Origin of the sequence: Microbacterium sp. CFBP9034 (genome assembly GCF_034045255.1) — a bacterium.
Taxonomy (GTDB): Bacteria; Actinomycetota; Actinomycetes; order Actinomycetales; family Microbacteriaceae; genus Microbacterium.
In genome coordinates this window covers 1-230,686 of record NZ_JAXCWC010000001.1, presented here as the reverse complement: position 1 = coordinate 230,686, position 230,686 = coordinate 1, and the positions used below count along the sequence as shown (strand labels likewise).

Annotated in this window: 191 protein-coding genes, 4 tRNA genes and 1 pseudogene (1 of these 196 cut by a window edge); 111 read left to right on the top strand and 85 right to left on the bottom strand. The window is 70.6% G+C overall.

What is annotated here, in order from left to right; translation table 11 throughout:
- The 8 genes from SOM19_RS00975 to SOM19_RS00940 all read right to left on the bottom strand — a co-directional run.
- Positions 1-794, bottom strand: the 5' portion of a protein-coding gene (locus SOM19_RS00975) for a hypothetical protein (RefSeq protein WP_320484685.1). It extends 160 nt beyond the left edge of the window; the window shows 794 of its 954 coding nt (coding positions 1-794); its start codon is at positions 792-794; its stop codon lies beyond the left edge, outside the window.
- Between the two features lie 90 nt (positions 795-884).
- On the bottom strand, positions 885-1,682 hold the full coding sequence (locus tag SOM19_RS00970) for a hypothetical protein (protein ID WP_320484684.1): 798 nt from the start codon (positions 1,680-1,682) through the stop codon (positions 885-887).
- Between the two features lie 57 nt (positions 1,683-1,739).
- Entirely contained in the window at positions 1,740-1,877 is a 138-nt protein-coding gene (locus SOM19_RS00965) for a hypothetical protein (protein ID WP_320484683.1), read from the bottom strand.
- Positions 1,878-1,902: 25 nt separating this feature from the next.
- Positions 1,903-4,251, bottom strand: coding sequence for a phosphoribosylformylglycinamidine synthase subunit PurL (gene purL / locus SOM19_RS00960; RefSeq protein WP_320484682.1), 2,349 nt, complete (start codon positions 4,249-4,251; stop codon positions 1,903-1,905).
- Between the two features lie 43 nt (positions 4,252-4,294).
- Positions 4,295-4,963, bottom strand: coding sequence for a response regulator transcription factor (locus SOM19_RS00955; RefSeq protein ID WP_320484681.1), 669 nt, complete (start codon positions 4,961-4,963; stop codon positions 4,295-4,297).
- Positions 4,960-6,090: a sensor histidine kinase gene (locus SOM19_RS00950; protein ID WP_320484680.1), complete on the bottom strand. Its 1,131-nt coding sequence runs from the start codon at positions 6,088-6,090 to the stop codon at positions 4,960-4,962. The genes SOM19_RS00955 and SOM19_RS00950 overlap by 4 nt, the downstream gene beginning before the upstream one ends.
- 4 nt (positions 6,091-6,094) lie before the next feature.
- Positions 6,095-6,796: a DUF2306 domain-containing protein gene (locus tag SOM19_RS00945; RefSeq protein WP_320484679.1), complete on the bottom strand. Its 702-nt coding sequence runs from the start codon at positions 6,794-6,796 to the stop codon at positions 6,095-6,097.
- A 114-nt stretch (positions 6,797-6,910) separates the two neighbouring features.
- Positions 6,911-7,633, bottom strand: coding sequence for an alpha/beta fold hydrolase (locus SOM19_RS00940; RefSeq protein ID WP_320484678.1), 723 nt, complete (start codon positions 7,631-7,633; stop codon positions 6,911-6,913).
- A 153-nt stretch (positions 7,634-7,786) separates the two neighbouring features.
- On the opposite strand from SOM19_RS00940, the gene SOM19_RS00935 reads away from it, so the two are divergent.
- The 3 genes from SOM19_RS00935 to SOM19_RS00925 all read left to right on the top strand — a co-directional run bounded on the left by SOM19_RS00935 (position 7,787) and on the right by SOM19_RS00925 (position 9,989).
- On the top strand, positions 7,787-8,452 hold the full coding sequence (locus tag SOM19_RS00935; protein ID WP_320484677.1) for a GntR family transcriptional regulator: 666 nt from the start codon (positions 7,787-7,789) through the stop codon (positions 8,450-8,452).
- Positions 8,453-8,584: 132 nt separating this feature from the next.
- Positions 8,585-9,007: an ArsR/SmtB family transcription factor gene (locus SOM19_RS00930; RefSeq protein ID WP_320484676.1), complete on the top strand. Its 423-nt coding sequence runs from the start codon at positions 8,585-8,587 to the stop codon at positions 9,005-9,007.
- A gap of 1 nt (position 9,008) precedes the next feature.
- A complete protein-coding gene (locus tag SOM19_RS00925; RefSeq protein WP_320484675.1) occupies positions 9,009-9,989 on the top strand; it encodes an SRPBCC family protein in 981 nt (326 codons plus the stop codon).
- Between the two features lie 69 nt (positions 9,990-10,058).
- Here the strand turns inward: SOM19_RS00925 and SOM19_RS00920 are convergent, their stop codons facing one another.
- Positions 10,059-11,165, bottom strand: a complete 1,107-nt coding sequence (locus SOM19_RS00920; protein WP_320486637.1) for a fatty acid desaturase family protein — start codon at positions 11,163-11,165, stop codon at positions 10,059-10,061.
- A 196-nt stretch (positions 11,166-11,361) separates the two neighbouring features.
- Between SOM19_RS00920 and SOM19_RS00915 the strand changes: the two genes are divergently transcribed.
- Together SOM19_RS00915 and SOM19_RS00910 are read left to right on the top strand one after the other, a co-directional pair.
- A complete protein-coding gene (locus tag SOM19_RS00915) occupies positions 11,362-12,264 on the top strand; it encodes a TerC family protein (protein WP_320484674.1) in 903 nt (300 codons plus the stop codon).
- A 158-nt stretch (positions 12,265-12,422) separates the two neighbouring features.
- A complete protein-coding gene (locus tag SOM19_RS00910; protein WP_320484673.1) occupies positions 12,423-14,678 on the top strand; it encodes an esterase-like activity of phytase family protein in 2,256 nt (751 codons plus the stop codon).
- Between the two features lie 45 nt (positions 14,679-14,723).
- On the opposite strand, the gene SOM19_RS00905 is transcribed toward SOM19_RS00910, so the two are convergent.
- The 5 genes from SOM19_RS00905 to SOM19_RS00885 form a co-directional block, all read right to left on the bottom strand.
- The gene (locus SOM19_RS00905; RefSeq protein WP_320484672.1) at positions 14,724-15,434 is read right to left on the bottom strand and encodes a response regulator; all 711 of its coding nucleotides are present in this window, start codon (positions 15,432-15,434) and stop codon (positions 14,724-14,726) included.
- Positions 15,431-17,305 (bottom strand): ATP-binding protein, encoded by a 1,875-nt coding sequence (locus SOM19_RS00900; protein WP_320484671.1) that lies wholly within the window; start codon positions 17,303-17,305, stop codon positions 15,431-15,433. Before SOM19_RS00900 ends, SOM19_RS00905 begins: the two co-directional genes overlap by 4 nt.
- Before the next feature lie 589 nt (positions 17,306-17,894).
- Positions 17,895-18,338: a Fe-S cluster assembly sulfur transfer protein SufU gene (gene sufU, locus SOM19_RS00895; protein WP_320484670.1), complete on the bottom strand. Its 444-nt coding sequence runs from the start codon at positions 18,336-18,338 to the stop codon at positions 17,895-17,897.
- A complete protein-coding gene (locus SOM19_RS00890) occupies positions 18,335-19,618 on the bottom strand; it encodes a SufS family cysteine desulfurase (protein ID WP_320484669.1) in 1,284 nt (427 codons plus the stop codon). Before SOM19_RS00890 ends, sufU begins: the two co-directional genes overlap by 4 nt.
- A 105-nt stretch (positions 19,619-19,723) precedes the next feature.
- Positions 19,724-21,925: an APC family permease gene (locus SOM19_RS00885; protein WP_320484668.1), complete on the bottom strand. Its 2,202-nt coding sequence runs from the start codon at positions 21,923-21,925 to the stop codon at positions 19,724-19,726.
- Between the two features lie 96 nt (positions 21,926-22,021).
- Between SOM19_RS00885 and SOM19_RS00880 the strand changes: the two genes are divergently transcribed.
- Entirely contained in the window at positions 22,022-23,116 is a 1,095-nt protein-coding gene (locus tag SOM19_RS00880; protein WP_320484667.1) for a VanZ family protein, read from the top strand.
- 7 nt (positions 23,117-23,123) lie between these two features.
- On the opposite strand, the gene SOM19_RS00875 is transcribed toward SOM19_RS00880, so the two are convergent.
- The 3 genes from SOM19_RS00875 to SOM19_RS00865 are packed head-to-tail and all read right to left on the bottom strand — an operon-like array spanning position 23,124 to position 27,131.
- Positions 23,124-24,344, bottom strand: coding sequence for an amidohydrolase (locus tag SOM19_RS00875; RefSeq protein WP_320484666.1), 1,221 nt, complete (start codon positions 24,342-24,344; stop codon positions 23,124-23,126).
- A 42-nt stretch (positions 24,345-24,386) separates the two neighbouring features.
- On the bottom strand, positions 24,387-25,406 hold the full coding sequence (locus SOM19_RS00870; protein ID WP_320484665.1) for a LacI family DNA-binding transcriptional regulator: 1,020 nt from the start codon (positions 25,404-25,406) through the stop codon (positions 24,387-24,389).
- 42 nt (positions 25,407-25,448) lie between these two features.
- Complete coding sequence (locus SOM19_RS00865) at positions 25,449-27,131, bottom strand: glycoside hydrolase family 13 protein (RefSeq protein WP_320484664.1); 1,683 nt, start codon at positions 27,129-27,131, stop codon at positions 25,449-25,451.
- Positions 27,132-27,229: 98 nt separating this feature from the next.
- Here SOM19_RS00865 and SOM19_RS00860 point away from each other — a divergent pair, with 98 nt between their 5' ends.
- Positions 27,230-27,745 carry an adenine phosphoribosyltransferase gene (locus SOM19_RS00860; protein ID WP_320484663.1) on the top strand — a complete coding sequence of 172 codons (516 nt, stop codon included), beginning with the start codon at positions 27,230-27,232 and terminating at the stop codon, positions 27,743-27,745.
- A gap of 80 nt (positions 27,746-27,825) precedes the next feature.
- On the opposite strand, the gene SOM19_RS00855 is transcribed toward SOM19_RS00860, so the two are convergent.
- Both SOM19_RS00855 and SOM19_RS00850 read right to left on the bottom strand, forming a co-directional pair.
- Entirely contained in the window at positions 27,826-29,007 is a 1,182-nt protein-coding gene (locus tag SOM19_RS00855; protein WP_320484662.1) for a sugar phosphate isomerase/epimerase family protein, read from the bottom strand.
- A 288-nt stretch (positions 29,008-29,295) separates the two neighbouring features.
- On the bottom strand, positions 29,296-30,228 hold the full coding sequence (locus tag SOM19_RS00850; protein WP_320484661.1) for a 2-hydroxyacid dehydrogenase: 933 nt from the start codon (positions 30,226-30,228) through the stop codon (positions 29,296-29,298).
- Positions 30,229-30,332: 104 nt separating this feature from the next.
- On the opposite strand from SOM19_RS00850, the gene SOM19_RS00845 reads away from it, so the two are divergent.
- Complete coding sequence (locus tag SOM19_RS00845; RefSeq protein WP_320484660.1) at positions 30,333-30,764, top strand: DUF1761 domain-containing protein; 432 nt, start codon at positions 30,333-30,335, stop codon at positions 30,762-30,764.
- 91 nt (positions 30,765-30,855) lie between these two features.
- On the opposite strand, the gene purQ is transcribed toward SOM19_RS00845, so the two are convergent.
- Both purQ and purS read right to left on the bottom strand, forming a co-directional pair.
- Complete coding sequence (gene purQ / locus SOM19_RS00840; protein WP_320484659.1) at positions 30,856-31,563, bottom strand: phosphoribosylformylglycinamidine synthase subunit PurQ; 708 nt, start codon at positions 31,561-31,563, stop codon at positions 30,856-30,858.
- A complete protein-coding gene (gene purS / locus SOM19_RS00835; RefSeq protein WP_320484658.1) occupies positions 31,560-31,808 on the bottom strand; it encodes a phosphoribosylformylglycinamidine synthase subunit PurS in 249 nt (82 codons plus the stop codon). The genes purQ and purS overlap by 4 nt, the downstream gene beginning before the upstream one ends.
- 259 nt (positions 31,809-32,067) lie before the next feature.
- On the opposite strand from purS, the gene SOM19_RS00830 reads away from it, so the two are divergent.
- From SOM19_RS00830 to SOM19_RS00810, 5 genes are all read left to right on the top strand, one after another.
- Positions 32,068-33,342, top strand: a complete 1,275-nt coding sequence (locus SOM19_RS00830) for an ABC transporter substrate-binding protein (RefSeq protein WP_414683614.1) — start codon at positions 32,068-32,070, stop codon at positions 33,340-33,342.
- Positions 33,343-33,434: 92 nt separating this feature from the next.
- Positions 33,435-34,460, top strand: a complete 1,026-nt coding sequence (locus SOM19_RS00825; protein WP_414683643.1) for a carbohydrate ABC transporter permease — start codon at positions 33,435-33,437, stop codon at positions 34,458-34,460.
- Positions 34,457-35,374 carry a carbohydrate ABC transporter permease gene (locus tag SOM19_RS00820; protein ID WP_320484656.1) on the top strand — a complete coding sequence of 306 codons (918 nt, stop codon included), beginning with the start codon at positions 34,457-34,459 and terminating at the stop codon, positions 35,372-35,374. Before SOM19_RS00825 ends, SOM19_RS00820 begins: the two co-directional genes overlap by 4 nt.
- 79 nt (positions 35,375-35,453) lie before the next feature.
- Positions 35,454-36,923, top strand: coding sequence for a glycoside hydrolase family 1 protein (locus tag SOM19_RS00815; RefSeq protein ID WP_320484655.1), 1,470 nt, complete (start codon positions 35,454-35,456; stop codon positions 36,921-36,923).
- A 24-nt stretch (positions 36,924-36,947) separates the two neighbouring features.
- A complete protein-coding gene (locus tag SOM19_RS00810) occupies positions 36,948-37,961 on the top strand; it encodes a LacI family DNA-binding transcriptional regulator (RefSeq protein WP_320484654.1) in 1,014 nt (337 codons plus the stop codon).
- Positions 37,962-38,073: 112 nt separating this feature from the next.
- Here SOM19_RS00810 and SOM19_RS00805 read toward each other — a convergent pair whose 3' ends face one another.
- From SOM19_RS00805 to SOM19_RS00795, 3 genes are all read right to left on the bottom strand, one after another.
- The gene (locus SOM19_RS00805; RefSeq protein ID WP_320486635.1) at positions 38,074-38,913 is read right to left on the bottom strand and encodes a VOC family protein; all 840 of its coding nucleotides are present in this window, start codon (positions 38,911-38,913) and stop codon (positions 38,074-38,076) included.
- A 112-nt stretch (positions 38,914-39,025) separates the two neighbouring features.
- Positions 39,026-39,988: a phosphoribosylaminoimidazolesuccinocarboxamide synthase gene (locus SOM19_RS00800; protein WP_320484653.1), complete on the bottom strand. Its 963-nt coding sequence runs from the start codon at positions 39,986-39,988 to the stop codon at positions 39,026-39,028.
- Positions 39,989-40,012: 24 nt separating this feature from the next.
- Positions 40,013-40,351 carry a hypothetical protein gene (locus SOM19_RS00795; RefSeq protein ID WP_320484652.1) on the bottom strand — a complete coding sequence of 113 codons (339 nt, stop codon included), beginning with the start codon at positions 40,349-40,351 and terminating at the stop codon, positions 40,013-40,015.
- Between the two features lie 101 nt (positions 40,352-40,452).
- Here SOM19_RS00795 and SOM19_RS00790 point away from each other — a divergent pair, with 101 nt between their 5' ends.
- Both SOM19_RS00790 and SOM19_RS00785 read left to right on the top strand, forming a co-directional pair.
- Positions 40,453-41,073: a PadR family transcriptional regulator gene (locus SOM19_RS00790; RefSeq protein WP_320484651.1), complete on the top strand. Its 621-nt coding sequence runs from the start codon at positions 40,453-40,455 to the stop codon at positions 41,071-41,073.
- Positions 41,070-42,620, top strand: a complete 1,551-nt coding sequence (locus tag SOM19_RS00785; RefSeq protein ID WP_320484650.1) for a DHA2 family efflux MFS transporter permease subunit — start codon at positions 41,070-41,072, stop codon at positions 42,618-42,620. The genes SOM19_RS00790 and SOM19_RS00785 overlap by 4 nt, the downstream gene beginning before the upstream one ends.
- Before the next feature lie 184 nt (positions 42,621-42,804).
- Here SOM19_RS00785 and SOM19_RS00780 read toward each other — a convergent pair whose 3' ends face one another.
- The gene (locus SOM19_RS00780; RefSeq protein WP_320484649.1) at positions 42,805-46,239 is read right to left on the bottom strand and encodes a bifunctional proline dehydrogenase/L-glutamate gamma-semialdehyde dehydrogenase; all 3,435 of its coding nucleotides are present in this window, start codon (positions 46,237-46,239) and stop codon (positions 42,805-42,807) included.
- Between the two features lie 120 nt (positions 46,240-46,359).
- Here SOM19_RS00780 and SOM19_RS00775 point away from each other — a divergent pair, with 120 nt between their 5' ends.
- The gene (locus SOM19_RS00775) at positions 46,360-47,262 is read left to right on the top strand and encodes a LysR family transcriptional regulator (protein WP_320484648.1); all 903 of its coding nucleotides are present in this window, start codon (positions 46,360-46,362) and stop codon (positions 47,260-47,262) included.
- 15 nt (positions 47,263-47,277) lie between these two features.
- Here SOM19_RS00775 and purD read toward each other — a convergent pair whose 3' ends face one another.
- Entirely contained in the window at positions 47,278-48,549 is a 1,272-nt protein-coding gene (gene purD, locus SOM19_RS00770; RefSeq protein ID WP_320484647.1) for a phosphoribosylamine--glycine ligase, read from the bottom strand.
- Between the two features lie 210 nt (positions 48,550-48,759).
- Between purD and SOM19_RS00765 the strand changes: the two genes are divergently transcribed.
- On the top strand, positions 48,760-49,125 hold the full coding sequence (locus SOM19_RS00765; RefSeq protein WP_320484646.1) for a sterol carrier family protein: 366 nt from the start codon (positions 48,760-48,762) through the stop codon (positions 49,123-49,125).
- Positions 49,126-49,177: 52 nt separating this feature from the next.
- Positions 49,178-49,531 carry a potassium transporter Trk gene (locus SOM19_RS00760; RefSeq protein WP_320484645.1) on the top strand — a complete coding sequence of 118 codons (354 nt, stop codon included), beginning with the start codon at positions 49,178-49,180 and terminating at the stop codon, positions 49,529-49,531.
- Here the strand turns inward: SOM19_RS00760 and SOM19_RS00755 are convergent.
- The gene (locus SOM19_RS00755; protein ID WP_320484644.1) at positions 49,528-50,139 is read right to left on the bottom strand and encodes a zinc-binding alcohol dehydrogenase; all 612 of its coding nucleotides are present in this window, start codon (positions 50,137-50,139) and stop codon (positions 49,528-49,530) included. The two genes, SOM19_RS00760 and SOM19_RS00755, sit on opposite strands and share 4 nt — an antisense overlap.
- Positions 50,140-50,231: 92 nt before the next feature.
- Between SOM19_RS00755 and purM the strand changes: the two genes are divergently transcribed.
- The 4 genes from purM (at position 50,232) to SOM19_RS00735 (ending at position 54,575) form a co-directional block, all read left to right on the top strand.
- Positions 50,232-51,392: a phosphoribosylformylglycinamidine cyclo-ligase gene (purM, locus tag SOM19_RS00750; protein ID WP_320484643.1), complete on the top strand. Its 1,161-nt coding sequence runs from the start codon at positions 50,232-50,234 to the stop codon at positions 51,390-51,392.
- Between the two features lie 5 nt (positions 51,393-51,397).
- Positions 51,398-52,858 carry an amidophosphoribosyltransferase gene (gene purF / locus SOM19_RS00745; RefSeq protein ID WP_320484642.1) on the top strand — a complete coding sequence of 487 codons (1,461 nt, stop codon included), beginning with the start codon at positions 51,398-51,400 and terminating at the stop codon, positions 52,856-52,858.
- Positions 52,859-52,900: 42 nt separating this feature from the next.
- Positions 52,901-54,133, top strand: a complete 1,233-nt coding sequence (locus SOM19_RS00740) for an MFS transporter (RefSeq protein WP_320484641.1) — start codon at positions 52,901-52,903, stop codon at positions 54,131-54,133.
- Positions 54,134-54,206: 73 nt separating this feature from the next.
- The gene (locus SOM19_RS00735) at positions 54,207-54,575 is read left to right on the top strand and encodes a TIGR02611 family protein (protein WP_320484640.1); all 369 of its coding nucleotides are present in this window, start codon (positions 54,207-54,209) and stop codon (positions 54,573-54,575) included.
- A gap of 3 nt (positions 54,576-54,578) precedes the next feature.
- Here SOM19_RS00735 and SOM19_RS00730 read toward each other — a convergent pair whose 3' ends face one another.
- On the bottom strand, positions 54,579-54,776 hold the full coding sequence (locus tag SOM19_RS00730; RefSeq protein WP_320484639.1) for a DUF3073 family protein: 198 nt from the start codon (positions 54,774-54,776) through the stop codon (positions 54,579-54,581).
- A gap of 157 nt (positions 54,777-54,933) precedes the next feature.
- On the opposite strand from SOM19_RS00730, the gene SOM19_RS00725 reads away from it, so the two are divergent.
- Positions 54,934-55,473 (top strand): universal stress protein, encoded by a 540-nt coding sequence (locus SOM19_RS00725; RefSeq protein WP_320484638.1) that lies wholly within the window; start codon positions 54,934-54,936, stop codon positions 55,471-55,473.
- A gap of 86 nt (positions 55,474-55,559) precedes the next feature.
- Here SOM19_RS00725 and SOM19_RS00720 read toward each other — a convergent pair whose 3' ends face one another.
- Positions 55,560-56,168, bottom strand: coding sequence for a PadR family transcriptional regulator (locus SOM19_RS00720; RefSeq protein WP_320484637.1), 609 nt, complete (start codon positions 56,166-56,168; stop codon positions 55,560-55,562).
- Positions 56,165-57,046 (bottom strand): DUF4097 family beta strand repeat-containing protein, encoded by an 882-nt coding sequence (locus SOM19_RS00715; RefSeq protein ID WP_320484636.1) that lies wholly within the window; start codon positions 57,044-57,046, stop codon positions 56,165-56,167. Before SOM19_RS00715 ends, SOM19_RS00720 begins: the two co-directional genes overlap by 4 nt.
- A gap of 160 nt (positions 57,047-57,206) precedes the next feature.
- On the opposite strand from SOM19_RS00715, the gene SOM19_RS00710 reads away from it, so the two are divergent.
- Complete coding sequence (locus SOM19_RS00710) at positions 57,207-57,992, top strand: MerR family transcriptional regulator (RefSeq protein WP_320484635.1); 786 nt, start codon at positions 57,207-57,209, stop codon at positions 57,990-57,992.
- Positions 57,993-58,069: 77 nt separating this feature from the next.
- Here the strand turns inward: SOM19_RS00710 and SOM19_RS00705 are convergent, their stop codons facing one another.
- Positions 58,070-58,234 carry a hypothetical protein gene (locus SOM19_RS00705; protein ID WP_320484634.1) on the bottom strand — a complete coding sequence of 55 codons (165 nt, stop codon included), beginning with the start codon at positions 58,232-58,234 and terminating at the stop codon, positions 58,070-58,072.
- Between the two features lie 243 nt (positions 58,235-58,477).
- Between SOM19_RS00705 and SOM19_RS00700 the strand changes: the two genes are divergently transcribed.
- The 5 genes from SOM19_RS00700 (at position 58,478) to SOM19_RS00680 (ending at position 64,570) form a co-directional block, all read left to right on the top strand.
- On the top strand, positions 58,478-58,747 hold the full coding sequence (locus tag SOM19_RS00700; RefSeq protein WP_320484633.1) for a DUF7218 family protein: 270 nt from the start codon (positions 58,478-58,480) through the stop codon (positions 58,745-58,747).
- Between the two features lie 48 nt (positions 58,748-58,795).
- Complete coding sequence (locus SOM19_RS00695) at positions 58,796-59,764, top strand: DNA topoisomerase IB (RefSeq protein ID WP_320484632.1); 969 nt, start codon at positions 58,796-58,798, stop codon at positions 59,762-59,764.
- A 23-nt stretch (positions 59,765-59,787) separates the two neighbouring features.
- Positions 59,788-60,201 (top strand): fluoride efflux transporter FluC, encoded by a 414-nt coding sequence (locus SOM19_RS00690; protein ID WP_320484631.1) that lies wholly within the window; start codon positions 59,788-59,790, stop codon positions 60,199-60,201.
- Entirely contained in the window at positions 60,198-60,590 is a 393-nt protein-coding gene (locus SOM19_RS00685) for a CrcB family protein (RefSeq protein WP_320484630.1), read from the top strand. Before SOM19_RS00690 ends, SOM19_RS00685 begins: the two co-directional genes overlap by 4 nt.
- Positions 60,591-60,706: 116 nt before the next feature.
- Positions 60,707-64,570 (top strand): efflux RND transporter permease subunit, encoded by a 3,864-nt coding sequence (locus SOM19_RS00680; protein ID WP_320484629.1) that lies wholly within the window; start codon positions 60,707-60,709, stop codon positions 64,568-64,570.
- Between the two features lie 24 nt (positions 64,571-64,594).
- On the opposite strand, the gene SOM19_RS00675 is transcribed toward SOM19_RS00680, so the two are convergent.
- The 3 genes and pseudogenes from SOM19_RS00675 to SOM19_RS17040 form a co-directional block, all read right to left on the bottom strand.
- Complete coding sequence (locus tag SOM19_RS00675) at positions 64,595-65,674, bottom strand: DUF998 domain-containing protein (RefSeq protein ID WP_320484628.1); 1,080 nt, start codon at positions 65,672-65,674, stop codon at positions 64,595-64,597.
- 53 nt (positions 65,675-65,727) lie between these two features.
- Complete coding sequence (locus tag SOM19_RS00670) at positions 65,728-66,363, bottom strand: antibiotic biosynthesis monooxygenase (protein ID WP_414683612.1); 636 nt, start codon at positions 66,361-66,363, stop codon at positions 65,728-65,730.
- A 134-nt stretch (positions 66,364-66,497) separates the two neighbouring features.
- Positions 66,498-66,926: pseudogene (locus SOM19_RS17040) on the bottom strand (DUF998 domain-containing protein); the annotation flags it as partial.
- 537 nt (positions 66,927-67,463) lie between these two features.
- On the opposite strand from SOM19_RS17040, the gene SOM19_RS00665 reads away from it, so the two are divergent.
- Both SOM19_RS00665 and SOM19_RS00660 read left to right on the top strand, forming a co-directional pair.
- Entirely contained in the window at positions 67,464-69,635 is a 2,172-nt protein-coding gene (locus SOM19_RS00665; protein ID WP_320484626.1) for a DEAD/DEAH box helicase, read from the top strand.
- A gap of 212 nt (positions 69,636-69,847) precedes the next feature.
- Positions 69,848-71,617: a glycosyl hydrolase family 18 protein gene (locus SOM19_RS00660; protein ID WP_320484625.1), complete on the top strand. Its 1,770-nt coding sequence runs from the start codon at positions 69,848-69,850 to the stop codon at positions 71,615-71,617.
- A gap of 52 nt (positions 71,618-71,669) precedes the next feature.
- On the opposite strand, the gene SOM19_RS00655 is transcribed toward SOM19_RS00660, so the two are convergent.
- The gene (locus tag SOM19_RS00655) at positions 71,670-72,332 is read right to left on the bottom strand and encodes a TetR/AcrR family transcriptional regulator (protein WP_320486634.1); all 663 of its coding nucleotides are present in this window, start codon (positions 72,330-72,332) and stop codon (positions 71,670-71,672) included.
- A gap of 80 nt (positions 72,333-72,412) precedes the next feature.
- On the opposite strand from SOM19_RS00655, the gene SOM19_RS00650 reads away from it, so the two are divergent.
- Positions 72,413-73,324: an alpha/beta fold hydrolase gene (locus SOM19_RS00650; protein ID WP_320484624.1), complete on the top strand. Its 912-nt coding sequence runs from the start codon at positions 72,413-72,415 to the stop codon at positions 73,322-73,324.
- A gap of 11 nt (positions 73,325-73,335) precedes the next feature.
- On the opposite strand, the gene SOM19_RS00645 is transcribed toward SOM19_RS00650, so the two are convergent.
- Entirely contained in the window at positions 73,336-74,424 is a 1,089-nt protein-coding gene (locus tag SOM19_RS00645) for an Rv2578c family radical SAM protein (RefSeq protein ID WP_320484623.1), read from the bottom strand.
- Positions 74,425-74,542: 118 nt separating this feature from the next.
- On the opposite strand from SOM19_RS00645, the gene SOM19_RS00640 reads away from it, so the two are divergent.
- Together SOM19_RS00640 and SOM19_RS00635 are read left to right on the top strand one after the other, a co-directional pair.
- On the top strand, positions 74,543-75,853 hold the full coding sequence (locus SOM19_RS00640) for a M15 family metallopeptidase (RefSeq protein WP_320484622.1): 1,311 nt from the start codon (positions 74,543-74,545) through the stop codon (positions 75,851-75,853).
- A 211-nt stretch (positions 75,854-76,064) separates the two neighbouring features.
- Positions 76,065-77,228, top strand: coding sequence for an acyl-CoA dehydrogenase family protein (locus SOM19_RS00635; RefSeq protein WP_320484621.1), 1,164 nt, complete (start codon positions 76,065-76,067; stop codon positions 77,226-77,228).
- An 88-nt stretch (positions 77,229-77,316) separates the two neighbouring features.
- Here the strand turns inward: SOM19_RS00635 and SOM19_RS00630 are convergent, their stop codons facing one another.
- From SOM19_RS00630 to SOM19_RS00590, 9 genes are all read right to left on the bottom strand, one after another.
- Complete coding sequence (locus SOM19_RS00630; RefSeq protein WP_320484620.1) at positions 77,317-78,189, bottom strand: DUF6999 family protein; 873 nt, start codon at positions 78,187-78,189, stop codon at positions 77,317-77,319.
- Position 78,190: 1 nt separating this feature from the next.
- Positions 78,191-78,892, bottom strand: a complete 702-nt coding sequence (locus tag SOM19_RS00625; protein WP_320484619.1) for an iron-containing redox enzyme family protein — start codon at positions 78,890-78,892, stop codon at positions 78,191-78,193.
- Positions 78,889-80,031 (bottom strand): 3-oxoacyl-[acyl-carrier-protein] synthase III C-terminal domain-containing protein, encoded by a 1,143-nt coding sequence (locus SOM19_RS00620; RefSeq protein WP_320484618.1) that lies wholly within the window; start codon positions 80,029-80,031, stop codon positions 78,889-78,891. Before SOM19_RS00620 ends, SOM19_RS00625 begins: the two co-directional genes overlap by 4 nt.
- A gap of 448 nt (positions 80,032-80,479) precedes the next feature.
- Positions 80,480-80,965 carry a GNAT family N-acetyltransferase gene (locus tag SOM19_RS00615; protein ID WP_320484617.1) on the bottom strand — a complete coding sequence of 162 codons (486 nt, stop codon included), beginning with the start codon at positions 80,963-80,965 and terminating at the stop codon, positions 80,480-80,482.
- Between the two features lie 634 nt (positions 80,966-81,599).
- A complete protein-coding gene (locus SOM19_RS00610; protein WP_320484616.1) occupies positions 81,600-82,172 on the bottom strand; it encodes an ECF transporter S component in 573 nt (190 codons plus the stop codon).
- Positions 82,169-83,044 carry a siderophore-interacting protein gene (locus SOM19_RS00605; protein WP_320484615.1) on the bottom strand — a complete coding sequence of 292 codons (876 nt, stop codon included), beginning with the start codon at positions 83,042-83,044 and terminating at the stop codon, positions 82,169-82,171. Before SOM19_RS00605 ends, SOM19_RS00610 begins: the two co-directional genes overlap by 4 nt.
- A gap of 37 nt (positions 83,045-83,081) precedes the next feature.
- Positions 83,082-83,933, bottom strand: coding sequence for an energy-coupling factor transporter transmembrane component T (locus tag SOM19_RS00600; RefSeq protein ID WP_320484614.1), 852 nt, complete (start codon positions 83,931-83,933; stop codon positions 83,082-83,084).
- The gene (locus SOM19_RS00595) at positions 83,930-85,807 is read right to left on the bottom strand and encodes an ABC transporter ATP-binding protein (RefSeq protein WP_320486633.1); all 1,878 of its coding nucleotides are present in this window, start codon (positions 85,805-85,807) and stop codon (positions 83,930-83,932) included. The genes SOM19_RS00600 and SOM19_RS00595 overlap by 4 nt, the downstream gene beginning before the upstream one ends.
- 107 nt (positions 85,808-85,914) lie before the next feature.
- A complete protein-coding gene (locus SOM19_RS00590; RefSeq protein ID WP_320484613.1) occupies positions 85,915-86,466 on the bottom strand; it encodes an ECF transporter S component in 552 nt (183 codons plus the stop codon).
- Positions 86,467-86,709: 243 nt separating this feature from the next.
- Here SOM19_RS00590 and SOM19_RS00585 point away from each other — a divergent pair, with 243 nt between their 5' ends.
- Positions 86,710-89,619 (top strand): S8 family serine peptidase, encoded by a 2,910-nt coding sequence (locus tag SOM19_RS00585; protein WP_320484612.1) that lies wholly within the window; start codon positions 86,710-86,712, stop codon positions 89,617-89,619.
- Positions 89,620-89,716: 97 nt separating this feature from the next.
- Here the strand turns inward: SOM19_RS00585 and SOM19_RS00580 are convergent, their stop codons facing one another.
- Positions 89,717-90,709 carry a pirin family protein gene (locus SOM19_RS00580; RefSeq protein WP_320484611.1) on the bottom strand — a complete coding sequence of 331 codons (993 nt, stop codon included), beginning with the start codon at positions 90,707-90,709 and terminating at the stop codon, positions 89,717-89,719.
- A 13-nt stretch (positions 90,710-90,722) separates the two neighbouring features.
- A complete protein-coding gene (locus tag SOM19_RS00575) occupies positions 90,723-91,043 on the bottom strand; it encodes a GNAT family N-acetyltransferase (RefSeq protein ID WP_320484610.1) in 321 nt (106 codons plus the stop codon).
- 204 nt (positions 91,044-91,247) lie between these two features.
- Between SOM19_RS00575 and SOM19_RS00570 the strand changes: the two genes are divergently transcribed.
- Both SOM19_RS00570 and SOM19_RS00565 read left to right on the top strand, forming a co-directional pair.
- Positions 91,248-92,096 carry an SGNH/GDSL hydrolase family protein gene (locus SOM19_RS00570; protein WP_320484609.1) on the top strand — a complete coding sequence of 283 codons (849 nt, stop codon included), beginning with the start codon at positions 91,248-91,250 and terminating at the stop codon, positions 92,094-92,096.
- Between the two features lie 72 nt (positions 92,097-92,168).
- Positions 92,169-94,691, top strand: a complete 2,523-nt coding sequence (locus tag SOM19_RS00565; protein ID WP_320484608.1) for a DEAD/DEAH box helicase — start codon at positions 92,169-92,171, stop codon at positions 94,689-94,691.
- Between the two features lie 46 nt (positions 94,692-94,737).
- Here the strand turns inward: SOM19_RS00565 and SOM19_RS00560 are convergent, their stop codons facing one another.
- Positions 94,738-95,610 (bottom strand): SDR family oxidoreductase, encoded by an 873-nt coding sequence (locus tag SOM19_RS00560; protein ID WP_320484607.1) that lies wholly within the window; start codon positions 95,608-95,610, stop codon positions 94,738-94,740.
- 203 nt (positions 95,611-95,813) lie between these two features.
- Between SOM19_RS00560 and recQ the strand changes: the two genes are divergently transcribed.
- Positions 95,814-97,826: a DNA helicase RecQ gene (gene recQ / locus SOM19_RS00555; protein WP_320484606.1), complete on the top strand. Its 2,013-nt coding sequence runs from the start codon at positions 95,814-95,816 to the stop codon at positions 97,824-97,826.
- A gap of 54 nt (positions 97,827-97,880) precedes the next feature.
- Here recQ and SOM19_RS00550 read toward each other — a convergent pair whose 3' ends face one another.
- Positions 97,881-99,152, bottom strand: coding sequence for a GNAT family N-acetyltransferase (locus SOM19_RS00550; protein ID WP_320484605.1), 1,272 nt, complete (start codon positions 99,150-99,152; stop codon positions 97,881-97,883).
- A gap of 72 nt (positions 99,153-99,224) precedes the next feature.
- Positions 99,225-99,722, bottom strand: coding sequence for a GNAT family N-acetyltransferase (locus SOM19_RS00545; protein ID WP_320484604.1), 498 nt, complete (start codon positions 99,720-99,722; stop codon positions 99,225-99,227).
- 236 nt (positions 99,723-99,958) lie between these two features.
- Here SOM19_RS00545 and SOM19_RS00540 point away from each other — a divergent pair, with 236 nt between their 5' ends.
- The 18 genes from SOM19_RS00540 to SOM19_RS00455 all read left to right on the top strand — a co-directional run bounded on the left by SOM19_RS00540 (position 99,959) and on the right by SOM19_RS00455 (position 128,366).
- On the top strand, positions 99,959-102,064 hold the full coding sequence (locus SOM19_RS00540; protein ID WP_320484603.1) for an acyl-CoA dehydrogenase family protein: 2,106 nt from the start codon (positions 99,959-99,961) through the stop codon (positions 102,062-102,064).
- A 107-nt stretch (positions 102,065-102,171) separates the two neighbouring features.
- A complete protein-coding gene (locus SOM19_RS00535) occupies positions 102,172-103,137 on the top strand; it encodes an NAD(P)-dependent alcohol dehydrogenase (RefSeq protein WP_320484602.1) in 966 nt (321 codons plus the stop codon).
- Positions 103,138-103,165: 28 nt separating this feature from the next.
- Complete coding sequence (locus SOM19_RS00530; protein ID WP_320484601.1) at positions 103,166-103,738, top strand: DNA-3-methyladenine glycosylase I; 573 nt, start codon at positions 103,166-103,168, stop codon at positions 103,736-103,738.
- Positions 103,739-103,825: 87 nt separating this feature from the next.
- Positions 103,826-104,122, top strand: coding sequence for a hypothetical protein (locus SOM19_RS00525; RefSeq protein WP_320484600.1), 297 nt, complete (start codon positions 103,826-103,828; stop codon positions 104,120-104,122).
- Positions 104,119-105,738 (top strand): DNA repair protein RecN, encoded by a 1,620-nt coding sequence (locus SOM19_RS00520; RefSeq protein ID WP_320484599.1) that lies wholly within the window; start codon positions 104,119-104,121, stop codon positions 105,736-105,738. The genes SOM19_RS00525 and SOM19_RS00520 overlap by 4 nt, the downstream gene beginning before the upstream one ends.
- The gene (locus tag SOM19_RS00515) at positions 105,728-106,198 is read left to right on the top strand and encodes a hypothetical protein (protein ID WP_320484598.1); all 471 of its coding nucleotides are present in this window, start codon (positions 105,728-105,730) and stop codon (positions 106,196-106,198) included. The genes SOM19_RS00520 and SOM19_RS00515 overlap by 11 nt, the downstream gene beginning before the upstream one ends.
- On the top strand, positions 106,195-106,863 hold the full coding sequence (locus tag SOM19_RS00510; RefSeq protein ID WP_320484597.1) for a hypothetical protein: 669 nt from the start codon (positions 106,195-106,197) through the stop codon (positions 106,861-106,863). Before SOM19_RS00515 ends, SOM19_RS00510 begins: the two co-directional genes overlap by 4 nt.
- 39 nt (positions 106,864-106,902) lie before the next feature.
- Positions 106,903-109,143 carry an LLM class flavin-dependent oxidoreductase gene (locus SOM19_RS00505; RefSeq protein ID WP_320484596.1) on the top strand — a complete coding sequence of 747 codons (2,241 nt, stop codon included), beginning with the start codon at positions 106,903-106,905 and terminating at the stop codon, positions 109,141-109,143.
- Between the two features lie 182 nt (positions 109,144-109,325).
- A complete protein-coding gene (locus tag SOM19_RS00500) occupies positions 109,326-111,680 on the top strand; it encodes an excinuclease ABC subunit UvrA (RefSeq protein ID WP_320484595.1) in 2,355 nt (784 codons plus the stop codon).
- A gap of 174 nt (positions 111,681-111,854) precedes the next feature.
- On the top strand, positions 111,855-117,920 hold the full coding sequence (locus SOM19_RS00495; protein ID WP_320484594.1) for an Ig-like domain-containing protein: 6,066 nt from the start codon (positions 111,855-111,857) through the stop codon (positions 117,918-117,920).
- 43 nt (positions 117,921-117,963) lie between these two features.
- Positions 117,964-118,935, top strand: a complete 972-nt coding sequence (locus tag SOM19_RS00490) for an AAA family ATPase (protein ID WP_320484593.1) — start codon at positions 117,964-117,966, stop codon at positions 118,933-118,935.
- Complete coding sequence (locus tag SOM19_RS00485; RefSeq protein ID WP_320484592.1) at positions 118,935-120,182, top strand: DUF58 domain-containing protein; 1,248 nt, start codon at positions 118,935-118,937, stop codon at positions 120,180-120,182. The genes SOM19_RS00490 and SOM19_RS00485 overlap by 1 nt, the downstream gene beginning before the upstream one ends.
- A complete protein-coding gene (locus SOM19_RS00480; protein ID WP_320484591.1) occupies positions 120,179-122,560 on the top strand; it encodes a transglutaminase-like domain-containing protein in 2,382 nt (793 codons plus the stop codon). The genes SOM19_RS00485 and SOM19_RS00480 overlap by 4 nt, the downstream gene beginning before the upstream one ends.
- Entirely contained in the window at positions 122,557-123,720 is a 1,164-nt protein-coding gene (locus tag SOM19_RS00475; RefSeq protein ID WP_320484590.1) for an RDD family protein, read from the top strand. Before SOM19_RS00480 ends, SOM19_RS00475 begins: the two co-directional genes overlap by 4 nt.
- Entirely contained in the window at positions 123,717-124,550 is an 834-nt protein-coding gene (locus SOM19_RS00470; RefSeq protein ID WP_320484589.1) for a PP2C family protein-serine/threonine phosphatase, read from the top strand. The genes SOM19_RS00475 and SOM19_RS00470 overlap by 4 nt, the downstream gene beginning before the upstream one ends.
- Positions 124,550-125,995 carry an FHA domain-containing protein gene (locus tag SOM19_RS00465; protein ID WP_320484588.1) on the top strand — a complete coding sequence of 482 codons (1,446 nt, stop codon included), beginning with the start codon at positions 124,550-124,552 and terminating at the stop codon, positions 125,993-125,995. The genes SOM19_RS00470 and SOM19_RS00465 overlap by 1 nt, the downstream gene beginning before the upstream one ends.
- Positions 125,992-127,641 carry a serine/threonine-protein kinase gene (locus tag SOM19_RS00460; RefSeq protein ID WP_320484587.1) on the top strand — a complete coding sequence of 550 codons (1,650 nt, stop codon included), beginning with the start codon at positions 125,992-125,994 and terminating at the stop codon, positions 127,639-127,641. The genes SOM19_RS00465 and SOM19_RS00460 overlap by 4 nt, the downstream gene beginning before the upstream one ends.
- On the top strand, positions 127,629-128,366 hold the full coding sequence (locus SOM19_RS00455) for a hypothetical protein (protein WP_320484586.1): 738 nt from the start codon (positions 127,629-127,631) through the stop codon (positions 128,364-128,366). Before SOM19_RS00460 ends, SOM19_RS00455 begins: the two co-directional genes overlap by 13 nt.
- 16 nt (positions 128,367-128,382) lie before the next feature.
- On the opposite strand, the gene SOM19_RS00450 is transcribed toward SOM19_RS00455, so the two are convergent.
- From SOM19_RS00450 to SOM19_RS00440, 3 genes are read right to left on the bottom strand one after another with little or no spacing between them, the layout of a single operon-like run.
- Positions 128,383-128,889: a recombinase family protein gene (locus SOM19_RS00450; protein WP_320484585.1), complete on the bottom strand. Its 507-nt coding sequence runs from the start codon at positions 128,887-128,889 to the stop codon at positions 128,383-128,385.
- Positions 128,890-128,940: 51 nt separating this feature from the next.
- Complete coding sequence (locus tag SOM19_RS00445) at positions 128,941-130,728, bottom strand: cation:proton antiporter (protein ID WP_320484584.1); 1,788 nt, start codon at positions 130,726-130,728, stop codon at positions 128,941-128,943.
- Positions 130,729-130,733: 5 nt separating this feature from the next.
- Positions 130,734-131,744, bottom strand: a complete 1,011-nt coding sequence (locus SOM19_RS00440; RefSeq protein ID WP_320484583.1) for a malate dehydrogenase — start codon at positions 131,742-131,744, stop codon at positions 130,734-130,736.
- Positions 131,745-131,809: 65 nt separating this feature from the next.
- Between SOM19_RS00440 and ypfJ the strand changes: the two genes are divergently transcribed.
- The 3 genes from ypfJ to SOM19_RS00425 all read left to right on the top strand — a co-directional run bounded on the left by ypfJ (position 131,810) and on the right by SOM19_RS00425 (position 135,506).
- Positions 131,810-132,682, top strand: a complete 873-nt coding sequence (gene ypfJ / locus SOM19_RS00435) for a KPN_02809 family neutral zinc metallopeptidase (protein ID WP_320484582.1) — start codon at positions 131,810-131,812, stop codon at positions 132,680-132,682.
- Complete coding sequence (gene pip, locus SOM19_RS00430; RefSeq protein ID WP_320484581.1) at positions 132,679-133,785, top strand: prolyl aminopeptidase; 1,107 nt, start codon at positions 132,679-132,681, stop codon at positions 133,783-133,785. Before ypfJ ends, pip begins: the two co-directional genes overlap by 4 nt.
- Positions 133,786-133,967: 182 nt before the next feature.
- Positions 133,968-135,506 (top strand): DEAD/DEAH box helicase, encoded by a 1,539-nt coding sequence (locus tag SOM19_RS00425; RefSeq protein WP_320484580.1) that lies wholly within the window; start codon positions 133,968-133,970, stop codon positions 135,504-135,506.
- A gap of 173 nt (positions 135,507-135,679) precedes the next feature.
- Here SOM19_RS00425 and SOM19_RS00420 read toward each other — a convergent pair whose 3' ends face one another.
- From SOM19_RS00420 to SOM19_RS00385, 8 genes are all read right to left on the bottom strand, one after another.
- Positions 135,680-137,317, bottom strand: coding sequence for a GMC family oxidoreductase (locus tag SOM19_RS00420; RefSeq protein ID WP_320484579.1), 1,638 nt, complete (start codon positions 137,315-137,317; stop codon positions 135,680-135,682).
- Positions 137,314-139,110 carry an aldehyde dehydrogenase family protein gene (locus SOM19_RS00415; RefSeq protein WP_320484578.1) on the bottom strand — a complete coding sequence of 599 codons (1,797 nt, stop codon included), beginning with the start codon at positions 139,108-139,110 and terminating at the stop codon, positions 137,314-137,316. Before SOM19_RS00415 ends, SOM19_RS00420 begins: the two co-directional genes overlap by 4 nt.
- A 59-nt stretch (positions 139,111-139,169) precedes the next feature.
- Positions 139,170-140,588 carry an MFS transporter gene (locus SOM19_RS00410; protein WP_320484577.1) on the bottom strand — a complete coding sequence of 473 codons (1,419 nt, stop codon included), beginning with the start codon at positions 140,586-140,588 and terminating at the stop codon, positions 139,170-139,172.
- A 146-nt stretch (positions 140,589-140,734) separates the two neighbouring features.
- The gene (locus SOM19_RS00405; protein WP_320484576.1) at positions 140,735-142,000 is read right to left on the bottom strand and encodes a kynureninase; all 1,266 of its coding nucleotides are present in this window, start codon (positions 141,998-142,000) and stop codon (positions 140,735-140,737) included.
- On the bottom strand, positions 141,987-142,964 hold the full coding sequence (locus SOM19_RS00400) for an amidohydrolase family protein (RefSeq protein WP_320484575.1): 978 nt from the start codon (positions 142,962-142,964) through the stop codon (positions 141,987-141,989). The genes SOM19_RS00405 and SOM19_RS00400 overlap by 14 nt, the downstream gene beginning before the upstream one ends.
- 2 nt (positions 142,965-142,966) lie before the next feature.
- Positions 142,967-143,827, bottom strand: a complete 861-nt coding sequence (gene kynA / locus SOM19_RS00395; RefSeq protein ID WP_320484574.1) for a tryptophan 2,3-dioxygenase — start codon at positions 143,825-143,827, stop codon at positions 142,967-142,969.
- Between the two features lie 32 nt (positions 143,828-143,859).
- Positions 143,860-144,117, bottom strand: coding sequence for a glutaredoxin family protein (locus tag SOM19_RS00390; RefSeq protein ID WP_320484573.1), 258 nt, complete (start codon positions 144,115-144,117; stop codon positions 143,860-143,862).
- Positions 144,118-144,171: 54 nt separating this feature from the next.
- A complete protein-coding gene (locus tag SOM19_RS00385) occupies positions 144,172-145,608 on the bottom strand; it encodes a M1 family metallopeptidase (protein ID WP_320484572.1) in 1,437 nt (478 codons plus the stop codon).
- Between the two features lie 125 nt (positions 145,609-145,733).
- Here SOM19_RS00385 and SOM19_RS00380 point away from each other — a divergent pair, with 125 nt between their 5' ends.
- From SOM19_RS00380 to SOM19_RS00350, 7 genes are all read left to right on the top strand, one after another.
- Complete coding sequence (locus SOM19_RS00380) at positions 145,734-146,879, top strand: glycosyltransferase family 2 protein (protein ID WP_320486632.1); 1,146 nt, start codon at positions 145,734-145,736, stop codon at positions 146,877-146,879.
- 22 nt (positions 146,880-146,901) lie between these two features.
- Positions 146,902-147,282 carry a hypothetical protein gene (locus SOM19_RS00375; RefSeq protein WP_414683609.1) on the top strand — a complete coding sequence of 127 codons (381 nt, stop codon included), beginning with the start codon at positions 146,902-146,904 and terminating at the stop codon, positions 147,280-147,282.
- A 261-nt stretch (positions 147,283-147,543) separates the two neighbouring features.
- Positions 147,544-148,224 (top strand): hypothetical protein, encoded by a 681-nt coding sequence (locus tag SOM19_RS00370; protein ID WP_320484571.1) that lies wholly within the window; start codon positions 147,544-147,546, stop codon positions 148,222-148,224.
- A complete protein-coding gene (locus SOM19_RS00365) occupies positions 148,221-151,931 on the top strand; it encodes a fibrinogen-like YCDxxxxGGGW domain-containing protein (protein ID WP_320484570.1) in 3,711 nt (1,236 codons plus the stop codon). The genes SOM19_RS00370 and SOM19_RS00365 overlap by 4 nt, the downstream gene beginning before the upstream one ends.
- Complete coding sequence (locus tag SOM19_RS00360) at positions 151,931-152,632, top strand: CDP-alcohol phosphatidyltransferase family protein (RefSeq protein WP_320486630.1); 702 nt, start codon at positions 151,931-151,933, stop codon at positions 152,630-152,632. The genes SOM19_RS00365 and SOM19_RS00360 overlap by 1 nt, the downstream gene beginning before the upstream one ends.
- Positions 152,629-153,972 (top strand): O-antigen ligase domain-containing protein, encoded by a 1,344-nt coding sequence (locus SOM19_RS00355; RefSeq protein ID WP_320484569.1) that lies wholly within the window; start codon positions 152,629-152,631, stop codon positions 153,970-153,972. The genes SOM19_RS00360 and SOM19_RS00355 overlap by 4 nt, the downstream gene beginning before the upstream one ends.
- Positions 153,962-155,470 (top strand): lipopolysaccharide biosynthesis protein, encoded by a 1,509-nt coding sequence (locus SOM19_RS00350; RefSeq protein WP_320484568.1) that lies wholly within the window; start codon positions 153,962-153,964, stop codon positions 155,468-155,470. The genes SOM19_RS00355 and SOM19_RS00350 overlap by 11 nt, the downstream gene beginning before the upstream one ends.
- Here SOM19_RS00350 and SOM19_RS00345 read toward each other — a convergent pair.
- From SOM19_RS00345 to SOM19_RS00330, 4 genes are read right to left on the bottom strand one after another with little or no spacing between them, the layout of a single operon-like run.
- Entirely contained in the window at positions 155,451-156,056 is a 606-nt protein-coding gene (locus tag SOM19_RS00345) for a hypothetical protein (protein ID WP_320484567.1), read from the bottom strand. The genes SOM19_RS00350 and SOM19_RS00345 overlap by 20 nt on opposite strands.
- Complete coding sequence (locus tag SOM19_RS00340) at positions 156,053-156,502, bottom strand: UDP-N-acetylglucosamine--LPS N-acetylglucosamine transferase (RefSeq protein WP_320484566.1); 450 nt, start codon at positions 156,500-156,502, stop codon at positions 156,053-156,055. The genes SOM19_RS00345 and SOM19_RS00340 overlap by 4 nt, the downstream gene beginning before the upstream one ends.
- A gap of 1 nt (position 156,503) precedes the next feature.
- The gene (locus SOM19_RS00335) at positions 156,504-157,436 is read right to left on the bottom strand and encodes a glycosyltransferase family 2 protein (protein WP_320484565.1); all 933 of its coding nucleotides are present in this window, start codon (positions 157,434-157,436) and stop codon (positions 156,504-156,506) included.
- Between the two features lie 21 nt (positions 157,437-157,457).
- The gene (locus tag SOM19_RS00330) at positions 157,458-157,895 is read right to left on the bottom strand and encodes an FAD synthase family protein (protein ID WP_320484564.1); all 438 of its coding nucleotides are present in this window, start codon (positions 157,893-157,895) and stop codon (positions 157,458-157,460) included.
- 61 nt (positions 157,896-157,956) lie between these two features.
- On the opposite strand from SOM19_RS00330, the gene SOM19_RS00325 reads away from it, so the two are divergent.
- Together SOM19_RS00325 and SOM19_RS00320 are read left to right on the top strand one after the other, a co-directional pair.
- A complete protein-coding gene (locus tag SOM19_RS00325) occupies positions 157,957-159,318 on the top strand; it encodes a phenylacetate--CoA ligase family protein (protein WP_320484563.1) in 1,362 nt (453 codons plus the stop codon).
- 95 nt (positions 159,319-159,413) lie between these two features.
- A complete protein-coding gene (locus SOM19_RS00320; RefSeq protein WP_320484562.1) occupies positions 159,414-160,352 on the top strand; it encodes a YveK family protein in 939 nt (312 codons plus the stop codon).
- On the opposite strand, the gene SOM19_RS00315 is transcribed toward SOM19_RS00320, so the two are convergent.
- From SOM19_RS00315 to SOM19_RS00295, 5 genes are all read right to left on the bottom strand, one after another.
- The gene (locus tag SOM19_RS00315) at positions 160,340-161,794 is read right to left on the bottom strand and encodes a glycoside hydrolase family 16 protein (protein ID WP_320484561.1); all 1,455 of its coding nucleotides are present in this window, start codon (positions 161,792-161,794) and stop codon (positions 160,340-160,342) included. The genes SOM19_RS00320 and SOM19_RS00315 overlap by 13 nt on opposite strands.
- Positions 161,795-162,044: 250 nt before the next feature.
- Positions 162,045-162,959 carry a hypothetical protein gene (locus SOM19_RS00310; protein WP_320484560.1) on the bottom strand — a complete coding sequence of 305 codons (915 nt, stop codon included), beginning with the start codon at positions 162,957-162,959 and terminating at the stop codon, positions 162,045-162,047.
- Positions 162,956-164,140, bottom strand: a complete 1,185-nt coding sequence (locus SOM19_RS00305; RefSeq protein ID WP_320484559.1) for a Gfo/Idh/MocA family protein — start codon at positions 164,138-164,140, stop codon at positions 162,956-162,958. Before SOM19_RS00305 ends, SOM19_RS00310 begins: the two co-directional genes overlap by 4 nt.
- Positions 164,140-165,492 (bottom strand): sugar transferase, encoded by a 1,353-nt coding sequence (locus tag SOM19_RS00300; protein ID WP_320484558.1) that lies wholly within the window; start codon positions 165,490-165,492, stop codon positions 164,140-164,142. The genes SOM19_RS00305 and SOM19_RS00300 overlap by 1 nt, the downstream gene beginning before the upstream one ends.
- Before the next feature lie 542 nt (positions 165,493-166,034).
- Positions 166,035-167,819 (bottom strand): LVIVD repeat-containing protein, encoded by a 1,785-nt coding sequence (locus tag SOM19_RS00295; RefSeq protein WP_320484557.1) that lies wholly within the window; start codon positions 167,817-167,819, stop codon positions 166,035-166,037.
- A 246-nt stretch (positions 167,820-168,065) separates the two neighbouring features.
- Here SOM19_RS00295 and SOM19_RS00290 point away from each other — a divergent pair, with 246 nt between their 5' ends.
- The 3 genes from SOM19_RS00290 (at position 168,066) to SOM19_RS00280 (ending at position 170,940) form a co-directional block, all read left to right on the top strand.
- Complete coding sequence (locus SOM19_RS00290) at positions 168,066-168,722, top strand: DUF305 domain-containing protein (RefSeq protein ID WP_320484556.1); 657 nt, start codon at positions 168,066-168,068, stop codon at positions 168,720-168,722.
- A gap of 42 nt (positions 168,723-168,764) precedes the next feature.
- Complete coding sequence (locus SOM19_RS00285; protein ID WP_320484555.1) at positions 168,765-169,280, top strand: glycine cleavage system transcriptional repressor; 516 nt, start codon at positions 168,765-168,767, stop codon at positions 169,278-169,280.
- A 394-nt stretch (positions 169,281-169,674) separates the two neighbouring features.
- On the top strand, positions 169,675-170,940 hold the full coding sequence (locus SOM19_RS00280; RefSeq protein ID WP_320484554.1) for an FAD-dependent oxidoreductase: 1,266 nt from the start codon (positions 169,675-169,677) through the stop codon (positions 170,938-170,940).
- 38 nt (positions 170,941-170,978) lie between these two features.
- Here the strand turns inward: SOM19_RS00280 and SOM19_RS00275 are convergent.
- The 3 genes from SOM19_RS00275 to SOM19_RS00265 all read right to left on the bottom strand — a co-directional run bounded on the left by SOM19_RS00275 (position 170,979) and on the right by SOM19_RS00265 (position 171,309).
- Positions 170,979-171,051 (bottom strand) — tRNA-Phe (locus tag SOM19_RS00275).
- 84 nt (positions 171,052-171,135) lie between these two features.
- Positions 171,136-171,209 (bottom strand) — tRNA-Asp (locus tag SOM19_RS00270).
- Positions 171,210-171,236: 27 nt separating this feature from the next.
- Positions 171,237-171,309: transfer RNA gene (locus SOM19_RS00265), tRNA-Glu, on the bottom strand.
- 282 nt (positions 171,310-171,591) lie between these two features.
- Here SOM19_RS00265 and SOM19_RS00260 point away from each other — a divergent pair.
- The gene (locus SOM19_RS00260) at positions 171,592-172,926 is read left to right on the top strand and encodes a M23 family metallopeptidase (RefSeq protein ID WP_320486629.1); all 1,335 of its coding nucleotides are present in this window, start codon (positions 171,592-171,594) and stop codon (positions 172,924-172,926) included.
- 113 nt (positions 172,927-173,039) lie between these two features.
- On the opposite strand, the gene SOM19_RS00255 is transcribed toward SOM19_RS00260, so the two are convergent.
- Positions 173,040-173,573, bottom strand: coding sequence for an inorganic diphosphatase (locus SOM19_RS00255; RefSeq protein ID WP_320484553.1), 534 nt, complete (start codon positions 173,571-173,573; stop codon positions 173,040-173,042).
- Positions 173,574-173,890: 317 nt separating this feature from the next.
- On the opposite strand from SOM19_RS00255, the gene tilS reads away from it, so the two are divergent.
- From tilS to lysS, 14 genes are all read left to right on the top strand, one after another.
- The gene (gene tilS / locus SOM19_RS00250) at positions 173,891-174,964 is read left to right on the top strand and encodes a tRNA lysidine(34) synthetase TilS (RefSeq protein WP_320484552.1); all 1,074 of its coding nucleotides are present in this window, start codon (positions 173,891-173,893) and stop codon (positions 174,962-174,964) included.
- Between the two features lie 9 nt (positions 174,965-174,973).
- Positions 174,974-175,525 (top strand): hypoxanthine phosphoribosyltransferase, encoded by a 552-nt coding sequence (hpt, locus tag SOM19_RS00245; protein ID WP_320484551.1) that lies wholly within the window; start codon positions 174,974-174,976, stop codon positions 175,523-175,525.
- A 146-nt stretch (positions 175,526-175,671) separates the two neighbouring features.
- Positions 175,672-177,678: an ATP-dependent zinc metalloprotease FtsH gene (ftsH, locus tag SOM19_RS00240; protein ID WP_320484550.1), complete on the top strand. Its 2,007-nt coding sequence runs from the start codon at positions 175,672-175,674 to the stop codon at positions 177,676-177,678.
- Between the two features lie 9 nt (positions 177,679-177,687).
- The gene (gene folE / locus SOM19_RS00235) at positions 177,688-178,275 is read left to right on the top strand and encodes a GTP cyclohydrolase I (RefSeq protein ID WP_320484549.1); all 588 of its coding nucleotides are present in this window, start codon (positions 177,688-177,690) and stop codon (positions 178,273-178,275) included.
- Positions 178,272-179,114: a dihydropteroate synthase gene (gene folP, locus SOM19_RS00230; RefSeq protein WP_320484548.1), complete on the top strand. Its 843-nt coding sequence runs from the start codon at positions 178,272-178,274 to the stop codon at positions 179,112-179,114. Before folE ends, folP begins: the two co-directional genes overlap by 4 nt.
- A complete protein-coding gene (gene folB / locus SOM19_RS00225; protein ID WP_320484547.1) occupies positions 179,087-179,461 on the top strand; it encodes a dihydroneopterin aldolase in 375 nt (124 codons plus the stop codon). The genes folP and folB overlap by 28 nt, the downstream gene beginning before the upstream one ends.
- Positions 179,458-179,991 (top strand): 2-amino-4-hydroxy-6-hydroxymethyldihydropteridine diphosphokinase, encoded by a 534-nt coding sequence (gene folK, locus SOM19_RS00220; RefSeq protein ID WP_320484546.1) that lies wholly within the window; start codon positions 179,458-179,460, stop codon positions 179,989-179,991. The genes folB and folK overlap by 4 nt, the downstream gene beginning before the upstream one ends.
- Positions 179,988-180,485 carry a DUF3180 domain-containing protein gene (locus SOM19_RS00215; protein WP_320484545.1) on the top strand — a complete coding sequence of 166 codons (498 nt, stop codon included), beginning with the start codon at positions 179,988-179,990 and terminating at the stop codon, positions 180,483-180,485. Before folK ends, SOM19_RS00215 begins: the two co-directional genes overlap by 4 nt.
- Positions 180,427-181,011, top strand: a complete 585-nt coding sequence (locus SOM19_RS00210; RefSeq protein ID WP_320484544.1) for a PH domain-containing protein — start codon at positions 180,427-180,429, stop codon at positions 181,009-181,011. Before SOM19_RS00215 ends, SOM19_RS00210 begins: the two co-directional genes overlap by 59 nt.
- A complete protein-coding gene (locus tag SOM19_RS00205; protein ID WP_320484543.1) occupies positions 181,008-182,831 on the top strand; it encodes a PH domain-containing protein in 1,824 nt (607 codons plus the stop codon). The genes SOM19_RS00210 and SOM19_RS00205 overlap by 4 nt, the downstream gene beginning before the upstream one ends.
- Positions 182,828-183,541, top strand: coding sequence for a Rossmann-like and DUF2520 domain-containing protein (locus SOM19_RS00200; RefSeq protein ID WP_320484542.1), 714 nt, complete (start codon positions 182,828-182,830; stop codon positions 183,539-183,541). The genes SOM19_RS00205 and SOM19_RS00200 overlap by 4 nt, the downstream gene beginning before the upstream one ends.
- On the top strand, positions 183,538-184,386 hold the full coding sequence (gene panC, locus SOM19_RS00195) for a pantoate--beta-alanine ligase (protein WP_320484541.1): 849 nt from the start codon (positions 183,538-183,540) through the stop codon (positions 184,384-184,386). Before SOM19_RS00200 ends, panC begins: the two co-directional genes overlap by 4 nt.
- Positions 184,387-184,400: 14 nt before the next feature.
- The gene (locus tag SOM19_RS00190) at positions 184,401-185,183 is read left to right on the top strand and encodes an MBL fold metallo-hydrolase (RefSeq protein ID WP_320484540.1); all 783 of its coding nucleotides are present in this window, start codon (positions 184,401-184,403) and stop codon (positions 185,181-185,183) included.
- A gap of 73 nt (positions 185,184-185,256) precedes the next feature.
- The gene (gene lysS / locus SOM19_RS00185; protein WP_320484539.1) at positions 185,257-186,786 is read left to right on the top strand and encodes a lysine--tRNA ligase; all 1,530 of its coding nucleotides are present in this window, start codon (positions 185,257-185,259) and stop codon (positions 186,784-186,786) included.
- Here the strand turns inward: lysS and SOM19_RS00180 are convergent.
- On the bottom strand, positions 186,779-188,008 hold the full coding sequence (locus SOM19_RS00180; protein WP_320484538.1) for a DUF4192 family protein: 1,230 nt from the start codon (positions 188,006-188,008) through the stop codon (positions 186,779-186,781). The two genes, lysS and SOM19_RS00180, sit on opposite strands and share 8 nt — an antisense overlap.
- Before the next feature lie 115 nt (positions 188,009-188,123).
- Here SOM19_RS00180 and SOM19_RS00175 point away from each other — a divergent pair, with 115 nt between their 5' ends.
- The 3 genes from SOM19_RS00175 (at position 188,124) to SOM19_RS00165 (ending at position 190,762) form a co-directional block, all read left to right on the top strand.
- Positions 188,124-188,330 (top strand): hypothetical protein, encoded by a 207-nt coding sequence (locus SOM19_RS00175; protein ID WP_320484537.1) that lies wholly within the window; start codon positions 188,124-188,126, stop codon positions 188,328-188,330.
- A 55-nt stretch (positions 188,331-188,385) separates the two neighbouring features.
- Complete coding sequence (gene cls, locus SOM19_RS00170) at positions 188,386-189,852, top strand: cardiolipin synthase (protein ID WP_320484536.1); 1,467 nt, start codon at positions 188,386-188,388, stop codon at positions 189,850-189,852.
- Between the two features lie 187 nt (positions 189,853-190,039).
- Positions 190,040-190,762 (top strand): hypothetical protein, encoded by a 723-nt coding sequence (locus tag SOM19_RS00165; protein ID WP_320484535.1) that lies wholly within the window; start codon positions 190,040-190,042, stop codon positions 190,760-190,762.
- 168 nt (positions 190,763-190,930) lie between these two features.
- On the opposite strand, the gene SOM19_RS00160 is transcribed toward SOM19_RS00165, so the two are convergent.
- The 3 genes from SOM19_RS00160 to SOM19_RS00150 are packed head-to-tail and all read right to left on the bottom strand — an operon-like array spanning position 190,931 to position 192,566.
- A complete protein-coding gene (locus SOM19_RS00160; RefSeq protein WP_320484534.1) occupies positions 190,931-191,161 on the bottom strand; it encodes a helix-turn-helix domain-containing protein in 231 nt (76 codons plus the stop codon).
- Complete coding sequence (locus SOM19_RS00155) at positions 191,158-191,781, bottom strand: hypothetical protein (RefSeq protein ID WP_320484533.1); 624 nt, start codon at positions 191,779-191,781, stop codon at positions 191,158-191,160. The genes SOM19_RS00160 and SOM19_RS00155 overlap by 4 nt, the downstream gene beginning before the upstream one ends.
- A 44-nt stretch (positions 191,782-191,825) precedes the next feature.
- The gene (locus tag SOM19_RS00150) at positions 191,826-192,566 is read right to left on the bottom strand and encodes a hypothetical protein (RefSeq protein WP_320484532.1); all 741 of its coding nucleotides are present in this window, start codon (positions 192,564-192,566) and stop codon (positions 191,826-191,828) included.
- A 185-nt stretch (positions 192,567-192,751) separates the two neighbouring features.
- On the opposite strand from SOM19_RS00150, the gene SOM19_RS00145 reads away from it, so the two are divergent.
- From SOM19_RS00145 to SOM19_RS00135, 3 genes are all read left to right on the top strand, one after another.
- A complete protein-coding gene (locus SOM19_RS00145; RefSeq protein ID WP_320484531.1) occupies positions 192,752-195,277 on the top strand; it encodes an ATP-dependent Clp protease ATP-binding subunit in 2,526 nt (841 codons plus the stop codon).
- A gap of 265 nt (positions 195,278-195,542) precedes the next feature.
- Positions 195,543-196,046, top strand: coding sequence for an amino-acid N-acetyltransferase (locus SOM19_RS00140; protein WP_320484530.1), 504 nt, complete (start codon positions 195,543-195,545; stop codon positions 196,044-196,046).
- A gap of 85 nt (positions 196,047-196,131) precedes the next feature.
- Complete coding sequence (locus SOM19_RS00135) at positions 196,132-196,842, top strand: hypothetical protein (protein WP_320484529.1); 711 nt, start codon at positions 196,132-196,134, stop codon at positions 196,840-196,842.
- Between the two features lie 710 nt (positions 196,843-197,552).
- Here SOM19_RS00135 and SOM19_RS00130 read toward each other — a convergent pair.
- Positions 197,553-199,103 carry an amino acid permease gene (locus tag SOM19_RS00130; protein WP_320484528.1) on the bottom strand — a complete coding sequence of 517 codons (1,551 nt, stop codon included), beginning with the start codon at positions 199,101-199,103 and terminating at the stop codon, positions 197,553-197,555.
- Positions 199,104-199,264: 161 nt separating this feature from the next.
- Between SOM19_RS00130 and SOM19_RS00125 the strand changes: the two genes are divergently transcribed.
- From SOM19_RS00125 to SOM19_RS00100, 6 genes are all read left to right on the top strand, one after another.
- Positions 199,265-200,620 carry a glutamine synthetase family protein gene (locus SOM19_RS00125; RefSeq protein ID WP_320484527.1) on the top strand — a complete coding sequence of 452 codons (1,356 nt, stop codon included), beginning with the start codon at positions 199,265-199,267 and terminating at the stop codon, positions 200,618-200,620.
- Entirely contained in the window at positions 200,607-201,386 is a 780-nt protein-coding gene (locus SOM19_RS00120) for a gamma-glutamyl-gamma-aminobutyrate hydrolase family protein (RefSeq protein WP_320484526.1), read from the top strand. The genes SOM19_RS00125 and SOM19_RS00120 overlap by 14 nt, the downstream gene beginning before the upstream one ends.
- Positions 201,383-202,747: an aldehyde dehydrogenase family protein gene (locus SOM19_RS00115; RefSeq protein ID WP_320484525.1), complete on the top strand. Its 1,365-nt coding sequence runs from the start codon at positions 201,383-201,385 to the stop codon at positions 202,745-202,747. Before SOM19_RS00120 ends, SOM19_RS00115 begins: the two co-directional genes overlap by 4 nt.
- A 34-nt stretch (positions 202,748-202,781) precedes the next feature.
- Positions 202,782-203,561, top strand: a complete 780-nt coding sequence (locus tag SOM19_RS00110; protein WP_320484524.1) for a 3-oxoacyl-ACP reductase — start codon at positions 202,782-202,784, stop codon at positions 203,559-203,561.
- A 127-nt stretch (positions 203,562-203,688) separates the two neighbouring features.
- Positions 203,689-204,405 carry a FadR/GntR family transcriptional regulator gene (locus SOM19_RS00105; RefSeq protein WP_320484523.1) on the top strand — a complete coding sequence of 239 codons (717 nt, stop codon included), beginning with the start codon at positions 203,689-203,691 and terminating at the stop codon, positions 204,403-204,405.
- A 35-nt stretch (positions 204,406-204,440) separates the two neighbouring features.
- Positions 204,441-204,848, top strand: a complete 408-nt coding sequence (locus SOM19_RS00100; RefSeq protein ID WP_320484522.1) for a dehydrogenase — start codon at positions 204,441-204,443, stop codon at positions 204,846-204,848.
- A gap of 6 nt (positions 204,849-204,854) precedes the next feature.
- On the opposite strand, the gene radA is transcribed toward SOM19_RS00100, so the two are convergent.
- The gene (gene radA / locus SOM19_RS00095; protein WP_320484521.1) at positions 204,855-206,225 is read right to left on the bottom strand and encodes a DNA repair protein RadA; all 1,371 of its coding nucleotides are present in this window, start codon (positions 206,223-206,225) and stop codon (positions 204,855-204,857) included.
- Positions 206,226-206,283: 58 nt separating this feature from the next.
- On the opposite strand from radA, the gene SOM19_RS00090 reads away from it, so the two are divergent.
- Complete coding sequence (locus SOM19_RS00090; RefSeq protein ID WP_320484520.1) at positions 206,284-206,733, top strand: SRPBCC domain-containing protein; 450 nt, start codon at positions 206,284-206,286, stop codon at positions 206,731-206,733.
- Between the two features lie 18 nt (positions 206,734-206,751).
- On the opposite strand, the gene SOM19_RS00085 is transcribed toward SOM19_RS00090, so the two are convergent.
- The gene (locus tag SOM19_RS00085; protein ID WP_320484519.1) at positions 206,752-207,705 is read right to left on the bottom strand and encodes an L-lactate dehydrogenase; all 954 of its coding nucleotides are present in this window, start codon (positions 207,703-207,705) and stop codon (positions 206,752-206,754) included.
- 111 nt (positions 207,706-207,816) lie between these two features.
- On the opposite strand from SOM19_RS00085, the gene SOM19_RS00080 reads away from it, so the two are divergent.
- The 4 genes from SOM19_RS00080 (at position 207,817) to SOM19_RS00065 (ending at position 219,560) form a co-directional block, all read left to right on the top strand.
- Positions 207,817-208,653, top strand: coding sequence for a class II glutamine amidotransferase (locus SOM19_RS00080; RefSeq protein WP_320484518.1), 837 nt, complete (start codon positions 207,817-207,819; stop codon positions 208,651-208,653).
- Between the two features lie 221 nt (positions 208,654-208,874).
- Entirely contained in the window at positions 208,875-215,723 is a 6,849-nt protein-coding gene (locus tag SOM19_RS00075) for a DUF6603 domain-containing protein (RefSeq protein WP_320484517.1), read from the top strand.
- Entirely contained in the window at positions 215,723-219,415 is a 3,693-nt protein-coding gene (locus SOM19_RS00070) for a hypothetical protein (protein WP_320484516.1), read from the top strand. The genes SOM19_RS00075 and SOM19_RS00070 overlap by 1 nt, the downstream gene beginning before the upstream one ends.
- Positions 219,416-219,469: 54 nt before the next feature.
- Positions 219,470-219,560 (top strand) — tRNA-Ser (locus SOM19_RS00065).
- Positions 219,561-220,143: 583 nt separating this feature from the next.
- On the opposite strand, the gene SOM19_RS00060 is transcribed toward SOM19_RS00065, so the two are convergent.
- Together SOM19_RS00060 and SOM19_RS00055 are read right to left on the bottom strand one after the other, a co-directional pair.
- A complete protein-coding gene (locus SOM19_RS00060) occupies positions 220,144-221,274 on the bottom strand; it encodes a site-specific integrase (RefSeq protein ID WP_320484515.1) in 1,131 nt (376 codons plus the stop codon).
- Positions 221,267-221,857, bottom strand: coding sequence for a hypothetical protein (locus tag SOM19_RS00055; RefSeq protein WP_320484514.1), 591 nt, complete (start codon positions 221,855-221,857; stop codon positions 221,267-221,269). The genes SOM19_RS00060 and SOM19_RS00055 overlap by 8 nt, the downstream gene beginning before the upstream one ends.
- Before the next feature lie 125 nt (positions 221,858-221,982).
- Here SOM19_RS00055 and SOM19_RS00050 point away from each other — a divergent pair, with 125 nt between their 5' ends.
- The 5 genes from SOM19_RS00050 (at position 221,983) to SOM19_RS00030 (ending at position 224,274) form a co-directional block, all read left to right on the top strand.
- Positions 221,983-222,231 (top strand): helix-turn-helix transcriptional regulator, encoded by a 249-nt coding sequence (locus tag SOM19_RS00050; protein ID WP_320484513.1) that lies wholly within the window; start codon positions 221,983-221,985, stop codon positions 222,229-222,231.
- On the top strand, positions 222,228-222,482 hold the full coding sequence (locus SOM19_RS00045) for a glutaredoxin family protein (RefSeq protein ID WP_320484512.1): 255 nt from the start codon (positions 222,228-222,230) through the stop codon (positions 222,480-222,482). Before SOM19_RS00050 ends, SOM19_RS00045 begins: the two co-directional genes overlap by 4 nt.
- On the top strand, positions 222,479-223,384 hold the full coding sequence (locus tag SOM19_RS00040) for a hypothetical protein (RefSeq protein ID WP_320484511.1): 906 nt from the start codon (positions 222,479-222,481) through the stop codon (positions 223,382-223,384). Before SOM19_RS00045 ends, SOM19_RS00040 begins: the two co-directional genes overlap by 4 nt.
- Positions 223,381-223,659, top strand: a complete 279-nt coding sequence (locus SOM19_RS00035; protein WP_320484510.1) for a hypothetical protein — start codon at positions 223,381-223,383, stop codon at positions 223,657-223,659. Before SOM19_RS00040 ends, SOM19_RS00035 begins: the two co-directional genes overlap by 4 nt.
- 396 nt (positions 223,660-224,055) lie before the next feature.
- Entirely contained in the window at positions 224,056-224,274 is a 219-nt protein-coding gene (locus SOM19_RS00030) for a hypothetical protein (RefSeq protein ID WP_320484509.1), read from the top strand.
- A gap of 60 nt (positions 224,275-224,334) precedes the next feature.
- Here the strand turns inward: SOM19_RS00030 and SOM19_RS00025 are convergent, their stop codons facing one another.
- Positions 224,335-225,336 (bottom strand): zeta toxin family protein, encoded by a 1,002-nt coding sequence (locus SOM19_RS00025; RefSeq protein ID WP_320486628.1) that lies wholly within the window; start codon positions 225,334-225,336, stop codon positions 224,335-224,337.
- The gene (locus SOM19_RS00020; protein WP_320484508.1) at positions 225,336-225,596 is read right to left on the bottom strand and encodes a hypothetical protein; all 261 of its coding nucleotides are present in this window, start codon (positions 225,594-225,596) and stop codon (positions 225,336-225,338) included. The genes SOM19_RS00025 and SOM19_RS00020 overlap by 1 nt, the downstream gene beginning before the upstream one ends.
- 235 nt (positions 225,597-225,831) lie before the next feature.
- On the opposite strand from SOM19_RS00020, the gene SOM19_RS00015 reads away from it, so the two are divergent.
- The 3 genes from SOM19_RS00015 to brxC are packed head-to-tail and all read left to right on the top strand — an operon-like array spanning position 225,832 to position 230,605.
- Positions 225,832-226,443 carry a DUF1819 family protein gene (locus SOM19_RS00015; RefSeq protein WP_320484507.1) on the top strand — a complete coding sequence of 204 codons (612 nt, stop codon included), beginning with the start codon at positions 225,832-225,834 and terminating at the stop codon, positions 226,441-226,443.
- Complete coding sequence (locus SOM19_RS00010; RefSeq protein WP_320484506.1) at positions 226,440-227,042, top strand: DUF1788 domain-containing protein; 603 nt, start codon at positions 226,440-226,442, stop codon at positions 227,040-227,042. The genes SOM19_RS00015 and SOM19_RS00010 overlap by 4 nt, the downstream gene beginning before the upstream one ends.
- A 2-nt stretch (positions 227,043-227,044) precedes the next feature.
- Positions 227,045-230,605, top strand: coding sequence for a BREX system P-loop protein BrxC (brxC, locus tag SOM19_RS00005; RefSeq protein WP_320484505.1), 3,561 nt, complete (start codon positions 227,045-227,047; stop codon positions 230,603-230,605).
- Positions 230,606-230,686: the final 81 nt, after the last annotated feature.

Below are 230,686 nucleotides of genomic sequence, written 5' to 3'. Positions count from 1 at the left end.
GGGGCCGGGGCATCCGTCGCCTTCGGAGCGTCCGCTGGCTGCGCGGCCTGGGCTCCCGGGGCGAGCTCGAGCGACACCTTCGACTCGAGCACCTCGATCGCCTCGTCCGACAGCGAGATGAGCCCGTCGAGCTCCTGGCGCACGCGGCGGTAGGCGAGCTGACGCTCGGCCGGTGTCGCGGCCTGGTCGATCGCGACGCTCAACAGCTGCTTCGCGGTATCGAGGCGCTTGCGCTCGACCTCGCTGAAGCTGGAGTCCTTGAGCCGGCGGGCGTCGCGCTCGGCGATGTCGAAGGCGACCTCGAAGTCTGCGACGGCGTTGCGGTACTCGGCGAGCTGCTCCTTCGTGAGCCGGGCCTTGGTCGATGCCGGACGCAGACCGTCGGCGATGCGCTTGGCCCGCAGGAAGGCGGCGGTGAGGGGCTGGCGCCCGTCGCTCATGGCGGGGAAGGCGATGATCTTCGCGACATCGAGCTCGTAGTCGAGCCACCGCGACGTCACGCCGTCGTGGGTGGCGAACAGCCGCTCGAGCTGGGTCCCCTGCGTCTCGCGCGAGGAGCCGGGTGCGCCGACGGTCGTGGCGGTCGCCCCTGTGACGGGAGGGAGGGATGCCGCGGGCACCGCCTGCCCCCGGGCGGCGGCCTTCAGCTCGGCCTTCGCGTGCAGCACTTCGAGACGGCGCTTGTGGCGACGACGGGCCCCGCGCTCCCAGGCGCCGCCGAACGCGCCTACGACGCCCATGAGCGGGAAGGCGAGCCACCAGTAACTGCCGATGAAGTCGAAGATCGGCTGCATGGTGTCATCGTATCGGCCGATGCGAACGCCGCGACCGGTCCGACAGCAATCGCACAGCGTCCGCGGAGAGCGGCATCGCGCCGCGAGCGGTCAGGGTGCGCTCTTGGTCGGCGGCGCTGCGTCTCGTGCCGGGTACGCGCGCGAGATCAGTGACGGGAGCCGGCCGGCGAGATCGGCGAGGGCGACTGCCGCCGCCGACACCGATGCGGCCGTCGCCGCGGTGGCCGACGCCGTTGTTCCGTGCACCCCTGCCTGACGCTCCGCATCGATCAGCGCGACTTCGAGCGCGCGGACCGCCACCCGGTACTCGGCGTACTGCCGGGGTGTCGCGCGCTCTCGCAGCATCGGACGCTTGGCCAGTGCCTCGCGCTGGGCGCGGAGGAACACGAGCGTCGCCGGATTCCGCGCATCGGTGAGCTGAGGGAAGGCGAGCGCCAGATCGACATCGGTCTCGTATGTGAGCCACCGGGCGTTCACAGCGTCGTGCACGGCGGCCAGCCGGTCGATCGGGAGAGGTTCGCCGGCCGAGGCCGTGCGGTACTGCGTATAGCCGGCCTTCACCCGGGAGCGACTGGCGCGCAGCGCGAGCGATGCCGTGCGCTCCCGCTGCTTCGCCGACTGGAGATCGCGCTTCGCCTCGAGGGCGTCGGGCGAGAAGGCGCCCCGCGACTTCGCGGTGAGCAGATCGGCTTGAGCGACGCGCAGGACCGCCCTGGCCTCGACGAGGCTCCGGTAGGCCTGCTTCTCCTCGTGGCGAGCGGCGTCGAGCTCGAGCCTGCGGGCCCGTCGCGGGCGCGTCGTCATGCCGGCGTAGGTCGCCGCACCGGCGCCTGCGGCTGCCGGGGCGATCCACCACCAGCTCGACACGAACAGGAGGATGGTCTCCACACTGTCATGGTAGCCGCGTCGCCCCGGCGGCGGGCAGGGAGTCTGCTGAGCGCCTGCTCAGCCGAAGAGGAGTGCGAAGACGGTCGCGCCGCCGCCGACGAGGATCAGCGCCACGATCGTCACCCACGCGACGATCTTGATGCGCTTCTGCCGCCCATCGTCGAAACCGCTGTACTCGTCCTCGTCCGCCGCCATGGGATCCAGCCTAGTTGGATGCCGGTCAGGCGACGGGCTCGGCGACCGTCGCTCCGAAGGCGGCGGGCAGCGTCGAGGTGGACAGGTCGCGCAGCTCGGCGAGGGGCACCGTGAACAGGCCCTGCACCTCGAGCGCGGGGGCGTCGCCGTCCGCGGCCGCGTCGGTCACTCCGATGCGCAGCACCGGGTAGCCGCGACCCTCGCACAGCCCGCGGAATTTCACGTCGTCCTCGCGGGGCACGCTCACGATGACCCGACCCGTGGACTCCGAGAAGAGGGCGGTGGCGGCATCCACTCCATCGCGCTCGATGATCTCGTTGAGCCACACCCGCGCGCCGACGCCGAAGCGCATGACGGACTCGGCGAGGGACTGGGCGAGGCCGCCCGACGACAGGTCGTGCGCCGAGGACACGAGCGACTGCTGGCCCGCGGCGTGCAGCAGCTCGGCGAGCTTCTTCTCCTGGCCGAGATCGACGGCCGGCGGGCGACCGCCGAGGTGACCGTGGATGGTGCCCGCCCACTGCGAGCCCGAGAGCTCGGTGGCGGTGACGCCGAGGAGGTAGATGTTCTCGCCGGCGTCCTGCCAGCCCGACGGGATGCGGCGGGCGACGTCGTCGATGATCCCGAGCACGCCGACCACCGGGGTCGGGAAGATGGGCTGGTCGCCCGTCTGGTTGTAGAACGAGACGTTGCCGCCGGTGACCGGGACGCCGAGTTCGAGGCATCCGTCCGACAGACCGTCGACGGCCTGCGAGAACTGCCACATGACCTCGGGGTTCTCGGGCGAGCCGAAGTTGAGGCAGTCGGTGACGGCTGTTGGGACGGCGCCCGTGACGGCGACGTTGCGGTACGCCTCGGCGAGGGCGAGCTTCGCGCCCTCGTAGGGGTCGAGCTGGCAGAAGCGGCTGTTGCAGTCGGTGGCGATGGCGAAGCCGAGGCCGGAGTGCTCGTCGACGCGGATCATGCCGGCGTCGTCGGGGAACGACAGCGCCGTGTTGCCCATGACGTAGTAGTCGTACTGGTTGGTGACCCACGACGTGTCGGCGAGGTTGGGGCTGGCGACGAGCTGCGTGAACTGGCTCCGCAGCGTGTCGGCGTCGACGTCGCGCGTGAGGGCCGAGGCCGAGTCGTCGCGGAGGGCGTCGATCCAGGTGGGGTACGCGACCGGACGTTCGTAGACCGGGCCGTCGACCGCCACCGTGGAGGGATCGACGTTCACGATCTCCTCGCCGTGCCAGAAGATCTGCAGGCGGCCGTCACCGGTGACCTCGCCCAGCACGCTGGTCTCGACATCCCACTTCTCCACGACCGCGAGGAAGGCCTCGAGCTTCTCGGGAGCGACGATCGCCATCATGCGCTCCTGGCTCTCGCTCATGAGGATCTCCTCGGGCGTGAGCGTGGGGTCGCGCAGCAGGACGTTCTCGAGGTCGACGCGCATGCCCGAACCGCCGTTGGCGGCCAGCTCGCTGGTGGCGCACGAGATGCCGGCCGCGCCGAGATCCTGGATGGCCTCGACGAGCTCGCCCTTGTACAGCTCGAGGCAGCACTCGATGAGCACCTTCTCGGCGAACGGGTCGCCCACCTGCACCGCGGGGCGCTTGGTCGGGCCGCCGTCGGCGAAGGTGTCGGAGGCGAGGATGGATGCCCCGCCGATGCCGTCGCCGCCGGTCCGGGCGCCGAACAGCACGACCTTGTTGCCGGTGCCCGTGGCATTCGCGAGCTTCAGGTCTTCGTGGCGGAGCACGCCGACCGCGAGCGCGTTGACGAGCGGGTTGCCCTGGTACACCGCGTCGAAGACGGTCTCGCCGCCGATGTTCGGCAGGCCGAGGCAGTTGCCGTAGAACGAGATGCCACTCGTCACGCCGTGCACGACGCGCGCCGTGTCGGGGTGGTCGATGGCGCCGAAGCGCAGCTGGTCCATGATGGCGACCGGGCGCGCGCCCATCGAGATGATGTCGCGGACGATGCCGCCCACGCCCGTCGCCGCGCCCTGGAACGGCTCGATGTAGCTCGGGTGGTTGTGCGACTCGACCTTGAAGGTGACCGCCCAGCCCTCGCCGATGTCGACGACGCCGGCGTTCTGCCCCATGCCCACCATGAGGCGGGTCTTCATCTCGTCCGAGACCTTCTCGCCGAACTTGCGGAGGTAGATCTTGCTGGACTTGTACGAGCAGTGCTCGCTCCACATGACGGAGTACATCGCCAGCTCGCCCGAGGTGGGGCGGCGGCCGAGGATTTCGCGGATCTTCGCGTACTCGTCGGCCTTGAGTCCGAGCGCCGCGTACGGCTGCTCCTTCTCCGGCGTGATGGCGGCGTTTTCGACGGTATCGGCCGCCGGGCGGGCGGCAGCGGTCGTCTGAGAGGGGGTGGTCACGCGGCTCAACTCCAGGAATCGGGGGATGCCGGACGCCTCAAGTCTAGTTGCGGGCCGCGCCGTCGCTCGCGCGTCGCGCTTCGGCCGCCCACATCGCGAGCTCGACCCGGTTGCGCGCCCCGATCTTGGCCATGACGCTGGCGATGTGCGTCTTCACGGTGCTGAGGGAGATGTGCAGCTCGCGGCCGATCTCGGCGTTGCCGAGGCCGCGCGCGACGCCGGCCAGCACCTGCTCCTCGCGGTCGGTGAGGGGTGCGGACGGGGCGGTGCGCGGCGCGGGGGCGGCCCCTGCGAAGGCCTCGATCAGGCGCACCGTCACGGTGGGGTCGATGAGCGCGTCGCCCCTCGCGGCCGCGTGGACCGCCTCCCGCAGCAGAGTGGGGCCGGCGTTCTTGAGCAGGAACCCGCGCGCGCCGGCCCGCAGCGCCCGGTACACGTATTCGTCGAGGTCGAACGTCGTGATCACGACGACCGGGATCGGGTCGGCCACACCGGGCCCCGCAAGGGCCTCGGTCGCCTCGAGGCCGTCGGTCACCGGCATCCGGATGTCGAAGAGGCACACGTCGGGCCGCAGGCTGCGCGCGAGGGCCACCGCCTCGCGGCCGTCGGCGGCCTGGCCGATCACCTCGATGTCGGGCTGCGCGTCGAGGATCATGCGCAGGCCGGTGCGCACCAGCTCCTGGTCGTCGGCGATCAGCACGCGCACGCTCACAGGGTCCATCCCGTCCGGGGCAGCACGGCCGTGACCGTCCACCCGCCGTCGGGGTCGGGTCCGGCGGCGCACGTGCCGCCGAGGAGGGTCGCGCGCTCCACCATGCCCGTGATGCCGTAGCCGGGGGGAGCGGATGCCGCGGCCTCCCCGTCGTCGTGCACCTCGAGTCTCACACCGTCGGCGTCGTGGGTCGCCGCCACGTCGATGCGGGCGGCGTGCCGGGCGTGCCGGCGCGCGTTGGTCACGGCCTCCTGCGCGATCCGGAAGGTCGCCGCCGCCACGGCGGGCGGCAGCGCCTCGTCACCGCCGGTCACCGCCACGCGCACCTGCGGGCGTCCGGGGACCGACTCGGCCAGGCGCGAGAGCTCTCCGATGCCCGGGAGCGGAGAGAGGTCGGCGGCATCCTCGCGTCGCAGCACCCGCACCATCGCGCGCATCTCGTCGAGGGTGCGGGATGCCTCGCCCTCGATGACCCGCAGGACGCGGGCCGCGGCATCCGGGTCCGTCTCCGCCACCGCTGTTCCCGCCTGCGCCTGGATCGCGATCGCCGAGACGTGGTGGGCGACGGTGTCGTGCAGGTCGCGCGCGAGCTGCTCGCGCTCGAGAAGACGCATTCGATCGAGCTCGCGCGCCCGTGCGCGGGAGCGCCACCGGAATGCGACGCCCAGCGTGCAGACCGCGACGACCACCGCGATGCCGCCGATCGCGTCGGCGGCCGTGGGTGTGCGGGAGAGGAACGAGGTGAGCCATCCCACGAGGACGAGCAGGCCGCCCAGGAGCATGGCGCGGCCGGATCCCCAGCGCATCACGGCATACAGCAGGATCAGGAAGTACGCCGTCGTGAACAGCTCCGGTTCGCCGCCGCCCTGGAGGCTGATGATCGAGCCGGCGGCGAATGCGACCGTCAGGGTGGTGAGGGGATGCGTGCGCCGCCAGAGCAGCAGGGGCACGAGCGCGAGCAGAACGCCCGCCCAGAGCCACCGGAACGGCACCTCCGGCCGCAGCGCCGCCTCGACGAAGGTGAGCGGCGCGAGCACACCCACCAGCACCCAGTCGCGCCACACCCGTCGGGGCGGGGGCGGGATCGCGGCCGGGGCGTCCCACCAGGCCCGCACGGGGCTCGTCATGCCCTCATGATAGGCGGGCGGCCGCGGCGCCCGCCGACCCGTTCGCGACGCGGACCGGTCCCGTCGAGCTACGCGCGCGCCGCCGGATCACGATCTCGGCCACCACCAGGTTGATCGCCCACCCGGCCGCCATGAGCATCGTGTACGCGGCCTGGCCGGGCTCGCCGACGAGGAAGACCCACGGCAGGATCGTCAGCACCTGCGTGCCGGCGCCGAGACCGATGGCATAGGCACGGGTCATCCAGGCGCTGTGGGTGCGCACATCTCCACGCCGGATGCAGGCGACCGCGTACGCGATCCCTCCCGCCATCACAGAGGCCAGTACGACGCGGATCGCCAGGAGGCCCGGCCCGCTGTTCGCCGGCAGGTCGTACGCGACGGCCATCCACAGACCGGATGCCGCCGACACGAGTCCCGCCGGGGCGATGACGCGACCGGAGTACCGGTGCCAGCGCCGGCGACGCAGCGAGGGGGCGAACTGCAGGGCGCCGAGCAGGAGGAACACCGTCGACCCGACGATGTGGGCGATCACGGGGACCGGCGAGTCGAAGAAGCGGGCGTTCTCGGCGGTCACCGTCCCGCCGGTGCTCAGCTGCGTGAGTCGGGAAGCGCCCGCCGCCATGGGCACGAGGCTGAGCGCGATGAGCCCCGCCGGTGCGAGCCATTCGGGGCGGCAGGCGCGGCGTGCGCGCGAGGGATCGGTCATGCTCCGATGCTCGCGCGCTCGCCGCCGTGCGGCATCGGCCGCCCGGTCGGACCGCATCGGCCGATCGGCCGAATCGTGTTCGTCTCGGCGCCCGCGTGAATGACGCGGGCTCGTTCAGCGAGCGCCGGCTGCGGCCGCCATCTTGGCCGCAGAGTTCGCGGCCGTGGCGATGACGTCGGCGACAGTCTCGGCCTGCGTGATGAACAGGGCGTGGCTGCCCGGGACGTTCGTGATGTCGGCGCCGATGCGGCTGGCCATGTGCTGCAGCATCGCCTGGTCGAACGCCTTGTCCTCGGTGGCGATGACCGCCCAGCTCGGCTTGTCGCGCCATGCGGCCACCGTGACCGCTTCGGCGAAGACGGCCATGTTGACCGGCACCTGACTGTCGGCCATGAACGCTGCGTCGGTCTCGCTCACGTCGGCGGCGAATCCTGAATGGAAGGCGTCGCGGTTGAGGTAGCCGAAGCCGTCGCCGGTCACGTCGATGACGAACTCGGGCGTGGCGGCGAAGCCTTCGTACTGCTGCCCGCTGGTCTCGCCGACATCCGGAATGAGGGCGGACACATAGATCAGCCCGGCGACCTTCGGGTGCACACCCGCCTGCGTGATGACAGTGCCGCCCCACGAGTGGCCGACGAGGATGGCCGGGCCGTCCTGGGCGTCCAGGACACGGTTGGTCGAGGCGACGTCGTCGGCGAACGAGGTGAGCGGGTTCTGCACGATCGACACGCGGTAGCCGCGCGCGGTGAGGAGGTCGTAGACGCGGCGCCAGCCCGACCCGTCCGCGAACGCCCCGTGCACGAGGACGACGTTCTTGATCTCTTCGGTGGTTGTCATGAGTCTTCCTTCCAGATTCGGCTCCGCAGAGCCGGGGTGGGTTGTTGTGACGGTGTAACACCAGCGATACGCAATATATTGCACATCGGCGCCGAGAAGCAATGCCGCCTGGTCGACTTGCATTCCGGACCGAAAGCGTGCGCAATATATTGCATGCCGATTCCTCAGCAAGCCGCCGGCGTCGACCGCATGCTCCTGCGTGACGACGTCTTCCGCCGGTTGCGCGATGCGATCGTCGATTGCACGTTCCTGCCCGGCGAGCAGTTGAAGGACACGGATCTCGCCGAATGGCTCGGCGTCAGCCGGACGCCCGTGCGTGAAGCGCTGCTGCGGCTGGCGGCGAGCGGGCTCGTGGTCACCAAACCGGGCCGGTCCACCACGGTGAGCGCCATCGATCCCAAGGCCGTCCGCGACGCCCGAGACGTCGTCGCTGCGATGCACGTGCTGGCCGTCCGTGAAATGGCAGGGAACGCCACCGAGGCGGAACTCGACCCTATGAGGGAGGCGAACCGTCGCTTCGCGGAGGCGTTGAGCGCGGGCGATATCGCCGCGGCGATGGACGCCGACGAGGATTTCCATCGGGTGCCGGTGACGGCACTCGGCAACGATGCGATCGTGTCGGTGCTGGACCAGTTCGGGCCTGTCGTACGCCGTGCGGAGCGCGTGCGCTTCGCCGCGGACGGCCAGTCATCCCTCGAACGTCACGAGCAGCTCATCGCGCTGCTGGCCGGTGGGGACGTCGAAGGGGCATCGGATCTCACCTTCACGACCTGGCACACCCTGTCCGTCGACGACGACCCGTCGCCCGAACACAGCTGAGCCGAACAGGCGCGGAGAGGATCCGCGCACGCACGCGGTCGCACTCGGCTGCGCCCGCATTCGTCCCACCTGACCGCCGTCGTCCGACGCGGGGGTTGACGAACGGACCGCAGAGTCGTAACGTACAACCAAATGGTTGTACGAATTGAGTTGAGCGATGATCACATCGACCGCGTGTTCCACGCCCTGTCCACCGCGACCCGGCGCGACATCCTGCGCCGCACGATCGAGAACGAGTACTCCGTCTCGGCACTCGCGAGTGCCTACGACATGTCGTTCGCCGCGGTGCAGAAGCACGTCGCCGTCCTCGAGGCGGCCGGGCTCATCATCAAGCGCGCCGAGGGCCGCGAGCGCCTCGTCCGTGCGGATCCGGCCATGATCGCCCGCGCCCGGGCCCTGCTCGCCCGGTACGAGGAGCTCTGGCGCTCCCGCATCGACCGTCTCGACACGATCCTCGCTGAACCCCCCGCGGGAGCGGCGCCACCTGCCGCACCGCACGCCACACCCACCACCGGAACCGACACCGACACCGACACCGACACAGAAGGAAGATGACATGCCCGTCACCGAGGTCACCACCGATCCCGAAGCCCTCACCATGACGCTCAGGGCGGAGTTCGACGCTCCGCGGGAGCGGGTGTGGGAGGCGTTCACCGACCCGCGCCAGCTCGAGCGCTTCTGGGGCCCGCCCGGATACCCCGCCACCTTCACGGCGTTCGACCCGGTCGTGGGCGGCCACGCTCGGTACCACATGACCAGCCCGCGGGGCGAGAAGTTCCACGCGACGTGGGAGTTCCTCGAGCTCGACGGCCCACGTTCACTGTCGGTGCTCGACTCGTTCGCCGACGAGAACGGCGCCGTGCGCGAAGACATGCCGACCTCGCGCATGACCCTCACGTTCGAGCCCACCGAGACCGGGTCGCGGCTGGAGAGCGTCACGCGCTTCACCTCCGCCGAGGCGCTCGAGCAGGTCGTCGCGATGGGCATGGTCGAGGGCTCGAAGATGGCGCTCGACCAGCTCGATCGCGTGCTCCTGAGCCTGCGCGACTACGCCGCCGGCAAGGGCACGCAGACCGAGCTCCTGGACGACACGCACGTGCGCATCACGCGTCTCATCGATGGGCCGATCGACCTCGTCTGGCGCGCTCACCAGGAGCCCGAGCTTCTCACCCAGTGGATGCTCGGACCCGACGGCTGGCGCCTCGAGGTGTGCGAGGTCGACCCCTCCGTCGGCGGCCGCTACCGCTACGAGTGGGCGCCGGTCGACGGTGCCGAGGGAGAGCGCTTCGGCTTCGACGGCGAGACGCTGCTGTCCGAGGCCCCGCGGCGCGCGGTCACGACCGAGCACATGACGGGCACCGACTTCCCGTCCACGCTCAACGACCTCAACCTCGAGGAGGAGGACGGCGCGACGCTGATCACCCTCCTCATCGAGTACCCCGACAAGGAGACGCGCGACATGGTGCTCGCCACGGGGATGACCGACGGCATGGAGGCCAGCTACGCGCGTCTCGAGCGGACGCTCGTCGCGGCCTGAGCTGCTCCACGAAAGAGAGAAGGCGAGCGGATGCCTCGGCATCCGCTCGCCTTCTCTGTGAGTCTGATGTCAGACGGCGCGGTACTGACTGATCATGTGGCAGTCGAACGGGTCGCGGGCAGCGAGTCCGACGCGATTGAGGTACGCGATGACGATGGCGTACGACTCGATGAGGCTGGTCTCGGTGTAGGGCACGCCCAGGGCCTTGCAGTGATCGCGGACGATCTCGCGCGCCTTCGACAGGTACGGCCGCGCCATGCTCGGGAACAGGTGGTGCTCGACCTGGTAGTTCAGGCCGCCCATGAGGGCGGTCGCCCACCATCCGCCGCGGATGTTGCGCGACGTGCGGACCTGCTTCGAGAAGAAGTCCAGCCGAGCGCCCGGAGCGATGATCGGCATCCCCTTGTGGTTCGGCGCGAAGGAGGCGCCCATGTAGACGCCGAAGACGGCGAGCTGCACGCCGAGGAAGGCGAACGCCATTCCCACGGGCAGGAACAGGAAGAGGGGGGTCAGGTACAGCGCGAAGCGGATGAACACGAGGGTGATCTCGGTCCAGCGGCCCTTGACCTCGCCGCGCGAGAACAGGTGCTTGAGCCCCAGCGCGTGAAGGTTCAGGCCCTCGAGCGTGAGGAGCGGGAAGAACAGCCACCCCTGCTTGCGGGTGATGAGCCGGCGGAGCCCGCGGGCGGATGCCGCATCCTCCTCGGTGAACGAGATCGTGTCGATCTCGATGTCGGGGTCGCGACCGACCTGGTTGGGGCTGCCGTGGTGCCGATTGTGCTTGGTGGTCCACCAGGAGAGGCTGATCCCGACGATGCCGGCGGCCAGGATGCGGCCGAGCCGGTCGTTGGCCGGGCCGGAGCTCAGGATCTGGCGGTGCGCGGCCTCATGGGCGAGGAACGCCACCTGGGTGAGCAGGATGCCGAGCGCCGCGGCCATGAAGAGCTGGTACCAGGTGTCGCCCAGCAGGATGAACCCGGTGACGATCCCGCCGAACGCGAGGAGCAGGGCCGCCCCGACGCCGGCATAGAAGAGCGGAGCCCGGCGCAGGAGGCCGGTCTCCTTCACGACGTTCGAGACCTCGGTGTACGCCTTGGCGATGGGAGGGAACGTCTTCGCGTCGGCATAGGTCTGCCGAACCGGGCCGAGTGTTGCCTGGATGGCGGTGGTGGCGATGGTCGCACCTACTTCTGGGTCGAGTGCCGACCTGGTGGTCGACGCGAAGCCACGGCGAATGCCGCTCGTTGTGGCCCACACTACGCAGGTGCATATGGCTGCACCGGTATAGGCGGCGATTGCCAGTCTGTTCGTAGACAGTCCCCAGGAGAAGCCCCTTGACATGGCTCGCCGGCCCGCCGCCTACGATTGCCCCGTGGACTTCTCCTTCGCTTTCACGCCGGATCTCATCGCGGTGTTCGTCACACTCTTCGTCCTCGAGATCGTTCTCGGCGTCGACAACGTCATCTTCATCTCGATCCTCGCCTCGAAGCTCCCCAAGGAGCAGCAGGCCAGGGCCCGCAATCTCGGGCTCACCCTGGCCATGCTGATCCGCGTGGTGCTGGTCTTCTTCGCGGGCTGGATCATCACGCTGAAGGAGGACGTCTTCTTCATCGGCGAACTCGGCTTCTCGTGGAAGGACGTCATCCTCATCGCGGGTGGTCTGTTCCTCGTCTACAAGGCCGTGAGCGAGATCCATCACAAACTCGAAGGTGCCGAAGAGGAGCACGGCTCGGGCAAGAAGGTCGCGCAGGTCACGTTCGCGTCAGTGATCGCGCAGATCCTCCTGCTCGACATCGTCTTCTCGCTCGACTCGGTCATCACCGCCGTCGGCATGACCGAGAACATGATCGTGATCATCACGGTCGTCGTGCTCTCGTTCGGCATCATGCTCTTCGCGTCGCGCTTCATCTTCACGTTCGTCAACAAGCACCCCACCGTGAAGATGCTGGCGCTGTCGTTCCTGCTCCTCATCGGCGTGTTCCTCATCGCCGAGGGCTTCGGCGTCCACGTCGACAAGGCGCTCATCTACATGCCGATGGCATTCGCGATCCTCGTCGAGGGTCTCAACCTGTGGTCGGCGGCGCGCAAGGCGAAGCGCGAGCACACGCGCCAGCACGCCGTCCAGCTCCGCCCGACGTACCCCGACATCGACGAGTCGGTGGCCGTCGCCGCGGCGCTGAGCGGTGGCGCGAGCGGTGGCTCGGTCGGTCTGTCGAACAAGCCCGTGGCGGGGGATGCCGCTCCCGGCGAGGACGAGCGCGCCGGTCTCGGCTGAGGCGGACACGCCGAACCGCATCCGGCGCCCGCGGGCGCCGGATGTGCTCGCCCCGCAGCGGTCGGAACATGCCCGGATGGGCATCCGTTCACCGTTCCGACCCCGAGGCTTCGCGCGGGTGACACGGCAGGGCTGACCGCAGTCGCTTGGCTCGCCGTATGAGCCGATTCCCCACGCCACGCGCGCTGCCGCGCGTCCTCGCCCTCACGATCGCGGCCGTCACGGCCGCCGCCGTCCTCATCCCCACCCCGGCGATCGCCGCCGCCGACGACGAACGAGGCGCAGCCGGCACGGTGAAGACCGTGGCCCCGACGCTCGTCGCCCGCGCGACCCTCTCGGCCGACCACCTCGAGAGCGGGCCGGACTCCGGTGCGCTGGCCACTCCCGGGAACGGCCGCACCGGGCCGTGGGACGGGCAGGTGATCCCCGGCTTCTCGGCCGCGATCGACAACGGAGACGGGACGTTCTGGGCACAGCCCGACAACGGGTTCGGCACGAAGGCCAACTCGGCCGACTTCCTGCTGCGCAACTACCTCGTCCGTCCCGCCTGGCAGACCGCCGAGGGCGGCGAGGGCTCGATCGGGATCGAGCGGTTCATCTCGTACAACGACCGCAACCGTGTGCTCGACTTCCCCATCGTCGGCGACGGCACGCGTGAGCGACTGCTCACGGGAGCGGACTTCGACATCGAGTCGGTCGTGCGGGCGAAGGACGGCACCTTCTGGGTCGGCGAGGAGTTCGGGCCGTTCCTGCTCCACTTCGACGCGAAGGGCACGCTGCTCGAGAAGCCGTTCTCGCTCACCGGTGCGAAGTCGCCGCAGAACCCCTACCTGCAGCCGGGTGAGACGCCGAGGGTGCGTGCGAGCCGCGGCTTCGAGGCACTCGCCGGATCCGCGAACGGCCGGTACCTCTACCCGATCGTCGAGGGCGCCTACGTCGACGATCCGGACCTGCGCCGACGCGAGGTCCTCGAGTTCGACACGAAGCGCGGCGCGTACACCGGGCGCACCTGGAGCTACCAGACCGACCAGGAGGCGAACGTGATCGGCGACGCCTTCCTGACCAAGAACGACCGCCTCCTCATCGTGGAGCGCGACGACTTCGAGGGCGACCAGGCCGTCACCAAGCGCATCTACGAGGTCGACCTGAAGCGCACCGACGCCCAGGGCTACCTCGAGAAGACGCTCGTCCTCGATGCGCTGCGCATCCAGAACCCCGGTGGCATCGGCGCCGGTGACGGCTACGGCACCGGCGAGGTGTTCTCCCTTCCGGTGCAGTCGTTCGAGACCGTGGTGCAGCTGAAGGACGGTCGCCTCCTGATCGGCAACGACAACAACTACCCCGGCAACGACGCGCGCGTCCCGGGCTCGCCCGACGACACCGAGTTCGACATCATCGACCTGCAGCGCGCCCGCATCACGCCGTCGGCGATCACCGTCGTCGGTCACCGCGGCGCGAGCGGGTTCCGCCCCGAGCACACCCTCGCCGCGTACGAGACCGCGATCGTGCAGTGCGCCGACTACATCGAGCCTGACGTCGTCTCGACGAAGGACGGCGTGCTCGTCGCACGGCACGAGAACGAGATCGGCGGAACCACGGATGTCTCGGCCCGCCCCGAGTTCGCCGACCGGCGCACCACGAAGACCATCGACGGGGCGCGCATCACCGGCTGGTTCACGGAGGACTTCACGCTCGCCGAACTCCGCATCCTCCGCGCCAAGGAGCGGCTCCCGCAGACCCGCCCGGCCAACACGGCGTTCGACGGCCTCTACCTCGTGCCGACACTGGACGAGGTCATCGACCTCGCCCGCCACTCCGTCAGCTGCGACGGCCGCCCGGTGGGTGTCTACCCCGAGACGAAGCATCCGACGTACTTCGACTCGATCGGCCTGTCGCTCGAAGAGCCGCTCGTCGCCGCGCTGCAGGCGAACGGCGTCGATCGCGCGGACGCGCCGGTGATCCTCCAGAGCTTCGAGGTCGCGAACCTCAAGGAGCTGAACACGATGACGAACGTCACCATCGCCCAGCTGGTGAGCGGAGCCGGCCGGCCGTTCGACTTCACCGCGGCGGGCGACCCGCGCACCTATGCCCACCTGGTGACTCCCGCGGGTCTTGCCGAAGTGGCGACGTACGCGGACGGCGTCGGTCTTGAGAAGTCGGTGATGATCCCGCGCACCGCCGCCGGAAACCTCGGCACCCCGACCGCGGTGATCGCCGACGCGCACGCGGCGGGGCTCACGGTCCACGGCTGGACCTTCCGGCTCGAGAACCAGTTCCTGCCGGCCGAGTTCCGATCGAGCACCGACCCGAACGCCCCGGGCGACCTGCCGGGAGAGATCCGCGTGTTCCTGAACGCCGGCATGGACGGCCTGTTCAGCGACCAGCCGGGTGTGGCGGTCGCGACCGTCGGCTGATCCACGGGTGGACGGGCGGGCGGATGCTGCGGCATCCGCCCGCCTTCATCGGTTCGTGTCGATCGGCTCCGAGCGGGGAGCGCCGTCGAGCACGAGCCGGTAGCCCATGCCCGACTCCGTGAGCAGGTGCACAGGACGCGCCGGGTCGGCCTCCAGCTTCTTGCGCAGCTGCGACAGGTACAGCCGCAGGTAGCCGGTGTCGGTCACCTGGTCGGTGCCCCAGATCTCATTCAGCAGGGATTGCCGGGTGACGAGCGCACCCGGATTGCGCGCCAGGTACTCGAGGATCCGCCACTCGGTGGGCGTGAGGTGGACGAGTGCGCCGGCGCGGGTGACCGCCTTCGCGGCGAGGTCGACGCGGACCTCGCCGAACGACACGACCGGTTCGCCGGAGGATGCCGTGACCCGGCGCGACAGCGCGCGCAGGCGCGCGAGCAGCTCGTCGATCTGGAACGGCTTGGTGACGTAGTCGTCGGCTCCGGCGTCGAGGGCCTCGACCTTGTCCGCCGATCCGGTCCGGCCCGACACCACGATGATCGGCGCGGTGGTCCATCCGCGCAGCGCCTCGATGACCTGCATGCCGCCGAGGCGCGGCATCCCGAGATCCACCATCACGACGTCGGGATGCTCCTTCGCCGCGAGGGCGATGGCCGCAGCTCCGTCGGGCGCGGCGACGACCTCGTAGCCGTGCGCCGCGAGGGTGATCCGAAGGGCCCGGACCAGCTGCGGATCGTCGTCGGCGACCAGGATCTTCACGGCGCCTCCGCAGTCACGGGCAGGGAGATCACCATCGTGAGCCCTCCGCCCGGGGTGTCCTCGGGCGTGAGCGTGCCGCCCATTCCCTCGGTGAAGCCCTTCGAGAGCGCGAGGCCCAGTCCGAGCCCCGTCGCGTTGTCGGTGTCGCCGAGCCGTTGGAAGGGGGCGAACATCTCGTCGCGCCGCTCGGGCGCGATGCCGGGGCCGTGGTCGATGACGCGCACCTGGGCGAGCGGCCCGCGCGCGGTCGAGGTGACACGCACCCGGCGTCCTTCGGGGGAATGGCGAACGGCGTTGGCGAGGACGTTGACGAGCACCCGCTGCAGCAGCACGGGGTCGGCCCGCAACGGCGGGAGCTCCTCGTCGAGGGAGAGCTCGATCTCGTCCGGCCCGGCGCCGAGCTCGTCGAGCGCGGCCAGCACGACGTCGGCCGCGTCGACGGGCGCGAGCGATACGGCCAGCACTCCCGCCTGCACCCGGCTCACGTCGAGGAGGTCGGTCACGAGCGCCGACAGCGTCGAGAGCGACTCGTCGGCGGTGGCGACCAGCTCCGCGCGGTCCTCGGATGACAGGTGGGATCCGGGGGCGCGCAGACCGCCGACGGCCGCGACGGCGGCGGCGAGAGGGCGGCGAAGGTCATGGCTCACCGCCGACAATAGCGCTGTGCGCACCCGGTCGGTCTCGGCCAGAACGGCGGCCTCCCGGGCGGTCTCCTCCAGCTCGGCTCGCTCGAGCGCGGCGCCGAGCTGCGCGACGACGGCGTCGAGCAGGCGCCGCTCCGAGTCGTCCAGCTCGCCGCCGTGCAGCTCCAGGGTGCCGCGGTCGCCCGGCGGGATCGGCACGCGCACGACGCGGCCGTCCGGCACCGGCTCGCCGTCCGTCGCGACGACCGTTCCGTCGGGAGAGACCACCCGCACCCCGGTCATTCCGAACGCCTCACGAGCGCGCGTGACCAGAGCCGGCACGGCGCTCTCGCCGCGCAGGACGTTGCCGGCGACCGCCGCCAACAGGCCGGCCTCGGCCGTCGCCCGCCGGGCGGTGCGCGCTCGCCGGGCGGCCTGATCCACGATGTAGCTCACGAGCACCGCGATGACGACGTAGAGGAACAGCGCCCACAGGTGCAGCGGGTCGGCGACCGTGACGGCGAACTGCGGCGCCACGAACAGGTAGTCCAGAGTGAGGCCGGACAGCACCGCCGCGAACAGCGCCGGCCAGATGCCGCCCACGAGGGCGACGATGACCACGAGCAGCTGGAAGGCCAGCACCTCCGAGGTGATCGACTCGGGGGTGCGCGTGGAGTAGAGCAGCCAGGTGAGGAGGGGCCCGCCGACGAGCGCGACGACGAAGCCGAGGACGACGCGTTCTCGGCTGAGCGCGCCGCCGCGCACACGGGGGAGTCCGGTGCCACCGGCGGCGGCATGGTCGACGATGTGCACGTCGACGTCGGGCGAGCTGTGGATCACGGTCCGGCCGATGCCGCGGCCCGTCAGTGCGGCGGCGACCCGGCCGCGCCGGCTCACCCCCATGACGATGTCGGTCGCGTCGACGGAGCGGACGAACTCGAGCAGCGCACGGGGAATGTCGTCGCCGACGATCTGGTGGAAGCTGCCGCCGAGCTCCTCGACGAGGGCGCGCTGCGCCGCGAGGGCGCCGGGCGCGGCCGTGCCGGGATCCTCTCCACTGGACACGTGGACGGCGAGCAGTTCGCCGCGGGCCGCGGTGCCGGGGTTCGAAGAGCTGGGGTTCGATGTGCCGGGGTTCGATGTGCCGGGGTTTGAAGCGCCGGCGATCCGCCCGGCCCGACGCAGGAGTGTCTCGCCCTCCGGTCCGCCGGTCAGGGCGACGACGACGCGTGGCGTGCCGGTGTCCATCGCGCCTCCTGTTGTCGTGCTGGTTCCTGGGCGGAGCATGCGCCGCCCGGGCGGTCCGGAGCCCGTCGCTCCGGCAGGACTGAGCCTGTCGCTCCGGCGAGACTGAGCCCGTGCCCGATCCTAGGCTTCGCCCGTCCGGACGGGCCGCGTGGGGGGAGCGTCCTCACGGTTTCCATACGGTCCTGGTGGCCGCCCCGGTCTGCGGTGCCCGGCGTCGCGCGTCGATGCCGAGAGCACATGGTTTGCACGAACGCACACTCTTTGCCCGGGCAAACCATGTGCTCTCGTGCAAACTATGCGCTCTCGAGGTAGGGCCGGGCCAAGGGGGGCGGACCAGGGCTGTGTGGTTCCCGGCGAGGGGCCGGGCCTGGGCTTGAGCAAATCCGGGCAAGGTGCCGGCAGCGTCGAGCGGCCGGTGCCCGGCGCCGGGGCGCCGATCGCACACTCTTCGCACGAGCGCACACTGTTTGCACGGGGAAACCATGCGCGTTCGTGCAAACTATGCGCGCTCGGCGGAGGAACGGCCGAGCCGCGGCAACACGAGCCGAGCCAGAAGGCCGGCCGCCCGGACCGAGCCCCGAGCCCCGGCTCAGGCCCGGGCGAGGTCGTCTTCGAGCGCGACCCAGGCGAGCATCGCGCACTTGACCCGTGCGACGTACTTGGAGACGCCCGACAGGGCCGCGGCATCCAGGTAGACGTCCTCATCGAGCGCGATGGTGCCGCGGGAGCGCAGCGCCTCTCGGAAGCCGTCGATGAGAGCGGATGCCTCGGCCGGCGCCAGACCGTCCACGAGCTCCGCGAGCATCGACGCCGAGGCCTGCGAGATCGAGCAGCCGTTGCCCTCCCACGTCACGTCGCGGATCACATCGCCGTCCTCGGCGAGCCGCATCCGCACGGTGATCTCGTCGCCGCACAGGGGGTTGTGCTGGTGCGAGGTGGCCGAGCGTCCCTCCTCGTCGGCGAGACCGAAGCCCACTCGGCGCTTCGAGTGGTCGAGGATGAGCTCCTGGTACAGGGATTCGAGCCCGCTCATGCGCCCGCTCCGAAGAACGTCCGCACGCCGGCGACGGCGTCGAGGAAGGCGTCGACCTCGTCCTCGGTGTTGTAGAGCGCGGCCGACGCCCGCACGGATGCGGTCAGGCCGAACCGACGGTGCAGGGGCTGGGCGCAGTGGTGGCCGACGCGCACGGCGATCCCGCGGGCGTCGAGGAACTGTCCCACATCGTGCGCGTGCACCCCGTCGACGTCGAAGGCCCACAGGCCCACGCGCTCGACCCCAGCGGCGTCGCCGAGGAGACGGATGCCGGGGATCGTCCTCAGCCCTTCCCCCATGCGGGCCTCGAGCGCCCGCTCGTGTGCGTGGATCGCGTCCATGCCGACGCCGTCGAGGTAGCGCACGGCGGCGGCGAGGCCGATGGCCTGCGACACCGGCTGGGTGCCGGCTTCGAACCGCTGCGGCGGCGGGAGGTACTTCGCCTCGTCGAGCGTGACGGTGGTGATCATCGAGCCGCCGGTCAGGAAGGGCGGGAGCGCCGCGAGCACCTCCGACCGGCCGTACAGCCCGCCGACCGCGTAGGGCCCGAGCATCTTGTGACCGGAGAAGACGGCCAGGTCGACCTCCAGCGCCGGAAGGTCGAGCGGCAGGTGCGGCGCGGACTGGCAGGCGTCCAGCACGGTGAGGGCGCCGACCGCGCGCGCGAGGGCGACGAGCTCGGCGACCGGGTTGACGATGCCCAGCACGTTCGAGACGTGAGGGAAGGCGACGACCCTGGTGCGGTCGGTGATGACGGATGCCGCGGCATCCGTGTCGATCGTGCCGTCTTCACGGACGGGGATGTGCCGCAGCACGGCGCCGGTGCGGGCGGCCAGCTCCTGCCAGGGGATGAGGTTCGCGTGGTGCTCCGTCTCGGTCACCACGAGCTCGTCGCCGGGGCTCAGGGCGAACCGCGTGCTCTCGGGGGCGCCGCGTCCGAGAGAGGCGTTGCCGATCGCGTAGGCGATGAGGTTCAGGCCGGCCGTGGCGCCGCTGGTCCAGACGAGCTGCTCCGGGCGAGCGCCGACGAACGACGCGACCGTGGCACGAGCGTCTTCGAACAGCTCGGTCGCCTCTGCGGCGAGGGTGTGCGCACCGCGGTGCACCGCGGCGTTCGACCGCGTGAGGAATGCCACCTCGGCGTCGATGACGGCCTGGGGCTTCTGGCTCGTCGCGGCGGAGTCGAGATAGATGAGGGGGGCGTCGCCGATGCGCTCGCCGAGGAGCGGGAAGTCGGCGCGGATGGCCGCGAGGTCGAGCACGGGCGCGGAAGATGTCACCCTTCCAGGCTACGCGGGTTGACCCGCTCCGGCTCGGTGCCGGTGCACGGCGGGTGGACGCACAGGCACGGCAGCCGGTGCGGTGGCTTCCCGACGCGCCCCCCGTCAGCGCCCCGACGTCGTCGGCACCCTCTCGACGCCGGCCGAACCACCCGCCGAACCACCCGCCGAACCACCCGCCGAGCCGCCGGCCGAACCACCTGCCGAGCCCGCGGCGGAAACCTCCGGCGGACCGCCCGCGCGCGACGCCCGACGCGCGTTCGTGTGCACCTCGGGCTGCACCGGGCGGCCCGCTCGATCGTCGCCGGGCAGCGTCCGCGAGCGTCGGCCGTAGATGACCTCCGACGAGTCGAGCAGCCAGGGCACGAGGGTGATGCTCACGCCGTGCACGAGCATGAGCTGCTGTGCGATGCGACGCGAACGCCGGTTGTGCAGCAGCGACTCCCACCAGTGGCCGACGATGTACTGCGGCAGATATGCCGTGACGACCGACGAGCCGAACTTCTCGCGGTACTGCTTGATGAACCGGGCCACGGGGGCTGCATACGACCGGTAGGGCGAGTCGATGATCACGAGCTTGACGGGGATGCGATGCTCCTCCCACTGGCGCTGCAGCGCGCTCGACTCCTCTTCGCTGACCGCCACGTGCAGCGCGATCGTCTTGTCGTGCTTGGCGGCCAGTGCGTAGTGGATGGCCTTGATGACCGGCTTCTGGAGGCGGTTCACGAGAATGATCGCGAGGTCGCCCTCCGCCCCGAAGTGCGTGACGTCGTCGACGCGGATCTCGTGCTCGACGTCGCGGTAGTACCGGCTCACGCCCACCATGAGCAGCGCGAGGATCGGGATCGCGATGAACACCAGCCACGCGCCGTGCGTGAACTTGGTGACCGTGACGATCAGGAGCACGGACATCGTCATGGCCGCACCGACGGCGTTGATCGCGAGGCCGATGCGGGCAGAGCGGCGCTCGGACGCGGCGGACTGCTGGGCTGCGGCATCCGGAGCAGGAGACGTGAGGTTGCGCAGCGCCCGGCGCCAATGTCGCACCATGCCGATCTGGCCGATCGAGAATGACACGAACACGCCGATGATGTACAGCTGGATGAGCGTCGTCAGGTTCGCCCGGTAGACGATCAGCACGAGGATCGCAGCGACGCCGAGCATGATCATGCCGTTCGAGTACACCAGCCGATCACCACGGGTGTTCAGCGCCTTGGGGGCGAACCCGTCACGGGCGAGCACGGCGCCCAGCAGCGGGAAGCCGTTGAAGGCCGTGTTGGCGGCGAGCAGCAGCACGCAGGCGGTCGCGGCCTGGATGACGTAGAAGGGGATCGACCCGGCCCCGAACGTGGCGGCGGCGACCTGGGCCATGAGACTCGGCTGGGGTCCGGCGGCGCAGTCGAAGCCGATCAGGTGGCAGGGGTTCTCGGCGTAGTGCACGCCGGAGACGAGAGCGAGCGCGGTGAGGCCCGTGAACAGGAGGATCGCGATGCCGCCCATGAGCGTCAAGGTCGCCTGGGCGTTGCGCACCTTGGGCTTGCGGAACGCCGGCACGCCGTTGGACACCGCCTCGACTCCGGTCAGCGCCGAGCAGCCGCTCGAGAAGGCCCGCAGCACGAGGAGGATGACCGCGGCCTGAGCGAGCGACTCGGCCTGCACGCCGTACTCCGCGCTGGAGGCCACGGGCGGGTCACCCATCAACGTGCGGGTGAGCCCGACGACGACCATCACCCCCACCGAGCCGATGAACACGTAGGTCGGGATCGCGAAGGCGAACGACGCCTCGCGAACGCCGCGGAGGTTCACGATGATGATGAGGACCACGAACCCGACCGCGAGCTCGATGCGCCCGGGGTCGAGCTCGGGGATCGCCGAGATGATGTTGTCGACCCCGGAGGCGACCGACACGGCGACGGTCAGCACGTAGTCGACGAGGAGAGCGGATGCCACGACCACCCCGGGCACTTCGCCCAGGTTGGTTCGCGCCACCTCGTAGTCGCCGCCGCCCGACGGGTAGGCCTTGATGAGCTGACGGTAGCTGGCCACGACGACGATGAGCAGCACCACGACGCCGGCAGCGACCCAGGGGGCGAACGCGAGGAACGCGGTGCCGCCGATCAGCAGGATCATGAGCAGCTCCTGCGGCGCATAGGCCACGGAGCTCAGCGCATCGGAGGCGAAGATCGGCAGAGCGCGCTTCTTCGGGAGGAGCTGGTCGTCGAGCTTCTCGGAGGTCAGCGGGTCGCCGAGGATGAGGCGCTTGGCGCGCGGCGTCTCGTCGCCGGGCTCGCGGCTTTCAGTGGTCACGGCGGGCGATGTTACGCCGATGCCGGCGGCGCACCGGGGCCAGGACGGGCATCCTCACGAAATCCATGCGAGGGCCCGTTCTGCGAAGATCGGACGGTGGACGAAGGGGTGCTGCGCGGACTGTCGGCCGTGGCGCTGGGCCTGCTGGCCGGCTTCGTCCTGTTCGTGCCGCTGGTCGCGATCAGCTACCGCCGACGTGGCGGGCTGACCTTCGGCCGCTTCCTGCTGTGGACCGCGCTGCTCGTCTACTTCATGGCGCTGTGGACGTATACGCTGCTGCCCCTGCCCGACCCGGCGTCCCTGGTGTGCGCGGCAACCAACACCGACCTCCTCGCGTTCGCGGACGAGGTCGGTGTGGCACTCGACAGGTCGGGCGGCGATCTCCGGGATCCTGCGATCCGGCAGCTGCTGCTCAACGTGCTGCTGTTCGTGCCTCTCGGCGTCTTCGTGCGGGTGCTCGGCGGCCGAGGGGTCGTCGTCGCGCTGTTCGTGGGGTTCGGCGTCTCGGGTCTGATCGAGCTGACGCAGCTCACCGGCGTGTGGGGGCTCTACCCGTGCGCCTACCGCGTGTTCGACGTCGACGACCTGATGACGAACACCCTCGGGGCGGTGCTGGGATCGCTCCTGTCGCTGCTCGTTCCGCGGCGGCATCGGGGGATGGCGCGGAGAGCGGATGCCGACCTCCCGCGTCCCGTCACCCGCGCTCGCCGCCTGCTGGCCATGCTGTGCGACGTCGTCGGCGCCGCGCTGGTCTCCCTCTTCGCCGGCGTGCTCTTCCAGTCGGCGCTCCTGATGCTCGGTGCCGTCGCCGAGATGCGCGACGGCGGCGCGGCGGGCGTCGTCGCGGGCGTCACGCCCATCGCGGTGTGGCTGATCGTGGTGCTCGTCACCGGGCGGACCGTCGGCGACCTCGCCGTGCAGCTGCGCTTCGAGGGCGGGGAGCTTCCGGTCGCGCTGGCCCGGTTCCTCCGCTTCGCCGGCGGCATCGGCGCGTACCTGGTGCTCTTCGCCCTGCCGGGGGCATGGGACTTCGTCGGATGGCTGTTCGCGCTCGTGTCGGTGATCTTCGTGTTCGTCACGCCCGACGGCCGCGGTCTTCCGGGCCTGCTGTCCCAGCAGCGGCTCGTCGACGCACGGGAGCCGCTCGATCCCGACGATCCACCGCCGCACGTCGAGGTGCGGTGGCGCTAGCTCGCGCCTACCGCCGCGCCAGGAACTCGCGCGCCGCCACGACGAGGTTCGCCACGCCGTTGTCGAGCGTCGGCTGCAGCACGGGGGCGAAGAACGGCGAGTGGTTGGTCGGGATGTCGCGCTCGACCGTCCCCGCGGCGGTGGCCGCGGCGAACGTCGCCGGGTCGACCCCGCCCCAGAACCAGAACACCAGCGGCACTCCGGCGTCGCGGGCGAACCACGACACGTCCTCGCTGCCCGTGAACATGCCGGGGTCGATGACGGTGCCCTCGCCGAATGCGGTGTCGAAGGCAAGGCGCAGTCGTGCGGTGGCGTCGACGTCGTTGATCGTCGGCGGGAGCGAATGGTCGATCTCGATGACCGGCTGCTCCTCGGCGCCCGAGGCCTGCGCCTCAGCGCGGACCACCCGCTCGACCTTCTCCAGCACGCGGGCCCGCGCCTCGTCGTCGGGATAGCGCAGGCTCAGCTCGAGCTTCGCCTCGGCGGGGATGATGTTGTTCTTGAGCCCCGCGTGGATCGAGCCGACCGTGACGACGGCGACGTCGCGAGGATCGACCTCCCGCGACACGATCGTCTGCAGGCGCATGACGGTGGCGGCGGCCATGACGACCGGATCGATGGTGGAGTGCGGGCGCGAGCCGTGTCCGCCGCGGCCCAGCAGCGTGACGGTGAGTCCGTCGGATGCGGCCATCTGAGTGCCGCTGCGAACGCCGATGGTGCCCGCGGGCAGGGGGGTCACGTGCTGCCCCAGCACGATGTCGGGCTTCGGGAAGCGGTCGAGAACGCCGTCGGCGATCATGGCCTGCGAGCCCGCACCGTACTCCTCGGCCGGCTGGAAGACGGCGACGATGGTGCCGCTCCACTCGTCCTGCGTGGCGAGCAGGCGCTCCAGGGCCCCCAGCAGCGCCGAGACGTGCATGTCGTGTCCGCAGGCGTGCATCACCGGCACGTCGAGCCCGGACGGATCGGTGCCGCGGGCGGTGCTCGCGTACGCGAGGCCGGTCTGCTCGGGGACGGGGAGCGCGTCCATGTCGGCCCGCAGCCACACGACCGGGCCTTCGCCGTTGCGGATCACGCCGGCCACGCCCGTCTTGCCGATGCCCTCCTCGAACTCGATGCCGAGCTCGGCGAGTTGCGTGGTGACGACCCCTGCGGTCCTCGTCTCCTGGAACGACAGTTCGGGATGCCGGTGCAGGTCGATGTAGAGCGCTTCGAGGTCGATCGTCATGCGCCGAGCCTATCCGCGGGTGCGACGCGAGACGGAACGCCGTCAGGACGGGAGGCGTGCCGTCGAGCCGCGCACGATGAGCTCGTACGGCAGCTCGCCCGGCTGATGCTGCGGGGGCGCGGCATCCTTCGCCTCGAGGGCGGCGAGGATGGCGTCGGCGGCCCGCTCGCCCTGCCCGAGCGGGAACTGGTCGACGGTCGTCAGGCGGAAGAACTCGCCGAGCTCGTGGCCGTCGATGCCGACGACCGAGAGGTCCTCGGGCACGCGGTAGCCGAGCTCGCGGGCGGCCAGCAGCGCGCCGATCGCCATCTCGTCCGAGGCGGCGAAGATCGCGGTCGGGCGGCCGCCGGGCTTGCCCAGCAGCTGCTTGGCGGCGCGGAAGCCGCCCTCGATCGTGAAGTCGGCGGGTTCGTAGAGGGACGGCTTGACGTCGATGCCGGCATCCGCCAGCGCCTGCTCGAATCCCTGCCGACGATGCGTGGGGATGTGGAAGTCGATGTCGAACTCGGGGCTCGCGCCGATGTGGGCGATCGCGCGGTGGCCGAGGGCCAGCAGGTGCTCGGTCGCCAGGCGTGCGACGGCGACGTCGTCGACGGTGAGGGTGGTGAGCCTCGGATTGGGCCCGCCGATGGCGATGACGGGCAGGTCGAGCTCGCGCAGTCGCTCGGTCTCCTCCGGCCCGAGCTCGAGCGAGATCGCGATGACGCCGTCCACTCGCTGGCGCCGGAGGAACGTCTCGAACATCGCGAGCCGCTCGTCCCGGTTGGCGGTGAGGCTGTACAGCGTGATGTCGTAGCCGCGCCGCATGAGCGCCGACGCGATGCCGCTCAGCACCGTCGAGAAGAACCAGCGGTCGAGGAAGGGCACCAGCACGCCGATGTTGCGCGTGCGCCCGGAGGCCAGGCTCGACGCCGACGCCGAGACGACGTACCCGAGGGTCTTCGCCGCGGCCTCGACGCGGGCCTTCGTGGAGTCCGAGACGTGTCCGCGGCCGCTCAAGGCACGGGAGACGGTCGCCGTGGAGACGCCGGCGTGGCGTGCCACCTCGTCGATGCTGACCACGTCGTCCCCACTTCCCGTTCCGGCGTCACGGCCGGAAGGACCTCAGTCGTTCGCGAGCCAGACCGTGGTGTCGGCCGGCAGCTCGTCGCCCGGGATCGGACCGCTCGACGCGATCACGATACCGTCCGGCAGCGCGATCGGAGTGTCGCCGGTGTTCCCCACGACAGTGACATTCCCGTTGCGGAATGCCACGACGTCCGTCCCGAACCCCTCGAGCCACTGCAGCGAGCCGGCGCCGAGGTCGCGTGCGCGCCGGGCCGCGATCAGCGAGCGGTACAGCGAGAGCGTCGAGTCGGGGTCCGCGGACTGTGCGTCACGTGCGAGGGGCGCGAACTCGGCGGGCTGGGGCAGCCAGGCCGCTCCGTTCGGGCTGAAGCCGTAGGCCGGGGCATCCGCGGTCCACGGGATCGGCACGCGACACCCGTCGCGCCCGTACCGCTCGCCGTTCGTGCGGAACCAGGTCGGGTCCTGGCGGGCGTCGCCGGGGATGTCGATGACCTCCGGCAGGCCGAGCTCCTCGCCCTGGTAGAGGTACGACGAGCCGGGCAGCGCCAGCATCAGCGTGGTCGCGGCGCGGGCGCGGCGGAGGCCCACCTCGGCGATGGGCTTGCCGGGGGAGTCCGGGCCGATGCCGTGACCCTGGGGGTTCTCCGCGGTCAGGGCCAGGCGCGAGGCGTGGCGCACCACGTCGTGGTTCGAGAGCACCCACGTGCTGGGAGCGCCGACGGCGGCATAGGCGGCAATGGACTCCGCGATCACCGAGCGGAGGGCAGGGGCCTGCCAGGGAGTCTCGAGGTAGGCGAAGTTGAAGGCCTGGTGCATCTCGTCGGGGCGGACCCACAGCGCGGTCTTCTCGGGGGTGGGCAGCCACGCCTCGGCGCACAGCGCCCGGTCGCCGCCGTACTCGGCGAGCAGCGTGTGCCAGTCGCGGTACACCTCGTGCACGCCGTCCTGACCCCAGTAGGGGACGTTCGCCTCTTCGCCGCCCATCGAGCCGGCCTCGGGGTCCGGCGTGTAGTCGGGAAGGCCGTCGGCCTTGACCAGCCCGTGCGCCACATCGACGCGGAAGCCGTCGACTCCTCGGTCGAGCCAGAAGCGGAGGATGCGGCGGAACTCCTCGCGCACCGCCTCGTTCGACCAGTCGAAGTCGGGCTGCGACGAGTCGAACAGGTGCAGGTACCACTGGCCCGGGGTGCCGTCGGCCTCGACGATGCGCGTCCACGCGGGACCACCGAAGACGGACTCCCAGTTGTTCGGGGGCAGCTCGCCCTCGACGCCCTTGCCGTCGCGGAACATGTAGCGCGCGCGCTCGGCGCTGCCGGGAGCGGCCGCGAGGGCCTCCTGGAACCAGACGTGCTGGTCGGAGGAGTGGTTCGGGACCAGGTCGACGATCACCCGGATGTCGCGGTCGTGCGCCGCCTCGAGCATCGTGTCGAAGTCGCCCAGCGTTCCGAACAGCGGGTCGACGTCGCAGTAGTCGGCGACGTCGTAGCCGGCGTCCTTCTGCGGCGACCGCTGGAACGGGCTGAGCCAGATGGCGTCGATGCCGAGGTCGCGGAGGTCGTCGAGCCGCGACGTGATGCCGGGGAGGTCTCCGATGCCGTCGCCCGAGCTGTCGGAGAACGAGCGCGGGTAGATCTGGTAGATGACGGCGGTGCGCCACCACTCCGCTCCTGCGCGGGAGACGGGCGCGTCGGTGCGTTCTGCGGTCTGGGACGAGGTCATCGGACCAGGATAGTGCAAGCGCTTACATTTCTTATCCGAGAGTGCCCAATGAGTCCTGGGCAGCCGGTGCGCATCACCCCGGGAGGTATCGTGAGGCGGTGACCGAAGCCCTCCTCCGTGCCGAGTCGCTCATCCGCACGATCCCGGACTACCCCGAGCCGGGTGTGCTGTTCCGCGACATCACGCCGCTGCTGGCGGATGCCTCGGCCCTCCGTGCCGTGATCGACGCCATGATCGCCCCCTTCGAGGGGGAGTTCGACGTCGTCGCCGGTGTGGAGGCGCGCGGGTTCCTGCTCGCCGGCGCCGCGGCCATGGAGGCCGGCGCCGGGCTCGTGCCGATCCGCAAGGCGGGCAAGCTGCCTCGGCCCGCGGCATCCGTCTCCTACGCACTGGAGTACGGCTCCGCCACGATCGAGGCGCACGACGACATCCGCCAGGACATGCGCGTGCTCCTGGTCGACGACGTGCTCGCGACCGGCGGAACACTCGTGGCGGCGCACGAGCTGGTGGCCTCGCTCGGTGGGACGGTCGTCGGCACGGCCGTGCTGATGGAGCTCGAGGCCCTCGGCGGTCGCGCCCTGGTCGGCGACGTGCACGCGGTCTTCACGGCCTGACGGCATCACACCCAGACGCACGTGGTGTCGGAGGGGGGCGTGTGGACCCGATTGTTCGGCGCCCCCCTCCGGGTCGTTCGCTAGCCGCGCAGGGCGGCCAGGGCCTGGTAGGACGAGGCTGCGTTCTGCAGTGACTGCGCGGGTACGGCGCCACTGGGCGCGTTGTCCTGCTCCCACATCGGGTTGCGGTAGCCCTTGTTGCCGATGCGCTGGAAGAACGTCGTGAAGTCGATGTCTCCCTGACCGAACGGCACGATGTCGTACCCGAGCGGGTTGGCGGCGTTGAGGCGTCCGTCCTTCGCGTGGAACAGCGGGAAGCGCTTGGAGTTCGCGGCGACGAGGCCGGCCGGATCGAACACGCTCGAGACCGACGAGCCGTCGGGCGCCGTGTACGTGTCGAACATGTGCTGCGCGACGTGCGCCCAGTAGATGTCGAGCTCGAAGTACACACCCGACGGATCCGTGTTCTCGAGGAAGTACTCGAGGCGACGGATGCCACTGGACCGCGTGGGCCGGCCCGCGTCGTCGAGGGGGCCGCTGTCGATGAGGAAGTCGTACCCGTGCTGGTGGTTGTGCGTGTAGAGCTTGAGGCCGTGACTGCGTGCGCGCGCGCCCCAGAAGTTCCACGCGTCGAGGGTGGCGTCCCACTCCGACTTGTAGACGCCCACTCCGGGCACCCAGCCCGGTGCGACGGGGTCCATGCCGGTCCCGATGTGGTCGAACCCCAGGATGTTCGCGATCTGGCACTGCGCGTCGAAGTCGGCGATCGTCGTCGCGTTCACCGTCGCCGGGATGCTGCCGTGGTTGCCCTCGGCCTCGAGCCCGTTGCCGTCCAGCCAGGCGCGCAGCTGCTGCGCCCCGGCCACCGTGCCCATGTTCGCCCCGCCGGCCGAGTTCGCGTTCTGGGTGTACCCCGCGAACTCGATCTGCTTGTAGCCGATGCGCGACAGCTCGGCCAGGACCTCCTTGAAGCCGGAGGGCAGATCGCTCGTCAGCGGGTTGCGGCCGACGGCATCGCGGACGGTGTAGAGGATGATGCCTCGCTTGGCCGGCGGGAAGAGCACGCCGTTGCTTCCGCCCTTCGCCGCCGCGAGACCTGCTGCCGCTCCGCCGGAGTGGGCGTGGGCGTGTCCGGTGCCGAGGCCGAACATCGCGGCGGCCGCCATCCCGGTGGTGGCGGCGAGCAGCTGCCGCCGGCTGAGGCCGAGCTTGCGCCCGAGGACGCGAGCGTCCTCTTCGTCCTGGTGAGTGAGGTCGTCCATGATGCTCCCTTGCACGGATCGTTCCAGTGGGCGTCGGCGACATCGCCCATGCACGGAGAGCACCCGTCGCTCCCCCGATTCGAGCGTTCCGCGGAGTCCACGACACGTCGATGTGCACTTCTGATCATCACTGACTTTCTCGGACACTAGAGCAGTTCTTAACGCGCCGTCAAGCAAAAGCGAATCGCTTCTCACGCAACTTTCATCAACTGTCGACAAAAGCCCCCTTGAGCGTGTCCGTGCGCTGCGCGTCGAACACCGGCCCAAAGGGGCCCTGGCACACGCGCCTCAGCCGCCGATCACGACGTTGAGCGGCTCGTCGCCCGCCGACATCCGTTCGATCTGCGCGCGCACGAGGCGCGCGATCCGCGGGGCCATGGCGCTGGAGTCGCCGCCGACGTGCGGGGTGATCAGCACGCCGGGCAGCGACCACAGTGGGTGCCCCTCGGGCAGCGGCTCGGGGTCGGTCACATCGAGGGCCGCGCGCACGCGCCCGCGCCGCACGTGGTCCACGAGGGCGTCGGTGTCGACGAGCGTTCCGCGGCCGACATTGACCACGAGCGCACCGTCGGGAAGCGCCGCGAGGAAGGCATCGTCGACCATCCGCCGGGTGCTCTCGCCCCCGGGCAGGGTGAGGATGACGATCTCGGCGTCGGGAAGGAGCTCCGGCAGCTCGTCGACGCCGTGGACCGGCATCCCGTCCTCCATTCGCGCCCGGCTGGCCACCGCCGTGAGCCGCACCTCGAACGGGACCAGCCGAGCGGCCACCGCCTTGCCCACTCCGCCATAGCCGAGGAGCAGCACGCGTCGGTCGGCCAGGCTCTCGCTGTAGGCGGGCGCCCACCGCCCCGCCCCCGTGTCGAGCGCGAACGCGTCGATGCGCCGCTGCGCCGCGATGGCGAGGCCGACGGCGAGCTCGGCGGTCGACGTCTCGTGCACGCTCGACGCGTTCGCGAACGCGAGCCCGTCGGGCAGCAGCTCCTCGACGCCCTCGTAGCCGATCGACTGGCTCTGCACGAGCCGGGTCGGCACGCCCTCGAGTCGCGCGAGCACGCGTGCCATCTTCATGTACGGCGGCACGACGATGTCGAACCTGTCTCGCGGAGCGGGCCCGTCCATGGACCACACCACCAGCTCGACGCCCTCCGGCAGCGGGCCGAGATCGGCCGCCAGCCTCTCGGTGGGAACGCTCACGATCAGATTCCGGATGCCGCGACTCACCCTTCTACGCTATCGGCGCGGTGGCAGGTCGGCGTCGGCGGGCAGCGCTACGCTCGCGACGAGCGACGGCTCGGCATCCGGGCCGCCCCGATGAGGAGGCGACGATGGTCCCCGAGATCAACTACTGGGCAGTGCTGCTCGCGACGGCCTCGAGCATGGCCGTCGGGGCGATCTGGTACGCACGGAACGTCTTCGGCGCGCGCTGGGCGCGACTCGCCAAGGTCGACATGGACCGGCCGGGCGGGAGCGCCGTGCTGCCCCTCGTGACGACCCTCATCGTGAGCTTCATCACCGCGTGGGTGCTCGCCGGAGCCTCCAACATCGCCTGGCACTTCTACGGGGGCGGCTATCTGCTGGCGGCGCTCGGCACCGCCGTGATCCTCTGGGCCGGATTCACCGCCGCCAGGTTCATCACCCATGACGCCTTCGAGGGCCGCCCGACCTCGCTCACGGTCATGAACATCGCCCATGAACTCGTGACCATCCTGATCATGGCCGTGATCATCGGGGTGTGGCCGCCCGCGGGAACCGTCTGATCAGAGCGGAATTCCCGAGCGGTCCCCACACCCCCTCCACACATCGCTGACGCGCTGCGCGGAGACTCGGGCGCGTGGGCCCAGCCGCGCCTCAGGCCGCTGAGGCGACCACCGCGGCGATCGCCGAGGTGAAGAACGGCAGCCCGTCGATGCCGGAGCGCATCGCGTCGGGGGTGTCGGGTCCGAACCCGGCCTCGACCGCGTGCTCGGGGTGCGGCATGAGCCCCACGACGTTGCCGCGCTCATTGGCGATGCCGGCGATGTCGCGGAGCGACCCGTTCGGGTTCACGCCGAGGTAGCGGAAGGCCACCAGGCCCTCGCCCTCCAGGCGGTCGAGCTCGGTCTCGGAGGCGATGTAGCCGCCGTCCGCGTTCTTCAGCGGGATGACGATCTCCTGGCCGTCGGCGAAGCCCGAGGTCCACGCCGTGTCGGCGTTCTCGACGCGCAGCCGCTGGTCGCGCCGGATGAACTGCTGGTGGGCGTTGCGGATCAGGCCGCCGGGAAGCAGGTGCGCCTCGACGAGCATCTGGAAGCCGTTGCAGATGCCGAGGATGGGCATGCCCTGGGCCGCGGCATCCTTCACCTCCGCCATGATCGGCGCGAGGGCGGCGATGGCGCCCGCACGCAGGTAGTCGCCGTAGCTGAAGCCGCCGGGAAGCACCAGGGCGTCGACGCCCTCGAGGTCGTGCGAGCCGTGCCACAGGGCGACGGGCTCGCCGCCGGCGACGGAGATGGCGCGCTGCGCGTCGCGATCGTCGAGCGACCCGGGGAAGGTGATGACCCCGACGCGGGCGGTCACTCGACCACCTCGACGCCGACCACATCCTCGATCACGGAGTTCGACAGGATCTCGTCGGCCACCTTGCGGGCGGTCGCGAGGAGCTCCTCGTCGACCTCTCCCTCCACGGTGAGCTCGAAGCGCTTCCCGATGCGGACGGACGTGAACGCGTCCTGTCCCAGACGCGCGAGGGCGCCGGACACGGCCTTCCCCTGCGGGTCGAGCAGCTCGGCCTTGGGCATGACGTCGACGACGATGGTGGGCATTCGAGAGCTCCGGATGTCGCGGGAAGGGGTTCACCCCAGTCTACGGGCCGGGGCATCCGCTCGCGTTCGGGGCGGCGAGATGTGTCGTGACACAACCGTGACCACATCATGGGAGCGCTCCCTTGACATCCGTGGGAGCGATCCCATAGCGTGACTCATCGTCCGGTGGGAACGCTCCCACGGCAACGCAGCCAGGCACCCGTCCACGGCCGCACCCTTGCAACACACCAACCCATCCTGAAAACACAAAGGAGTGACAGTGAACACACGCACCTTCCGTAGGGGCGCCGTGGCAGTCGCCGCCTTCTCGGCTTCCGCAATCGTCCTCGCCGGCTGCGCCGGCGGTGCTGGCGAGACCCCGACCACCGATTCCGACGAGCCCGTCACGCTCACGGTCGCCACGTTCAACGACTTCGGCTACACCGATGAACTCCTTCAGGAGTACATGGACGAGCACCCGAACGTCACGGTCGAGCACACGCGTGCCGCAGAGTCGGGCGACGCCCGCGCGAACTACTTCGCCAAGCTCGGCAAGGGCGGCCTCGCCGACATCGAGGGTGTCGAGATCGACTGGTTCGCCGAGGCGATGCAGTACTCCGACCTGCTCGCCGAGGCGCCCGACAGCGTCAAGGGCCGTTGGCTCGACTGGAAGGAAGCCGCTGCCACCGACGCCGACGGTCGTCTCGTGGGCTTCGGCACCGACATCGGACCGCAGGGCATCTGCTACCGCGCCGACCTGTTCGAGGCCGCTGGGCTCGCCTCCGACCCTGAGGGTGTCGCAGAGCTGTTCAACGGCGACTGGGAGCACTTCCTCGACGTCGCCGACGAGTACAAGGCCGCGAGCGGCAAGCCGATGATCGACTCGGCCAACTCGGTGCTCCAGGGCATCGTGAACCAGATCGAGTTCACGTACACCGAGCCCGACGGCGCGGTCATCGCGACCGAGAACCCCGAGATCTCGGACGCCTACAACCTCGTCGCCGAGCGCGCCGTTCCCAACTCGGCCTACGCCGGCCAGTGGTCCGACGACTGGTTCGCGTCGATGGCCAACGGCGAGTTCGCCGCGATGCTGTGCCCGGGCTGGATGCTGGGCATCATCGAGGGCAACGCGCCCGACACCACCGACTGGAACATCGCCGATGTCTTCCCCAACGGCGGCGGCAACTGGGGCGGGTCGTACCTGACCGTCCCCGCAGACGGTGAGAACGTCGAGGCGGCGCTGCAGCTGGCCGATTGGCTGACCGCTCCCGAGCAGCAGATGAAGGCCTTCGCGAACGCGGGCACCTTCCCGAGCCAGGTCGACGCGCTTGAGAGCCAGGAGCTCGCCGACGCCACGAACGAGTACTTCCAGGACGCACCGGTGGGTCAGATCCTGACCACACGCGCCGAGGCCGTCACGGTCGCGCCGTACAAGGACGCGAACTACTTCAAGTACCACGACGCCCTCCAGAACGCCGTCACCCGCGTCTTCGACGGAGTCGAGGACCAGGAGACCTCGTGGAACACGTGGGTCGCCGAGGTCGAGGCCTTCTAGGCCGACCGCCTCTCCGCTAGAACGAGAGCGTGCGGGCTGCGCCCGCAGCCCGCACGCTCTCGTCCACCTACCTGATCGACCAGGAGCAGCTCGTGACCGCGACAGACACGCGCCCTGAGGCGCCCTCGGCGATGCCGCCGAATCCCCAGAAGGAGAAGCGCGTCCGCGTGCTGTCCTTCAGCCAGAAGGTGAACCGCTGGGACGTCAAGTTCTCGCCGTTCCTCTACATCTCGCCGTTCTTCATCCTGTTCGCGATCGTGGGTCTCTTCCCCATCGCCTACACGGCCGTGATCTCGTTCATGGAGTGGGATCTCGTCCGCAACACCGGCGAGTTCATCGGCTGGGGCCAGTACGTCTGGATCCTGCAAAACCCCCAGTTCTGGACGGCTCTGCGCAACACCTTCAGCATCTTCCTGCTCTCCGCTGTCCCGCAGATCATCCTCGCCATCTTCATCGCCGCGATGCTCGACCGGAACATCCGCGCCAAGACGTTCTGGCGGACGAGCGTCCTGCTGCCCTATGTGATGGCACCCGTCGCCGTCGCGCTGATCTTCAGCAACATGTTCGGCGACAACTACGGCCTGGTCAACAGCATCCTCACCGACATCGGCCTGCCGGCGGTCCAGTGGCACAAGGACCCCTTCGCCAGCCACGTCGCGATCGCCACCATGGTCAATTTCCGGTGGACGGGCTACAACGCCCTGATCCTCCTCGCCGCGATGCAGGCGGTGCCCCGTGACTACTACGAGGCGGCGACGGTGGACGGCGCCGGAGCATTCCGGCAGTTCTGGAGCATCACGCTCCCCTCACTGCGCCCGACCCTGATCTTCGTCATCATCACCTCGACCATCGGTGGCCTGCAGATCTTCGACGAGCCCAGCCAGTACGACAACACCGGGCAGGGCGGTGCCGCGCAGCAGTGGCTGACGATCACCCTGTTCCTCTACAACATCGGCTGGCGGGAATGGAACTTCGGACGGGCGGCCGCGCTCGCCTGGATCCTGTTCCTCATCATCATCGTCATAGGCCTCATCAATCTGATGATCACGCGTCGCCTCGTCCGTGACGAGGGTGGCCGCGGCGTCACCGTACCGCGCAGGAAGGGCTTCCGCCGATGAGCACCACGCCTCCCATCGCCATGGTCGAGCAGACCATCGCGACCGCCGGCGTCGCCGGCGACCGCGGCAGTCGCAAGACCACCCGCATCAAGGGCTACCGGGCAGGGTTCTGGGTCTACGCGGGCCTCGCCGTCGTCGTCCTCTCCGCCGTCTTCCCCTATTACTGGTCGTTCCTCATCGGCTCCGGCGACGCGTCGACCATCAGCGACCCGAACATGTCGTGGATCCCGGGCGGCAACTTCATCGCCAACGCCATCTCCGTCGTGAACGACCCGGCCGTCGGCTTCTGGCCGGCGCTGTGGAACTCGATCTTCAGCTCGACGGTGATCGCCGCATCCGTCGTCGTCACGTCCACCCTCGCCGGCTGGGCGTTCGCCAAGCTCCGCTTCCGCGGCAGCAAGGCTCTGCTGATCTTCGTCGTCGCGACGATGGCCGTCCCGATGCAGCTCGGCGTGGTGCCGCTGTACATCCTGTTCTCCGACCTGGGGTGGACGGGCTCGATCGGCGCGGTCATCATCCCGGCGCTCACCAGCGCCTTCGGCGTCTTCTGGATGACGCAGTACCTCCAGCAGACGGTGCCCGACGAGCTCATCGAAGCCGCCCGCGTGGACGGCGCCTCGATGATCCGCACCTTCTGGGTGATCGGCGTGACCGCCGCCCGCCCGGCGGCGGCGATGCTGTTCCTCTTCACCTTCGTGGGTGCGTGGAACAACTTCTTCTGGCCGTTCATCGTGCTCGACCGCCGTGACCCGACACTGCCGGTGGCGCTGTCGCTCCTTCAGTCCAACTACTTCGTCGACTACTCGATCGTGCTCGCCGGCGTGCTGCTGTCGACCATCCCGCTCCTGATCCTGTTCGCGTTCGCCGGCAAGCAGCTCGTGAGCGGCATCATGGCCGGCGCTGTCAAGGGCTGACGCCCGCGCAGCCGCTGACACCATCGACGCGCCATCCGACACTCCCACCTCCATTGACTTCAGAGAGGACTCTGTCCGCATGACTGCTGCCACAGCGCGAGACTTCCCGTCCAACTTCCTCTTCGGCGCTGCCACCGCGGCCTATCAGATCGAGGGGGCCGCCCACGAGGACGGCCGCCGCGACTCGATCTGGGACGCCTTCTCGCGCGTTCCGGGCGCCGTCATCAACGCCGACAACGGAGACGTCGCCTGCGACCACTACCACCGGTACGCCGATGACGTGGCTCTCATGAAGTCGATGGGACTCCAGACCTACCGCTTCTCGACCTCCTGGTCGCGGGTGCGGCCCGACGGCGGCGCGCTCAACGCGAAGGGCGTGGACTTCTACAAGCGGCTGGCCGACGAGCTGCTGGATGCCGGCATCCTGCCCTGGCTCACGCTGTACCACTGGGATCTGCCGCAGGCGCTGCAGGACAAGGGCGGCTGGACCAACCGCGACACCGCCGACCTCTTCACCGAGTACGCGCTCGACATGCACGACGCGCTCGGCGACCGGGTGAACGTCTGGACGACCCTCAATGAGCCGTGGTGCTCATCGTTCCTCAGCTACACCGCGGGCATGCACGCCCCCGGCCACTACAGCGTCACGGAGGGGGTGCTGGCCGCGCACCACCTGCTGCTCGGCCACGGCCAGGCGGTGCGCGAACTGCGCGCCCGCGACGAGTCGCTGACGCTCGGCATCACGCTGAACCTCACCGTCGCCGACCCGGTCGACGAGAACGACCCGGCCGACCTCGACGCCGCCCGGCGCATCGACGGGCAGTTCAACCGCTGGTTCCTCGACCCGATCTTCCGTGGCGAGTACCCCGCCGACGTCATCGAGGACATCCGCGCCGTCGAGCCGGGCGCCATCGACGCGCTGGAGGCGGCGACGCAGCCCGGCGATCTCGACGCGATCTCGGTCCACCTCGACAGCCTCGGGGTGAACTACTACCACGGCGACTACGTCGGGGGTCGCGCGCCGGCCGTTCCGCCGATCGGCGGCGACGCTCCGACCGACCGTCCGGGCAACTCTCCCTTCCCCTCGCACGAGGGCATCCACTGGCACGAGCGGGGGCTGCCGCGCACGCCGATGCAGTGGGAGGTGCAGCCCGAAGGCCTCACGCGTCTGCTCGAGCACGTGTGGGAGGAGTTCGCCCAGCCCGCCGGCACCGTGCTCTACGTCACGGAGAACGGTGCGGCGTACGACGACGAGCGGGTCGAGGAGGACGGCGAGGTGCGCGTCCACGACGTCGATCGCGTCGAATTCGTCCGTTCGCACCTGGGCGCGATCCTCGATGCGGTGGAGTCCGGGGTGGATGTGCGGGGATACTTCTACTGGTCCCTGCTCGACAACTTCGAATGGGCGTGGGGCTACGAGAAGAGGTTCGGCATCGTGCGGGTGGACTACGACACGCAGCTTCGCACCGTCAAGGACAGCGGTCGCGAGTACGCCCGGATCATCGCCGCGCGGGCACTCGACCGCGACACGGCGACCGTCGCGTCGTAACGTCTCAGTGAGAGGGTGAGGGAGATGACGACGGACGCGATGCGCGGATCGGTCACGATCGAGGAGGTCGCCGCTGCGGCGGGCGTCTCCCGATCCACGGTCTCGCGCGTCGTCAACGGCTCGACCGCCGTCAGCCCGGAGGCGCTCGAGGCGGTCACGCGTGCGATCGCCGACCTCAGTTACGTGCCCAATCGCGCCGCCCGCTCCCTCGCCAGCCGACAGACGCATGCGATCGCCTTGATCGTGCCGGAAGACACCACACGGTTCTTCGGCGACCCGTTCTTCGCGGCGATCGTGTCGGGGATCAATGCGCGCCTGTCGCGGTCGGACTACGTGCTCAACCTCTTCATCGCCAACGACGACCCGGGCGACAAGACGACGAGCTACGTGCGCAGCGGGGCCGTGGACGGCGCGATCATCGTCTCGCACCACACCAGCGACCTCTTCATCGACCGCATCGCCAACGCCGTGCCCGTCGTCTACGGCGGCCGCCCGGTGCGCGAGCGCGAGCGCGATTACTACGTCGACGTCGACAACGTGCGCGGTGGGCACGACGCGACGACCTACTTGATCGAGCGCGGCCACCGCCGGATCGGCTCGATCACCGGTCCGCTCACCATGCCCGCGGGCGTCGACCGGCTCCAGGGGTACCGCGATGCCCTGCGGGCGTGGGACCTCCCCGAGGGGCCCATCGTCGACGGCAACTTCACGGCCGACGGCGGCGCCGACGCCGTGCGCCGCATCCTCGAGTCCGGCGAGCGGCCCGACGCCCTCTTCATCGCGAGCGACCTGATGGCACGGGGCGCGCTGGCCGCGCTCGCCGGCGCAGGACTCCGCGTGCCCGACGACATCGCGATCATCGGCTTCGACGACTCCCCGGTCGCGACATCCGTCACGCCGCAGCTCACGACGATGCGCCAGCCGTCGTTCGCACAGGGGGAGCGGATGGCCTCTGTGCTGATCGACCTGCTTGCCGGGCGGCATCCGCGTCACGTCACGATCCTCGAGACGGAGCTCGTGGTCCGCGAATCGGTCTAGCGCCTCGCGGCCGTCGCGAGCGCACGTGCTTTGCGCGAGCGCACAGGGTTTGGCCGTACCCATCATGTGCGTTCGCGCACATGGTGTGCGTTCGCAAAGGGAGGCGCGGCGCCTAGCCCCGACCGGGCGCCGTGGCCTCGAGCAGGTTCGACCAGGGGTCGTCGAACCGCAGTGTCCGGCCGTCGTCGCGCACCTCGAAGCCGTGGTGCCGCAGGCGCTCCGACAGCGCGCCGAGCGCGTCGTCGTCGGGCAGGGCGAGGTCGACGCGGCCGAGGCCGAGCGCCGGCATCCGCGGTCCTGCGCCGCGCGAGTTCCACACGTTCATCGCCATGTGGTGGTGATAGCCGCCGGCGCTGACGAACACGGCCTGGTCACCGAGCCGGGCCGTCTCGTCGAAGCCCAGGGCGTCGACGTAGAAGGCGCGGGCGGTCGCGACGTCTCCGACCGACAGATGCACGTGACCGACGGATGCGGCCTCCTGGCGTGTGCCGCCGAGCGCGGCCTCCTCGGTCAGGTGCTCGCCGAGGAAGGCGTTCGGGTCGAGCGCGAGCGTGGCCATCTCGATCTGTCCGTGCACCCAGGACCAGTCGGTGCGTGCTCGGTCCCAGTAGAGCTCGATGCCGTTGCCCTCGGGGTCGGTGAAGTAGAAGGCCTGACTGACCAGGTGGTCGGCCGAGCCCGTGAAGGTGCCCGGGGCGCTGCGCGCGACGGAGTAGAGCGCCGCGGCCAGCGCCGTCTGCGTCTCGAAGAGGATCGCGGTATGGAACAGGCCCGCCGAGCCGCGCGTCGCGTGGCGCAGCGCGGGCTCGTGGCGCAGCACCACGATCGGGCGTCCGACCCGGCCGAGCGTCACCGCGCCGCCGTCGGCGGCGAGCACTTCGAGCGTTACGACGTCGCGGTAGTACGCGGTCATCGCGTCCAGGTCTCCGACGAGCAGCGTCACGGCGCCCATCGCCGTGTCAGGGGCGAGGCGGTCCGTGGCCGCGAGCTCTGCTGTATTCACACGAATAGGAACGGGAAGGCGGTGCGGGGCATTCCCGCGCGAACCCGCTCGACCGACCGGGTCAGGCCGAGGTGAGGCGCCCGAGCAGCTCCCGGTAGCGGTCGGCGGTGCGCTCGACGACGTCGGCCGGCAGCTCCGGCGGCGTGCCCTGCTTGTCCCAGTTCGCGGCCAGCCAGTCGCGCACGATCTGCTTGTCGAAGCTCGCCATGCGCTCCTCGGGGGTGGTGCCAGAGGCCCAGGCCGCGGCATCCCAGTATCGCGATGAGTCGCTCGTGAGCACCTCGTCGGCGAGGGTCAGCACGCCGTCACCGTCGATGCCGAACTCGAACTTCGTGTCGGCGAGGATGAGCCCGTGCTCCTCGGCCGTGCGTGCCGCCCGCGCGTAGATCTCGAGCGACAGGTCGCGCAGCTCGGCGGCGCGCTCCGCCCCGACCAGCTCGACGCTGCGCTCGTACGTGATGTTCTCGTCGTGTGCGCCCATCGGCGCCTTGAACGCCGGGGTGTAGATCGGCTCGGGCAGCCGGTCGCCGTTGTGCAGGCCGGGTGCGAGGGCGATCCCGCACACCGTGCCGCTCTCCCGGTACTCCGCCCACCCCGAACCGGTGAGATACCCGCGCACGACGCACTCGATCGGCTGCATGTCGAGGCTCTTGACCACCATCGAACGCCCGGTGACAGCATCCGGAATCAACGACAGCACGTCGTCGGCGGTGTTCGCCTCGCCGTCGGCGCCCAGGGTCAGCACGTGCGAGGCGACGAGATGATTCGGGATGCCGCGCCCGCCGTCACCGCCCGCGAGCCGGTCGAACCACCACAGGCTCAGCGTCGTGAGCAGCACGCCCTTGTCGGGGATGCCCGGCGAGAGCACATGGTCGAAGGCGCTGACCCGGTCGCTCGCCACCACGAGCATGCGCTCGGGCCCGCCGCCCATCGCCGTGCTCGTCGGGGCGTCGGGGGCGTACAGGTCGCGCACCTTGCCGGAGTAGACATGGCGCCAGCCGGAAAGTTCGAGGGGGGTCGTCACCAGCCCATTATCCCGGCCCCGCGCTCACGGCGTGATCTCGTCGAGGTACGCGAACGCCTCGGCCACGAGCGGCGGCCAGAGATCGGCGCGGTCGGGCCCGACGATCAGCCACTCCCGCATCGGCCGGTCGCGCATCACCATGCGCTCCGCCATCCTCGTCTCGATCACCTCGTTCGCGCGCGCCTCCGGCACCTTGACCACGAGCCCGCCGCGGAAGCCGACGAATGCGAACACCTTCCCGCGCACCCGCAGGCCTTCGCTGCCGAACATCGGGCCGATGTCCACATCGGGACGCCGGAGGTAGTCGGCTGCGATCGGATCGAAGATCGCGTGCGCCCTTTCCTGAGCTGCGGGATCGACCATGACCGACACGGTAGCCCCGGTCTCCGACGCCGGGCGCCCGACGCCCCCAGCAGCCGAGCGCAGGTGTATAGTCCATGTGGACTAATCGACTCGGAGCAATCATGAAGGACGCGGTCGACCGCCTCACGCCCCTCGGGCTGATGGTGCTGGCGCTGCTGGCCGAGGGCGACATGCACCCGTACGAGATGATCCGCCTGCTGCGCCTCCGACGAGACGACCGGATCGTGCCGGTCACCAACGGCACGATGTACCACACCGTCGCCCGGCTCGAGAGGGCCGGCCTGGTCGCCGAGGTCGGCGTCGATCGCGACGGCAACCGGCCCGAGCGCACGACCTATTCGGTGACGGATGCCGGAACCGCCGCCGTCGGGGAATGGGTCAGGCGGGAGCTGGCCCGCGTCGACCGGCCGACCGAGTTCCGCGTCGCACTGGCCGAGGCGCACAATCTCGAGCGCGGCGAGGCGATCGACCTGCTGCGCATCCGCCGGGGCGCACTGGCCGACGCGCACCGCGCTCTGGCCGACGGACACCGCCTGGCGCAGCACAAGGGCGTTCCTGCGCAGTACCTGCTGGAAGTCGATCGCGACGAGGCGATGCTCGGCGCCGAGCTCGCCTGGCTCGACGACCTCCTCGCCCGCATCGCCCACCCCGACTTTCTCTGGGGGCCCGACCACGAGCCCACGGAACGCTATCTCGCCCAACGAAAGGCCGCACGGCAATGACCAACCCCTCCACCGGCTCCGAGACGATCGGCGCCGCGGCCGCGGCATCCGCTCGTCCGGGCACCACACCGCGCAGCCCATGGCCCGCCCTCTGGGCCCTCGTCATCGGGTTCTTCATGATCCTGGTCGACACAACGATCGTCTCGGTGGCGAACCCGGCGATCAAGGCGGCGCTCGATCCCGACACCAACAACCTCGACAACGTCGTGTGGGTCACCTCGGCCTACCTGCTCGCCTACGCCGTGCCGCTGCTGATCACCGGGCGCCTCGGCGATCGCTTCGGGCCGAAGAACATCTACCTCATCGGCCTCGCGGTGTTCACGCTCGCCTCGCTGGCCTGCGGGCTCTCGCCCACGCTCGGAGCGCTCATCGCCTTCCGCGCGGTGCAGGGCTTCGGCGCCGCGCTCATGACCCCGCAGACGATGGCGGTCATCACTCGCACCTTCCCGCCGAACAAGCGCGGTGCCGCGATGGGGCTGTGGGGCGCGACCTCCGGTGTCGCGATGCTCGTCGGCCCGCTGCTGGGCGGACTGCTCGTCGACGGGTTCGGGTGGGAGTGGATCTTCTTCATCAACCTGCCGGTGGGAGTGGTCGGCTTCGTGCTCGCGTGGATCCTCGTGCCCAAGCTCGAGACGCACCCGCACCGGTTCGATGTGGTCGGCATGCTTCTGAGCGCGGTCGCGCTGTTCCTCATCGTCTTCGGGCTGCAGGAGGGCGAGACCTACGACTGGGGCGTGATCTGGGGACCGATCACCGTCTGGGGCGTCATCATCGCGGGCGTGATCGTGCTCGGAGTGTTCATCTGGCAGCAGTTCACGACCAAGAGCGAGGCACTCGTGCCGATGGAGCTGTTCCGCGACCGCAACTTCTCGGTGGCCAACATCGGCATCGCGACGGTTGGATTCACGGTCACGAGCATGTCGCTGCCGCTGATGTTCTTCATCCAGCTCGGGCGCGGGCTCAGCCCCACCGAGGCGGCGCTGCTGCTGGTGCCGATGGCGGTTGCCGCGGGAGTGCTCTCACCCCTCGCCGGCCGCTGGCTCGACCACACCGATCCGCGCTTCCTGCTCGTGCCCGGTCTGCTGCTGGTCGCGGGCTCACTCGTGCTCTATTCGGTGCTGATGAACCTGGACACGCCGATCTGGATGTTCCTGATCCCGTCCTTCATCATGGGTGTCGGCAACGCGGGAATGTGGGGGCCGCTGGCCACCACGGCCACCCGCAACCTGTCGCCGCGACAGGCCGGTGCCGGCGCCGGCATCTACAACACCACCCGCACGATCGGCTCGGTGCTGGGCTCGGCCGCGATCGCGGTGTTCATGCAGTCCCGCCTCGAGGCGAACATCCCCGGGGCGTCCGACGCCGCAGGCAGCTTCAGCAGCGGAGCGCTCCCCCCGGCGATCGCCGAGCCGTTCTCGACCGCGATGTCGCAGGCGATCCTGCTGCCGGCGGCGGTCATGCTCGTGGGCGTCGTCGCCGTGCTCTTCCTGCGTCGCCCCGTGACGACCTCGACCGAGGAGTGGCGCGCCGCCGAGCTCGCCGACTGAGCCCGTCCCCTCGCCGAGGGGGCCTCGTCTCGTCGCCGAGGGCGCATACCTGCCACGAAGGCGCACCGTTTCCCCGGGGAAACGGTGCGCCTTCGTGCGAACGGCGCGCTTTCGGCAAACAGTGCGCACAGCGCGCATAGCGCGCACCGTGCGAACGATGCGCCTTCGGCGGCGTGGGCAGAGGTCAGAGCACGGCGGCTGCGAGAGTGTGCGGGTTGCCGAAACGGTGCGCCGTGATGCTCACGGCCTGCTCGTGCAAGAACGGCAGCAGCTCGATGCGCCCGGCGCGGGTGACCTCGCCGTCGAACACCGTGAGGTCGGGCCGGCCGCCGGCGGCGCGGATGAGGGCCGCGGCATCCGTCCCGATCAGCCGCACACGCGGACGCGCCTGCCCGGCCAGACGGGCGTACGCGCGCTCGGCGTCCTCGACCGTGACGTCGATACCGTGGTCACCGAGCGCCGCGACCACCGGCGCCGGAAGCGGGTCGGCCGTCGAGAGGTGGACGGGGGCGCCGGCACGGAGGGCGGCGGCCGCGACGCGCACGACCTCGACCAGCCGGGCTCCGTGCTCGGCGCGGATGTCGGTCGGCGTCGGCAGGTACCGGAAGACGTTGCGCTCGCACTCGAGGCCGGACCGGTCGGTGAGGCGCCCGAACTCGTCCGCCCACGCGGCGCCGTCGCCGGAGACCGCCTGACGCAGCCACGCCTGCTCGTCGGACGTGAGCACGACAGCGGATGCCGAGACCAGCGCCGCGACGGACGCCGGGCGCGGCACGCCCGAGGTGGCCGGTGCGCCCTCGGCGTCGGACCAGCGACCCAGTCCGGCGAGGTAGTTCGGTCCGCCGGCCTTGAAGCCCGCTCCGACGACGGACTTCTTCCATCCGCCGAACGGCTGGCGCTGCACGATGGCCCCGGTGATCCCGCGGTTGACGTACAGGTTGCCCGCCTGCACGCCGGCGAGCCACGTGCGGATCTCGGCCTCGTCGAGCGAGTGGAGGCCGGCCGTCAGGCCGTAATCGATCTGGTTCTGGAGCGCCAGCGCCTCGTCGAGGCTCGCAGCCGTCATGATCCCGAGGATCGGGCCGAAGTACTCGATGAGGTGGTACTCCGAGCCGGGCCGCACGCCGTCGCGCACCCCCGGCGTCCACAGCCGCGGGTCCTCGGCGAGCGGCTGGGGCTGGACGAGCCACGACTCGCCCGCGCCGAGCGACGTGAGAGCCTCGCGCAGCTTGCCGCTCGGCGTCGCGATCACGGGGCCGACCTGCGCGGTCGGATCGGTGGGCAGCGCGACATGGAGGGACCGGACCGCGTCGACGAGCTGCATCCGGAAGCGCCGTGAGCGGGCGACCGATCCGACCAGGATCACGAGCGACGCAGCGGAGCACTTCTGCCCGGCGTGGCCGAACGCGCTCGAGACGACGTCCTTGACGGCGAGGTCGAGGTCGGCGCTCGGGGTGACGATGATCGCGTTCTTGCCGCTGGTCTCGCCGAGCAGCCGCAGGTCGTCGCGGAAGCCGCGGAACAGCTGCGCCGTCTCGTACCCGCCGGTGAGGATGACCTGGTCGACGTCGGGCGACGCGACGAGCCCCTCGCCGAGGGCCGGGTCGGACAGCTGCACCAGCTGCAGGACCTCGCGCGGCACGCCGGCCTCCCAGAGCGCCTCCACCATCACGGCGCCGCAGCGGCGGGCCTGGCGCGCCGGCTTGATGACGACCGCCGACCCCGAGGCGAGTGCGGCGAGAGTCGAGCCGGCCGGGATCGCGACCGGGAAGTTCCACGGCGGCGTCACGAGCGTGAGGTCGGCCGGGGTGAACCAGGCGCCCTCGACGTGGTCGAGATCGAGCGCGCGCTCGGCGTAGTAGTGCGCGAAGTCGATCGCCTCCGACACCTCGGGGTCGCCCTGATCGAGCATCTTGCCGGCCTCGGCGGCCATGACCTCGAGCAGCTCGCCGCGGCGGCGCTCGAGCACGTCGCCGGCGCGGTGGAGGATCGCGGCCCGGCCCTCGGCACCCAGCTGCTGCCATCCGGCGGCGGCGGAGCGACCTCGCTGCAGCATCCCGGCGACGGCCGCGGCATCCGTCAGCACTGCGGCGTCGGCCGTGGCGACCCCGAGCACGGAATCGGGAACGCGATCCAGGATGCCGAGACCCCACGCGCGATTGACGGCGATGGCCGGGTCGGTGTCGGCGGTGTTGGCGAATCCGCGACCGGACTGCGCGGCGACGGGCGCAGTGCGGTCCTGCACCCGACGCGGTGCCGGCACCACGTCGTCGATGCCCTCGAGCGACGCCAGGAATCGGTCGGTCTCGCGGCGCAGCATCGCCGGGTTCGAGTCGAGCTCGAACAGCGCCGACATGAAGTTGTCGCTCGAGGCCCCTTCCTCGAGGCGGCGGATCAGGTACGCGATCGCGACGTCGAACTCGCTCGGGTGCACGACCGGCGTGTAGAGCAGCAGCCCGCCGACCTCGCGGCGGACGACCTCGGCCAGGCTCTCGGCCATGCCCAGGAGCATCTCGTACTCGACGCCCGCGGTGACTCCGCGGCGCTGGGCGAGCAGCCAGGAGTGGGCGATGTCGAACAGGTTGTGCCCGGCGATGCCGAGCCGCACGTTCTGGATGCGCTCCGGGTCGAGGGCGTAGTCGAGGATGCGCTTGTAGTGGGTGTCGCTGTCCTGCTTGGTCGACCACGTGGCGAGCGGCCAGCCGTGGATCTCGGCATCCACCCGCTCCATCGAGAGGTTCGCGCCCTTCACGAGGCGCACCTTGATCCCCGCACCCCCGCGGGCACGACGGGCAGCGGACCACTCCTGCAGACGGATCATGGCCGCGAACGCGTCGGGCAGGTAGGCCTGCAGCACGATGCCGGCCTCGAGCTGCTCGAACGCGGGCTGGTCGAGCAGCCGCATGAAGACGGCCATCGTGAGGTCGAGGTCGCGGTACTCCTCCATGTCGAGGTTGATGAACTTCGGAGTGGGCGCGGCGGCGGCGAGGCGGAACAGCGGCTGCAGGCGCTCGACGATCGTCTCGACCGCCTCGTCGAAGCCCCAGGCCGAGTGCGGTCCGACCATGGCCGAGACCTTGACCGACACGTAGTCGACGTCGTCGCGGGCGAGCAGGCGCATCGTGCCGTCGAGGCGGCGCTGCGCCTCGGCGACGCCGAGCACGGCCTCGCCGAGGAGGTTGATGTTGAGCCGCACGCCGTCGCGCTTGAGGGAGCGGATGGCGGTGCCGAGCTTCTCGTCGCGCGCGTCGGCGATGAGGTGCCCCACCATGCGCCGCAGCACGGTGCGGGCGATCGGCACGACCACGCCCGGAGCGATCGGGGCGACCAGACCTCCCAGGCGCACGGTGCCGCGCAGCGGCGCCGGCAGGAACCGAGGCACGAGCGGGGCGACGCGGGCGAGCTCGCGGGCCGCGACGCGGGTGTCCTCCGGCCGCACGACGCCGTCGACGAAGCCGGTGGTGAAGGCGAGGCCCTTCGGATCGCTGAGCACGCCGGCGAGGCGGCGGGCGGCGACGCTGGCGGGGATGCCGGAGGCCTCGGCGAGCCACCGGCGCACGAGGGCGATGGTCTCGTCGGCGAGATCCGGGGCGGGCACGGTGTGGGGAAGAACGGGCATGGTCACGGAGGCTCCAGGGGAAGATGCTGTTCCGACCAGTGTGCGCGCGGCATCCGTGAAAGAAAAGCAACGCTTTCTTCCGTATTCTGTTCAGTATCACTTCATGATGGGATGCCGCGGATGCTCGATCTGAAGAAGCTCCGGCTGCTGCGCGAACTTCATCTGCGCGGCACGATCGCGGCGGTGGCCGAGGCGGCGGCGTACAGCCCGTCCGCGGTCTCGCAGCACCTCGCGCAGCTCGAGCGGGAAGCGGGGGTCGAGCTGCTGCGCAAGTCGGGCCGGGGACTGCGTCTGACGCCGGCGGCGGAGCGACTCGTGGCCCGGACGGCCGACCTGCTCGATGTGATGGAGCTCGCGGAGGCCGAGCTGCGCACGTCGGGGGAGGATGCCGTCGGCACCGTGCGGGCCGCGGTGTTCCAGTCCGCGATGCTCGCCCTCATGCCGGCCGCGCTCGAGGCCATGCGTGCGATCGCTCCCGAGGTGCGCGTCGAGCTCGTTCAGCGCGAGCCCGAGACGGCGCTGCACGAGACGTGGATGCGCGACTTCGACCTCGTCGTGGCCGAGCACTATCCCTCACACGCCGCGCCCCACCATCCCGGCCTCGACCGGCAGCCGCTGACGACCGACAGCATCCGCCTGGCCGTCTCCGCCCGCGAGCACTCCGGCATCGCGTCGGTGGCCGGGGCGCGCGACGTGCCGTGGGTGATGGAGCCGCGCGGCGCCGCGTCGCGCCACTACGCGGAGCAGCAATGCCGCACCGCCGGGTTCGAGCCCGATATCCGCTACGAGACCGCCGATCTGCAGGCGCACGTGCGGCTCGTCGAGACCGGCAACGCCGTGGCTCTGCTCCCCGACCTCATCTGGTCGGGTGCCCCCTCGCAGGGATGCCGGCTGCTCGAGCTCTCCGGCAACCCGCGCCGCACCGTGTTCACGTCGGCCCGCCGGTCGGGCAGCGAGTTCCCGGCGGTCGCGGTGTTCCGCCGCGTGCTCGCGCAGGTCGCCGCCGAGCTCAGCGTCGACTGAGCCGGATCAGCTCGGTCAGTGCTCGACGACGCGCGCGGCGATGTCGGTGCGGTGCTGTCCGCCCTGGAGGCCGATCGCGGCGACGGCGCGGGAGACGCGGTCCCGCGCCTCGGTGAACGTCGTGCCGAGCGCGACGACGCTGAGCACGCGACCGCCCGTGGCGACGAGGCCGGCGTCGGACTGCGCCGTGGCGGCGTGGGCGAGATGCACGCCCTCGACCGAGGCGGCGGCATCCACTCCCGTCAGCGGGCGCCCGGTGAGCGGCGCCTGCGGGTAGCCCTCGCTCGCGAGCACCACGGTGACCGCGACGGCGTCGGCGAACTGCGGGCGCGGGCGGTCCTCGAGATTGCCGGAGGCCGCGGCCAGCAGCAGCTCCGACAGCGGATCGACGAGCCGGGGGAGCACGACCTGCGTTTCGGGATCGCCGAACCGCGCATTGAACTCGATCACCTTGACGCCCGCGTCGGTGAGGATGAGACCGGCGTACAGGAGGCCGATGAACGGCGTGCCCTCGGCGTCGAGCTCCCGGATGACGGGCTCCGCCACCTCGCGCGTCACGAGGTCGACGAACTCGTCCTCGCCGCCGAAGCGCTCGCTCAGCCACGGGAGCGGCGAGTAGGCGCCCATGCCGCCCGTGTTGGGGCCGGCGTCGCCGTCGAGCAGGCGCTTGTAGTCCTGCGCCGGGCTGAGGGGCAGCACGTGGTCGCCGTCGCTGAGGAAGAAGAGCGACACCTCGGGCCCGGCGAGGAACTCCTCGACGAGCACGGGGCCGGAGGGGAGGTAGGCGTCGGCGTGGGCGAGGGCTTCGCCGCGGTCCTCGGTGACGATGACGCCCTTGCCGGCCGCGAGGCCGTCGGCCTTCACGACGTAGGGCGCTCCGAGCTCGTCGAGCGCCGCCTCGACCTCGGCGCGGGTGGCGGCTCGGTGCGCGCGTCCGGTCGGCACGCCCGCGGCATCCATGATGCGCTTGGCGAACGCCTTGGAGCCCTCGAGCTGGGCGGCGGCCCGGCCGGGGCCGAACACCGGGATGCCGCGCTCGCGCAGGCTGTCGGCGACGCCGGCGACGAGCGGAGCCTCGGGTCCGATCACGACGAGGTCGATCGCGTTCTGGTTCGCGAACACGGTGACCGCAGCGGGGTCGTTCGGGTCGAGGTCGACGAGCGTCGCGTCCTGGCCGATCCCGGCGTTGCCCGGGGCCGCGAGGACCTCGTGCCCGGCGGCCTCAGAGCGCAGCGCGAGGATGATGGCGTGCTCGCGCGCGCCCGAGCCGAGGACCAGGATCTTCACGGTTCCAGCCTACCGAGGGCTTGGGGTCGGGTTTCGGTGGACGGAATTCAGGAGACACGCCGTTCCGAGGAGCGTGCTGGCGGCCGTGGCGCGGCGTGTCTCCTGAATCCGGTACGGCCGACCCAGGCTCCGGCCCTGCCCGACGAAGCCCCTGCCGCCACGCAGCCCGTGTTCCGGCCCCGTGCCCGGATCCCGGCGTAGCGTTGACACATGCCCCGCAGGATCACGACCGACGAAGGGCGCTCTGCCCTCGACGGCGTGCGCGCGGCGGGCGAGGCATCCCTCCCCTCCCGCACCGATCTCGCCACGGCCGTGCGCTATCTGCTGCAGCTGCTGGCCGAGAAGGCCCCGGGCAACTCCGTCGAGGTGCGGGTGCCGCCGTTCGGCGCCGTGCAGGTGATCGAGGGACCGCGGCACACCCGCGGAACCCCGCCGAACGTGGTCGAGACCGACGCCGCGACCTGGATCGCGCTCGCGACCGGGGCCGAGCAGTGGACGGATGCCGCGGCCCAGGGCCGCATCGTCGCCTCCGGCACGCGCGCCGACATCTCCGACCTGCTGCCCCTGCGCCCCTGACGCGACAGACCTCCCCACCCCGCAGCCGGCCCGGGAGTGGGACAATGGAGGCATGCCGGAGCATGTGAGCGACCACCTCGAGACCGTGCGCGTCCGCCGTGCACCGAAGATGTCCGTCTTCCTGCTGCTCGGCGCCGCCCTCGGGGTGCTCGCCGCGATGATCCTCACGTTCGCGTTCGACGGCTCGTCGGACGTCAGCCCCAACACCGGCCTGGTCTACTCGCAGGGTCAGGTCTTCGGCTTCCTCACCCTGGTCTGCGTCCCGGTCGGGCTGGCGCTCGCCGCCGTCGTGGCGCTCCTGCTCGACCGTCGCTCTCGCAGCCACACGCGCGAGATCATCGTCGACCACGAGTCGGTGCAGGTCGAGCAGTTCGAGGACCCCGACGACGAGCCGAGCCGCGGCTAGGCCAGTTCGGCGATGATCGGATGGATCGCGGCGTCGAAGGCCGCGACATCCCCCCGCAGTCCGTCGGTGACGGCGATCGTGAGGGATCCGATCCACCAGACGCCCCGCTGATTCAGCGGCAGCACCTGCACGTTGAGCTCGAACGAGTGTGCCCGCCGCCCGACGTGCCGCTCGTGCTCGGCGATCGCGCTGGCATAGGCGCGATAGGCCGTGCCGGTGCCGGGATTGGCGTCGCGACGGTACCTCGCGTGCGCCGACTGCGTGAAGGCGAGCGCCTCCGCGGCGTGCGGAACGATGGCGGCCCGCAGTTCGGCGGCGCCCTCGGACGGCAGGGCCAGCAGCGTCTCGAAGCCGTCCACGAGATCGAGCGGCACGGGGGACGGATGCGCCTGCGGCTCCACGGTCATCGCCCAGAACTCGCGCCACTGCCGTTCGAGCAGCGCCTGCGCGTCGGTGGCACGGTCGTTGGCGCGGGGGGCGATGCCGCGCAGGTGCGGAAGCTCATCGGGAGAGCGGATGCCGAGCACCTGCCGCAGATAGAGGGCGAGAAGAACCGGCTGACCGGCGTCTTCGCGGATCAGCCACTCCGGAGCTCCGGTGCCGCCCATGCCTCCATTCTAGAGCGGGCGGCACGGCCGGTACCCGACTGCGCCATCCTCGCGCGGCATCCGGTTCGCCCTGCCGCCGGTAGGCTGGAAGCGTGGCCTCATCCTCACCCGACGCCCCTTCCGCCGGCGACACGCCGGTGAACCCCTACACCGCTGCCGGAGTCGATACCGCGGCCGGTGACCTCGCCGTGGAACTGATGAAGTCGGCCGTCCGGCGCACGCACGGCCCAGAGGTGCTCGGCGGCGTCGGCGGCTTCGCCGGACTGTTCGACGCCAGCGCGCTGCGCGCCTACTCCCGGCCGCTGCTGGCCACCAGCACGGACGGCGTCGGCACGAAGGTCGCGATCGCGCAGGCCATCGACAAGCACGACACCATCGGCCTCGACCTCGTCGGCATGGTCGTGGACGACATCGTGGTGGTGGGTGCGAAGCCGCTGTTCATGACCGACTACATCGCGTGCGGCAAGGTCTTCCCCGAGCGCATCGCCGACATCGTGCGCGGCATCGCGGCCGGCTGCCACGAGACCGGCACGGCGCTGGTCGGCGGCGAGACCGCCGAGCACCCCGGCCTGCTCGGGATCAACGACTACGACGTGGCGGGCGCCGCGACCGGCGTGGTCGAGGCCGACCGGCTGCTCGGCGCCGACCGCGTGCGAGACGGCGACGTCGTGCTGGCCCTCGCGTCGAGCGGCCTGCACTCCAACGGCTACTCGCTCGTGCGGCACATCGTCACCAACGCCGGCATCCTGTACGGCGACCGAGCCCCCGATCTGGGCTCCCACGGCACCACGTGGGGCGAGGCGCTCCTCGAGCCCACGCGCCTGTACACACAGCCCCTGCTGCGTCTCATCGCCGAGACGAACGGCGCCGTCCACGCGCTCAGCCATGTGACCGGCGGCGGCATCGCCGCCAACCTCGCACGTGTGCTTCCCCAGGACTCGTGGGTCGAGGTCGACCGGTCGACCTGGTCGCCGCCGCCGGTGTTCCGCGTCCTCGCGGACCTCGGCCGGCTCGACCTGCAGGCCACCGAAGGCACCTGGAATCTCGGAGTGGGGTTCCTGGCCGTCGTCTCGGCCGAGAAGGCGGAGGCCGCGGCATCCGCTCTCTCGCACGAGGGGATCGCCGCATGGCAGGTCGGCGTCGTGCAGGGCGGCCCCCGCCCCGCGGCGGACTTCGAGCAAGGCGCGAAGGGTGTCGACGGTGGCGCGGTGCGTCTCGTCGGTGCCTTCGCAGATGACAACGGAGCGAACTGACCCCCATGTGCGGAATCGTCGGGATGGTCGGACGCGGCAACGTCAACCAGGAGATCTACGACTCGCTGCTCCTCCTGCAGCATCGCGGCCAGGACTCGACGGGCATCGCGACCGCCGAGCGGAGCGGCGTGTTCCACGTGCACAAGGAGCGCGGTCAGGTGCGCGAGGCGTTCCGCACGCGCGACATGCGCGCCCTCCTCGGCAACCTGGGCCTCGGCCACGTGCGCTACGCCACGAAGGGCACCGCGTCGAGCGAGGAGGAGGCTCAGCCGTTCTACGTGAACGCGCCCTACGGCATCGTCCTCGTGCACAACGGCAACCTCACCAATACGCGGGAGCTCACCGATGAGCTGTTCCACAAGGACCGCCGCCATCTGAACACCTCGTCCGACACCGAGCTGCTCGTCAACGTGCTGGCCAACGAGCTGCAGGCGTCGATCTCCGGTGTCGAGCTGGCGCCCGAGCAGGTGTTCCAGGCCGTCAGCCGAGTGCACGAGCGCGCCGAGGGCTCGTACGCGGCCATCGCCCTGATCGCGGGCTACGGGCTGCTCGCCTTCCGCGATCCCTACGGCATCCGTCCCCTCATCCTGGGCACGCGCAAGAACGAGGACGGCAGCTACGAGTGGGTCGTCACGAGCGAGTCGCTCGTGCTCGAGAACGGCGAGTTCGAAGTCGTGCGCGACGTCGACCCCGGCGAGGCGGTGTTCATCGACCTGGAGGGCCACCTGCACACTCAGCAGTGCGCGGTGGATCCGAAGCTCGTGCCGTGCTCGTTCGAGTACGTGTACCTCGCGCGGCCCGACTCGATCATGAACGGCATCTCGGTGTACGAGGCGCGGCTCCGTCTGGGCGAGCGCCTGGCCGACACGATCGCCAAGTACACCCCCACCGGCACGATCGACGTGGTGATGCCGATCCCCGACTCGTCGCGGCCCGCGGCCATGCAGGTCGCGCGCAAGCTCGGCATCGAGTACCGCGAGGGCTTCTACAAGAACCGCTACGTCGGCCGGACGTTCATCATGCCCGGCCACGCCATCCGCAAGAAGAGCGTGCGTCAGAAGCTCAATGCGATGTCGAGCGAGTTCAAGGGCAAGAACGTGCTCCTCATCGACGACTCCATCGTGCGCGGCACGACGTCGAAGGAGATCATCCAGATGGCTCGGGATGCCGGGGCCAAGTCGGTCACGTTCGCCTCGGCCGCGCCGCCCGTGCGCTACCCGCACGTGTACGGCATCAACATGCCGTCGCGTCACGAGCTCGTCGCCCACGGGCGCACGATCCCCGAGATCGCGAAGGAGCTCGGCGCCGACTACATGGTGTACCAGGAGGTCGAGGACCTGAAGGCCGCGATCCTCGAGGGCTCCGACGTCGACGACCTCGACATGAGCTGCTTCGACGGCCGCTACGTCACCGGGACCGTGACGGACGAGTACCTCGCCTGGGTCGAGGGCTCGCAGGAGTCCTGACCTGCGCGGGTCGCGGCATCCGCACCCGCCTAGGCTTGGGGAGTGAACACCGCACCTGCCCGACCGCTCTGGCAGGGGAGGGCCCTCGCCCTCGTCGGCATCGTCTTCTTCGCGTTCTCGCTGCGGACGGCGGTCGCCTCGCTGTCTCCCGTCCTCGGGTTCATCCGGGACGACTTCGCCGTCACGCCGGCGATCGTGGGGCTCATCGGCACGGCGCCGCCCGTCTGCTACGCGGTGTTCGGCATCCTGACCCCGCAGCTGGAGCGCCGATTCGGGCTCGAGCGCCTCGTCGTCGCGGCGATGGTGGTCGCCGTCGTCGGCATGACGTGGCGCGGGCTGGCGGTCGACGCGAGCACGCTCCTGATGTCGACCGCCGTCATCTTCGCCGCGGTCGGAGTCGGCAACGTCCTCCTGCCCCCGCTCGTGAAGAAGTACTTCCCCGACCGCATCGGGCTCGTCACGACGATCTACTCGACGACCATGGCGATCGCGACGCTGACGCCGCCCCTCATCGCCGTGCCGGTGGCGGATGCCTCGAGCTGGCGGCTCTCGCTTGGACTCTGGGCCGTCTTCGCAGTCGTCGCCACGATCCCCTGGATCGCCCTGCTCGTCAGGCAGCGCCGCTCCGACGTGCCCGACGAGGACATCGAGACGGCGAGTCCGGGAGTCTTCCGGCGCATGTGGCGCGTGCCACTCGCCTGGGCGATGGTCGTCGGCTTCACGGTCTCGGGCGTGCTCGCGTACACGTCCTTCGCGTGGCTTCCCACCCTGCTCGTGGACGAGGCGGGGGTGACACCGGCGGCGGCGGGCGCCCTGCTGTCGCTGTTCGCCGCGATGGGGCTGCCGTGCTCGCTGCTGGTGCCGGTGCTGGTCGTGCGCTACAACGCGACGCGCGTGCTCTTCGGCGTGGCGGTGGTGACCGGCCTCGCCGGGATCGCCGGGCTGCTCTTCGCCCCGCAGGCGGCCCCGTGGCTGTGGGTGGTGCTGCTCGGCACGGCGCCGCTGCTGTTTCCGCTCACGCTGGTGCTCCTCGGCCTGCGGACACGGACGCACGAGGGAGCCGTCGCCCTCAGTGGCTTCGTCCAGAGCATCGGCTACGCGATCGTCGCGCTGTTCCCCTTCGGCATCGGCCTCATCCACGGCTGGACGGACTCGTGGACCTGGCCGCTCATCATCCTGGCGCTCGTGGTCGCGGCGGGCATTCCCGCGGGAGTCGTGGCGGCGCGGCCGCAGACGGTGGAAGACGCGTGGGAACGGCGGCACGGGGCCTGGTGAGGCATCCGCTCGCCTGCGGGTCGATCCGCCGACTCTCAGGAAATTCGCGATATATCGTGTTAGCGTCGCCGGCATGACGACCGAGTCCGGCCCTCTTGAGAACAGTGTCCGCGCCGACATCGCGGCGGCGGAGCAGCCGGATCGGCCGATCCGCCGGCTGATGCGACGTGCCCGCGCCTGGCTCGCGACGCATCCGCGGCTGGAGTCCGCCTATCGCGTGAGCGTGGGAATCGTCGGCGGTCTGCTCGCATTCCTCGGCCTGCTGCTGGTGCCGCTGCCCGGACCGGGATGGCTCGTCGTCTTCCTCGGCCTGGCCGTGCTCGGAACCGAGTTCCACTGGGCGCGGCGCATCGCCGACGCCCTCAAGCGCCTTCTGGACCGCTTCTGGTCCTGGTGGCGCGCGCGCCGTGCCCGCAAGGCGGCGGAGAAGGCAGCGGCGTAGGGACTACGCCTTCTCGTAGGAATACGAGGGCGACTCGTCCTCGTCTTCGTCTTCCACCTGATCGGCCCACTTGTCGACGTACGCGTCGTCTGACGGGTGTCCGAGCTCGCGCTCGAGCGATCCGAAGTTGACGCTGTGAACGTCGTACTTCAGTTCGCGGGCGATCTTGGTGTGTTTCGCCTTCTGACGGCCACGCCCCATGCGAGACCCCCTCATATGTGAGTCGCGGGCCGATGGATGCCCGCCGCAACGACGCCGGCTCGAGGCCGGTAAGAGTAGCATTCAGGATAACACGGAGCCTCCGTACCTCGGCGGCTCCTCCCTGCCTGTGGCCTCGGGCCGATTGGAGCGAAGACGCATGACGGACGAGGCATCCGAGGCGCTGGCGGCCGCTGCGGCCGATAAGAGCATCCGTGGAGCGGTGATCGCCGGCGTGGTGCCCGACCTGCCGCCCCGTGTGCTCAGCGAGGCCGCGCGCTACGCCAAGCTGCTCGGTGCGCCGCTCGTGGTGGTGCACGTGGACGTCACGCGGTTCGTCACCTATGAAGACCCCGACGGCTACGTGCACTCGGCGCCGATCGATGTGAACATCGCCGCCGGCGAGGGCGACCTCGCGAAAGTGCAGGCCGCCGCCGAGGCGCTCCTCCGCGGGCAGGACCTCACGTGGAGCGTGCGGCAGCTCGTGGGCGATCCCGCCATGGCGATCAAGCACCTCGCCGAGCAGATCGACGCCCGCCTCATCGTCGTCGGCACACGCAAGCGCGGCATCGGCGAATCGATCCGCGAGTTCTTCACCGGCTCGGTGGCGGCGCGCCTCGCGCACCGGCAGCACCGGTCGATCCTGGTCGTGCCGCTCGGCGAGCCCGTGCCCGACGACGAAGAGATCTGGCCGGCCTGAGGCCGCCGGGCGCGCTGGCGCCGAAGGCATGCGAAAGGGGCAGGTCCGGGATCCGGAACCTGCCCCTTCGCGATCAAGCCGGCGCGTCAGCCGCGCAGGTGGCGGGTGACCTCGCGCGCGATGCGGTCGAGATCGTCGGCAAGCTCGTCGACGAACGACGCCGCGAGCTCACCGCCGCGCGCCACGTGGGAGCGCAGGTCGGTACGGAGGCGCGCGCGGAACTCGCTGATCGCGGCATCCGCGCGATGCAGCTGCTCACGGCTCAGCACGCGGGGGTCATCGTCGGCGGGCCGCTGCGCGGTCGCCGTGCGCTCATCGTCCTTCGCCGCGGCGAGGTCGGCGCGGAGGCTCCGCATCGCCTCGCGCACGCTGCCGCGCACCTCGTCGGCGATGAGCCGCACCGAGTCGGCCAGACCGGCCTCGATGCCCTCGAGGTCGCCCGTCCGAGCGGCGACCTCGGCGTGTCCCGCCTCGGTGATCGCATAGACGGTCTTCCGGCCGTCGACGGACTTGCTGACCAAGCCCTCTTCCTCGAGCTTGGCGAGGCGGGGGTAGATGGTGCCGGCGCTTGGCGTGTATGTGCCGCCGGTGCGGTCGGACAGAGCCTGCATGATGTCGTAGCCGTGCCGCGGACCCTCATCGAGGAGGTTGAGCAGGTACAGGCGCAGGTCGCCGTAGGAGAACACGGGGCTCATGACCACTCCTCGTCGGCGACGTTCGCGGACTCGGGCGCGGACGTGGTCGGATCCGGTGCCGTGGCGGCACGCCGCAGGACGGTGATCTCACCCGAGACCGAGTTGGCGCGCACGTCGGCGAAGCTGCCGCTGAGCTCGCCGACGGATCCGGTGAAGTTGGTCGTCGGCCCGGTGCCCTTGCCGGAGCGGACTGCCCCGTCGACCTGCACCCGGCCGCTGACGCTGCGGATGACGTAGTTGGCGGGGTAGCCCTCGTCGAGGCGGATCGTGGACGAACCGCTCACCGTGTTGAGGCTGACGGCGTGGAGGTCGCCGACGGAGTCGATGAGCACCGAGCCGGAGACGGTGTCGACCGTGGCCTTGCGCAGCGCTCCGGTGGCGGCGACGTCTCCCGAGACGCTGTTGGCGCTCAGCGCGCCGACGAGTTCGCGCACCTGCACGTCGCCCGACACCGCGTTGACCGTCAGGTCGCCCTGGAGTCCGTCCACCAGGATGTCGCCGGACACGGTGTTGAGGCGCGCGTCGTCCTGGAGACCGGCGACGAGGGCGCTTGCGCTGACGACGCCGAGGTTGAGGGCGACCGAGCGGGGGACGGCCACGCTGATCTCGGCCTTGGGTCCGCTGGCGCCGAAGTTGCGGAACACTTCGAGGAAGTTGTCCCATCGCAGCTGCGGGTGGTCGATCTCGACCGCGTCTCCGCTGACGGAGATGCGGAGGTCCTTGATGGTGACGCCGTGCACCTCGATGCGGACGCCGGGCTCGTCGTGGGCGATGACGTCGATCTGGCCGCCGACGAGGCCGACCTTGAGTGAGCGCACGGTCTCGATGTCGATGACGCGCGTCTCGCCCGGGTGGATGATCCACTTCTCCAGGGTCATGATGTGCTCCAGGGTTGGGGGTAATCGCGATATATCGCGTATAGACACGATAACACGATATATCGCGAGTGCATCGGATTCCCGGGAAGATCGCGCTTGACCTTGACGCAACGTCAACCTCTACCGTGGGTTCAACGGCAGAGACACGAAAGGAGTCGTCATGGAGACGGGACAGACGGAGTGGTCCATCCAGCAGATCGCCAAGATCGCCGGCACCACGAGCCGCACCCTTCGCCACTACGGCGACATCGGGCTGCTGCCCGCGTCGAGCACCGGCCGCAACGGCTATCGGTACTACGACCAGGCGGCGCTCGTGCGGCTGCAGCGCATCCTGCTGCTGCGCGACCTCGGTCTCGGCCTGCCGCAGATCGCCGAAGTGCTCGGGCGCGAGGCGTCCGAGGCGCACGCGCTCGAGAGCCACCTCGCGTGGCTCCGGCAGGAGCAGGAACGGCTGGCGCGTCAGGTCGCGTCGGTCGAGAGCACCATCACCGCACTGAAAGGAGGTGAACGACTGATGGCAGAGAACATGTTCGACGGATTCGACCACACGCAGTACCAGGACGAGGTCGAAGAGCGATGGGGCAAGAAGGCCTACGCCGACAGCGACCGCTGGTGGCGTGGCATGAGCGCCGACGACAAGGCCGCCTGGCAGCAGCGGGTCTCGGACCTCGGTCGCGACTGGATCGCGGCCGCCGAGAGCGGCCTCGCACCCGACAGCGCCGAGGCGCAGGCGATCGCGAAGCGCCACGTGGACTGGCTGACCGGCATCCCGGGCACCCCGGCGGCAGCGCCGGGAGGAGATGTGAAGCGCTACGTCATCGGCCTCGGCGAGATGTACGTGGCCGATCCGCGCTTCGGCGTCAACTACGCCACGAGCGAGGGTGGAACGGCGGGAGCCGAGTTCGTCCGCGACGCGCTCCGCGTGTACGCCGAGGGGAACCTCTAGGCCGTACACAGAGCGGATGCCGCGACCCGTGAGGGTCGCGGCATCCGTGTCTCCGGGGGAATGCCCGGAAATCCCAGCTAGACGCGCTTGCTGCCGCTGATGAGGCGGAACAGGAATGCGATCAGCGCGATGACGCCGACGATGAGCGCCACCCACAGCAGCCAGCTCAGGGCGCTGTTGAGGCCGCCGACGATCGCAAGCACGACAGCGACGACGATGATGATGATGAGGGCGAGGTTCATGGAGTTTCTCCTTCTCCTTCGTCGATGCGCGGGGTGACGCACCGGGTGCCTCAGGGGCACCGCACAAGATTGGCAGTGAGCAGTGTGCGCAGGGAGGGGCTTGACGACCTGTCAATAGCGGTGCTAACCGCGCACGCTGGTACCACTTCACGCCTCCGGGGCGAGACCCAGGGCCTTGTCAAGCCCCCCGATCCTCACCGGCGCCTCGCTTAGCGTGGCGGGACGACGACTCGAGGAGGAACGATGCCCGCCGGACGTGGTTCGAACAGCCTCAAGGACCCGAAGCTCTACGAAGAGCTGCGGGACGACGGGGCCTCGAAGGAGAAGGCAGCGCGCATCTCGAACGCCGCCGCACGAGACGGCCGCAAGAAGGTCGGCCAGCGCGGAGGCGAGTCGGGGTCGTACGACGACTGGACCGTCGACGAGCTTCGCAAGCGCGCGAAGGAGATCGGCATCACCGGGTACTCGGGCAAGAAGAAGTCCGAGCTCATCGGGATGCTGCGCAACCACTGACCCGCAAGGGCCGAAAGGCGGCGTTCACGCCGCGGGGGAAGGGATCGGATGCCGAAGCTCTCGCGCGTGCGCCCGCACGACGATCCCGGCTTCCGGCGCGTCCGCGCCGGCTCCGGATTCCGGTTCCTCGACGCCAAGGGTGCACCGGTGCCCGAGCGCCATGCCGACCGGATCCGAGCCCTCGTCATCCCCCCGGCCTGGCAGGACGTCTGGATCAGTGCGCGCCCGGACGGGCACATCCAAGCCGTCGGCACCGATGACGCCGGGCGTCGGCAGTACATCTATCACCGGGAGTGGAGCACGGGTCGCGACCGGGGCAAGTACGCCCGCGCGCTGCAGCTCGCCGAATCGCTCCCGCGCGCCCGGGCCCGGGTCACGACCTCGCTGCGCCGCAGCGCCCTCGACCGTGAGCGGGTGCTGGCGGTGGCGTTCCGGCTCCTCGACCAGGCCGCACCGCGCGTCGGCTCGGAGCGCTACCTCGCGGCCCACGGCAGCCGCGGCCTCACGACCTTGCAGCGCCGGGACGCGTCGGTCGAGGCATCCGTCGTGACCCTCTCCTTTCCCGGCAAGAGCGGGAAGCGACAGCAGCTCGAGGTCGACGACCACGACCTCGCCGCCGCGATCGAGCTGCTCGCCGCCGGCCGGCCGAGGTCTCCCCTCCTCGCGTGGGAGCGGGGGCGTCGCCGCGTGCCGCTGACGCCGGCCGACGTGAACGCCTACGTGCGCGCCCTCACGGGAGGACGGTTCACCGCGAAGGACTTCCGGACCCTGCGCGGCACCATCCTGGCCGCCGAAGCGCTGGCCCGGATCGGCAAGGTCGACACGGCTGCGCAGCGCAAGCGCGCCGAGCAGCTCGCGGTGCGCGCGACATCGGAGGCGCTGGGCAACACCCCCGCCGTCGCGCGCGGGTCGTACATCGACCCCCGCGTGTTCGCGCGCTACCGAGACGGGCATCTGCTCGACCTCTCGAAATCGCCGGAGTCGGCGATCCTGGCGCTCCTCCGCCCGGGACGCTGAGCCGCCCCCGGTAGCGTGAGGGGATGCCGCGCCCCGTCGACCAGCGCACCCTGGGGTACGTCGTTGTGGGCGGCGCGCTCGGGGTGCTCGCCCGGGCGCTGATCCACTTTCCGGTCGACGACTCCGCGCTGATCCCGTGGCTGACCCTCGGCATCAACGTGGTGGGGGCGTTCCTCCTCGGGATCGTCGTGGGCGCTGTCGGCGATCGGCGCCCGCACGTGCGGGCCTTCCTCGGCACCGGCGTGCTCGGCGGCTTCACGACCTACAGCGCCTTCGCGGTCGAGACGGTGCTGTGGCTCGCGACCCCGTGGCTCGCGGCGGGGCTGGCCGCGGCATCCGTCATCGCCGGTGTGGTGGGTGCGCTCGCCGGGCTTCTCGTCGGGCGTGTGCTGGGCGGTCGCACCTCCGGACGGCTTCCCTTGGCGGAGGCCGAATGAGCCGGCCGCTCCTGCTCCTCGTCGTCGCTCTGGCAGGCGGCGCCGGCGCCGGGCTGCGCCACACCCTCGACCGCGTGATCGGCACGCGCGGACCCGGACGGTTCCCGCTCGGCGTGCTGGTGGTGAACGTCACCGGGTCCACCGCCCTCGGACTGCTGACCGGCCTCGGCACGCTCGTCGCCCCCGAGCTCGCTCTCGTGCTCGGCACCGGGCTGCTCGGCGGGTACACGACCTTCAGCGCGGTCGCCGTCGACACCGTTCTGCTCGCCGAGCGTCGTCGGTGGGCGGATGCCGCGGCCGATCTGCTGGGCACGCTCGTGCTCGCGCTGGCCGGCGCGGGTGCGGGGATCTGGGTGGGTCTCCAGGTCGCCGGAGCGGTCGCCGGCTGACGGGAGCCCTCGCAGGCGGCGGTCAGGCATCCGGATGAGATACTTAGGCCGATACATTCCCGTATCCGTGCCGCTTCGGCGTGCATCCCCGCGCTCCCATTCCTGCGAAGGCATCCGTGTCGAACCTCGCCGTCCTGAGTCTCAAGAACCGTGCGCTCATCGCCCTGATCACGATCGTGGCCGCCATCTTCGGCAGCCTCGCGCTCGTGAATCTCAAGCAGGAGCTGATCCCCTCGATCGAGTTCCCCGCGCTGATCGTCGTCTCCACCTACCCGGGTGCTTCGCCCGAGGTCGTGAACAACGACGTCTCGACACCCATCGAGAACGCGATCCAGGGGGTGCCCGGGCTCGAGTCGAGCACCGCCACCAGCACCACCAACGCGTCCATCGTGCAGGCCTCCTTCACCTACGGCACCGACCTCGCCACCGCGGAGCAGAAGCTCACCCAGGCGATCAACCGCATCAGCTCGCAGCTTCCCGAGGGGGTCGAGCCCAACGTCATCTCGGCGAGCATCGACGACTTCCCGGTCATCCAGCTCGCGGTGACGGGGTACGACGACGAGGCGACCATCCAGGCGCAGCTCGAGGCATCCGTCATCCCCGACCTCGAGGATGTCGAGGGCGTCAACGCCGCGCAGATCGTCGGCGGTGTGGGCCAGCGCATCACGATCACTCCCGACCAGTCCGATCTGGCTGCCGCGGGGTATACGCAGCAGGCGATCCGCGACGCGCTCGACCAGAACGGCGTGCTGTTCCCGGGTGGTGAAATCACCGAGGACGGCGAGACCCTCACGGTTCAGACCGGCACCAAGATCGAGTCCGTCGACGAGATCGCGGCTCTCCCGCTCGTGCCGTCCGACGCGGAGCAGTTCGAGGAGGGCACCGTCACGATCGGCGACGTCTCCACGGTCGCCGAGGAGCAGGACCCGGTCACCACCGTCTCGCGCGTGAACGGTGAGCCCGCACTCACCATCGCCGTGACCAAGCTGCCGGCCGCGAACACCGTCGACGTGTCGCGCGGCGTGCTCGCGATCCTGCCGCAGCTGGAGGACTCCCTCGACGGGGCCGAGTTCACGGTGGTCTTCGACCAGGCGCCCTACATCCAGGAGTCGATCGACACGCTCGCGAAGGAGGGCCTGCTCGGCCTGTTCTTCGCGGTCCTCGTGATCCTGATCTTCCTCATGTCGGTGCGGGCCACCCTCGTCACGGCGATCTCGATCCCGACGAGCGTGCTGATCACCTTCATCGGCATCCAGGCCTTCGGGTACTCGCTCAATATCCTGACCCTCGGCGCCCTCACGATCGCCATCGGGCGCGTGGTCGACGACTCGATCGTCGTGATCGAGAACATCAAGCGCCACTACGTGGGCGACGCGAGCAAGCTGTCGTCGATCCTGCTCGGCGTGCGCGAGGTCGCCGCCGCCATCACGGCGTCGACCATCACCACCGTCGCCGTGTTCCTGCCGATCGCCTTCGTCGGCGATGTGACCGGGGAGCTGTTCCGGCCGTTCGCGATGACCGTGACGATCGCGATGACCGCGTCGCTCTTCGTCGCCCTCACCATCGTGCCCGTGCTCGCGTACTGGTTCCTGCGCCCGGGCAAGCCGCTCCTCGATGCGAACGGCGACGCCATCGACCCGGAGCACCCCGACGCTCCGCCCAGCCGACTGCAGAAGAGCTACCTGCCGATCCTGCGCTGGACGCTCAAGCACTCGTGGATCACGCTCTCGCTCGCCGCGCTCGTGCTCGTCGGCACGATCGCCCTCGCACCGCTGATGAAGACGAACTTCCTCGGCGACTCCGGGCAGAACACGTTCACGATGACGCAGTCGATCGGCGCCGCTCCGAGCCTGGAGGCCGAGAGCGCCGCGGCCGAGCAGGTGGAGGAAGCCCTCGTCGGCATCGACGGCATCGTGACCGTGCAGGTGTCGATCGGCTCGAGCGGCTCCGCTCTCCGCGACGCCTTCTCGGGTGGCGGCAGCGGCATCACGTACTCGATCACGACCGACCCGAACGTCGACCAGGTCGCGTTGCGGGAAGAGGTGCAGGAAGCGGTCGCCGGGCTCGAGGATGCCGGCACGATCACGGTCGCCTCGTCCGGAGGCGGATTCGGCTCGAGCGACATCGCGATCGACGTCACCGCTCCCGACTCGGCCACGCTGCAGGAGGCGACCGACGAGGTCGTCGGCGCCGTCGAGGGTGCAGACGGTGTCGGCCAGGTCTCCAGCAACCTGTCGGCGTCGCTGCCGTACATCGCCGTGATCGTCGATCGCGACAAGGCCGCCGCCCTCGGCCTGTCCGAGGTCGCCGTGGGTGCGCTCGTCTCGAACACGATGCAGCCGCAGTCGATCGGGTCGGTCGAGATCGACGACACGTCGCTCACGGTCTACCTCGCCGCCGCGGAGACTCCGGCCTCCCTCGACGACCTGCGTGAGCTGCCCGTGCCGACGGTGACGGGTCCGGTTCCGCTGGAAGATGTCGCGACCGTCGAGCAGAGCGAAGGCCCGACGTCGATCACGACCGAGGGCGGTCAGCGGACCGCCACCGTGACGGTGACCCCGTCGACCGACGACCTGGCCACCGCGACCGCCTCGGTGACGACCGCGCTCGAGGACGCCGACCTCCCGCCCTCGGCGGACGCCACGCTCGGCGGCGTCGTGACGCAGCAGCAGGACGCGTTCTCGCAGCTCGGCCTGGCGCTTCTCGCCGCCATCCTGATCGTCTACATCGTCATGGTCGCGACGTTCAAGTCGCTCCGCCAGCCGCTGCTGCTGCTCGTCTCGGTGCCGTTCGCGGCGACCGGAGCGATCCTGCTGCAGATCATCACGGGCGTCCCGCTCGGCGTCGCGTCGCTGATCGGCGTGCTGATGCTCATCGGCATCGTGGTCACCAACGCGATCGTGCTCGTCGACCTCGTCAACCAGTACCGGGTGAAGGGGCTGACCGCGCATGACGCGACCGTCGCCGGCGGATCGCGCCGTCTGCGCCCCATCCTCATGACCGCGCTCGCCACGATCTTCGCGCTCACGCCGATGGCTCTCGGCATCACCGGTCAGGGCGGCTTCATCTCGCAGCCTCTCGCGATCGTCGTGATCGGTGGACTCGTGTCGTCGACCGTGCTGACGCTGCTCGTGCTCCCCACGCTCTACAACCTCGTCGAGGGGGCCAAGGAGCGCCGGGCCGCCCGCCGCCAGGGCGACGGCGGCGGCGACGGCGGGTCCCCGCAGCCCGGTGACCCGCTCACGCCGGGAGGAGCGGATGCCGAGTCCGAGCTCGTCGGCGCCGCCGTGGGTGGCGCTGCACTCGAGACCCGTCGCGCGCGCCGTGCCCGTGAGGCGGGGGAGGCGACGCCGGCAGCGCTCGCCGGAGTCGCGGTTCCCGTGATCGACGAGGGTCCCGACATCGAGATGCCCGAGGCGGGTGCGGATGCCGCTCCCGACGGTGTCGCCGCGGCCGACGGCGATGTCCTGGTCGAGGAGCCCGAAGCTGCCGACGCCGTGGCCGAGGTTCCCGTGATCGACGAGGGTCCCGACATCGAGGTGCCTGAAATCGCTCAGGATGCCGATGCCGAAGGTGAGGCCGAGGCCGAGGTAGAGGTCGGCCCCGTGGCTGACGCCGACGCCGACGCCGTCGCTGACGCCGACGCCGACGCCGACGCCGACGTCTCGCCCCCGGCCGACGCCGAGGCCGAGGTCGAGCCCGTCGAGGTCCAGGCGGAGTGGGCTGAACCCCAGGAGCCCACGGACGAGCCGGCGCGGGACGCGACCCCTGAGGACGCGACTCCTGAGGAGCCCGCGGAGGACGAGTCGGCGCCCGAGGAGCCGGCCCAGGATCTGCCGACCCCCGAGGAGCCGGCCCCCGAGGAGTCCAATCCCGAGGAGCCGGCCGCGAGCGCCTCCCCCCTCGCGAACTCTGAGGACGCGGCCCCCGAGGACGCGAACCCGGAAGGCTCCGCGCCCGAGGACGACCGCCGCGAGTGATGGCCGCCGACCCGCCGCGACGTGTCAGTCGCGGCGGCCGGCGACCCCGAGGAACCGGATGAACACCGCGATCCAGCCGAAGATCAGCGCGAAGACGATGATCTCGAACGCGGTGAGCGAGAAGTAGCCGACGACGGGGATGAACAGCACCACCGAGGTGAGCGTCGCGGCGAGGAACGCCCACGACGCCACGAAGTAGGTGCGCGGCATCCCCCGCAGCAGTGCCGGACCGCTGATGAGCAGCACCAGGAACATCGCCGCCATGCCGGAGGCCGAGATGTTGTGGAGGGCGAGGTTCACGTTGACCGGGAAGATGCCCACGCACGCCAGCATGATGCCCATCACCACGAACAGCGCCGGGACGATGCGCGGCCCCTTCGGATTGGTGAGCACGCCCGCCGCAGCCAGCGACTCCATGTCGTTGGCGATGTAGACGGCGAACGTCGTCACCAGCAGACCCCCCGCGATGAGGGTGCCGTTGAAGACCCAGCTCGACAGTTCGTCGAACGATCCGAGGTGGCTGAAGTGGATCGTCCACCACTCCGGATCGGGCGTCGTCACCATGGCGGTGAGCGTCCCGATCACGACGAACGCCATGAGGAGCGAGGACATCCGCTGAGTGGTCATGCTCGAAGTGGACAGATACACGATGTAGGTGGTCATGCCGAGCGTCACGGCCATGAGCACGACCGCCCAGAACGTGATGACGGGCAGGCCGATGAACCCGAGCGCCAGCACCCGGTACAGGGCATACGTCGCGAGGAACGCGAGGGCGGTGTGCACGATCACGACCGAGATCGTGTTGACGGTGAACTTCCAGGACGGGAGGGAGCGCCGCCACTCCTGGCCGGGGCGACCGCGCGCCTGCCAGTAGCCCACGGTTGCCGCGGCGAGTGCCACGACCGCCGAGCCCGCAGCCGCCCAGACGGCGAAAGGGTCCTCGTCGGCGATCATGAGCGCCGACGACACGAGGGAGACGATCAGGCCGTATACCGCCCCGATGGCGCCGGCGCCGAGCGCGAGGTAGACCGCGAGTGACTCGGTGTGGCGGGTGGCAGTGGGTGCGGCTCCGTCGGGGAGGGACGCAGCGAGGGGGGCGCTCATGGCGTCAGTGTAGGACCGGCGGGTGACGGCCCGTCGCGGCGCGCCCGACGGCGTCAGCGCATGCGGGTGAGCCAGGGGCGCAGCATCCGCGTCACCCACGGCAGCACCAGGTAGGTCATGATCGGCGTCAGCAGGATGGTCGCCATCAGCACGCGGAGGACGAGCGGCCACTCCGTGAAGCCGGGGACGAACCCCAGCAGCCAGGACGCGAGGAGATTCGTCGGGAAGAACCCGAGCCAGATCGCGACGGCTTGCTTCCACCGGGGCGGTGCTGCGGGGATCGGCTGCTGGATCGGACCGGTCGGGGCAGCGGCATCCGATCGTCCTGCCGGGTCGCGGGACTCGACATGCGTGGCGAACGGGGCGTCGAACCAGCCTTCGATGCCGGTACGGCGCTCGACACGGACCTCACTGGCGAACGCCCGCCCGGAGTCGAGCCACCAGGACCGCTGCGGCGACTGCTCCCACGACTCGAGCGTCGGGATGTCGCTGAACCGGTAGAGCATGTACCAGAGGTCGCTGCCTTCGCCGGCGCGCACCCAGCCCGAGCCGAGGAAGCCCGGGAAGCCGGTCGCGAGGTCGGTGCCCGCCTGCATCCAGCTCGTGGCCTCGAGGGTGCGACCGGGGTCGATGCGCCGCTCGATCGCGACGGTGACGGGGTGCGCTTCGGGTTCGGCCATGCGTCCCATTCCACACGATCCTGCGGCTCGGCAGGTTCGCGGCCGTCCGATGCTGCCGCCGAGCCGACCGCCAGCTCTCGCGGAAGGGCGATCAGCCAGGCGCCGACCGAGCTGAATCCGACGAACTCGAAGAACGCGAGCGTGATGAAACCGGCGACGAGCGCCGCCATCCCGATGGTCAGGACCACCACGAGAAGGACCGACACCCGGCGGAAGCGCCGCCCCAGCCCCGGGATGCCGAGGCTCGTCGCGACGAGCATGATCAGCGACAGCCCGAGGCCGGCGGCGATGAGGTCGTGCAGCTCGGGGCTCACCGGAATCGGGACGAGGCCCACGGCGGAGAGATGGAGCCCGGCCGACACGAGCGCACCACGGAAGGCACGCGATCGGCTGCGCCGGACGCCGGCAGGGAGCACCGCAGCCACCAGCACGCCGTAGGTGGCGAGCAGGAAACCCGACACGATCGCGGTCGAGTTGAACACATGGCTCGAGACGTCGTCGAACGTTCCGAGGCGGGAGAAGTGCAGGTGCCACCACAGCGGGTCGCGCGTGCTGAGAACGGCGACCGCCACGCCGATCGCGAGCGTGAGGAGCGCAGTTCTGCTGAAGTGATGCGCGGTGTGGCCCGCGATCGGAGGCACGGCCGGCCGGTCTCTCGGACCGACGGTGTGTCGTTCGGGGGTGGCGAGGAGCAGGCTCACGGACTCACGATCTGTGGGTGCGACGATCCATCCACAGTGCCATGCCCCCAGGCGGGCGCCGTGGTGGTCGTCGCTCGACGCGGACAGGAATCCCCAGGTCAGCGGCGTACCGCTGCGACCATGGTAATGGGCCGATGCCTGAGAACACACCGCGTGTGCAGAATCCGGCCCGGCTTCCTCCCAGGCGACTCCGCTACCCTGGACCAGTCGGCTCTGGACACCGCGCTGTGCGCGGATGGGTTTGTGAGTCCAAGGGGCCGATGGTGGAGACGACTTCCGTCTCGACGACCATCATCTGAATGGCCCCCGGCCGACGACAGTCCGGGTTGCTCCACGCCGCCATAGCGGCCTCGCACGCGTGCGATCTGAGAGCGCTGTTCTCGCAGAACAACCCAGAAGGACACCCCCATGCCCAAGAACAAGAAGGCAGCAGGCGGTCGACCCGCCAAGAACTTCGAGCCCCGCTACGCCGCGAAGACGAGCTTCCAGGACCGCAAGCGCCGCCCGGGCGAGGCCTCCGCCGGCAAGCCCGGCAGCAAGAGCGCCGGCCACCGCGGCTACCGTGCGGAAGAGACGACGGATGCCGCGCCCAAGCGCCGCTGGACCGCGCAGGAGCGCGCCGGTCGCGACGAGTCGCGCGGGATCCGCACGCACTCGCAGGGCGCGCGCAACGACCGCCCGGCTCGGTCGTTCGATGACCGTCCCGCGCGTTCCTACGACGACCGCCCGGCGCGCTCGAACAGCGACCGCCCGGCTCGTTCCACCGGCGACCGTCCCGGCCGCTCGTACGGCGATCGCCCGGCCCGCTCCTATGACGACCGTCCGGCTCGTTCGAACAGCGACCGTCCGGCTCGTCCGGCGCATCTCGATCGCGTCGACCGCGACGACCGCCGGTCCTTCGGCGACGCGCGTCCGTCGTACCGCCGCGACGAGCGGCCCGCTCGCTCGAACTCGGACCGCCCGGCGCGTTCGTACGATGACCGTCCGGCGCGTTCGAACTCGGACCGTCCGGCTCGTTCGTACGATGACCGTCCGGCTCGTTCGAACTCGGACCGCCCCGCTCGTTCGTACGATGACCGCCCGGCGCGTTCGTACGATGACCGCCCGGCGCGTTCGTACGATGACCGTCCGGCGCGTTCCAACTCGGACCGCCCGGCGCGTTCTCACTCGGACCGCCCGGCGCGTTCGTACGATGACCGCCCGGCCCGCTCGTACTCCGACCGCCCGGCGCGTTCCTCCGACGACCGTCCTCGTCGCGACGACCGCCCCCGCGGCACCAGCGCATCGGGTCGTGCGGACTGGAATGCCCCTGCTCGCACCGCGGCGCACGAGGCCCATGTCGATGTCGTGCACGAGCGCCTGCAGGCCGAGGCCGTCCAGGCCGGCGAGGTCGCGGACGTGAAGTTCGGCGACCTGGGGCTGGGCGAGCGGATCGTCCGCACGCTCGCGGAGCTCGGCGCCCCCACGCCGTTCCCCATCCAGGCCGCCACGATCCCCGCGATCCGCGCCGGCAAGGACGTGCTGGCACGCGGCCGCACCGGCTCGGGGAAGACGATCGCCTTCGGCGCTCCGCTCGTCGAGAATGTGCTGCGCGCCCAGTCGGGCAAGCGCCGCGAGTTCGCGCGTGCACCCCAGGCGCTGATCCTGGCCCCGACCCGCGAGCTCGCGCTGCAGATCGATCGCACCATCCAGCCGATCGCCCGCAGCGTGGGCCTGTTCACCACCCAGATCTACGGCGGCGTCCCCCAGGGCCGCCAGGTGGGCGCTCTCCGGAAGGGCGTCGACATCATCATCGGCACCCCTGGCCGCATCGAGGACCTGGTGAAGCAGGGCAAGCTCGACCTGTCGGACGTGCGGGTCGCCGTCCTCGACGAGGCCGACCACATGTGCGAGCTCGGATTCCTCGAGCCGGTGCAGCGAATCCTCCGTCTCACCGCGGATAACAGCCAGAAGCTGCTCTTCTCGGCGACGCTCGACCGCGAGGTCGCCGCTCTCGTCGATGAGTTCCTCGTCGAGCCGGCCGTCTACGAGGTCGCCGGCGAAGATCAGGACTCGGGCACGATCGACCACCGCATCCTGGTGATCGAGCACCGCGACAAGGCAGAGATCCTCGACTCGCTCGTGAGCCGCGAGGGCAAGACGCTCGTCTTCGCCCGCACCCGCGCGTACGCCGAGATGCTCGCAGAGCAGTTCGACGATGCGGGCATCAGCGCGCTCGCCCTCCACGGCGACCTCAACCAGGCCAAGCGCACGCGCAACCTCGAGAAGCTGACGTCGGGCCGGGTGCAGGTGCTCGTGGCGACGGATGTCGCGGCACGGGGCATCCATGTCGACGACATCGATCTGGTCGTGCAGGCCGACGCGCCCGACGAGTACAAGACGTACCTTCACCGGTCCGGCCGCACGGGCCGTGCCGGTCGCTCGGGCACCGTCGTCACGCTGATCACTCGTCAGCGCCGCCGCCGCATGACCGAGATGCTGGAGCGCGCCGAGATCGACGCTCCGTTCGACGAGGTGCGCCCCGGCGACGACCTGATCGAGGAGCTCACCGGGCGTCAGCTCGCGAACGTCGACGCCTGACCTGTCTCCGCGTAGGCCGCCTGGATCACATCGATTCCGGCGGCCTTCGTCGATGCCGCGGGCTTTCTTCGTCAATCGACCCTTCCGTTCGACGGCGACCGCGTGCCAGACTTGGCGATGAGCCTATTTGTTAGGACGGTTACCTAATCCGCCTGGCGCGTCGGCTCGGTCCGGATTCCCCCGCCGGACCCCGCGCAATCGAAGGAGCTCGTGTGACCCCCCGCATTCCCGCTCTCGCCGTCGCCGGTGCGCTGCTCATCGGCCTGGTCGGTGCGTCTCCCGCCGTAGCGGCCGACGATGAGCCCACCCCGACGACCACGGTGAACGGCTACCGCAATGTCGGCTACTACGGCCAGTGGCGCGCGACCGGAGAGGCTCAGGCGACGCTCGAGCGCCTGTTCGTCGATACCGCCGCCGCTGAGAACCTCACCCACCTGAACTACTCGTTCGGCAATATCGCCGGCGACCAGGCCGCTCTCGACGCGGGCCGCTCCGCCGGCGTGAAGGGACTCGACGGCGTCGCTCCCCACACGTGCTTCATCTCCGACACCCCCGCGCCCGGACCCGGCCAGACCGACACTGCCGGAGACGCCGACAGCGACTTCGTGCACGCGTTCACCGCGGCGGACTCGGTGCTGGGCATCGGCGACACCAAGAAGCAGAAGCTCGCCGGCAACTTCAACCAGCTGCGCCAGCTGAAGCGGCTCTACCCCGACCTGAAGGTCAATGTGTCGCTCGGCGGCTGGTCGTGGTCGAAGTCGTTCTCCAAAGCCGTCGCGACGCCCGAGCTGCGCTCGACGCTCGTGGAGTCGTGCATCGACCTGTACATCCGCGGCGACCTCCCCGTCATCGGAGGACGGGGCGGCCCCGGCGCGGCCGCGGGCATCTTCGACGGCTTCGACCTCGACTGGGAGTGGCCCGGCGCGCCGGACTGGGCCCAGGAGATCGGCAACAGCGTCGACCCCGTGAACGACAAGGCGAACTTCCTCGCATTCGTCAAGGAGTTCCGGGCGCAGCTCGACGCCGTCGAGGCCGAGACCGGCGACGACTACGAGCTCTCGGCCTTCCTGCCGGCAGGTCCGACCCAGATCGCGGCAGGGGGATGGAACTCGCCCGAGCTCTTCGAATACCTCGACTACGCGAACCTGCAGGGTTACGACCTCTGGGGATCGTGGACCGCCGAGACCGGCCACCAAGGCAACGTCTACGGCGATCCCGCACACAACTGGGGGCTGGGCCTCGACACGGTCGTGAACTCCTACGTCTCGGCGGGCGTCGACCCGGCGCAGCTCAACCTGGGGCTCGCCGCGTACGGGCAGGGCTGGCGCGATGCCGAGCCGCAGCCGTGGACTCTCTCGGGCGGTGGACTCACCCAGATCACGTGGGATCAGCTCAAGGAGCGCGACCTCGAGATCCACCACGAGTACACCGCGGACGGCGACTTCAATGCGACCTGGGGCTACGACCCGGCGACGCGCGAGTTCTGGTCGTTCGACGACGAGCTGGCGGTCGCCGAGAAGACCGCGTGGGCGATCGGCAAGGGCCTCGGCGGCGTCGACTTCTGGGAGGTCGGCAACGACGTCGCGGGCGACCTGTCGACGGCATCCGCCGAGGTGCTCCGCGCCGCCGCGCCGGGCCCGGTGGCCGGTGCACCCGCCCTGCTGTGCGCGCAGACTCCGGATGCCGCCGCCACCCCGTGGAACGCGCAGACGACGTACCGCGGCGGCGAGCTGGTCTTCCTCGACGGACGCGTGTTCGAGGCCCAGTGGTACGCGAAGGGCGACGTGCCCGGCGCCTCGACCCGCGGACCGTGGAGCACGCTCACGGCGTGCGGCCTCGATCCGGACACCGTCCAGGCCTGGTTCGCCGACCGGATCTATCTCAAGGGCGACCAGGTGGTGCACGAGGGCGTGACCTACACCGCCCAGTGGTGGACTCGCGACCAGCAGCCCGGCGCCAAGAACGGTCCCTGGACGCGCTGACCAGCGGCCGACACGACGAGCGCGTCCCCACCCGGGGGCGCGCTCGTCCGCGTCAGGAGGCCGTGGGCACGCGGCCGATCTCCGCGACGCGCGCCGGATCGGCGCCGAGGCCCGACAGGCGCGAGCGCAGCGCCGTGGCGGCGCGGTCGTACGGCGCGGCGCTCCCGTACATCAGGGAGCGGGTGTTGGCGGCTTCGAGGAACGACACGATCTCGAACGTGAGCTGGCGCGCGTCGTCGAGGCCCGGCAGCTCACCGGCGGTCATGGCGTGCTCGATCGACAGCGACAGGTAGTCCTCCCAGTCCGACGACGCGCTGATGACCGCGTCACGGACCGGACCCGGCTTCGCGTCGTACTCGACCGAGGCGGCGGCGAAGAAGCACCCCCCGCGGAAGACCCGCTCATCGGAGTACTCGAGCCACGATGAGATGAGGGCGCTGACGCGGGACAGCCCCCGCTCGGAGCGAACCCGCGCGGGGGCGATGACGCGCTCGACGAACACCTCGCGCGCGGCCGTGACGGTGGCGAGCTGCAGCTGCTCCTTCGAACCGAAGAGAGTTGCGACCCCGCTCTTGCTGTGGCCCGCGGCATCCGCCAATCGACCGATCGTGAGGCCGTCCAAGCCATCGACCGACGCGATGTCGATCGCGTGGGCGAGGATCGCGCGCCGGGACTCATCGCCCCGCGCGCGCCGTCCGTCCAGCTGCTCTTGCATCACCGGATAAGGTTACCGTACGATCGTTCGTATTCATACGCACGATCGTACGTATTTCTCGCCGGAAGTCAGGAGCCGCCATGGATCTCGCACTCTCGACCGCAGGAGTCGCGGTGCGCGCCGCGGGCGCCGTCTCGCCGCGCTGGGGTGCCGCCGTGGCTCTGCCGCTCTTCGGCCATGTCTCCCGGCCGCGGCCCGTCGGCGCGGGCGAGCAGGCCACGATGTGGCAGGCGCGTCGCTCCACGCTCCGCATCCCCGGAATCCAGCGCAGCGGCCCGGGCGTGGTCGCCTACGAGTGGGGTCACGGCACCGACGTCGTCGTGCTCGCCCACGGGTGGACCGGCCGAGCGAGCCAGTTCGCTGCGCTCGTGCGCGAGCTGACCGCCGAGGGCCTCCGAGTCGTCGCGTTCGACGCGCCGGCGCACGGTGACTCCTCGGGCCGCCGCACGTATCTCGTCGACTGGATCGATGCGCTCACCGAGCTGCAGCAGCGGCACGGGCGGTTCCACGCGGTCGTCGGCCACTCCTTCGGCGGGCTGGCGGCGCTGGTCGCGGGCGCCGATGGCGTCCAGGCGGACCACGTGATCACGGTGGCGGCTCCCGCCGATGCCGACCTCCTCCTGTCGCAGTTCCAGGGCATGCTCGGCTACGGCGACCCCACGTCCGCGGCGCTGCGAGAGCGGTTCGCGCGGCGCTACTTCCCCGGCGAGGCCGATCCGTTCGGCCGGCTGTCGCCGGTGAGGCGTCCGCTGCCCGCCGGCGTCGCCCTGCTCGCTGTGCATGACGAGGCCGATCGGATGGTTCCCTACGGCGAGCTATCCCGCATCCGGGCTGCCAATGGCGGGGCACGCGCCGTGACGACCCGCGGCTTCGGTCACAACCGCATCCTCGAGTCCGATCCCTTCCTCGACGCGGTCCTGGAGTTCATCGCGCCGCCGGCCATCCGTGAGGTGCCGCGCGTGGCCACCGCCGAGGCCGCGGACGCCGCCTGATCGCGTGCGCGTCAGAACAGCGACGGCTGGGCGGCCGATGCCGCTGCGGCCCGACCTCGCGACGTCGTGACCACGCCGGCGGCGCGCGCTTCGGCGCGGGCGGCCAGGCCCGACACCGGCGTGCCGCGGGGGTGGTCGTCTTCGGCTCGCCCGTCCAACCCGTGTACGCGAAGGAGCGGACGAACGCGCTTCGCGAGCCACGCCCGGTAGGCCTTCGGTGCGTTGGTGGAGGCCCCCGGGTACAGGCCGAGATAGGACGAGACCAGCTCGGGATGCTCTTGCTCGAGCCATTGCATGAACCACTGCTTCGCGCCGGGGCGCAGATGCAGCGCGCCGTAGACCACGCGCGTCGCGCCGGCCGCCTTGATGCGCACCAGCGCGTCGTCGATCGCGGCGATCGAGTCTGTGAGGTGGGGGAGGATCGGCATCAGGAACACGGTGACAGGGAAGCCGGCATCGGTCGCGGCGCGGACCGTGTCGAGTCGGGCCGTCGTGGTGGGCGTGCCGGGCTCGATGAGATGCTGCAGGGCGTCGTCGAAGACCGCGATCGACATGGCGATCGATACGCGCACCGATCTCGCGGCATCGGTCAGCAGCGGGAGGTCCCGTCGTAGGAGCGTGCCCTTGGTGAGGATCGAGAACGGCGTGCCCGACTCGGTCAGCGCACCGACGACGCCGGGCATGAGCTTGTACCGGCCCTCTGCGCGCTGATAGGGATCGGTGTTCGTGCCGAGCATGACCGGCTGGTGCGACCACGTGCCGCGGCGCAGCTCCTTCTCGAGCACCTCGGCGACGTTGATCTTGACGATGACCTGGGTGTCGAAGTCGCGGCCGGCATCGAGTTCGAGATACTCGTGCGTGCCACGGGCGAAGCAGTACACGCACGCATGGCTGCAGCCGCGGTAGGGGTTCACCGTCCAGTCGAACGGCATGGCGGATGCCCCGGGCACATGGTTGAGGGCGGTCCTGCAGAGCACCTCGTGAAAGGTGACCCCCGCGAAGTCGGGGGTCGTCACGGATCGCACGAGGCCGTTGAGGTGCTCGAGGCCCGGCAGGGCCGCGGCATCCGCCACTCCCAGTTCCTGACCCTGCCAACGCATAGGACTATGGGAACAGATGTTCGATAACCTGTCAAGCGGACGCTCGAGAGCATCGAACACGGACGTGATCCGCGTCCCGTCATTTCCGCACGCCCGGCGCACGGGCGACAATGGGGGTGTGACGGCGCCCGATTCGCCTGAAACCCCGACGACTCGTCGCGCCGCCAGAGCGATGCGCGAGGGGGCCGACGGTCGCGCGCCGGAGGTGCAGCCGGGTGCGACGGCTCCGGCCGAGCCTCCGTTTCTCCTTCCCGAGGACGTCCCCGCGCTCGCGCTCCCCCCCGAGGTCCACGTCGCCCGGCCGGCGTCGCTCCCGAGCGGGTTCGCCGCCACTCCTGCCGCCCCTCCGGCCCGGCCGTCGACGGCGCCGCAGCAGCGGGTGCGAGGCAGTCGCCGCGCTCGCCGGCCCGACCGTCGGCACAGCGCCCGCCGGGCGGCGCGCGCGCAGGCGATCGAGGCCGGCGGGAACGAGGGCCCTCCCGCCCGCCACGTGCGGCCACGGCGTCTGACCCGGGTCGGCGTCGCCGTGGTGCTCGCGCTCGGCGGTGCGCTTCTGCTCGGCTCGACGGCCGCGGTGACCGCACTCGTCACCGGCGCCACGGGCGTCGAGGACCCGAGCGCGGATGCGGTGGCGCGCATGGCGGTCGCACCCCCGACGGCGACCGCGCTGCCGGTGCCGAAGGTGGCGCAGACGCCGGTGTCGGCCGACATCTGCGCCGACCCGGAGTTCATGACCGCCGTCGAGAAGCATCAGGACGAGAGCGCCGTCGTCGCCGCGGGGGGCGGTGAGGCGTTCCGCGCCGCCGTGGTCGGCGGTGATGCGCCGTGCGTCGACCTCGACGACCCGACGAGGATCTGGGCCGTCATCAACAAGGCGCGACCCTACGACCCGATCGACTACCGGCCGTCGGGCCTGATGATGCCCGACGGGGTGCGCAGTCTCGAAGGCGGCTCGCTGCGCGCGGATGCGGCATCCGCTCTCACGTCGCTCGTCACCGCGGCGCGCGAAGCCGGTGTCGGCGAGCTCGCGCTCGAGAGCGGCTTCCGCTCGTATGAGACCCAGCAGGGCTCGTACGGCAGGCAGGTCGACTCGAAGGGCGCTCAGCAGGCCGACCTGGTGAGCGCGCGGCCCGGTTTCAGCGAGCATCAGTCGGGACTGACCGGCGACGTCGTGGCGTGCTCCGGCGGCTGCAGCACGCTCGACGACCTCGCGGCGACGAGCCAGGGGGCGTGGGTCGCGGAGCACGCGTGGGAGCACGGCTGGATCGTCCGGTACGTCGAGGGCGCCACCGGCGTGACCGGATATCTCCCCGAGCCGTGGCATCTGCGCTTCATCGGTCCGGAGCTCGCCCGCGCGTATCACGACGGCGGCTGGCGCACCCTCGAGGAGTTCTTCGGGCTCGCCCCGGCTCCCGCGTACCTCGGCTGACGCCTCGCGCGGGGTCGCCGGCGGCCCCGCGCAGGCAGATTGAGGCATCCCACAAAGCACGGGACCCGGTTCCAGGTTCCTTAGGACCGGATCTCACATACCGCCCGGTATGGAAGTGTTGCACCCGCTATGATCGACAGGGGCCGCCCGGCGGGGTCGACAGCGACCGGCCGCCTGGCGAGACGCTCGAAGACGAGAGGAAGGCGCACACATGGAGCGCGACATCTACGACGAGGACCACGAGGCGTTCCGCGACGTCGTCAAGGAGTTCATCAAGCGCTACGCGACGATCGAGAAGATCGCGCAGTGGGATGCCGACGGAGAGATCGACCGGGCGACCATGCTCGCCGCCGGCGAGTCGGGGCTCATCGGCCTGTCGGTCCCCGAGGAGTTCGGCGGCGCCGGGATGCTCCAGGACTTCCGCTTCCGCACGATCGTCAACGAAGAGGTCATCGCCGCGGGCGCGGGCTCCCTCGCCGGTGCCTTCGGCATCCAGGACGACCTCGCCGTGCCCTACATCGTGCACATGGGCACGCAGGAGCAGAAGGAGAAGTGGCTCCCACGCATGGCGACCGGTGAGATCCTCGGCGCTCTCGCGATGACCGAGCCCGGTGCCGGCAGCGACCTGCGAGGCATCAAGACGACGGCCAAGAAGGTCGACGGCGGCTACCTGGTCAACGGCGCGAAGACCTTCATCTCGAGCGGCAAGACCGCCGACATCGTCGTGACGTTCGTCAAGACCGGCGAGGGCAACCGCCCGGACGCCTTCAGCCTCGTCATCGTCGAGAACGGCATGGAGGGCTTCGACCACGGCAAGAAGCTGCACAAGATGGGCTCGCACGGCCACGACACCGCCGAGCTGTCGTTCAGCGACGTGTTCGTGCCCGAGGAGAACCTCATCAGCGGCAAGGAGGGCCAGGGCTTCATCCAGCTCATGATGAACCTCCCGCTGGAGCGCCTGTCGATCGGCATCGCCGCCGGAGCCGCCGCGCAGGCCGGACTCGCGTGGACGCTGGAGTACACCAAGAGCCGCGAGGCCTTCGGCGAGCGGATCATCGACTTCCAGAACACCCGCTTCAAGCTGGCGGATGTCGCCACCACGGTCGACGTCATGTGGGCGTACCTCGACCGCGCGCTGCTGGCCTACAAGGACGGCAAGCTGTCGGCCGAGGAGGCCGCCAAGGTGAAGCTGTGGACCACCGAGCGCGAGTGGGAGATCCTCGACACGTGCGTGCAGCTGCACGGCGGCTACGGGTACATCACCGAGTACCCCATCGCGAAGGCGCTCCTCGACGCCCGGGTGCACCGCATCTACGGCGGCACGAACGAGATCATGCGCGAGATCGTCGGCCGTCAGATCGCCGGCAAGCGCTAGGACGACCTGTGACGGATGCCGCGTCCCAGACCCCTCGCGGGGCTCGGGGCGCGGCATCCGTCGTCTCCTCCGGCGGCAGCCGGCACCGTCAGTCGAAGGCGGCGGGGGTCTGGCGCGGATAGGCGCCGCCGGCGAGCTTCACCAGGCGGGCATGCGCGTACTCGCACACCAGCGCGTGACGGTAGACCATCCGCGGCACGTCCACGTTCGAGTCCATCCAGAGGCTCACGCCGCCGAGCTTCCAGTGGCGGAAGGTCTCGTCGTCGCAGACCAGCGCGAGGATCTCGAGGAACGAGTCGTCGAAGCGGATCGAGTGCACGGCGCGGCGATACTCCTCGACCGTGAGCGCCATCGAGAACGGGATGTTCATGAAGCACAGCGCGGTCTGGATGTCGAGGCGGATGAACCGCCGCCGGCCGCGCTCCGCGTCGAGGCGCGGGATGTCGAGCTGGGCGAAGTCGAGGGTCTCGGGCCGGGTCAGCGGCACCTTGTCGAGCGCGATGAGCACGTCGTACACGTTGACGTCGTGCTCGACGACGGCGGAGTCCCCGAGTCCCGCCAGCGTCTCGGGCCGCAGGGTCACCGGGGCCATGTCCACGGGAGTGTTGCGGATGATGAAGTTGACGAGATTCGTCTCGACGACGAAGTGCCGGATGAGCAGCTCGACGGCGTCAGGTGAGACGAACCGCCGGAGGAACCACACGCACAGGAAGTCCATCGTGGCCAGTGGCATCCATCGGAACGGCAGGACCCGCTTGACGATCGAGATCAGCGCGACGAGCACGCGCGAGAAGACCCGCGCGATCGGGTAGAGCCAGCGCCGCGACAGGCGTCGCTGGTCGTCGATGATCTGTCGCACCAGCGCGCGATCGAGCGGGACGGACGGGTCGGCGTAGACCGCCTCCCACATGCTCGGGTCGGAGCGGACGAACTCCGGCAGCGAGGGCCGTGGCGCCGCCATGTCAGCGGTCCAGTTCCTCGAGCTGAAGGGCGTACAGCCGGGCGACGACCTGGGCGCAGCGGACGATGTCGTCGGCGGCTGCGTCGTCGATCATCCCCGAGGTGAGGATCGCGTCGAGGTCGCCCGTGTGCGCACTGTCGGCCTGCTGGTGGTACTGCATGAAGTGCACCTGATTGTCGGCGAGCCCGAGCACCTCCTGGAAGCGGGCGGCCCAGCCGGCGGCGCGCCTGGCGCCCAGACCTTCGATGATGAACATGGCGCCGAGCAGCCCCACCGGATTCGGCTGCCCGGCGTAGTGGAACATGTAGCCGGACAAGGCCTCGGAGCCGACGTTCTTCCGGCCGCTGCGCAGCTCGGCGAGCGAGCCGCCGATCGCCACATAGTCGCGCTCGATCATGAGGTAGTCGCGATGCTCCTCCTCGGCGTGGCGGATCGCCGCCGCGCGCAGCTCGAAGTGCTCGATGTCGAAGCTGGATGCGGCCCGCGAGATCCACGGGGAGCCGTCGACGACCTGCTGGCGGAGGTTGAACAGCAGGCGCTTGTAGTCCTCCAGGGTCACCGTGCCGTCGGCCAGCCGGTTCAGGAGGGGCACACGCGACAGGTGCTCTTCGAGCTCGGTCCAGACTTCGGCCAGGCGGTCGGAGACGGTGGCCGCTGCTGCGGGCACGGCATCGGCGGGAACGGTCGTCGAGGTTGTCGTCATGTCACTGCTCCTGAGAAATCGGATGGGGCGACCACGGTGAGGTGGGCGAAGGCGAACGAGAATCGTCCGGACTCGGGCACGGCGAGCAGCACGGTCTCGCCCGGGGCGAAGCGGCCGGCGCTCCACGCCTCTTCGAGGGCGATGAAGATGCTCGCCGACCCGGTGTTGCCGCGCGTCTCGAGATTGGAGAACCAGCGGTCGGTGTCGAGCGTCGGGATGCGGCGTCGCAGTGCGTCGAACGCGACGTCGCGGAACATGTTGGTGCTGTAGTGGCAGACCACGTGGTCGAGGTGATGGACGTCGACCAGGCCGATGTCGACGAGCTCCTCGAACTGGCGGATGCCGGCGTCGGCGAGGTCGTCGAGCATGCTCACGTCCTGCCGCAGCACGAACATCCCGCGGCGTTCGGCCTCGTCGATTCCCACGTCCTGCCACGTGCTGCCGAGCGACGGCTCGGCACCGGCCATGCCGGCGCGCATGCACACGTCGTGCTCGTGGGCGAGGGAGACCTGGCGCACCCAGTCCACGCGCAGCGAGGGCTTCGTCGGATGCGGCTGGAACTCCACGACGACGGCGCCCGCGCCATCGGACAGCATCCAGCGGAGGAAGTGCGAGTCCATGCCGGCCCGGATGCCGTCGAAGCGACGCTGGCGCAGGCTCCGGCTCGGCAGCTCCGACCCGACGACCGCCGCCACCGGATGGTCGCCGAGGCGGATCTTGCTGACCGCGGCATCGAGCGCGGCCAGGCTCGACGCGCAGACGCCCGACGCGGACAGCAGCTGCATCGGGCCGCCGCCCAGACGGCCGTGCACCATCGACGCGAAGCCCGGCACGAGCACATCGCCCATGGTCGTCGCGCAGGCCAGCATGCGCAGATCGTCGGCGGGTATCCCTCGGTCGTCGAGGGCGGCCTGGAGCGCCTTGACGGCGAGCTCCTCGTTGAGCTCGGTCGGCTCGCCGTGCTCGTCGAGCGCGTGGTGGCGGCGGCGGATGCCGTTGGACTCGAGGATGCGGCGCCGGATGCGTTCCGTGACCGGGTCGTCGCCGCCGAGTCGGGCCGCGATCCCGTCGTTGTCGACCGGATCGCCCGGGAGGTAGCGGCCGAACCCCGTGAGATACGCCGTCGCCGTCGTGGCCATGGTGATGACACTAGGCCACGGGCAGGACGGTCGCCCGGGGTGCTGTGGACGGGTCGCCGGGTGGCGCGTGCCGGGCGCCGGGTGCCGGGTGCCGTGCGCCGGGTGGGCTGACAGTGCGCGGGCCGGGCTCGGGTGCGTCGGCCGGGCTCGGGTGCGTCGGCCGGGCTCGGGTGCGTCGGCCGGGCTCAGGGGATCTGCCGTGCTCAGGATGGATTCGGCCGATTCGGTCCTGATGCGGGCGGAATTCCTGACTTCGGTCGATCGCCGCGGCGGCCGATCTTCGGACCACGCCGGATCGCCGACGGTTCTCCGCTTCCTCGCTTCGGTTGCCACCGCCCCGGCTCAGGGGATCTGCCGTGCTCAGGATCGAATCCACCCATCCGGGCCTGATGCGGGCGGATCTCCTGACCCGGGAAGCCCGGCCGGTGCAGGTGATCGCTCGGACTCTCTAGCCGCCTTCGACGGCGACATCCGCCCAGAGAAGTCGACCGCTGGTCCGGAAGCCGTTGCGTTCGTACAGGCGCGCGGAGGCCGGCGAGGCATGCACGGTGACGTGCTCGGCGCCGCGGTCGCGGGCCGTCGCGAGCACCGCGCGAACCAGCCGGCCGCCGATCCCGGCGCCTCGCAGCTCGGGAAGCACGTAACAGGACTGCAGGTCGCCCGACCACCGATCGAGGCTGCGCGTCGTCGCAACGCGCGGGGTCAGCGCCAGCCACGCCATTCCGACGATGGTGCCGTCGGCGTCGAGGGCGATGTGCGGCAGATGGGTGGCGGCATGGGCGCGCGCCCACTCCGCGGCCGCCTTCACGTACGCCGCCTCATCGACCGGGGGATCGTCGCCGGTCTCCCGGGTCCAGAGCCATCGCAGCTGGACGGTGTGCTCCAGCTCCGCGTCGCGAGCCAACCGGACCTCGACGACGGGGGATGACGACACGGCCCAACGATTCCAGAAGGAGCCGGGAGTTGCGAGGGTCGCGTGCCACTGGTGAAAGAACCTTTGGTTGGTATCCCGACCGGAGCCGACACGTCTGCACGCGAGAACCGGCGCGCGGTCGGGTCGCCGAGCTCAGGGGATCTGCCCTGTTCAGGACGGATTGAGCCGTTTCGGTCCTGACTGGGGCAGATCTCCTGACCCGGGCAGGAGCCGCGCCGGGACCCCGGGCAGAACCGGCGCACGGTCGGGTCGCCGAGCTCAGGGGATCTGCCCTGTTCAGGACGGATTGAGCCGTTTCGGTCCTGACTGCGGCAGATCTCCTGACCCGGGCAGGAGCCGCGCCGGGACCCTGGGCCGAAACGGCGCCCTGACCCGGGCAGGAGCCGCGCCGGGACCCTGGGCCGAGACGGCGCCCTGACCCGGGCAGGAGCCGCGCCGGGACCCCGGGCCGAACGGCGCCCTGACCCCGGCAGAAACCGCGCCGGGGACCCGGGCAGGAGCCGCGCCGGGACGCCGGGCAGAACCGGCGGCCTGACCCCGGCGGAAGCCGTGCCGCGACCCCGGGCCGAAACGGCGCCCTCACCCCGGCAGGAGCCGCGCCGGAACGCGCGGACACCAACCCCCCAGCCCGGGCTCAGTGCTGGCCGGCGGGCCCGTCGCCGCGGCCGAGGCCACGAGTCGCCAGACCACGACGCCGCGCGAGCTTGGCGACGCCTGCGCGCTTCAGCCGGTCGGCGATCAGGATGCCGAGGCCCACGCCCGCGACGCAGCTCGCGATCGTGAGCGCGAAGAACGCCACGACGGCCCAGAGCGGCATGGTGGCGAGGTCGAACGACGCCGCGGCGGCGAACGGATACACGATGCCGACGAACAGGGCGCCGGCGTAGAACTGCCAGGTCTTCCAGTACCGGTACAGGCCGAGCATGAACGGGATCTCGGCGAACACCGCCCACCAGATCGCGGCGCCGAGCCACGGGAACACCACGAGGCCCGACAGCACTCCGACGAGGATGCCGGCCAGCGGTCGCTCGAGCAGTCGCAGTGCGACCGTGGCCGGCAGCAGCCACAGCCCGGCCACCGCGACCGAGGCGAACGGCACCGTCACGAAGAGCACGGACGACACCCAGCCCGCGGCCCAGAGCAGGATCCCGCCGGCGACGCCGATCGCGGCGCACGTCAGCAGGAACGAGGTGGTGACGCGGCTCACGCGTGGGCCTCTGCGTTCGCGGCCTGCGCCTTGGGCGTCGGGGACGCCGCGCCGACCCGCCAGTACCCGCAGAAGCTCACAAGATCCTTCGGCACTCCGCGGTCGGTCACCAGGTGCCGGCGCGCCTCGGTGGGCAGCGCCTGCTCGCCGACGATGTAGGCGTGGAACGGGGCATCCGGAAGCGAAGCCTCGCGCAGTGCCTGCAGGGCGGGCGTTCCGGGCTTGACGTCGTGGTCGCGCACGATCCACCGAACCGTCACGCCCGCGGGGTGCTCGAACTCGAGGGCGTCCTCGGCGGACGGGACCTCGACGATCGCGAGTCCCGACGCGTGGGAGGGGAGCGACGCGCACACCCTGGCGATCGCGGGCAGACCGGTCTCGTCGGCCACGAGCACGACGCGGTCGGTGCCGCGCTCGGGGTTGAAGGCGAGACCCTCGTCGATGAGCACGACGCTCTCGCCGGGCTCGCACGTCTGCGCCCAGCGCGACGCCGGACCGGCCGTGCCGTCTTCCGGCGAGCCGTGGAGGACGAAGTCGACGTCGAGCTCGGCATCCGCTTCGTCCGTCGCGGGGCGGAAGGCGCGCACCGTGTAGTTGCGCATGACGGGCCGGACGCCGTCGGGGATGCGCAGGTACCGGAGGTAGCCGAACAGCTTGTTGGCCTTGGCGGGGAGGCGCTCGAGCCCCTCGTCGCCGCCGAGCGGAAGGAAGAGCCGGAACCACTGGTCGTAGCCGAGGGGACGGAAGGCGTCGATCTCGGCGCCGCCGAGGGTGACGCGCATCCAATGCGGCGAGAGCCGTTCGCTTCGAAGCACGGTCAGGTGCACCAGGCCCTGGGTCTCGGGCTTCACGAGTCTGCTGGCGAGCGCCATGGGTCCTCCGGGGGTCGAGGGGTGAAGGGGACGCGGCTCATGCGATGCCCCAGGGGAAGAAGATCCAGAACAACGCGGCGGACGCGACCCAGAAGAGCGCGATGAACACCACGTCGCGGGCACGGAACGGCACGAGGTGACGCTCGGTGCGGTCGGGGTGGGCGCCGAATGCCCGCGCGTCCATCGCCAGGGCGACGCGCTCGGCATGGCGGATGGCGCCGGCCATGAGGGGGACGACGTAGCCGAACCACCGCGCGATCGCGGCGAACGGTCCGCGACCGCCGTGCGCGCCGCGCACCCGATGCGCCTGCCGGATCACCTCGAGCTCGTGCCCGAACCTCGGCACGAACCGGAAGGCCGCCAGCGCGGTGTAGCCGATGCGGTACGGCACGCGCAGCTGCTGCACGGTGGCCCGGACCAGGTCGGGGCCCGTCGTCGAGAGCCCGGCGATCAGGGTCAGGGCGACGATCGCCGCGATGCGCAGGCCGGTCGCCAGTCCGATTGCGAGCGCGCCGCCGTAGAGCGTCCACGAGCCCAGCTGCAGCACGACGACCGACTGGTCGACGCGCGACGCCTCGGTCCACAGCGAGAAGCCGAGACCGATGAGGAGGGCGCCCGCGGGCAGCGCGAGCAGCAGCAGTCCGGCCAGGCGCCGGGTGAAGCTCACCCCCACCAGGAGGATCGCGTAGCTCAGCACCAGGAACGCGACCGGGGTCGCGGCATCCCGCACGAAGACCAGCAGCACCATCGCGGGCAGCGGTGCAGCGAGCTTCGCCAGCGGATTGAGCGCGTACAGGAACCGCACCGGCGACGCGTGGACGCGCTGCGCGTACGGGTCGAGCGTCGTGTGAACGGCCTGCGCGGCAGTCAGGGGCCCGGTCGCGGTCATGCGCCACCCCCGGCCGGGTCGCACGATGCGTCGATGGGGGCGGGAAGGTCGGCGAGGCGCACCGTGGTGGCGAGCTGCGGATGCCGCGCCAGGCCGTGCAGCGCTCGCCGGAGCGGCGGCAGCCGCAGGCCGGCGCGCTCGATCAGGGCGGTGTCGCCGAAGACGTCGGGCGTGGGCGCGGCCGCGAGCACCCGGCCGTCCGCCAGCACCACGGTGCGGTGGGCGTACTCGGTCACCAGCTGCATGTCGTGCGTCACGACGATGATCGTGGTGCCCTCGTCATTGAGCTCGCGCAGCAGGCGCAGCAGCTCGTCGGCCCGGGCGCGGTCCTGCCCGAACGTGGGCTCGTCGAGCACGAGCACCGGGGCGCCGGCCACGAGTGCGGTGCCCACCGACAGCCGGCGCTTCTGTCCGCCCGACAAGAGGAAGGGGTGGGTACGGGCTTTGGCCTCGAGTCCGAAGCGCTCGAGCAGGGCCATCGTGCGGTCGTGCACCTCGTCGTCGGGCAGCTGCCGCAGGCGCAGACCGTGTGCGACCTCGTCGAACACGGTGTGCGCGATGAACTGGTGCTCGGGGTTCTGGAACACGAACCCGATGCGCGCCGACAGGGTGCGGGCATCCGAGCGGCCGACGTCCAGCCCGTCGACGTGCACGGTTCCGCGCGGGGGCGGCACGACCCCGGCGAGCGCCTGGATGAGGCTCGTCTTGCCGGCGCCGTTGGCTCCGACGACTGCGACGAACTCGCCGGCGCCGATGTCGAGTCGCACGTCGAGCAGCACCTCGGTGCGGCCGCGACGCAGGGTGAGGCCCCGGACGGTGATGAGCGGCGCGGACGCCTCGGCCGTTCGTGGCGCCGGAGCGGCGGACCCTTCCGGCGCCGGAATCGGATTCTGGGGATGGATTCGGATGCCGGGGGCCGGGGCATCCGATTCGGGGGTGTCGTTCCGAGTCTGCGAGCCGGAACCGTCCGCGGGGGCCGGGGCGACCGGGACTGAGGAGCCCGGCGCGTCGGCCCCCTCGAGCGCGGCGTGAAGCTCGGCGGGAGTGAGGGGGAGCGGGTCGAGCGCATACCCGGCGCGACGAAGCCGCAGCGCCGCGATCGTGGAGACCGGGAGCCACACCCCCATGTCGTGCAGTTCGTCGGCGCGGCCGCGCAGCACGTCGTCCACGGTGCCGTCGGCGGTGAGCCCGCCGTCCTGGTCGAGCACGATCACGCGGTCGACGAACCCGACGGCGGCGTCGAGGTTGTGCTCGACCAGCAGGATGGCCCGGTCCCCCGACGCGACGAGCTCGGCGAGGGCGGCGTAGACCTCCTCGATCCCCCGCGGGTCGAGGTTCGCGGTGGGCTCGTCCAGCACGAGCAGCGGCGATCCCATGGCGAGGGCGCAGGCGATCGCGAGCCGCTGCCGCCCGCCGCCCGAGAGCCGGTCGGGGTTCTCGGAACGCCGCTCCCACAGGCCGACGCGTCGCAGCGCGGTCTCGGCGCGTTCGAGCACCTGGGCCACCGGCATCCGCAGGTTCTCGGGGCCGAAGGCGACCTCGTCGAGCAGGGTGCCGGTGACGAGCTGCGCATCGGGGTCCTGGAACACCATCGCGACGCGCGTGCTGAGCTCGGCGACGGTCGTCGCGAGCGTGTCGATCCCGGCCACCTCGACCGAGCCGGTCACGTCGGCAGGGACGGCGTGGGGGATCAGGCCGTTCAGCGCGAGCGTGAGCGTCGACTTGCCCGACCCGCTCGGTCCGAGCAGAAGCACGACCTCGCCCGCGGCGATGTCGAACGACACCGAGGCGGGAGCCGGCGAGGTCTCACCGTCGTGGGTGATCCCGAGATCCCGCACCCTCACCAGGGGAACGGGAGGAACCGCCGCCAGCATGGCGGAGGGGTCGCGCTCGGGTGAGGTCACGGAGATTCCTGGTCGAAGGGAACTAAGTCTCTCCTAACTTAGCCGACCCTTACCCGTGGACGGAGCCGTCGATCCTGTCAGCCGGCGCGGTGGCGCGGCACGCCCGCGCGACGCAGGGCGTGACCGATCGCGAGGCCGACCGCCGTCCATAGCACGGGCCCGAGGAGGAACAGCGCGACGTAGACCACCTGTCCCCACAGGGGGAAGCGGGAGATGTCGGCCGCGAACCAGATCGCCGCGGCGATCACCGCGCCGATGATCACCGCGGAGAGGTAGAAGCGCCAGGGCTCCCAGCGCCGGTAGCGCGAGACCGCGGCGATGAGTTCCTGCAGGCCGCCGATGAGGAGTGCCGTGCCGATGTAGCGGCCGATCCAGACCGGGACGACCGCGCTCGCCACGAGCGCCGCGACAAGGTGGGTGATGAGCGCGACCCAGGGTGCGCGGAGCAGCTCCTGGGCGACGACACCGGGCAGCACGTGCACACCGAGCACGAGCCCGTAGAGGATCGGCACGGCCGCCGAAACGGGGGCGCTGATCGCTCCGGCGCCCGCCTGAAGCACACCGGCCGCCACGCCGATCGCGGCGCAGGTGAGCAGAACGCTCGTCGACAGTCGCGATGTGTGGGCCACCTGCCCACAGTACTTGCCCTCGACTCCGCGTTTCTCACCAAGTCCTCATGTGAGCCGTCCCGGCCCGAGGTTACGTTTGAGCCTGTTGCGCTCCGACGATGTTGCGCGGCTTTTCAGTCCTGCACCACCTTCGTTGGAGGCCACACGATGGGTCGAACCTCCGTGCGAGCAGCAGCGGTCGTCACACTCGCCGCCCTGTTCACCGGTTCAGCTACCGCCAGTTTCGCTGCAGCGCCGGAGGAGGTGAGAACCCCCATCCCGATCGACGCTCCCGCCGGTCGCTACATCGTCCTGCTCAAGGACGCCCCGCTGGCGACCTACGAGGGCGGAGAGAGCGGCCTCGCGCGCACCAAGCCCGACAAGGGCAAGCAGCTCGACGCGAACTCGGCGTCGTCGCAGAAGTACGTCGCGCACCTCAAGAAGCAGCAGAAGGACATCGCCGCCGACGCGGGCGTCGAGCCCGCTGCGACCTACCAGGTGACCCTCAACGGCTTCGCGGCCGACCTCACCGGGGAGAGCGTCGCAAAGCTCCGCGGGAGCAAGGACGTCCTCGCGGTCTACGCCGACGAGGTGCGCCACCCCACCGCGGTGCCCTCGACCGAGTTCCTCGGTCTCGGCACAGGTGCCAAGGGCACCGGCGGCGTCTGGGATGCCGTCGGAGGGGTGAAGGAGGCCGGCAAGGGCGTCGTCGTCGGCGTCGTCGACACCGGCATCGCGGCCACCAACCCGTCCTTCGCGGGCACGGCGCTCAAGAAGAGGGCCGGAGCCGAGCCGTACACCGTCAACGGCGACACCGTCGTCTTCGACAAGGTCGACGGCGGCCAGTTCCGCGGCACCATCGTCACCGGCGAGGGGTGGAACAAGCACGACTACTCCACGAAGCTCATCGGCGCCCGCTACTTCAGCGAGGGCGCGGCTGCGGCCGGGTTCGACTTCAGCTACGACTACCTGTCCCCGCTCGACGGCGACGGTCACGGCTCGCACACTGCCAGCACGGCCGCCGGCAACTTCGGCGTCCAGGCGTCGGTCGAGGGCGTCGACTTCGGCAAGGTCTCGGGCGTCGCGCCCGCGGCCAAGGTCGCCTCGTACAAGGCGTGCTACGTCGGTCCGGACGACCTGGTCACCACCGACGACATCTGCGCGCTGAGCGACCTGCTGTCGGCGATCGACCAGTCCGTGGCCGACGGCGTCGACGTCATCAACTACTCGATCGGCGGAGGGTCGGCGACGACCGTCCTGCAGGCCGACGACATCGCGTTCTTCAACGCGGCCGCGGCGGGCGTCTACGTCGCCGTCAGTGCCGGCAACGACGGGCCCGGGGCTTCCACCGCAGACCACGCGGCGCCCTGGTACACGACGGTCGCGGCATCCACCATCCCGACGTACGAGGGCACCGTCCAGCTGCCCAACGGCTTCGAGGAGGCGGGAGCCTCGGTGAGCGTTCCGTTCGGCGAGACGGTCACCGGTCCGGTGGTCTACGCCGGCGATGTCGCCGCGAGCGGCGCGCCCACGACGGAGGCGGCCCTGTGCTTCCTCGGCAAGCTCGACCCGGCGAAGGTCGCCGGCAAGATCGTGGTGTGCGACCGCGGCACGAACGCCCGCGTCGAGAAGTCGCAGGCCGTGGCCGAGGCCGGCGGCACGGGGATGATCCTCGTGAACGTCAACCCGGGCTCGCTCGACAACGACTTCCACTCCGTCCCGACGGTGCACCTCAACGCCCAGCACCGCGCCGCGCTGCTCGACTACGTGCGCAACACGGCGGGCGCGACGGCCACCCTGGTCGGCGCGAACGTGACGGGCGTCGAGACCCCGACGCCGGTCGTCGCGGGCTTCTCGAGCCGCGGCCCGATGCTCGCGGACGGCAGCGACGTCATCAAGCCCGACGTCTCGGCGCCCGGCGTCGCGATCCTCGCGGCGACCCACAACGGACCGCAGGAGGCTCCCACCTTCGGCTTCAAGTCCGGCACCTCGATGTCGTCCCCGCATGTGGCCGGCCTCGGCGCGCTCTACCTCGGTGAGCGGCCGCTCGCCTCTCCCTCCGAGGTCAAGTCCGCGCTGATGACCACCGCGTACGACACGGTCAACGACGACGGCTCGACCAGCACGGATCCGTTCGCCCAGGGCGCCGGTCACGTGGACCCGACGAAGTTCTTCGACGCGGGCCTGCTGTACCTCAACGGTCCGGCCGAGTGGGCGGGCTACCTGCAGGGTCTCAAGCTGGCCGACTTCGGCGTGGAGCCGACCGACGCGAGCGACCTCAACCTCGCCTCGATCGGCATCGGCTCGCTCGCGGGTCCGCAGACGGTCACGCGGTCGGTCACCTCGACGAAGGCGGGCACGTTCACCGCGTCCGCACAGGTCGAGGGCGTCGATGTGGTCGTCGAGCCCCGCACGCTGACCTTCGACAAGGCGGGTCAGACGAAGACCTTCTCCGTCACGTTCACCAAGGCCGCAGCCGCCGTCGAGACGTGGGCGACCGGCTCGCTCACCTGGACGAGCGGTGCCACGGCGGTGCGCTCGCCGATCGCGGTCTTCCCCGTGACGGCGGATGCCCCGGCCTCGGTCGACGGCAGCGGCGCCGACGGCAGCGTCGACGTCGAGATCACGCCCGGCCTCACCGGCACGCTCCCGCTGAACCTGGCAGGACTGGCGCGTGAGAACGTGCTCGTGGACGGCGACGAGACCACCGGTGCGGCGGACGACGGCTACAGCTACTACGTCGTCGAGGTGGAGGAGGGTGCCGAACTGGCCCGCTTCGCCCTCGACTCGGCGGACGACGCCGGATCCGACCTGGATCTCTCCGTCTACCGCGTTGTCGACGCCGAGAACTGGAGCTACTACGAGACGTGGTCGTCGGCATCCGGATCCGCCGATGAGGCGGTCCAGCTGACGGCCCCGACGGCGGGCACCTACCTGGTGGAGGCGCACGTGTACTCGCACACCGCGCCGTTCACGTGGCAGGCGACGAACACGGTCGTCATGCCGGAGGGCGAGGGCTCGCTCACCGCGACGCCCAACCCGCTCCCGGTGACGGAGAGCGTGCCGACGCAGTTCTCCGTGTCGTGGTCGGGACTCGAGGCCGGAAGCTACCTGGGCGTCGTCCGCTATGGCGACTCGCAGGTGCGCACCGTGCTCACGGTCGATGTCCCGTAGGGATTGAGGCAAGGGAGGGCGCTCGGGCTTCGGCCCGGGCGCCCTTCGTGCATCCGGCGGCAGGGCCGGCGCCTCAGCCGGTCAGAGACCGCGCCCGTCAGACCCGGCGCCGCCGCTGCGTGAGGCGCACGGCGGGAAGCGGCGGGGCCGGGATCCGCTCGTCGCCGTGGTCGACCACCCGGCCGAAGCGCTCGCCGCCGGCCTCCCAGGCTTCGCGGGCATCGACGATCTCCTCGTGCGTGCGGCCGACGAAGTTCCACCACATCACGATGTCGTCCTCGAACGGCTCCCCGCCGAGGAGGAACAGCGTCGCGCCCGCGGTGCTCGAGACCTCGATCGCTTCGCGGTGGATGCCCAGGTAGAGCAGGTGGCGGCCGTCGACACCGACGCCGGAGTCCGGGTCGGGACCGGCGTGTACGGCGACATCGCCTTCGACCCCGATCAGCGCGTGCTCCCAGGCCGGATCGAGCGGCAGGCGCACACGCGACCCGGCGGGAACGCGGATCTCCGCGCCGACGATCGGGGTGTAGGTCGTGGCGGGCGAGGCGGTGCCGGCGAATTCGCCGAGCACGACGGTCGCCGACCCGGGCGAGCCCTCGACGGCCGTGAGCTCGATCTCGGGCAGGACCGCGTGCTGCTCGAACGCCGGAGGGCCGTGCCGCCGCCCCTCGGGAAGGGCGACCCACAGCTGCAGCGCGTCGAGGGGTGCGGCATCCTCCCCGATCGAGTACTCGGAGTGGGCGATGCCCGCACCGCTCGTCATGAGGTTGAGCGCACCCCGCCGGACGGTCACGTCGCTGCCGACGGAGTCGCGGTGGCGGACGTCTCCCACGAACGGCCACGTGACCGTCTGGAGCCCGATGTGGGGATGGGGCTCGACCCGCATGCGCGTCACCTGCGGACCGAAGCGGTCGAGGAAGCACCAGGCCCCGACGAGGGGCAGGTCGCGCTGCGGCAGCGCGCGTCGCACCTCCATCGCCCGCACGCCGCCGAGCGGCACGTCGCGCGCCTCGAGCAGCAGCGAGCGCGGTCCGTCGCACGAGGCGGATGCCTCGGTCGCGACGGCGGCGTCGGTGTCGAGCCTGGTCATCTGCGCGGTGTCGTCACTCGGGGTGGACGTGCGAGGGCCACTCGATGGAGAGTCCGGGCACGTCGTGGTCTTGGAGGTACTTCACGACCACCGGGCAGTGCGGCACGACCGTCTCGCCGCGGCGCGCGGAGTCCGCCATCGCCTCGGCCACGACCTGCTGTGCGAGTCCGCGGCCACGGAAGGCCGGGTCCACCTCGGTGTGCGGGTAGAGGTAGCGTCCCTGGCGGTCCACGCGGAACGTGGTGAACCCCGCGAGGACGTCGCCCACGTGCACTTCGTAGCGGGTGTCCTCGTCGTTTCGCACGACGGTGATCTCATCGGTGGTGTCGGTCATCGGCATCCTTTCGTCGACGTCTTCAACGTAGGCGCCCGCGCGGGTGTTCCGCCATGAGCATGCGAGTCGGGCTGCCGTGTCGCCCACCCCCTGGCGGCGGCGCGCCCGCAGGTCTATCGTCGGCCACATCCCGCTCCGCCCTGCGCGCCCGGGACGGTTCTGGGGGGAATCGATCGACCCGATCACTCGATTCAAGGGGGAATCATGAAACGTCGTGCCATCGCGCTGGCCGCCATCCTGGCGCTGGGGCTGTCCGTCCTCAGCGCCGCACCCGCTGCCACTGCCGCCGAGCCGGGCGCCGTATACGTCGCGCTCGGCGACTCGGAGGCCGCCGGGACCGGCAACCTCCCCTACGTGGACCAGAGCTGTCTGCGCTCGAAGAAGGCGTATCCGGTCCTGCTGAGCGCGATGCTCGGCACCGGCGGAGTCGCGTCGAGCGCGTGCGCGGGCGCGACGACGCAGGACGTCTCGGGCCAGCTCGGCGATCTCGGATCGGCGACGCAGCTCGTCACGATCACCGCCGGGGTGAACGACCTCGCGTGGCAGCAGGCGCTCCAGGACTGCAGCAGTGCCGGCACCGCAGCGGATTGCGCGGAGGCCCTGCAGGCGGCCGCGCTGGCGCTGGGGCAGCTTCCGACGCGCATCGGGACGATGATCGGCACCGTGCGCACGCTCGCGCCGAACGCGATGATCATCGTCACCGGCTACCCGATGCTGTTCGGCGAGGTCACCTCGCGCTGCAGCGTCGGCGCCTACCAGGGCACGCCGGTCAAGTTCACCGCGCAGCAGGCGGCGGCCGTCAACTTCGCGCTCACCCAGGTCAACGCGGCCATCATGGCCGGTGTCGAGGGCTACAAGGCGCTCACGGGCGACCCGGCCGTGGAGTACGTCGACGTCACCGCCGGATTCGAGGGGCACGCGCTGTGCGACACCGGCGCCCGCTGGGTCAGCGGACTCGTGTCGGGAAAGGCGACGAGCGATCGCGGCTTCCACGCCAACGTGGCCGGGCAGCAGGCGTACGCGGCGATCATCGCGGCGGCGCTCGCGAGCTGAGCCGAGGCATCCGACCGCTTCCTCGATCTCTGCCGGGCCGGCAGTCGCCTTCCGGCCTGGCAGACTCGGGGCATGCCCGTCTCCCTGCTCGACGCCGTCCCGCGCGGCGCCGACGACGACACCGCCTACCTGGGTTTCGTCGAGTGGGCCTCGGACCGTGGCCTGACCCTCTATCCGGCGCAGGACGAGGCGGTCATCGAGATCGTCTCGGGCTCGAACGTCATCCTGTCCACGCCGACCGGCACCGGCAAGTCGCTGGTCGCCGTCGCCGCGCACGCGGCCGCCCTCGCCCGGGGCGGACGCACCTACTACACGGCGCCGATCAAGGCGCTCGTGAGCGAGAAGTTCTTCGCCCTCGTCGAGATCTTCGGCGCCGCCAACGTCGGCATGGTCACCGGCGACTCGTCGGTCAACCCCGATGCGCCGATCATCTGCTGCACCGCCGAGATCCTGGCGAACCTCGCACTGCGGCGAGGAGCGGATGCCGAGGCCGACCAGGTGGTGATGGACGAGTTCCACTACTACGGAGACACTGACCGCGGGTGGGCCTGGCAGGTCCCGCTCCTCTTGCTTCCCCGCGCCCAGTTCGTGCTGATGTCGGCGACGCTGGGCGACGTCACCGCGATCGCCGACGACCTCTCGCGCCGCACCGGCCGGCCGACGGCGCGCATCACCGGAGTGGAGCGACCGGTACCGCTGCACTTCTCCTATGCGCGCACGCCGATCCACGAGACGGTCGAGGACCTGCTGCAGACCGGGCAGTCGCCCGTGTACGTCGTGCACTTCTCGCAGGCCGCGGCCATGGAGCGGGCGCAGGCGCTCTCGAGCATCCGGGTCGTCAGCCGCGAGCAGCGTGACGCGATCGCCGAGGCCATCGGGGGCTTCCGTTTCAACACCGCGTTCGGCCGCACGCTGTCGCGGTACGTGCGGGCGGGCATCGGCGTGCACCACGCCGGGATGCTGCCCCGCTACCGGCGGCTGGTCGAGACGCTGGCGCAGCGCGGGCTGCTGCGGGTCATCTGCGGCACCGACACCCTGGGCGTCGGCATCAACGTGCCCATCCGGACGGTGCTGATCACCGCCCTCACCAAATACGACGGACAGCGGATGCGGCAGCTCAGCGCCCGCGAGTTCCACCAGATCGCCGGCCGCGCCGGCCGCGCGGGCTACGACACCGCGGGCACGGTCGTCGTGATGGCGCCCGAGCACGACATCGAGAACGCGGCCGCGCTCGCGAAGGCCGGCGACGATCCGAAGAAGCTCAAGAAGGTGGTGCGCAAGAAGGCGCCGCAGGGATTCGTGAACTGGGGCGAGGCGTCGTTCGAGCGCCTCGTCGACGCCGAGCCCGAGCCGCTCGTGCCGCACCTGCAGCTCACCGCCGCGATGCTCATCAACGTCATCGCGCGCGGCGGGGACGTGTTCGCCAACGTGCGCTCGCTCGTGCGCGACAACCACGAGCCCCGCGCTCGGCAGTACGAGCTCGCCCGCCGGGCGCTCGCGATCTTCCGCACGCTGCTGGCCGCCGATGTCGTCGAGGTCGGCCCGGACGGTTCGATCCGGCTCACGGTCGACCTGCAGCCGAACTTCGCGCTCAATCAGCCGCTGTCGCCGTTCGCGCTCGCCGCGATCGGCCTGCTCGACCCCGATGACGCCCCGGGCGCCGCCGGCACCGGCCACTACGCGCTCGACGTCGTCAGCGTGATCGAGTCGACGCTCGACGACCCGCGGCCGGTGCTCTCCCAGCAGCAGTTCCTGGCCCGGGGCGAGGCGGTGGCGGCGATGAAGCGCGACGGCATCGAGTACGACCAGCGCATGGAGCTCCTCGAAGAGGTCGGCTACCCGAAGCCGCTGGAGGAGCTGCTCCTCCAGTCGTACGAGGTCTTCGCCACGAGCCAGCCGTGGGTGCGGGACTTCGAGCTTTCGCCCAAGTCGGTCGTGCGCGACATGTTCGAGCGGGCGCTGTCGTTCGCCGAGCTCATCAACCACTACCAGCTCGCCCGCAGCGAAGGCCTGGTGCTGCGGTACCTGAGCGACGCCTATCGTGCGATCCGCCAGACCGTGCCGTCCGAGGCGCAGACCTCCGACCTCCTCGATCTCATCGCGTGGCTCGGCGAGCTGGTGCGACAGGTGGACTCGAGCCTCGTCGACGAGTGGGAGGCGCTGATCAACCCGGTCGACGCGCTGGGTCAGGGCCCGGCCGCCGACATCGTGCCGCCCGCACCTCCCTCGGTGCTGACCAATCGCCGCGCGTTCCTCGTGCTCGTGCGCAACGAGCTCTTCCGCCGGGTGCAGCTCGCCGCGCGGCAGAGAGACGACGAGCTGCTCCTCCTCGACCCCGACGTGGACTGGCCCGCCGCGCTCGACGCCTACTTCGATGAGCACGACGAGGTGCTGACGGGCGGACCGGCGAGGTCGCCGCGTCTGGTGGAGATCGATGAGACGGAGGCCGCGGCATCCGGTCTCTGGCGTGTCGAGCAGACGATCGACGACCCCGAGAGCCACCACGACTGGCGGATCCGCGCGGTCGTCGACCTCGCCGAATCGGAGGAGGCCGGGTCGGCCGTGGTGCGAGTCACCGAGGTCGTGCGGCTCTAGCCGGGACCACGGTTCGAGCGGTTTCGAGCGCGAAGCCAGCGTCCGCTCAGCCCAGCCCGAGGCCCCCGTCGCTCGAGAGCACCTGTCCGACGACCCATGCGCCGTCCGGCGTCGCGAGCCAGGCGATCAGCCGCGCGGGATCGGCCGGCTCGCCGAAGCGCCCGAACGGCGTGCTGCGCATGTACTCGGTGATCTCCTCGAGCGGCCGGTCGGTCGTCTCGGGGTCGAGATAGCCGGTGTTCACGGGGCCCGGGTCGATCGTGTTCAGGATGATGCCGAGATCGAGCAGCTCGGCGGCGACGGTCTTGGTGATCCCGGCCAGCGCCGCCTTGCTCGTCGCGTAGGCGACCTCACCGCGCATCGGACCGTGGATCTGGCCCGAGGTCATCCAGAACACGCGGCCCACGGGCTCGGTGAAGGGCTCGGTGCGCGCCGCGCGCTCACCGGGTCGGGCATCCGGTGCTGCCGTGCGGTGGAGTGCGGCGAATGCCTGGGTGAGCAGCAGGGTCGAGCGCGTGTTGGCCGTCCAGAATGCGTCGAGCCGCTCGGCCGTCATGTCGAGGATGGAACCGTCGCCGCCGCTCTGCGCGTGGTTGCACACCAGGATGTCGAGCCGCCCGGTGAGGGCGCGGGCGCTCTGGATGAGGCCGGGGATCGCCTGCGCGTCGCGCAGGTCGGCGCTCAGGTCGCCGAACGCCGCACCCGGCAGGAGCGCTTCCCGCAGCTCGGCGCGGACGGCCTCGAGGTCGTCGCCGCCCCACGGCAGGTCGACGTCGTGCGGGCGGTAGTGGTGGATGAAGACGCTCGCGCCCAGCGCGGCGAGCCGCGAGGCGACGGCGAACCCGATGCCCCGGCGGCGTGAGACGCCGGTGACGAGCGCCGTCCTGCCGTGCAGGGGGAGGGTGGTCGAGGGGAACATGAGAATGCCTTTCGTGCCCGCGCCGAGCGGGCGGGTGGAGGGTGACGGAGGCGCGGTCACAGGCATTGCATGGAGCCGAGGGTACGCGGGGTCCCCGGGACGGTGCAAACCCCCGCTCCTCCCCGGCGCCGTCGTCGGCCGCAGCTGTCCACCGGGCTCGCGCGCGGGGATCGGCGTCAGGGCCCCGGGCTACCCTGGAGGCGATGACCATTCCGCAGGGTGACCCGTACGCCGACCTCGTGTGGGACCCCGACGAGCTCGCACCGCCGCCCGAGTTCGACGAGCCGCCCTACATCGAACCCTCCCGGGGCTCCTCGTCGGCTGCGCGGCCCTTCGCTCCCGGCACCGGCACAGGCGGCGTCGCAGCCGCCCCGCTCGCATTCGCGTCCGCGCCCCGCCGCGACTTCGCCGGTGCAGACGCCCGCGCGGTGCTGCACGAGGTCTACGGCTACGACGCCTTCCGCGGCGAGCAGGCCGCGATCGTCGACCACGTGATCGCCGGCGGAGACGCCGTCGTGCTCATGCCCACCGGAGCCGGCAAGAGCGTCTGCTACCAGGTGCCCGCCCTCGTCCGTCCGGGGACGGGGCTGGTGGTGAGCCCTCTCATCGCGCTCATGCACGACCAGGTCGACGCGCTCGTGGCCAACGGCGTGCGGGCCGCGTACCTCAACTCGACGCAGTCGCCGCCCGAGCGCGCCGCGGTCGAGCAGGCCTACCTGGCCGGCGACCTCGATCTGCTCTACGTGGCGCCCGAGCGGCTCAACACCGAGACGACGCTGCGGTTCCTCAGCCGCGGCCGGCTCAGCATCATCGCGATCGACGAGGCGCACTGCGTGTCGCAGTGGGGCCACGACTTCCGGCCCGACTACCTGGCGCTGGGCGATCTCGCCGAGCGTTTCCCCGGCGTACCCCGGCTGGCGCTCACGGCCACGGCGACACCGGCGACGCATCGGGAGCTCAGCGAGCGGCTGCGGCTGCCCGACGCGCGTCATTTCGTGTCGAGCTTCGACCGGCCGAACATCCAGTACCGCATCGACGCCAAGACCGATCCCCGACGACAGCTCGCGGCGTTCATCCGCTCCATGCCCGAGGGCGCGGCCGGCATCGTGTACGCGCTCAGCCGCAAGTCCGTCGAGCAGACTGCGGAGTTCCTGCGCACCCAGGGCTTCGACGCCCTGCCGTACCACGCGGGGCTCGACTCCTCGGTCCGTGCGGCGAACCAGTCGCGGTTCCTGCGAGACGACGGCGTCGTGATGGTGGCGACCATCGCGTTCGGCATGGGCATCGACAAGCCCGACGTGCGCTTCGTCGCCCACATCGACCTGCCCAAGTCCGTCGAGGGCTACTACCAGGAGACGGGCCGTGCCGGGCGTGACGGCGACCCCTCGGTGGTGTGGATGGCGTACGGCCTCGGCGACGTGGTGCAGCAGCGCCGCATGATCGACCAGAGCCCGGGCGACCGCGCGTTCAAGACCCGTCTGGGGCAGCACCTCGACGCGATGCTGGCCCTGTGCGAGACGATCGGATGCCGCCGCCAGAACCTCCTCGCGTACTTCGGCGAGGCCTCGACCCCGTGCGGCAACTGCGACACGTGCATCGAGTCCCCCGAGACCTGGGACGGACTCGTCCCCGCGCAGAAGCTGCTGTCGACGATCGTCCGACTTCAGCGCGAGCGCGGCCAGGCGTTCGGCGCCGGGCACCTCATCGACATCCTGCGCGGTGCCTCGACCGAGCGGGTGCGTCAGCAGGGCCACGACAAGCTGTCGACCTACGGCCTCGGCGCCGACCTCAGCGAGCAGGACTGGCGCAGTGTCATCCGCCAGCTGCTGGCGCGCGGCATCCTCATCGCTCAGGGCGACTACGGCACGCTCGCGCTCGGCGAACCCGCTGCCGCGGTGCTGCGCGGCGAGGCACCGGTGCCGCTGCGCCGCGATGCGCTCGGCCGCACCACGACGACCCGGGTGCGCAAGACCTCGGCCTCCGACACCCTCGCCGACCGCGATCGCGGTCTCTTCGAGGCCCTGCGCGATTGGCGGGCCGGCGTCGCCAAGGAACTCGGCGTGCCGGCGTACATCGTGTTCGGAGACGCGACGCTGCGAGCCCTCGCCGAGATCCGGCCCGGCAGCCTGGCCGACCTCGATGGCGTCACCGGCATCGGCGCGAAGAAGCGCGAGGCCTACGGTGAGGCCGTGCTCGGAGTCGTCGCCGCGGCCTGAAGAAGGCGCGTTGTCCACAGGCCCGTCGCGCGGCGGGCCGATAGCTGCTGCCGCCTACGTCGCGACGGGCGGGAACGACCGTACGCGTTCGACGCGCAGCACGTGCGGCAGGGCCGACAGGTCTCGGGTGCCGTCGGGGCGAGGGAACTCGTAGACGTCGACCATGAGCTGCACCGGGTAGTCGATCGACTGCACGACGGTCTTCACCCAGCGCCCGTCGATGAAGAAGCGCATGCGGTCCCGCGTCCACTCGACGGCGTAGTCGTGCATCTCGGTGAGGTCGCCGTCGACGCGGACCTTCTCGAAGTCCTCGCGGAGCCGAGGGTCGTTCTGCGGCTTCACGCCGACGCCCACCCAGCCGCCGCCATCGTCGAGGTCGCTCCCGAAGATCTCCGCGATGCACAGCTCGCCGCAATCGGCGGGTTCGTCCTCGAACCCGATCGGCCAGACGGCGACCATGACGTCGGGATGGCGGATCGCGGCCATCCGCACCTCTATCACTCCGTGATGCACCAGCCATCCGCGGTGCTCGGGCTGCTCCTCTGTCACCACGAGGCCGCTGCGGAACCGGTGCTGGCCGACGCTGCTGCCCACCGGTCGGGAGTGCTGACCGGTCTGGAGGTGCGACACCCGGAGGTCGCCGTCGAGGTCGGGGGCCCAAGGGGCGGTGCCCTCGTCGATGCGCAGTTCCAGCCCGCGCGGGCCGACGCTCCAGCGCGCCGCCGACGCCTCTCTCGACGCCCAGTGCGGGGTGTAGAAGGGCCACCACCTCGCCTCGTCGAGCGTCGGGCCGACGAAGCGCTCGTCGACATCGGGCGTGCGCGCAGCGAGATCGAGGGGCGACACGTCGAGCACCCAGGTGTTGAAGGTGAGCTCGCCGCCGCGCCACGGCATGGTCGCCGACCCGCGGTGCTCGAACCCGGCGGAGCGGCACAGGGCGTTCGACGCCGGGTTGTCGACCCCGGGATACGCGACGAGCAGCTCGCGGCGACCGTCGGCCGCGACCAGCCGGACGAGCTGTCGCAGCGCCTCCTTGGCGACTCCGTGCCCCTGCCACCTCGGTTCGACGCTCCATCCGGTCTCGAACGCCGGCGTGCCGTCGTGCTCGGTCTGCCAGTAGCCGATGCCGCCGGCCGGCTCGCCGTCGACATCGATGCGCATCATGCACGCTTCGCCGCTGTCGTTAAGCCGCAGGTACCGTGCGTGCCGCTCGAGCACCTGCTCGGGAGTCTCGGGGCCGCCGAGGTGGGCGGTCATCTCGGGGGTGTTCGCGCGTTCGAGCACCGGAAGGTCGCCCTGTCCCCATCGCGTGAGCGTGATCGCCATCGCACCGCCGTTTCGTCGCTCTCATTGTGCCGGTGGCTCCGGACGTTCGGGCGGTCGCGGCATCCGTCCCGTTCAGACCATCGGTCCGGCGGACGTGTGGATCAGCCAGACGTTCACCGGCACCGGGTCGCCGCCGTCCTCCGCCGGGAACGCCGCTGTTCCGGCGAGCGAGAACCCGACCCGCCGGCACAGGGCGCTGGAGGCCGCGTTGGCGGGGTTCGAGTAGCCGACGATGAGGCGCCGGTCGCCGGTCGCCGCGGCCAGGCGCACGACCTCGCCCAGCGCCGCGGACGCGACGCCGCGTCCCTGCCACCCGGGCTCGACGACGCAGCCGATCTCGTAGGCCGGTTCGCCGGCGTGCTCCTCGTCCCACCATCCGGCGTAGCCGGCAGCGGCGCCGTCCACCTCGACGCGGAACATGCGCGCGCCGCCGCCGAGGTATTCCGCGTGGCGTTCGGCGAGGGCGTCCTCGGCCTCCGGACCGCCGAGATAGCGGGTGAGCTCCGGGGTGTTCGCGCGGCGCAGCATCTCGATGTCGTCCACACCCCACGGCACCAGCGTCACGTGCATCGCGGCATCCGCCCCTCTCGGTCCCTGGCCCCTCATCCTCGCGCCCCGGCTTTCACCGACACAACCGCAGCGGGTGGAAGGGGCGTGAAAGCAGCGCAGTGTGGGGTGCGCACAACGAGACGGGGACCGAGCGTGCGCGAGTGTTGTGGAACAGCTCCAAGTGCTTTGGTCGGCCGTTGTGGGAGTCCTACCGTCGACAGTGACTTTCCTGTCTCCGACGCCGAAAGGTGACGCACATGGCCGACGCCGCCGTCCGCTCCTACAAGCCCGCCACGAGCAAGCGCACGCCTGCCGGCGGAGCACCCACCGCCCCGCACACCGCGGCCGAGGCATCCGATCCCCGCATCGATGTCGCCGCCGTCACCGACCTGCTCCTCGGCACGTGGGGCGACACCCGCCGCGAGGCGCGAGAGATGATCAAGGATCCGGCGTTCTGGCGCGTCGAGGGCATGCCCATGGCCGAGCACCGCGAGCGCGCGCTCAGCCAGATGCACCTGCTCGCCGATGCCGGCGGCTCGCGCCGGAACCTGCCGGAGGAGTACGGCGGCCTCAACGACAACGGCGCGAACCTCGCGGGCTTCATGGAGCTCGTGCTGGCCGACCCCAGCCTGCAGATCAAGAGCGGCGTGCAGTGGGGCCTGTTCGGCTCGGCCGTGTTCCAGCTCGGCACGAAGAAGCACCACGACCGGTGGCTGCAGAGCATCGCCGATCTGACCCTTCTCGGCGCCTTCGCGATGACCGAGACGGGGCACGGCTCGGACGTCGCGGCCATAGGCACGACCGCCACGTACGATCCCGAGACGGAGGAGTTCGTCATCCACACGCCCTTCCGCGGTGCGTGGAAGGACTATCTCGGCAACGCCGCGCTGCACGGCACGGCGGCGACGGTGTTCGCCCAGCTCATCACCGGCGGCGTGAACTACGGCGTGCACTGCTTCTTCGTGCCGCTGCGCGACGAAGACGGCGCGTTCCTCCCCGGCATCGGCGGCGAGGACGACGGCGTCAAGGGCGGGCTCAACGGCATCGACAACGGCCGCCTGCATTTCGATCACGTTCGCGTCCCGCGGGAGAACCTCCTCAACCGCTACGGCGACGTCGCGGCCGACGGAACGTACTCGAGCGAGATCCCCACACCCGGTCGCCGGTTCTTCACGATGCTCGGAGCGCTCGTCCAGGGCCGCGTCTCGCTCGACGGCGCTGCCACCACCGGCACCGCGCTCGCGCTGCACATCGCGCTCACGTACGCGAACCAGCGTCGCCAGTTCGACTCCGGAGCGGGCAGCGACGAGGTCGTGCTGCTCGACTACGGAAAGCACCAGCGACGCCTGCTGCCGCTCCTCGCCCAGAACTACGCCCAGTTCTTCGCCAACGACGAGCTGCTGCGCAAGTTCGACGGTGTGTTCTCGGGCCGGAGCGACACTCCGGAGGAGCGCGAGGACCTCGAGACCCTCGCTGCGGCGCTCAAGCCCCTCTCGACCTGGAACGCGCTCGACACGATCCAGGAGGCGCGCGAGGCGTGCGGCGGGTCGGGCTTCCTCGCCGAGAACCGCCTCGTCGGCCTGCACCAGGACCTCGACGTGTACGTCACCTTCGAGGGCGACAACAACGTGCTCCTGCAGCTGGTGGGCAAGCGGCTCCTGTCCGACTACGCCACGCAGTTCCGGGGGAAGGATGCCGCAACCCTCGCGCGCTACGCGGCCCGGCAGACGGCCGGCAAGCTCTTCCACGGCGCCGGCCTGCGCCAGCTCGGCCAGACCGTGGCCGACTTCGGCTCCACCGCGCGCTCGGTCGAGCTCGGCCTGCGGGAGGACCAGCAGCACGAGCTCCTCGCCGGCCGCGTGCAGCAGATGGTCGCCGACCTCGCCGCACGGCTGCGCCCGGCATCGAAGCTCTCCCCCGCGGAGGCCGCGGCGCTCTTCAACCAGAACCAGAGCGAGCTCATCGAAGCCGCGCGGGCCCACGCCGAGCTGCTGCAGTGGGAGGCGTTCACCGACGGCGTCAACAAGGTCGAGGACGCCGGCACCCGGCACGTCCTCACCTGGCTGCGCGACCTGTTCGGGCTCTCGCTGATCGAGAAGCACCTCGCCTGGTATCTCATCAACGGACGCCTGTCGGCGCAGCGCGGCGGCGCGGTGTCGCGGTACATCGACCGCCTCTCGGCGCGGCTCCGCCCCCACGCCCAGGACCTCGTCGACGCGTACGGGTTCGCGCCCGAGCACGTGCGCGCGCCCATCGCGTCGGGCGCCGAGCAGGCGCGGCAGGACGAAGCCCGCGAGTACTACCGCGCGCTCGCCGCGTCGGGCACGGCACCGGTGTCGGAGAAGTCGCTCAAGAAGAAGTAACCGCCGCCCGGGGTTTCGCATCCCGCGCCTGCTGTGTAAAGGATTCTTGACATCGCGTGAGAATGCGAGCTAACCTCGTGTAAACAATTCTTTACACGGGAGCAATCATGCGCGCAGTCGTCTACCGGGCCTACGGCGGACCCGAGGTCGTGGAGGTCGTCGATCGGCCGAAGCCGGTCGCGGAGCCGGGCACCGTCGTGGTGCGGGTCGAGGCGTCATCGGTCGGGGCATCCGATGCGGCGTTCCGTTCGGGCGAGCCGTTCGCCGCGCGACTCTTCTCGGGCCTTCGGCGTCCGCGCCAGAACGTGCAGGGCTCCGACTTCGCGGGTGTGGTCGACTCCGTCGGTTCCGACGTGACGACGTTCGCACCGGGCGACGCCGTGTGGGGCGCGACCGGTATCGAGATGGGCTCGCAGGCGGACTACGTGCGTGTGAAGGCGGCCGGCGTTGTGGGGCCGCGTCCGGATGGCCTGTCGGCAACGGATGCCGCGGCCCTGGTCGATGCGACGGCGATGGCGTTCCTCCGCGACACGGCGCAGCTGCGCGCAGGCGAGCGCGTGCTCGTGAACGGCGCGTCCGGCGCCGTCGGGACGATGGCGGTTCAGCTCGTTCAGGCATGGGGCGCCGAGGTGACGGCGGTGTGCAGTGCAGAGCGTGCCCAGGCCGTCCGCGACCTCGGTGTCCAACGCGTGGTCGACTACCGGGCCGTGGATGTCCTCCGCCTGGACGAGCGGTTCGACATCGTGTTCGACGTTCACGGAAGTCTCGGATATCGCCGGGCGCGCCGCATCCTCGCCCCCACCGGGCGCTACCTGATCACGGTGCCGACGTTGGGCGCGTTCGCCTGGCATCTGCTCACCCTCGGCGCGCGCGGACGTCGCTCGCGGATCGCGCTCACCGGTCTGCGGAGGGATGCCGCGAAGCGAGCCGATCTCGCCGCGACCGCCGACCTCGTCGCGGCGGGAGCACTTCGCGCCGTGGTCGAGGCGGTCTACCCGCTCGACGAGGCGAGCGCGGCGCACGCGCACCTCGATCGCGGGAGGGTCGGCCAGCTCGTCCTCGCGATGGAGTGACGTCGGGAGTGCGCCGTAGGGTTGCGACGTGACTTCGGATGTGACCACCGGACCCGACGGCATCGCCCGTTGCGCGTGGGTCGGCGACGACCCCGAGTACCGCCGGTACCACGATGAGGAGTGGGGCCACCCGCTCCACGGCGACCGTCCGCTGTTCGAGAAGGTCAGCCTCGAGGGGTTCCAGGCGGGGCTGTCGTGGATCACGATCCTGCGCAAGCGGCCGCGGTTCCGCGAGGTGTTCGCGGGGTTCGATCCCGCTGTCGTCGCCGAGTTCGCAGAGCCCGACGTGGAACGGCTGATGGCGGACGCCGGCATCATCCGCAACCGCGCGAAGATCCTCGCCACGATCTCGAACGCCCGGCTCGTCCTCGAGATGGCGGAGGGGGAGTTCGACTCCTTCCTGTGGTCGTTCGCCCCCGAACCCCGACCGAGGCCGGAGTCTCTGGCGGAGGTGCCCGCGACGACGCCGGCGTCCGACGCCCTGAGCAGGGCCCTGCGCAAGAGCGGCTTCCGCTTCGTCGGCTCCACCACGATGTACGCGCTCATGCAGTCGACCGGCATGGTCGACGACCACGTGACCGGCTGCTGGCGAGCGGCTTGAGCCCGATGGGTCATTGGCCCCATCGGCGCGCGGCGACCGGGGTCCTAGGCTCACGGTCAGGGGAAGACCCCTGCTGACGGAGGTTCGATGAGCGACATCCAGCTCGACCTGGCCGGTCTGCGCACGGCGCGCGGACGGGTCGCCGGTGCACTCACGACCTTCCAGAGCGCCGACCGCGTCGGCGACGACCTGGCCGATCTCACCGGCGAGCACCGGCTCGCCGGCAAGGTCCGCGACTTCGCGGGGAACTGGGACCACAACCGGGGCAAGCTCGAGGAGCAGCTCGTCGCGGTGCGCGACTGGCTGGACGCCATCGTGGAGACCATGACCGACCTCGACCGCGCGCTGGGTGAATCGGTCTCCGCCGAGGAGGGCACGCCGTGACGTCGGGACTGGCGTCGGAGTTCGAGGACGTCTTCGCCGGACGCCCCGACCAGCTCGAGTCGCGCGCGCGACGGCTGCAGACCACCGCGGATGCGATCACCCGGGCCGCCGACGCACTGCGCGACCTCGTGGACGATCAGCGCAGCGCGGCGACCGATGCGCTCGAGGACTCGGCGGCCGAAGCGGCGTCCGGACTGCGTCGCGCGCACAAGCGGTACGGCGGCACGGCGACCGCCCTCACCACCTACGCGGTGGAGCTCGGGTCCATCCAGAGCACCGCGCGAGCGGCGGTGCAGGATGCCGATTTCCACCAGGCCCGCGCGTACCGCCTCGAGAGCGCCCTCGACGACCTGCGCAACGACATCACGCGTGCCGAGGCCGAGGGGTCATCGACCGATGCGCTGTACGAGCAGCTCCGGTCGACCAGCGACGGCGCGGCGTACTCGTCGGGCGAGGTTGCGGACGCGCGCCGCGCGCTCCACGACGCCCGGCAGCAGATCTACGACGCGGCCGACCGGGCGATCGACGCCATCGAGACGGCCATCGAGCACGGCGCCGACTCGTTCGGCGACGACTGGGATCAGTTCTGGGGCGGCGTGGGCGACGTCCTCTCGGCGGTGGGCGAGTGGGCCTCCCAGGTGCTGTCGGCGGTCGTCGACGCGCTGAAGGAGCTGCTCAGCACGCTCGTCTCGGCGCTCGTCGTGGCCCTCCTCCTGCTCGTGGCCGCGCTCGTGCTGGGGATCGTGTTCATGGTGTTCGGCATCGTCGGGCTGCTCGTGCTGGGGGCGCTGCTCGCGGCTGCTCTGCTGGCGCTCGCGATCTCGGAGACCCTCGGCCGCCCGCAGCAGACCCGCGGCGAGACCGAGAGCACGCGGCCGACCGGCGATGCCGAGGCCGACGCGAACAGCGAAGCCCGCGAGGCCCGCGACTACCAGGATCTGATGGACCAGCTCGCCCGCCAGGACGCAATGGGCGGCGGGGAGAAGACGCAGATCCGCGTGGTGGCGATCCGCGACGACGCCGGCAACGTGCTGGGGTGGCGCGTCCAGCTGCCGAGCACGCAGGAGTGGAGCATCACCAACACCGACGGGGCGCTCAACGACGCGCGCACCGACGCCATGCTCTCGATGTTCCCCGGAGTGCCCACGCAGTACGAGCAGGCGGTCTGGGACGCGATGACGGAGGCCGGGGTCTTCGAGAGTGAGGCGCCCATCATGTTCACCGGCTGGTCGCTCGGTGGCATGATGGCGGGCGAATTGGCGACCGACCCCCGGGTGGCGGATCGGGTCGAGTCCGTGTTCACCGCGGGGTCGGCGATCGACAAGCACTACAGCGACATGCCCCCCGACGTGCGGGTCACTCAGATCAACAACGGCATCGACCCGGTGCACACGCTCGAGCTCCTTGGACTTGAGCCGGTCGACTACGTGCGACTCGACAACGACTGGCAGACCTACCGGCCGCTGACATGGCCCATGCACGACGCGGGAATGTATGGTGCTGAGGCGGAGCGCTATCTGCCCGAGCCGCGACCCGGCGACGAGGTCTTCTTCGCCGAAGAGGGCGACGGCAGCTACGAGGAGGTCTACATTGCCGAATACACGCGTGGGTCGTAGCCGGACCGCGAAGCGCGGCGTCGTGGTGGCCGTGCTGGCCCTGGGTGCCCTCGCGCTCGCCGGCTGCGCCTCGAACCCCGACCTCACCGGCCTCGAGTCCGACCTCGGTCAGGTCGACGGGGTGAACGGCGCCTTCGTGTGGCCGACCCACTCGGGCGCTCCGTGGAACACGCAGGTGCAGGTGATGCTGTTCCTCGACGACTCCTCCGACGACGCCGTCGTCGAGGCCGTGCGGGGGAGCGCCGCGGTGATCGCGGCGGATGCCGAGGCATCCCGCCACGACGTCACGATCAGCTTCGTCGACGGCGACCGTGCCGACTACGCCGACAGGTCGGACGCGTCGGCCGCCGAGATCAGCGTGATGCCGCCCGTGTACGAAGCGCTCGGCCTGCCCGAGGGAAGCGTGTATGCGATCACGCTCCGCCCGGAGGACGTGCGCGCGATCGCGGGCGGGGAGTGACGGCCGAAGCCGCCGGCACGCTGCCGAGCCGCGCGAGCGGCGCGCCGTCGCCCACCCCACCCCGGCTGACCTTCCAGCTCCCCGGTCGCTGGCTCGCGGTGGATCCCCGCGACCAGGACGCGGCCTACGCCCGGGTCGATGCCGTCGTCCGCGAGATCGTCGGACCGGGCGACGACGCCGCCATCGCACGGCGTCGACTGCGCGACCAGCTGCGTCGAGCCGTCGATGCCGCTCGGGATGCCGCGGCCCACGCGATGTTCCTGTGCCTCGAGATCGTGCCCGAGCTGGCGACGCCGATGTCGCTCACCGTCCATGCCCCGTCCGCGATGCGCATGAGTCCGGCGGTCGGCACGTCGGCGGATGCCGTGCTCGGGGTGCTGCGCGAGAGCTTCGGCGTGCTCGCGGTGGCGGGCATCGAGACCGCTCGCCGGCTCGACGGCCCGCGTACGAGCATGCTGCGGATCGATCGGGTGCACGAGGAGATCGTCGAGGAGGACGGCGTCCAGGCCGTCGCCACCCGTCTCGAGGCGGAGTACTGGTACGCGGTTCCCGGATCGAAGCAGGTGGTGCTCGCGAGCTTCGCGACACCTCTCGGCGAGCTGCGCCACGCGATGCTCAACCTCTTCGACTCGATCGCGCTCGCGGCCTTCTTCGGCGAGGAATGATCGCCTCCTCCGTGGCGTTCCACGACTCGGAGGATTCACATGGACTACGGCCACGCGCTCGAATTCGGTGCGTTCATCACCCCGAGTGCGGCGAACCCCGACGCTCCCGTGCTGCTGTCGCAGGCCGCCGAGGCCGCAGGCCTCGATCTGGTCACGTTCCAGGACCACCCGTACCAGCCGGCGTTCCTCGACACCTGGACGCTGATGTCGTTCGTCGCGGCTCGGACCGACCGCATCCGCATCGCACCGAACGTGCTGAACGTGCCGCTGCGGCCGCCCGCGGTCGTCGCCCGGTCCGCTGCCAGCCTCGACCTGCTCTCGGGCGGCCGATTCGACCTCGCGCTCGGCGCGGGCGGGTTCTGGGACGCGATCGAGGCCATGGGCGGCGGCAGGCTCACGCCGGGGCAGGCGGTGACCGCGCTCGAGGAGGCGATCGAGGTGATCCGCGAGCTGTGGGACACGAGCGAGCGTCGCGGCGCCTTCACCGACGGGACCTTCCACCGCGTGCACGGCGCGAAGCGCGGACCCCGGCCGGCCCACCGCATCCCGATCTGGATCGGTGCGTACAAGCCCCGCATGCTCGCGCTCACCGGACGAAAGGGCGACGGCTGGCTCCCCTCGCTCGGCTATATGAAGCCCGGCGACCTCGGTCGTGGCAACGCCGCGATCGACGAGGCCGCCGAGGGGGCGGGACGCGACCCGCGCGAGGTCCGGCGCCTGCTCAACGTCGGGCAGCTCGCGGCCGATCCGCACGAGTTCGCCGAGCGGCTCGCGCAGCTCGCGCTCGAGGACGGCATCGGCACCTTCATCCTCGCGGGCGACGACCCGCGCCTGCTGCAGGGGTTCGGAGAGGATGTCGCCCCGGCGGTGCGCGAGCTCGTCGCACGCGAGCGCGCCCAGCGCGGGACGGCGGCGGCATCCGCTCGCTCCTCCGCGGCCATCGCCGCTCGCCGCGCCGGCATCGCCTACGACGACGTGCCGGACGGCCTTCTCGCCGTCGAGCCCGGCGACTTCGGCTACGGCGACGTCCGCCATACCTACATGCGCGGCGGAGCGCCCGGCATCGTGCTGCAGCCCGAGTCGGCCGCTCAGGTCGCCGACGCCATCGGCTTCGCGCGGCGGCACCCCGAGCTGCCCCTCGCGGTGCGGTCCGGTGGTCACGGCATCAGCGGCCGCAGCACGAACGACGGCGGCATCGTCATCGACCTGCGGCGCCTCAACTCGATCGAGGTGATCGACGAGGCCCGGCGGCTCGTGCGCATCGGGCCGGGTGCGCGATGGATGGAGGTCGCGGCGGCGCTCGTGGAGCACGGCTGGGCGCTCTCGTCGGGTGACTACGGCGGTGTCGGCGTCGGCGGCCTCGCGACGGCGGGAGGCATCGGCTTCCTCGCCCGCGAGCACGGGCTGACCATCGACCACCTGCGCGCGGCCGAGGTCGTGCTGGCCGACGGCTCCGTCGTGCGCGCCGACGCCGACACGAACGCCGACCTGTTCTGGGCGATCCGCGGCGCCGGGGGCAACGTCGGCATCGTCACGTCGTTCGAGTTCGAGGTGGACGAGGTGGGCGACGTCGGCTGGGCGCAGCTGGCGTTCCAGGTCGACGACCTCGCGGGGTTCCTCGAGGGGTACGGGCGCATCGTCGAGTCCGCGCCGCGCGATCTCACGGTGTTCCTCCTCACCGGCGGCCCGCGCCCCGGCCAGCCGCAGGTCGTGCAGCTGTACGGAGTGGTCGACTCCGACGACCCCGACACGATCATCGCGCGCCTGCAGCCCTTCGCCGAGCTCGCCCCCCTCGTGCAGCAGTCCGTGCAGCTCGCGCCCTACGCGCAGGTGATGGCGAACGCCGACCTCGGCCCGCAGCGCGGCGCCGGCGAGCCGCACTCGCGATCGGCCCTGATCGAGCACGTGACCCCCGCCTTCGCCGAGGCGGTCGAGCGGATGCTGTCATCCGGCGCCGTCCCGTTCTTCCAGCTCCGCGCGGTCGGAGGCGCGGTCGCCGACGTCGCCGAGGACGCGACGGCCTACGCCCACCGCTCGGCGAACTTCTCGGTCGTGGGGCTGGGCTCGAGCGCCGGCGACCTCGACGCGCAGTGGCGGACGCTCGCCGCCCACACTGCGGGCATGTACCTGAGCTTCGACTCGTCCGACCGCCCGGAGCGCATCGCCGAGGCGTTCCCTCCGGCGACCCTGGCCCGGCTGCGTGCGATCAAGCGCCGGTTCGACCCTGACCGGGTCTTCCGCGACAACTTCGCGGTCGAGCCCGCCGCCGACGCGGCCTGAGACCCCTGGGGTTCGGGGCGCGCTCCGCCGGTCGGGGCGGGTTCTACGGCGCCCCGATCGGCGTGAGGCGCCCCGAAGCAGGAGCCTGAGCCAGAGACGACGGGGACCTGAGCAGGATCGAGGAAGCGCGGTGTCCGCAAAGGACGTCACAATGTAGGGTCGCAACCGATCGAGAGGACCCCATGGCCGAGGCATCCGTTCCCCACATCGCCGACTCCCACGAGATGATCCGCGTCGTCGGCGCCCGGGAGAACAACCTCAAGAACATCGACGTCGAGATCCCCAAGCGCCGGCTGAGCGTGTTCACCGGCGTCAGCGGCTCGGGCAAGTCGTCGCTCGTCTTCGGCACGATCGCGAACGAGTCGCAGCGGCTCATCAATGAGACGTACCCGACCTTCGTCCAGCAGTTCATGGGTCAGCTCAACCGCCCCGACGTGGACGCGCTCGAGAACGTCAGCCCGGCGATCATCGTCGATCAGGAGCGCATGGGCGCGAACTCGCGCTCCACCGTCGGCACGGCGACCGACGCCCACGCGATGCTCCGGATCCTCTTCAGCCGCATCGGGCAGCCGCACGTCGGATCACCGCAGGCCTTCTCGTTCAACATCCCCTCGGTGTCGGGCGCCGGCGCGGTCACGTTCGAGAAGGGCGGCAAGACGGTCAAGGAGCGCCGGTCGTTCGAGATCACCGGCGGCATGTGCCCGCGCTGCGAAGGACTCGGCGAGGCGAGCGACATCGACCTCGACGAACTCTTCGATCGCACCAAGTCGCTCGCCGACGGCGCGCTGACGATCCCCGGCTACAACGTGGACGGCTGGATGGTGAAGGGGTTCACCGAGTCGGGCTTCCTCGATCCGAACAAGCCGATCCAGGACTACTCCGAGCAGGAGATGCAGGACTTCCTCTACAAGGAGCCCACCAAGGTCAAGATCCAGGCGATCAACATGACCTACGAAGGGCTCATCCCGAAGCTCACGAAGTCGATGATGCAGAAGGACCGCGACGCCCTGCAGCCGCACATCCGCGCGTTCGTCGACCGCGCGGTCAAGTTCACCGCCTGCCCCGACTGCGGCGGCTCGCGGCTCAACGAGGGTGCGCGCTCGTCGAAGATCCGGGGGATCAGCATCGCGGATGCCGCGGCCATGCAGATCTCCGACCTCGCCGACTGGCTCCGCACGATCGACGACCCCGAGGTCGCGCCCCTGATGGCGAGTCTGCGCGGGGCGATCGACTCGTTCGTCGACATCGGACTCGGCTACCTGTCGCTCGACCGCTCCTCGGGCACGCTCTCGGGCGGCGAGGCGCAGCGCACCAAGATGATCCGCCACCTCGGCTCTGCCCTCACCGACATCACCTATGTCTTCGACGAGCCGACGGCGGGGCTCCACCCGCACGACATCGAGCGCATGAATGCGCTGCTCCGGCTGCTGCGCGACAAGGGCAACACCGTGCTCGTGGTGGAGCACAAGCCCGAGGTGATCGAGATCGCCGACCACATCGTCGACCTCGGACCGGGCGCCGGGCGCCACGGCGGCGAGATCCAGTACACCGGCGATGTCGCGGGCCTGCGCACCTCCGGCACCATCACCGGTCGCCACCTCGACGATCGCGCGCGGCTGAAGCCCGAGACCCGGGCGGCGAAGGGGGCCCTCGAGATCCGCGGCGCCACCCAGCACAACCTGAAGGACGTCGACGTCGACATCCCCCTCGGCATCCTCACCGTGGTGACCGGCGTCGCGGGATCGGGCAAGTCGTCGCTGATCCACGGGAACGTCCCCGCCTTCGACGACGTCGTGGTGGTCGACCAGGCGCCCATCAAGGGATCCCGGCGCAGCAGCCCCGCGACCTACACCGGCCTGCTCGACGTCGTGCGGGCTTCGTTCGCGAAGGCGAACGGCGTCAAGCCCGGTCTCTTCAGCGCGAACTCCGAGGGCGCCTGCATCGCGTGCAAGGGCCTCGGGGTCATCATCACGAGCCTCGGCTTCACGCAGACGGTCGAGACGCTGTGCGAGACCTGCGACGGCACCGGCTTCAGCGACGAAGTGCTCGAGTACACCCTTGACGGCAAGAACATCGCGGAGGTGCTGGCGATGTCGGCGGTCGAGGCGGCCGACTTCTTCACGAAGGGGCCGGCCCACACCACGCTGTCGCGCATGATCGACGTCGGCATCGGCTACATCACGCTCGGCCAGGCGCTCAATACGCTCTCGGGCGGCGAGCGGCAGCGGCTCAAGCTCGCCATCTCGATGGCCAAGAAGGGGGCGATCTACGTGCTCGACGAGCCGACCACCGGACTCCACCTCGCCGACGTCGACAACATGCTCGGGATGCTGGACCGACTGGTTGCGGCGGGCAACAGCGTCATCGTGATCGAGCACCATCAGGCCGTCATGGCGCACGCCGACTGGATCATCGACCTCGGCCCCGGGGCGGGGCACGACGGCGGCATGATCGTCTTCGAGGGGACGCCGGCCGACCTGGTCGCGAACGGCACGTCTCTGACGGCGCACCACCTGCGGGAGTACGTCGCCGGGTGACGCGGGATGCGGCATGGGGGAATGTCCCCATACCGTCTTCTCAGGTGTTCGGAATACGATCTCCAAGGCGGCCAGCCGACTCTGCACGATGACGTCATCCGGTGCGGGCTAGGCTGAACCTTTCTGTCCCTGCGTTCGCCACGCCGCATCGACCCCCCTGGAAGAGGCCGAGGTATGAAGTCATTCGCGTGGCTGCGCTCTCGTCCCCGCGCTGTGGCCTCGACCGGGATCGTCACCGCGGTCGCCGTCGCGATCACGACGATGGCCTTCGTCTACGAGGGCAATCCGACGACGGAGGTGGATCTCCACGACGGCGGCGTCTGGGTGACCAAGCAGTCGGCCCTGCTCGTCGGCCACTTCAACCACGAGTCGAAGGTGCTCGACGGCGGACTGCGCACGACCAGCGGCGAGTACGACATCCTCCAGTCGGGTGAGACGGTGCTCGTCGTCGACGAGGCCGACTCCAGCCTCACGACGATCGATCCGGCGATGGTCCTCCTGACAGAGTCCTCCAACATCCCCGGCGACGCGAAGGTCGTGCTGGGCGGATCCACCGTGGCGATCCTCGACCGCCAGTCGGGCGACCTCTGGGTCGTGCCGTCGGCCGCCGTGGGCTCATTCGAGGTCGAGGGCACCGACCCCATCGACACCCTCGGTGAGGGGGCGGATGTCACTGTCGGCGTCGACGGCATCGTCCACGCGGTCTCGGCCGAGACCGCGGAGCTCGTCACGGTTCCGACCGATGCCGAGGGCGCACCGCTGGAGCCCGCCCGCTCCTCGGTCGAGGGGCTGAAGAAGAAGGCGGCGCTCGCCGTCACGGCCATCGGCGCCCGTGCCGCGGTCCTCGACACCGACAGCGGCACGCTCTTCGCCGACGGCCGCCGCACGGAGGTCGCGGGAGGACAGACCGGCGTGCTGCAGCAGCCGTCCGCCGACAGCGACGCGGTGGCCCTCGCCACCGCCTCGACATTCGTGCGCGTGCCCTTCGACGGATCCGAGCCCGTTGTGCAGGAGGCCGGGGCTCAGGGCACTCCGGCGGCGCCGGTGTTCCTCGAGGGATGCTCCTACTCGGCGTGGACCGGTTCGGCGAAGTTCATCCGCGACTGCGCCGGCGACGGTGACGACCTCACGGCCGATGTCGACGGCGCCGACGCCGACTCCGTCCTGCGCTTCCGCGTGAACCGCGACGTGGTCGTGCTCAACGACGTCATCGGCGGCGCCGCCTGGATGGCCAGTGAGAGCATGCAGCGCGTCGACAACTGGAACGACATCACCCCGCCGGAGGGCGAGGCCGAAGAGGACGAGCAGACCACCGAGGAGACCGTCGAGACGACGCTGCCCGAGCGCTCCGACAAGAACACCGTGCCGATCGCCACCGACGACAGCCTCGGCGTGCGGCCCGGCCGGACCACCGTGCTTCCGGTGCTCGACAACGACAGCGACCCCGACGGCGACGTGCTCACGGCGGCCGTCGCCGACGAAGGTCCCGCCTTCGGCAAGGTCAGCCCGATCAACGACGGCGCCGCGCTCCAGGTCGCTGTGCCGGAGAACGCCACCGGCAGCTCTTCGTTCCTGTACGAGATCGACGACGGTCGCGGCGGGACCGACACCGCGACGACGTCGCTCAGCGTCCACGGCTGGGACGTCAACGCCCCGCCGACCCAGAAGCGGATCACGACCGTCACCGTCGAGGCCGGGGGCGTCGTCTCGTACAACGTGCTTCCCGACTGGATCGACCCCGACGGCGACGACGTGTTCCTGCGCGCGGTCACACCGGCAGCGGGCGACGAAGCCGACTTCACGGCGGACGGGCGCATCACCTATCGCGCCGTCGGCGGCACCCAGGGCCGCCAGGACGTCGAGATCGTGGTGTCCGACGGCAACGAGTCGGCTGCGGGCATCCTCCGCTTCGACGTGCGTCCCGTGGGCTCCACCAACCCGGTCACCAACGCCGATCGCGTCGTCGTGCGCGCCGGCCAGGTCGCGACCGTCGCCCCGCTCGCGAACGACACGAGCTCGAGCCGCGAGCCGCTGCGGCTCGTGCGGGTCGACGAGGTCCCCGGCGCCACCATCGTCCCCGACTTCGCCGCCAAGACCTTCACCTTCAAGTCCGACACGCCCGCGGTCTACTACGTGCAGTACCTCGTGGCAGCCGGTTCGAAGAATGCCGAAGGGCTCGTGCGCGTCGACGTGCTGCCCTCGTCCGACACGGCGTCCGAGCCGATCGCCGTGCGCGACGTGGCCCTGCTGCCCAGCGGCGGCGAGGTGCTCGTGAACGTCCTGACCAACGACTCCGATCCGGCGGGCGGCATCCTCGTCGTGCAGTCGGTGACGGTCGAGCCGAACTCCGGCATCGCGGTCGCCGTGCTCAACCACGAGACGCTGCGCATCAGCGATCAGGCCGCCCTCGGCGAGCAGGTGCGCATCGCGTACCGCATCTCCAACGGCGCCAAGTCGGCCGAGGGCGAGGTGATCGTCATCCCGATCCCCGCCCCCGAGAAGCTGCGGCCCCCCGTCGCGAACGACGACCAGGTGATCGTCCGCGCGGGCGACGTCGTCAACATCCCGGTGCTCGACAACGACTACCACCCGAACGGCGACACGCTCCACGTCGCGCCCGACCTCGTCGCCCCGCTCGTCGAGCCCGAGGACGGCGAGATCTTCGTCTCGCAGGACATGCTGCGCTTCCGCGCGTCCGACGAGCCCGGCACCGTGTACGCGACCTACGAGGTGGTCGACAGCACGGGCCAGAAGGATGCCGGCTACGTCACGATCCAGGTGCTCCCCGTCAACGAGGAGACCAACGCCGCGCCGCGCCCGCACGACATCGTCGCCCGCGTGCTCAACGGCAGCCAGGTGCGCATCGCCGTGCCGCTGGACGGCATCGACGCCGACGGCGACTCGGTGCAGCTCGAGGGCCTCGCCTCGCCGCCCAGCAAGGGCCGAGTGGTCGAGGTCGGATCCAACTACGTCGTCTACGAGGCCTTCAAGGATGTCGCGGGTGTCGACGCCTTCACGTACCGCGTGCGCGACCGTCTCGGCGCCGAGGCCGTCGGATCGATCCGCGTGGGCATCGCGCCCGCGGAGAGCTCGAACCAGTCGCCGTACGCCGCGAAGGACGCCGTCGTGATGCGCCCGGGGCGCATCGTCGCCGTGCCCGTGCTCGCGAACGACTCCGATCCCGACGGCGACAGCTTCTCCCTCCTCCGCGATGGGCTGATCATTCCCGACGTCGACGGCCTGAAGGCAACCGTCGTCGGCGATCGCGTCGTCATCACCGCGCCGGACGAGCCGACCGAGACGTCGCTGCAGTACACGATCCGCGACGAGCGGGGCGCGCGAGCGACCGCCGTGGTGCAGATCACCGTCGCCGACGACGTGCCGCTGCTTCGTCCGGTCGCCCGTGACGACTTCGTGCAGGCCGCCGACGTCGAGGGGGGCAGCGTCGACGTCGAGGTGCTCGCCAACGACGAGGACCCCGACGGCACGGTCGACGAACTCGCCGTGACGGTGCGCGACAGCACCGCGAGCGTGCTCGGGGACGGCACCGTCCGCCTCGAGCTCGACGACACCGACCGGCTGGTGACCTACACGATCACCGACCGCGACGGATTCGAGGCATCCGCCTTCATCCACGTGCCCTCCCTCTCCTCGCTGCCCCCGACCCTCATCTCCACCGAACCGGTCGAGGTCAAGAGCGGCGAGACGATCGAGCTGCCGCTGAGCGAGTACGTGCGCTCCGCCGACGGCGACCGCGTCGTGATCACCGAAGCGGCCAAGGTGAGCGCGGTCAACTCCGACGGCTCCAACCTCGTGAAGGATCAGACGACCCTCGTCTACACCTCCAAGAAGGGGTACTTCGGCCAGGACGCCCTGACCTTCGAGGTCACCGACGGCACCGGACCCGACGACCCCGAGGGGCGCAAGGCCACCCTGACGATTCCGATCACGGTGCTGCCGCCCGACAACCAGCAGCCCGAGTTCACCGACGGGCAGGTCGACGTGGCGCCCGGCGAGGAGCCGGTGTCGCTCGAGCTGCGGGCTCTCACGACCGACCCCGACCCGGAGGATCTCGACGGCATGAGCTACGAGATCGTCGGCGGCGTCCCCTCCGGGCTCAGCGCCTCGGTCGAGGGCCAGGACCTGCGCGTCTCCGCGGGATCGAACACGCCCAAGGGCACGGTCGAGCGCCTCACGATCCGCATCTCGGACGGGCAGACCGACCCGGTCGAGGGCTCGGTCACCGTGCGCGTCACGGCATCCACCCGCGAGCTGGCGACGGCCAACGATGACATCGTCGAAGAGGCGCATCAGGGTCAGACGGTGTCCGTGCCGGTCCTCAGCAACGACGTCAACCCCTTCAGCGAGACGCCGCTGGAGCTGGTCACGGTGCTTCCCGAGACCGGTCGAGGCACGGCCGAGATCTCGGGCGACCAAGTGCTGGTCACGCCCGACGAGACCTTCTTCGGCACCATGGTCGTCCGCTACCGCGTCCAGGACGCCACCGACGATCCGGATCGCGCTGTCGAGGGCCGGATCCGGCTCACCGTGCAGGGCCGGCCGGACGCGCCGGGCACGCCCGTCGTGTCCAGCGTGCAGGACCGCACGGTCGTGCTGTCGTGGACTCCTCCCGCCAACAACGGCGCGGAGATCACGAGCTACGAGGTCTCCGCCACGGAAGGCGGCTACAGCAAGACCTGTGCCGCGACGACCTGCACCCTCGACAACCTGACCAACAACGTCGTCTACCACTTCACCGTCGTGGCGATCAACCGCGTCGGCGAGTCCGACCCGTCGGCGCCGTCCGGCGAGGCGCGCCCGGACGCCCGTCCCGACACCCCGCAGCCGCCGACGCTGGTCTTCGGTGATCAGAGCCTCGCCGTGTCGTGGGTGACGCCGACGACCCCGGGCTCGCCCGTCGAGAAGTTCACCCTCGAGATCTCTCCCGCGCCGCCATCGGGTGTCGTGCAGAAGAGCGAGCTCACCGGCAACGCGGTCGTCTGGGAAGGCCTTGAGAACGGGGTCGCCTACCAGGTGCGCGTCCAGGCCCACAACCGCGCGCCCGATCCGTCGAGCTGGAGCGGGTGGTCCGCGACGGAGATCCCCGCTCGTGCCCCGGACGGCGCCGCCGCGCCGGCGACGGAGCGCCTCGACCCGGTCGGTGCGCAGGCTCAGATGCGCGTGACGTGGGCTGCGCCCGCGAGCAACGGCGACGCGATCGCCGAGTACCGCCTGAACGTCATCCGCGGCGGTGCGCTCGTCAACACGATCACCGGCATCCCGGGCGGTCAGACGTCGCAGGCGCTCGCCATCGACCCCTCGACCGCCGACTACACGTTCACGGTCGCCGCCCGCAACAAGGCCGGCTGGGGCGCGGACAGTGCGCCGTCGGCGCCGCGACGCGCCTTCACACCCCCGGGAGCGCCCACGAACGTGCAGGCGTCGACCCCGAGCGGCAACAGTGCGATCGTCGTGACCTACAACGCAGCGCCCGGCAACGGCGCGAACGCCAACGAGATGGGCTACGAGTACTCGCTCAACGGCGGCGGCTGGCAGGCGAACTGGGACGGCCGCACCATCGGCGGACTCGCGAACGGCGCGACCTACACGGTGCGCGTCCGCGCCTACGCCGCCCTCGACGGCGTGCGCTATGACGGCGCCGAGTCGGCTGCCTCCAACGGCGTGATCCCGTACGGACCCGTGCTCGATCCCGGTGTCAGCGCGCAGCGCAACGGCACCTCGGTCACGGTGGCGTGGAGTGCGCCGGCCAACAACGGGCGCCAGATCACCGACGTGCAGATCAAGATCGACGGCGGCGCGTGGGAGTCCGTGGGCAACAGCGGCAACCGCAACGTCGGCAACGGCTACGACCAGCAGCACACCATCGCCGTCCGCGCCTACGACGCGGCGGGCCAGGTGTCGAACACGGTGTCGGCGTCGGCGACGACGGCCCCGAGGCCGATACCGACCGCTCGCACGGTGAAGGGCAGCTCCGCAGTGGGGCAGCCGAACTGCAGCCACTCCTCGTGCGCGTTCATCGCCGTCACCGTCGACAACTTCACGCCGGGCAACTACCGGCTCCGCTGCAACGACACCATCGACGGTCCGAACAGCTGGCGCACGGTGTGGCTCCCGGATCGCGGCACCGTGCAGCTGACCTGCTACTTCGGACACCCCGACGAGTGGGCGTGGATCGACATCGAGGGCTTCGGCGAAGCCACGAGGCTCGACTGGTACTAGGTCGACGCCGAGACGACATCCCAACGAGAGAACGAGAACGACAATGACCATGACCCCCGAGCAGGCCGCCTGGTTCCACGGAACCTTCACGCGGCTCGTCGACAACGTCGACCGCGCCCTCCTGGGCAAGCGGGAGGTCGTCGGCCTGGTGCTCAGCGCGATGCTCGCCGAAGGGCACGTGCTGCTCGAGGATGCCCCGGGCACCGGCAAGACGAGCCTCGCGAAGGCCCTCGCGGCCACGGTGCAGGGCACGAGCAGCCGCATCCAGTTCACGCCGGACCTGCTGCCCTCCGACGTCACCGGTGTCACGATCTACGACCAGACCTCGCACAAGTTCGAGTTCCACAAGGGGCCCGTCTTCGCCTCGATCGTGCTGGCGGACGAGATCAACCGCGCCTCGCCCAAGACGCAGTCCGCGCTCCTCGAGGTTATGGAGGAGTCCCGGGTCACCGTCGACGGCGTCACGCATGAGGCCGGCCGCCCGTTCCTCGTCATCGCGACCCAGAACCCGATCGAGCAGGCCGGAACGTACAAGCTGCCCGAGGCGCAGCTGGACCGCTTCCTCATCCGCACGTCGATCGGCTACCCCGACCTCGCGGCGGCCGAGCGCATCCTCGCCGGTGCCGCCGACCGCAACCCGTCGGCGCACTTGCCCGCCATCATCACGACCGGCGCTGTCGCCGACATGGCCGACCTCGCCGCGACCGTGCACGTCGAGGCGGCGGTGCTGCGGTACACCGCGCAGCTCGCCGAGGCGACGCGAACCCACGCGTCCGCCCGCGTCGGCGTCTCGGTGCGCGGCTCGCTCTCGATGATCCGCATGGCCAAGGTGTGGGCCGCGTCGCAGGGCCGTCACTTCGTGACCCCCGACGACATCAAGCTGCTCGCCGGCCCGGTCTGGACGCACCGTCTCGTGCTCGACCCCGAGGCCGAGTTCGCCGGCACGACGCCGGAGACGGTCATCGCCCGCGTGCTCGAGGACGTCGCGGCTCCGCAGGCGAGGTCCGCCGCCTGATGACGACGGAGGCACTCGGCACGGCGATCCCTTCGCAGGATCGTCGCGAACGGCTCGAGGCGACGACCGCCCACGCCGCGCACTGGCTGCGCGGCGTGCTCCGCGTCGTGCGCCCGGCCGCCTGGGTGCTCATCGCCGGAGCCGTCGTGCTCTGGATCGCGGGCGGCGCGCTCGGCTGGTGGGAGCTCACCGTGGCCGCGGTCGTGATCACGACGCTGCTGGCGCTGTGCGCGCTGTTCCTGATCGGCCGCACCGCCTATGACGTCGAGCTCGACCTGACCCGCACGCGCGTGGTCGTCGGGGAGCGCGCGGTCGGCGCCCTGACCCTCTCGAACACCGGCACGCGCGCCATCCTGCCGTCACGCGTCGTGCTGCCCGTCGGGGCCGGCCGAGGCGAGTTCGAGGTCAACCGCCTGGCCCCCGGGTCGTCCGCCGAGGAGCTCTTCGCCATCCCCACCACCCGCCGCGCGGTCGTCGCCGTCGGACCGGTGAGCGTCGTGCGCGGCGATCCGCTCGGCCTGTTCGAGCGCGTGCACCGCAAGGACGAGCCGGTCGACCTCTACGTCCACCCCCGCACCGTGCTGTTCGACGGTCAGTCGCTGGGCTTCCTGCGGGACCTCGAGGGGCTGCCGGCCACGGACCTCTCGCGCGACGACGTCTCGTTCCACGCCCTGCGCGAGTATCAGCCGGGCGACGATCTGCGGCACGTGCACTGGAAGTCGACCGCCCGGACCGGCACCGTCATGGTCCGCCAGTACGAGGAGACCCGCCGCTCGCACTTCGTCATCGGGCTCTCGACGAACCCCGGCGACTATCGCGACGACGAGGAGTTCGAGCTCGCCATCTCGGCCGCGGGCTCCCTCGGACTCCGCGCGCTGCGCGACTCCCAGCGCGTCGAGGTCCGCGTGCAGGAGCGCGCCCTGCCCTCGGGCACGGGCAAGCAGTTCCTCGACTCGCTCTCCGGGGTCGTGCACTCGCGTCCGCGCGCCGGCGGCATCGTCGAGCTCGGCGCGCTCATCGCGGCGACGCTTCCCCTCGCCAGCGTCGTCGTGCTCGTGTGCGGCAGCACGGTCGACGCCAACCAGCTCCGTCAGGCGTGCGCCCGGCTGCCGTTCGGGGCTCGCACGCTCGCGGTCGTGGCCCAGACCGGGGCCGCGCCCCACCTGCGACGCATCGGCGATGCCGACGTCGTGACGGTCGGGGCCCTCGATCAGCTCGCCGGCGCCCTGCGCAAGGTGCTCTCATGACCGCGGCCGTCCAGACCCTCCCGGTCCGACGCTGGGTGCTCGATCTCAGCGCCGTGGCGGCGCTCCTCGCGGTGCCGATCGTCGGCTTCTGGCCGACGTTCGGCGGTCCCGCCTACCTGCCCGCCGCCGTTGGCGGCGCACTGCTCGGCATGGGACTCGCCGCGCTGTGCACGTGGCTGCGCTGGGGCGTGCTGCCCCTCGCCGGCCTGACCGCGCTCACCTACTTCCTCTTCGGAGGAGCACTCGCCCTGCCGCACACCACGGTGGCCGGGGTCATCCCCACCCTCGAGACGCTGCGCCAGCTCGGCCTGGGCGTCGTGACGTCGTGGAAGCAGCTGCTGACCACCGTCGCGCCGGTCGCGGCATCCGATGGTCATCTCCTGGTCCCGTTCCTCCTCTCGCTGCTCGCCGGAGTGCTCACCACGACCTTCGCCCTGCGGCTGCGCGCACCCGCGTGGGCCCTCGTGCCGGCAGCCGCGTTCCTCGGCGCGCAGATCGCGCTGGGCACCTCCCAGCCCGCGGTGCCGGTCGTGCAGGGAATCGTGTTCGCGCTGGTGTCGGCGGTATGGCTGGCCGTGCGACAGAGCTGGCAGCACGGCACGGGCGCGGTGCGCCTGGGCGACGACACGACGCCCGTCCGCGGCGTGGTCGGCCGCCGGCTCCTCCTCGGCGGGGCGGTGATCGCGGTCGCGACGCTGGTCGGCGTGGCGACGAGCGCCTTCGCGGCGCCCGAATCGCCTCGGTACGTCCTGCGCGACGTCGTCATCCCCCCGTTCGACGTGCGCGAGTACCCCAGCCCGCTGCAGTCCTTCCGCGCACTCGTGCGGGACTTCCCCGATGAGCCGCTCTTCTCCGCGGCCGGCCTTCCCGAGGGCGCCCGCGTGCGCATCGCGGCGATGGACGCGTACGACGGCACGGTCTACAACGTGTCCGACCAGGGCGCCGGCACATCGAGCGCGTTCGGTCCGGTTCGGGGCAACATGTCCGCCGACGCCGAGGGCACGCCTGCCACCGTTCACGTCGAGATCGCGGCACTGGACGGGGTGTGGATGCCGGAGGTCGGCGCCGTGCGCAGCATCGCTTTCGACGGCGACCGCGCCGACGACCTCCGCCGCGCCGCGTACTACAACGAGGTCACCGGGACCGCGGTGGTGACGCAGCCGCTCGGCGCGGGGGACTCCTACACGCTCGAGAGCGTGATCCCGGCCTCGCCGAGCGACGACGCCCTCGCCGACCAGGACTTCGCCGCGGTGTCGCTTCCCGATCAGGAGGGCGTGCCGCAGGAGTTCGCCGAGGTCGCATCCGAGGCCGTCGCCGAAGCCACGACACCGGTCGAGAAGGTGCGGGCGCTGCAGACGATGCTCGCCGAGGGCGGGTTCTTCAGCCACGGGCTGGAGGGCGAGGTGCTCTCCCGGGCCGGGCACGGCGCCGAGCGCATCTCCACGCTGCTCGGCTCCGACCAGATGGTCGGCGACGACGAGCAGTACGCCACCGCCATGGCGCTGCTCGCGCGCGAGATCGGCATCCCGGCGCGCGTCGTGATGGGCTTCTACCCCGAGGAGGACCAGGCCTCCCAGGCGGTGTTCACCGCGACCGGCGACAGCCTGCATGCCTGGGTCGAGGTCGCGTTCGAGGACGCGGGCTGGGTGACCTTCGACCCCACCCCGCCCGACGACCAGGTTCCCAACGACCAGACGACCAAGCCGCGGGCCGACCCCAAGCCCCAGGTGCTGCAGCCGCCCCCGCCGCCGCAGCAGCCGGTCGATCTGCCCCCGACCGTGCCCGACGACCGCGAGTCCGAGGACGAGAGCGGCCTCGACCTGGCGCTCCTCGCGACGATCGTCGCGATCGCGCTCGGCGTGCTCGCCCTTCTCGCGCTGCTGGCGGCCCCGTTCATCGTGATCGGCGCCCTCAAGGCGGCCCGGCGGCGACGCCGGCGCGATGCCGAGCGCGCGGCCGACCGCATCAGCGGCGGCTGGGACGAGCTCGTCGACCGAGCGTCCGACTACGGCACCACCGTGCGTCCCGGTGGCACGCGTGCCGAGGAGGCCGGTGTGGTGGCGACCGCCTTCGCCGAGCCCCGCGTCGGGACACTCGCCGAGCGAGCCGACCTGGAAGTGTTCGGCCCGAGAGACCCCACGCCGGAGGACGTCACAGAGTTCTGGCGCCAGGTGGACGAGATCGTCGGCGGCATGGGACAGACCCGTTCGGTGTGGGGCCGGCTCGCCGCACGGCTGAGCGTCCGCTCGCTCCTCGCCGGCACGCGCTTCGCCCTTCCCGCGCGCGCACCGCGCCCTCCACGCGCGGCCCGTTCACGCGCCGCCGAGAGCATCCGGCGGGAGCCCGATCCCGCCGACGAGATCCAGGAGACCTCATGACCGCCCGCCCACCTCTCGCCGTGGTGCCGGCCACCATCGGCCGACGCGTCGGCGCGTACACGATCGACCTCGCCATCGCCGCCGGGATCGGGATCGCGTTCGCCGGGGTCGCCGTCGGCATCGTGCTCGGCACCGGTTCGCCGGCGGACCCCCGCACGCTCGCCCTCGCCTTCGTGCTGGCCGGCGTCGCGTTCTGGGCCGGGTCGGCCGCGTGGGCGATCGTCTGCACCGCGATGCAGGGCGGCCGGGGATCGGTCGGTCAGCGGGCCGTCGACATCCGCCTGGTGCGGGCCGACGGCTCCGGGCCGATCGGGTTCTGGCGGGCGCTCGGCCGCAACGTCGTGTGGGCGCTGTCGTGCATGATCTTCGTCGGCTGGTTCACCCCGCTGTTCGACGCGAGCCCGCTCCGCCAGGGCTGGCACGATCGGGCCTCCGGTGCGATCGTGATCGACGGACGGTGGACGGATGCCGCGGCCCCCGCCGCCCCACACCCCCGTGCCGTCGCCCACCGGCTTCCCCAGGCTGCGCCGACCGAGGTCGAGTTCTCCCCGTGGTTCCTCGACGCGCCCTCCGTCGTTCCGCCGCGGCCGGCGCCGCCCGTCCTGCCGAACGCCGCCGTGCCTCCCACCGCGATCATCCCGGTGGTCCATCCCGTGCCCGCGCCCGCACCGCCGCTGCAGCCCGCGGCAGCCGCGACCTTCGCGCCGTCGGCACCGCCCGCCCCGGCCCCCGTCCTCGTCCCGCAGCTCGTGCCGGCCGCCTCGGACCTCGATGCGACCCGCACCGCGATCACCGTGCCGCCGCCCGCGCAGCGGGCCGCCCTGTTCGCCGATCCGCCCGTGCTCGCGGTGCTGACGTGGGACGACGGCTCGGCGATGGCCGTGTACGGCCGCACCCTGTACGGTCGCAACCCGGCCGTCGAGCCGGGCACCGTGAGCGTCCCGGTGCGCGACGAGACGCTCTCGCTCTCTAAGACGCACTTCGAGATCGGCGGGGACGCCTCGGCGTCCTGGGTTCTCGACCGCCACTCCACCAACGGCACGGTGCTGGTCCGCGACGGCGGCCGCCATCGGCTCATCCCGGGGATCCCCACGTCGCTCCGCTCCGGGGACCGTCTGGAGCTCGGCGACCGCAGCGTCTTCGTGGGCAGCACGTCATGACGGCTCCGGTGACGGTGGCGTTCGGATCGGCAACCGATCCGGGACTGCGTCGCCGCATCAACGAGGATTCCTTCATCGCCGCGACGCCGCTGTTCCTGGTGGCCGACGGGATGGGCGGCCACCACGCCGGCGAGGTCGCCAGCGCGACGGTGATCGACGAGTTCGAGCGGTTCGCGGGCCGGCCGAGCCTCGGCATCGACGAGGTGCGCGCCGCCCTCGCGCGCGCCCGGCACCGCGTCGAGGCGCTGCCGCGGGGCGAAGGCGCCGGCGCCGGGACGACCCTCACGGGCGTCGTGATCGCCGATGTGGACGGCGAGGGCTACTGGCTCACCATCAACCTCGGCGACTCGCGCACGTATCGCCTGAGCGAGGGCGACTTCGAGCAGATCAGCGTCGACCACTCGGTCGTGCAGGAGCTCATCGACGCCGGACAGCTCGACCCCGCCGCCGCCTTCCAGGACACGCGCCGCAACGTCATCACGCGGGCGATCGGGGCGGGCAGCGACGCCGACGCCGACTACTGGCTGATCCCCGCCGAGGCCGGCGATCGCATCCTCGTGTGCTCGGACGGCCTGTCGAGCGAGCTCGACGCCCCGGCCATCCACGCGATCCTCCTCGCCGAGACGCACCCGCAGGCGGCGGCCACCCGTCTGGTGCACGAAGCCGTCCTGCGCGGCGGACGCGATAACATCACGGCGCTGGTGGTGGATGCCACGGCAGTCCGTTCGCGTGCGAACCGCTCCAGCGATCACACCGCTCCGTCGGCGACCGCCGCGGACGAGATCGACGGCGACACGCTCCCGCGTGTGGTCGCCGCAGGGGGTTTTTGATGCCGGTCCACTACTCGCCGGGGGTCCACCCGGTCGCCGTCACGCCGCAGGGATTCGTGGCGCTGGCGGACGACACGAGCCCCGCGCTGAGCGCGCGCATCCACGCGCTGGTGGCCGACGGACGGGGGCTCGGGGGCGTGCTCGAGGCGCTGACCGGCGCCTACGGAACCTCGCTCGCCGCCGTCCCGCCGTTCGCGGTGGCCCTCGCCGAGAGCGGCGCGGTGCGCCTGGCGGCCCGCGGCGGTTTCGCCCTCGAGGTCGAGTCCGACACCGCAGAGCGCATCTCCGGCGAAGGCGTGACCACCTGGACCGAGCGCGTGATCCCCGGGGTGTCACGGGTGACGCTGGTGAGCGGGACGGATGCCGCGCCCCCGGAGTTCCCGGTCGCCGACGGCGTCGTGCTGGCGTCCGGCCTCGTCTGGACGCCCGCGGACGCTCCGCGCGCGGCCACGGCGGCGAACCGCAGGCCCGCGCGAAAGGCTGCGCCGTCGGCGCCGATCGAGCCCCACCTCGGATCCGAGCCCGCCCGGGAGGACGCCGGCACCGCGCGTCCCACCCCGCCCGATCCCATCGCCGAGGTCGACCCGCCGGCACCGTCCGCGTCGAATGCCGCATCCGAGCCCGCGGGGGAGCCCGAGCCGGCAGCGGAGCCTGAGCCCGACGTCGCGCCCCCGCCGATCGCGGAGCCGGAGCCCGCAAAGGCCGAGCCCGCGAAGGCGGAGCCCGCGAAGACAGGACGGGCCGCCAAGGCCGGGGCCGCGGCATCCGCCCCCTTCGTCTCCCCCGTCGTCTCGCCGGTCGATACGACCGTCACCTCGTCGACGACCTCTCCGGGCCTGATCGACTCGGCCGCGGTGCTGTCGCTCGCCGACACGCTGCTTCCCGCGGACTCCACGCTCGGCTCGCCGGCCGAGAGCGCCCCGGACGAGACTCCGGCGGAGCCGGCCTGGGAGGCGACGGTCGTGCGTCCCCTTCCCGAGCCGTCCGGCGCGGCGCCGGTCGTCCAGGGCGATCACGACGGCGCGACCATCTCGCTCGCCGAGGCGCGTGCCCTCCGCACCGGCGACTCGGTGCCGCCTCCTCTGGCGCCGCCGCGCCCGCCGGCGCCCGGCCGCATCCGCGTGTCCACCGGCCAGATCATGACGCTCGACCGCACCGTGGTCATCGGCCGCCGACCGCGCTCCACACGCGTCTCGGGCACCGACCTGCCGCACCTGGTCGCCGTCGACAGCCCGCAGCAGGACATCTCACGCAGCCACGTCGAACTGCGGGTCGAGGGCGATAGCATCCTGGCCACCGACCTGCACACGACGAACGGCACCACCCTGCTGCGGCCGGGCGTCGATCCGGTGCGGCTGCACCCCGGCGAGGGCACCGTGGTCGTGCCGGGTGATGTGATCGATCTGGGCGACGGCATCACCGTCGCGATCGAGGATCTGTCGTGAGCGCCAAGCGCGCGCCCATGGCGCCGCCCGACCTCCCCGGATTCACTTACGTCGACGTCCTGGGGTCGGGCGGCTTCGCTGACGTCTTCCTGTACGAGCAGGCGCTGCCGAAGCGTCGCGTCGCCGTGAAGGTGCTGCTCACGGAGCGGATGTCGAGCGGTTCGGTGGCGGAGTTCACCGCCGAGGCGAACGTCATGGCGATGCTCTCGACGCACCCCGCCATCGTGACGATCTACCAGGCCGGAGTGGCGCGCGACGGCCGGCCCTACCTGGTGATGGAGTACTGCCCGAAGCCGAACCTCCAGGTGCGCTACCGCCGGGAGCCGTTCTCCATCGCCGAGTCGCTGCGCGTCGGCGTGCAGGTCGCCGCCGCCGTCGAGACCGCGCACCGCGCAGGGGTGCTCCACCGTGACATCAAGCCGGCCAACATCCTCGTCACGGAGTACAACCGGCCCGCCCTGACAGACTTCGGCATCGCGTCGACCACGAGCGCGGCCGCCGAGTCGGCGGGGCTCTCCATCCCGTGGTCACCGCCCGAGTCGTTCGCCGACGTGCCTCGCAGCGACCCCCGGTCCGACGTCTACGCACTCGGGGCGACGGTGTACACGCTCCTCGCCGGCCGCTCGCCGTTCGAGCTGCCCGGTCAGCGCAACACCGCGGCCGAGCTGATCCAGCGCATCGAGACATCGCCGCTGTCGCCCCTCGGCCGCGCGGACGTGCCCGCCTCACTGGAGGGCGCGCTCCAGCGGGCGATGTCGAAGTCGCCGCCCGACCGGTACGAGAGCGCGATCGCGTTCGCCCGCGCACTGCAGAAGGTGCAGATCGAGCTCTCGCACTCGGTCACCGCGATCGACATCCTGGACGACGGGATCGCCGACGACGCCGTCGAGGACGAGGACGAGGGCCTCACCCGCGTCCGCGGCGTCGTGAGCATCGACCCGCAGACCACGCCCGCCGCCGGTCCGACCCGGCCGTCCGCGACGACCGCGCCGACCCCACCGCCCCCGCTCGTCTCGCCGGTCTATGAGCCCGCCGACGCCCAGACCATGATCCGCCCCTCGGCGGCGCCGGCGGGAGGCGGCGACACGCGCCGTCGTGCCCCGGTCGAGGTCGAGCCCGCCCTCGATCACACGATGCTGCGCGCCCCGGCATCCGTCTTCACCGAACCGGCCCCCGCACCGGCCGCAGCGCCCGCCCCCACAGCTCCGACGGATGCGCCGACCGCGCCGCGGACACGCTCCCGTGTCGGGCTGTGGGTCGGACTGGGAGTCGCGGCGCTCGTGGTGGTCGCCGTCATCGTCGGGGTCTCCCTGCCCGGCATGCTCGCCGGGGAGAACGAGCCCACGCCGGTGTCGTCGTCCGTCCCGCAGGATCCGGTGTCCTCGGTCGTGCCCGAGCCCGAGGACGTCACCGGCAGCGCCGACGGCGGAGACGTGACCTTCACCTGGACCAACCCCGATCCGCGGGACGGCGACCGCTACGCCGCGGGCGTGGTCGGCGCACCGGACGAGGAGGTCGTGCTCGAGGCGATCGACGTCGCGGAGATCACGGTACCCGCCGATCCCTCGGGCAAGACATGTGTGCAGGTGCTGCTCGTGCGTGAGAACGGCCAGTCCTCCGAACCGGTGACGGGGTGCACGCCGTGACCGCCCGCGCGACCGAGGAGCTCGTCGTCGATTTCGCGGGCGAAGCCTTCACCGTGGAGCCCGGCGAGGTGTTCACGGTCGGCCGCGAGGGTGACCTCGCCATCGACGACAATCTCTTCCTGCACCGCCACTTCCTCACCATCGAGAACATCGACGGCCTCTGGCTGCTCTCCAACGTCGGCAGCCGGCTCTCGGCCACGGTGACCGACACCGGCGGGCGAGTGCAGGCCTGGCTCGCGCCGGGCGCCCGCCTGCCGCTCGTGTTCGCGGCGACGGCGGTGATCTTCAGCGCCGGTCCGACGACCTACGAGCTGACCATCCACGTGGCGGAGCCGGCCTTCCGCGAGACGCAGACCTTCGGCGACGACGACGGTCTCAGCACCATCGGCGACGTGCCGCTGACCCAGAGCCAGCGCGTGATGATCCTCGCCCTCGCCGAGCCGATCCTCCGCCGCGAGGGCACCGGGATGAGCGATCTGCCCACGTCGGCTCAGGCCGCCGAGCGCCTCGGGTGGACCCTGACCCGCTTCAACCGCAAGCTCGACAACGTGTGCGACAAGCTGGACCGCATCGGCGTGCCCGGGATGCGCGGCGGCGTGCGCTCCTATGCGACCAACCGCCGGGTGCGACTTGTGGAGCACGCCATCGCGGCGCGCCTCGTGACCCGCGACGACCTTCCGCTGCTCGACCTCGAGCACGACGCGGCCGCGGACGACGGCGTCTGATCCACCGCCGGCGGCGTCAGCGCCCCGCGTCGTAGAGGTGGCGCCCGCCGTAGCTGATCACCTTGACGACGACCCCGCGGCGGTGCAGGGCAGCGACCGTGCGCGTCTCCTCGTCGATGTCGCGACCCAGGGCGTGCACGTTCGAGACCACCAGCACGTCCCCGCGGGTGAGTGTGCCGAACAGGCGCACCAGGCGCTCCTCCCACGACTCGAGCGTCTCGGGAGCCGGATGCCGGAACCCTTCGATCGGCACGCCGAAGCGGGTGAGCTCGTCGCGCTGGTCGACCACCGACGGCATGTCGTCGCGGGAGATGACGAGCCCGACGAGCCGTGACCCGGCCGGCCGTGCCTGCCACCAGTCGCGATCGCGCTGCAGCTCGGTGAAGCACTTGGGGCAGTCGGCCGCCGCGTGCGGCAGGTGCAGCGGGGACGTCTGACCGGATGCCGCGTCGCCCGCGATCGCCGTCCGCAGCGTGGGAGGGGCACTCGCCACAGACTCCGACGCTTCGCTCACACCGCTCATGACATGCTCCTTCGCCCTGCCCATTCTCCCCCGAAAGCCGGGCGGCGCGTGTCAGTCCTGATCGCCGAGCCGCAGTTCGAGGCTCAGCTGGTCGGCGTCGAGCTCTGCCAGGGCGTGCCGGAGGGCCGGAGTGCTGAACTCGCCGCCCGACGAGACGTCGTTGAGGCGCCGCCGCATCGCCTCGATGACCGCCAGGCGCAGCTCGAGGAAGTCCCGGGCCGTCGAGGTCGTGTCGTCGTCCGGCGGGTCGTACATCCGCGCGCCGACCCGCTCGATCAGCTCCTCGGGGAACGGCTCGCCGTCCCGCCGCCGGAGCTGGGGGCTCGCGATCGCCGCCACCGCCGCCTCGCGCAGCTCCTCATCCAGGGCGGACTGCTCGGCCCGGTCCAGCAGGTTGTCGCCCGGCGACTCGAGGCGGAGGATCCGCACGAGCCAGGGGAGGGTGAAGCCCTGCAGCATGAGGCTGCCGATCGCGACGGCGAAGGCGATGAAGATGAGGAGCTCGCGCTCCGGAGTGTCGCGCGGCAGCGTCTGGGCCGCGGCGAGCGTCACGACGCCGCGCATGCCCGCCCACACGATCACGGCACCGTGCTTCCAGCCGAGCGGCGACGCCTGGTAGTAGTTCAGATCGCTCATCGCGCGTGCGACGCGCGTGCGCATCGAGGCGAGGCGGCGCTGCGTGCGAGGGTCGTCGAGCGAGGGATCACCCCGCCGGGAATCGCGACCCGTCCGGCCCTGCCGACCGCGGTCGAGCGGCACCGCGCCGCTCGCCATCTCGTCGATGCGCTCGCCGATCTGCTCGAGGCGCCGGCGCTGTTTGCCGCGGGCACGACGGCTCTGCAGCCAGACGAGGAACGCGACATACGCCGTGCGCACCACGAGGATGATCGCGAAGGCCCCGAGGGCGATGAAGAGCCCGGTGCCGAGTCCGCTGTGGTTCTCGACGTTGCCCTCGACGATCTGCTTCAGCTCGAGTCCCATGATCAGGAAGACCGCGCCCTCGAGCATCAGCTCGATCGTGCGCCAGTTGTGCTCGTCCGACATCCGCTGCTCGGGGGTGAACCATCGTGCCGAGCCCTGGCCCGTGACGATGCCGGCGACCACCGCGGCGACGAGGCCGGAACCGCCCAGCTCCTCGGTGGGCAGGTAGGCGGCGAACGGGATCACGAACCCGATCGCGGTGTTGGCCGCCGAGTGCCCGATCAGCGAGCGCAGGCGCAGGTTGAGGTAGCCGACGACGCCGCCGATGACGACGGCGACGAGCACACCCCACGCGAAGGCGGGGAGGAATCCGACGCCGACGCCGCTCTCAGCCGGCGCGCCGCTCGCAGCGACCGCCGCCGCCGCGACCATCGTGCGCAGTAGGACGAGGGCGGTCGCGTCGTTGAGCAGGCTCTCGCCCTCCAGCATCGTCACCACGCGCCGCGAGACGCCCAGCCGCTTGACGATCGACGTCGCGACCGCGTCGGTGGGACTCAGGATCGCGCCAAGTGCGACGGCGATCGCCGGGTTCAGGCCGGGGATGACGAGGAGGAAGAAGACGGCCAGCACGATCGAGCTGAGGAGCACGAGCACGAACGACAGCCCGGCGATCGGGCCGAAGTCGCGCCGGAACTCGATGGCGGGCAGGGCGACGGCCGCGGAGTAGAGCAGGGGCGGAAGCACGCCCACGAGGATCCACTCCGGATCGATCTCGGGGATGTCCACGAACGGGAGCAGCCCGACGATGACGCCGACGAGCACGAGCACGAGCGGGCCGGCGACGTTGATCCGGGGCGCGATCGCCGTGCCGACGGCGATGACCACCACGGCCAGGATGGCGAGGACGAGGTACTCCATGGCGGCTAGAGCACTCCGAGCGCTCGCACCGCGTCGCGTTCACCGACGAGCTCGTCGACCGAGGCCGCGAACCGCGCGTGCGCGCGACGGTCGAGGGTGAGGCCTTCGACCACGCGGTAGCCGTCGCCGTCCGACGTGACGGGGTACGAGCAGACCAGGCCCTCGGGCACCCCGTACTCGCCGCGCGACACGACGGCGGCCGAGGTCGTCGCGCCGCCCGTGCCGAGCTGCTCGTCGCGCACATGCTCGATCGCCGCATTCGCGGCTGAGGCCACCGACGACGAGCCGCGCACCTCGATGATCTCGGCACCGCGCTTCGCCACCCGGGGGATGAAGACGTCGTCGAGCCACGCCACCGCGGCCTCGTGCCCGCCCAGGCGCTCGGCGAGGGCGTCGATGACCGGCACCCCGCCGACGGTCGCGTGCGCGACATCCGGGAACTGCGTCGCCGAGTGGTTCCCCCAGATCGCGACGCCCCGCACGTCGTCGGGACGCGCGTCGAGAGCCTGTGCCAGCTGGCCCACGGCGCGGTTGTGGTCGAGTCTCGTGAGGGCGGTGAACCGGTCGGCGGGCACGTCGGGGGCAGCGGATGCCGCGGCGATCAGCGCGTTGGTGTTCGCCGGGTTCCCCACCACGACCGCGCGCACGTCGTCCGCGGCCACGGCGCCGATCGCGGCCCCCTGCGGGCCGAAGATGCCGGCATTCGCGGCGAGCAGATCGGCGCGCTCCATCCCGGGACCCCGGGGCCGTGCGCCGACGAGGAGGGCGATGCCGCACCCGTCGAACGCCACTCGGGGATCGTCGCTGAGCTCCACGCCGTGCAGCATCGGGAACGCGCAGTCCTGCAGCTCGAGGGCCGCTCCCTCGGCCGCCCGCATGCCCTGCGGGATCTCGAGAAGCCGCAGTCGCACCGGTCTGCCAGGGCCGAGCATGTCACCGGCTGCGATGCGGAAGAGTAGGGCGTAGCCGATCTGCCCGCCGGCGCCGGTGATGGTCACTGTCGTGGGTGCCGCCATGCCCTGAGCCTATTGCCGTGTCAAGGCTCCTCGCCCGGAAAGGGGGTCGGGGGTACCGTGAGGCCATGACGTTCAATGACAACGCCAGCGTCGGGGGGAACACGGCGCGTCGTCGAGGGAGGGGCGCGGCCGTCGCCGGTGGAGGAATCGCCGGCATCGGAGCCATCGCCGTCCTCCTCTTCCAGCTGTTCACCGGAACCGACATCTCGGGTCTCGTCGGCGGGGGCGGCGGCGAGGTCGGCTCGGGCGAGTCGACCGAGATCGCGCAATGCCAGACAGGCGAGGACGCGAACGAACGGGACGACTGCCGCCTCGCCGCCGGGTCCCTCGCGCTCGACCAGTACTGGGAGGGCCAGCTGCAGGGCTACCGCGCCCCGCAGCTCATCATCGTCGACGTCGCGACCCAGTCGCAGTGCGGCACCGCCTCGAACCAGACGGGTCCGTTCTACTGCCCGCCCGAGGAGACCGTCTACGTCGACCCGACCTTCTTCGCGCTGCTCCGGCAGCAGTTCGACGCGACGGCCGGTCCGCTGGCCCAGCTCTACGTCCTCGCCCACGAGTACGGCCATCACGTGCAGAACATCACCGGCATCATCCAGGATCACCCCGACAACGGCACCGGTCCCGACAGCAACGGCGTGCGCCGCGAGCTGCAGGCGGACTGCTTCGCCGGCGCCTGGGTGGGCGACATGACCGAACAGGTCGACGAGAACGGCGTCCCGTTCCTCGAGGCGCCCACGCAGCAGCAGATCGCCGACGCGCTCAACGCCGCGCAGACGGTGGGCGACGACCACATCCAGCAGGAGTCTGGCGGTGCCGTCAACCCGGAGAGCTGGACCCACGGGTCGAGCGAGCAGCGCCAGCGCTGGTTCGAGACCGGCTACCGCAACGGGGCGGAGGCGTGCGAGACATTCGGCATTCCGGGGGGAAGCCTGTGAACCAACACCTCGACGAGATCCTCTATCCGCCCATCGAGCCGTACGAGACCGGCGAGCTCATCGTGGGCGACGGGAACCGCGTCTACTGGGAGCAGAGCGGCCATCCCGAGGGAAAGCCGGTCGTGTTCCTGCACGGCGGACCGGGGGCCGGCACCTCGGCCTGGCATCGCCGCTTCTTCGACCCCGAGCGCTATCGCATCGTGCTGCTCGACCAGCGCGGCTGCGGCCGTTCCACCCCCCACGCGAGCGCGCCCCGGGCTGATCTGCGACACAACACGACGTGGCACCTGGTGGCCGACATCGAGCTGCTGCGCCGCAACCTCGGCATCGCGCGGTGGCAGGTGTTCGGCGGCTCGTGGGGCAGCGCCCTGGCCCTCGCGTACGCGGAGGCGCATCCCGAATCCGTCTCGGAGCTCGTGCTGCGCGGCATCTTCACGCTGCGCCGGCACGAGCTGGAGTGGTTCTACGAGGGCGGCGCCTCGGTGATGTACCCCGACCTGTGGGAGGACTTCATCGCGCCGATCCCGGTGCTCGAGCGCTCGCACCTGATCGAGGCCTATCACCGCCGGCTCACCGACCCGGATCCCGCCGTTCACACGCAGGCCGGTGTCGCCTGGTCGCGCTGGGAGGCGTCCACCCTCACGCTGCTTCCCGACCCCGAGCTCGTCGGCGTCATGACCGATCCGGCCGCCGCCACGGCGTTCGCGCGCATCGAGAACCACTACTTCATGCACGGCGGCTGGTTCGAAGAGGGGCAGCTCATCGCCGGCGTCGACGCGATCCGCGGCATCCCGGCGGTCATCGTCCAGGGGCGCTACGACGTCTGCACGCCCCCGATGACCGCGTGGGACCTCCACCGGGCGTGGCCGGAGGCCGACTTCGTGATGATCCCGGATGCCTCGCACTCGGCGTCCGAGCCGGGCATCGCGCGCGCCCTGCGCGAGGCGACGGACCGGTTCGCCGGCGCGTCCACGGCGCCTGCGGCCGAAGAGGCGGAGCCGGCGGCGGAACACGACGAAGAGCCTCCCGCCGACCCGTCGCCGACGGAGCCGGCCGAAGCCCCGCAGGGCGACGCTCAGGAAGCCCCCTCTTCCTCCTGGTAGGGTGGAAGGACTTGCAGCGCGTCACCGCGCTTCTTGCGTCGTAGAACGCTTCCCTCGCCGCCGTCTTCGGGCCCCGCCCGCGCAGATGAGTCGGCTGAAAAACTTCGTACGGCGACCCGTGGGCGAAAGTCGCCACCGGCCACCGACCAGGGTGCGTATGCGCGCCCGGAGAATCCTCCTCAATGACTGACGTCACTTTCAGCACGCTCGGCGTGCCCCAGCCCCTCGTCACCGTCCTCGCTTCGCAGGGCAAGACGACGGCGTTCCCGATCCAGGTCGACACGCTTCCCGACACGCTCGCCGGCCGCGACGTGCTCGGCCGCGGCAAGACCGGCTCCGGCAAGACCCTCGCCTTCTCGATCCCCATGGTGGCGCGCCTGGGCACCAAGCTCGCCGGCGGCTCGCGCCGCAAGGGCCGCCCGCTCGCCCTCGTGCTCGCGCCGACGCGTGAGCTCGCCACCCAGATCGACGCGGTGCTCGCGCCGCTCGCCAAGGCCTACGGCCTGACCACCACCACGATCTTCGGCGGCGTGAACCAGAACCGCCAGGTGCAGGCCCTCAACGCCGGCGTCGACATCGTCGTCGCCTGCCCGGGTCGCCTCGAAGACCTCATGAAGCAGGGCTACGCCCACCTCGACGCGATCGAGATCACCGTCATCGACGAGGCCGACCACATGGCCGACCTCGGCTTCCTGCCGGTCGTGACCCGCATCCTGAGCGCGACGCCGTCCGGCGGGCAGCGCCTGCTGTTCAGCGCCACGCTCGACAACGGCGTGGACAAGCTCGTGAACCGCTTCCTGCAGAACGAGGTGCTCCACTCCGTGGACGAGGCGAACTCGCCCGTCGCCGCGATGACGCACCACGTCTTCACGATGACCGACGCCGATGCCAAGAAGGACGTCGTCCAGGCGCTCGCCTCGGGCACGGGTCGCCGCATCCTGTTCATGCGCACCAAGCACCACGCGAAGAAGCTCGCCAAGCAGCTCACGTCGCAGGGCATCCCGTCCGTCGACCTGCACGGCAACCTGTCGCAGCCGCAGCGCGACCGCAACCTCGCGGCGTTCTCGGCCGGCACGGCCCGCGTGCTCGTCGCGACCGACGTCGCCGCCCGCGGCGTGCACGTCGACGACGTCGAGCTCGTCATCCACGTCGATCCCCCCATGGAGCACAAGGCGTACCTGCACCGCTCGGGCCGCACGGCTCGCGCGGGGGCGGAGGGTGCCGTGGTCACGCTCGTGCTTCCGGGTCAGGACAAGGACGTGGCGCAGCTCCTCCGCAAGGCGGCCATCACCGTGACGCCCGTCCGGGTCACGGCGAAGTCCCCCGAGGTCGCCGCGCTCGTCGGCGAGGTCGCCCCGTACGTCAAGCCCGAGCCCGTGCAGGAGCACTCCCGTGGCGGCGGCTCGAGCCAGGGCGCCAACGCCCAGCGCAAGCGCGCCGCTCGCGAGCAGGGCGGCCAGCGCAGCAGCGGCGGCGGCCAGCGCGGCAACGGCGGTCGCGGTCGCGGCCAGGGCGCCGGAACCACGCAGTCCACCGACCGCGTCCAGGGCGGCCACCAGCGCTCCGACCAGAGCGCCGGCCACACCCGCTCGGCTCAGCCGGCAGCCGGCAACCCCCGCACGTCGGGTCGCCGCGCGTCGACCTCCGGCTCGGCCGGCGGCAAGCTGATGGTCGGCTCGGTCGTCCGTCAGAACGGCGCCGGACGCCGCGGGGGTCACTGACCTCCCGCACGTCTCCACGAAGGGCAGGCCCCTCACGCACCGCGTGGGGGACCTGCCCTTCGGCGTCGGTGCGTTTCGTCTCGCTTCGCTCGCTCAACGACCGAAGACCCCCGGTCGTTGAGCGACGAGCGCAGCGAGGAGACGAAACGCGCCCGAGGCGGAGACGCTTCGGGTCAGCGACCGCGGATGAGGTCGGCGGTGACCTCGCCGATCACGATCGCGGGGGCGTTCGTGTGGCCGCGGATCACCGTGGGCATGACGGAGGCGTCCGCCACCCGCAGCCCGCTGACTCCGCGCACGCGCAGCTCGGGGTCGACGACGGAGGCGGCATCCGTCCCCATCCGCGCCGTGCCGACCGGGTGGTACAGCGTGTGCGAGTAACGGCGCAGCGACAGCTCGGCGCGTTCCACAGGGGTCATGCGCTCGCCGCCTTCGGGCTGGATCCATCCGCCGGTGGTGACCGCCTGCAGCGCGTCGGTGGCGATGAGCCGCTCGCACTGGGCGAGGCCGGCGAGCATCGTGGCCTCGTCGATGCCGTCGGGGTCGGTCAGGTACCCCGGGTCGATGACGGCCTTCGCGGTCGGATCGGCCGATGCGAGCCGGATCGTCCCTCGGCTGACAGGACGCAGCAGGATCGCCCCCACGGTGATGCCTTCGGCCGGACTCGGCACCAGGCCCTCGCCGACGTACGGCACGGGCGCGAAGATGATCTCGATGTCGGGAAGGCCCGCCGCCATGCCGGCGCGGTCGGCGACCTCGGTGCGGAGGAAGCCGACCGCCTCGCCGACGTTGGACGTCAGCATCCCTCGACGACCGCTGAGGTAGCGGGCGAGCTGGCGCGGGCTCTCCGCCCCGAACAGCGTGCCGCCGCGCGCCTCGGGCGCGAGCCCGGCGACCAGGTGATCCTGCAGGTTCGCGCCGACGCCGGGAGAATCCACGAGAAGCGGGATGCCGTGCTCGGCGAGGTGCTCGGCCGGGCCGATCCCGCTGAGCATGAGCAGCTGGGGGGTGTTGATCGCCCCGCCCGACAGGATGACCTCACGCCGGGCGAGCACGTGGCGCGTGACGCCGCCGATCTCGACATAGACGCCGGTCGCGCGCTGCCCGTCTCCCTCGGGCGCGAACGTGACGCGCCGCACCAGGGCCCGCGTGACGACGCGCAGGTTGCGGCGGCCGCGGGCCGGGCGGAGGTAGGCGTCGGCGGTGGAGGCGCGCGCGCCCCGGCGCTGCGACACCATCGTCTGACTGAACCCCTGCCCCTCGGCGAGGTTCGCGGACGTGACGGGGAAGCCGGCCTCGTGCGCGGCGTCGAGGAACGCCGCCGTGTGCGGGCGAGGATCGCGCTGATGCTCCACCGACTGCGGCCCGTCCGTGCCGTGGGTCTCGTCCACCGCGTCCTGCGTGCGCTCGACGCGCCGGAAGTACGGCACGAGGGACTTCCACGACCACGCGGGGCCGGCGGCATCCGCCCACTCGTCGTAGTCGGCGGCGAAGCCCCGGACCCACATCATCGCGTTGAGCGACGACGAACCGCCCAGCGTCTTGCCGCGCGGCCAGTAAACGGTCCGGCCCTCGAGGCGCTCCTGCGGGACGGTGTCGTAGTTCCAGTCGAACGCACCGCGGAAGAGCTTCGAGAAGGCCGCCGGCACGTGCAGCTCGAGCGCCGAGTCGGGTCCCCCGGCTTCGAGCAGCAGCACCGACACCGCCGGATCCTCGCTGAGACGCGCGGCCAGGGCGGCTCCGGCCGATCCGGCGCCGACGACGATGTAGTCCGCGGTGAGCTCCCTTGGCGTGCGTCTGCGCGGGCTCATGCCCGGAAGGCCTGCAGCAACGTGCCCGCGAGCTTGGCGTAGTTGCCTTCCATCCGGAATCGCGTGAAGCCCTCGCACACCGCGGCGCCCGTGCGCGAGGTCACGAACCAGGGCGGCTTCGGCAGCACGGAGAAGGAGCGGCCCTGGGACGCGCCCAGCGAGCGAGGCGCGGCCGAGCGAGGGAACGGGCGGAACGGCCCGCGCGTGACGGAGCGCTCGATGTGGTCGAGGAGCATCCCGTTGTGCACGACCCCGAGGCCGCTCTCGACGTTCTGCAGCGTCGCTCCGGGGAATCCGCCCCACGGCAGGTTCGGCGTCATGTAGCCGAAGGCGGTCCACGAGTTGATCGAGACGGTGCCGTAGCGGAGGTCGGCGATCGCGCGCTCGAAGGCCTCGCCCAGCGCCGCCTGGGTCAGCGGGTCGATGATGACGTGCGCGCCGAGCGTGCCGGTGAGCCGGTCGTTCGCGTGGGCGACGGCGCGGTCGAGGAACTCCTGCCCGTTGCCGGGGAGCGCCACCACCCCGAGCACCGGGGAGAAGAACTCGGTGGTCTCGAGCACCGTGGCGTCGTCGCCGGGGCCGACTTCGATGAGCGCCCGGGTGCCGTCCGCGCACCACACCGCGCCGGGATAGCCGGATGCCGCGGCCGCCAGCTTCTCGTCGCTCCGGGGATACCAGACCGGCCGGCGCGGCGCGGCGTCGTAGGCCGTGCGCAGGGCCTCGAGGAACGCCTCGCGCTGCGGCCAGTCGGCGCTCAGCAGCACGACCTGCCCCGCGATGCAGTTGTGGCCCGAGTTGTGGAGCCGCATGGTGACGACGTGCTCGGCCTGGAATGCCAGGTCGGACTCGCTCCACTCGCCGGGCACGATGATGATGGGCGAGACGCCGCCGAGCTCTGCGGTGATCGGCTTCTTCAGGCGGGGGCGGTTCTCGCGTTTGCGGCGCGCGGTGGCCGCGGCGCCCGAGCCGGTCGAGGGCCCCCACACGATCGCATCGAACGTCGAGGCGGCGCCGGTGATGTGCACGTGCGAGATGCCCTTGTGCTCGCTGAGGTAGGCGCCGACGTCTCCTCCACCGCGGACGATGTGCAGGAACCCCGGTTCGATGAGCGGAGCCAGCGCCCGCTCGAACACCGGGACCAGCACGTCCTGCGTGGGGTTCACCTTGAGGATCGCGACGCGATTGTGCGCGAGCAGCTCGTACATCACGTCCAGTACGGGGATCGAGGTGACGTTGCCGGCGCCGAGCACCAGCCCGATGCCGCCCGGCTCCGTGGGGGTGAGCTGGCCGAGGCCTGCCTCGACTCGCAGCTCCGCCTCGCCGACGCCCGGTTCGAACCACACCTCGCCGGTGTAGCCCGACAGCAGCATGCCGTCGATCGCCGTGAGCGGGAAGACGTGGGCGCGGACGCGGTCGCCGGGTGCGGCATCCGTCTTCACGCCGTCGAGGGGGCTCCTGCCCGCCGCGAGCGCCTTCAGCGTGGAGCGGTACGCGTCGAGGGCGACGAGGGTGGCATAAGGTCCGCCGAGCCACTCCTCACCCCGCAGCGGATGCCCCGGCTCGATGCCCTTCGAGGTGGAGGCGACGTCGGCCCACTCCTCGGCCACCGCCACCACCGACGCGCGGATGCCGTCGATCAGGCGGCCGCGCTGGTCGAGCGTGAGGTGCGACCAGGTGCGGGCGCCCACCTCCAGCTCGGCGATCGCCGTGTCGAGGGCCGCGTGGTCCTCGACGGGGAGAGCGGGCGCTGACGTGCGCTCGGGGGTGGCTGATACCGGGGCGGCCTGGGGCACGGGCGCTCTCCTTCGGGCGGGGTGTCTCAGTCTACGTCCCGGCCGTTTGGGACGGGATGTCAGAGCGCCTGCGACTCGATGTCGCTGCGGCGCAGCGGGTAGCGGGCGAGGCTGACGAGACTCAGCACGATGAGCGCGGCGGGGACGATGCTGAAGCTCAGCACGATGCCGGTGACCGCCGCATCGGGCTGCTGCACGACCTGACCCGCGGTCGACGAGACGTACCCGGTCGCCGCCAGGATGATCGTGAGCACGCTGGCGCCGAGCGCGAATCCGACGGTCTCACCCGCGGTCCAGACGCCGCTGAACGACCCGGCGCGACCGGACTCGTGGCTGCGCTCGTCGTGCGAGATGACGTCGGGCAGCATCGCCATGGGCAGGGACTGCATCCCCGCGTACGCGATGCCCGCGACGGCGACGGGGGCGTAGATCCACGCGCCGGGCGCCCACAGCACGCCGACGATCGACAGGGCCGCGACGGCGAACACCGTGCTGGCGATCGCGAACGCGCGCTCCTTGCCGATGCGGCGGGCGGCGACGCCCCAGGCGGGCGCTGCGAAGAGCGCGGGCGCGATCAGTGCGACGAAGAGCAGGGTGACCGCACTCTCGGAGTGCAGCACCCAGGTGGCGACGTACTGCGCCCCCGCGAGCATGAGTCCCGTCGCGAGCGCCTGGAGGAGGAACGTCGACAGCAGCGCGCGGAACGGCGCGCTGCGCCGGAGGGCCCGGATGCCGTCTGCGAAGTGCTCGCGGATGCCGGCGCCCGCCGGCGCGGAGGCGTCCGGGAGGGCGGGAACGGTGACGGCCGTTGCGGCGCGGCGAGCGACCGTGGTCGCCACGAGCATGCCGAGCCCGATCACGACACCGGCGACGATCCCCATGATGAGGTAGCCGAGCGCCGGGTCATCGGTCAGCCCGCGCAGCTCGGGGCCGCCGGCGCCGAAGAGCAGGATCGACAGGGTCAGCACCACCACCCGCCACGTGAGCAGGCGGGTGCGCTCGTCGTAGTGCGGCGTGAGTTCGGCCGGGAGTGCGATGTAGGGCACCTGGAAGAGGCTGAACGCCGTGGCGGTCAGCGTGAAGGCGAGGAACACCCAGACCGCGCCGACCACGGGTCCGAGCGCGGGAGGGACGGCGAAGGTCAGCGCGAACAGCACCGGGATGCTGCACGCGCCGATGAGCATGAGCCGGCGCCGGGTGCCGCGGCGTGCCAGGTCGCGGTCGGTGAGGGCGCCGATCACCGGGTCGACCAGGACGTCCCACAGCTTCGCGAGGGTGATGACGACGCCCGCCGCGAGCGCCGCGACGCCCAGCGAGTCGGTGAGGTAGTAGGTGAGCACCAGGCCGGGCAGCGTCGCGAAACCGCCGGTGCCGAGGGATCCGGTGGCGTAGCGGGCGATCGTGCCCCGGGACAGGCGGGTGCCCGAGGGGCGAGGGGCGGCCTGGGCCGCGCCGGCGTCGGGAGCGTCGGTGCTCATCGCGCCAGTGTAGGTCAGCGCCGCGCAGCGCCCCCGCGCCCCTGTGGACGGCGGGCAGGGGCGTTTCGTCTCGCTGCGCTCGCTCAACGACCGAGCGCGTGGTCACCGGTCGTTGAGCGAGGAGCGCAGCGACGAGACGAAACGCGTCAGCCCAGGTCGGCGACGGCCGCCTCGACCGCACGCATTCCGGCGAGCGTCTCGGCGAAGCTCGTCGAGAGCGGGGACAGCCCGATGCGGAGCCCCTCGGGGTCGCGGTAGTCGGGGATGACGTCCTCGGCCCACAGCCGCGCCGTGACCGCCCGCATGGCCGGATGCGACAGGGTGACGTGGCCGCCCCGCGCCGCCGGGTCGCGCGGCGAGGCGACGCTGACCCCGAGCGGTGCGAGCAGCTCGTCGGCTGCACGCACGGCGAACGCCGTCAGCGCGATCGACTTGGCGCGGATGGCGTCGATGCCCGCGTCCTCGATGAGGGCGAGGGTGTCCTGCATCGCGAGCATCCCCACGATGGGCGGTGTGCCGGAGAGGAACCGGCGCATTCCCTCGGCAGGCCGGTAGTCCGGGCCCATCGCGAACACGTCGGCCGTGCCCATCCATCCCTGGATCGGCTGGGAGAGCGTCTCCTGGTGCCGCGCGGCCACATAGGCGAACGCGGGCGAGCCCGGGCCGCCGTTGAGGTACTTGTAGGTACAGCCCACCGCGAGGTCGAAGCCCCAGGCGTCGGCTGCCACGGGCACCGAGCCCGCGGAGTGGCAGAGGTCCCACACCACGAGTGCGCCGGCGTCGTGGGCGATCGCCGTGAAGGCCGCGGCATCCGCCAGATAGCCGGAGCGGTACGCGACATGGCTCAGCAGCACGACTGCGGTCTGCGGGCCGACGGCCGCACGCAGCGCGTCGGCGGTGACCCCCGCAGAGAGGTCGACGTCGACCCACCGCACCACGCCGCCTCGCTCGCGGGCGATGCCGTCGACCAGATAGCGGTCCGTGGGGAAGTTGTCGCGGTCCACCACGATCTCCACGCGCGCCGGATCGGCCGCCTGCTGCGCGTCGAACGCTCCGCGCACCAGCTTGTACAGCAGCACGGTCGTCGAGTCGCCGACGACCGTCTGTCCCGGCGCGGCGCCGATGACGGCACGGCCGATGGTGTCGCCGATCGAGAAGGGCAGCTGCATCCACGACTCGTCCCAGCCGCGGATCAGGCGACCGCCCCACTGCTCCGTCGCGAAGGCCGTGAGCCGTTCGACGCTCGCCCGCGGCGGACGCCCGAGCGAGTTGCCGTCGAAGTAGACCAGCGAGGTCTCGGCGCCGAGGAACGCGTCCCGGTGCGCTCGCAGGGGATCGGCGGCGTCGAGAGCGGATGCCTCGGCCTCGAGAGCGGCGGCCGCGCGCAGTGCGGCGGGGTCAGTGGTCGTCATCGATGAGCTCCTCGGTGGGGACGACGGTCGCAGCCCCGAGCCACTCGGCGACATCGCCGAGGGAGCGCGGCGGCGCGCCGGGGATGAAGGTGGCGACGCCCGCCGGCGCGGCGGCCGGCCAGGGATCGCACAGGGCGTTCAGCAGCGCCTCGCCGCGCACGCCCGCGCGATCGAGGGCGGCGAGCTCCTCGACCTGCACGCCGACCCGGCGATCGCCGTTTCCGAGGTCGGTTCCGTACAGCACCCGCCCGCCCGCCGCGGCGAATGCGGCGAGGTTGGCGGTCGCCGTCGCGGCGGCTGGCGGCTCGTCGCCGTGGATCCCCAGGGTCGAGATCCATCGCTGCCCGGCGCTGACGGCGCGGGCGATGAGCACGGCGTCGAGCGCCTCGGTGAACGGGGTGTGGGCGAGGACGTCGACGCCCGCCTCGAGCGCGAGCCGCGTCATCCCGTCGCCCTCGACGTGGGCGACGACCGGCAGGCCGTGCCCGTGCGCCGCGGCGACGACGGCGTCGAGGGTCACCGCGTCGAACACCGGCCCGGCTGCCGCGTTCAGCGCTACTTTGACGACGGATGCCCCGAACGAGGCCTGCTCGTCGACCGCCGTCGCCGCGCCTCCGGGAACGCCGGGGTGGGCGGAGGGGTCGCTGATCTCGCGGACGATCTCGGCGGGCGCCCATGCGCGACCGGCCGGATAGCCGCCGGGCGCCGTGAGGAATGCGCCTGCGTACGCCACGCGCGGCATGGCGTCTGCGGCGCGACGCGCGAATCCGACCGGGTCGCCGCCGAGGTCGAGCACCCCGGCGATGCCGCCCGCGGGAAGGGCGTGCTCGTCGATCAGGTGGAGGTGCACGTGGTGGTCGGTGAGGGGCGGCAGCGAGACGCCGTGCTCCCCGGTGAGCGCCCGTCGGCAGAGCGCCGGCAGGGGGCCGAGCAGCTCGTGCAGCGCGACAGGATCGGCGTGCACGGTCAGGGCCCGATCTCGGTCCGGACTGCGAAGAGCTCGGGGAAGAAGGTGAGCTGGAGCGCGCGCTGCAGGAACGGCACGCCGCTCGACCCGCCCGTGCCGGTCTTGAACCCGATGATGCGCTCGACGGTCTTCAGGTGGCGGAAGCGCCACAGCTGGAAGTTGTCCTCGAGGTCGACGAGCTCCTCGCACGTCTCGTAGGCGGCCCAGTGCGCCTGCGGATCGGCGTAGATGTCGGCGAAGATCGGCACCAGCTCGGGTGTGAACGTCCAGGCCTGCGTGACGTCGCGGTCGAGGACGGACTGGGGGATCGGGTAGCCCGAGCGCGCCAGCATCCGGAGGAACTCGTCGTACAGGCTGGGTGCCTCGAGGGCGCGCCCGACGAGCTCGTGCGCGAACGGGTCGGCGGAGAACACCTTCAGCATCGCGGCGTTCTTGTTGCCGAGGGTGAACTCCACCGCGCGGTACTGCGCCGACTGGAAACCGCTCGCGTTGCCGAGGACGCCGCGAAACTGGGCGTACTCCGCGGGGGTCAGTGTGGCCAGGACCGACCACTGCTCGGTGAGCGTCTTCTGGATGTGCTTGACGCGTGCGATGCACTTGAGCGCGGGGGCGAGCTGCTCCTCGCGCAGCAGAACGCACGCGGCGGACAGCTCGTGCAGCACCAGCTTCAGCCACAGCTCCGTGGTCTGGTGCTGGATGATGAACAGCAGCTCGTCGTGGTGCTCGGGATCGCTCAGCGGCCGCTGGGCGGCGAGCAGGGTGCCGAGGTCCAGATAGCCGCCGTAGCTCATGCGGTCGGCGAAGTCGGTGACGACCGAGCCCTCGATCGCCCGGGTATTGCGTTCGACGCCTTCGCTCACACAGTCAGCCTACTGAGCGCGGCGCGAGGGCGTCAGATGAGCGAGAGCTCCTGCAGCTTGGCGACGACGTCGGCGTCGCTCGGCTCGACGTGGTGCGAGGAGTCGGGGTACACGACCACGGGGATGTTCGTGCGTCCCGAGATCTCGCGGGCCACATCGGCGGCGGCGGGGTCGGTCATCAGGTCGACGTAGGTGTAGCGGACGCCGAGCGAGTCGAGCTGACGCTTGGTGCGGACGCAGTCGCGGCACCAGTCGGCGCCGAACATCGTGATGGAGGAGGGGGAGGCCATGCCTCCATTCTCCCGGATGCATCCTGGACGGGGGCCGGGTGCCCGACCACCGGGCTACCAGGTCGTCGGCTTCGTGGGTTCGTACGCCCACACCTGGAAGAACTGATCCAGATCCTGCCCCGAGATATCCTCGGAGAGCGCGATGAAGTCGGAGGTCGTGGCCGTGCCGCCGCCGAACCGGTCCACCCATTCTGTGGCGAGGTCGAAGAAGGCCTCGTCGCCGATCTCGACCCGCAGCGCATGCAGCAGGGCGGCGCCGCGGTCGTACACGGCGGTCCCGAAGATGCCCAAGGGCCCGGGCTCGGCGAGGACCGTGCTCCAGGTCGACGATGTGGCGGCGCGGTTCATGACGCCCGTGAAGAGAGTCTGCGCGGTCGTCGTCCCGCGATGCTCGCGCCACATCCACGAGGCGTAGGTCGCCCAGCCCTCATTGAGCCAGATGTCGGCCCAGCGGCCGGGACTGACATGGTCGCCCATCCACTGGTGCGCCAGTTCGTGGGCGACCGTGTTCTCCGAGGCGGAGCTCGAGAAGAACGAACGGGTCTGGGTCTCCAGCGCGTAGCCGACCGTGTCGTTGTCGACGATCGCGCCGTAGGACACGAAGGGGTACGGGCCGAACCGCTCCTCGAAGAACGAGATCATCTCGCTCGTCCGCGCCAGCCCGGCGACCTGACCGGGCGAGCGGGTGACGTCGATGGCATCGATGATCGGGGTGCCGTTCGCAGCCGTGTACTGCTCGAGACGGAAGTTTCCGACGGTTGCCGTGGCGAGATAGGCGGCCATCGGATCGGGAGCGTCCCAGGTCCAGGTCGTGCGGCCCGCGGCGGTCTCGGAACCGAGGAGCAGCCCGTTCGCGACGGCGGTCAGTCCCTCGGGGACGGTGATCTCGAATGAGTACGTCGACTTGTCCGTGGGGTGGTCGTTGACGGGGAACCACGTCGCCGAGCCGTCCGGCTCGCTCACCACCATGGCGCCGTCGCGCGTCGTCACCCAGCCGTAGAGCGCGTCTTCGATGTCGGTGGGGCGCGTGGTCGTGCCGCCATACGTCACGACCACGGTCGCCGCCTGTCCGGCCTTGAGCTTCGGTCTCGGGGTGACGACCAGCTCGTTCGGCGCCTGGGTGAAGGCCACGCGCTTGCCGTTCACCGTCACCGCCGATGCCGTGAGGCCTCGAAGATCGAGGTTGAAGCGATCGAGGTCGGCGAGGGCCACGAGGTCGATGGTCGCCACGCCCGCGAGCGTTCCCTCGAGCGGCGCCGGTGCGGCCGCGGGAGGCGCGTAGTCGAGATCGAGGTCGTAGTGGACGACGTCGATTCCGCCGTTGCCGGCCAGCGGGAAGTACGGGTCTCCCGCACCGGGGTCGCCGGGGGCGTAGCGCGGCTCGCCCGGCGATCCTGGTGCGGCCACGGCACCGGACGAGGCGGCGACGGTCGATGCCAGGACGAGCCCGGCGGTCACGAAGGCGATACGGCGGAACGGGCGTGCAGACACAGCTTCCTCCTCACGCGCACTCCGGCGAATGCTCGTGACGCCAGCTTCCCGGCAAATCCCCGCTCTGTCGAGGGTTCTCGGCCCGCGGTTCGCGCAGGGCGCGGGCCGTGGGACGATGGATGGCAGTGCAGCTGTCGATCATCGTCCCCACGTTCAACGAAGCTCCCAACGTCGCGGAGCTGATTCGGCGCGTCACGGCGGCGGCGGACGGGATCGACGCCGAGGTGATCTTCGTCGACGACAGCACCGACGACACCCCCGACGTCATCCGGGCGGTCGCGGCATCCGCTTCTCTTCCCGTGCGCCTGATCCACCGCTCGTCGCGCGCCGGCGGCCTCGGCGGAGCGGTGGTGGAGGGGTTCGCGCTCGCCGAATCCGACACGTGCATCGTGATCGACGGCGACCTGCAGCATCCGCCGGAGGAGATCCCGGTGCTGTACGAGCGGTTCGCGCGCGGAGACGTCGACGTGGTCATCGCATCGCGCTACGTCGGCGGCGGCACCTCGACCGGCCTGGCCGACCGAACCCGCGTGCTGGTGTCGAAGGCCGCGACGGCGCTCACCCGTGCGATGTTCCCGATCCGGCTGCGCGAGGTCACCGATCCGATGACGGGGTACTTCATCGTGGACCGGCGCGCGATCGACGCCGCCACTCTCAAGCCGCGCGGCTTCAAGATCCTGCTCGAGATCCTCGCCCGCAAGAACCTGCGGATCGCCGAGGTGCCGTTCGAGTTCGCGGGCCGTCACGCCGGCGAATCGAAGGCGTCGATGCGTCAGGGGCTGCACTTCGTCGCGCAACTCACGGCGCTGCGCTTCGGGAAGATGTCGCTCTTCGCGGTGATCGGCGGCCTGGGTGCGGTCGTGAACCTCGGCATCCTCTGGGTCCTCACCGGCATGGGCGTCGACTACATCATCGCGGCCGTCATCGCCGCGGAGACCACGATCATCGGGAACTTCCTGCTGCTCGAGCGCTTCGTGTTCCACGATATGCGCGCCGCGGCCTCGGGCGGCTGGCTGCGGTTCGCGAAGTCGTTCACGTTCAACAACGCCGAGGCGCTCATCCGCATCCCGGTGATGGCGCTGATGGTCGAGTCGTGGCATATCTCCGCCGTGCTGGCCACCGCGCTCACGCTCGTGGTCGCGTTCTTCGTCCGGTTCGTGTTCCACTCCCTCGTCGTCTACGCCCCGCGCAAGGCGGGCGTCGAAGAGAGCCGTGCACGCAAGTTCGTCGATGAGCTGGACGCACAGGCGATGGCTCCCGGCGAGCTGTGATCGAGCGGATGCCCCTCCCCGCGTGACTGCTAGGCTCGCCGCCGTGCTGCCCGCCGACTGGATCGAGCACCGTCGCCCCGACGGTGAGACGGTGGGCTGGATGATCGCCGAGGGCGACGGGTTCCGGGTGCGGGATCTGCTCGGCCGCGAGCTGACGTCCGCGCCGATCGGCTGGCTCGACGCCGAGGAGCTGCTCGACGAGCTCGGCATCGGCTATCTCGCCGACCGCTGGAGGCTGCGCCTGCCCGACGGCTCGGAGCGTCCGGTGCGCATCGCCGAAGCGAGCGTCTTGGGCGTGACCGTGGTGTTCGATGAGTTCGGTGCGGCCTCCGCCGTGGGCGCCGACCTCGAGCGGGCGCGGCTGCCTTTCCCCGCGCCCCCGGAGCTGCGCTCGGCGCGCTGAGCTCGCCGTGCAGGCGGTGGAGTCCGGCGCACTATAGAGCACGCGCGCCTCCCGCACCAGGGTCGGGCGGCGTTCTCGTTGCCTCTTGACCCGCCCGGCCGAGTGATTAGCATTAACCTCGCGCCCCTCACCCGACGGCGCACGGATACTGGGGTATCCGTGTACAGCCGGCGCAGCATCCCACGGCGGAACCCGATCCGCCTGGTGGGCAGGGGAGGTGCGCGCGTTGTGCAACCTGGGAACCGAGTACGTGGTGGCGTCATGACGGCGCCCTCCGAGACCGGACGCGTGGCGAGCTCGCGGCGGCGCGGGGCGCGTATCGCGGTCGCGGCGCTCGTCGTGCTCGTGGCCGCGTCGATCGCTCTCGCGCTCGTCGTCCTGCTGCCCTCCGCTCCCGACCCGTCGGCGCAGGCGCCGGTCGCCACCGAAGCGGCTGAGCCCCCTGACGACGAGCCGTCCACGGCGTCGTTGGAGTTCGACGCCCCTGCCGCGGTCCCCCTCGGCCCCGACGAAGACGCCGAGGTCGAACGCGCCGAGGAGACGGCCGTATCCGCCGTGGCGGCGATCAACGAGATGGCGCAACGTGCGGACGGCTCGACCGTCGGACTCGACCAGATCGCGACGGGCTTCGTGCTCGGCGAGCTCCAATCCTCCGCGCGAGATCGATTCGACCTTGGTTACCGCCAGATCGGTGAGGCCCGCGTGACGCAGACCACCGCCTCGGCGGTCGACCTCGAGGGCGACCCGCCCTCCATGACCCTCACCGTGTGTGTCGATGTCTCCGACATCGACGTCCTCGACCAAGCGGGGAACTCGTTGAAGTCCTCGCTGTACGACCCCGGCCGGCCTGTCAAGCACGTCTACGGAGCTGTGTTCCAGGACGACGTGTGGAAGCTCGCCACCCATGAGATACCCGACGACCAGGATTGCGCGCTGCCATGAACGAGAACGACCGTCCCCGAGGACACCGCACCCCCGCCTCCGTGAGCCGCCGCCTGGCGCTGTCGGCGACGATCGCGATCACCGCGCTCATCGGCGCGCTCGCACTCCCGGTGCCGGCGACGGCCGCGGACCCGCTGCCGGACGGCAAGGCCGAGGCCACGGCTGCGGGCTCGTGCTGGGAGATCAAGCAGAACCATCCGTCGTCGACGAACGGCGTGTACTGGCTCCAGACGCCTGCGCTCGTGCACCCGCAGCAGTTCTACTGCGACCAGGAGTCGGAAGGCGGCGGATGGGTCCTGGTCGGGCGCGGTCGAGAAGGCTGGAAGAGCTACTACCAGGGCCTGCAGACCGCGGCGATCGTGGCGAACACGCCTTCCGGCACGGGCGCGTTCAAAGTGGCGCAGCTGCCGTCTTCGACCATCGACGGCTTGCTGAACAAGGGCCGTGTCGATGCGCTGGCGGACGGCATCCGGGTTCGCAGGGCGGCGGATGCCGCCGGATCGTCCTGGCAGGAGGCGCGCTTCCAGATGGCTCTGCGCGACCGCTGGGTATGGACCTTCGATGCCGAGCACCGCGTCGGCACCTGGCGCTTCGGTTCGACGAACGGGAGCGGCGGCATCACCCGCAGCTTCGGGAACAACAACTCCTTCAACCGCATCGACACGGCGGCGAGGCAGTCGCACAACTGGCTCGCGGGCTGGGCGTACGGCAGTCAGGTCACCGGGCAGAACGCCAGCACGTCGTACCTGTGGACGCCGAACAACAATCAGGGCCCCGCGTATCCCTTCAGCCAGGTCTTCCTGCGTCCGACGCTCCGGCTGGCCGACATGGACTTCGGCGCGATCCCCGACACCGGCTCCCCGGCGACCACCTTGCCGCCGATCCCGAACAGCGACGCCATGCCGACGGTGTGGGGCGTGTCGGGATTCGGCAACGGCGTGGGCGGCGAGCTCAACACCGAGGTCGCGGCCTTCGGCGAGGTGGCCGGCAAGGTCTACGTCGGCGGCAACTTCCGGTACGTGCAGCGCACCGAGGCGGGGTCCGGGCAGGTCGAGCAGCCCTTCCTCGCCGCGTTCGACGTGGCATCCGGCGAGTGGGTCTCAAGCTTCCGGCCGGTCCTCAACGGTCAGGTCAAGGCGATCGCGGCGCTGCCCGACGGGCGTCTCGCGGTCGGCGGCCAGTTCTCGTCAGTGAACGGCACTTCGCAGGCGGGCCTGGCCGTCCTCAACCCGGCGACGGGCGCACTCTCGGGCACCCAGGTGATCGCCGAGAACCGGACCACCGGCGGTATCCCGTATGTGCGGGGCCTCGACGTGCAGGGCAGCCGGCTCTATGTCGCAGGATCGTTCACCCATCTCACCCGGGCCGGGGCGTCCTCCAGTGCGAGCGCGTGGAACGGCGGGCGCGTCGATCTGGGGACCACCGCGCCGGACACCGGGTGGAACGCCTTCCTCAACGGCACGACGGTGTCGGTGGATGCCTCCGCCCAGGGTGACCGCACGTACTACTCCGGATACTTCACGATGAAGGAGAACACCCGGGCGACGAGCGGAACCGCCCTCCAGACCGCGGCGGGCGCACCCTTGACCAGCCCGCAGTGGAAGCCCTCGTTCAGCCGGGCGACCCTCAACCCGGACGGGAGCTATTCCGGCAACGTCTGGCAGCTCGGCGTCGTCGAAGCCGGCGACCAGGTGTGGATCGGAGGATCCGAGCACTCGTTCTTCTCCTACGACCGCAGCACCTTCGCGCTGACGAGTGGAAGCATCACCAAGGCGGGCGGCGACTTCCAGGCCGCCGCCGCAGGCAACGGGCTCGTCTACGGCGGGTGCCACTGCGGCGACTGGGTGTACCAGGACGCGTACATCTGGCCCGACGTCGGGACCAACTGGACGCAGGCCGACAAGATCGGCCTCTTCGGCGCGTGGGATGCGCAGACGCGCCGGTACGTGCACGACTTCGCGCCGATCGTGACCGCGCGCGCGGGATACGGCGTGTGGGCGATCTTCGTCGACTCGCGCGGCGCGGTGTGGGCCGGCGGCGACCTCTCCCGCACCATCCGCGCCGGCTTCGTCAACCAGTGGTCCGGCGGGTACGCCCGCTTCGCCCCGCGGGACTCCGTGGCTCCCACCCGGCCGGGGCCGATCACGGTCACGCCGGCGGGAGGCGGCACGCAAGCCGAACTCAGCTGGAGTGCATCGTCCGATCCGGGCGGCGTGACGTACGAGGTGATGCGCGGGAACCGGGTGATCGGGTCCACCACCGCGAGGACCTACAGCGTCCCGGCAACCGACACCGCCACGAAGTACTTCGTGAGGGCTCGGGATGCCGTCGGCAACAGGTCGGCGAGCACGGCAGCCGTCACCGTCCAGAGCGCTCCCGATACCTTCCTCTCGCTCATCGACACCGGAGAATCCTGGTCGTACCGGTTCACAGCCGATCCGCTCGCGGCGAACTGGACCGCCGTGGACTACAACGACTCGTCCTGGCCGGTCGGCAACGGCGTGCTCGCCCGCGGGGTGGCCGGCGCCGCGACGAACATCGACCCGAGCGCTCTCTCGCCGCGTCCCCTCAGCGCCCAGTTCCGGCACGAGTTCACCGTCGAGGACGCCGCCACCATCGTGAACGGCACGGTGTCGGCCATCGCGAACGACGGCGTGGTCGTCTACCTCAACGGCGTGGAGATCGGCCGGACCAGGATGCCCTCCGGCACGCTGACCCAGAACTCGTACGCGACCAGCGCGGTCACCCACAGCGTCGCGGCGGCGAGCCGGGCGACGTACGCTGTGCCCGCCGGCCTGCTGCGAGAGGGCACGAACGTCATCGCGGCGTCGTCGCACGCCAACTACCGCACGACGCCCGACATGAGCTTCGACCTCTCCTTCGTCGCGGAGCGCGGCGATCCGGTCGCGGCTCCGGGTCCGGTGACGGGTCTCACGGCGACGAACGTGACGGACGACTCCGCCACTCTCACCTGGTCGGCGCCCACCAGCGGCGGCGCGGCGGCGTCGTACACGGTCAGCCGTGACGGTGCCGAGGTGGCCTCGGTGCCGGCCTCACAGCGGACGTTCTCCGACACCGGGCTGGCCGCGTCGACCACCTACACGTATGGCGTCGTCGCCGTCGGCGCCGGGGGGACATCGACCCCGGCGACGGTGCAGGTGCAGACGTCGCCTGCGCCTGACCCCGGCGGCGACCCCCCTGTCGTCATCGAGAACGGCTCGTCGTGGTCGTACCGCTACTCGAGTGATCCGCTTCCTGCGGGCTGGAACACGCGCGCTTTCGACGACTCCACGTGGGCGGCAGGGACTGCCGTGCTCGCGCGCGGAGTCGCCGGCGCGGCGACGAACATCGATCCGACGGCGCTCACGACCAAGCCGCTGAGCGCGCAGTTCCGCCGGGAGTTCACCGTGGTGGATGCCGCGGGGGTCTCCGACGGGACGCTCAGCGTCATCGCGAACGACGGGGTCGTGGTCTACCTGAACGGCGTCGAGCTGGGCCGAACCCGCATGCCGGTCGGCGCGCTCACGCAGAACTCGTACGCGACGGCTGTGGTGACCCACAGCGCCGCGGCCGCGAGCCGATCCACCTACGCCGTGCCGGCGGCACTCCTCGTCGAGGGGGAGAACGTCATCGCCGCGTCCACGCACGCGAACTTCCGCAGCACCGCCGATCTGAGCTTCGATCTGGCGCTCAGCATGCCGAGGTGATGGAACGCCTGGCCCGGGGACACGCGCTCGATGCGCTCAGTTCGGCGCAGAAGCCGGCGGTCGGTGTCCCCGCCTACCTCAGATGGATCAACCGTCCGCTCGGCGGACGCGTCGCGGTGGAAGCGGCGGTCGTGGGAGCGACCCCCAACCAGCTGACCGCGGTCAGCGCCGCACTGGGCGCCGCCGGCGTGCTCGTGATCGCCCTGGGCACCGCCCCCTGGCTGCCCGCCATCGGCGCCCTGCTCCTCCTCGCCGGCTACGTCTTCGATTCCGCGGACGGTCAGCTCTCCCGCATCCGGAAGACGGGTGGCCCGGCTGGCGAATGGCTCGACCACGTCGTCGACGGCGTGCGCTCGCCGCTCGTCCACGTCGCGGTCGCGGCGTACCTGTTCCGCACCGGCGCCCCGCTCGCGCTCGTGGTGGTCGCGGCGCTCTTCTCCGTGCTGGTGTCGGCCTGGTTCCTCTCGCAGCTCCTCGCCGAGAAGCTGCTGCCGCGACGAGCGGCCGCCGGCGACCAGCGTCCCGGACTGGTCGACGCGCTGATCCGGCAGCCGCAGGACCCCTCGACGACGTACGCGGTCGTCGCTCTGCTCGGGTTCCCGCTCCTCTTCGCCTTCCTGTACACGCTGCTCTTCGCCTGGCACCTGTTCACGTTCGCGGTCTCGCTCGCTCGCAAGTACCGCCAGCTGAGGTCGCTGTGAGCTCGCTCCTCCCGCCTCCCGCCGGGTCGTCCTTTCGAGCGACCAGGGGGAGCGAGCCCGTCGGTGCCGACACGCCTGCGCTCCCCGCCTGGCCGGTCCTCGTGCTGCTGTGGGGCTACCCCGCGTTCTGGGCGCTCGGCCTGCTCCCGTTCGCCCCCGTGATCGTGGCGATCCCGATGCTGGGCTTCCTCACGCTCCGGCGCAGCGTCACGGTCGTCCCGGGACTGATCCCATGGTTCGGGTTCGCCGTGTGGATGATCCCCGCGGCGCTCATGGTCGACCAGCTGGGACGGCTGACCGGCGTGGGCATCCGCTTCAGCCAGTACCTCGCCCTCGCGATCATGATGCTGTACATCGTCAATGCCCGCCGCGCCCTCTCGCCGCGCCGCCTCCTCAACGGACTGACGTTCATCTGGGTGTTCGTGATCGTCGGGGGCTACCTCGGGATGATGTTCCCGGATGTGCGGCTGACCTTCACCGTGGGACTGCTCCTCCCGGACTTCCTGGCATCCAACGACTACATCGCCGACCTGGTGTTCCCCTCGCTGGCGGAGGTCCAGACGCCTCCGGGCGCGGAGGAGCCGTTCCAGCGGCCGTCGGCCCCCTTCGCCTACACGAACGGCTGGGGCGCGGCCATCGCCGTGCTCACCCCGATGGCGGTCGCGACGGCGATCGGGCACCGCAGTGCTCGCGCGGTCTGGCTCGTGGCGGCGGGCCTCGTGGCGATCATCCCGCCCGCGGTCGCGAGCAGCAACCGCGGGATGTTCCTCGGACTGGGCATCGGCGTCGTGTACGTCATGCTCCGGCTCCTTCTGCGAGCGCGGTGGCTGGCACTGATCTGCGTGGCGGCACTCGCGGGCGCCGCGGCCCTCCTCCTGACGTGGTCGGGGTTCCTCGATGAGATCGCCGCGAGGCAGGAGGTGGTCGACACGACGCAGGGACGGAGCGGCTTGTACGCGGAGACGTTCGAACGCACCCTGACATCGCCGATCCTGGGCTACGGAGCGCCGCGCCCCAGCTTCCGGAGCGAGATCTGGATCGGCACGCAGGGGGCGATCTGGAGCGTGATGTTCTGCTTCGGCTTCGTCGGCCTGGCGCTGTACGCGTTCATGCTCCTCAGCGGGGCGCTCCGCACCGCCGGCGCCCCCAACCTGTCGACCCTCTGGCTGCACGCGAGCGTCGTGGTGGCCTGCGGTCTTTCCCTCTTCTACGGGATGGACCGCCACCTGGTGTTCGTCGGAGTCGCCCTGGCTCTGATGCTGAGGGAGCGGTACTCCGGCGAGTCGAGCTACTGGACCCCGAGCCCCGTTCCGTTCGGGCGGCGGGGGCATGGGCGCTGAGCGGCTGGCCCGCAGCGGTCTGATCAGCCTGACCGGGTCGGCGTTCGCCGCTGTCGCAGCGCTCGTGGTCACGTCGATCGTGGGCAACCTGCTGGGTGCGAGCGGCACGGGCCTGTTCTTCCAGGCCGTCGGCATCTTCACGATCCTCACCCAGGTGCTGCGTCTGGGCACGAACAGCGGAGTCGTCCGCTTCATCTCCGCGGAGCGCGCCTTCGACCGCACCGGCGCGGAATGGCGAATCGTCCTCTACGCGGTGGTGCCGGTGGCCGCCGTCTCCGCCTGCGCGTCCATCGTTCTGTGGCTCGGCGCACCGGGGCTCGCCCGATGGCTGGCCGGGCCGGGAGAGGCGTCATCGCTGGAGGAGCTCCTGCAGGCGATGAGTCCTTACGTCGCCGTCGGTGCGGTCATCGGCGTGCTGCAGATCGCGGCGCGGATGCTGAGGGGGGTCGGCGCCTTCACCCTGCTGCAGAGCGTGCTGCTGCCGGCGTCGCGCCTTCTCACGGTGCTCATCGGCACCGTCGTCGCCCTCTCGGCGTCGGCCGCCTTCCAGGCGTGGCTCTGGCCCCTGCCGTTCTGGCTGCTCGTGAGCATCCTCGTCATCACGGCGCCGTTCGTCCGCGACTTCCGTCTGCGACATCGCTTCCGGGACGACCGACGGGCGACCTTCCGGTCGTTCTGGCGTTTCAACCTCCCTCGAGCCCTCGGCGCCAGCCTCGAATCCGTCCTCGAGTGGGCGGACGTGCTCATCGTCGCTGCGCTGGCATCGCCCGAGGTGGCCGGCGTCTATGCGGTGGCGACGAGGACGGTACGGGTGGGCGGCATCGTCGACAAGGCGATGAGGGTCGCCGTGGCGCCGCGGACGTCGTCCCTGCTGGCGCGAGGCGAGCTGACGGAGTCCAGCCGCCTGCACGTGCGGGTCGTGCGCGCGATGATCCTCTTGAACTGGCCGTTCTACTTCCTCCTGATCTCGATGGGCGGATCGGTGCTCCTCGTCTTCGGACCGGAGTTCGTGCAGGGCTGGGCGCCGATGGCCCTGATGGCTGCGGCGACGATGCTCCAGACCGCCGCAGGGATGCTGCAGAGCATCCTCCTTCAGGGTGGACGGAGCACGTGGCAGATGTACAACAAGTCCCTGGCCGTGACGATCAGCATCGCGGGGAACCTGCTCCTCGTGCCCTTGCTCGGGATCTGGGGCGCCGCGATCACCTGGGTCGTCGTCGTGGTCGTGGACAACGCCCTCGCCGCGCACCAGGTGCATCGCCGGATGGGCGTGCATCTCGCACCGCGCGCGCTCATCGTTCCCGCGCTGCTCCCGCTCGTGGTCTTCGGGATCGGCGGCGCGGCGTTCAGCTGGTGGGGCGGCGTGGGCTTCGCATCGCTGATCGTCGGGACGGCGACGCTCAGTGCGGTCTACGCGGTCGTGCTGTGGGCACTGCGCCGACGCATCGGCATCGCCGGTCTGTGGCGGCATGTGCCGTTCATCGGCCGCTTCGCGTGACCGCGCGCGCCAGCGCCGCGGCGCTGCGGAGGAGGCGCCGCACCCGGTGCGGCCACGGCAGCTTCCGGACGGGCCGGTCCAGGAGCTCGCGCACTCGGCGGGCACCCGGCGTCTCGATGTCGCGACCCGCCGGCCGGGATTCGCCGGGAGAGGCTTGCAGGGCGCCCGCGAGCAGCGCCTCGAGCTCGCCGTAGGTCGTCGCGCGCCGGATGATCCCGAGCTTCTCCATCTCGGAGGTGAACACCAGCTGATGGTCGTCGACCACCTCGCCCCCGCCTGGCACGCGAGGCACGATGATCGGGATCACCTTGAGAGACCGCATGTCCATCACGCCGCCCGCGCCTCCCTGCAGCACGACGGCGTCCGCGTCGGCGCACCGCGCCAGCAGCTCGTCATACGGCAGGAGGGCGACGTTCTGGGCGCCGTCCACCGGCCGCGAAGGGCCGTGCTGCACCAGCAGCCGCACGTCGGGATGCCCGTCGCGCCAGCGCTGCATCCACTCCATCAGGCGATCGAAAGGCAGGTGATACGTGCCCGCCGAGACGACGACGAACGGCGTGGATGCGGCGACCACCTGCTCGCTCACAGCACCACCCCCACGTTGCGCGAGCCAGGGTAGAACGGCCGCATCCCGTCCCACTGCACGAGGAACTCGTCGCTGAAGGGGTACACGAGCCGACCACTCAGTCCCGGAGAGGTCACGCGGTCGACCGGCTCGAGGTAGACCGTCCGCGCTCCGTACAGGCGAGCGAGCGCGAAGAACGGCAGCGCGATGGCGGCGCCCGTGGAGAACACCACGTCGGGTCGTTCGGCGGCGAGCACCCGGCGGGCCAGGCCGAAGTTGCGGATCAGGTTCGGGACGTTGCGCACGGTCGGATAGTGGATCTCGTAGACCTTCTCGTCGGAGAGCCGGGAGCGGGCATCCTCGACCGGGAACGTGGCCCAGCAGCGCTCGTGCTGTCCCCACCATCCCCGCAGGGCGAGCGCCTGCGTCAGGTGCCCGCCGGATGAGCAGGCGATCAGGATCTTCATGTCAGATCCCCCTCCCGAACCGCTGGACGACACGCGTCACCGCGGTCGGCGTGATCACCCTCAGCGAGATCGCGATCGCGAGAAGGGCTTTGACCTGGCGCGGGTCGTGAACGAGCGCCCGCGAGGCCCACTCACGTGCCTCACTTCCCTGCCCGGACGAGGCGAGCGCGAATGACACCTGTGCCTCGATGCGCCCGAGTGCGCGCGGCATCGTCGCGAAGTCCGGGTGCTTGCGCAGCAGGTACTGGAGGGCCTCGGCGTACGCGGCCCACTGCCCGAAATAGTAGGACTGGCCGTTCCAGAGGACACGGACGAGCGGCCGGTTCACGACCGCCACCTCACCCAGCGCCGACGCGCGGAGCAGGATGTCGTAGTCCTCGCCGTAGCTGCGCGGGAGGTCTTCGTCGATGAGGCCGAGGGAGCCGAGCAGGTCCGAGCGGCGGAACAGCAGGCTCGACGAGTGGACGCCCGGGTTCCGGTTGCGCAGGAAGTCATCGTGGGTCAACGTCTCGCTCGGCGCCAGCCGCACGACTTCCTCCGCGCCGTTGTCCACCACCATCGCCGTGCCGACGACGGCCGCACGGGGTGTCCGGGCGAACCGGTCCAGCTGCGCTGTCAGCTTGCCGGGCAGCCAGACGTCGTCGTCGTCCAGGAACGCGACGTACTCTCCGCGGGCTTCGGAGATCCCGCTGTTGCGGGCGCCGGCCAGCCCGCGCGTGCGGGAGTTGCCGATCCCCCGGAGTGTCCATCCGCGCGGGACCTCGACATCGGGCACCTCGACCGCGCACGCGTCGAAGACGACGATGACTTCGCCGATGACGGCGGCGTCCTGGCTCAGCACGCTGCGGACGGCGAGCGTCATCAGCTCCGGCCGGTTGTGGGTGGGGATGACGACCGAGACCCTGGGGGTCGCGTCATCGCGTTGTCCGCTCATCTCGTCGTGACCGCCCGCCGGTCACGCCCGGCGCTGCCGGTCGATCACGGCATCCAGTGCCAGGCGCAGCGCGGTGCTGGACGTGTGCACGGTGTACGGGAAGTACACGACCTCGACGCCGACGGCGCGGAACTCCCGCTCCAGCCGGAGTCCCTTCTCGGTGCCCCGCCAGTCGTCGCCCTTGAAGAAGTGCGTGAATCCGACCTCGGACCACGCGTCCAGCTTGCTCGGCGTCGTCTCCACATGGACTTGGTCCACGTAGGTGATCGACTTCACGATCTCGACCCGCTCGGCGGTGGGAACGAACGGCTCGATGCCTTTCGTCGCCCGCAGCATCTCGTCGCTCACCACCCCGGCGACGAGGACGTCGCAATTCGCCTTCGCTTGACGCAGGATGTTCAGATGGCCGACATGGAACAGGTCGAACGCCCCAGCCGCATAGCCGATTCGCACCGTCATACGTCCCCCCACTTCGATGTGTCGATCCCCAAGATCGAAACCACCACGGAGGGCGAGGGCGGTGGGTGAGAGTCTACCGCTGGGGCGGGCGCAGCGGTTAAGGAGAGCGGTCTTCGATCTGAAGACCATCGTGCTGATGCGCCGCGACCGGGCGGCGCTGGCAGCCATGCGCACGGTGGAGCGTGCACCCCTCGAGACGGTGTCCCACCTCTCGGGTGAGCGCAGCGCCGCCATGGCGCTGCACGCCTTCCGCTCCACCGCCTACTACCGGCGGCGTTACCTCGATGCCGGGTTCACGGAGGCGGACGTCGCGCGCCCTGAGAACTTCGCGTCGCTGCCGATGCTGACGAAGCAGGACATCCACGAGGCGGGAGACGATCTCATCTCACGCGACCGGCCGAGTCGCGACCGGCTGCCGTCGAAGACCGGCGGCAGCACCGGTCGCCCGCTCCTGGTCTACAACGATCGCTCGGCTCCCACCGCGGCGCTGTGGTGGAGGATCTACGGCTGGTGGGGCATCCATCCAGGCGACGACAGTGCGCTCATCTATCGCCAGAAGTACGCGGGAATGAGCCGGCTCATCCATATCGCGCAGTGGTGGCCCACCCGGCAGGTTCTTCTCGACGCGCGCGGGACGACCGAGGCCGACATCGATCGGTTTCTCCGCGAGTTGACGCGGGTCCGACCTTCCCTCCTCGCCGGCTACGTGGAGGGCGTGAACGCGTTCGCACGCCATGTCCAGGCGACCGCGCCGCAGGTCCCGAGCATGAAGGCCGTCTCGGTCACCGCGTCCATGATCCACGCGGGCCAGCGAGAGCTCATCGAGGCCGTGCTCGGCGCCGCGGTGTACGACACGTACCGCAGTGCGGAGGTGCCATGGATCGCAGCGGAGTGCGCCGAGCGGAACGGGCTGCACGTCCTTGCCGACCATCGCAAGCTGGAGGTGGTCGACGCGGCGGGCGTGCCCGTCCCCGACGGGGAGACGGGCGACGTGCTGCTCACCGACCTGAGCAATCGAGCATTCCCCTTGGTGCGCTACGCGATCGGGGACCGCACACGATGGATCGCCGGCGGGTGCGACTGCCGCCGGGGCCTCCCGCGCATTGCACCGATCGACGGCCGGGTCGCCGACGCGCTCCGAACGCCGTCCGGCCGCCTCCTCTCCGGCGGACTGGGGTCGCTGTTCGTCGATCACCCGGGCACGATCGCGCAGTTCCAGATCCATCAGGCGGCGGACTTCTCGGTCGTGGTGCGGTACGTGCCGGTCGGCGATCCAGCCGCCTCGACGGAAGCCGGCCGGGATGCCGCACGGAAGGTCTCCGGCTTCCTCGGTCACGAGGTCCCCGTGACGGCCCAGGCGGTCGCCGAGATCGAGAACGTCGGCGGCAAGGCCCGGATGGTGGTGTCCGAACTGGCGAACTGAAGATTGTCAAGACCCATGGCGGCCGCGAAGAGGCGAACTAAGGTGCGGATGCGAGCTATGTCGCTCGACGGTGCCGAGGGGAATCGGGGGACGCCGTGTCCAACCAGTGGACGCTCGAAGACCTCTACGCGGGGGTGCGGAGGTCGTGGGGGGTGCTCGCCGCCATCGTCGCGGCATTCGTCGTGGTCTCCGTCGCCGCCTGGGCACTCCTGCCGCAGGCCTACACGGCGACCGCGCAGCACACCGTCGAGCCGATCACCGCGCTCTCGTCCGGCTCGTCGTTCAACACGGTCAACATGGAGACCGAGCGCCTGGTCGCGACATCCGCCGTCGTCCTCGAGCGTGCCGCCGAGGCGCTGGGCGAGGAAAGCGGGGCATCGGTGGGCGCGCTCGCGGATGCGACCGTCGTCCAGGTCCCGCGAGGGTCGCAGGTGCTGACGTTCGAAGTGACCACGCCCTCACCGGAGCAGTCGGCGGAATGGGCGAACGCGGTGGCCTCCGCGTACGGCGCGCATCGATCGGCCAACGCGCGCGCGGTCGTCGAGCAGACGACCGCCGACCTGGGGCAGTCGATCGAGCGGCTGCAGGCCGTGTACGACTCGCAGCCCGCCGGCAGCGACGCGCGTGAGGCGACGCAGCTGCAGCTCGATGCGCTCCTCGAGGAGCAGGCGCGGCTGCAGGCGACATCCTTCTTTCCCGGCACCCTCGTCACGCCTGCCACGGCTGTGGCGGAGTCCAATCGCCCCGGCAACCTCGTCTTCATCGTCGGCGGGCTCTTCCTCGGCCTGATCGTCGGCAGCATCGCTGCCCTCCTCGTCAGCCGCCACCGGCGCGGGTCCGGCGTCGCGTACAGCCGGGATCCTGGCGCCGCGAGCGCCGACAGCGAAGCGGGGGCCTCGCCGTTCGACGAGACCCCCGCTGACGGGCGCCGGGATGATGCGTTCACCGGCACCGGCGTCCGGCCGGGCGCCGGGCATCCCCGGTCGCTGCCCGGGGTGCCGGTGGCTGAGCTCCGTGAGGGTCAGCCCTCGTAGGCCCACGTGCGCACGTAGTCCACCTGGAAGTCCAGGTTCTGCGTGGCAGCGCGGTTGTTCGGGTCGGGAAGACCCCAATACAGCGCGGACGGGCCGACGTGCAGGTTCAGGCGCATGTGGAGCGGGCTGCCGAAGTACTCCGTGTTCCACAGCGTCGGGTTCTGCGCGGGCGTCGTGCGGGCCAGCTCCTTGCCGTCCACGATGATCGCCGCGTAGGCCGGCGTCAGCTCGAAGGCGTAGGTGTGGAAGCCGTCCCACACCGGGGTGGGCCCGCCGTGCTGGCTGTGGTGCCACCAGAACTTCTTGTTCAGGCTGGGGTTCGACGTGTGCGTGTGGACGGTGGTGGTGGCGGTGTCGATGACCTGGTCGCGCACGGCGGCGTTGTCATAGCCCCAGGCCTCCATGATGTCGATCTCGCCGGACTGCGAGTTGCGCAGCCAGAACGCGGCGAGCGAGCCGAGGGTGTTCGGACCCGTCGGCGTCTTGGCGCGGATCTCCCACCGGCCGTACTGCTGGCCGCGCGAGACGTCGCCCGTGCGGAGCTGGCGCTGGTCGAGGTATCCGGTCTTGTGCCAGATCGTCGGGCCGGTGCCTGACGTCCGCGTGATCGGCGTGTCCAGCCAGTCGGCGCGGATGTGGAGGGTGTCCTCGCTGTCGACGGTGACCTGCTGGCGGTCGACGACGGCGGCGTCGAACAGGAGGCCGAGGGTGCTGCGCTCGCGGACGTTCCACTTCGTGGGATCGACGGCGGGCTTGCCGGTGGCGGGATCGACGTAGGAGAACTCGTCCCTCCAGTCCGGAGTGCCCCACCCGGCGACGGAGTCGTCGTCGGCGACGCCGGCGACGGCGTAGGTGGCGGTGAGGCTCGCGTCGAAGCTGATGTTCGGCGTGGCCCGCCAGTTGGAGAGCACGTGAGCGGCGAGGCGATTCGTGCCGGGCTTCAGCGCGCTCACGGGAACATCGATCGTGACGGGTCGCTGACGGGCGGTGAGCGAGCTGGGAGCCGAGACGGCATAGCTCCGATCGTGCGTGATCGCCGTGGAGCTCGCCACGTTCACCCGCCCGATCTCGCGGTCGTTGAGGTAGAGCACAACGCCGTCGTCCGCCCACGTGGTCACCCGGACCGAGGTGGGCAGCTCGGACTCGACCACGAAGGTCTTCTTGAAGTACGTCGACAGGGGCTGCGATCCGGAGACGGTCGGGAGAACGGTTCCGACAGGGCCGGTCTCACGACCCCAGCCGAAGGGTGCGGTGCCGTTCGGCCACGGGGTCGACTCCGTCAGCCAGGTGGAGGCGGGAGCCGTCGCCGATCGCCAATAGCGCCACCCGGCGCTCCCGGTCGGTATGTGGGTGACGGTACGGCTGGTGGCGGTGGTCGTCGCGGTAACGGCCGTCGCCTCGGTGGCGGCGATGGCGGGTGCGGATGCGGCGATAGAGGTCATGGCGAGCGCGAGGGCTGCGAGGGAGAGGAGAAATGGACGGTGGGGCTTATTCATAGACATGCCAAAGAAGCGTCGGCGAACCGACGCTCGGGGTAGGGGAAAGGGGGGCGGTCGAGGACGCGGCGAGGTCTCGACCCAGTCATCGATTCTTACAGTGCCAGACACACTGATCGTGACAAATCCGTTATAAGTGAGTGGTTTCTCATCGGGGATCGATGAGAAACCACTCACATAGCCGCAGGCTTCGGAGTCAGCTGGGGGGCGCCGTCACGGTGCCCCAGAGCTCTTTCGCGATGGCCACCGTGCCGGCGATCGACGACCGGGACGAGGCGCCGAAGACGACCGACTCGACCTCGGCGTGCCGGTGTATCCACTCGAGCGCGGGGCGGGGCGCGATGGCTCCCGACGCGAAGACCGACATGGCGACCGGGCGGAATGATCGCTCGGCGAGAGCCCGCTCATAGGCATCCATGCCTCCGGACATGCGGAATCCCAGCGCGTTGATGTTCGCGCACACGACGGGGTCGGCGATGCCGATCCGGTCCAGTCGGTCCAGCAGCAGCGGCAGGTTCATCGTGATGAATCCGGGCTCCGCCCCATAGCGGGCCCGCACATGGCGGTCGAAGACGGCGAACGCCTCGTCGAAGCCGAGACCGAGCAGCAGATCGACCACGACGTTCTGCAGGAAGATCACGGGCGTCGGCAGCCCGTGGAACATCTTCATCTCCGCGTCGATCAGCAGGGTGATGAGGCCCTCGATCTCCTTCCGCAGCACCGAGCGCCCGCCGCGGACGACGGCGTCCAGCATGCCCTCGTCGGGCACGAACGAACGCAGCGCACCGAGCATGCCGTACTCGGTCACGGCGTTCGCGTACTTGTGCGCGTACGGCATGCACGGGTAGATCCGAAGGCCGGGGAAGCGGGATGCATCGTCCCGGACGCGCTCGCACACGTCTCCGATCCGCTCGTGGGTCGTGCACATCAGCGTACGGAGGCCCTCCTGGAGGGCGATCTCGATCACCTCGACGACGGAGTCGGTGTCCTGGAAGCGCATGGCCTGCGCCCGTGCGCGCTCCTCGGACATGTGGTTGATGCCGAAGAACTGGTTGTCTCCCAGCAGCAGGCGATCCATGGTGTGCACTGCGCTGACCGTGTCCGTGCTCATCTCCGCTGCCCCTGTCTCCGCGGCATCCACCGCTCTCGTCGTGTGGTGGCGGGCGCGTCCGAGGCGATCTCGAGCGGACGCCGGGAGTCGCGGAGGATCTCCTCGAGGATGCGATCCGTCTCGGCGGCGCCGGCGAACGAGTTCTGGCGCGCCGTCCTCTCACCTGCCTTCACGGCGCCGACGAAGCTCTCGAGCTGAGCCGTGTACTCCTCGCCGCGCAGGTAGAACGACACCGCGGGTGTGAGCTCCGTCGTGTAGCGCACGTTCCAGCCGATGCGGTACCCCGGCGGCGGTTCCGCGCCCTCCCGAAGGTAGACCCTGATCTCCTGCCGGTCGGCGAAGATCCGGCCGAGCGACCCGCTGACGGTCACCGATGTCGACATCTTCCGGTACGAGTCGTCGGACCAGTTGACCGAGATCTGGGCACTGGGGCCGTCGTCGTAGAGGAACGTCGAGTAGACCTCGTCGTCCGTCTCGGTGGAGAAGATGCTGTGGAGCACCGATCCCCGAATCTGATCGGGCACCCCGAGGAACCAGTTCACCAGATCGATGGGATGCGCCGCGTAGTCGTACAGGCAGCCGCCGCCGGTCGTCCGCTTGCTCCGCCAGGTGGAACCTTTGTGCTTGAGCACGACCGGGCCGTATGCCTCGGCGAGGATATGACCCGGCCGGCCGATGACTCCGGCGTCGAGCAGCCGCTTCACCTCGCCGAATGTGGCGATGAACCGGTTGTGATACCCGACCTGCGCCACGAGGCCCCGGTCGGCGGCGATCTGGGCCAGTTCTTTCGACTCGTCCGCGCTCAAGGTCAGCGGCTTCTCGCAGAACACGTGGAGCCCCTGCTCCAGCGCGGTGCGCACCAGTGGCGCGTGTGTCCCCGTCGGGGTGGCGACCACGATCGCATCCGGTCGTGTCTCGCTCAGCATCTTGTCCACCGAGCCGAACGTGCGCAGGCCGGTGTACTTGCCGAGGACGTCGAGGACGTAGTCCGTGGAGTCGCAGACGCCGACGACCTCGACCTCGGCGAGAGCCCGCGCGATGGACAGGTGCGACAGCCCCATCTTCCCGACGCCGATCACCCCCAGACGCACACGCCCGAGCCGGTCGGGGTGGGGGAGTTGGGCCGGCTCGGGCGCGGCGGGTGGGGGAGTGAGAGCTTCGGCTTCCGGGTACGCGGTCATCAGTACGCTCCCGACGGCCGGACCATGACCCGCGCCGTGCGCCACATGATCATGAGATCGGTGGCGATCGACCAGTTCTCCACGTAGCGGAGGTCGAGCCGGATGCTCTCATCCCACGACAGGTCGCTGCGGCCGCTGACCTGCCACAGTCCGGTGATGCCCGGCTTGATGTACAGCCGGCGGCACACCCTGCCGTCGTATGAGGTGGTCTCTGACGGGAGCGGGGGACGCGGACCGACGATGCTCATCTCGCCGCGCAGCACGTTCACGAACTGCGGGAGTTCGTCGATCGAGTATCTCCGCAGGAGGCGTCCGACGCGCGTGACCCGCGGGTCGTGCTTCAGCTTGAACAGCGGGCCGGCGCCCTCGTCATGGGCGATGAGCTCCTCGCGCCGCTCCTCGGCGTCGACGCCCATGGTGCGGAACTTGAGCATCCAGAACTGGCGGCCGTCGCGGCCCACCCGAAGCTGGCGGAACAGCACGGGCCCAGGCGAGTCCATCAGGATCGCCATCGCGATGAACGGTGCGATCACGGTGATCGGCACGAGGGCGATCAGCGACAGCAGAATGTCCATGGCGCGCTTGATGGCGTGGATGCCCCCCTCGAACCCGGGAATCCTCACCTGAACGAGCGGCAGCCCGTCGAGGGGCCGGAGCGACAGACGCGGACCGGCGACATCGGTGAGACGGTTGCAGAGTATGAGCTCGGCGGCAGTCCCTTCGAGCTCCCAGCCGAGACGTCGCACGAAGTCCCGATCGTCATCGGGGGTGCTCGCCACCACGATCGTGTCGGCGCCCGCCGCTCGTCCGCACGCCGCGGTGCGCCGGACGGGCCCGATCACCGGGTAAGGGTGATCGTCGACGTCGATGGGGTCCTTCCCGCCGTCGGTCGTCGTCACTCCGACGACGAGGTAGCCGTGGTGCGGGTCGTGGACGAGTTTGTCGATGACGTACTCCACGTCGTCTCGGGTTCCCGCGACGATCACCCGAGACACGCACTCGCCGTGCTCACGGTCGCGGATCAGTCGCTTCCGCCACAGCCAGCGGCTCACGAGGAGCGTCAGAAGGCCCAGCGGAAGCGCGACCATCAGCTGCATGCGCAGGCCCGGGATCTGGAACACCAGGAAGACGATGGACAGCATGCCGAAGGCCAGCCCGCTGGCGTGCGCCACACGCGTGTACTCGGTCCCGCCGGATCCGAGGATCGCGGGGTCGCGGGTGTGGGCGAGCCAGAGCAGCACGAGCCATGAGCCCACCACGAGCACGGCGACCCGCAGTGCCGGCCCGAGGGCACCCGCCGCGACGAGGGGTCCCGGCGCCAGGAGCTCGGTCACCACTGCCGCACCGGTCACGGCGAGCGCGTCCGTGGCGGCGAGTCGCCGCCTGTGGCGGCGCTCCCACTGCCGCCTGCGCACAAGCGACGGCTGCACCCGTGGCGCGACGGCCGCAGGAAGGGAGTCGGTTCGCGGCGGTGCCGCCCTGAGACGGCGAGGGGGATTTCGGGTCTCCCCCCCGCCGCCAAGCAGCGATACTCCGCCGATGTCGGTCGGCTTCAGTCCCCGCACGACCGCACGCACGCTGACGCGTCCTCTATGTTCATTTCCGCCCCACACGGGCAGGACGACTGCCTTGTCGCCCCACCGTCCCCCCGTCGTGGCTCGGTCAATCGGGTTCGACCGGGTCTCTAAGCCAGCCCCAGGCTCCGTCGGGAGTGACAAACTACGTCCGGTTCAGGGTCGCCACAATGGGGGTTGACTCGCGGGTGCCGCGGGTGTAGCGAAGCGTGGCCCTCTAGGGATGGATGACACCCGGTCGGCGAAGGGCGCCCGCACAGCGAAGGGCGCCCGGCGGCCGAAGCCGCCGAGCGCCCTCCGGATCAGACGTGCCGGAGCCGTCAGCCCTGGCTCGCCGCGAGGGCGTTCAGCGCCGCCACGACGTCCGAGTCGGGCGCGAGGCCCGACTTGCGCGCCGCGTTGGCGAGCTGAGCGTTGACTGCGGCGTCCGCCGAACCGTCGGCGACCAGAAGCTCCGCCTCGTCCACGTGCTTGCGCACCTGGGTCAGGGCCTTGCCGCTCAGGCTGCCGTCGCGCTCGGCCTGGTCGATGTACGACCGCACGACCGCGAAGCTCGGCGCGTGCACGATCGCCGGCTGGGCCTGCGCGTTGAACTCGTCGAGCGTGAACTCGCCGGCGGCGGCGATCTCGTTCGCGCTCAGGAGCTCGCTCGGCTGAAGGGCCAGGCTGTCGAAGCCGCGTCCGATCTCGTTGCCGAACACGTTGCCGTTGTACCAGTAGGTCGACCAGTATCCGCCGGTCACCAGGCTGGTGGCGCTCATCGGACCGCGGTCGAAGTACGCGAGCTCGACCGGGTTGGCGCTGTCGGTGAAGTCGAACACCGACAGACCGCCCTGGTACCAGGCCTGGACCATGATGTCGCGACCGGGGACCGGGATGAGCGAGCCGTTGTGCGCGACGCAGTTCTCCTGGCTCGTCTGGACCGCGGGCATCTTGTAGTAGCTCGCGAACTGGAGCTTGCCGTCCACGATGTCGAAGATGGCGTTCGCGCCCCAGTTCAGCGGGTCGGTCGCACGGCAGCGTGCACCGCTTCCGCCGCCCCACTCGTCCGTGAAGACGACCTTGGTGCCGTCGTTGTTGAACGTGGCCGAGTGCCAGTACGCGAAGCGCGGGTCGGTGACCGCATCGATGCGCACCGGGTTCGCCGGGTCGCTGATGTCGATGAGCACGCCGTTGCCCTCGCACGCGCCGGCCGCGAGACCGATCTCTGCGTACGCGGTGATGTCGTGGCAGGCATCTGTCGCGGACGTCGTCTGCAGGCCCTCACCGTGGCTTCCGCCCGGCCACAGGCCGGCGGGGCTTCCGGTGGCGGCATCCGTGAACAGGCGCGCCTTGTTCACGACCGCAGCGGTCTCGGGGGCCGCGAGCGGCACCTTGATGACCTCGACGAGGAAGCGCGCGCCCAGGATCGGGTTGCCCTCGGCGTCCAGCTGCGACTCGACCGTGTTGCCGTTGACGTTCGTGCAGCCGCCCTCGACCGCCGTGGTGGTCGTGCGCACGCCGCCGGTGCCGGAGACGTAGACGTAGACGTTCTCGGCGTCATCGGGGTCCTCGACCACGGTGTGCGTGTGCGAGCCGCGGCAGGTCTGGACCGCCGCCACCTGGACGGGGTTCGTGATGTCCGAGATGTCGAAGACGCGCACACCGCGGAAGGTCTGCGGGTCGGTCGCGGGCACGGCTTCGGTGCCGCAGTCCAGACGACCGGGTCCGGACTCGACCGACATGAACAGCAGGTCGCCGAAGACCGAGACATCGCCCTGTCCGCCAGGACAGACGAAGGTGCCGCTCAGAGAGGGAGCGGCGGGATCCGAGACGTCGTAGATCTGGAAGCCGTAGTAGTTCCCCGCGATCGCGTAGTCGCCGGTGAATGCGAGATCGGAGTTGGTGGTGAACGGTGCGGTCTTCTGCTGCGCGGAGAGCAGCGCGATGTTGCTCGCGGCCTGCCCGGCGTCATGGACGCCGGCGCTCAGGTTCTCACGCGGGTCGGGGTCTTCGGCCGCGGATGCCGCGGTCGCCGTGACCATCGAGAGTCCGAGCGTGAGGGCGCCGACGGCTGCGAGCGCCTTCCTGCGCCATCGTGTCGATTCTGGGGATCGAGTTCTCATTCGGGAGCCTTTCCAGTTGCGCGTTGCGTTTCGTTTTGTCCGGTTGTTGCACAATCCGAAGTGCACACCGCGCAGCTGGGGGCTGTCGCTCCTTGCACTTCGCCTACACTGCCCACTTCGGCCGTATATGTTGGTGAATCTATCGGGGCACCTGTGACGATTGCTAGCGAAAACGGTTAATCCATGTTTCGCTGGAGAGGCGCGACGACCCGCACGGTTCATCGGCACGACGAGAGGCGACGGCACATGGCGAGACCCCCGCGGCTGCTCACCCTGGGTGCGGCGCTCGTCCTCACCGCGGTGCTCTCGGCCTGCACCGCCGACGCCGAGACGCCCGCACCGCTGCCCAGCACTCCCGTCGTGCAGCTCGGAGCCCCCGGCGAGCCCAACCGCACACTCTCGCCCGAGGAGGCCGCGGCCCTCGGCTCGCCTGAGCACATCGAGGCCGACACCGTCTTCGTGCGCGACATGCTGCACCACCACGCTCAGGCCATCCTGATGACCGGCTTCGTGCCCGATCGCACGGCTGACGAGGACATCCGCATGCTCGCGGCGCGCATGGACACCAGCCAGCAGGACGAGATGAAGCAGATGGAGAAGTGGCTGCAGGATCGCGGGGAGCCGGTGCGTGATCCGGATGCCGCACACGACGCCCACGCCGGCATGCCGGGCCTGCTGACCGAGGCCGAGCTGGCCGAGCTCGAGGCGGCAGAAGGCGCCGAGTTCGACACGCTGTTCCTCGAGTACATGATCCGCCACCACGAGGGCGCGATCGCCATGGTGCACGAGCTCTTCGAGGCGAACGGCGGCCAGGAGCCGGAGATCGGCGTGATCGCCCGGCACGTGGAAGCCGACCAGGAGATCGAGATCGAGCGCATGAAGGGGATGCTCGCCGAGCGCTGACCGGTCCTGACGACGCCCGGAGGTCGTGGCTACGCTGAGCCCATGACTACGCTCGTGCTCACCCTCGTCGGCGACGATCGCGCTGGACTCGTCGCCACGGTCGCCGACATCGTCGGAGCGCACGGCGGCAACTGGGAGAACAGCCAGCTCGCCGAACTCGCCGGTGCGTTCGCCGGGATCGTCGAGATCTCCGTTCCCGCCGAGCGCGCCGACGACCTGCGCGCCGCGCTCACGGTGCTCGAGGGGCTCCTCACCGTGAACATCCACCCGGGCAACAAGGGGGGATCGGATGCCGCGCCCCCGCGCCGGCTGACCTTCAGGGTGCTCGGCAACGACCATCCGGGCATCGTGCGGGAGGTCTCCTCCGCCCTGCGCGCGCACGGCCTGTCGATCGACCGCATGACGACCGAGACCCGCGACGCCGCGATGTCGGGCGGCCGGCTCTTCGAGGCGGTCGTCGCGGCGCGGGTGCCGGCATCCGTCGACGTCGCCGCCGTGACGGCGGACCTGGAGCGCCTCGCGGCGGAGATCCAGGTGGACGTCGTCCTGGGCGACTGAGAGCCGCGGTCGCCCCCCGGTCGTTGAGCGAGGAGCGCAGCGACGAGACGAAGTGCTGAGGCGCCTCGCCTTAACGAGTTTCGGCCTCCTCGGAGTCCGGGTGACCCGGAGCTCGCGAGGAGGCCGTCCGCATTCCCCAATGCAGAAAATCCCGCGGCCCCAGACCGCGTTCCCCTTTTGCGAACCTCGGGCCGGCTCCCCAGAAGCCACCCCAGAATCCCGGAGTTCGCATTGAGTAAACCGTACCGTGTCCCCCATATGGGGGACACCCTCTCGGAGGAAACTTCAGCGTTTCCTGAGGTTCGGGTGGTTGCGGCCTAGATTGGGGCCACCCGCGTGCCCCGCGGGCCGCGGGCACGGCATCCGTCCTCCGCCCGCTCGGAAGGGAATCTGCATGCGGATCGCCGTCATCGGGGGCGGAGGCTCTGGACTCGCGAGCGCCTGGCTGCTCGAGCAGGAGCACGACGTCACGCTGTTCGAGGCGGACACGCGTCTCGGCGGGCACGCCCACACCGTCGAGGTCGAGGTCGATGGGTGCCGGCTGGCGATCGACGCCGGATTCCAGTTCTTCGGGGCCGGCCCCCACTACGCGACGTTCGCGGGCCTGCTCGACGCCCTCGGGGTCGCCCGGTCGTCGTACTCCGCGACCATGTCACTCACACGGACGAAGTCCACGCAGTCGGTGGCACTGCCGCCGTTCCGGCACGGCCGCCCGGTGTGGGCGTCGCTGACGCCGCCGGCTCTCGCCGACCTGATCCGGTTCCGCGCGTTCCTGGCGGGCATCCCGTCGTTCCTCGCGCGACACGACACGACGATCACGACGGAGGAGTACATCGAGAGCCGACGGCTGCCGGCATCGTTCACGGACCGTTTCCTCTTCCCGCTGCTGCTCGCCCTGTGGTGCGTCGATCTTCCGACCTTCCGGAGCTTCGCCGCGTACAACACCCTGCACTACCTCGACGGGGTGCTCACCAGTGGGCTCCGCCCGCCGCGACAGCTCGAGATCGCCGGGGGGATGAAGGTCTACGTCGATGCGCTCGCACGGGACCTCGCGCGCACCGACGTGCGTCTCGGCGTCGGGGTGCACCGGCTGGGACGTCTCGGCGACCAGCTCACGCTCGACGACACCACGGGCCGCCGTCACGCCTTCGACCACGTCGTGATCGCCACGAACGCGGAGCAGGCGGCGGCGCTCACTCGACCCGTGCCGACGCTCGCACCGGTCACGCGGCAACTGGACCGGATCGAGTACTTCGACACCGAGATCGCCGTGCACGGAGATCGCCGCCTCATGCCGCCGCGCGAATCGGCGTGGTCCGTCGTCAACGCGCGCTGGGACGGCGAGCACAGCCACCTCTCGGTGTGGAACCCCGAGCGCGGACTGCCGGTGTTCCGGAGCTGGGTGACGTACGAGCCCCGACCGCCCGACAAGCTCTATGCGACGGCGGCCTACCGCCACGGCAAGATCACGCCCGACTACTTCGACGCCCAGCGGCATCTCACGGAGCATCAGGGAAGCGAGGGCGTCTGGATCGCCGGCCTCTATGTGCACGGTCCCGATTCGCACGAGAGCGCCATCCGCTCGGCCGTCTCGATCGCGCGGAGGCTCGCGCCTGGCTCCGCGCGGCTCGCGCTGCTCGATCGGTCACCGGGGGAATGAAGAAACCCCCTCCTGTAGAAGCCAGAAGAGGGTTTCAGTGGCTCCGACGGGCGTCGATCCCGTGACCTCACGATTTTCAGTCGTGCGCTCTACCAACTGAGCTACAGAGCCACGCGGCATCCGTTCCCGGAAACCGGGCGTAACTGCCGCGTCCTAGACGAAAGGCCCTCTCGAAAAAGGGCCCGTCGCTTAGAGCGACCCTGACGGGACTTGAACCCGCGACCTCCGCCGTGACAGGGCGGCACGCTAACCAACTGCGCTACAGGGCCATGCGTATGAAATTGTATGTTCGGACGTGACCCCAACGGGATTCGAACCCGTGCTGCCGCCGTGAAAGGGCGGTGTCCTAGGCCACTAAACGATGGGGCCGGATGTAACCCGGTGGCTCACGCTTACCGAGGGTCAAGCATACGCAATGGATTGCGAATGTGCCAATCGAGGGCGCGCCGCCCTTGTGAAGCTCCGCCTCCCGGGTGAGACTGACCTGGTGACCGCTGTCCCGGAGCGGCGTGTCGCAGCGGCCGCACACCGGTTGTGGTTGTTACGGATGTTGCTACTGTGAAACAAGTCAACGTCGCGAGGGGAGGTCCGGTGGTCAACGACGACGCCTTCGACGACTGCGGCTGTGCACCCACCCCGCGTGAGCGCCGGATGCTGTGGCCCTCCGTCAGCCGACGTGGAGCGCTCGGTCTCGGCGCGCTCGGACTCGCGACCCTCGGCGCGATCGGCGGCCCGCTCATCTCTCCGGCCTTCGCCGCCGACTACCCCTCGTGGGACGACGTGAAGCGCGCGAAGGCCAACGAGTCCGCGAAGAAGACCGAGATCGTCAGGATCCAGGGCCTGATCAAGGCGCTCGCCGACGACGTCGCCGCCAAGAACGCGGTGGCCCAGCAGGCGGCCGACGAGTTCTACGTCGCGCAGCAGGCGTACTTCGACGCCGCGTATCGCGCGGAGCAGCTGCAGCTCCAGGCCGACGCGCAGGCGCAGGCGGCCGTGGACGCCGCCAACAAGGCCGGCCGCGTGGCCGCCCAGCTCTACCGCAACGGCGGCGACGACACCTCGCTCGAGCTCTTCTTCTCCGGCTCGGCCGCCAGCGCCGACGACCTGCTGGCGCGTCTCGGCACGATGGACAAGCTCATCGAGCGCAACCAGGCCGTGTACGCCGACGCCGTGACCACGCGCGACTCTGCGCAGAGCCTCTCCGACCAGGCCGAGGTTCAGCGCATCGAGCGCGACCGCCTGCAGCAGGTCGCCGAGGACAAGATGGTCGTGTCGCAGCAGGCCGCGGCGGCGGCTCAGGCAGCGCTCGATGAGCAGACGACCCGCCAGGGGCAGCTCGAGGCTCAGCTCGCCGCGCTCAAGGACACCACCTCCCGCACCGTCGCCAAGTACCAGGAGGGCGTGCGCGTGCGCGAGGAGGCTGCGCGCAAAGCCGCCGAGGAAGCCGCGCGCCGAGCTCGGGAAGAGGCTGAAAAGCTCAACCAGGGCGGCGGCGGCGGCGGTGGCGGTGGCGGTGGCGGCACCGGTGGCGGCGGAGGCGGCAGCGGCGGCGGTGGAGCGGTCGTCGGATCCGGCTGGGCACGACCGTCGTCCGGCTGGCGCAGCTCGGGCTACGGTCCCCGCAGCCAGGTGTGCGGTCAGAACGGCTGCTCGAGCAGCTTCCACTACGGCGTGGATCTCGCCGCCGGCTGCAGTGCGGGCATCTACGCCGCGTCGGCGGGCCGGGTCGTGTACGCCGGCTACAACGGCGGCTACGGCAACTACATCAAGATCGACCACGGCAACAACCTCGGCACGGGCTACGGGCACATCCGGCCCGGCGGGATCTTCGTGTCGCACGGGCAGTGGGTCAACGCCGGCCAGCTCATCGGCAGCGAAGGCAACACGGGCAACTCGTACGGCTGCCACCTGCACTTCGAGACCTACGAGTCCAACTTCCCGGTCAACCCCATCAACTTCATGGCGGCGCGGGGCATCTCGGTCTGACTCGCCGTCCGGCCGTCCGGCGACGTTCGCGCTCGCACCGGTTCCTGCCGGCACCCGCAACGACGAAGAGCGGATGCCGTGGGTCACGGCATCCGCTCTTCGCAGGAAACGCGTCAGAGCGTGTTCGGCGCGACGCCCTCACCCTGGGTGCGGGTCTCGCCCTCGTGCTCCTTGAAGCGGTCGAAGGCCTCGCCCACGAGGCGCTCGGCCTCGGCGGCGCCGGCCCACTCGTCGACCTTGACCCACTTGTTGGGCTCGAGGTCCTTGTAGTGCTCGAAGAAGTGCTCGATCTCCTTGCGGGTGTACTCCGGGATCTCGTTGACGTCCTGGATGTGCGCCCAACGGGGGTCCTTGGCGAGCACGGCCACGACCTTGTCGTCGCCGCCGGCCTCGTCGCTCATCTTCAGGACGCCGACCGGACGCACGCTCGCGAGCACGCCGGGCGCGAGGTCGAAGTCGAGCAGCACGAGCACGTCGAGCGGGTCGCCGTCCTCGCCGAGCGTGTTCTCGAAGAACCCGTAGTTGGTCGGGTACCCGAAGGCGGTGTACAGGATGCGGTCGAGGAACACACGGCCCGTGCCGTGGTCGACCTCGTACTTCACGCGGCTGCCGCGCGGGATCTCGATGACGGCGTCGTACGCGCCCATGCTGGTGCTCCTTCGGAAAGACGGTGGGATGCCGCGACAAGCCTAGTCGCGGGCCGTCGCCGTGCAGGATTCAGGAGGAGAGCGCCGTCCGCGGGGCTGCGGAGGGTCCGGTGCGGCGTGTCTCCTGAATCTGCGGCGGCGGTCGCGCGGGCGCCCGGGGTGCCGGCCGCGACCCCGCCCGGTCCCCGCATCGGCTGCTGCCGCTGTGTCACAACTCCGCCTGGGACGCGCGTGAGGGCGGCGACGCGCCGGCCGGACCCGAAGCGGCCTGATGCCGGGAGGAGTTGTGACACTCACGGTCCGAGTACCGTGGGCTCGTGGAACAGCACCGTCCCGGTCTCGACCCCGCGGTTGCCGAGGTGCGCCTGGCCGTGCGCCGCGCACTGAGCGCACTCCCGGCCGACTCCACCGTGCTCGTGGGCCTGTCCGGCGGCGCCGACTCCCTCGCGCTCGCCGCCGCCGCCGCCTTCGAGGCGCCCAAGCTCGGCCTGCGCGTGATCACGGTGACCGTCGACCACGGCCTGCAGGACGGGTCGTCCGAGGTCGCCGCTTCTGCCGCCGCCGCCGCGAGCGCGTTGGGGCTGGAGGCCGTGGTCGTGCCCGTCGCGGTCGGTGTCGAAGGCGGGCCCGAGGCCGCTGCCCGCGACGCGCGCTACTCCGCTCTCCTCGAGGTGGCCCGCCGCGTCGGCGCCCGTGCAGTCCTCGTCGGACACACGCTCGACGACCAGGCCGAGACGGTGCTGCTCGGGCTGGCCCGGGGCGCAGGCGCGAGCAGCTTGCAGGGGATGGCCGTGGCGGGACCCCTGGGCGTCGAGGCGCCGTCGGCCGCGTCGGGAGACACGGGCGCCGATGTCGACGGCATCGCCCTGCTGCGCCCGCTGCTCGGCGTCCGCCGCGCGACGACCCGTTCGGCCTGCGCGGCCGAGGCGCTCGAACCGTGGGACGACCCCCACAACGCCGACGCCCGCTACGCCCGGGTGCGCGTGCGGGAGAAGGTGCTGCCGGTGCTCGAAGCCGAGCTCGGGCCGGGGATCGCCGAGGCGCTCGCGCGCACGGCGGCCCAGCTGCGCGAGGACGCCGAGGCCTTCGACGACATGATCGACGAGACCATCGAAGACATCGTCGAGCACGCCGAGGCCGGCATCTCCGTCTCCGTCGCGGCGCTCGCCGCCAACCCCGCCGCCTTGCGGCACCGCATCATCCGGCAGATCGTCGCCAGCGAGTTCCACCAGAGCCTCACCCGGGCGCAGACCCTCGAGGTGGCCCGTCTGGTCACGGACTGGTCGGGGCAGGGGCCGATCGACCTGCCCGGATGCCGCGCGCGCCGCGTCGGCGGACGCCTCGAGTTCGTCGCCCAGGGGGCTGACGGGCCCGAAGGTGCGTCCGCCTAGACTCTGACCATGCGCGCGGCAGAGGTCTCCAGCGAGATCACCCAGGTTCTGGTCACCGAGGAGCAGATCCTCGCCAAGCTCGAGGAGGTCGCCGAACGCGTGTCGGCCGACTACGAGGGCAAGAACCTGCTGCTCGTGGGCGTGCTCAAGGGCGCGATCATGGTCATGGCCGACTTCTCGCGCTCCCTCCGCATCACTGCGCCGATGGACTGGATGGCGGTGTCGTCGTACGGCGCCGGCACGAAGTCGAGCGGTGTCGTGCAGATCCGCAAGGACCTCGACGAGGACCTCCACGACCGCCACGTGCTGATCGTCGAGGACATCATCGACTCCGGCCTGACGCTCAGCTGGCTCCTCGAGAACTTCGAGTCGCGCGGCGCCGCATCGGTCGAGGTCTTCGCCCTGCTGCGCAAGCCCGACGCCGCGAAGGTCGAGGTGCGCTGCAAGTACGTCGGCTTCGACATCCCGAACGAGTTCGTCGTCGGCTACGGCCTCGACTACGCCGAGAAGTACCGCAATCTGCGGGATGTCGCGGTCCTCGCGCCGCACGTCTACAGCTGAGCGCTCCCAGCTCCCTGCGATTACGCCCCGGGCGAATGCACAGACTGGGCATAGGAGCCCCGCGATACCCTGAATTCACCGTCGCCGCGGCCTCCTGAGCCTCGCAGGCGGTTCGTCGACGAAGGGATCGGGCTCGCGCCCGCACCATGGATTTCAAGAAGATCACCCGCAACCCGCTCTTCTATGTCTTGATGATCGGGTTCCTCCTCATCGTGGGGTTCTCGCTCATCTCGAGCCTGAACGGGGCGAAGCAGATCTCGACGCAGGAGGGGCTGGAGCTGCTCGAGGGCAGCACGGTCACCAAGGTCGTCAACACCGACGGCGACCAGCGGGTCGACATGGAGCTGTCCGAGGACTACGAGGGCTCGAGCGACGTCCAGTTCTACTACGTGACGGCGCGCGCCGACGAGGTCGTCTCCGCGATCAACGCCGCCGAGCCGAAGGACGGCTTCAACGACGCTGTGCCGCGCGCGACCTGGTTCGACGGCTTCATCTCGCTGCTGCTGCCGATCCTGCTGCTCGGCCTGCTGTTCTGGTTCCTGCTCTCGAGCGCACAGGGCGGCGGAAGCAAGGTCATGCAGTTCGGCAAGTCGCGAGCCAAGCTCGTGACCAAGGAGATGCCGCAGGTCACCTTCCAGGACGTCGCCGGCTCCGACGAGGCCATCGAGGAGCTCGAGGAGATCAAGGACTTCCTGAAGGACCCGTCGAGGTTCCAGGCGGTCGGCGCCCGCATCCCCAAGGGCGTCCTGCTGTACGGCCCTCCCGGAACCGGCAAGACGCTGCTCGCGCGGGCCGTCGCCGGTGAGGCCGGGGTGCCGTTCTACTCGATCTCGGGCTCGGACTTCGTCGAGATGTTCGTCGGCGTCGGCGCGAGCCGCGTGCGCGACCTCTTCAACCAGGCGAAGGAGACCTCGCCGGCCATCATCTTCATCGACGAGATCGACGCGGTCGGACGCCACCGCGGCGCCGGCATGGGCGGCGGGCACGACGAGCGCGAGCAGACGCTCAACCAGATGCTGGTCGAGATGGACGGCTTCGACCCGAAGGTGAACGTCATCGTCATCGCGGCGACGAACCGCCCCGACATCCTCGACCCCGCCCTGCTCCGTCCCGGACGCTTCGACCGTCAGATCGGCGTGGACGCCCCCGACTTCAAGGGCCGCACGAAGATCCTCGAGGTGCACGGCCGCGGCAAGCCGCTGGCCGACGGCGTCGACCTCGAGGTCGTCGCGCGCAAGACGCCGGGCTTCACCGGCGCCGACCTCGCCAACGTGCTGAACGAGGCCGCGCTGCTCACCGCCCGCTCCAACGCGCAGCTGATCGACAACCGCGCCCTCGACGAGGCCATCGACCGCGTGATCGCCGGCCCGCAGCGCCGCACGCGCGTGATGAAGGACAAGGAGAAGCTCATCACGGCCTACCACGAGGGCGGACACGCGCTCGCGGCGGCGGCGATGAACCACACCGACCCCGTGACGAAGGTCACGATCCTTCCCCGCGGCAAGGCGCTCGGCTACACGATGGTGCTCCCGCTGGAAGACAAGTACTCGATCACCCGCAACGAGCTCCAGGATCAGCTCGCCTACGCCATGGGCGGCCGCGTCGCCGAGGAGGTCGTCTTCCACGACCCCACCACCGGCGCCAGCAACGACATCGAGAAGGCGACGAGCATCGCCCGCAAGATGGTCACCGAGTACGGCATGACCATGGACGTCGGCCCGGTCAAGCTCGGGTCGTCCTCGGGCGAGGTCTTCATGGGCCGCGACATGGGTCACGGTCGCGACTTCTCCGAGCGCGTCGCCGAGCGCGTCGACGCTCAGGTGCGCGCGCTGATCGAGCAGGCCCACAACGAGGCGTACGAGGTCATCAACGCCAACCGCGACATCCTCGACAAGCTGGCGCTCGAGCTCCTCGAGAAGGAGACGCTCGACCACCTCGAGCTCGCCGACATCTTCAAGGACGTGCAGCGTCTGGCCCCGCGGCCGCAGTGGCTCTCGAGCGAGCAGCGCCCGATCTCGCTGCTCCCGCCGGTCGACGTGCCGGTGCGTCCCGAGCCGGTGGGCGCCGCGGCGCAGACCGAGGCCGAGCAGCCGACGGCCGAGAAGGCTCCGCAGCGCCGCCCGACCGGTCAGGCCCGGCCCGCGACCGCGTAGGCTCGGCCCGTGGCCGTAGACCGGGAGCGCGTCTCCGCGCTCGTGCGTGAGCTGCTCGAAGCGATCGGGGAGGATCCCGACCGCCCAGGGCTGCGGCTCACGCCCGAGCGCGTCGCCGACGCGTACTCCGAATTCTTCGCCGGTGTGGGAGAGGATGCCGCGGCTCCGCTCGCGCGCACCATCTCCGTGACGCGCGGCCCCGCCCCGGAGACCCTCCCGTCCGGCGCCGTCATGATGCGCGACATCCGCTTCCGCTCGGTGTGCGAGCATCACCTGCTGCCGTTCCGCGGGCACGCGCACATCGCGTACCTGCCGGGCGAGCAGGTCGTCGGCCTCGGCGCGCTGCCGAAGGTGGTCGACATCCTGGCGTCGCGCCCCCAGGTGCAGGAGCGGCTCGGCGAGCAGATCGCCGATGTGATCGCGACCTCCCTCGACACCCGCGGCGTGCTGATCGTGCTCGATGCCACGCACGAGTGCGTGACCATGCGGGGCGGGCAGCAGGCCGATGCCTCGACCGTCACCATCGCCGCACGCGGCGAGCTCGCCGACCCCGCGGCACGGGCCGAGCTGATCGCACTGCTCGGGAGTCGCGAATGACCCTGATCATGGGGATCGTGAACGTCACTCCGGACTCGTTCAGCGACGGTGGGCGGTACGCGGATGCCGAGCCCGCCGTCGCGCACGGGCTCGGTCTTCGCGCGCAGGGCGCCGCGATCCTCGACGTCGGCGGGGAGTCGACGCGTCCGGGTGCGGAGCGGGTCGACCCCGCCGTCGAGCAGGAGCGCGTTCTGCCCGTCGTGCGAGCGCTCGCCGCCGCCGGCGCGGTCGTGAGCATCGACACGATGAACGCCGCCACCGCTCTCGCCGCCGTCGAGGCGGGAGCCCGCATCGTGAACGACGTGTCGGGCGGCCTCGCCGATCCCGAGATGCTGGCCGCGGTCGCGTCGACGGAGGCCGACATCGTGCTCGGACACTGGCGCGGCCCGTCGGCCGAGATGTACGCCCGAGCCGCCTACGCCGATGTCGTCACCGAGGTGCTGGCCGAGCTCGGCGAGCGCGTGGCGGCGGCGGCCGCGGCCGGCATCCCGCCGTCGCGCGTGATCGTCGACCCGGGCATCGGGTTCGGCAAGCAGGGCGAGCAGAACTGGGCCGCGCTGCGCGGCACCGGGCGGCTCGTCGGACTGGGCCATCGCGTGCTCGTCGGCACGAGCCGCAAGCGGTTCCTCGCCGAGGCGCTCGCGGGCGACGCCGGGCCGGCCGAGGAGGTCGACGAGCAGCGACGCGATGCGGCCACCGCCGTGACGAGCGTGCTCGCCGCGCAGGCGGGCGCGTGGGGGGTGCGCGTGCACGATGTCGCCGCCTCGCGGGATGCGCTGGTCATCGCGAGCAGCTGGGAAGGGGAGAGCCGATGGGCATCGCCGACGAGATCACGCTGACCGGACTTCGCGTCTTCGGTCGCCACGGCGTGTACGACGACGAGCGCCGCGTCGGCCAGGACTTCGTGGTCGACGTTGTGCTCCACGTGGACACCCGGGCCGCGGCGGCGAGCGACGACGTCGCCGACACGGTGCACTACGGCGAGATGGCGGAGCAGATCGCCGCGATCGTCGCGGGCGAGCCGGTGAACCTCCTCGAGACGCTCGCCGCCCGCATCGCCGAGCACCTCCTCGGGTTCGGCCTCGTCGACAGGGTCCGCGTGACGGTGCACAAGCCCGACGCCCCCATCCCGCTGTCGTTCTCGGACGTCTCGGTGACCATCGAACGTGCGCGAGGCGCCCGATGAGCCGCCGCCTCGCCGAGGGGTACGCCGGCGACGTCGTGCCCGCCACCCGCGCCTCGGTCGATGCCGTCGTGGCCCTGGGCGCGAACCTGGGCGACCGCGCGGCGACGATGAAGGCGGCGATCGAGGACCTCGCGCGCGTGCCGCTCGTCGGCGCCGTGCGGGTGTCCGAGCCGATCGAGTCCGTCGCGCTGAAGCCGGACGGGCCGGATGCCTCGGCCCCCGCCTACCTCAATGCCGTCGCGATCGTCACGACGCGGCTCGCCCCGTCTGTGCTGCTCGGCTACCTGCATGCGATCGAGGAGCGGCACGGCCGCGACCGGCGCGAGCACTGGGGCGATCGCACCCTCGACCTCGACCTCATCGCGTACGGCGACGTGCGCAGCGACGACCCGCGCCTGCTGCTGCCGCATCCGCGCGCGGTCGAGCGGGACTTCGTGCTCGCTCCCTGGCTCTCGGTCGATCCGGAGGCGACGCTCCCCGGCGTCGGCCGGGTCGACGCCGCCCTCGCACGGCTGCGGGGAGAACGGTGAAGCGCACCGGACCCGGCATCCTGATCGTCGCGGCGCTGCTCGGCGTCGCCGCGGGGTTCCTGCTCGACCAGATCCTGACCTCGTCCGGACGCCCGACGTTCACGCCGCTCGTGAGCCTGCCCATCCTGCTCGTGGCACTGGGCGCGATCGTCCTCATCCTGGCGATGCCGATCCGCCGCGCGACCCGCGGGACCGGAACCGCGGCGGTCAACCCGTTCCGCGCGCTGCGTGTGGCGATGCTCGCGAAGGCGTCGAGCATCGTCGGCGCCGCACTCGGCGGCCTGGCCGTCGGCCTCCTCCTGTTCGTCGGCACCCGTCCCGCCGCACCGTCGCTAGGCTCGTTGGCGACGGTGATCGCGACAGCCGTCTGCGGCGCCCTCCTCGTGGCGGCCGCACTGGTCGCGGAACACCTCTGCACCATCCGGAAGGACGACGATGACGAACAGCCCGGAGGCGCCGACCCCGGACTCACGCCCCGCATCCACGGTCACTGACGCGACTGGAGTAACCTTCGACGGGCTCGTCGAGCCGCGGTCCGAGAACCGCCTCGTGCTCGAGGCCGGCCGGTGGCACCAGATCTCTCCGAAGTACGTGCGCGTGCAGTTCATCTCGACCGGCTCGTTCCTGCTCGTCGTGGTGGCCGCGACGCTCGTGCTCACGCTCCTCATGCACCAGACCTGGGCGTGGATTCCCGGCGGCATCATGACCGCCATCCTGGTCTGGACCCTCGCGATCCTCCCTCGTCAGGCGCGCGCGATCGGCTACCAGCTCCGCGACGACGACCTCGTGTTCCGGCGCGGCATCCTGTGGCAGCGCTTCGTCGCGGTGCCCTACGGCCGCATGCAGCTCATCGACATCACCCACGGTCCGCTCGACCGCGGCTTCGGCATCGCGCAGCTCAAGTTCGTGACCGCCGCCGCCGCGACCGGGGTGGTGATCCCGGGGCTCGAGCAGCAGACCGCCGAGACGCTCCGCGATCACCTCGTGGAGGTCGCGGAGAGCCGGCGCACAGGGCTATGACCGATCCGGCCCTCTCGCCCGACGCTCCCCCGCCGGAGCTGGTGCGCTCGCCGCTCAGCGACGGCGAATGGCACCGGCTGCACCCGCTGACGCCGCTCCTGCGCGGCGGCCTGGCGCTGCTCGTGGTCATCGGCATCGTGGTGGCGAACCTCCGCGACCGCCTGGTGGTGCTGTTCCTGCCGTGGCTCGCCCCCGACCTGGCGCCCGAGCTCGAGGAGGAGTTCAGCGACGACGAGTGGCAGGGCGGCGACCCGATCGACTTCGTGATCGCCAACAACCTGTACCTCGTGGCCGTCCTCGCGGTGCTGGGCGTCCTCGTCGTGCTCGTGGCCATCTTCTACACGTCGTGGCGGTTCCACACCTTCCGCATCACCGACGTCGACGTCGAGGTGCGCAGCGGCATCCTGTTCCGCACGCAGCGACGCGCACCGCTCGATCGCGTCCAGGGTGTGAACCTCACGCGCCCGATGATCGCGCGGCTGCTGGGCATGGCCAAGCTCGAGGTCGTCGGCGCCGGCACCGACGCGAACGTCAAGCTCGAGTACCTGTCGACGTCGAATGCCGAAGCGGTGCGGGCCGACATCCTGCGCCTGGCCTCGGGAAGACGGCTGTCGGATGCCGCGGCCTCCGGCGAGCCGGTCCGCACCGGAGGTCGCGTCGCCGCGCTCGGGCAGACCGTCGGCCGCGAGCTCACGGGGCTCATCGAGGGGCCCGAGGCACCGGTCGAGGTGCCGGACTCGGTCGTGAACATCCCGCTCGGCCGGCTCGTGGCATCCCACATCGTCAGCACCTCGACCGTCGGACTGATCGTCGCCGCCATCGCGATCGGGATCGGGATCTCGCAGGGCATCACCTGGCTGCTCCTCGGATTCGTCCCGGCGATCATCGGCTTCGCCGCGTACTGGGCGCGCTCGATCATGCGGTCGCTGCGCTACTCGATCGCGCCGACGCCGGACGGTGTGAGGATCACCTTCGGGCTGCTCACCACCATCACCGAGATCGTCCCGCCGGGGCGCGTGCACGCCGTCGAGGTGAGCCAGCCGATCCTGTGGCGCCCGGCCGGCTGGTGGACGATCCGCATCAACCGCCTCACCGGGCGCAGCGCCACCGACAGCACGACCGACCAGTTCACCACGGTGCTCCCGGTGGGCACGGCGGCCGACGTCGAGCGCGTCCTCCGCCTGCTGCAGCCGGGCGTGCCCGACGAGGAGTGGACCCTCATCGTGCAGCAGGGCATCCTCGGCCCGGGCGAGGGCGACACCTTCACGAACACTCCACGACGGGCGCGGTGGATCCGCCCGTTCTCGTACCGCCGCAACGGCTTCCGCCTCACCGACGACCTGCTGCTGCTGCGCCGCGGCGTCATCTGGCGGCGCCTCACGATCCTGCCCCTCGCGCGCCTGCAGAGCCTGGGACTGCACCAGGGTCCTCTCGATCGGATGTCGCGCGTCGCGTCCGTGCGCGGGCACGTGGTGACGGGCCCGGTGTACGCCCACCTCGCTGCGATCGATCGCGACGCCGCACTCGACCTCTTCGACGGCGTGGCTCGTGGCGCCGTGCTCGCGGCATCGGGCGATCGCTCGCATCGCTGGGCGCAGGAGCCCGCTGCGGGCCCGGAGACTCCGGCGGCGCCGGCCGGCTCGGCAACGCCGGCCGGGCCCGACGCGCCGACCGGGCTCGACGCGCCGGCCGGGCCCGACGCGCCGGCCGGGCCCGACGTGCCGGCCCGGCCCGACGTGCCGACCGGGCTCGACGCGCCGGCGCGTGAGTCGGGGCCCGCGATGGTCGAGCCCCCCACGGCCGCGGAGCAGTCCCGATGAGGCGCGACGGACGCCTCGGGATCGGCATCATCGGCGCCGGCCGGGTCGGCCCGGTGGTCGGCGCGGCACTCGCGGGCGCCGGCCACGCGCTCGTCGGGATCACACCGGGCTCGGACCCCGAGCGCGTCGAGGCGATCCTTCCCGGAGTGCCGACGCTCGATGCGCCCGAGGTCCTGCGCCGCAGCGAGCTCGTGATCGTCGCCGTCCCGCACGACCAGCTCGAGGGCCTCGTCGCGGGGCTCGCCGGCGTCGGCGCCTGGCAGCCCGGGCAGCTGGTGCTGCACACGGATCCGGCGTTCGGGACCGGCATCCTGGCCCCCGCCGTCGCCCAGGGCGTGATCCCCTTGGCCGTGCACCCCGCCGTCGTGTTCGCGGGCACCTCGATGGACCTGCGACAGCTCGGCACCGCGTACGCCGCGGTCACGGCGCCCGGGCCGGTGCTCCCCATCGCCCAGGCGCTCGCGGTGGAGCTCGGCTGCGAGCCCGTCGTCATCGCGGAGGAGGACCGTCCCGCGTATGCGGAAGCCGTCGGCGCCGCGACGGAGTTCTCCCGATCGATCGTGCGCCAGGCGGCCGACCTGCTCAGCCAGGCCGGCGTCCCCAACCCCGGCGCCTACCTCTCGGCGCTCGTGCACTCGACGATCGACCACGCGCTCGCCGACGCGGGGTCCCCGGACCCGGGCGACCCCACCGCTACGATCGATCAATGATCAGCACCATCGACGGGCTGCGCACCCGGCTGGCCGAGGCCAGAGCCGCAGCTCCCGAGGGGGCCAGGGTCGCGCTCATCTCCACCATCGGCGCGCTCCACGACGGCCATATCGACCTCGTCCACCGTGCCCGCGAAGTCGCCGACATCGTCGTCGTCTCCCTCTTCGTCAATCCGCTCCGCTTCGCCTCCCCGGCGGCGTTCGCGGCGTATCCGCGCACGCCCGACGACGACGAGCGGCTGCTCGACTCGCTCGGCGTGGACGTGGTGTTCGCGCCGGAGACGTCCGAGATGCTGCCCGACGGCACAGTCACGACCAAGGTCACCGCGGGCGACCTCGGCCTGCGGTACGAGGGCCGGGCGCGCCCGTACTACTTCGACGGCCTCCTCACGGTCGAGGCGAAGCTGCTCAACCTCGTGAAGCCGGACGTGGCGGTGTACGGCGAGCGGGATCCGCAGCGCATCTTCCTCGTCCGGCGCATGATCCGCGACCTCTTCCTCGACGTCGAGGTCGCCACCGTCGAGACCGTGCGCGGTGTCGACGACCTTCCTGTCTCGACACGCGTCGGGATGCTGGAGGAGCGCGACCTCGCGGCGGCCGGTCTTCTTCCCGCCGCGCTCGACGCGGCGGCGTCGAATGCCGATCGCGGTGTCGACTCCTGCATCGCCGCGGCGCAGTCGGCGCTGATGGGCGAGTCCCGCATCCGTCTGGAGTACCTGAGCGTCGTCGACCCGACGACGTTCCTGCCGGTCGACGAGGGGCACCAGGGGCCGGCGCTCGCGCTGATCGCCGCGAGCGTCGCCGGTCATCGGTTCATCGACAACGCCCTGATCTACATCAAGTGAGCTCGGAGACTCCCATGCGCGTGACCCGGATCGGCGGCCCGACCGCCCTCATCGAATGGGAGGGCTGGCGCATCCTGACGGATCCGACGTTCGATCCCGCCGGGGGAACGTACACCTTCACGCTCGGGACGACGTCACGCAAGACGACCGGTCCGGCCCTCTCGCTCGAGGACGTGGGCGAGGTCGACGTGGTCCTGCTCAGTCACCATCATCACGCCGACAACCTCGACGAGGCCGGCCGCGCCGCCCTGGCACGCGCGACCACCGTCCTGACCACGGTGGCGGGAGCGAAGGCGACCTCGCACCTCGATGTGCGCGGTCTCGCCGCAGGCGGCCGCACGATCCTGAGCGGGGAGGGCAAGCCCACGATCGAGGTCGAGGCGACCCCGTGCCGTCACGGCGCCCCGTTCACCCGGCCGCTCGTCGGACCGGTCGTCGGATTCGCGCTCACTCTCGACGGCCAGCCGCACCCCGGACTGTGGATGACCGGCGACACCGTCCTCTACGGCGGTCTGCGTCGCGCGGCGGACCACCTGCGGCCGGCCGTGGCGCTCGTCCACATCGGCGCGGTCAAGTTCCCCTTCACCGGTCCGCTGTCGTACACGATGGACGCCGCCGATGCCGTGGAACTCATCGAGGCAGCCGAGCCGGGCGTCGCAGTGCCCGTCCACGTCGAGGGCTGGAGCCACTTCTCCGAACAGGAGGAGGCGGCCGCGCGCGTCTTCGACTCGGCGCCGACGTCCGTTCAGGATCGCATTCGCTGGCTGCCGCTCGGCGTGCCCGTCGAGCTGGGCTGACCGGCCGGGCGTCGACTCAGGGAGCGCCGGGGCGCGCCGATAGACTTGGGTGACTTTCGAGGAGCCCTCTGCGATGACCGACACGCCTGCGACCACGCCCGCCGACGCCCCCGAGCCGACCGAAGAGGACGTGTTCGAGCAGAAGGCCGTGCGCCTGGCCAAGCGCGAGCGCCTCATCGAGGAGCGGGCTGATGCCGCGGGCGGGGCCTATCCGGTGAGCCTGCCGATCACCGACACGATCCCCGCGCTGCGCGCGCGATTCGCCGACCTCGAGGCGGGCGCCGAGACCGGTGAGACCGCCGCGGTGGCCGGCCGGATCGTCTCCAGCCGCAACACCGGCAAGCTCTGCTTCGCCACCCTCCAGTCCGGCGACGGCAGCCGCATCCAGGCGATGGTGTCGCTCGCCGCCGTCGGAGACGAGTCGCTCCAGCGGTGGAAGGAGCTCGTCGATCTGGGCGACCACGTGTTCGTCACCGGCGAGGTCATCTCGAGCCGCCGCGGGGAGCTGTCGGTGATGGTGACCGACTGGCAGATCGCGGCGAAGGCCATCCTGCCGCTGCCGAACCTGCACAACGAGCTGAGCGAGGAGAACCGCGTCCGCAGTCGCTTCCTCGACCTCATCGTCCGCGACACCGCCCGCGAGACGGTCGTCGCGCGCGCGAGGACCAACGCGAGCCTGCGCGAGACCTTCGCGGGCCACGGGTTCCTCGAGGTCGAGACGCCCATGCTGCAGGTGCAGCACGGCGGGGCGACGGCTCGTCCTTTCGTCACGCACGCGAACGCGTTCGACGCCGACCTCTTCCTGCGCATCGCGCCCGAGCTCTTCCTCAAGCGCGCCGTCGTCGGCGGCATCGACCGCGTCTACGAGATCAACCGCAACTTCCGCAACGAGGGAGCGGACTCGACGCACAGCCCCGAGTTCGCGATGCTGGAGGCCTACCAGGCGTACAGCGACTACAACGGCATCGCCGACCTCACCCAGGAGCTCATCCAGAACGCCGCGCTCGCCGTGGCCGGCTCCACCACCGTGACCTGGGCCGACGGCACCGAGTACGACCTCGGCGGGCAGTGGGAGCGCCTCCCCATGTACGGCTCGCTGTCGGAGGCGTCCGGCCGCCAGGTCACTCCCGAGACGCCCCTCGACGAGCTCCTCGCGTTCGCCGCCGAGGCGGAGGTCGACGTGCCGCCGCACGCCACCCACGGCAAGCTGGTCGAGGAGCTGTGGGAGCACTTCGTCAAGCCCGGCCTCACCCGCCCGACCTTCGTGATGGACTTCCCCCTCGACACCAGCCCGCTCGTGCGCGAGCACCGCTCGATCCCCGGTGTCGTCGAGAAGTGGGACCTGTACACCCGTGGGTTCGAGCTGGCGACCGGATACTCCGAGCTCGTCGACCCGGTCATCCAGCGCGAGCGCTTCGTCGAGCAGGCGAAGCTCGCCGCCCGCGGCGACCTCGAGGCCATGCGCATCGACGAGGAGTTCCTCCGCGCGCTCGAGCACGGCATGCCGCCCACCGGCGGCATGGGCATGGGGATCGACCGCCTCCTCATGGCGATCACGGGACTCGGCATCCGCGAGACGATCCTCTTCCCGCTGGTCAAGTAAGCCCCTCACTCGCCGTCCGCCCGTCGGCGGACCGACGGAAGGCCCAGTCGGGCAGGTGTCCGGCGTGCACGAACGAGCTCACGATCTCGCTCAGCCCGTGCTCCGGCTCGATGTCGCACGCCTCGAGCGCGTAGACCTCCGCGTGCGTCGAGCGCCCGAGCGCCCACGACAGCCAGGCGCACATCGCGAGCGCCCCGGGGCGCTCGTCGCGAGGTGCGCACGCCGCCACGTGGCGCGTCAGCTGCAGCGCCCGCTCGAGCCGGTCGGCATCGGGCCGCTCGCCCTCTCCCCACAGCTGCATCGCAAGGTGGACCGGATACTCCTCGCCCGCCTCCCACCGCAGCTGTGCGTCGAAGGCCTCGTCGCCGGCGGCCAGCGTGCCGCTCCACTGCACGAGCGCGATGTCACGCAGCGAGGGCCGGGCGAGACACCACACGAGCGCCGCGGCGTCGTACGGCTCGAGCTCGTCGGCCTGCCACGTGAGCGCCTGCTCGAAGAGGGCAGGCAGGTCATCGAGAGCGCAGACCGCCGCCAGCGCACGCGGGTCGATGCGCTCCGGGTCGCCGGAACCGGATGCGGAAGCGGAAGCAGCTGGCACCGCGTCATCCATCGCGGGGCCCCGGGATCGGTTCGGGCCGGGTCCGTCCGTGCCGCACAGCACCTCGACCGCCCGCCCGAGTGCCAGGAGCGCGTGGGCAACGCGCTCCGTCTGCGCGAGACCGACCACGGGCAGCTCGGCACCCGACGCCTGGTCGCCGCAGGGATCGGGGAGCCCCTCGACCGGCGCGGAGACGGCCTCCAGCGCGGCGAGCGGCCGACCCTCCGCGGGACACTCGGGATCGAGGAACGAGCCCCAGCCGTCGGCCGCGACGCACAGCGCGTCGGCGGTGCGCAGCCCGCAGGCGTCGGCCCGGCGCCCGAGCGCGTCGATGAGGTCGAGGTGCGGCATCCGCTCGCTCGTCGAGATTCTCTCGTCGGTGTACGTGATCGCCGCGACGGCGTCAGCGTCGGGCAGCCGGCACACCATGCCGATGACCGTCGCGGAGATCCGGTCGACGGCGTCGGGCTCGCCGCCGTCCGGCAGGTCGAACCGCATCGCGCCGAGACTGCGCGAGCCGGCGAACGGGATGAGCACGAGGCTGCGCGTGGGCACGTAGCCGAGCATGCAGGGAATGAGGGACAGGAATTCCGCGGCGTCCGCCGCCTTGACGATGGTGGTCATCGCACGAGAGTGGCGAGCGGGGATCGGCGTGTCGGCGATGTCCACAGGAGCCGGTCCCCGCTCGCTCCCAGACGGGCACGGGGGAGGAGGCGAAGAAGCCGCGTATCCTGGAGCCATGGACGATTACTGGCTCGCAGTGGTGTGGACGCTGCTGCCGACGGTGTTCGTCAGCGCCATCTTCTACTTCGTGATGCGCAGCGTGATCCGCGCCGACCGCAACGAACGACGCGAGTACTCGCGCATCGAGGCGCAGGAGCGCGCCAGGCGCGGACTTCCTCCGGTCGCGGCATCCGCAGAGTCACCCGCCGCCTCCGAGCGCTGACCGGGGTCCCCACTACGCTGGGGCAGACGCGGTCCGGGGAGTCGAAGGAGCAAGGGTGATCACCATCACGTTCGATCCGACGTGGTGGCTGGTGCTGGTCTTCGTGACGGACACGATCATCCGCATCGCTGCGATCATCATCGTCCCCCGCAACCGGCGTCCGACGGCGGCGATGGCCTGGCTGCTGGCGATCTACTTCATTCCGATCATCGGCGTCTTCCTGTTCCTGCTGATCGGAAACCCGCGACTGCCGCGCAAGCGGCGACGCAAGCAGGAGCGCATCAACGAATACATCCACGACACCAGCGCCTCGCTCGACTTCGGCACGCTGCGGCCTCATGCGCCCGACTGGTTCAGGTCGCTGGTGACGCTGAACCGCAACCTCGGCGCCATGCCGCTCGCCGGTGACAATGCCGCGCGCATCATCGCGGACTACCAGGGCAGCCTCGACGCCATGGCCGACGCCATCCGGGCCGCCGAGCGCTATGTGCACGTCGAGTTCTACATCCTCCAGGCGGATGCCGCGACCGACAACTTCTTCCGCGCCCTCGAAGAGGTGTGCGCTCGCGGCGTCTCGGTGCGAGTGCTGCTCGACCACTGGGCGAACCGCGGCAAGCCGTTCTACAAGAAGACGCTCAAGCGCCTCGATGCCATGGGCGCCGAGTGGCACCTGATGCTCCCGGTGCAGCCATTGAAGGGCAAGTACCAGCGGCCGGACCTGCGCAACCACCGCAAGCTGGTCGTGATCGACGGCCGCGTCGCCTTCACCGGCTCGCAGAACGTGACCGACTCCACTTACAACCTGAGGGCAAACATCAGGCGAGGCCTCCACTGGGTCGACCTCATGGTGCGCATCGAGGGGCCGGTCGTGGCATCCGTCAATGCGGTGTTCCTGTCGGACTGGTACAGCGAGACCGATGAAGCGCTCACCGACGAGATCGACCTCTTCGACGTGAAGTCCGGACCGGGCGACCTCGACTGCCAGATCGTGCCGTCCGGACCGGGATTCGAGTTCCAGAACAATCTCAAGCTGTTCGCCGGGCTGCTCTACGCGGCCCAGCGCAAGATCATCGTGGTGAGCCCGTACTTCGTCCCCGACGAGGCGCTGCTGCTCGCGATCACGACCGCGTGCCAGCGCGGCATCCACGTCGAGCTGTTCGTGTCCGAGGAGGGCGACCAGGCCCTCGTCTACCATGCGCAGCGCAGCTACTACGAGGCGCTGCTGCGGGCGGGCGTGAAGATCTGGATGTACCAGCGGCCGTTCATCCTGCACTCCAAGTCGATGACGATCGACGACGAGGTAGCCATCGTGGGCTCGAGCAACATGGACATGCGGTCCTTCGGTCTCAACATGGAGATCTCGATGCTCGTGCGCGGCGAGGAGTTCGTGCGCGAGATGCGCGCCGTCGAGGACGGCTACCGCGCCCTCAGCCGGGAGCTGACGCTCGAGGAATGGGAGGGGCAGCCGCTGCGCTCCACCGTGCTCGACAACCTCGCGCGCCTGACGTCGGCGCTGCAGTAGGTCACCCGCTCCGGGTGATTGTGACCCGTGCGTTATCGGACCATCTGAGATTCTGCGGTCCTTTGCGACACCATAGGGCTGACGGATGCCGCGGGCCCCGGCCCACGCGCCTCGACTCTCCTCGCCTCGCCGGGCGTCGCGCGGAGGGGGCGCGGGGAGCATCCGCTCCCACAGGGAAGGTTCTCGCATGGCACCTCGCACTCGCTCAGCCCTCGCCGGCCTCGGCCTGGCACTCCTCCTCACCGGTGTCCTCACCGCGTGCGCCACCGGCGGCGGCACTCCGGGCAGCGGCACCGACACCGACGACGACACCACCGAGCAGGAGGTCGGCGCCGCCTGGCTCGACGGCGGCCGGATGGTCGGCATCGTCACCCAGGGCAGCTCGACCTGCATCCCGACCGCCGAGGAGGCGACGCTGGAAGGCTCCGTGCTCAGCGTCGTGCTCGTCGACGCCGAGGGCGATGCCGCGTGCACGGCGGACCTCGTTCCTCGTGTGACCCTCGTCGGACTGCCGGAAGGCGCCGACCCCGAGAAGGACCTCGAGATCGAGGTCACCGGCGACGGCTGGCGCGGCGACACCGACCTCGAAGGCGTGCCCGGGCTCACCGGAGGCGGCGAGACGGACTACCTGCCCAGCGCCGGGTGGACCGACGTCGACGGCCAGTTCGTGATCCTGTCGTGGGGCTCGTCCTCCTGCGTGCCCGTCATCGAGAGCACCGAGGCCACCAGCGACACGGAGATCACGGTGACGTTCGCGACTCCCCCCGACGACCAGGTCTGCACGATGGACATGGCCCCCCGGGGCGTTGTGACGGCCGTGACCGAGCCCCCGAACGACGACGCCGAGTTCTTCGCGATCCTCACCGGCGCCGAGTTCGACAACGTCCGCATCCCGATCCTCCCCAACTGACACCCGTGAAGTGACCGGATGCCTCGGCCGAGGCATCCGGTCGCTTTCGCATTCGTCGTTCCAGAATCGGAGAATCGCCTCGATGTCGGATCATCCGGCGGGAATCCTCCGACATCGGCGCGATTCGCCGACTTCAGGAAGGGCTGAGCGGGTGACGGATGCCGCCGCTCAGTCGGTCCGCACGAGCAGGTCGCCGATCTCGCAGTCGAGGGCCCGGCAGATGGCCGCCAGGGTCGAGTAGCGGATGGCGCGCGCCCGGTCGTTCTTGAGGATCGACAGGTTGACGACCGAGACCCCGACGAGCTCCGACAGGCGGGTCAGCGTCATGCCGCGCGCATCCAGAAGCTCGTCGAGGCGGCAGTGGACGCCGCTGGGACCGTCGTCTTCGGCGGGACTCATATGAGCCCTTCGGTGTCGCGGCGTAGGCGGTCACCGACGGTGAAGACCAGCGTCGCGGTCGCCGCGACGAAGGCGACGAGGAAGAGACCCGACACATCGACGGTGCCGACCACGTTCGCGAAGGTGCGGTCCGAGACCTCGGCGAAGGCGCCGTTGGCTCCCATGTTCCCGAGGCCCGGCACGACGCCGTAGGCGACGAGGCCGGTCATGCCTGCGGTCGTCACGAGCGCGGTGTTGACACGGCTGAAGATCCGCCCGCGCAGCATGTTCCACGTCACCAGCAGCAGGCACGCCACCACGGTGACGACCGCGATCGAGGCGACCAGCGGCTGGGCGACGAGCGCCGCGACGGATGCCGCGGGCAGGCGCGGGGCGGTGATGTATGCCGTGGCGAGTTCCACGGGGACGGGGGCGCCGTCGGGGCCGATCGGAGCATCCGCCATGGTGCCGGCGAACTCGGCGAGCACGGGAACGTCGGTGCCGGGGAGCACCTCGGCGATCCGGATCCACGCGGCGACCACGCTGCCGGCCGCGATCGCGATGCCCGCGAGCATGAAGAAGATCATCGAGGCGGCGTCCGCTCGGGACACCGGTCTCTGGGTCGTGGTCTGTGCGGTCATCACACGAGTCCTTCCGTTGCTGCGCTGCTTCGCGGTCGCTGCCATCAGACGAGAGCCTCCGTGTCGCGCTGAAGGCGGGTGCCGATCTGGAAGGCCGCCGCGACGAGGGCGAGGCCGAACGCCCAGCCGACCGGCGCGAGGTCGAGGGAGAGTGAGAAGTAGCTGAGCACATCCGCCGGGGCGACGGATGCGTCGTGGCCGGTGAGCTGTTCCGCACCGAGGTAGTCGATGACCGAGGTGCGCGCCAAGGCGCCGGCGAACTGCGATCCGAGGCCCGCGACCATCACCGCGATCGCAGTGATGCCGATCGCCGTGGGGAACGAACGGGCGAACGGGCGCTCCCGGACTACGGCGAACGAGAGCCAGGCGACGGCGATGCTGATCGCCAGACCGGAGAGCAGGGGAAGCGCCAGTTCGAGATAGAAGAGCCAGCGGGATGCCTCGGGCAGGCCCATCACATCGATCCAGACGGACTGGTAGCCGCTGGCGGCGACGTGGTCGACGCCGTCGAGGAGCTCGGGGCGAACCGTACCCAGGTAGGCCATGTCGTCGACGCGGAAAGGCTCGACGTCGAAGATCCACGACGCGTTGGAGATGAGTCCGATCACACCGAACAGCGCCGACATCATGGCGCCCGCGCCCACGAGCGACGCCGCCCACGACTCCGCGCGGGTCAGGGTGCCCGCGCCACCGCCGCGACGGCGGGTCGCCAGCACCACGACGATGAACGCGCCGACGGCGACCGGCACTGCCACCGTCAGCAGGTTCGCCGAGATCGGGTCCATGATGCTCCATATCGATAGTCGTTGTTATCGACAAACGATATGACCATCCGGCGCGGAGCGCAACCATGGGCTTCAGCGGTCCGCTATGCCCAGGGCGAACACGGGCATGCGGCATCCGGCCTCTCGTTACCCTCGATGTAAGGCGCACGGGGCCAACGACTCCGCGCTCCTCGAAGGAGTTGAAGATGTTCGAGAGATTCACCGACCGTGCCCGTCGTGTGGTCGTCCTCGCCCAAGAAGAGGCGAAGATGCTCAACCACAACTACATCGGCACCGAGCACATCCTGCTCGGGCTGATCCACGAAGGCGAGGGGGTCGCCGCCAAGGCGCTGGAGTCCCTCGGCATCTCGCTCGACGCCGTGCGCGAGCAGGTCCAGGACATCATCGGCCAGGGCCAGCAGCAGCCGACGGGGCACATCCCCTTCACGCCGCGCGCCAAGAAGGTGCTCGAGCTCTCGCTGCGCGAAGCGCTGCAGCTCGGCCACAACTACATCGGCACCGAGCACATCCTGCTCGGGCTCATCCGCGAGGGCGAAGGAGTCGCCGCGCAGGTGCTCGTCAAGCTCGGCGCAGACCTGAACAAGGTGCGTCAGCAGGTCATCCAGCTGCTCTCCGGCTACCAGGGCAAGGAGCCGGCCGCCGTCTCCGGTGCCGCTCACGACAACCCCCAGGCCGCGACGGGAGGCTCGGCGGTGCTCGACCAGTTCGGCCGCAACCTGACGCAGGCGGCTCGCGACAACAAGCTCGACCCGGTGATCGGACGCGAGAAGGAGATCGAGCGGGTCATGCAGATCCTCTCGCGCCGCTCCAAGAACAACCCCGTCCTCATCGGCGAGCCCGGCGTCGGCAAGACCGCCGTCGTCGAGGGTCTCGCGCAGGCGATCGTCAAGAACGACGTGCCCGAGACGCTGAAGGACAAGCAGGTCTACTCGCTCGACCTCGGCTCGCTCATCGCCGGATCCCGCTACCGCGGCGACTTCGAGGAGCGCCTGAAGAAGGTGACCAAGGAGATCCGCACCCGCGGCGACATCATCGTGTTCATCGACGAGATCCACACCCTCGTGGGGGCCGGTGCCGCCGAGGGCGCGATCGACGCCGCGTCGATCCTCAAGCCGCTCCTCGCCCGTGGGGAGCTCCAGACGATCGGCGCCACCACGCTCGACGAGTACCGCAAGCACTTCGAGAAGGATGCCGCGCTCGAGCGCCGCTTCCAGCCGATCCAGGTCGCCGAGCCGAGCCTGCCCCACGCGATCAACATCCTGAAGGGGCTGCGCGACCGCTACGAGGCGCACCACAAGGTGCAGATCACCGACGGCGCGATCGTCGCGGCCGCGAACCTGGCCGACCGCTACATCTCGGACCGCTTCCTGCCCGACAAGGCCATCGACCTGATCGACGAGGCCGGCGCCCGCCTGCGCCTGTCGATCCTCTCGTCGCCGCCGGAGCTGCGCGAGTTCGACGAGAAGATCGCCAAGGTCCGCGAGCAGAAGGAAGTCGCCTCCGAGGAGCAGGACTTCGAGAAGGCCGCATCGCTGCGCGACGAGGAGAAGTCCCTGCTCGCCGAGCGTCTGCGCCTCGAGAAGCAGTGGCGCTCGGGCGACGTGGCATCGCACGCGGTGGTCGACGAGGGTCTGATCGCCGAGGTGCTCGCTCAGGCCACCGGCATCCCGGTGTTCAAGCTCACCGAGGAGGAGTCCAGCCGCCTCGTCTTCATGGAGAAGGCCCTGCACCAGCGGGTCATCGGCCAGGAAGAGGCGATCGCGGCGCTGGCCAAGACCATCCGCCGCCAGCGCGCCGGGCTCAAGGACCCCAAGCGTCCCAACGGGTCGTTCATCTTCGCCGGCCCCACCGGTGTCGGAAAGACCGAGCTCGCCAAGGCGCTCGCGGAGTTCCTCTTCGACGACGAGGCCGCGCTGATCTCGCTCGACATGTCGGAGTTCGGTGAGAAGCACACCGTTTCCCGCCTGTTCGGTGCCCCTCCCGGGTTCGTCGGCTTCGAAGAGGGCGGCCAGCTCACCGAGAAGGTGCGCCGCAAGCCGTTCTCGGTCGTGCTGTTCGATGAGATCGAGAAGGCTCACCCCGACATCTTCAACTCGCTCCTGCAGATCCTCGAAGAGGGTCGTCTGACCGACGGTCAGGGCCGCATGATCGACTTCAAGAACACGGTCATCATCATGACCACCAACCTGGGTGCGCGCGACATCGCGGGCGGTCCGGTCGGGTTCCAGGTCGAGGGCGACTCCGCCACGTCGTACGACCGCATGCAGGGCAAGGTCAAGGAAGAGCTCAAGCGGCACTTCAAGCCCGAGTTCCTGAACCGCGTCGACGACATCATCGTCTTCCCGCAGCTCGACAAGGAGGAGCTGATCCAGATCGTGGATCTGTTCACCCGCCGCCTCGGCGAGCGGCTCCTCGACCGCGACATGACGATCGAGCTGTCGCGCGCGGCCAAGGAGAAGCTGATCGAGATCGGGTTCGACCCGGCTCTCGGCGCCCGCCCGCTCCGCCGCGCGATGCAGCACGAGATCGAGGACCGCCTGTCGGAGAAGATCCTGCACGGCGAGCTCAACTCGGGCGATCACGTGACGGTGGATGCCGAGAACGGCGAGTTCGTGTTCGAGCACGGTCCGCGCGGCGAGGCCGTCGCTGTCGGCGTCGTGCACAACGGCGAGATCGCCTCGACCCCTGATCTCGCGATCACTTCGGACTGATGGACTGACAGCCCGGGTCGTGACGACCCGGATGAGCGAAGAGCGGATGCTGCGGCATCCGCTCTTCGTCGTTTCCGCCGTTGTGCGGCACCCGAGTCGCCACGGCACGCGAGTCGCCACGGCACGCGAGTCGCCAACGCACGCGAGTCGCCACGGCACGCGAGTCGCCACGGCACGCAAGTCGCCAGGACACGCCGATCCCCGCGATGCGGCGTCGGCGTGTTCTGGCGACTGAGCTTTCCCTCGGCGCCTATACGCTTGACGGGTGAGCGAGATCAGGGTCCGCCCGGCGACGACCCGCGATGTGCGCGGCATCCAGGCGATCCTCGAGCCCTTCGTGCAGCGGCGGATTCTGCTGGGCAAGGACTTGGTCGTGCTCTACGAGGCCACGCAGCAGTTCGTGGTGGCCGAGGACGCCGACGGCAACCTCGTCGGCTGCGGCGCGCTCCACGTGATGTGGGAGGACCTCGGCGAGATCCGCACCCTGATCGTGGTGGACGAGTGGCTGCACCACGGGGTCGGCCGGCTGATCGTCGAGGCCCTCGAGGCCCAGGCGCGCACCCTCGGGCTGTCGCGCCTCTTCTGCCTCACCTTCGAGGTGGACTTCTTCACACGTCGCGGCTTCTCGCAGATCGGGGAGCAGGTCGTGGACCCCGACGTGTACTCGCAGCTCGTGCGCAGTCCCGACGAGGGCATCGCCGAGTTCCTCGACCTGGCGCACGTGAAGCCGAACACCCTCGGCAACACGCGGATGCTGAAGAACCTGTGACGGCCGGCCCGCCGCCGATCCTGGCGATGCACGGCCCTGGGCGCGCCGGACGGGCGGCGCGGAGACTCCGGCCTACCCTGGGGGCATGACCGGCCCGACCACGCGCAGGAAGCACTCGCCCGGTGTCTATCGTCGTCGCCGGCTCGTGCTGCTCCTCGCGGTGATCGCCGTCATCGCCGGTGTCGTGTGGCTGCTCACCGCTCAGCCCTGGCGTGGTGCCGCGGCCGAGGGTCCGGCCGCTCCCCAGACGGCGCAGACGCAGGATGCCGCCGACTCGCTGCCCGTGCCGTCCTCCAAGCCTTCGCCGGCTGCCACCGCGGACGAGGAAGACGCAGAGACCGACTCGACGCCGAGTCCGAGTCCGACGCCGTCGAGCACGCCGGTTGCCGAGCCCTGCGTCGGCTCCGACATCACTGTCGAGGCCCTCGCCAGCCAAGAGTCCTACGCAGCCGACCAGAATCCGGCGTTCTCCATCCGCCTGACCAACAACGGTGCCGCCGACTGCACCCTCAACGTCGGCACCAGCGTGCAGGCCTTCACGGTGACCAGCGGCAGCGACCCCTGGTGGCGGTCGACGGATTGCCAGAGCGAGCCCAGCGACATGGTCGTGCTGCTCGAAGCCGGTCAGTCGGTCACGAGCGCCGCGCCGCTGGTGTGGGATCGCACCCGCTCGGCGGTCGGCACCTGCGGCGACGAGACGCGTCCGCGGGCCCCGGGCGGAGGATCGTCGTACCACCTGTCGGTCGAGATCGGCGGCATCGCGTCGACGGAGTCCGCGCAGTTCCTGCTCTACTGACGCCGAGCCGCGGCGTCGCCGTCCGGCACGCGCTGCACGTCTGCCCGCTGCAGCGAGGTGTGCGTGCGATTCGGAGTTGCTGGACGGGTAAGTGGTTGCGTATCTTGTCACGCCTCGACTCGCCAGAACACGCCGGATGCAGGTGCCCTGGGTCGGCGTGTTTTGGCGACTCGATGTGTGGGTGCGGGAGCGAGCACACCCGCTCGAACCGAGCGCGCCGAGGGAACGAAATGGCCCCCGGAGTTGGGGACTCCGGGGGCCTGACATCACCGGTGATTCGAGGGCTACCCAATGGCGCGCGACTTCCCGGTGATGATATGAGAGCGGCGCTGGGGACGCCTTTCTCGGAGGTGCTGGGGACACCTCACGTACAAGGGTAAAAGATTGGTACTACCTTGTCTGTCCCCACTTCGGAGGACAAAACCCGCGAAGTCGTCAGGTTTTCGCGCTCTTCGTGTCCCCCGAACGGGGGACAGATTACCCGGGGGCCTCGGCGTACCCTGATCTCAGCTCCCGACATGCAACCCGATGCTGTCCCCCAGCAGCACGTCTCGAACCCAGCGAGCACGGGTCGCCGGCGAGCAGGAGGCCCTCTCGAGCCCACCCGAAACGGGTGCAGGAGCGAGAGGGCCGCTGGGTGGTCAACCGCAGAACCAGCGCGGGGTCGGAGCGTCCCCCCGGACTGCCCCGACCCCGCAACCTCCCCGGAGCTAGGGCTTCTTCTCCTCGCCGAACAGCTCGGTCTCCATGACGTCGTAGCCTTCCGCCTGCGGGTCCCGGTGGGTGCCTCCGGAGAGCGCGTACTCCTCCTCAGGGGAGAGGACGAGGCGATGCCGGAAGAACAGCGCGAAGCCCACCAGGATCACCACGTAGACGATGCCGATCGCGATGATCGCCGGCAGGAACGTGGGGTTGAGCAGGAAGCCCACGAAGATGAGCGCGGCGATCACGGCCGCCGCAATCGCGCCCGGCACGCCCCACGGGCTGAGGTAAGGGCGAGCCGCGTCCGGGAACTTCCTGCGCAGGATGATGAACGAGATCATCTGCAACAGGTAGGCCAGCACCGCGCCCCAGACCGCGATGTTGAGCACCACGGCTCCGGCCACCGCGCCCGCGCCCTCGTTGAGGGCGGTGACCACGTCGATCAGCACCAGCGCGGCGAATCCGATCACTGCGCCCACGATCAGCGCGACCCACGGCGTCTGCCGCTTGCCGGTGAGCGAGAGGAACTTCGGGTAGTAGCCGGCGCGCGAGAGCGAGTACATGTTCCGGCCGTACGCGAACATGATCCCCTGCAGCGAGGCCAGGAGGCCGACCAGCGCGAAGAGCGCCAGCACCGCGGCCGCCCCGTCTCCCACGATGGCGCGGAAGCCGTCGAGCAGCGGCTCGAGCGAGACGCCCGTCGCCGCCGCTCCGATGACGCCGGTGTTGAGCACCAGCACGAGGAGGCCGGTGACGATCAGCGTTCCGCGAGCCCAGAGACCCGCGCGGGGGATGTCCCTCACGGGGTCATGGGACTCCTCGGCGGCCAGCGGGAGCTCCTCGATGCCGAGGAAGAACCACATCGCGAACGGGAGTGCGAAGAGGATCGGGAACACACCGTGCGGCAGGAAGGCCGACTGTCCCTCGTCCGCCGGGATGTCCCACAGCGCGCCCCACGAGAAGGCGCCGGAGAAGATCGCCATCGCCGAGAAGACGAGGATGATGCCGATCGAGATGATCGAGACGACGATCGCGAATTTGAAGGAGATGGCCGCGCCCGCCGCGTTCAGCGCGATGAAGACGAGGTAGAGGATGATCCACCAGACCCAGAAGGGCAGGGAGAAGTCGAGAAGCTCGGTGGTGATGAAGTTCGCGTACTGAGCGGAGAAGAACACGATGACGGCGGTCGTCGCGACGTATTCGATCGTCTCTGCGGCACCGGTGATGAGACCGCCCCACGGGCCCATGGCGGAGCGCGCGAAGGAGTAGGCGCCGCCGGTGTGCGGCATGGCGGCTGCCATCTCCCCGATGGAGAAGATCATGCCGTAGTACATGATCACGAGGATCGCGAAGGCGATCAGCATCCCGCCGAAGCCCGCGAAGTCGATCCCGAAGTTCCAGCCCGAGAAGTCGCCCGAGATGACCGCCGCGACGGCGAGTCCCCACAGTCCCCACACCCCGGCCGAGCGCTTCAGCGTCCTCTTCTGGAAGTAATCCTGTCCGGCTCGCGTATAGGTCGCTCCAGCGACCTTCGCGGAATCACCGCTCGACTGTGACATCGATCCTCCGTGCACTCGGGTACGGCGCGGGGGGTGCGCCTTGGGCATGATTGTGATGCCTATTGGCGGGTTGTGTCTACCTTTAGACGAGAATCCCTCGTTACAGTGAGAACCGCGCGTGGCCGTCCGAGCCGCGCCTCCAGACGCAGGAGGATGGACGTATGCCGGGAAACCTCAGCGTCGCCGAGCTGAACGCCTCGATCGCGGAAGGCGCCATCGACACCGTCATCGTCGCGTTCGCCGACGCCCAGGGCCGCCTCGTCGGCAAGCGGGTGTCGGCTCGCCTGTTCCAGGAGGAGGTGCTGTCGCACGGTGCCGAGGCGTGCAATTACCTCCTGTCGGTCGACGTCGACATGAACACCGTCGACGGGTACGCGATGTCGAGCTGGGAGAAGGGCTACGGCGACATGATGCTGCTGAGCGACCCGGAGACTCTTCGGCGGGTCCCGTGGCTGCCCGGCACCGCGCTCGTCATGGCCGATCTCGCGTGGGAGGGCGGCGACCCCGTGGTGCAGTCCCCCCGTGACATCCTCAAGCGGCAGCGCACCCGACTGGCAGACCGTGGGCTGGTCGCCTACTCCGGAACCGAGCTCGAGTTCATCGTCTTCGACGACTCGTATCGGGATGCCTGGGCCAAGGGCTACCGCGATCTCACCCCCTCGACCGACTACAACGTGGACTACGACCTGCTCGCCTCGGGCCGCCTCGAGCCGCTGCTGCGCGACATCCGGCTGAGCATGGACGGCGCGGGCCTCTACACCGAGGGCGTCAAGGGCGAGTGCAACCTGGGTCAGCAGGAGATCGCGTTCCGCTTCGCCGAGGTGCTCGAGACCGCCGATCAGCACACGATCTACAAGAACGGCGCCAAGGCGATCGCCGACAAGCACGGCAAGGCGATCACGTTCATGGCCAAGTTCAACGAGCGCGAGGGCAACAGCTGCCACATCCACCTCTCGGTGCGCTCCGACGACGGCGGGGCGGTGATGGCCGGTGACGGCGACCACGGCTTCAGCCCGCTGATGGAGCACTGGATCGCCGGGATCCTCGCCACTCTCCGCGAGTTCACCCTGCTCTACGCGCCCACGATCAACTCGTACAAGCGCTACGCGAAGGGCTCCTTCGCCCCGACCGGGGTCGCGTGGGGCGTCGACAACCGCACGTGCGCGCTCCGGGTGGTCGGCCGCGGCCCGTCGCTGCGCGTGGAGAACCGCGTGCCCGGCGGGGACGTCAACCCCTATCTGGCGATCTCGGCGATCATCGCGGGCGGCCTCCACGGCATCGAGCACGAGCTTCCGCTTCCCGACGCGCTGACGGGAAACGCGTACACCGCCGGGGTGGACCATCTCCCCACGACCCTGCGGGATGCCGCTCAGCTCTTCGACGAGTCGGCCATCGCGCGTGCGGCCTTCGGCGACGACATGGTCGAGCACTATCTGAACCAGGCGCGCGTCGAGGTGGAGGCCTACGACGCGGCCGTGACCGATTGGGAGAGGGTGCGTGGCTTTGAGCGCCTCTGACGCGCGGACAGGACCGGCGACCGGGCGGCGGCCGGTGATCGGCCTGACCACCTACCTCGAGCAGGCGAAGCAGGGGGTGTGGGACGTGCGGGCCGCGTTCCTCCCGCAGCAGTACTTCGACGCGGTCACCGCGTCGGGCGGCATCGCGGTTCTCCTGCCGCCGCAGCCCGCTCCGGATGCCGCGGCCGCCGCCGTGCTCGACGGCCTCGACGGTCTCATCCTCACGGGCGGACTCGACGTGCAGCCCGAGCTCTACGGCGCCGAGCGGCATCCCCTCACCGATCCAGCCCGTCCGGAGCGCGACGCGTGGGAGCTCGCCCTGTTCCGAGGCGCGGAAGAGCGGCGGATGCCGGTCCTCGCCATCTGCCGCGGGCTGCAGCTCGTCAACGTCGCCCGCGGCGGGACGCTCCACCAGCACCTCCCCGACGCGCTCGGCACCGAGCGGTTCCGCATCGGCGGCGGGGTCTTCGCGACGAACGAGGTGCTCGTCGACGACGGCTCGCGACTGGCCGGACTGGTCGGCCCGGGCTCGCTGGACGTGCACAGCTACCACCACCAGGGCGTCGACCGGCTCGGCGACGGGCTCGTCGTCACCGCGCGCACCGACGACGGCCTCGTGCAGGCGTTCGAGTCCGACGGCGACGGGTACCTGGTCGGGGTGCAGTGGCATCCCGAGGAGAACGCCGAGGATCGGCGGCTGTTCGCGGGGCTGGTGGCCGAGGCATCCGTCTATGCCGAAGGCCGGCGTCGGGAGGTCCACGCATGAGCGGCACGGTCACCCTCGTCAACCCGTCGACCGGGCAGGCCTTCCGCGACGTGGTGCGCGCGGGCATCGAGGAGGTCGATGCCGTGGTCGCCCGCGCGAAGCACGTCCAGCGCGCCTGGGCCGGCATCGCACCGGTCGCACGGGCCGACGCCCTGCGGCGCTTCGCGAGGGTCGTCGAAGACCATGTCGAGGAGCTGGCGCAGCTCGAGGTGCTCAATTCGGGGCATCCGATCGAGTCCGCCCGGTGGGAGGCGTCGCACGTCGCCCAGGTGCTGAACTTCTACGCCGGCGCACCGGAGCGGCTGAGCGGACAGCAGATCCCGGTGGCGGGCGGCCTCGACGTGACGTTCCACGAGCCGTACGGCGTGGTCGGCATCATCGTGCCGTGGAACTTCCCCATGACGATCGCCTCGTGGGGGTTCGCGCCGGCGCTCGCCGCGGGCAACGCCGTCGTGCTGAAGCCGGCCGAGCTGACGCCGCTCACGGCGATCAGGCTGGGCGAGCTCGCCGTGGAAGCGGGGCTGCCCGAGGGGCTCTTGGCCGTGGTGACCGGCTCGGGCTCGGTCGTCGGGCAGCGGTTCGTCTCCCACCCCGATGTGCGCAAGGTGGTGTTCACCGGGTCGACCGAGGTCGGCGTCTCGGTCGCGGCGGGCTGCGCACAGGGGCTCAAGCCGGTCACGCTCGAGCTCGGGGGCAAGAGCGCGAACGTCGTCTTCGATGACGCCGACCTCGAGCTCGCGGCCGCGGCCGCGCCGGGCGCCGTGTTCGACAATGCCGGCCAGGACTGCTGCGCGCGCAGCCGCATCCTGGTTCAGCGCTCGGTGTACGACAGGTTCCTCGAACTGCTGGAGCCGGCGGTCGCCGCGTGGCGGGTCGGCGACCCGGCCCTTGAGAGCACGCAGATGGGACCCCTGATCTCGGCGTCCCACCGCGCGAGCGTCGAGGGCTTCCTCGAGGGGGCGAACGTCGCCTTCCGCGGCTCCGCACCGAGCGGCGAGGGCTTCTGGCTCGCCCCGACCGTCGTGCTCGCCGGCCGCGCCGACCGCATCGCGCAGGAGGAGGTCTTCGGGCCCGTCGTGGCGGTGCTCCCGTTCGACGACGAGGCCGACGGCATCGCGCTCGCGAACGACACGATCTACGGGCTCGCGGGCTCGATCTGGACCGAGAACCTGGGGCGAGGCATCCGCGTCTCCCGTCAGATCAAGAGCGGAGTGCTGTCGGTGAACTCGCACTCCTCGGTGCGCTACTGGACCCCGTTCGGCGGAATGAAGGCGTCGGGCCTCGGGCGCGAGCTCGGCCCCGACGCCGCGGAGCACTTCACCCAGACCAAGAACGTCTTCTTCGCGACGGATGCCTCGTGAGCGGCAGCCGGCACTCGATCCACCCGGAGGAACCATGACCATCGACCTCACGCGGCGCCTCCAGGACCGGGTCGCCATCATCACCGGCGGCGCCTCGGGGATCGGGCTCGCGACCGCCCGGCGGTTCGCGGCCGAGGGCGCCAAGGTCGTGATCGCCGACCTCGACCCGGAGAGCGGCGAGGCCGCGGCATCCGAGGTGGGAGGGGTGTTCCGCCGCGTGAACGTCGCCGACGAGGCGCTCGTCGACGAGGTGTTCGACGGCGTCGCCGCCGAATTCGGGCGCCTCGACATCGCGTTCAACAACGCCGGCATCTCGCCGCACGACGACGACTCGATCGAGACCACCGAGCTGCCGGCGTGGGACCGGGTGCAGGACGTGAACCTCAAGAGCGTGTACCTCTGCTCGCGCGCCGCCCTGCGGCACATGGTGCCGGCCGGCAAGGGGTCGATCATCAACACGGCGTCGTTCGTGGCGCTGCTCGGCTCGGCGACCTCGCAGATCTCGTACACGGCGTCCAAGGGCGGGGTGCTCGCCATGACGCGCGAGCTCGGAGTGCAGTTCGCGCGGCAGGGGATCCGCGTGAATGCGCTGTGCCCCGGCCCCGTGAACACCCCGCTGCTGCAGGAGCTCTTCGCCAAGGATCCGGAGCGCGCGCAGCGCCGGCTCGTGCACGTTCCGATGGGCCGCTTCGCCGAGCCCGAGGAGCTCGCGGCCGCCGTGGCGTTCCTCGCGTCGGACGACGCCTCGTTCATCACCGCCACCGCGTTCGTGGTCGACGGCGGCATCACCAATGCGTATGTGACGCCGCTGTGACTGAGTCGGGTGTGTCACAACTCCGCCTCGCCGGGCACTCGTCCCGGCGCGCCGCGGCGTGTCGCCGTTGTGCGGAGCCGGATAGGCGGAGTTGTGACACGGATGCCGCGCCTCGGCCGGTGACGCCATGACTGAGACGCCGCTGCGGGAGGTGCGCCGGGCCGTCTACCGCCCGGTGCGCGCCGGGAACGCGCTCGAGGACACCGTCGCGCGCCTGGTGCAGACCATCCGCCTGGGCGTCGTGGCGCCGGGGGAGTCGCTCCCGGCCGAGCGCGAGCTCGCCTCTCGCTACGCGGTGAGCCGCGACACCGTGCGCGAGGCGATCCGGGAGCTCGCCGACACCGGCTACCTCGTGCGCCGGCGCGGGCGGTACGGCGGCACCTTCGTCGCCGATCCGCTGCCGCAGCCGCCCCACCCCGGACAGGTCGACGCCGCCGAGCTCGACGACGTGCTGGGGCTCCGTCGGGTGATCGAGGCGGGTGCGGCGCGGGCCGCGGCATCCCGAGCACTCGAACCCGCCACCCGTGAAGAACTGTGGGCACGGTACGAGGCGGTGACCGCGGCATCCGAATCGGACTACCGCCGGCTCGACACCCTGCTGCATCTCGCGATCGCCGAGGTCGCCGGCATCCCGTCGCTCGTCGCGCTCGCCGCCGAGAACCGCGCGACCGTCAACGCGTGGCTCGACACCTTCCCGCTGCTGCCGCGCAACATCGAGCACTCCAACGCGCAGCACGCCGACGTCGTGACGGCGATCCTCGCGGGGCGAGCGGATGCCGCGGAAGCCGCGATCCTCGAGCACCTGGCCGGCTCGGAGGCCCTGCTGCGAGGGTTCCTCGCCTGATGTCGAGCGGGGTGGCCGGCGTCTACGCTGGAACGATGGCCGGCAAGAAGCGCGCGAAGAAGAAGCAGCCTCTGGAGTTCCGGAACACGCAGCTGAGCGACGCCCTGCAGACCCAGGACATGGCGGCCGTCGCGTTCGCGCTGCGACACGGGCCGACGGTCGTGCCGCTCATGCGCACGGGTCAGCGGGACGACCCGCGCGATGTCGGCGAGGTGTGGACCTACCGCGATCCGCGCACCGGCGACCTCGCGCTGCTGCTCTTCAGCGACGCGGCGCACAAGCCCGAGACGCTGCCTCCCGGGGTCGCTCTGCAGTCGCCCGCGTGGCTGCGCGCGTTCCTCAGCACGCACGAGGCCGAGATCACCACGGTCTTCCTCGACATCGCCGGACCCCACCCGATGCAGGCGACGCCCGCCGACCTCATCGCGGCGCTCGACGCCTGACCGGACTCAGAACCCCGGGACGTCGTCTCCGCGCCCGGGCCGCACCCGCGCCCGCACGTCGTTGAGCGCCCCACGCAGCGTTGCGGAGCGGTTGTCGATGAGGTCGGTGTAGCCGAGGCGCGCGGCCTCGGTGCGGCGCTGGGCCGATTGCGTCACCGGCCGCACCTCGCCCGCGAGGCTCAGCTCGCCGACGGCGGCGAGGGTCTTCGGCGTCGCCTCGTTGCGCAGGGCTCCGGCGACCGCGACGGCGATCGCGAGGTCGGCGGCAGGTTCGGTGAAGCGCACGCCGCCCACCGTGGACACATAGACGTCTTGATCGCTCGTGACGATGCCGGCCTTCTTCTCGAGCACCGCGAGCACCATCGCGACGCGCGCCGAGTCGACGCCGTTGACGATGCGGCGGGGGTTCGGGGCGGACGTCTTGATGGTGAGCGCCTGCACCTCGACGGGCAGCGCGCGGCGGCCCTCGAGCGCGATGGCGACGCACGTACCCGGCTCGGGCGTGCCGTGGCCCAGGAACAGCGCGCTGGGATCGGGGACCTCGGCGATGCCGGCCCCGGTCATGTCGAAGCATCCGACCTCGTCGGTCGGCCCGAAGCGGTTCTTGAGCGCCCGGATGAAGCGCAGCGACGTCTGCCGGTCGCCCTCGAAGTGGCAGACGACATCGACGAGGTGCTCGAGGATGCGGGGACCGGCGATCGACCCGTCCTTCGTCACGTGCCCGACGATGATGACGGGGAGGCCGTGGTCTTTGGCGACGCGGATCAGCGTCGACGCGACCTCGCGCACCTGCGACGGATGCCCGGCCATGCCCTCGGACATCGACGACGACACGGTCTGCACCGAGTCGACGATCAGCAGGTCGGGCTTCACCTCGTCGACGTGCCCGAGGATCGTCGCCAGGTCGATCTCGGCGGCGAGGTAGAGCTCGTCGTGCAGCGCACCGGTGCGCTCGGCGCGCAGCCGCACCTGCGCCGTGGACTCCTCGGCGCTCGCGTAGAGCACGCGTCGCCCGGCCTGCGCGGAGCGGGCGGCCACCTCGAGCAGCAGCGTCGACTTGCCGACGCCGGGCTCGCCCGACAGCAGGATCGCGGCCCCGGGCACGACGCCGCCGCCGAGCACGCGGTCGAACTCGCCCACGCCGCTGGTGCGGCGGGGGGCGTCGGAGGTGTCGATGCTCGTGATGGGCCGCGCGGCACGGCCGGCGCCGGGAGCGACCGGGGCGATCGATCGGGTGAGCCCGGTGGGCTCGGATGCCTCGACCACGGTGCCCCACTGCTGGCACTCGCCGCAGCGGCCGACCCACTTGATCGTCGTCCACCCGCACTCGGTGCACCGGTAGGGAGCGGCCTGCGTGGGTCGTCGGGTGGCCGCCATGGAATCAGCGTACGGCGGGGCCGCGACATCGCCCCGCGGCGCGGCGTAGGGTGACCGCATGCGCGTGGATGCGGCATCCCGATTCATCGCCGCCGAGCCCGAGGTCGTCTTCCGTGCGTTCACGGACCCGGCGCTGATGCTGCTCTGGCTGCCGCCCGAGGGCATGTCGGGGCGGTTCGAGCGATTCGACTCGGCGACGGGCTACCGGCTGGTGCTGAGGTACGACGAGCCGCCCGTCGAAGGTGGCAAGGCCTCGTCGGACGAGGACATCGCCGACGTGCGCCGCACCGAGGTCGACCCGCCGGAGCGGGTGGTGGAAGAGGTGGACTTCCCGTCGGACGATCCGGCCTTCGCCGGCACGATGACGATGACCTGGACCTTCACCGAGGGCGACGGCGGCACCCATGTCGACGTCGCCGCGACCGGGGTTCCGGCGGGGATCGACGCCGGCGATCATGCGATGGGCATGGCCTCGTCGCTGCGCAACCTCGCGCGGCTCGTGGAGTGACCCGCGCTCGCCGCCCGCTCAGCCTCGCAGGGAGGCGGCGACCTCGGCGAGGGCCTGCGCGGACCGGTGGAACAGCTCGAGCTCGTTCGGCGCGAACCGGGTCTCGCGGACCGGCCTCGCCCCGGCCGCGCTCACCACCGAGGGGACCGACAATGCGACGCCGTCCACCCCGTTGAAGTCGTGGAGCACCGGTGAGACCGGCATGACGGCGTGCTCGTCGCCCAGGATCGCCTCGATGATCCGGGCGCTCGACAGGCCGATCGCGTAGTTGGTCGCGCCCTTGCCCTGGATGACCTTGTAGGCGGCGTCGCGCACATCGATCGCGATCTGGTCGAGCTCCTCGACGGTCAGGCGATCGCCGGCCGGCGTCACCCACTCGAGGATGGGCACGGTGCCGATCGTGGCCTTCGACCACAGCGGGAATTCGGTGTCGCCGTGCTCGCCCACGATGTAGGCGTGCACGCTGCCTGTCGAGACTCCGGCACGCTCGGCGAGCTTCCAGCGCAGCCGGGAGGTGTCGAGCACCGTTCCCGATGCGAAGATCCGCTCGGGCGGGAGCCCGGTCTCCTCCTGCGCGAGGACGGTGAGCACATCGCACGGGTTGGTCACGATGACGAACACCGCCTGAGGTGCCGCCTCGAGCAGCTGCGGCATCATCTTCCTCATGATCCCGGCGTTCACTCCGGCGAGCTCGATGCGGGTCTGCCCCGGGTGCTGCTTCGCGCCCGCCGTGATCACGACGACGTGAGAGCCTTCCACGACCGAGATGTCGCTGCCGCCCGAGATGTCGCTCGTGCCGGTGAACTGCGTGCCGTGCGCGAGGTCGAGCACCTCGGCCTCCACCTTCTCGGTCGCGATGTCGTACAGCGCGACGTGACGAGCGGATCCGCGGATCAGGGCCGCATATGCGGTGCTCGAGCCGACGCTGCCGGCTCCGACGATGGTGACTTTCGAGTTCTCGATGACGGCCATTCATCCAGCATGGCAGGGGACGGATGCCGCGGGGTAGGCGGCGCGCACCCGCCGGCTCTACGATGACTCGCACACGACGCCGTGCGGCGCCGAGGTTCTCAGGAGGCAACGATGTGCCGCTGGCTGGCCTACACCGGAGAGCCCCTGCAGCCCTCCACCCTCGTGCTCGACGCACAGCACTCCGTCGTGGCGATGTCGCTCAACTCGCCGCTCGGAGCCGAGACGGTCAACGGCGACGGCTTCGGCCTGGGGTGGTATCCCGCGGATGCCGCGTCCCCCGCGCATCCGGCGCTCTTCCACAGCATCGAGCCGGCCTGGCATGACACCAATCTTCGCGAGATCAGCCGGGCCGTGCGCAGTCCGCTGTTCTTCGCTCACGTGCGCGCGGCCGCCGGACCGCCGATCCAGCAGACGAACTGCCATCCGTTCCGTCACGAGAACTGGCTCTTCATGCACAACGGCGGGATCGCGCAGTTCGGGCTCATCAAGCGAGAGCTGGTGCTGGCGGTCGATCCCGCGCTGTACCCGCGGATCCAGGGCACCACCGACTCCGAGGTGCTCTTCCACCTCGCACTCACCTACGGTCTTGCCGACGATCCGATCGCCGCCCTCGGCGCGGCGATCCGGAAGGTCGAGGAGGCCGGCCACGCCGCCGGGATCCCGTTCCCGATGCAGGGCACGCTCGCCGTCTCGGACGGCGCCACGCTGTGGACATTCCGCTACTCGTCGCAGGGCCGATCGCGGACGCTCTTCCACTCCGCCGACGTGCCCACGCTGCGCCAGATGTACCCCGAGGCCGAGCGGCTGAACGCCTTCGGCGACCGCGCGCAGGTCGTCGTGTCGGAACCGCTCAACGACCTGCCCGGCGTCTTCCTCGAGGTGCCCGAGTCGACGGTCGCCGTGCTCGATCCCGACGGATACCACCACCGCGACTTCCTCGCGGCGTGAGGTCGGCCGCGCGATCGCGGCGTCCGGACGCACGGGCCCCTTGCGCGTCCCCGATGCCGGGAGGAAGATGTGGCACGCATCGCAACGGGGGTTCTGCCGCACGCGCCTGACGAGGGTCGGCGCGTCGGCGTCGGGGTTGCGACCGTTCCACGGAAGTTCCACACATCGGGCGAGCCTGCGGGCGTCGTCCATCGGTGATTCCATCCTGCGGAAGGGGCGCCATGAGCCTCTGGGACACCCTGTCCGATTCGGGCGGGGGCGCAGACCGACTGCGCCCGCTGCTCGAGCAGCTGACCGGCCCGATCACCACGTCGACCGACGAGGACGAGTTCGGCACCTGGGATGTCTCGTCCGTGACGCAGAGCGTGACGGCGATCCCCGGGCTCGATCTGGCCACCGGCGGCATGGGCGGGAGCGGGTCGCTGCTGCAGCTGCGCGATCCGAACATCACCGTCGCGGTCGGCGAGCTGCGTGCACCCGCGTCGGGCTGGCGAGTCGTCGTCACCGCCCCGATCGCGGCGATCAAGGTGCCTGGGCTGGTGGGCGCCAAGCTCGACGCGCAGGGGCAGCTGATCCCCGACCCGGCGTTCCCCGACGTTTCCTTCGTCGTGCCGCAGTTGCGGGTGCGGGTCATGCAGCTCGCCGGACAGTCCGTCGCCGTGAAGCTGCTGTCGTCGGCGACGAGTTCGGGGGGCGGGACCGAGGACATCTACGAGGGTGTGCGGATGGAGCCGCCGTACGCGCTCGTCGGGGCGGGCTCGACGCTCGGCTTCGCATACCGCACCGCGGTGCTCGACCTCTCGGGCGAGGCTGCGCCCTCCGGCCTGCCGCCGGAGGCACGCGTGCAGCCCGCCGTCTGGCAGGGGCTCTTCCTTCCCGAGGTGCGCCTCTTCGTCTCGCCGTCGGGACTCGAAGGCGTGGCGGTGAGCGCCGGCGTGCGCAATCTCTGGATCGGCGTCGGCGAGCATCAGGGCGTCACCGGGATCTTCGAAGCTGAGGTGGTCAATCGCGGCAGCGCCCCGCGCATCCACGTCAGCTTCCGCGCGGCGAACGGCCGCTACATCGCCGACCCGGGCACCGGCACCGCGATGCTTCCCGAGAGCTCGGAGATCATCGTCGACACGGAAGGGGGGATCGCGCCCGTCGCGACGTCGATCGCCGTCGGTTCCCTCGTCGCCGTCACCGACGACCGTGCGCCGGTCACGACGCCCGCGACCGGGACGATGACGATCACGGTGACGGCGGACGACGGCGGCCCGGCCCCTGCGGTGGTGCGCACCATCACGGTCGCGCGAGACACCGCCGCCACCGGCGGATCGGGCACGGGCGGCTCGACCACCGAGGTCCGACCGACCCGGCGCGGCACGCACGTCATCGTGAAGGACGGCGAGACCGCCACGCACGTGACGGTGCGCCTCGAGCCCCGGCGCAGCGTGGCGTGGACCTGGAGCGGGGGCAGCACGACCGGCGAGACCCTCACGGTGCCGGTCGCCGCGGGCGGGCCGGTGTCGGTGACCGCCACGATTCCCGCCGGGATTGCCCAGACGGCGGGATGCTGGTTCCACTTCGATCGCCCGACGGCCGGCCAGCTCCCGCCGGCGCCTGTCCCCGCTCCTGTCCCCCCGCTCACTCCTGAGCAGCAGTCGCGAGAGGACGCACGGCTGGCGTGGGCCGACAGCAACGCCGACATGCGAGACCGCCCCGCGTCGGGCCGTGCCACCAGCGCGACCGGCGGCTCTTCCTTCGAGACCGCCATGGCCGCCCGCGTGGCGCAGGTCGGCGCAGGCCAGCAGATCACCGTCGACGGCTACGCCTCCCACGAAGACCCCGGCTCCACGGCCCAGGACAGCCACAACCTGGCCCTGTCGCGGCGCCGCATGGAGGCCGCCATCCGCGCGCTGCGCAACGCGGGCTTCACCGATGTGCGGGCAGGCACCCCGCACGGGTCGGGATTCGCGAACTCGACCGCGACGATCCCGGGCCTGATGGACGGCGTCTCGCCCCGGCCCGCGCGCGGCGACGCGTACTGGTGGCTCGCGGTCGCCCGATGGCAGCCCGTACCCGCGGTGGAGGAGATCTGCCGCGCCGATATCACGCGCACCGTTCTGCCGCCGGCGCCGCGCACCGATCCACGGCCACCGCAGGCGCGGCGGCCGGACTGCTTCCGCAAGATCGGGGTGCGCGTCGAGATCGTGCGCGACACCCTCGTCCGAGCCGAGATCTACGGGGAGTTCGATATCGAGACGGCAGCCGAGTCTTCGCTCGCCCGCCGCGGCGAGAGTCCCCTGCGCTCGGGTGCGCGCAACGCCGGCGACGGGATCTGCCTCTTCCTCGTGCGCCTGCGGCTCAGCGAGGACCGCGCGGCGTGGGAGGTCACGGCCGAGTTCCGAGCCGCCGACCAGGACCTGGACGGCCTCGCGATCATGACCGAGGGCGAGGCGAACCCGGACACGCTCAATGTGCTCGGAGCGCTCGCCGTGATGGCGCCGCTCACCGCCAGCGCCGTCGAGCTCTCGCCGGCCGCCGGGGGGATCGTCGCGCTCGGCAGCGTGGCACTCGGCGCGAGCGATGTGCTCCACACCCACGAGCTGATGCTCCGGGGCGGCGAGCTCGTCGTGTCGAGCGGCGTCCTCGGCCCCGATGGGATCACCGCGGCATCCGATCGCGGCGTGCAGATCAGCATCCTGCTCGATCTCGAGATCGCCTTCAGCTTCGACGTCGAGCTCGTGCGCGTCGATCCGGCGAAGCCCATCAAGGCCCGCTACAAGGCCATCGGCGTGCGGTCCGAGTGGGGGACGGGCGCGACGCCCCTGGAGTACGTGCCGCTGCCCGTCTTCGACCCGAGCCGCGGCTATTCGCTGGACGTGCCCGCAGGGGCTCTCACCGCCACCCCGCCGCTCGACGAGATCCTGCGCATCCTCGGCTTCCGGGTGAGCCGGGACAACCCGACCTATCTCGAAGTGGAGGTCGGGCTGGGCGTCGACCTCGGGATCGTCAATGTCGACGCCGTGCGCGTGCGCGTGCGCCTGGACGGCCCTCCCCTCGATCTGCAGATCACGAAGCTGCGCGCGAGCATCGAGATCCCAGGCACGCTCCACGGATCCGGATCGCTGGAGTTCACCGAGTTCGGGTTCCGCGGCGCCTTCGACCTCACGGTCACGCCGGTCAGCATCCGGGTCGCCGCCGTCCTCGCCGTCGAGCGCGACCCCGCCCGGGGCGTGACGGGTGTCCTGGTGGGCGGCCGCGTGGAGTTCCCCGTCCCCATCCTGCTGGGAAGCTCCGGGCTCGGTATCTACGGCTTCATGGGCGGCGTCGGCGTCAACTACCGCCGCGACGAGTCGCCGTTCGCGGGCTCGCTCACCCCCGCGCTGGACTGGGTGATGGCCCAGTACCCGCGCACGGGGCAGGTGATGGCGCCCGAGGGGTGGACCCTCGAACCCGGGGCCTTCGCCTTCGCCGCGGGCATCGCCGTCGGAACGGTCGACGGCGGCTTCACGGTGCATCTCGACGGCATCGTGCTGATCGAGCTGCCGGGCCCGCGGCTGCTGCTCATCATGAAAGCCGACGTGCTGAGCCTGCCGCCGGCCTTCGGCAGCAACCAGACGGCGACCTTCCTCGCTGTGCTCGACATCGACTTCGCGGCGGGCAAGATCCTCATCGGCATCGTGGCCGCGTACGAGATCGAGAGCATCCTGACCGTGCGCGTGCCCGTCACCGCGAGCTTCGAGACCGCGAACCCCGAGAACTGGTTCGTCGACCTCGGCCGGTTCGACCCGGCCGAGCGGGTCACCGTCACGGTGCTCGACGTCATCCGCGGCAGCGGCTATCTCATGGTGCACGGCAACGGGATCACGCTGGCGACGCAGCCGGTGCTCTCCGTGCCGTCGGGCTTCGCGGTGGCGACGGGCTTCCACCTGCAGGCAGTTCTCATGGGCAGCAAGTCCGTCGGCCTCTACCTCGAGGTCGCGGCGGGCTTCGACGCCATCCTCGGGCTCGATCCGTTCTATCTCGCCGGAATCATCTACGTACGGGGCGAGCTGCGCCTGTGGATCGTCGGCATCTCGGCGAGCGCGAAGCTGGAGGTGCAGGTCGGCACGCGTGAGAACCCCGACGGGACGATCACGCAGGAGCCGTACGTGCACGGCGAGGTGTGCGGCAGCGTCGACTTCTTCTTCTTCTCCGTCAAGGGATGCGTGAGCCTCACGATCGGCGCCCCGCCGACTCCCACGCCGCAGCCGCGAGATCTCGTCGCGGGGGTCTCGCTCATCGCGCGGACACCGGCCAAGGTCGAGGGGACGGGCGCCGGGGAGGTCATCGACGGCAAGCTCGGCGACGCCGCGCGCTCGGGGACGAGCGAGCCGGTGCCGGTCGTGCCGATCGACGCCATCCCCCTCATTGGGTTCCACACCGCACCCCAGATGAACGGCGGCCCGGGCGGCGCCGACGTCGAGATCCTCGGCGCGCCCCCGGTGAACCTGCCTGCGGGCGGGCCGAACTTCTGGACCCGTGTCGGTGACCGCTGGTGGCGCTACCGGGTGAACGCGATCGTCCTGACCGGCGGCGTCGGGCCCGGCGATGCCCCGAGCACGTGGATCAAGCCGCTCGCCGCGACCGGTCCCCACGCCGGGCCGACGCTGGCCCTGCTGGACTGGCTGCCGACCGCCACGCCCACCGCTGTCCCGTACGGCGAGAACCTCGTCGAGACCGTCCGCCATCAGTGGGGCAGCGTCTGCTCGCAGGGCGCGCCGCCGGCCGGCGTGCTGTGGACCTTCCACGACAGCCCCGACGGGCCGAGCGACGACGGTTGGCGCCTGACGGGCGTCGCCTGGCCGGACCCGCCGGGCACCGTGCGAACGCAGGCCGCGCAACTCGGTGTGCGCGTGATCGAGCTGTGGCGCATCCGTCCCCGCATCGATCTCGTGCAGGGCACGGCACCGGCCGTCGTCATCGGCGACCAGGTCCTGTGCTTCGATTCGAGCGCCGACCCCGTCGACCCGCGGGATCCGTTCGGCCGCTGGGATGGACTGCCGCCGACGACGTTCAGCGCGGGCGCGTTCACGAGCGGCGTCTCGCTCGCAGAAGCGACGGAGTACATAGTCGACGGCGGATCGCTGCACGACCTCGCTGCCGTGGCCCAGCGCAGCGGCTGGGAGGCCGAGGCGTCCGAGGCGCTCGAAGACGGTCGCCGGGTGATCGACCGCCGTGGACGCACGCGGAAGAGCGGATGCCGCGGCGCAGTGCTGCGCTCGCCGTACCGCGATCTCGACGAGCCGGCCCCGTGGGGCACGGAAGACGAGCGGCACCTCGTCAAGGCTGCCTGGGAGGAGACCGGGTTCCGTCCGCACGAGCTCGGCGACGCGGTCGCGTTCGTGCGGGACGACGACACGTTCGTCGCATTCGCCGTGCTGCTCCTCGTCGACGAGCGCGGACTCATCGAGGGCGTCGTCATCCGCTGCGAGGCGGCCGACGGCACGGCGCTGGACGAGCGTCCGGTCGACGGATCCGACATGCTCGGCGGCGCGCACCGGCTGCCCGACGAGTGGGTCGAGCCGGGCGGGCCCTGGGCGGATCCGGTGTGGCGCGCGGGCGTGATCGCCGGACGGCTGCGCAACAGCGGCCACCTGCTGCTGCCGGCGTTCGTGCCTCTCAAGTGGGTGCCCGACGGCACATCGCGCATCGTCATCGGGCGTCGCCGCGACGGCGGACGGGAGCAGTTCGGCGACCCGTTCGTCGTGGTCGCGGCCACGGGGGCATTCGCCAGCGAGCGCGAGCGCTACGAGTGGGACGAGCTGACCATCGACCGTGATCGGGCCGCGCTGTCGAACGCGCTGTCGAAGGGCGCGGACGACGTCGCGCTCCTCCACCCCGACACCGACTACAGCCTCGCGGTCACGTGGGAGGCGACGAGCAAGGCCGGCGAACCGCAGCCCGCGGCAGGCGACGACGGCGACGGCTGGAACCCGGTCGGAACCCCGCAGACGTTCGCGTTCCACACGGCCGACACCGCTCCGATCGATCTCGATCCGTGGATCACGAGCACCTCGCCCAGCATGGACGAGGTCGGCGTCTTCACGCGCGAGAAGGTGCGCATCGTCTTCGCGACGCAGCGCGTCACGGGCCTCTTCGACGCCTACGGTCGCGAGTTGCGAGTGACGGTGCGCGCGGCATCCGGCGATCATCCCGCCCCTCCCGGCGGCGGTTCGCCGGCGGACGGCGTGATCCTCCCGATCGATGCCGACGGCGTCCTCGCGACTCTGGAGAGCGCGGACGGAGTGCTCAAGCCGTGGCACACCGCGGTGCTCGAGGTGATCGGCGAGGAGGGGCTCGCCTGCGTGAACGTCGACGTGGACGCCACCGACGTGTACACGACGACCCTCGAGTACGACTTCGAGCCGCTGACCGATTACCTGGTCGACGTGCACAGCGTGGCGAAGGGAACGGGAGCGGATCCGATCCTCGTGCACCGCGTCGGCTTCACCACCTCGCGGTTCCGCGACACGGCGCACCTGGCATCCCTCACGTCCGGGGCCACCGTGGAGCACCGCGCGGTCGCCGACTTCACGGCGATCACCGCGCTCGCCGATCAGCCCACGGGAGCGGCGGTCGACGATGCGCTGCAGCGGGCGGGGCTCGACGTCGAGCCGGTGCCGGACTGGCCGCGCACGCGCGTGCTCTGGAGCACCGACGCCGTGCCGCAGCCGCTCGCCGTCGTCATCGAAGGGAGCGAGCCGCTGTGGCGCACCCGCACCGTCCCCACCTGGGTGCCCGCCCCGCCCGACGCGCCGGATCCGAGCCACGGGTACTGGGCCGGACGACCGGGTGAATGGCTCGTGCTGCGCGCCGACGCGACGCCGCCCGTCGCGGGGGACCTGACTCGAGCGACGGTGCAGCGGATCATCCGCGGGCCCGGGGGCACGCGGGCCATCGCGATCCTCGGGCCGTCCTCCCGCGGCCGCGAGGCGCGCTTCGCCCTGGTGCACCGCGACGTGATGCCGACGACCACGACGGAGACCGCCACGACAGCCGTCCGCATCGATCTGCAGCGGGCGCCCTGGGAGGTGGAGGACTGATGGCACGCATCGCCGATCCGTTCCGCATGAGGGCTCAGGCCGTCGAGATCGACTGGACCCGCGTCGCGCGGGAGCGCGAGCAGCTGCTCGGCGAGAGGGTCGACTGGGAGCGGCTCAAGCGCCGGTGGGGCGACGTGCGTGTGGTGTGGGCCTGCTCGGCAGAGCTCGGCGTGCCGCACGGGCCCTTCATGGTCTGGCGGCGCCCGGTGTCGCAGCGACGCAAGCCCGAGCCGGTGGACGCCGAGGTCACCGGCGCGGCGGACGGGCTGCGGCTGACCTGGGGAGGCGTGGATGCGGGGCGCGTCGTCGTGCACTGCCTGCCGTCCGATCCTGCCCAGCCGGTCGGGCTCTTCCTCTACCGCGTCGGCGAGGACGGACTGGTCGGCAGTGTCGGGGCGGGAGCAGTGCGCGTCGCAGCTGGAGCGACCGCGCAGCTCGACGTGCGCACCGGCGGCGCGACGTGGGCGGTGCTCGTCAACGGCCACTCCCCGTCCGTCGCGATCACCACGCTCCACGACATCGTCAACGCCGACGACTGGGAGCCGCTCGAGCTCGTCGGCCTTCCCGTCGACGGGCCTCTCGGCGACTACGACACGAGCGACCAAGGACGCGTCGACGCGCCGGAGCGGCCGTTCGACGCCGCGATCCGGCGGCTCATGCGCGGGGCGCCGCCTCTCGGGTGGGACGGACTCACGCCCGCCGGCGTGCAGGCGCCGCCGTGGGAGGAGCCCGACCCGCCGTCACTCGTCGAAGAGGTGCGCAAGTTCGTGTTCCCCGCGGTCGAGGCCCTCTACGACCCCGGACTGCCTGAGTTCGGCCAGATGCAGGCGCAGGCCTGGACCCCGACCACGGCGCCGCACGTGGATGAGACGTCCACCTCGTCACTCGACGCGAACGCCGATGTGCGTCCCTGGGCCGTGCTCGGCCTGACGGCGCAGGTCGATCCCTTCCTCAACCTGGCGACGGGATTCGGCTCGGTGTACACCGTCGAGCCCTTCGGCGACGACAACGAGATCGCCATCGGTGGGGATGAGCTGCTCATCACGGCGAAGTACGCGAATGTGCTCGCGCCGGGGGAGCAGGTCATCGAGGGGCAGCCGCTCCCCGGCGGCATGGGCTCGGCGGAGTTCGCCGCCTACGCGCCGCGCGGTGCCCGGCTGACGCAGGTGCCGGCGCCGGCACAGCTCACCGCGGCGCGCGCCGGTCTTGTCGAACCCCGGCAGCCCGACGAGGCGTGGGGTGAGAGCATCCGGCTCTCGTACCGACGCGCTCTGGCGTCGGCCATGCTCGGCACGCCCACCCAGCAGGCGGCGATCGTCTCCGACGCGGGGGCGCCCACCGCCGAGGCCATCATCGAACGGCGCGACCCGCAGGGCGGGCGGACGGTCGCCATCTCCCCGGACGCACCGAAGGGCGAGCCGGGATTCGATCGATCGTCGCTCATGCACGCGCCCGCGGTCATCCCGCTGGGAAGCGGCGGCCGCGCGGTGCGCTACGGACTGGCGGTCGCCGACGTGTTCGGCGTGTGGTCGCCCTGGCGCGATGTCGCACACACGGGCGGCGAGCCCGCACCGGAGCTGCCGGCGATCGTGACGGCGAAGCTCGACACCCGCTACGCCGGCTCCACCGCGGCGCCGACCACGCTCGAGGTGGACATCGCGACGGAGTGGACGCAACGGCGCCCGTCCAGGATCGATGTGCGCGTCGTCTTCCATCCGCTCGCGCCGCCGCCCGCCACTCCTCCCGTCCTGGCCCCGACGGGCCCGGCACCGGCCGGTGGCTTCGTTCGCGACCTCGCGATCACGTTCGCGGGCGACACGCCGACCGGCGTCGGGTGCACCGTCGTCGAGCTCAACGAGGAGGGAACTGCGCCGCTCGGCGGCGCCCCGCGCGGCTCAGGCGCCCGCCGGTACCGCCTCACCGCCACGGTGCCGACGCTCGACTTCGCCACGGTCCGCCGCTGGGGCGCGGCGCTGTGGACGCGCCGCCATCTCTTGGTTGGGCCCACTCCCACGCCCTTCGGTGCCCGCACCGACGTCCAGGCGGCCAGCCCCGTGCCGGTGCATCCGCTGCCACCGCCGCTCCTGCCTGACGTGCCGCTCGCCAGCCTGCCGGACGCCTCGGGATGCTCGCACGCCTCGGTCTCGTGGAGCCTCCCTGCCGGCGCCGACGCGCGCACCGCCGTGGTGTGGGAGTGCGCCGAGACCGCGCTGCGCCAGACCGCCGGCCTCGAGCCGCAGGCGGACCCGACCGACAGTCCCTCGGAGAGGCTCGTCGCCGCGCGGGCGGCCTACGACGCGCTCACGCCCGACCGCCAGCGCGGCGCCTTCCGCCGGATCGCTGAAGTGGACGCCGCCCACCGGACGACCGACGTGACCCTGCCCCGTGGCTCGACCGATATCCACTTCTTCGCCGTCACCATCGTCTCGTCGACCGCGATCGAGTCGCCGTGGCCGCAAGGCACCGGCGGCACTCAGCCGCACGAGCACCTGCGAGCGGTCATCGCGCCCCGCCTGAGCAGGCCCGAGCCGCCGGTCGTGCGGTCGTCGCCCGTCGCGACGGGTGGGGGCGTCCAGACGCTCCTCCGGCTCGAAGCCGCCAGCTCGCTCCCGGTCGAGGCCTTCCGGCTGCTCCGGACGCGCAGCGATCGCGCCGCCCTGCGTGCCGACACGATGGGACCGCCGTTCGACGAGGTCGTCGCCCAGGTGAAGCTCGACGGCGCGACGCCGGTGCGCGACGCCGTCACCGGGCACCTCGTGTACGAGGCGCAGTGGCAGGGCGCGCTGCCTCCCGCATGGACGCCGTGGCTCGTCCGCGCGGTCGCCGTACCGCAGGCCGTCGAGCCGCAGCGTGCGGTGCGCGGGCTCCACTCGTCGGCCTCGGACGTCGTGTCGGTGCTCGCCGCCCCCGACACTCCACCCGTCCTGGAAGACCTCGTGCCGGCCGAGACGGATGCCGCTCACACCGGGCTCGTCGTCCGCACGGCGACCACGGCGCCCGTCGCCGCGGGCGCTCTGGGCGAGCACATGATTCGCGCCCGCATCAGCGGCGCAGGCCCCTCCCCGATCGACATTGGGCCGGTGTCGCTCGCCTCCCTCGCGGAGACGCCGCTCACCACCCCGCCTGGCGGCTCGGCCGTGATCGAGCGCGGGGTGCGGTCGGCCGGCCGGTCGCCGCTTGCGCTGTGGTTCACCAGAGCGGATGCCGCGGCATCCGTCACCGTCGACCTCACGATCACCGATCCCCGGGGCCGCACGACCACGCGCTCCACCACCATCCCCGGTTGGACCCCTCCGCCCCCACCGCCGGCAGCTACGCTCGACCTGCTCGGGATCACGCCACGGACGCTCGCCGGGGTCGTGGTCGTCGTCGCCACCGACGCCGCGCTGGACCAGCCCTACCGCCTGCGCGTGACGGGTGCGCGAGGACGGGGTCGGGGCCCGTTCCGTCTGCCGCGGCCGGTCTTCCCGCCGCTGCGCGGGCTCCGCGCCGAGGTCGATCTCGCCGCTGTGCCGACGGCGCCTCGCCCGCCGCTGGTGGAGGGGACGATCTCGTTCCGCCGTGTGCGGCGCCCGGGCCGGTTCACCGGATCCACCGTGGAGATCGGTGTGCCGCTCGGGGCGCCGGTGTCGGTCGTGGTCACACTCATCGCCCCCGACGGCGCTGAGGTGTCGGTCACCGCGGAGGCGTAGGACGCCGACCCGCCCGATTCGCGGGTTGGCGCGTCGTACCGTAAACTCTTCCGCGGTGACGTGTCCGAGCGGCCGAAGGTGCAACTCTCGAAAAGTTGTGTAGGGTAACCCCCTACCGTGGGTTCAAATCCCACCGTCACCGCCAGCCTGGAAGCCCCGAGATCCCTTGAAAACACTGGGATCGCGGGGCTTTCGCTTTGGCCGAAGATGCAGCTTGACAAGATTCTGACAAGATGCGCTGCGCCAACCTCCTCGGTCCCAATCGAGTCGCGGCTCCTCCTGCGGATTGCCTCAGCCGCGCCGGCCCAGGCCGGGGAGACCCCCGCTCACAATCGTGGCACCGCGTGTGCCGTAAATCCGTCGATCGTCGGGCTTCTTTTCCTCGCGCTCAAGTTCCCCGTGTTTCCAATCAGCCGCATACTCCTGTGCGGCGACGAGTTCGGCGTTGGAGGCCTTGGACCCTTTGCGGTTCCCGCTGGCACCCCTGCGCTTCTTCGAGGGGGCCACGCACGGCTTGTTGCGAGTTGTGACGTGACTCGGAACCTTTCCATCGCGACCCACGGGTTGGATCTCGCCACATCGATCGCACTTGAGCGTCTTTGTCGCCACAGGGTCCCCTAATCCCGGTACCTTGCACCGGTGCCATGATGCGTAGCGCCGCCGAAATCCAGCGGCGGGCATGCCTGCAGAGTAGCGTGGTCGCACTCCGTTCGTGGCAACTGCAAATATCAGTTCGGAATGCTGCCGCGGCGGTCTTGCTCGCCTACGACGATGACGGGTGCGCCCCGCCGCGCGCGGCTCAGCGCGTCGGCGACGTAGTCGAGGTCGTCGTCGAAGAGGTCGGCGTAGGTGTCGAGGGTCATCGCGGCAGAGGCGTGGCCGAGCATCCGCTGCACGGCCTTGACATTTGCTCCGGCGCTGATGGCGAGGCTTGCTGCCGTATGGCGCAGATCGTGCGGCGTCACAGCCGGGAACGTCGAGTCCTTCGCTCGGGCTCGCTTGACCGCCTTGGCGAACCAGCCGTCTTGCGAGTTCGGCAGTCGAAGGTGATTGGTGCCGTCGCCAAACAGGAGTTGATTCTGCCCGCGGTCGTGAGCGAGCAGCTGCAGTTCGCCGCCGAGGAAGTCCGGATAGGGGACAGATCGCGTCACATGTGTCTTCGGTGTTCCGGTATGCACCTTGCCGTTGACCATGACGGCGTTCTCCTGCACGTGCACCCGACGACGCGAGAAGTCGACGTCGGTGATGCGGAGTGCCGTGGCTTCACCCCAGCGCAGGCCCGTGTAGGCGAGGAAGTACACCACCTCGGGATAGCTCGCCTCCGCCGCGAGCTGGTCAACCTGGGCATGCGTCAGGTACACGCGCCGCTTCGGTCGTTTGCGGGGGAGCTTGATGCCGCGGGCTGGATTCTCGGGGATGCGGCGGTCGCGGACGGCGATGTCGAGGATCGAGGCCAGGATGCCGTACGCGCGGATCACGGTCGTCGCACCTCGAGCGCCGGAGAGCTCAGTCACCCACGCGCGCACGTCGCTGTAGCGAATGGCGCCGATGGGGACCCTCCCCCACCTCGGCGCGACATGGACTCTCCATGCCGACTCAAGCGGATGTAGCGACGAGGGCTTCAGCACTGCGGCCTGGTCCTGCAACCACACCTCCGCGAGCGTTGCCACGGTGGCCCTCGAGTCGACCGGATCGATGTACTGGTTCCGGGAGATCGCCACTGACACCGTGGCAGCGAACTCTTCCGCCTCTCGTTTGGTCCGGAACCCGCGCTTCGAGGTCTGCCTGCGATCGGGCTTGTAGTAGTTGACGTAGTACCGCCGGCCCTTGGCCGTCTGGTAAGTGTGAACGCTAGCCACCGGCCGGTCGACCGGCGTTGTAGTTCATCCCCGCAAGGCGCCCGGCTGCCCGTGCTGCGATGATCCACGACGACGCCGTCCGGTGTGGAACCCCGAGCTCGGCCTGGATGAGCTTCGCCGGCGGCAGCCCCGCGAGCGCCGCAGAGCCGTAGAGCAACTCGATGACCTGCAACCGTGCCTCGCTGGATCCGCGGCGCACGACCTCCGCGGCGAGCTGGGGTGGCAGGATCCGTCCCTGCGAAGTGGTCAGTTCGTCGACCGAGATCCAGCGCGCGAGCGGATCGGACTCGTCGTCGAGTGTCAGGAAGATGCAGCGCGGCGCTGCCGACTGCACGATCGCCTGCATCCCGACCTTGGCCACCGTCGGGTAGTTGAGCTCCACGTCGTCGCCAATGACGGTGTTGGTGACGCCCTTGATGACGTAGCGGCCCTCGCTAGCAACGTACTGAGCGGTCACGGCTGTCGAGACCCCGAGATGCGCATCGATGGTCGTGGCGATGAACGCCGGGGCTATGCGCAGCGCGGACCCGACCGGCTGCGTCGCATCCGGCGATGCGACGGGTGTGCCTTCGAGAGTTGTCACGTCGACCTTCACCCCCTCAGTCTGTCTAACCGCGCGGCGCTTTGGCATTCACCTCTTGCGCAGAGTAGCACATAGTGGTTCACTCATGTCAAACAAAGTGGATCATGCGCAACTGGAGGTGAATGATGGTCACGATCATGCAGGTGCGTTCGGACGATCCCGAGCACACCTTCCTCACACCGCAAGAACTCGCCGACCTATTGCCGGGCATCCCGCTCAGTCGTCTGGGTTCGTGGCGGCGCACGGGCGACGGTCCGCAGTACCTGAAGTTCGGTCGCACCGTCGTCTACAAGCTCTCGGACGTCGACGCGTGGATGGAGGCGCAGACGCACCGGAGCACCGGCGACACTCTCCCGCGAGGGCTTCGGCGATGATCACGGTCTACACGACCGGGTCGGCGTGCGTGCAGTGCGCGATGACGAAGCGGGTTCTGGATGCTGCCGGCATCCCCCACTCGGATGTCGATCTCGCCGACCCTGCGAACTCCGCCGCCCGCGACTACGTAACAGACGACCTCGGCTATTCGCAGGCGCCGGTCGTGGTCGTCGACGATCACCACCACTGGTCGGGGTTCCAGCCGCTCAAGATCAAGGAACTTGCTGAGCGGATCGGGAGTGAGCAATGAGCGCCACGGCGTCGGACGATCCCGACGACCGCCTTGCGCGGGAAGCCGAGGACGTGCGCCTGCAGATCGCACACGCCCATGCGCTCCTCTATGACCGCGACAAGCACTTCCGCGAATCGCGGCGCCAGTACCAGCGCGACTACTACGCGCAGCACCGTGAAGAGCAGCTCGAGTATCAGCGGCAGTATCGAGAGGCCCAACGCGCGAAGGACCCCGACGCGTATCGCGAAGGCAAGCGCGCCCGAACGCAGCGGTGGCGCGACAAGCATCGCGACGAAGTGAACGCCCGCCTCCGCGAGAAGTACCGCGCCGATCCCGAGAAGCACCGCCAAAGGCGGCGTGAGGTGTACGCCCAGAACCCAGAGGAGCAGCGTGCGCGTCGACGCGCCTACTACGCGGCGAACAAGGAGAAGCAGCTCGCGGCACAGCAGCGCTGGAGGGATCGCGAGAAGCGCCGCATCGCTGCCGGTCTCCCGGTACGCCGAGTCCACCGCGTCGCCAGAGATGAGCGTTTCGCCAACCTGGCCGCCGCCGACGAGTTCTTCGAACGGGAGTGGACGGATGCCGAACTCAAGGTCGCGCTCCGCTCAATCGCGACGCCGCCTGAGCTCTGGGCCGAGTGGAAGCGCGACTGCCTGAAGGCGCGCGCCGCGCACCACCTTGCCACGCAGAAGGAAGAACTTGCACGACTTGAGAAGGAGCTCGCCCGGGTCCGGCCGGGCCCAAAGCCTAAGCCGCGCCCGACGCCCGAAGAGATCGAGAAAGCACGGCTCGATGCGATCGGCCGGCAGATCAACGAGCGGCTCCGTCATCGCGAACCACCGCGACGCCCTCACCATCTCGACCCCGCCGCTCCACACCCGCACCTGATCAAGCAAGACCAGATGGGAATGAACCGATGAACACAGTCTCCGAAGCCCGCACGCCGCTGATCGATCGGTCGCAGACCGAAGCCGTGCTCTACCGGGTCGCGATCTGCGCCCTCACATGGCATCCCCGAAAGGCCGACGCCGATCCCGGCTACCGTGTCGAAGACGACCAGCGCTGGTGTCTCGCACCGCTCGAGGGAGCAGACCCCGGCCTGCCGATCCGCGTCCTCGTAGCCGCGACCATTCACGATCCGTCGCGGTATCGCGCCCAGCTCGTACAGGCACTCAGCGCGCTCGCGGACGAGTAGCGCGATGGCTTGGCGAACGCGATCCGAGCGAGGCGGATGCCGCGACAATGTGAGTCAACACTCCGAAGGCCGAGAGTGTAGCGGTCGTGATCGGCTCCGTTCCGGGCTTTCGCGGCGTATGCTCACTCGCTCCGCTCGCTCCGCTACTCCACGTCCCGGCACTCCGCCGACCCCGACCGCTATGTGCGCCACTGTCGGAGGGATGGTGGAGAGCGAGCTTGGAAGCGGGACTGCCGCCGCTGCAAGCAGGCTGGATGCCGCCGCGAGACTCACACCACCAACCGTCCGCCCCGATCCCGCACCTCCGTCGCAGCGCCCGTCTCCGATCGGCGACGGAGTCGCGATGTCGGCGCCCCGGATCACACTGAAGCCAGGTTCACGAAGGGAGGAGCCGACATGAACGGGCAGATCGGCCTAGGTGTCGCGCTCGGCGTGGTCGCGCTCTGCAGCATTGCCGTCGTCGTGACTCTGCCAGCGATGGCGCTGGCTGCCGGTCGCGCCAACCTTCGTGGCGCCATTCGCTTCGGAGTTGTGACGGGAGTCGCCGCTGCACTCGCGATCCTTGTCGCGGCTATCGTCGGAAGCATGCCTGTCGCGTACTCGACTCTGTTCTAGCGGTCGATGTCGACACGGTTCTCGCAGGCGGCGAGAACACCCGCACGGTGCGGAGAGCGATCAGCGGATCCCGACTTCCGGGCCGGGCGCCGACGGCGTGACGCTCGGGGCGGCGACGTCGATCGGCGTACGCTCCGCCGGAACAGCGCGCCGGAGTGCATCCAACCGGCTCTTCAGGGTCTCCTCCGCCCCCGAGCGGGCGAGAGATTCCGCTGGCAGGGGAAGGCGAGGGATCACGTCCGCAATCGCGATCTCGTGCAGCGCGGCGAGCACCTCCGCGACTTGGGCCGGAAGTCGTCGGGCCTCGAGCGCATAGTCCGTCGATGCGCGCAGCTCTGATAGCCAACGCATCCCTTCCGGTCCCGTCAGGGGCGTGACGTGCTCACGCGCGAGAGCACGACTCGCCCCCTCAAACCCGTCGACCTGGTGCGAGTCGAAAACCCACTCCCCGGAGCGTCCGACAACGGTGAGTCGATCAACGGATGCCTCGCCCTCGAGCTCGGCGACCAGCGCCCGGGTCACTTCAAAGGCCGCATCATGCGCTGCGCGGTCGGAGAAGCGGGTCGCCCTCCCAGCAAGGTCAGCAAGCAGATAGCGGGATGCCTCCGACAGCAGACTGACCGCACGCGGCACGCCAACCACCGCAAGGTGTGCGCGGTATCCCTCCCGCCGGAACAACTCCGCGGTGGCAGACGCGACCTGAGCCGACTGGAACGAGCCCTCGAGCAGGAGCGGCCGGCGGTTGGCCCGCGCGTAGGCCAGACCGTCACGCAGCCACGCAGCGGTTGCCTCCGCGAAGATCTGTGTCGCCTCGTTCGACCGCGACCGCGACAGTTCGATGTAGTGAGGATGAAACGCCCGCAAGCCGTCCGCACTCAGGATCGCGCTGCCTGGATGCTCGGCAAGCAACCCGCGGGCCGCCCGACCCGAGCCGGATCCGGGCTGTCCCACGACGAGCGTGAGCGTTGGGTCGTCGTCGGAAGCCTGCTCCGGAAACACGCTCGGGGCGATCGTTCGCTCGAACACCGTTCGCAGCGCGGCGTCATCCGGCCTGAGCTCCATCACAACGGCAGCCCTGAGTACTCCGCGGCACCGCTCTTCTTGAACCGCTCGAGCAAGGCGTCGAGCGCGGACCGGTCGTAGGCATTCACCTCGAGAAGCGCAATACGGATGGCGGATGCCTCGGCAATCGCGCGCTCGGGAAGGATCGCACCATCATCGGCCAGACGGAGGACCGCCGCGATCGCCGCGTTTGCGGCTTCTCGCACACCGTCGTACGTGACGATGTCGTTCGCCCGCCATGCCGATCGCTCGTCCGCCACTGCGCCTCCGAACGTGAGTCTACTTATGGCGGTCGCTCGAACCCAGAGTGATGGGCGGTCGGCAAGCGGCGGCGCCGATACCCGGCGCGATTGTTCTGTCGAGGCGCCCGCTACGATCGGCTGGGGGAGACGGGGAGGATGGCAGCCGCCGTCCATCCATAATTTGTCGGGCGCGCAGCAATGTCGTTGTTCACCCATAGACTGATCAACTTTCCGACTCGAGGAGGAGGTGGCCGTGAGTGCGACGCGAGACCAGTCACAGCGATACAAGCTGTCGTTCACAACCGGCCGCTTGTTCCTGCAGAATGCTTCGCTCGCCGCTGAAATCTACGGTCGACTTCATGACTGGCGAGAGGTGCGCGAGGCCATCGACTCCGACAACCTGCTCCAGAGCCGCGCATCCCGCAGCGCAACTCGTATGGGCGGGGAGCTGATTCAGAGGCTTCAAGAACTCTCCGACTCGGAAGTCGCGTTGCTCGCGGTCGTTACAGGAGAGGAGCGCGCACATCTCATGTGGGTAGCTGCCTGTCGCCGATACTCACTCATCGGCGAGTTCGCAGAGGAGGTGCTTCGTGAGCGCTTCCTACAGTTGGCTTCGGATGTCCTGCCCGAGCACTTCGACTCGTTCATCCGTGGAAAAGCGCTCTGGCACGACGAACTAAGCGAGGTCACACCGAAGACGATGCAGAAGCTGCGCTCCACGGTCTTCCTGCTGATGCGAGACGCGGGCCTCACCGATGACGGCGGCAGGATCATTCCCACCGTCCTATCGACGCGCGTCCACGATGAGCTTGCGAAGCGGACCCCGAGTGACGTCCGCTTCTTCCCGACAAGGGAGGCGGCATGACGACCCAGCAGGTCTTGGAGCAGGAGCAGCACCTCGTGTCGGTGCTCGGCACTCGGCGGTTCCTGGAGATGGAGGGACTCGGCAACGAAGTGCCGTTCTTCATCTACCCCTACGACCCCGAAGATTCGCTCGCCGTCGCGGCAGCGAAGAAGCGCCTCAAGAACAAGCTGAAGAACGATCACGGCGTCACAGTCCTTGAGATCAACCTCTACGACCTCACGGTCGAGATGCTCCAAGCGCGCGGCGTCTGGGAGCGGCTCCTGAAGCTCGAGGTTCAGCAGGGGAAGGACGCGCTCCTCAAGCCGCTGCAGAACATGCTGGATCCGGGTTCGAAGCTGATCCCGGCGATCAAGGAGCGGCTCGACAGCGCCGCCTACGACATCCTCTTCCTCACAGGCATCGGCGAGGTGTTCCCGTACATCCGCTCGCACAGTGTGCTGAACAACCTGCAGACTGTCGCGACGAGCAAGCCGATGCTCATGTTCTTCCCCGGTGACTACAAGCAATCGGGAACATCCGGCTCATCGCTCGTGCTCTTCGGGCGACTCAAAGACGACAACTACTACCGGGCGTTCGACATCCGGGATCGGGAGGCCTGACGGTGAAGCTCCATGACATCTTCGAGAAGGACATCACTCGTCCGATCGACGGCGTGATCAAGGCCGACGATACGACCCACCTCGGTACGGAGGTCGAGGAGTATGTCCTCACCAAGGAGGCGGAGACGGCACTGTCGAACCTTCTTGAGGAATACACGAACTACACGAACGCGAACGGTGTCTGGATCTCCGGCTTCTTCGGCTCGGGCAAGTCACACCTGCTCAAGATGCTGGCTCACCTGCTCGGGGACGTGGACGGTCAGGACTTCCCGCGCGCACTGGTCGCCGAGAGTTTTAAGTCGAAGACGACCGACAGTTTCCTGAAGGCCTCGCTCAAGAAGTCGGAAGGCACCCCCGCCCGCAGCCTTCTCTTCAACATCGACCAGGTGGCCGACGCGCAAGGAGGCGACAAGTCCGACGCGATTCTGAAGGTCTTCATCAAAGTCTTCAACAACAGTCGCGGCTACTACGGCATGCAGCCGCACGTCGCCCGTTTCGAGCGGGATCTCGACTCCCGCCGGCTCCTCGCGCAGTTCATCGAGACGTATCAGCGGATCGCCGGAATCCCGTGGACTGAGGGTCGCGAGCTCGACGTGCTGGAGGAGCCGAACGTCGCCGCAGCCTACGCCGAGATCGCGGGGGCGGCTGCGGGCGCCCCCGAGAACATTCTCGAGAAGTACCGCGACTCATACCGCGTCGACATCGACGACTTCGCCAAGGAGGTCGTCGGCTGGCTCGACGAGCAGGCGGCCGGCACACGACTCAACTTCTTCGTCGACGAGGTCGGCCAGTTCATCGGCGAAGACGGGAAGATGAAGCTGCAGCTCCAATCCATCGCCGAGACCCTGAACACGAAGGCGAAGGGTCGTGCCTGGGTCTTCGTGACCAGTCAGGAAGCGCTCGATCGGATCGTTGGCGATCAGTCGGCGCAGCAGGCATACGACTTCTCCAAGATCCAGGCGCGGTTCAAGACGCGCGTCAGTCTCTCCAGCGCGGATGTCGAGGAGGTCATCCGCAAGCGCCTCCTGGCGAAGAACGCGGCTGGCGGGGCAGAGCTGAAGTCGATCTATGCCAAGGAGTCCGGCAACTTCAAGACCCTCTTCGACTTCGTCGGTGGACGGACCTATCCGAACTACACGGACGAGGCGCGCTTCGTCTCGACCTACCCCTTAGTGAATTACCAGTTCCCGCTCTTCAGCGCCGCCCTGGTCGGCCTGTCGGAGCACAACGCGTTCACCGGCCGGCATGCCTCGGTCGGTGAACGATCGATGCTCGGCGTCGTGCAGCAGGTCGCGAAGGAGCTGGACGGGGCTGAGGTCGGCCAGATCGCCGCGTTCGACAACCTCTTCGCGGGCATCCGCGACACCGTCCAGGCAGCGACGAAGCGGTCGATTGACGTCGCCGAGAAGAACCTCCCGGATCAGGAGTCGGATGTCACGAAGCTGGCCGTCCGCGTGCTCAAGGCGCTGTTCCTGGTCAAGTACGTTGATGGGTTCCGCGCAACCGCGCGGAACCTGACGGTACTTGTATATGACCGGTTCGGCCGAAACCTGCAGGAGCTCTCGAAGAACGTCGAGGAGGCGCTCGCGCTGCTGGAGACGCAGACCTATGTGCAGCGCAACGGCGACACCTACGAGTACCTGACGAACGAAGAACAGGAGATCGAGAACGAGATCAAGATCGTCGATCTGGACAGTTCCGAGGTTGGCAAGCGGCTCTTCGAGATGCTCTCGCAGGACGTGCTCAAGACCCCGAAGTTTCGGTACAAGACCGGCAAGGGTGATTACCTCGACTACAGCTTTGGCTATCGGATCGACGACGTCAGCTATGGCCCGCAGCACGCGCTGACCGTCCACTTCTTCACACCCGGCTACGCGCACGTTCTGCAGACGATCCGGGCGCACAGCACTGGGCTCGACGAAGTCCGGGTTGTCCTTGACGCGGATGTGGGACTCTTCGGTGATCTGCGGCTCCTGCTAAAGACCGAGAAGTACGTCAAGCAGAAGCAAAATGGGTCGCTCACGGCGGTGCAGCAGCGCCTCCTCGGTGCCAAGGCGCAGCAGAACTTGGAGCGGAAGAAGGAGCTGCTGGAGCGCCTGCGCCGCGCGATCGGCAAGGCATCTCTCATCGTCTACACGGTTGACGTGGAGTCGAGCAGCGAGGTCGCCGACACTCGCGTCTTCGACGGCCTGAGCGTGCTGGTGACGAAGGCATACCCGCAGCTGTCGCTCCTCGGCGGCAAAGTCTACATCGAGTCGGACATCCAGAAGTTCGTTCAGGCGCCCGCAGAGGGTTTAGTCACAGTCGACACTGCGCTGACGGATGCCGCGAGCGAGGTCTACTCGGTCGGTGTCCAGCAGCGAGCCAACATCGGCCAGCAGGTCACTGCCAAGACGATCGTCGACCAGTTCACCGGGAAGCCCTACGGCTGGGACCAAACCTCGACCCTGGTCGTGATCGCCTACCTCTTCGGCGGTTCACGCATCACAATCGAGCACAACGGGAACGTGCTCAAGCGCACCGAGGTGCCGCCGCTGCTCAAGAACACCCAGCAGCTCGTCAACCTCAAGATCGGCGTACAGAAAAGCTATGACGAGAAGAAGGTCACCGCCTTCCGCAAGTTTGTCACCGACTTCTTCGACGAGGGCGTCACGCCGAAGGACCCGCTGGAGCTGGCGCACTTCGGCGCAGACAAGCTGAAGGACCAGCTGGCCAGGCTGAAGGAGGCACGCGCCGCCTACGACTACCCCTTCATCGCGCAGCTCGACCCCTCGATCACCCTGCTGGCGAGCGTCGTCGGAAAGACCGATGAGTGGTACCTGACTGAGTTCGCACAGGCAGACGAACTGGTAGAGGCGAAGGAGACCGTCCTCGACCCGATCCGCGCCTTCCTGAAGGACGATCGAAAGGCGATCTACGACGGAGTCCGGAAGTTCCTCCGAGATGCGAGCGACAACCTCGGCTATCTCCCTAAGGGAGCGGCCGAGCCGGTGCAGGTGCTGCTGGACGATCTCGCCGTGTTCCGGGGCAACCTGATCGTGGATCTTCAGAACGAGGCCGACACGCTGCGGCAGCAGGCCGGTGAGCTTGTCAAAGACGAGCAGGGGAAGGCGGCTGATTCGATCGAGCAACGCCGCATCCAGCTGCAGCGCACAGCCGAGTACAACGAGGCGAACGAAGCCGCGCAGGGCCGGGCGCTCGATCGCGTCGACCGCGCGATCCAGCAGGTGTGGGAAGAGACCAGCATCTCGAAGATCAAGCTTGCCGCCAACAGCTTCGCGACGTCGACGTTCCCATCCCTCGTCGCCGACCTCGCCGCCGCGCGGCCCGTGACCGATCCCGGTGGCGGGGGGCAGTCGGGCTTCGCGAACGAAGGGGAGGGGCCGGTCTCGCCGAAGCCTCCCACTGCTCCCCAACCGAAACCCACCGTGCCCATCTCGCAGGTCGAGGTCGTCGGCGGGAAGTTCGTGCTCACGACCGCTGCGGATGTCGATGAGTACGTCGAAGCGCTCCGCGCTGCGCTCCAGTCCACTATCGCCGAGGGGAAGCGGATCACGCGCTGATGGAGACTGCACCGCTGAAGTCCTTCGCCACGAGGGCGCGCACCGATCTGATGAAGGAGGTTGGCGCGCGGGTCACTGTCG

What these genes read in the sequence shown, in the direction of transcription:
- SOM19_RS00965 (WP_320484683.1), bottom strand. Translation starts at nt 1,877, where the DNA reads ATGGCGGCGGACGAGGACGAGTACAGCGGTTTCGACGATGGGCGGCAG.
- SOM19_RS00950 (WP_320484680.1), bottom strand. Translation starts at nt 6,090, where the DNA reads ATGACGAGCCCCGTGCGGGCCTGGTGGGACGCCCCGGCCGCGATCCCG.
- SOM19_RS00945 (WP_320484679.1), bottom strand. Translation starts at nt 6,796, where the DNA reads ATGACCGATCCCTCGCGCGCACGCCGCGCCTGCCGCCCCGAATGGCTC.
- SOM19_RS00940 (WP_320484678.1), bottom strand. Translation starts at nt 7,633, where the DNA reads ATGACAACCACCGAAGAGATCAAGAACGTCGTCCTCGTGCACGGGGCG.
- SOM19_RS00935 (WP_320484677.1), top strand. Translation starts at nt 7,787, where the DNA reads ATGCCGATTCCTCAGCAAGCCGCCGGCGTCGACCGCATGCTCCTGCGT.
- SOM19_RS00930 (WP_320484676.1), top strand. Translation starts at nt 8,585, where the DNA reads ATGGTTGTACGAATTGAGTTGAGCGATGATCACATCGACCGCGTGTTC.
- SOM19_RS00925 (WP_320484675.1), top strand. Translation starts at nt 9,009, where the DNA reads ATGCCCGTCACCGAGGTCACCACCGATCCCGAAGCCCTCACCATGACG.
- SOM19_RS00910 (WP_320484673.1), top strand. Translation starts at nt 12,423, where the DNA reads ATGAGCCGATTCCCCACGCCACGCGCGCTGCCGCGCGTCCTCGCCCTC.
- SOM19_RS00900 (WP_320484671.1), bottom strand. Translation starts at nt 17,305, where the DNA reads ATGGACACCGGCACGCCACGCGTCGTCGTCGCCCTGACCGGCGGACCG.
- sufU (WP_320484670.1), bottom strand. Translation starts at nt 18,338, where the DNA reads ATGAGCGGGCTCGAATCCCTGTACCAGGAGCTCATCCTCGACCACTCG.
- SOM19_RS00875 (WP_320484666.1), bottom strand. Translation starts at nt 24,344, where the DNA reads ATGACGATCGACCTCGAAGCGCTCTACATCGACCTGCACCGGCATCCC.
- SOM19_RS00865 (WP_320484664.1), bottom strand. Translation starts at nt 27,131, where the DNA reads ATGACCTCGTCCCAGACCGCAGAACGCACCGACGCGCCCGTCTCCCGC.
- SOM19_RS00855 (WP_320484662.1), bottom strand. Translation starts at nt 29,007, where the DNA reads ATGGACGACCTCACTCACCAGGACGAAGAGGACGCTCGCGTCCTCGGG.
- SOM19_RS00845 (WP_320484660.1), top strand. Translation starts at nt 30,333, where the DNA reads ATGGTCCCCGAGATCAACTACTGGGCAGTGCTGCTCGCGACGGCCTCG.
- purS (WP_320484658.1), bottom strand. Translation starts at nt 31,808, where the DNA reads ATGCCCACCATCGTCGTCGACGTCATGCCCAAGGCCGAGCTGCTCGAC.
- SOM19_RS00820 (WP_320484656.1), top strand. Translation starts at nt 34,457, where the DNA reads ATGAGCACCACGCCTCCCATCGCCATGGTCGAGCAGACCATCGCGACC.
- SOM19_RS00815 (WP_320484655.1), top strand. Translation starts at nt 35,454, where the DNA reads ATGACTGCTGCCACAGCGCGAGACTTCCCGTCCAACTTCCTCTTCGGC.
- SOM19_RS00810 (WP_320484654.1), top strand. Translation starts at nt 36,948, where the DNA reads ATGACGACGGACGCGATGCGCGGATCGGTCACGATCGAGGAGGTCGCC.
- SOM19_RS00805 (WP_320486635.1), bottom strand. Translation starts at nt 38,913, where the DNA reads ATGGGCGCCGTGACGCTGCTCGTCGGAGACCTGGACGCGATGACCGCG.
- SOM19_RS00795 (WP_320484652.1), bottom strand. Translation starts at nt 40,351, where the DNA reads ATGGTCGATCCCGCAGCTCAGGAAAGGGCGCACGCGATCTTCGATCCG.
- SOM19_RS00790 (WP_320484651.1), top strand. Translation starts at nt 40,453, where the DNA reads ATGAAGGACGCGGTCGACCGCCTCACGCCCCTCGGGCTGATGGTGCTG.
- SOM19_RS00785 (WP_320484650.1), top strand. Translation starts at nt 41,070, where the DNA reads ATGACCAACCCCTCCACCGGCTCCGAGACGATCGGCGCCGCGGCCGCG.
- SOM19_RS00780 (WP_320484649.1), bottom strand. Translation starts at nt 46,239, where the DNA reads ATGCCCGTTCTTCCCCACACCGTGCCCGCCCCGGATCTCGCCGACGAG.
- SOM19_RS00775 (WP_320484648.1), top strand. Translation starts at nt 46,360, where the DNA reads ATGCTCGATCTGAAGAAGCTCCGGCTGCTGCGCGAACTTCATCTGCGC.
- SOM19_RS00765 (WP_320484646.1), top strand. Translation starts at nt 48,760, where the DNA reads ATGCCCCGCAGGATCACGACCGACGAAGGGCGCTCTGCCCTCGACGGC.
- SOM19_RS00760 (WP_320484645.1), top strand. Translation starts at nt 49,178, where the DNA reads ATGCCGGAGCATGTGAGCGACCACCTCGAGACCGTGCGCGTCCGCCGT.
- SOM19_RS00755 (WP_320484644.1), bottom strand. Translation starts at nt 50,139, where the DNA reads ATGGGCGGCACCGGAGCTCCGGAGTGGCTGATCCGCGAAGACGCCGGT.
- purF (WP_320484642.1), top strand. Translation starts at nt 51,398, where the DNA reads ATGTGCGGAATCGTCGGGATGGTCGGACGCGGCAACGTCAACCAGGAG.
- SOM19_RS00735 (WP_320484640.1), top strand. Translation starts at nt 54,207, where the DNA reads ATGACGACCGAGTCCGGCCCTCTTGAGAACAGTGTCCGCGCCGACATC.
- SOM19_RS00730 (WP_320484639.1), bottom strand. Translation starts at nt 54,776, where the DNA reads ATGGGGCGTGGCCGTCAGAAGGCGAAACACACCAAGATCGCCCGCGAA.
- SOM19_RS00725 (WP_320484638.1), top strand. Translation starts at nt 54,934, where the DNA reads ATGACGGACGAGGCATCCGAGGCGCTGGCGGCCGCTGCGGCCGATAAG.
- SOM19_RS00720 (WP_320484637.1), bottom strand. Translation starts at nt 56,168, where the DNA reads ATGAGCCCCGTGTTCTCCTACGGCGACCTGCGCCTGTACCTGCTCAAC.
- SOM19_RS00715 (WP_320484636.1), bottom strand. Translation starts at nt 57,046, where the DNA reads ATGACCCTGGAGAAGTGGATCATCCACCCGGGCGAGACGCGCGTCATC.
- SOM19_RS00710 (WP_320484635.1), top strand. Translation starts at nt 57,207, where the DNA reads ATGGAGACGGGACAGACGGAGTGGTCCATCCAGCAGATCGCCAAGATC.
- SOM19_RS00705 (WP_320484634.1), bottom strand. Translation starts at nt 58,234, where the DNA reads ATGAACCTCGCCCTCATCATCATCATCGTCGTCGCTGTCGTGCTTGCG.
- SOM19_RS00700 (WP_320484633.1), top strand. Translation starts at nt 58,478, where the DNA reads ATGCCCGCCGGACGTGGTTCGAACAGCCTCAAGGACCCGAAGCTCTAC.
- SOM19_RS00695 (WP_320484632.1), top strand. Translation starts at nt 58,796, where the DNA reads ATGCCGAAGCTCTCGCGCGTGCGCCCGCACGACGATCCCGGCTTCCGG.
- SOM19_RS00690 (WP_320484631.1), top strand. Translation starts at nt 59,788, where the DNA reads ATGCCGCGCCCCGTCGACCAGCGCACCCTGGGGTACGTCGTTGTGGGC.
- SOM19_RS00685 (WP_320484630.1), top strand. Translation starts at nt 60,198, where the DNA reads ATGAGCCGGCCGCTCCTGCTCCTCGTCGTCGCTCTGGCAGGCGGCGCC.
- SOM19_RS00675 (WP_320484628.1), bottom strand. Translation starts at nt 65,674, where the DNA reads ATGAGCGCCCCCCTCGCTGCGTCCCTCCCCGACGGAGCCGCACCCACT.
- SOM19_RS00670 (WP_414683612.1), bottom strand. Translation starts at nt 66,363, where the DNA reads ATGGGACGCATGGCCGAACCCGAAGCGCACCCCGTCACCGTCGCGATC.
- SOM19_RS00665 (WP_320484626.1), top strand. Translation starts at nt 67,464, where the DNA reads ATGCCCAAGAACAAGAAGGCAGCAGGCGGTCGACCCGCCAAGAACTTC.
- SOM19_RS00655 (WP_320486634.1), bottom strand. Translation starts at nt 72,332, where the DNA reads ATGCAAGAGCAGCTGGACGGACGGCGCGCGCGGGGCGATGAGTCCCGG.
- SOM19_RS00650 (WP_320484624.1), top strand. Translation starts at nt 72,413, where the DNA reads ATGGATCTCGCACTCTCGACCGCAGGAGTCGCGGTGCGCGCCGCGGGC.
- SOM19_RS00645 (WP_320484623.1), bottom strand. Translation starts at nt 74,424, where the DNA reads ATGCGTTGGCAGGGTCAGGAACTGGGAGTGGCGGATGCCGCGGCCCTG.
- SOM19_RS00635 (WP_320484621.1), top strand. Translation starts at nt 76,065, where the DNA reads ATGGAGCGCGACATCTACGACGAGGACCACGAGGCGTTCCGCGACGTC.
- SOM19_RS00630 (WP_320484620.1), bottom strand. Translation starts at nt 78,189, where the DNA reads ATGGCGGCGCCACGGCCCTCGCTGCCGGAGTTCGTCCGCTCCGACCCG.
- SOM19_RS00625 (WP_320484619.1), bottom strand. Translation starts at nt 78,892, where the DNA reads ATGACGACAACCTCGACGACCGTTCCCGCCGATGCCGTGCCCGCAGCA.
- SOM19_RS00620 (WP_320484618.1), bottom strand. Translation starts at nt 80,031, where the DNA reads ATGGCCACGACGGCGACGGCGTATCTCACGGGGTTCGGCCGCTACCTC.
- SOM19_RS00605 (WP_320484615.1), bottom strand. Translation starts at nt 83,044, where the DNA reads ATGGCGCTCGCCAGCAGACTCGTGAAGCCCGAGACCCAGGGCCTGGTG.
- SOM19_RS00600 (WP_320484614.1), bottom strand. Translation starts at nt 83,933, where the DNA reads ATGACCGCGACCGGGCCCCTGACTGCCGCGCAGGCCGTTCACACGACG.
- SOM19_RS00595 (WP_320486633.1), bottom strand. Translation starts at nt 85,807, where the DNA reads ATGCTGGCGGCGGTTCCTCCCGTTCCCCTGGTGAGGGTGCGGGATCTC.
- SOM19_RS00580 (WP_320484611.1), bottom strand. Translation starts at nt 90,709, where the DNA reads ATGACCAGGCTCGACACCGACGCCGCCGTCGCGACCGAGGCATCCGCC.
- SOM19_RS00575 (WP_320484610.1), bottom strand. Translation starts at nt 91,043, where the DNA reads ATGACCGACACCACCGATGAGATCACCGTCGTGCGAAACGACGAGGAC.
- SOM19_RS00570 (WP_320484609.1), top strand. Translation starts at nt 91,248, where the DNA reads ATGAAACGTCGTGCCATCGCGCTGGCCGCCATCCTGGCGCTGGGGCTG.
- SOM19_RS00565 (WP_320484608.1), top strand. Translation starts at nt 92,169, where the DNA reads ATGCCCGTCTCCCTGCTCGACGCCGTCCCGCGCGGCGCCGACGACGAC.
- SOM19_RS00560 (WP_320484607.1), bottom strand. Translation starts at nt 95,610, where the DNA reads ATGTTCCCCTCGACCACCCTCCCCCTGCACGGCAGGACGGCGCTCGTC.
- recQ (WP_320484606.1), top strand. Translation starts at nt 95,814, where the DNA reads ATGACCATTCCGCAGGGTGACCCGTACGCCGACCTCGTGTGGGACCCC.
- SOM19_RS00550 (WP_320484605.1), bottom strand. Translation starts at nt 99,152, where the DNA reads ATGGCGATCACGCTCACGCGATGGGGACAGGGCGACCTTCCGGTGCTC.
- SOM19_RS00545 (WP_320484604.1), bottom strand. Translation starts at nt 99,722, where the DNA reads ATGCACGTGACGCTGGTGCCGTGGGGTGTGGACGACATCGAGATGCTG.
- SOM19_RS00540 (WP_320484603.1), top strand. Translation starts at nt 99,959, where the DNA reads ATGGCCGACGCCGCCGTCCGCTCCTACAAGCCCGCCACGAGCAAGCGC.
- SOM19_RS00535 (WP_320484602.1), top strand. Translation starts at nt 102,172, where the DNA reads ATGCGCGCAGTCGTCTACCGGGCCTACGGCGGACCCGAGGTCGTGGAG.
- SOM19_RS00525 (WP_320484600.1), top strand. Translation starts at nt 103,826, where the DNA reads ATGAGCGACATCCAGCTCGACCTGGCCGGTCTGCGCACGGCGCGCGGA.
- SOM19_RS00505 (WP_320484596.1), top strand. Translation starts at nt 106,903, where the DNA reads ATGGACTACGGCCACGCGCTCGAATTCGGTGCGTTCATCACCCCGAGT.
- SOM19_RS00500 (WP_320484595.1), top strand. Translation starts at nt 109,326, where the DNA reads ATGGCCGAGGCATCCGTTCCCCACATCGCCGACTCCCACGAGATGATC.
- SOM19_RS00495 (WP_320484594.1), top strand. Translation starts at nt 111,855, where the DNA reads ATGAAGTCATTCGCGTGGCTGCGCTCTCGTCCCCGCGCTGTGGCCTCG.
- SOM19_RS00490 (WP_320484593.1), top strand. Translation starts at nt 117,964, where the DNA reads ATGACCATGACCCCCGAGCAGGCCGCCTGGTTCCACGGAACCTTCACG.
- SOM19_RS00485 (WP_320484592.1), top strand. Translation starts at nt 118,935, where the DNA reads ATGACGACGGAGGCACTCGGCACGGCGATCCCTTCGCAGGATCGTCGC.
- SOM19_RS00480 (WP_320484591.1), top strand. Translation starts at nt 120,179, where the DNA reads ATGACCGCGGCCGTCCAGACCCTCCCGGTCCGACGCTGGGTGCTCGAT.
- SOM19_RS00475 (WP_320484590.1), top strand. Translation starts at nt 122,557, where the DNA reads ATGACCGCCCGCCCACCTCTCGCCGTGGTGCCGGCCACCATCGGCCGA.
- SOM19_RS00470 (WP_320484589.1), top strand. Translation starts at nt 123,717, where the DNA reads ATGACGGCTCCGGTGACGGTGGCGTTCGGATCGGCAACCGATCCGGGA.
- SOM19_RS00465 (WP_320484588.1), top strand. Translation starts at nt 124,550, where the DNA reads ATGCCGGTCCACTACTCGCCGGGGGTCCACCCGGTCGCCGTCACGCCG.
- SOM19_RS00450 (WP_320484585.1), bottom strand. Translation starts at nt 128,889, where the DNA reads ATGAGCGGTGTGAGCGAAGCGTCGGAGTCTGTGGCGAGTGCCCCTCCC.
- SOM19_RS00445 (WP_320484584.1), bottom strand. Translation starts at nt 130,728, where the DNA reads ATGGAGTACCTCGTCCTCGCCATCCTGGCCGTGGTGGTCATCGCCGTC.
- SOM19_RS00440 (WP_320484583.1), bottom strand. Translation starts at nt 131,744, where the DNA reads ATGGCGGCACCCACGACAGTGACCATCACCGGCGCCGGCGGGCAGATC.
- ypfJ (WP_320484582.1), top strand. Translation starts at nt 131,810, where the DNA reads ATGACGTTCAATGACAACGCCAGCGTCGGGGGGAACACGGCGCGTCGT.
- SOM19_RS00425 (WP_320484580.1), top strand. Translation starts at nt 133,968, where the DNA reads ATGACTGACGTCACTTTCAGCACGCTCGGCGTGCCCCAGCCCCTCGTC.
- SOM19_RS00420 (WP_320484579.1), bottom strand. Translation starts at nt 137,317, where the DNA reads ATGAGCCCGCGCAGACGCACGCCAAGGGAGCTCACCGCGGACTACATC.
- SOM19_RS00410 (WP_320484577.1), bottom strand. Translation starts at nt 140,588, where the DNA reads ATGAGCACCGACGCTCCCGACGCCGGCGCGGCCCAGGCCGCCCCTCGC.
- SOM19_RS00405 (WP_320484576.1), bottom strand. Translation starts at nt 142,000, where the DNA reads ATGACGACCACTGACCCCGCCGCACTGCGCGCGGCCGCCGCTCTCGAG.
- SOM19_RS00390 (WP_320484573.1), bottom strand. Translation starts at nt 144,117, where the DNA reads ATGGCCTCCCCCTCCTCCATCACGATGTTCGGCGCCGACTGGTGCCGC.
- SOM19_RS00370 (WP_320484571.1), top strand. Translation starts at nt 147,544, where the DNA reads ATGACGGCGCCCTCCGAGACCGGACGCGTGGCGAGCTCGCGGCGGCGC.
- SOM19_RS00365 (WP_320484570.1), top strand. Translation starts at nt 148,221, where the DNA reads ATGAACGAGAACGACCGTCCCCGAGGACACCGCACCCCCGCCTCCGTG.
- SOM19_RS00360 (WP_320486630.1), top strand. Translation starts at nt 151,931, where the DNA reads ATGGAACGCCTGGCCCGGGGACACGCGCTCGATGCGCTCAGTTCGGCG.
- SOM19_RS00350 (WP_320484568.1), top strand. Translation starts at nt 153,962, where the DNA reads ATGGGCGCTGAGCGGCTGGCCCGCAGCGGTCTGATCAGCCTGACCGGG.
- SOM19_RS00340 (WP_320484566.1), bottom strand. Translation starts at nt 156,502, where the DNA reads ATGAAGATCCTGATCGCCTGCTCATCCGGCGGGCACCTGACGCAGGCG.
- SOM19_RS00335 (WP_320484565.1), bottom strand. Translation starts at nt 157,436, where the DNA reads ATGAGCGGACAACGCGATGACGCGACCCCCAGGGTCTCGGTCGTCATC.
- SOM19_RS00330 (WP_320484564.1), bottom strand. Translation starts at nt 157,895, where the DNA reads ATGACGGTGCGAATCGGCTATGCGGCTGGGGCGTTCGACCTGTTCCAT.
- SOM19_RS00315 (WP_320484561.1), bottom strand. Translation starts at nt 161,794, where the DNA reads ATGACCTCTATCGCCGCATCCGCACCCGCCATCGCCGCCACCGAGGCG.
- SOM19_RS00310 (WP_320484560.1), bottom strand. Translation starts at nt 162,959, where the DNA reads ATGAGCACGGACACGGTCAGCGCAGTGCACACCATGGATCGCCTGCTG.
- SOM19_RS00305 (WP_320484559.1), bottom strand. Translation starts at nt 164,140, where the DNA reads ATGACCGCGTACCCGGAAGCCGAAGCTCTCACTCCCCCACCCGCCGCG.
- SOM19_RS00295 (WP_320484557.1), bottom strand. Translation starts at nt 167,819, where the DNA reads ATGAGAACTCGATCCCCAGAATCGACACGATGGCGCAGGAAGGCGCTC.
- SOM19_RS00290 (WP_320484556.1), top strand. Translation starts at nt 168,066, where the DNA reads ATGGCGAGACCCCCGCGGCTGCTCACCCTGGGTGCGGCGCTCGTCCTC.
- SOM19_RS00285 (WP_320484555.1), top strand. Translation starts at nt 168,765, where the DNA reads ATGACTACGCTCGTGCTCACCCTCGTCGGCGACGATCGCGCTGGACTC.
- SOM19_RS00280 (WP_320484554.1), top strand. Translation starts at nt 169,675, where the DNA reads ATGCGGATCGCCGTCATCGGGGGCGGAGGCTCTGGACTCGCGAGCGCC.
- SOM19_RS00260 (WP_320486629.1), top strand. Translation starts at nt 171,592, where the DNA reads ATGCTGTGGCCCTCCGTCAGCCGACGTGGAGCGCTCGGTCTCGGCGCG.
- SOM19_RS00255 (WP_320484553.1), bottom strand. Translation starts at nt 173,573, where the DNA reads ATGGGCGCGTACGACGCCGTCATCGAGATCCCGCGCGGCAGCCGCGTG.
- hpt (WP_320484551.1), top strand. Translation starts at nt 174,974, where the DNA reads ATGCGCGCGGCAGAGGTCTCCAGCGAGATCACCCAGGTTCTGGTCACC.
- ftsH (WP_320484550.1), top strand. Translation starts at nt 175,672, where the DNA reads ATGGATTTCAAGAAGATCACCCGCAACCCGCTCTTCTATGTCTTGATG.
- folP (WP_320484548.1), top strand. Translation starts at nt 178,272, where the DNA reads ATGACCCTGATCATGGGGATCGTGAACGTCACTCCGGACTCGTTCAGC.
- folB (WP_320484547.1), top strand. Translation starts at nt 179,087, where the DNA reads ATGGGCATCGCCGACGAGATCACGCTGACCGGACTTCGCGTCTTCGGT.
- folK (WP_320484546.1), top strand. Translation starts at nt 179,458, where the DNA reads ATGAGCCGCCGCCTCGCCGAGGGGTACGCCGGCGACGTCGTGCCCGCC.
- SOM19_RS00210 (WP_320484544.1), top strand. Translation starts at nt 180,427, where the DNA reads ATGACGAACAGCCCGGAGGCGCCGACCCCGGACTCACGCCCCGCATCC.
- SOM19_RS00205 (WP_320484543.1), top strand. Translation starts at nt 181,008, where the DNA reads ATGACCGATCCGGCCCTCTCGCCCGACGCTCCCCCGCCGGAGCTGGTG.
- SOM19_RS00200 (WP_320484542.1), top strand. Translation starts at nt 182,828, where the DNA reads ATGAGGCGCGACGGACGCCTCGGGATCGGCATCATCGGCGCCGGCCGG.
- panC (WP_320484541.1), top strand. Translation starts at nt 183,538, where the DNA reads ATGATCAGCACCATCGACGGGCTGCGCACCCGGCTGGCCGAGGCCAGA.
- SOM19_RS00190 (WP_320484540.1), top strand. Translation starts at nt 184,401, where the DNA reads ATGCGCGTGACCCGGATCGGCGGCCCGACCGCCCTCATCGAATGGGAG.
- lysS (WP_320484539.1), top strand. Translation starts at nt 185,257, where the DNA reads ATGACCGACACGCCTGCGACCACGCCCGCCGACGCCCCCGAGCCGACC.
- SOM19_RS00180 (WP_320484538.1), bottom strand. Translation starts at nt 188,008, where the DNA reads ATGACCACCATCGTCAAGGCGGCGGACGCCGCGGAATTCCTGTCCCTC.
- SOM19_RS00175 (WP_320484537.1), top strand. Translation starts at nt 188,124, where the DNA reads ATGGACGATTACTGGCTCGCAGTGGTGTGGACGCTGCTGCCGACGGTG.
- SOM19_RS00165 (WP_320484535.1), top strand. Translation starts at nt 190,040, where the DNA reads ATGGCACCTCGCACTCGCTCAGCCCTCGCCGGCCTCGGCCTGGCACTC.
- SOM19_RS00160 (WP_320484534.1), bottom strand. Translation starts at nt 191,161, where the DNA reads ATGAGTCCCGCCGAAGACGACGGTCCCAGCGGCGTCCACTGCCGCCTC.
- SOM19_RS00155 (WP_320484533.1), bottom strand. Translation starts at nt 191,781, where the DNA reads ATGACCGCACAGACCACGACCCAGAGACCGGTGTCCCGAGCGGACGCC.
- SOM19_RS00150 (WP_320484532.1), bottom strand. Translation starts at nt 192,566, where the DNA reads ATGGACCCGATCTCGGCGAACCTGCTGACGGTGGCAGTGCCGGTCGCC.
- SOM19_RS00145 (WP_320484531.1), top strand. Translation starts at nt 192,752, where the DNA reads ATGTTCGAGAGATTCACCGACCGTGCCCGTCGTGTGGTCGTCCTCGCC.
- SOM19_RS00135 (WP_320484529.1), top strand. Translation starts at nt 196,132, where the DNA reads ATGACCGGCCCGACCACGCGCAGGAAGCACTCGCCCGGTGTCTATCGT.
- SOM19_RS00130 (WP_320484528.1), bottom strand. Translation starts at nt 199,103, where the DNA reads ATGTCACAGTCGAGCGGTGATTCCGCGAAGGTCGCTGGAGCGACCTAT.
- SOM19_RS00125 (WP_320484527.1), top strand. Translation starts at nt 199,265, where the DNA reads ATGCCGGGAAACCTCAGCGTCGCCGAGCTGAACGCCTCGATCGCGGAA.
- SOM19_RS00115 (WP_320484525.1), top strand. Translation starts at nt 201,383, where the DNA reads ATGAGCGGCACGGTCACCCTCGTCAACCCGTCGACCGGGCAGGCCTTC.
- SOM19_RS00110 (WP_320484524.1), top strand. Translation starts at nt 202,782, where the DNA reads ATGACCATCGACCTCACGCGGCGCCTCCAGGACCGGGTCGCCATCATC.
- SOM19_RS00105 (WP_320484523.1), top strand. Translation starts at nt 203,689, where the DNA reads ATGACTGAGACGCCGCTGCGGGAGGTGCGCCGGGCCGTCTACCGCCCG.
- SOM19_RS00100 (WP_320484522.1), top strand. Translation starts at nt 204,441, where the DNA reads ATGGCCGGCAAGAAGCGCGCGAAGAAGAAGCAGCCTCTGGAGTTCCGG.
- radA (WP_320484521.1), bottom strand. Translation starts at nt 206,225, where the DNA reads ATGGCGGCCACCCGACGACCCACGCAGGCCGCTCCCTACCGGTGCACC.
- SOM19_RS00090 (WP_320484520.1), top strand. Translation starts at nt 206,284, where the DNA reads ATGCGCGTGGATGCGGCATCCCGATTCATCGCCGCCGAGCCCGAGGTC.
- SOM19_RS00085 (WP_320484519.1), bottom strand. Translation starts at nt 207,705, where the DNA reads ATGGCCGTCATCGAGAACTCGAAAGTCACCATCGTCGGAGCCGGCAGC.
- SOM19_RS00080 (WP_320484518.1), top strand. Translation starts at nt 207,817, where the DNA reads ATGTGCCGCTGGCTGGCCTACACCGGAGAGCCCCTGCAGCCCTCCACC.
- SOM19_RS00075 (WP_320484517.1), top strand. Translation starts at nt 208,875, where the DNA reads ATGAGCCTCTGGGACACCCTGTCCGATTCGGGCGGGGGCGCAGACCGA.
- SOM19_RS00070 (WP_320484516.1), top strand. Translation starts at nt 215,723, where the DNA reads ATGGCACGCATCGCCGATCCGTTCCGCATGAGGGCTCAGGCCGTCGAG.
- SOM19_RS00050 (WP_320484513.1), top strand. Translation starts at nt 221,983, where the DNA reads ATGGTCACGATCATGCAGGTGCGTTCGGACGATCCCGAGCACACCTTC.
- SOM19_RS00045 (WP_320484512.1), top strand. Translation starts at nt 222,228, where the DNA reads ATGATCACGGTCTACACGACCGGGTCGGCGTGCGTGCAGTGCGCGATG.
- SOM19_RS00040 (WP_320484511.1), top strand. Translation starts at nt 222,479, where the DNA reads ATGAGCGCCACGGCGTCGGACGATCCCGACGACCGCCTTGCGCGGGAA.
- SOM19_RS00035 (WP_320484510.1), top strand. Translation starts at nt 223,381, where the DNA reads ATGAACACAGTCTCCGAAGCCCGCACGCCGCTGATCGATCGGTCGCAG.
- SOM19_RS00030 (WP_320484509.1), top strand. Translation starts at nt 224,056, where the DNA reads ATGAACGGGCAGATCGGCCTAGGTGTCGCGCTCGGCGTGGTCGCGCTC.
- SOM19_RS00025 (WP_320486628.1), bottom strand. Translation starts at nt 225,336, where the DNA reads ATGGAGCTCAGGCCGGATGACGCCGCGCTGCGAACGGTGTTCGAGCGA.
- SOM19_RS00010 (WP_320484506.1), top strand. Translation starts at nt 226,440, where the DNA reads ATGACGACCCAGCAGGTCTTGGAGCAGGAGCAGCACCTCGTGTCGGTG.